At 42.4% G+C, this 175,501-nt stretch carries 132 protein-coding genes and 2 pseudogenes; 67 read left to right on the top strand and 67 right to left on the bottom strand.

The window, feature by feature from the left end; all coding sequences use genetic code 11:
* The 4 genes from Phpb_RS20270 to Phpb_RS27075 form a co-directional block, all read right to left on the bottom strand.
* Positions 1 to 7,045: Tc toxin subunit A-related protein (locus Phpb_RS20270; RefSeq protein ID WP_240492631.1), on the bottom strand; the 7,045-nt coding region annotated here is incomplete at its 3' end.
* 460 nt (positions 7,046 to 7,505) lie between these two features.
* The gene (locus Phpb_RS20265) at positions 7,506 to 10,736 is read right to left on the bottom strand and encodes a Tc toxin subunit A-related protein (protein WP_165603323.1); all 3,231 of its coding nucleotides are present in this window, start codon (positions 10,734 to 10,736) and stop codon (positions 7,506 to 7,508) included.
* 26 nt (positions 10,737 to 10,762) lie between these two features.
* Complete coding sequence (locus tag Phpb_RS20260; protein WP_338046878.1) at positions 10,763 to 14,755, bottom strand: Tc toxin subunit A; 3,993 nt, start codon at positions 14,753 to 14,755, stop codon at positions 10,763 to 10,765.
* Between the two features lie 436 nt (positions 14,756 to 15,191).
* A complete protein-coding gene (locus tag Phpb_RS27075) occupies positions 15,192 to 16,775 on the bottom strand; it encodes a hypothetical protein (protein ID WP_240492630.1) in 1,584 nt (527 codons plus the stop codon).
* Between the two features lie 797 nt (positions 16,776 to 17,572).
* Between Phpb_RS27075 and Phpb_RS20245 the strand changes: the two genes are divergently transcribed.
* The 4 genes from Phpb_RS20245 to Phpb_RS20230 all read left to right on the top strand — a co-directional run bounded on the left by Phpb_RS20245 (position 17,573) and on the right by Phpb_RS20230 (position 20,991).
* Complete coding sequence (locus tag Phpb_RS20245) at positions 17,573 to 18,526, top strand: hypothetical protein (protein WP_065391927.1); 954 nt, start codon at positions 17,573 to 17,575, stop codon at positions 18,524 to 18,526.
* 553 nt (positions 18,527 to 19,079) lie between these two features.
* Positions 19,080 to 19,274 carry a hypothetical protein gene (locus Phpb_RS20240; protein ID WP_046396432.1) on the top strand — a complete coding sequence of 65 codons (195 nt, stop codon included), beginning with the start codon at positions 19,080 to 19,082 and terminating at the stop codon, positions 19,272 to 19,274.
* Between the two features lie 6 nt (positions 19,275 to 19,280).
* Positions 19,281 to 19,937 (top strand): SGNH/GDSL hydrolase family protein, encoded by a 657-nt coding sequence (locus tag Phpb_RS20235; RefSeq protein ID WP_065391926.1) that lies wholly within the window; start codon positions 19,281 to 19,283, stop codon positions 19,935 to 19,937.
* A 10-nt stretch (positions 19,938 to 19,947) separates the two neighbouring features.
* Complete coding sequence (locus Phpb_RS20230; RefSeq protein ID WP_065391925.1) at positions 19,948 to 20,991, top strand: acyltransferase; 1,044 nt, start codon at positions 19,948 to 19,950, stop codon at positions 20,989 to 20,991.
* Between the two features lie 190 nt (positions 20,992 to 21,181).
* Here Phpb_RS20230 and Phpb_RS20225 read toward each other — a convergent pair whose 3' ends face one another.
* Entirely contained in the window at positions 21,182 to 22,189 is a 1,008-nt protein-coding gene (locus Phpb_RS20225) for a Txp40, insecticidal toxin (previously name A24tox) (RefSeq protein WP_065391924.1), read from the bottom strand.
* 588 nt (positions 22,190 to 22,777) lie between these two features.
* The gene (locus Phpb_RS20220; RefSeq protein ID WP_065391923.1) at positions 22,778 to 23,944 is read right to left on the bottom strand and encodes a cupin domain-containing protein; all 1,167 of its coding nucleotides are present in this window, start codon (positions 23,942 to 23,944) and stop codon (positions 22,778 to 22,780) included.
* 301 nt (positions 23,945 to 24,245) lie between these two features.
* Between Phpb_RS20220 and Phpb_RS20215 the strand changes: the two genes are divergently transcribed.
* The 3 genes from Phpb_RS20215 to Phpb_RS26395 all read left to right on the top strand — a co-directional run bounded on the left by Phpb_RS20215 (position 24,246) and on the right by Phpb_RS26395 (position 25,303).
* Entirely contained in the window at positions 24,246 to 24,467 is a 222-nt protein-coding gene (locus tag Phpb_RS20215; RefSeq protein ID WP_420848364.1) for a hypothetical protein, read from the top strand.
* 65 nt (positions 24,468 to 24,532) lie between these two features.
* A complete protein-coding gene (locus tag Phpb_RS20210) occupies positions 24,533 to 25,096 on the top strand; it encodes a hypothetical protein (RefSeq protein WP_065391922.1) in 564 nt (187 codons plus the stop codon).
* A gap of 30 nt (positions 25,097 to 25,126) precedes the next feature.
* On the top strand, positions 25,127 to 25,303 hold the full coding sequence (locus Phpb_RS26395; protein WP_205634814.1) for a hypothetical protein: 177 nt from the start codon (positions 25,127 to 25,129) through the stop codon (positions 25,301 to 25,303).
* Positions 25,304 to 25,404: 101 nt separating this feature from the next.
* Here the strand turns inward: Phpb_RS26395 and Phpb_RS27315 are convergent, their stop codons facing one another.
* The 9 genes from Phpb_RS27315 to Phpb_RS20165 are packed head-to-tail and all read right to left on the bottom strand — an operon-like array spanning position 25,405 to position 54,876.
* Entirely contained in the window at positions 25,405 to 28,338 is a 2,934-nt protein-coding gene (locus Phpb_RS27315) for a salicylate synthase (RefSeq protein ID WP_065391921.1), read from the bottom strand.
* Positions 28,338 to 29,135 carry a thioesterase II family protein gene (locus tag Phpb_RS20200; RefSeq protein ID WP_240492629.1) on the bottom strand — a complete coding sequence of 266 codons (798 nt, stop codon included), beginning with the start codon at positions 29,133 to 29,135 and terminating at the stop codon, positions 28,338 to 28,340. The genes Phpb_RS27315 and Phpb_RS20200 overlap by 1 nt, the downstream gene beginning before the upstream one ends.
* Complete coding sequence (locus tag Phpb_RS20195; protein WP_065391920.1) at positions 29,135 to 30,232, bottom strand: Gfo/Idh/MocA family oxidoreductase; 1,098 nt, start codon at positions 30,230 to 30,232, stop codon at positions 29,135 to 29,137. Before Phpb_RS20195 ends, Phpb_RS20200 begins: the two co-directional genes overlap by 1 nt.
* A complete protein-coding gene (locus Phpb_RS20190; RefSeq protein WP_065391919.1) occupies positions 30,229 to 41,946 on the bottom strand; it encodes a hybrid non-ribosomal peptide synthetase/type I polyketide synthase in 11,718 nt (3,905 codons plus the stop codon). The genes Phpb_RS20195 and Phpb_RS20190 overlap by 4 nt, the downstream gene beginning before the upstream one ends.
* A complete protein-coding gene (locus Phpb_RS20185; protein WP_065391918.1) occupies positions 41,946 to 48,044 on the bottom strand; it encodes a non-ribosomal peptide synthetase in 6,099 nt (2,032 codons plus the stop codon). The genes Phpb_RS20190 and Phpb_RS20185 overlap by 1 nt, the downstream gene beginning before the upstream one ends.
* A 42-nt stretch (positions 48,045 to 48,086) precedes the next feature.
* On the bottom strand, positions 48,087 to 49,934 hold the full coding sequence (locus Phpb_RS20180) for an ABC transporter ATP-binding protein (protein WP_240492628.1): 1,848 nt from the start codon (positions 49,932 to 49,934) through the stop codon (positions 48,087 to 48,089).
* Complete coding sequence (locus Phpb_RS20175; RefSeq protein WP_240492627.1) at positions 49,834 to 51,633, bottom strand: ABC transporter ATP-binding protein; 1,800 nt, start codon at positions 51,631 to 51,633, stop codon at positions 49,834 to 49,836. Before Phpb_RS20175 ends, Phpb_RS20180 begins: the two co-directional genes overlap by 101 nt.
* A complete protein-coding gene (locus tag Phpb_RS20170) occupies positions 51,626 to 52,873 on the bottom strand; it encodes an MFS transporter (RefSeq protein ID WP_065391916.1) in 1,248 nt (415 codons plus the stop codon). The genes Phpb_RS20175 and Phpb_RS20170 overlap by 8 nt, the downstream gene beginning before the upstream one ends.
* Positions 52,870 to 54,876, bottom strand: coding sequence for a TonB-dependent receptor (locus Phpb_RS20165; RefSeq protein ID WP_082302650.1), 2,007 nt, complete (start codon positions 54,874 to 54,876; stop codon positions 52,870 to 52,872). Before Phpb_RS20165 ends, Phpb_RS20170 begins: the two co-directional genes overlap by 4 nt.
* Positions 54,877 to 55,173: 297 nt before the next feature.
* On the opposite strand from Phpb_RS20165, the gene Phpb_RS20160 reads away from it, so the two are divergent.
* Positions 55,174 to 56,151, top strand: coding sequence for a helix-turn-helix transcriptional regulator (locus Phpb_RS20160; protein ID WP_065391915.1), 978 nt, complete (start codon positions 55,174 to 55,176; stop codon positions 56,149 to 56,151).
* 78 nt (positions 56,152 to 56,229) lie between these two features.
* Here the strand turns inward: Phpb_RS20160 and Phpb_RS20155 are convergent, their stop codons facing one another.
* Positions 56,230 to 58,083 (bottom strand): polyurethane esterase, encoded by a 1,854-nt coding sequence (locus tag Phpb_RS20155; RefSeq protein ID WP_065391914.1) that lies wholly within the window; start codon positions 58,081 to 58,083, stop codon positions 56,230 to 56,232.
* A 1,023-nt stretch (positions 58,084 to 59,106) separates the two neighbouring features.
* On the opposite strand from Phpb_RS20155, the gene bla reads away from it, so the two are divergent.
* On the top strand, positions 59,107 to 59,991 hold the full coding sequence (gene bla / locus Phpb_RS20150; protein WP_065391913.1) for a class A beta-lactamase: 885 nt from the start codon (positions 59,107 to 59,109) through the stop codon (positions 59,989 to 59,991).
* 78 nt (positions 59,992 to 60,069) lie between these two features.
* On the opposite strand, the gene Phpb_RS20145 is transcribed toward bla, so the two are convergent.
* The gene (locus Phpb_RS20145) at positions 60,070 to 60,360 is read right to left on the bottom strand and encodes a type II toxin-antitoxin system RelE/ParE family toxin (protein ID WP_065391912.1); all 291 of its coding nucleotides are present in this window, start codon (positions 60,358 to 60,360) and stop codon (positions 60,070 to 60,072) included.
* On the bottom strand, positions 60,348 to 60,620 hold the full coding sequence (locus Phpb_RS20140; protein WP_011146552.1) for a CopG family ribbon-helix-helix protein: 273 nt from the start codon (positions 60,618 to 60,620) through the stop codon (positions 60,348 to 60,350). Before Phpb_RS20140 ends, Phpb_RS20145 begins: the two co-directional genes overlap by 13 nt.
* Positions 60,621 to 60,904: 284 nt before the next feature.
* Here Phpb_RS20140 and Phpb_RS20135 point away from each other — a divergent pair, with 284 nt between their 5' ends.
* The 6 genes from Phpb_RS20135 to Phpb_RS26155 all read left to right on the top strand — a co-directional run bounded on the left by Phpb_RS20135 (position 60,905) and on the right by Phpb_RS26155 (position 65,605).
* Positions 60,905 to 61,159 (top strand): type II toxin-antitoxin system prevent-host-death family antitoxin, encoded by a 255-nt coding sequence (locus tag Phpb_RS20135; RefSeq protein WP_036776095.1) that lies wholly within the window; start codon positions 60,905 to 60,907, stop codon positions 61,157 to 61,159.
* Complete coding sequence (locus Phpb_RS20130; RefSeq protein WP_065392012.1) at positions 61,159 to 61,575, top strand: type II toxin-antitoxin system VapC family toxin; 417 nt, start codon at positions 61,159 to 61,161, stop codon at positions 61,573 to 61,575. The genes Phpb_RS20135 and Phpb_RS20130 overlap by 1 nt, the downstream gene beginning before the upstream one ends.
* 324 nt (positions 61,576 to 61,899) lie before the next feature.
* Positions 61,900 to 62,859 (top strand): tail fiber protein, encoded by a 960-nt coding sequence (locus tag Phpb_RS20125; RefSeq protein WP_065391911.1) that lies wholly within the window; start codon positions 61,900 to 61,902, stop codon positions 62,857 to 62,859.
* 298 nt (positions 62,860 to 63,157) lie between these two features.
* Positions 63,158 to 65,047 carry an amidase gene (locus tag Phpb_RS20120; RefSeq protein WP_205634813.1) on the top strand — a complete coding sequence of 630 codons (1,890 nt, stop codon included), beginning with the start codon at positions 63,158 to 63,160 and terminating at the stop codon, positions 65,045 to 65,047.
* A 7-nt stretch (positions 65,048 to 65,054) separates the two neighbouring features.
* Positions 65,055 to 65,315 (top strand): hypothetical protein, encoded by a 261-nt coding sequence (locus Phpb_RS26390; protein WP_205634812.1) that lies wholly within the window; start codon positions 65,055 to 65,057, stop codon positions 65,313 to 65,315.
* Between the two features lie 113 nt (positions 65,316 to 65,428).
* Positions 65,429 to 65,605, top strand: coding sequence for a hypothetical protein (locus tag Phpb_RS26155; RefSeq protein ID WP_165603322.1), 177 nt, complete (start codon positions 65,429 to 65,431; stop codon positions 65,603 to 65,605).
* Between the two features lie 227 nt (positions 65,606 to 65,832).
* Here Phpb_RS26155 and Phpb_RS20115 read toward each other — a convergent pair whose 3' ends face one another.
* Both Phpb_RS20115 and Phpb_RS20110 read right to left on the bottom strand, forming a co-directional pair.
* The gene (locus Phpb_RS20115; RefSeq protein ID WP_036806027.1) at positions 65,833 to 66,087 is read right to left on the bottom strand and encodes a hypothetical protein; all 255 of its coding nucleotides are present in this window, start codon (positions 66,085 to 66,087) and stop codon (positions 65,833 to 65,835) included.
* Positions 66,080 to 66,508, bottom strand: a complete 429-nt coding sequence (locus Phpb_RS20110) for a putative toxin-antitoxin system toxin component, PIN family (protein WP_065391909.1) — start codon at positions 66,506 to 66,508, stop codon at positions 66,080 to 66,082. Before Phpb_RS20110 ends, Phpb_RS20115 begins: the two co-directional genes overlap by 8 nt.
* A gap of 702 nt (positions 66,509 to 67,210) precedes the next feature.
* Between Phpb_RS20110 and tssB the strand changes: the two genes are divergently transcribed.
* The 18 genes from tssB (at position 67,211) to Phpb_RS20020 (ending at position 91,395) form a co-directional block, all read left to right on the top strand.
* On the top strand, positions 67,211 to 67,735 hold the full coding sequence (tssB, locus tag Phpb_RS20105) for a type VI secretion system contractile sheath small subunit (RefSeq protein ID WP_046395394.1): 525 nt from the start codon (positions 67,211 to 67,213) through the stop codon (positions 67,733 to 67,735).
* 7 nt (positions 67,736 to 67,742) lie between these two features.
* Positions 67,743 to 69,224, top strand: a complete 1,482-nt coding sequence (gene tssC, locus Phpb_RS20100) for a type VI secretion system contractile sheath large subunit (protein WP_065392011.1) — start codon at positions 67,743 to 67,745, stop codon at positions 69,222 to 69,224.
* Between the two features lie 56 nt (positions 69,225 to 69,280).
* Positions 69,281 to 69,775, top strand: a complete 495-nt coding sequence (locus Phpb_RS20095; protein WP_065391908.1) for an Hcp family type VI secretion system effector — start codon at positions 69,281 to 69,283, stop codon at positions 69,773 to 69,775.
* A gap of 51 nt (positions 69,776 to 69,826) precedes the next feature.
* Positions 69,827 to 70,270, top strand: coding sequence for a type VI secretion system baseplate subunit TssE (tssE, locus tag Phpb_RS20090; protein WP_065391907.1), 444 nt, complete (start codon positions 69,827 to 69,829; stop codon positions 70,268 to 70,270).
* A 4-nt stretch (positions 70,271 to 70,274) separates the two neighbouring features.
* Entirely contained in the window at positions 70,275 to 72,086 is a 1,812-nt protein-coding gene (tssF, locus tag Phpb_RS20085) for a type VI secretion system baseplate subunit TssF (RefSeq protein WP_065391906.1), read from the top strand.
* The gene (gene tssG / locus Phpb_RS20080; protein ID WP_065391905.1) at positions 72,077 to 73,033 is read left to right on the top strand and encodes a type VI secretion system baseplate subunit TssG; all 957 of its coding nucleotides are present in this window, start codon (positions 72,077 to 72,079) and stop codon (positions 73,031 to 73,033) included. Before tssF ends, tssG begins: the two co-directional genes overlap by 10 nt.
* Positions 73,034 to 73,057: 24 nt before the next feature.
* Positions 73,058 to 74,983, top strand: coding sequence for a type VI secretion system Vgr family protein (locus tag Phpb_RS20075; protein ID WP_065391904.1), 1,926 nt, complete (start codon positions 73,058 to 73,060; stop codon positions 74,981 to 74,983).
* A gap of 34 nt (positions 74,984 to 75,017) precedes the next feature.
* Positions 75,018 to 75,614: a DUF6931 family protein gene (locus Phpb_RS20070; protein WP_065391903.1), complete on the top strand. Its 597-nt coding sequence runs from the start codon at positions 75,018 to 75,020 to the stop codon at positions 75,612 to 75,614.
* Positions 75,614 to 75,913 carry a PAAR domain-containing protein gene (locus tag Phpb_RS20065; RefSeq protein WP_173362525.1) on the top strand — a complete coding sequence of 100 codons (300 nt, stop codon included), beginning with the start codon at positions 75,614 to 75,616 and terminating at the stop codon, positions 75,911 to 75,913. Before Phpb_RS20070 ends, Phpb_RS20065 begins: the two co-directional genes overlap by 1 nt.
* Positions 75,914 to 75,926: 13 nt before the next feature.
* The gene (tssA, locus tag Phpb_RS20060; RefSeq protein WP_065391902.1) at positions 75,927 to 77,006 is read left to right on the top strand and encodes a type VI secretion system protein TssA; all 1,080 of its coding nucleotides are present in this window, start codon (positions 75,927 to 75,929) and stop codon (positions 77,004 to 77,006) included.
* A 16-nt stretch (positions 77,007 to 77,022) separates the two neighbouring features.
* Positions 77,023 to 77,682, top strand: coding sequence for a type VI secretion lipoprotein TssJ (locus Phpb_RS20055; protein WP_065391901.1), 660 nt, complete (start codon positions 77,023 to 77,025; stop codon positions 77,680 to 77,682).
* A gap of 3 nt (positions 77,683 to 77,685) precedes the next feature.
* Complete coding sequence (tssK, locus tag Phpb_RS20050; protein ID WP_065391900.1) at positions 77,686 to 79,086, top strand: type VI secretion system baseplate subunit TssK; 1,401 nt, start codon at positions 77,686 to 77,688, stop codon at positions 79,084 to 79,086.
* A complete protein-coding gene (locus Phpb_RS20045) occupies positions 79,083 to 79,706 on the top strand; it encodes a DotU family type IV/VI secretion system protein (RefSeq protein WP_240492626.1) in 624 nt (207 codons plus the stop codon). Before tssK ends, Phpb_RS20045 begins: the two co-directional genes overlap by 4 nt.
* Before the next feature lie 15 nt (positions 79,707 to 79,721).
* Positions 79,722 to 83,243: a type VI secretion protein IcmF/TssM N-terminal domain-containing protein gene (locus tag Phpb_RS20040; protein WP_065391899.1), complete on the top strand. Its 3,522-nt coding sequence runs from the start codon at positions 79,722 to 79,724 to the stop codon at positions 83,241 to 83,243.
* On the top strand, positions 83,236 to 85,818 hold the full coding sequence (gene tssH / locus Phpb_RS20035; RefSeq protein ID WP_065391898.1) for a type VI secretion system ATPase TssH: 2,583 nt from the start codon (positions 83,236 to 83,238) through the stop codon (positions 85,816 to 85,818). The genes Phpb_RS20040 and tssH overlap by 8 nt, the downstream gene beginning before the upstream one ends.
* Before the next feature lie 71 nt (positions 85,819 to 85,889).
* Positions 85,890 to 87,137, top strand: a complete 1,248-nt coding sequence (locus Phpb_RS20030) for a diguanylate cyclase family protein (RefSeq protein ID WP_240492625.1) — start codon at positions 85,890 to 85,892, stop codon at positions 87,135 to 87,137.
* Positions 87,138 to 87,153: 16 nt separating this feature from the next.
* Entirely contained in the window at positions 87,154 to 87,780 is a 627-nt protein-coding gene (locus Phpb_RS20025; RefSeq protein ID WP_065391896.1) for a response regulator, read from the top strand.
* A 3-nt stretch (positions 87,781 to 87,783) separates the two neighbouring features.
* Positions 87,784 to 91,395, top strand: coding sequence for a transporter substrate-binding domain-containing protein (locus tag Phpb_RS20020; RefSeq protein ID WP_065391895.1), 3,612 nt, complete (start codon positions 87,784 to 87,786; stop codon positions 91,393 to 91,395).
* A gap of 152 nt (positions 91,396 to 91,547) precedes the next feature.
* Here Phpb_RS20020 and Phpb_RS20015 read toward each other — a convergent pair whose 3' ends face one another.
* A complete protein-coding gene (locus tag Phpb_RS20015; protein ID WP_046395409.1) occupies positions 91,548 to 91,853 on the bottom strand; it encodes a CcdB family protein in 306 nt (101 codons plus the stop codon).
* A 1-nt stretch (position 91,854) separates the two neighbouring features.
* The gene (locus tag Phpb_RS20010; protein ID WP_040150771.1) at positions 91,855 to 92,094 is read right to left on the bottom strand and encodes a type II toxin-antitoxin system CcdA family antitoxin; all 240 of its coding nucleotides are present in this window, start codon (positions 92,092 to 92,094) and stop codon (positions 91,855 to 91,857) included.
* A gap of 247 nt (positions 92,095 to 92,341) precedes the next feature.
* Between Phpb_RS20010 and Phpb_RS20005 the strand changes: the two genes are divergently transcribed.
* Positions 92,342 to 92,755, top strand: a complete 414-nt coding sequence (locus Phpb_RS20005) for an Exc2 family lipoprotein (protein ID WP_065391894.1) — start codon at positions 92,342 to 92,344, stop codon at positions 92,753 to 92,755.
* Positions 92,756 to 93,009: 254 nt separating this feature from the next.
* Here the strand turns inward: Phpb_RS20005 and Phpb_RS20000 are convergent, their stop codons facing one another.
* Positions 93,010 to 93,501 carry a hypothetical protein gene (locus Phpb_RS20000; RefSeq protein WP_065391893.1) on the bottom strand — a complete coding sequence of 164 codons (492 nt, stop codon included), beginning with the start codon at positions 93,499 to 93,501 and terminating at the stop codon, positions 93,010 to 93,012.
* Between the two features lie 308 nt (positions 93,502 to 93,809).
* Here Phpb_RS20000 and Phpb_RS19990 point away from each other — a divergent pair, with 308 nt between their 5' ends.
* Both Phpb_RS19990 and Phpb_RS19985 read left to right on the top strand, forming a co-directional pair.
* Complete coding sequence (locus Phpb_RS19990) at positions 93,810 to 94,064, top strand: type II toxin-antitoxin system Phd/YefM family antitoxin (RefSeq protein ID WP_036806085.1); 255 nt, start codon at positions 93,810 to 93,812, stop codon at positions 94,062 to 94,064.
* Complete coding sequence (locus Phpb_RS19985) at positions 94,061 to 94,315, top strand: Txe/YoeB family addiction module toxin (RefSeq protein WP_036806088.1); 255 nt, start codon at positions 94,061 to 94,063, stop codon at positions 94,313 to 94,315. The genes Phpb_RS19990 and Phpb_RS19985 overlap by 4 nt, the downstream gene beginning before the upstream one ends.
* 135 nt (positions 94,316 to 94,450) lie before the next feature.
* Here Phpb_RS19985 and Phpb_RS19980 read toward each other — a convergent pair whose 3' ends face one another.
* The 5 genes from Phpb_RS19980 to xylA form a co-directional block, all read right to left on the bottom strand.
* Positions 94,451 to 94,822, bottom strand: a complete 372-nt coding sequence (locus Phpb_RS19980) for a VOC family protein (protein ID WP_205634816.1) — start codon at positions 94,820 to 94,822, stop codon at positions 94,451 to 94,453.
* Between the two features lie 336 nt (positions 94,823 to 95,158).
* Positions 95,159 to 95,728 carry a hypothetical protein gene (locus tag Phpb_RS19975; RefSeq protein WP_065391890.1) on the bottom strand — a complete coding sequence of 190 codons (570 nt, stop codon included), beginning with the start codon at positions 95,726 to 95,728 and terminating at the stop codon, positions 95,159 to 95,161.
* Between the two features lie 242 nt (positions 95,729 to 95,970).
* Positions 95,971 to 96,252, bottom strand: coding sequence for a virulence factor (locus tag Phpb_RS19970; RefSeq protein WP_065391889.1), 282 nt, complete (start codon positions 96,250 to 96,252; stop codon positions 95,971 to 95,973).
* Positions 96,253 to 96,444, bottom strand: a complete 192-nt coding sequence (locus Phpb_RS19965; protein ID WP_065391888.1) for a DUF5397 family protein — start codon at positions 96,442 to 96,444, stop codon at positions 96,253 to 96,255.
* 147 nt (positions 96,445 to 96,591) lie between these two features.
* Positions 96,592 to 97,911, bottom strand: coding sequence for a xylose isomerase (gene xylA / locus Phpb_RS19960; protein WP_065391887.1), 1,320 nt, complete (start codon positions 97,909 to 97,911; stop codon positions 96,592 to 96,594).
* 312 nt (positions 97,912 to 98,223) lie between these two features.
* On the opposite strand from xylA, the gene Phpb_RS19955 reads away from it, so the two are divergent.
* Positions 98,224 to 99,408 (top strand): XylR family transcriptional regulator, encoded by a 1,185-nt coding sequence (locus Phpb_RS19955; protein WP_065391886.1) that lies wholly within the window; start codon positions 98,224 to 98,226, stop codon positions 99,406 to 99,408.
* Positions 99,409 to 99,462: 54 nt separating this feature from the next.
* Here the strand turns inward: Phpb_RS19955 and Phpb_RS19950 are convergent, their stop codons facing one another.
* The gene (locus Phpb_RS19950) at positions 99,463 to 100,911 is read right to left on the bottom strand and encodes a 6-phospho-beta-glucosidase (protein ID WP_065391885.1); all 1,449 of its coding nucleotides are present in this window, start codon (positions 100,909 to 100,911) and stop codon (positions 99,463 to 99,465) included.
* A gap of 26 nt (positions 100,912 to 100,937) precedes the next feature.
* Entirely contained in the window at positions 100,938 to 102,251 is a 1,314-nt protein-coding gene (locus Phpb_RS19945; protein ID WP_065391884.1) for a glycoside hydrolase family 30 protein, read from the bottom strand.
* 288 nt (positions 102,252 to 102,539) lie between these two features.
* Here Phpb_RS19945 and Phpb_RS19940 point away from each other — a divergent pair, with 288 nt between their 5' ends.
* Together Phpb_RS19940 and Phpb_RS19935 are read left to right on the top strand one after the other, a co-directional pair.
* The gene (locus Phpb_RS19940) at positions 102,540 to 103,433 is read left to right on the top strand and encodes a PhzF family phenazine biosynthesis protein (protein WP_065391883.1); all 894 of its coding nucleotides are present in this window, start codon (positions 102,540 to 102,542) and stop codon (positions 103,431 to 103,433) included.
* Between the two features lie 186 nt (positions 103,434 to 103,619).
* Complete coding sequence (locus tag Phpb_RS19935; protein WP_065391882.1) at positions 103,620 to 103,898, top strand: antitoxin of toxin-antitoxin stability system; 279 nt, start codon at positions 103,620 to 103,622, stop codon at positions 103,896 to 103,898.
* 141 nt (positions 103,899 to 104,039) lie between these two features.
* On the opposite strand, the gene Phpb_RS19930 is transcribed toward Phpb_RS19935, so the two are convergent.
* Positions 104,040 to 104,501 (bottom strand): helix-turn-helix domain-containing protein, encoded by a 462-nt coding sequence (locus Phpb_RS19930; protein WP_065391881.1) that lies wholly within the window; start codon positions 104,499 to 104,501, stop codon positions 104,040 to 104,042.
* A gap of 116 nt (positions 104,502 to 104,617) precedes the next feature.
* Here Phpb_RS19930 and Phpb_RS19925 point away from each other — a divergent pair, with 116 nt between their 5' ends.
* A complete protein-coding gene (locus Phpb_RS19925; protein WP_065391880.1) occupies positions 104,618 to 105,526 on the top strand; it encodes a LysR family transcriptional regulator in 909 nt (302 codons plus the stop codon).
* Positions 105,527 to 105,583: 57 nt separating this feature from the next.
* Here the strand turns inward: Phpb_RS19925 and Phpb_RS19920 are convergent, their stop codons facing one another.
* Positions 105,584 to 106,696 (bottom strand): alkene reductase, encoded by a 1,113-nt coding sequence (locus Phpb_RS19920; protein WP_065391879.1) that lies wholly within the window; start codon positions 106,694 to 106,696, stop codon positions 105,584 to 105,586.
* Positions 106,697 to 107,239: 543 nt separating this feature from the next.
* Between Phpb_RS19920 and Phpb_RS19915 the strand changes: the two genes are divergently transcribed.
* From Phpb_RS19915 to Phpb_RS19880, 8 genes are all read left to right on the top strand, one after another.
* The gene (locus Phpb_RS19915; RefSeq protein WP_040150743.1) at positions 107,240 to 107,491 is read left to right on the top strand and encodes a type II toxin-antitoxin system Phd/YefM family antitoxin; all 252 of its coding nucleotides are present in this window, start codon (positions 107,240 to 107,242) and stop codon (positions 107,489 to 107,491) included.
* On the top strand, positions 107,488 to 107,775 hold the full coding sequence (locus tag Phpb_RS19910) for a type II toxin-antitoxin system RelE family toxin (RefSeq protein WP_065391878.1): 288 nt from the start codon (positions 107,488 to 107,490) through the stop codon (positions 107,773 to 107,775). Before Phpb_RS19915 ends, Phpb_RS19910 begins: the two co-directional genes overlap by 4 nt.
* Positions 107,776 to 108,035: 260 nt before the next feature.
* Complete coding sequence (locus tag Phpb_RS19905) at positions 108,036 to 108,944, top strand: glycoside hydrolase family 18 protein (RefSeq protein WP_065391877.1); 909 nt, start codon at positions 108,036 to 108,038, stop codon at positions 108,942 to 108,944.
* Between the two features lie 191 nt (positions 108,945 to 109,135).
* Entirely contained in the window at positions 109,136 to 112,582 is a 3,447-nt protein-coding gene (locus Phpb_RS19900; RefSeq protein ID WP_065391876.1) for a molybdopterin-dependent oxidoreductase, read from the top strand.
* Between the two features lie 639 nt (positions 112,583 to 113,221).
* The gene (locus tag Phpb_RS19895) at positions 113,222 to 114,334 is read left to right on the top strand and encodes a hypothetical protein (RefSeq protein WP_065391875.1); all 1,113 of its coding nucleotides are present in this window, start codon (positions 113,222 to 113,224) and stop codon (positions 114,332 to 114,334) included.
* Positions 114,335 to 114,567: 233 nt separating this feature from the next.
* The gene (gene aptA / locus Phpb_RS19890) at positions 114,568 to 115,902 is read left to right on the top strand and encodes an omega-aminotransferase AptA (RefSeq protein ID WP_065391874.1); all 1,335 of its coding nucleotides are present in this window, start codon (positions 114,568 to 114,570) and stop codon (positions 115,900 to 115,902) included.
* Positions 115,903 to 116,169: 267 nt separating this feature from the next.
* Complete coding sequence (locus tag Phpb_RS19885) at positions 116,170 to 117,363, top strand: DmpA family aminopeptidase (RefSeq protein WP_065391873.1); 1,194 nt, start codon at positions 116,170 to 116,172, stop codon at positions 117,361 to 117,363.
* A gap of 323 nt (positions 117,364 to 117,686) precedes the next feature.
* Positions 117,687 to 118,445 (top strand): DUF4184 family protein, encoded by a 759-nt coding sequence (locus Phpb_RS19880; protein ID WP_065391872.1) that lies wholly within the window; start codon positions 117,687 to 117,689, stop codon positions 118,443 to 118,445.
* 135 nt (positions 118,446 to 118,580) lie between these two features.
* Here the strand turns inward: Phpb_RS19880 and Phpb_RS19875 are convergent, their stop codons facing one another.
* The 5 genes from Phpb_RS19875 to Phpb_RS19855 form a co-directional block, all read right to left on the bottom strand.
* Positions 118,581 to 118,862 carry a hypothetical protein gene (locus tag Phpb_RS19875; protein ID WP_065391871.1) on the bottom strand — a complete coding sequence of 94 codons (282 nt, stop codon included), beginning with the start codon at positions 118,860 to 118,862 and terminating at the stop codon, positions 118,581 to 118,583.
* A gap of 850 nt (positions 118,863 to 119,712) precedes the next feature.
* On the bottom strand, positions 119,713 to 120,255 hold the full coding sequence (locus Phpb_RS19870) for an MltR family transcriptional regulator (RefSeq protein WP_082302649.1): 543 nt from the start codon (positions 120,253 to 120,255) through the stop codon (positions 119,713 to 119,715).
* A gap of 90 nt (positions 120,256 to 120,345) precedes the next feature.
* Positions 120,346 to 121,509: a mannitol-1-phosphate 5-dehydrogenase gene (locus Phpb_RS19865; RefSeq protein WP_065391869.1), complete on the bottom strand. Its 1,164-nt coding sequence runs from the start codon at positions 121,507 to 121,509 to the stop codon at positions 120,346 to 120,348.
* Positions 121,506 to 123,479 carry a PTS mannitol transporter subunit IICBA gene (locus Phpb_RS19860; protein WP_065391868.1) on the bottom strand — a complete coding sequence of 658 codons (1,974 nt, stop codon included), beginning with the start codon at positions 123,477 to 123,479 and terminating at the stop codon, positions 121,506 to 121,508. Before Phpb_RS19860 ends, Phpb_RS19865 begins: the two co-directional genes overlap by 4 nt.
* A 507-nt stretch (positions 123,480 to 123,986) precedes the next feature.
* Positions 123,987 to 125,006, bottom strand: coding sequence for an alpha/beta hydrolase (locus tag Phpb_RS19855; RefSeq protein ID WP_065391867.1), 1,020 nt, complete (start codon positions 125,004 to 125,006; stop codon positions 123,987 to 123,989).
* Positions 125,007 to 125,166: 160 nt separating this feature from the next.
* Between Phpb_RS19855 and Phpb_RS19850 the strand changes: the two genes are divergently transcribed.
* On the top strand, positions 125,167 to 125,589 hold the full coding sequence (locus Phpb_RS19850; protein ID WP_036806164.1) for a MarR family winged helix-turn-helix transcriptional regulator: 423 nt from the start codon (positions 125,167 to 125,169) through the stop codon (positions 125,587 to 125,589).
* Between the two features lie 110 nt (positions 125,590 to 125,699).
* A complete protein-coding gene (locus Phpb_RS26150; RefSeq protein ID WP_161786667.1) occupies positions 125,700 to 125,846 on the top strand; it encodes a hypothetical protein in 147 nt (48 codons plus the stop codon).
* A 34-nt stretch (positions 125,847 to 125,880) separates the two neighbouring features.
* On the opposite strand, the gene Phpb_RS19845 is transcribed toward Phpb_RS26150, so the two are convergent.
* The 6 genes from Phpb_RS19845 to Phpb_RS19820 all read right to left on the bottom strand — a co-directional run bounded on the left by Phpb_RS19845 (position 125,881) and on the right by Phpb_RS19820 (position 128,405).
* Positions 125,881 to 126,102, bottom strand: a complete 222-nt coding sequence (locus tag Phpb_RS19845) for a type II toxin-antitoxin system Phd/YefM family antitoxin (protein WP_065391866.1) — start codon at positions 126,100 to 126,102, stop codon at positions 125,881 to 125,883.
* 265 nt (positions 126,103 to 126,367) lie between these two features.
* A complete protein-coding gene (locus tag Phpb_RS19840; protein ID WP_046394422.1) occupies positions 126,368 to 126,775 on the bottom strand; it encodes a type II toxin-antitoxin system HicB family antitoxin in 408 nt (135 codons plus the stop codon).
* A 52-nt stretch (positions 126,776 to 126,827) separates the two neighbouring features.
* Positions 126,828 to 127,010 carry a type II toxin-antitoxin system HicA family toxin gene (locus tag Phpb_RS19835; RefSeq protein WP_065391865.1) on the bottom strand — a complete coding sequence of 61 codons (183 nt, stop codon included), beginning with the start codon at positions 127,008 to 127,010 and terminating at the stop codon, positions 126,828 to 126,830.
* Between the two features lie 326 nt (positions 127,011 to 127,336).
* A complete protein-coding gene (locus Phpb_RS19830) occupies positions 127,337 to 127,630 on the bottom strand; it encodes a type II toxin-antitoxin system RelE/ParE family toxin (RefSeq protein ID WP_065391864.1) in 294 nt (97 codons plus the stop codon).
* A complete protein-coding gene (locus tag Phpb_RS19825; protein ID WP_065391863.1) occupies positions 127,623 to 127,865 on the bottom strand; it encodes a type II toxin-antitoxin system ParD family antitoxin in 243 nt (80 codons plus the stop codon). The genes Phpb_RS19830 and Phpb_RS19825 overlap by 8 nt, the downstream gene beginning before the upstream one ends.
* A 99-nt stretch (positions 127,866 to 127,964) precedes the next feature.
* The gene (locus tag Phpb_RS19820; RefSeq protein ID WP_065391862.1) at positions 127,965 to 128,405 is read right to left on the bottom strand and encodes a cupin domain-containing protein; all 441 of its coding nucleotides are present in this window, start codon (positions 128,403 to 128,405) and stop codon (positions 127,965 to 127,967) included.
* Between the two features lie 279 nt (positions 128,406 to 128,684).
* Here Phpb_RS19820 and Phpb_RS19815 point away from each other — a divergent pair, with 279 nt between their 5' ends.
* Positions 128,685 to 129,758, top strand: coding sequence for a nitrilase-related carbon-nitrogen hydrolase (locus Phpb_RS19815; RefSeq protein ID WP_065391861.1), 1,074 nt, complete (start codon positions 128,685 to 128,687; stop codon positions 129,756 to 129,758).
* Positions 129,759 to 129,895: 137 nt separating this feature from the next.
* Here Phpb_RS19815 and Phpb_RS19810 read toward each other — a convergent pair whose 3' ends face one another.
* From Phpb_RS19810 to Phpb_RS19795, 4 genes are all read right to left on the bottom strand, one after another.
* Positions 129,896 to 131,497, bottom strand: a complete 1,602-nt coding sequence (locus tag Phpb_RS19810; protein ID WP_065391860.1) for an APC family permease — start codon at positions 131,495 to 131,497, stop codon at positions 129,896 to 129,898.
* A 60-nt stretch (positions 131,498 to 131,557) separates the two neighbouring features.
* Positions 131,558 to 133,141, bottom strand: a complete 1,584-nt coding sequence (locus Phpb_RS19805; protein WP_065391859.1) for an aldehyde dehydrogenase (NADP(+)) — start codon at positions 133,139 to 133,141, stop codon at positions 131,558 to 131,560.
* A gap of 41 nt (positions 133,142 to 133,182) precedes the next feature.
* Positions 133,183 to 134,103: a dihydrodipicolinate synthase family protein gene (locus Phpb_RS19800; protein ID WP_065391858.1), complete on the bottom strand. Its 921-nt coding sequence runs from the start codon at positions 134,101 to 134,103 to the stop codon at positions 133,183 to 133,185.
* Positions 134,104 to 134,351: 248 nt separating this feature from the next.
* On the bottom strand, positions 134,352 to 135,188 hold the full coding sequence (locus tag Phpb_RS19795; protein ID WP_109396687.1) for a helix-turn-helix domain-containing protein: 837 nt from the start codon (positions 135,186 to 135,188) through the stop codon (positions 134,352 to 134,354).
* A 403-nt stretch (positions 135,189 to 135,591) separates the two neighbouring features.
* On the opposite strand from Phpb_RS19795, the gene Phpb_RS19790 reads away from it, so the two are divergent.
* The 7 genes from Phpb_RS19790 (at position 135,592) to attM (ending at position 142,306) form a co-directional block, all read left to right on the top strand.
* Positions 135,592 to 136,542, top strand: coding sequence for a 4-hydroxyproline epimerase (locus Phpb_RS19790; RefSeq protein WP_065391857.1), 951 nt, complete (start codon positions 135,592 to 135,594; stop codon positions 136,540 to 136,542).
* Entirely contained in the window at positions 136,539 to 137,666 is a 1,128-nt protein-coding gene (locus Phpb_RS19785; protein WP_065391856.1) for an NAD(P)/FAD-dependent oxidoreductase, read from the top strand. Before Phpb_RS19790 ends, Phpb_RS19785 begins: the two co-directional genes overlap by 4 nt.
* Complete coding sequence (locus Phpb_RS19780) at positions 137,663 to 137,917, top strand: 2Fe-2S iron-sulfur cluster-binding protein (RefSeq protein WP_065391855.1); 255 nt, start codon at positions 137,663 to 137,665, stop codon at positions 137,915 to 137,917. Before Phpb_RS19785 ends, Phpb_RS19780 begins: the two co-directional genes overlap by 4 nt.
* A 2-nt stretch (positions 137,918 to 137,919) precedes the next feature.
* On the top strand, positions 137,920 to 139,254 hold the full coding sequence (locus tag Phpb_RS19775) for an FAD-dependent oxidoreductase (RefSeq protein ID WP_065391854.1): 1,335 nt from the start codon (positions 137,920 to 137,922) through the stop codon (positions 139,252 to 139,254).
* 94 nt (positions 139,255 to 139,348) lie between these two features.
* Positions 139,349 to 140,320 (top strand): P1 family peptidase, encoded by a 972-nt coding sequence (locus Phpb_RS19770; protein ID WP_065391853.1) that lies wholly within the window; start codon positions 139,349 to 139,351, stop codon positions 140,318 to 140,320.
* Between the two features lie 205 nt (positions 140,321 to 140,525).
* Positions 140,526 to 141,254: a hypothetical protein gene (locus Phpb_RS19765; protein WP_065391852.1), complete on the top strand. Its 729-nt coding sequence runs from the start codon at positions 140,526 to 140,528 to the stop codon at positions 141,252 to 141,254.
* 260 nt (positions 141,255 to 141,514) lie between these two features.
* Positions 141,515 to 142,306, top strand: coding sequence for an AttM family quorum-quenching N-acyl homoserine lactonase (gene attM, locus Phpb_RS19760; protein WP_205634811.1), 792 nt, complete (start codon positions 141,515 to 141,517; stop codon positions 142,304 to 142,306).
* Between the two features lie 100 nt (positions 142,307 to 142,406).
* Here the strand turns inward: attM and Phpb_RS19755 are convergent, their stop codons facing one another.
* Positions 142,407 to 143,390, bottom strand: coding sequence for a class I SAM-dependent methyltransferase (locus Phpb_RS19755; RefSeq protein WP_240492624.1), 984 nt, complete (start codon positions 143,388 to 143,390; stop codon positions 142,407 to 142,409).
* Between the two features lie 140 nt (positions 143,391 to 143,530).
* Positions 143,531 to 144,433, bottom strand: coding sequence for an Insecticial toxin (locus Phpb_RS19750; RefSeq protein WP_065391851.1), 903 nt, complete (start codon positions 144,431 to 144,433; stop codon positions 143,531 to 143,533).
* Between the two features lie 405 nt (positions 144,434 to 144,838).
* Here Phpb_RS19750 and Phpb_RS19745 point away from each other — a divergent pair.
* Positions 144,839 to 145,126: pseudogene (locus Phpb_RS19745) on the top strand (FAD-dependent oxidoreductase); the annotation flags it as partial.
* A 137-nt stretch (positions 145,127 to 145,263) separates the two neighbouring features.
* On the opposite strand, the gene Phpb_RS19740 reads toward Phpb_RS19745, so the two are convergent.
* Positions 145,264 to 146,967, bottom strand: coding sequence for a glycoside hydrolase family 18 protein (locus Phpb_RS19740; RefSeq protein ID WP_065391849.1), 1,704 nt, complete (start codon positions 146,965 to 146,967; stop codon positions 145,264 to 145,266).
* A 402-nt stretch (positions 146,968 to 147,369) separates the two neighbouring features.
* Between Phpb_RS19740 and stlA the strand changes: the two genes are divergently transcribed.
* From stlA to Phpb_RS24630, 5 genes are all read left to right on the top strand, one after another.
* Complete coding sequence (stlA, locus tag Phpb_RS19735) at positions 147,370 to 148,968, top strand: phenylalanine ammonia-lyase StlA (RefSeq protein WP_065391848.1); 1,599 nt, start codon at positions 147,370 to 147,372, stop codon at positions 148,966 to 148,968.
* Positions 148,969 to 149,066: 98 nt separating this feature from the next.
* The gene (gene ydfG, locus Phpb_RS19730; protein WP_065391847.1) at positions 149,067 to 149,816 is read left to right on the top strand and encodes a bifunctional NADP-dependent 3-hydroxy acid dehydrogenase/3-hydroxypropionate dehydrogenase YdfG; all 750 of its coding nucleotides are present in this window, start codon (positions 149,067 to 149,069) and stop codon (positions 149,814 to 149,816) included.
* 115 nt (positions 149,817 to 149,931) lie between these two features.
* Complete coding sequence (locus Phpb_RS19725) at positions 149,932 to 150,294, top strand: DUF1283 family protein (RefSeq protein ID WP_065391846.1); 363 nt, start codon at positions 149,932 to 149,934, stop codon at positions 150,292 to 150,294.
* Positions 150,295 to 150,322: 28 nt separating this feature from the next.
* A complete protein-coding gene (locus Phpb_RS19720) occupies positions 150,323 to 150,595 on the top strand; it encodes a DUF1161 domain-containing protein (RefSeq protein ID WP_082302652.1) in 273 nt (90 codons plus the stop codon).
* A 342-nt stretch (positions 150,596 to 150,937) separates the two neighbouring features.
* On the top strand, positions 150,938 to 152,335 hold the full coding sequence (locus tag Phpb_RS24630) for a metallophosphoesterase (protein WP_082302648.1): 1,398 nt from the start codon (positions 150,938 to 150,940) through the stop codon (positions 152,333 to 152,335).
* A 102-nt stretch (positions 152,336 to 152,437) separates the two neighbouring features.
* Here the strand turns inward: Phpb_RS24630 and Phpb_RS24625 are convergent.
* Positions 152,438 to 152,734, bottom strand: a pseudogene (locus Phpb_RS24625) (transposase); the annotation flags it as partial.
* 204 nt (positions 152,735 to 152,938) lie between these two features.
* On the opposite strand from Phpb_RS24625, the gene Phpb_RS19710 reads away from it, so the two are divergent.
* Positions 152,939 to 153,331 carry a hypothetical protein gene (locus Phpb_RS19710; RefSeq protein WP_065391845.1) on the top strand — a complete coding sequence of 131 codons (393 nt, stop codon included), beginning with the start codon at positions 152,939 to 152,941 and terminating at the stop codon, positions 153,329 to 153,331.
* A gap of 69 nt (positions 153,332 to 153,400) precedes the next feature.
* Here the strand turns inward: Phpb_RS19710 and Phpb_RS27310 are convergent, their stop codons facing one another.
* The 4 genes from Phpb_RS27310 to Phpb_RS19690 form a co-directional block, all read right to left on the bottom strand.
* Positions 153,401 to 153,688 (bottom strand): colicin Z C-terminal domain-related protein, encoded by a 288-nt coding sequence (locus Phpb_RS27310; RefSeq protein ID WP_065391844.1) that lies wholly within the window; start codon positions 153,686 to 153,688, stop codon positions 153,401 to 153,403.
* A 360-nt stretch (positions 153,689 to 154,048) separates the two neighbouring features.
* On the bottom strand, positions 154,049 to 154,756 hold the full coding sequence (gene bioD / locus Phpb_RS19700) for a dethiobiotin synthase (protein ID WP_065391843.1): 708 nt from the start codon (positions 154,754 to 154,756) through the stop codon (positions 154,049 to 154,051).
* Positions 154,757 to 154,931: 175 nt separating this feature from the next.
* The gene (gene mlc, locus Phpb_RS19695) at positions 154,932 to 156,143 is read right to left on the bottom strand and encodes a sugar metabolism global transcriptional regulator Mlc (RefSeq protein WP_065391842.1); all 1,212 of its coding nucleotides are present in this window, start codon (positions 156,141 to 156,143) and stop codon (positions 154,932 to 154,934) included.
* A 130-nt stretch (positions 156,144 to 156,273) separates the two neighbouring features.
* Complete coding sequence (locus Phpb_RS19690) at positions 156,274 to 157,188, bottom strand: LysR family transcriptional regulator (protein WP_065391841.1); 915 nt, start codon at positions 157,186 to 157,188, stop codon at positions 156,274 to 156,276.
* A gap of 195 nt (positions 157,189 to 157,383) precedes the next feature.
* Between Phpb_RS19690 and Phpb_RS19685 the strand changes: the two genes are divergently transcribed.
* Entirely contained in the window at positions 157,384 to 158,583 is a 1,200-nt protein-coding gene (locus tag Phpb_RS19685; protein WP_420848366.1) for an MFS transporter, read from the top strand.
* 122 nt (positions 158,584 to 158,705) lie between these two features.
* Here Phpb_RS19685 and Phpb_RS19680 read toward each other — a convergent pair whose 3' ends face one another.
* Positions 158,706 to 159,242, bottom strand: a complete 537-nt coding sequence (locus tag Phpb_RS19680; RefSeq protein ID WP_065391840.1) for a hypothetical protein — start codon at positions 159,240 to 159,242, stop codon at positions 158,706 to 158,708.
* 592 nt (positions 159,243 to 159,834) lie between these two features.
* On the opposite strand from Phpb_RS19680, the gene Phpb_RS19675 reads away from it, so the two are divergent.
* A complete protein-coding gene (locus tag Phpb_RS19675) occupies positions 159,835 to 160,632 on the top strand; it encodes a PLAT/LH2 domain-containing protein (protein ID WP_065391839.1) in 798 nt (265 codons plus the stop codon).
* A 104-nt stretch (positions 160,633 to 160,736) separates the two neighbouring features.
* On the opposite strand, the gene Phpb_RS19670 is transcribed toward Phpb_RS19675, so the two are convergent.
* From Phpb_RS19670 to Phpb_RS19620, 11 genes are all read right to left on the bottom strand, one after another.
* Entirely contained in the window at positions 160,737 to 161,432 is a 696-nt protein-coding gene (locus tag Phpb_RS19670) for an SDR family oxidoreductase (protein WP_065391838.1), read from the bottom strand.
* A 109-nt stretch (positions 161,433 to 161,541) separates the two neighbouring features.
* Positions 161,542 to 161,724, bottom strand: a complete 183-nt coding sequence (locus tag Phpb_RS19665) for a hypothetical protein (protein ID WP_065391837.1) — start codon at positions 161,722 to 161,724, stop codon at positions 161,542 to 161,544.
* Between the two features lie 71 nt (positions 161,725 to 161,795).
* Complete coding sequence (locus Phpb_RS19660; protein ID WP_065391836.1) at positions 161,796 to 162,719, bottom strand: hypothetical protein; 924 nt, start codon at positions 162,717 to 162,719, stop codon at positions 161,796 to 161,798.
* Positions 162,709 to 163,632 (bottom strand): HEAT repeat domain-containing protein, encoded by a 924-nt coding sequence (locus Phpb_RS19655; RefSeq protein WP_065391835.1) that lies wholly within the window; start codon positions 163,630 to 163,632, stop codon positions 162,709 to 162,711. Before Phpb_RS19655 ends, Phpb_RS19660 begins: the two co-directional genes overlap by 11 nt.
* Before the next feature lie 2 nt (positions 163,633 to 163,634).
* Complete coding sequence (locus Phpb_RS25090) at positions 163,635 to 165,452, bottom strand: HEAT repeat domain-containing protein (RefSeq protein ID WP_065391834.1); 1,818 nt, start codon at positions 165,450 to 165,452, stop codon at positions 163,635 to 163,637.
* A 451-nt stretch (positions 165,453 to 165,903) separates the two neighbouring features.
* Positions 165,904 to 170,781 (bottom strand): RHS repeat domain-containing protein, encoded by a 4,878-nt coding sequence (locus Phpb_RS19645; protein ID WP_065391833.1) that lies wholly within the window; start codon positions 170,779 to 170,781, stop codon positions 165,904 to 165,906.
* A gap of 176 nt (positions 170,782 to 170,957) precedes the next feature.
* Entirely contained in the window at positions 170,958 to 171,968 is a 1,011-nt protein-coding gene (locus tag Phpb_RS19640) for a hypothetical protein (protein WP_065391832.1), read from the bottom strand.
* A gap of 23 nt (positions 171,969 to 171,991) precedes the next feature.
* On the bottom strand, positions 171,992 to 172,552 hold the full coding sequence (locus Phpb_RS19635) for a hypothetical protein (RefSeq protein WP_036775689.1): 561 nt from the start codon (positions 172,550 to 172,552) through the stop codon (positions 171,992 to 171,994).
* A gap of 217 nt (positions 172,553 to 172,769) precedes the next feature.
* Positions 172,770 to 173,015: an acyl carrier protein gene (locus Phpb_RS19630; RefSeq protein WP_065391831.1), complete on the bottom strand. Its 246-nt coding sequence runs from the start codon at positions 173,013 to 173,015 to the stop codon at positions 172,770 to 172,772.
* Positions 173,016 to 173,027: 12 nt separating this feature from the next.
* Entirely contained in the window at positions 173,028 to 173,804 is a 777-nt protein-coding gene (locus Phpb_RS19625) for a hotdog family protein (protein WP_065391830.1), read from the bottom strand.
* A 5-nt stretch (positions 173,805 to 173,809) separates the two neighbouring features.
* Positions 173,810 to 175,063 (bottom strand): beta-ketoacyl-[acyl-carrier-protein] synthase family protein, encoded by a 1,254-nt coding sequence (locus tag Phpb_RS19620; protein ID WP_240492623.1) that lies wholly within the window; start codon positions 175,061 to 175,063, stop codon positions 173,810 to 173,812.
* Between the last annotated feature and the right edge of the window lie 438 nt (positions 175,064 to 175,501).

Genomic DNA, 175,501 nt, shown 5'->3' with positions numbered 1-175,501 from the left:
CTGTGCCTTCAAACGGCAGATAACGACCATCATCAAACATCAAGGTGCATAACCAATTTTCTGTTGCCACCCGGCCATCATCTTCCTGAACAGAAGAGAGGGTGATCTGTTGCTGCGCACGTAAATTGGTGGTGATATTTTTGTTGCTACCCGCTTTTCTCGTTGGATCATAAAGCCAGCTAACCCCCTCAATATCTGCATAGACTAATGTCGAACTGCCGGTTTGTGTTAGAACTGCGCAAATTTCCGGGGTAACAACGGTATCTGAGCCAGTATTTTCCAGTGACAATGATACAGAAACTCGTTTTATCTGACGCAAATAATGTCCGGGATAGTTTTTATCAAAAACCCGTGCATTTAGCGTAAAATCTAACGCCTGTTTGCCGGTAATCTGATTGGTTATATCTGAGATAGAATAAAGAGTACTGAGAGAGATGGTCTTTTTGATATTCAAGCGGCGTTCGTGACGTTGTAACCAAGATGTTTCCATCTGCTGTAAATTTAATTGTAATGATTCACCCGCAAGCAAGCCTTGGTAGGAATCATTCCACGCATTGGCGTCAATAAAACTTTGTCGCTGATAATCACCTACTTCGTAACGCCAGCCCGCTTCCGCCATCAAACATAGGGACAGAACCGCGTCGTAGGCAGGCGCGTATAAAGCAGAAAGGCGTTTCATCAGCCATTGATATGTCGGCACAGTTAGGAAACCGGTAGTCATAAATTCATACAACTCAGTTGCGGCGTCTCGCTGTGCTTGAGCTTCCCGCAATGCGGTTTGGGCCGTTTTAATTAGTAATTCCTGCTCTTTCAACTGGTTATCGATGATATTAAGTTCACTTTGTGCTTGTTTCCACTCAATTTCCCAATCTTGGCGCCGTCGCTGATAATCTGCCATGTCTTGAATTCGGTCAGCGGTAGTTTCTAATACGCTCCCTGTTAATTCGGAGACGAGCGCTGCACTTATAACAGGGGCGGCGTATTTCCCTCCGCCGACAGAAAAGCCAAAAATATTGGGTAAAACTTCCAACCCCGCACTCATAATATGAAAAGGAATGGCGGTGGTTTTGGTAACTTCTGCTGTCGTTCTAAGAGCTATAGCTGATATTTCTAAGCTAGAAAGATTCTCTTCATATAAACCGTAATAATGCTCATAGCGTTGTTGGGCCATATTTTTACTTGCTTCTAGAGCAACTTTACCCGCCTGAGCAATTTGAATGGCTTCTTGTTGCAGCTCAATGGTGAAAGCAGATAATTTGATGATTTGTGATTGTTCCAGTACATCTTGTTTCGCACTGATCTCACTTTTTATTGCGTCAAACAATCGGTTCCCTAGTTGGATTAACTGTTTTACTGCATCGCTGGCATGTTTCAGTATCAGCGGGAACCGATAGGGTGGAATTGGCTGTATCGAACTATTAAACGTACTTGGGATATTACCCTTACGACGCTGTATTAAATTATCAATATCCTCAAAAGATCCTGCATATAACGCCAGCGACAGTGCTTTACCATCCAATGTCAATCCGTGGCGAAGATTGTAGAGTCGACTTTCCAGTATTTTTTGATACTCAATAAGTCGGATATTAAAAGGAGACATAAAGTAGCCATCGACAGCCCGGAAATCTGAATCAACTATTACTTGGATTATGTCAAGACTCGTTTTAATTTCTTCGAGGCTAATCGGATGCCAGCGGGTAGCAGTAAGGCCCTCTGGTAGAGAACCAAGTAGTTGCAGGGCCTGCTGATAACACAGATTGGCTTCATTCAAACTGTCTGAGGTCAATTGTCGGTAAAGATCATCGCCTTCTTGTATCCAGAGCTTGATAAGAAATTGGAATAAGGCTTTCTGATAATAGACCGGCAAGCTATAGGCCACAACATCTGGGTCATCAGTGCTTACGAAAGAGGGAAGATCTCTACCACTTTCATTCAGTGGGCGGGAATTCCAAAGCCGGCCACCGTAAGGATCGAACAGGTACTCTAAAAGCCAGCGTCGAGCATCGTAATAACGCCGTTCTTCGCCAAGTCGAGAAGAGACCAAGAAGGGAAGATGAAAGAATAATTCCCAGAAATATTGCCCATTAGCGCCGCGAAAATCTACCGGAGTAACTTGAGTGTCGGTACCCAAAGGCGGTTCAGATAACTGCTGAGTGTCCCATGCCAGAACTCGTTCAATTGATTGAGTGGCCCGGGCGACTAACTGCGTCCCAAACAGAGTATTCAGGCGAATGAAAGGGTAGGGGAATTTCAGCGCTTGAATATCCAGATATTGAGCCTGTTGGTTATTACGGCGCAGTATAACCGGTGGCGTTTTATCTATCTCTTCAATAGTCACAATATATTTGCTTTTAATTTCTCCAAAATATTCAGGGTTATTAGGGATGAAAAATGACACTTCATTCGTTGCTGTCAGAATAAAGGAATATCGATTTACTCCTGACTCTATAGGAAAAGTTATATTTCCGGTAGCTTTTCCATTTAATGAAATATTTGAGGAAAAAAGCACTTTTGGGCTAGGCGATGCATCAACACTAATAGTTAGTCTTGACGCGGTATATTCCCAGTTATCTTGTATATTAAAGTCGATACTGCTAAATGGCGCCTCTCCTTTTACTGATATGGCAAGTTTCTTTACAGGTTCAGTTTGTGATTGTTTACTTTGCTGAAATACATATCTGCCTACCCAGCCAAAGTTATGTTCTTTAGTTATCTTGTTATCTTTCCAATCTTTAGGTAACAACTCGAAAAGCTGTGTCTCGCCATAATATATAATTAATATTTTGGTTGGTGGTTTCTGCCCTTGCCACTGAAATGTGATAGATTTTGAAACAGCATTTTGGGCAGTAATGTTTACCGTTATAGGAAAATCCTGATTGGTGATTAACCAAGTAAGTTGTTGGGAAGGCATGAAACTAGGGTAGGGATATGTTCCATATAGAGTCCCAAATCCTTTAGGATTACGTTTGCTAGTCGTGTTTATCCCTGTCAGGATAATTTTGGTTCTATCCGCATTCAATCCTGCTGTTAACTTCAGGTCAGAATGATTATTATCGTCAGCCTTTAATGTGATATATCTTAAACTGCCGGCATATTGATGCTGCAATGTTCCTGGGTCCCGATAGAACTTGTACCAAGTAGAGATAAGGTTTTTTTCTTCCGTTGCACTTAAGATTTTTTTGTCTATTAATAATAAATCCCGGAGTTCCAGATAATAGTCTTTGTTTTTTATCCAAGTGCTACTGTCCTGTTTTGCCGTATCATAGAGTAATACTCCCATCCACGGATCGTTCTGGCGTTGTATATCCACCATTGCTATCAAACCTGGTTTATAACTTTCATCTTTCATGTAAGGATTGAGATTATCGGGCACACGTTGGTCAATACCGGGGAGTTTGGGGTATTCACCATTGGCATTTCTGCCATCCAGACTAAACAGCTTATTAGGGGCGCTCCATTCACCGTTACTTTGTTTAAAAACAAACTTCACATTGATAGCGCGATAGACAGAAGGCTTTTGGTCTGCACCCAGTAGCGGTGTAGGTTCTCGTTCAACCCAGACAGCATATTGGCGTCCAGCGATAACAACCGGTCTCAGTGCTAACAGGTCGCCCGTCAGTGACAACGTGATTTTTTCCCATTCACTCCAAGCCAACGGGCTGATGCGATCCTGATTATCGCGTAGTGTGATATCAAGTGTACGCCAGTAGTACTCCACCGGTTCGGTATTGTTTTTACCGATAAAATGATATTGGTCACTTTTGGGATCTGTGCCGTCGATATAGCCGCTCACTAATTGTAGATTACTGAGTCGTTCAAATTCAGTCAGGTAACGTAAGATAGCGGTTTGTATCATGTCGTTATTTAACCGGGATTGGTTTAAGTCATTTTCCAGGTCGGTAAAAGCATGAGTTCTTCTTATTCTTTGAGCGGAATCGAGACTATTTTCCGGGAAATTTCTTTGTTTTTGCCAAGCTTGCCAATGGGCATATTGGCTAAGATAACGGTTCCAGTTCTCAACATGTTTACCTGGGATCGTCATGCTGCCGTAACCGGGTTCCAGATGGGAAAAGAGACGGAAAAGATAGTTTTGCAAGCTAGCAATACAAAAAGCAATCCGACTGCTTTTCACCTCCGAAGTCACTTGCAGATCTGTCAGGAAATAGGTTGATAGTGCATCAATATCTGAAATATCAATTAGTTTTTCATTAGCGGGTACCCACTGACCTAACAGATAGTGGACTAAAGCATCACGCCAGGATTCATTCAGTGAACTTTCCAGTGACGCTTGTTCTTCAGGAGAGCAAGCTGCGAGCAAGGCGCTGCCGACTTGCTGCCAAATATCATAATTTGATTTCAGGGTTAATTGAGCAACATCCAGTAAAGGTTGAACGGAAAGCTCGCTTTGTTTGGTTAATGCTTGAAGACGTAAAACAAAACTGATGCCGACAATGCTTTGTGCCACGCTGTTGTTAAAATCATGGGTGACGCGCAGAATTTCGTTACTTGACCAACCGATCAACTCGGCCAGATTGTCCGCAGCCTGTTTGGGTGTCCATATTTTTTCATCTGGAGCCTGGGGTGGTTTTCCGACTTTATTAGCTTGGTTAAGATAATAGAGAATATCATCTTCCGTTTTAGTTTCAGGCAATAAATCCAGCCAATCACCATAACGGCTAAGACGATGCAGTACCGTTAAATCCAGAGGACGGAGATGACCATCAGCCAGATTCAGTCCAAACCAGGTAGGTTGAGCGAGTAGGGTTTGTATTCCTATCGCACTAAGTTTAAACAATTTGCTAACAGTGGCATAACGGCTAAGATCATACCAAATGGCAACAGCGTTTTCACTGAGTTGACTGTCTCGCTGATCTATTTCACGGTACTGAGTGATAAGTTCACTCAAGAATTCTGTACGACTTTTGCCTGTCCACTGTAATAACGGTAAAGCGAGGGTCTCATCTACCGTTAAGACATAACTGACAGATTTAATAATCATATCATCCTGAGCGATAAAGGCATTCTGAATCAGTGTCGTCAGGTTTTGTGACCAATTGTCTCCATATTCCAACCATGCGGTTTCATCAGCCAACGGTTGAAGAATAGCCCTGACTTTTTCAGCCAGTATTTCTTCCAGAGTTTTGCCCTCTGGAATAACAATAGCCTTGATTATTCCCTGTGAGTCAATCAACTCAGAAAGTGCCGTTAACCAAGAAAAATCGTTGGTTTGTTCCTTATGCTGAAAACCTACCATAACGGTAGCAATTTTATCTTCACTTAACAGCCCAGAATTGAGGTCAGGTAAAATCTTTTCAGTTACTTTAGAAAAGTCGATATTTTTGATTTTGTTGTCAACATTTCCGCTGATATTGTAAGGCGTAAGCAAGATATTTAATAATGGAGCTGACAGGCGATGGAGTTTAAGCCATTGTGCCGCATTCATAAAAGCGACTATTGCGTCGAGAATGTCAAAATCGTGGGATTGTTCGGTATTATCAATTTTCTTTAATACCGGAATGCCCGCTAATTGTTTTAAGTATCCTGGGTTATCCCGTTCCAGTAATAAAAATAGATCTAATTCATTCGGTAGAGGGAGCTTCAATAGACGGGGTAAAGAAACCAGTCGATATAAGGCAGATATGACGGTTAATGAGCGGGTAGGTTTTTTTATTGCTAATGATGCAGTTATCCAGCTTAACAGTGTTTGGCAAGTGATATCATTAATATTCAGGCCAACGCATAACTGATTGACGGTCAGTGCATCCGATCCTTCGGTAGCTGCCGGATCAAATTCACTATTATCCAAGTTAAGTACCGATGCCGAAGCTGCTTGTTTTGACAACCCTTGTGAATTGAACAACCGATCAAAAAAGGAGAAATTATTATCAAGTGCATAGGGAGTAATTTCGTCTATAAATGTACAGAATTGCTCAACTGTGACTTTATATTCCCGATGAAAATGTAAAAATACCCCTAATGTGCGTAACGTAGATTCGGTAATAATCAAATTTTGCTGCTTTTCAGCCCGCAATGCGGAAGTTAATAACTGGTCAAGCTGTTCATAAGAGAGTTTCAATGCATGTTGAATATGTAGAAAACGCTGAATCCGGTCAAAGCGGTCATTATTAATGCCTTTAATCCAGACGACTTCTTCTCCGGTTGCTTTGTCCGTAATCTTTTCCAAAGACATGGCCGGTTCAGTTCCCCCGTTGATAAATACCGCGCCGTAATTGGTCCCGGAAGGAAACTGGGTGTTGGTGTTTGAAGGTTTCGTTACATTGCTAGAGAAAGTCACCGAACTGTGGGTTTCGTTACTTTCAGTCAGACCATTGACTGCTAGCAAGCGTTCAACATCCTGAGAAGTTAAGCCAGTTTGCTGTGTAAATACAGTGAGTTGAGATAGGGCCGATGCGGCCTGTGCTGCATCACCGGATACGCCATAATATTTAGCAAAGAAGTCTTGTTGAGTACTTGAGGATGCTTCAAGCAGCAATGTCTGTAGTTCTGGCGCCAAAGCATTGCTGACTACCATAGCCTTTTGCAGTGAAGGTAAGTGCAGATTATTATCAATAAAATTAGGAAATGCGCGATCAGCTTGCTGAATAAGTTCTAGTAACGGGATCTTTTTCTTCTCTAGCACTGCGGTGGTTTGACGCAGTGGAAAATGAAAGGGCAATGAAAAAGGGTAATGAATTTTTGCCAGTGATTCGGCCAAAGACTGGTTATTATTTAAATGAGACTGCGCTTTTTGCGCTAAAACTTCGATGATCAGCGGCAAAATGCTGCTGATTTCATTGATACTTTTACTGTCGAGTAATAATTTCTCGATGTCTGGACGCCGCTGACTAATAAACCGAGCGCTTTCTTCATTTGCGGTATTTTCAAAGGCGAGTGCCTGTTGATACAAATCAACTAAATATGCTAAAGGGCCATCATTAGCTTCTGGTGAACCAGGTAAACAATAAAGATCCTTATTATCATTAAAGAGCGTTTGATAACTAGGACGTTTATCTAATAACTTAGTAGAATTAATATCATTTGCCATAATATGGTACCTTATAATAGAAAAATAAGTTCAGCATATATAAACATTCCTGTTTTTTATGACATAACCAATAATAGTGTTATGCCAAGACACTATGGCTTCAAAATTGGCTATTGCCAGATTCAAAATATGTTTAAACTATAATTTGTTTTAAAGCATGGTTAATAAATCTAGACCAAATTATTGGATAACATTAGAAAAACACCCTTTTATTTTCCTGATAAAGCTATTAAACATATAATTAGTTTTCATCATTTTTGATTAGATGAGTTTAACCAGATCTATTCGGATTTTCTTTTTTTTAAATAATCATCCTAGTCAACAATATAATTGGCAAAAAATAATCACATTACATGTTGAGATAATGGCATAAGATAAAAATCACTTAAATAAGTTGAAAATCCTCTACCACAAAGTAGAGGATTTTATTGTTAAACCAAGATGATTAATACGTTAGATATTATGTCTCAGATCCATTTTCCTTTTCAGCTAATTTATCAATTACTTCTTTAGCAAACTGATTACCACCATCTAGCGCGGTATAATGTAAATGAATAAGAATATCTTTTAATTTCCATTTACCATCAGAACCTTTTAATACCTTATCGATAATTTGTCGGTCGGGGAATTTCAGGTTCCAAGTTGAAACAGCCCCTGTGCCTTCAAACGGCAGATAACGACCATCATCAAACATCAAGGTGCATAACCAATTTTCTGTTGCCACCCGGCCATCATCTTCCTGTACGGAAGAGAGGGCAATTTGTTGCTGCGCACGTAAATTGGTTTTGATATTTCTATTGTTACCCGCTTTTCTCGTCGGATCATAGAGCCAGTTAACGCCTTCAATATCAGTATCTACTAATGTTGAACTGCCGGTTTGTGTCAGAATCGCACAAATTTCTGGGATAACCACCGGGTCAGTACCGGCGCTTTCCAAAGACAATGATACAGAAACCCGTTTTATCTGCCGTAGATAGTGTCCGGGATAGTTCTTATCAAAGGCTTTTGCGTCCAGCGTAAAGTTCAGCGCCTGTTTTTTATCAATTTGGTTAGTTATCTCTGCGATGGAAGAGAGCGCGCTAAGAGAGAAGGTTTTCTTGATATTTAAACGGCGTTCGTGACGTTGTAACCATGCAGCTTCCATCTGCTGTAGATCTAATTGCAATGATTCACCGGCCAGCAAACCCCGGTAAGAATCATTCCAAGCATTGGTTTTGATAAAACCTTGGCTTTGGTAATCACCCACTTCATAACGCCAGCCCGCTTCCGCCATCAAACATAATGACAGGACCGCATCGTAGGCAGGCGCATACAAGGCGGAAAGTCTCCCCATTAACCATTGATATGTCGGCACAATCAGGAAGCCCGTTGTCATAAATTCATATAACTCGGTCGCGGCGTTTCGTTGCGCTTGCGCTTCTCGTAACGAGATTTGGGCAGTTTTGATCAGTAATTCCTGCTCTTTTAACTGCTTATCGATGATATTGAGTTCACTTTGTGCCTGTTTCCACTCAATTTCCCAATCTTGGCGTCGGCGAGCATAATTCGCTCCATCTTGTATTCGATCCGCAGTGATTCCTATTGCCTGTCCGGTTACCTCAGCAATAAAGGCTGCTCTTATCAACGGAGACGCGGGTTCACTCCCACCGAAAGCCATACCGAAAATTTTGGGCAGCGTTTCCACCACAGAACCCATGATATAGAAAGGAATCGCTCCCATTCTGGCAATTTCCGATAAGGTCTTGAATTCAAGAGCTAATATCTCTGGTATAGACAGATTCTCTTCATATAAACCGTAGTAATGTTCATAGCGTTGTTGCGCCATATTCTTACTTTCTTCCAGAGCCGCTTTACCCGCTTGAGCAATCTGGATAGCTTCCTGTTGCAGCTCTATCGCGAAAGCGGACAATCTGATGATTTGTGATTGTTCCAAGACTTCCTGTTCAGCATTGACTTCACTTTCTATCGCACTCAGCAGCCGATGCCCCAATTGAATCAACTGTTTCACCGCTTCACCGGCACGTTTTAATATTATCGGGAAACGATAAGGTGGAATTTGTTGTAATGAATTATTAAGTGTACTAACGATATTACCTGAACGTCGCCGTGCTAGCGTTTCCGCATCCTCCGATTCGGCGTAGAGTGGCAGAGGCAGAACTTTTCCATCCAGCGTCAACCCATGACGAAGGTTATAGAGACGACTTTCTAGTGTCTTTTGATGCTCGATAAGTCGGGTATTGAACGGGGACACAAAGAAGCTATCCACGGCCCGGACGCTTGGCTTAAAGGTCGTTTTGATCTTTTCAAGGCTGATTGGATGCCAACGAGTAGCAGACAAGCTTTCCGGTAAGGTTCCAAGCAGTTGCAGAGCTTGTTGATAACATAAGCTGGCTTCATTCAGGCTGTCTCGGGTCAGTTGTCGGTAAAGGTTATCGCCTTCTTGTGTCCAAAGTGTAATAAGGGACTGGAACAACGCTTTTTGGTAGTAAACCGGCAAGCTATAGGCCACCACATTTGGATCATCAATACTCACGGAAGAGGGAAGATGACTACCATTCTCATTCAGCGGGCGGGAATTCCAGAGTCGGCTGCCATAAGGGTCAAACAGATAACCAAAAAACCAGCGCCGGGCATCGTAATAACGTCGTTCCACGCTAAGCCGATGAGAGACTAGGAAAGGAAGGTGGAAGAATAATTCCCAGAAATATTGTCCGTTCGCACCTCGGAAATCTACCGGAGTAACCTGGGAACCCGTATCCAAAGGCGGTTCAGATAACCACTGGGTATCCCATGCCAGAACTCGTTCAATTGATTGAGTTGCTCGAGCAACGAGTTGTGTTCCAAACAGGGTATTCAAACGAATGGAGGGGTAAGGGAATTTCAGGGTTTGAATATCCAGATATTGAGCTTGCTGATTATTACGGCGCAGTGTAATAGGTGGCAACTTATCGATTTCTTCAATGGTTAGGGAATATTCACTATAGATTTCCTCGAAATATTCTTTTTTGCCCTTATAACTATCAACGCGTACTTCCTGGGTTGCTATCAGGACAAAGGTATAGTTATTTACCCCTGACTCGATTGGGAAGGTTATTTCTCCGGTAGTGGCTTTGCCATTTAATTGGGTTATTGAATCAGCAAGCATTTTTTCACTAGATGATGTGAAAACTTCAAGTACCAGTTTTGATTCTGTGTATTCCCAAACATCTTGTATATTAAAATCGATACTATCAAATATTGCTTCACCTTTAACTGATATAGCGAGTCTCTTTGCACTTTCAGTGTTCCATTGTGTACCTGCCTGAAACACGGGATCATTTATCCATTTAACATCACTACTTTTGGTGATCTTATTGTCTTTCCATTCATCAGGTGATAAGTCAAAAAGTTGTCTTCCACCATAATATATGGTTAATGTCTCTGTTGGTGGCTTTTTTCCTTGCCATTGACAGTTAAAAGTTTTTGAGGTGGTATTTCCAGCAGGAACATCTACTGTTATAGGGAAGTCTTGACTTTTGATTGACCAGAGAAGTTTTTGGGAAATAGGGGGGAACTCCTCCATGATATATTCCAGAAAATATTTGCTCCAATCTCTTGTCCCTAATCCTTTAGGATTGCGTTTAATTCCCGTATTTGTACCTGTCAGGATGATTTTGGTTTTATCTGCATTCAGTTTCGCCTTTATCTCCAAAGTAGGTGCATTATCCTCCTCAGGCTTTAATGTAATATATTTTGCACTACCCGCATATTGATGCTGCAATATGCCGGGATTTTGATATAACTTATACCAAATAGAGACGAGGTTTTTTCTTCCGTTGCACTTAAGGATTTTTTATCTATCAATAACAAATCGCGGAGTTCCAGGTAATAATCTTTATTTTTTACCCAAGCATTGCTCTCCTTCTTCGCCGTATCATAGAGTAATACGCCTATCCACGGGTCATTCTGGCGTTGAACATCCACCATAGCGATCAAACTCGGTTTATAACTCTCATCCTTCATATAGGGATTAAGATTGTCAGGTATACGTCCCACTCCTAGCGGACCTTTGGGGTATTCACCATTTGCATCCCTACCATCTAAACGATACAACCTATTGGGGGCGCTCCATTCACCGTTACTTTGTTTAAAAATGAACTGTACATTAATAGCACGGTAGGCGGATGGCTTCTGGTCTGAACCGAGTAGGGGAGTGGATTCACGTTCAGCCCAAACAGCATATTGACGCCCGGCAATAACAACCGGTCGCAACACCAAAAGGTCGCCTGTCAGTGACAACGTAATTTTTTCCCATTCACTCCAAGCCAACGGGCTGAGGCGTTCTTGACCATCACGTAACTTAATATCAAGTGTACGCCAATAGTACTGTACCGGTTCGCTGTTGTTTTTACTGATAAAATGGTAACGGTCGCTTTTGGGATCTGTACCATCGATATAACCACTCACTAGCTGGAGATTACTGAGCCGTTCAAATTCAGTCAGGTAACGCAAGATAGCGGTTTGTATCATGTCGTTATTTAACCGGGATTGGCTTAAATCGTTTTCCAAGTCCGCAAAAGCACGGGTTTTTCTTATCCTTTGAGTAGGATCGATACTATTTTCTGGGAAATTTTTCTGCTTTTGCCAAGCTTGCCAATGAGCATATTGGCTAAGGTAACGATTCCAATTCTCGATCTGCTCATCTGGAATTGTCATACTGCCATAACCGGGTTCCAAATGAGCGAAGAGACGGAAAAGATAGTGTTGCAAGCTGGCAATACAGAAAGCCACCGGGCTGGTTTCCACCTCCGAAGATACCTGTAAATCGGTCAGAAAATAGGTTGATAGTGCGCCAATGTCTGAAATGTCAGCCAATTTATTATCAGAGGGGACCCACTGGCCTAACAGATAATGGACCAGCGCGTCACGCCAGGACCCATTCAGTGAACCTTCCAATGTGGCTTGTTCTTCCGGGGAACAAGCCGCTAACAACGCGCTGCTAACCTGCTGCCAACTATCATAATCTGATGCCAAAGTCAGTTGAGTAACATCCATTAATGGTTGAGCGGAGAGTTCCCCTTGGGTTGCTAATGTTTGAATACGCATCACAAAACTGATACCGATAACGCTTTGCGCTACACTGTTTTTAAAATCACGGGTGACTCGCAGAATTTCGTTATTTGACCAGCCGATCAACTCAGCTAGATTGTCTGCCGCCTGTTGGGGCGTCCATATTTTTTCATCCGGCGTTTGAGGTGGTTTTCCGACTTTATTCGCTTGGTTAAGATAATAGAAAATATCGTCTTCTGTTTTATTTTCAGGCAATAAATCCAGCCAATCACCATAGCGGCTAAGACGATGTAATGAAGTTAAATCCAGAGGACGGAGCTTACCATCAGCCAGACTCAGCCCAAACCAAGCCGGATAATCAACCAGTGTTTGTATCCCTTGAGCCGTGAGCTTAAATAGCTTACTGACAGTGGAATAGCGACTAAGGTTATACCATGTAACAACAGCACTTTCTTTCAGTTTATCCCCTTTGACATTTTTCGCCAGTGCTATTGATTCACGTAGAAAATCCGTATTGCTTTTGCCTATCCAGCGTAATAATGGCAAAGAGAGCGACTCGTCTATTTCAAAAGCGTGGCCGACGGATTTAACAATTAGATCTTGTTGGGCGATAAATGCATTCTGAATCAGTGTGGTTAATATTTGTGACCAAGTATCTCCCTGTTCCTGCCATGTGGTTTCATTAGCTAGTGGTTGAAGAATAGCTCTGACTTTTTCAGCCAGCACTTCCTCTTGAGTTTTACCTGCTGGAATAACAACCACTTTGATTATTCCCTGTGTATCAATCAGTTCGGAAAATGCCGTTAGCCAGGAAAAACGGGTTGTTTGTGTCTTGTGTTGGAAACAAACCATCGCAGCGGCAATTTTATCCTCACTAAGTAATGCGTAATTCGGATCAGGCAAAATTGACCTAATTGTTTTAAACCAGTCTAAATTTTCAGTGTCGCTATTCGTCGTGCCGCTGGCATTATAGGGAGTGAGCAAGACATTTAATAATGGCGCTGACAGACGATGACGTTTAAGCCATTGTGCCGCGTTCATGAAAGCAACTAATGCATCAAGGATATCAAAAGCATTGGGTTCTTTTTTTGGATCAATTTTCTTCAATATCGGAATACCCGCCAGTTGTTTCAGATAATCTGGATTATCCCGATCCAGTAATAAAAACAGACCTAATCCGTCCGATAAAGAGAGTTTCAACAAACGAGGTAAAGTAACCAATCGATATAAAGCAGACACAACGGTTAATGAACGCGTGGGTTTTTTTATCCCTAATGCTTTTATCACCCAAGCCAACAAGGTTTGGCAGGTTACATCATTAATATTCAAGCCAACGCATAACTGATTAACAGTTAACGCATCTAATCCCGTGGTAGCGTCTGGATCAAATTCTCGGTTATCCAGATGCAGGATTGAAGCCGAAGAAGCCTGTTTTGACAGCCCTTGCGCATTGAATAACTGATCAAAAAAGGAGAGATTATTATCAAGCGCATAAGGGGTGATTTCGCTGATAAACGCACAGAATTGCTCAACTGTCGCGTTATATTCCTGATGAAAATGTAAAAACACCCCTAGGGCACGTAATGTTGATTCAGTGATAACAAAATTGTTCTGTTTTTCAGCTTTTCGCGCAGCGACTAATAGTTGATCCAGTTGTTCATAGGATAACTTGGATACATTCTGGAGATGGAGGAAACGCTGAATACGGTCAAAATGGTCATTTTTAATACCTTTAATCCAGACTACTTCCTCGCCGGTTTTACTATCGGTGATTTTCTCCAAATATATCGCTGGGTTAGTTCCTGCATTAATAAATGACGCGCCATAATTGGCGCCGGAAGGAAACTGCGCGCCGCTATTTGCTGGTTTCTCTACGTTGCCAGAGTATGTCACTGAACTATGGGTTGTATTACTTTCGCTCAAACCATTAGCTGCGAACAAACGTTCAATATCTTGAGGCGTTAAACCGGTTTGCTGTGTAAATATAGTCAGTTGGGATAGAGCCGATGCGGCCTGAGCGGCGTCACCGGATATACCATAATATTTAGCGAAGAAATCTGGCTTGGTACTTTGGGATGCTTCCAGCAATAATTCCTGTAGTTTCGGCGCTAAAGCACTACTTACCATCATGGCATTTTGCAATGATGGTAAGTGCAGGTGATTGTCGATAAAGTTGGGAAATGCGCTATCGGCTTGTTGAATAAGCTCCAGCAATGGGATCTTCTTTTTCTCTAGTACTGCGGTTGTTTGATGTAGTGGGTAATGAAAAGGCAGAGAAAAAGGATAAGGTATTTTTGCCAGTGTATGGGTTAAAGGTTGGTTATTATTTACATGAGCTTGGGCTCTTTGTGCCAGAACTTCAATGACAAACGGTAGGATGCTAGCCTTTTGATTGATACTTTTGCTATCGAGTAATAATTTCTCAATATCTGGTCGTCGTTGACTAAGAAGTCTGGCGCCATTTTTATCCGCAGTATCTTCAAAAATGAGTGCTTGCTGGTATAAGTCAACTAAATATGCCAGAGGTCCATCATTGGCTTCTGGTGAACCGGGTAAACAATAAAGATCTTTGTTATCGTTAAAGAGGTTTTGATAGTTGGCACGTTTTTCTAATAACTTAGTAGAATTAATATCATTTGCCATAATGAGATACCTTTGGATAGAAAATAGATTTAGAGGTATAGATTCCTGCTTTTAGGGCATAACGAAGAACGATGTTATGCCCGGACACTATGACTTGAAAATTGGCTGTTACCAGATTCAAAATATATTTACACTATAATCTGATTTAAAATATTGTTGATAACTTGAAACTCAATTGTTGGATAATATTATTAAAATCTCTTTTTCTTTCCCTGATAAATTTATTAAACACATGATTAATTTTAATCATTTTTGATTAGATAAGTTTAATCAGATATATCTGGTTGTTCTATATACTTTGAGAATAATTATCCGGTTTAATAATTTAATTAGCAAAGAATAAATACATGCCATGTTGAAATAATGACATAAGAAAAAGATTACTTAAATAGGCCCAGTGATCATGACCATTTTATCTTCTATATAATCACTGGGCCTAGTTGACGCAATCATCTCAGTCGTTCTTGCCCACCTGTTCCTTAAGCTTTTCGGAACGGCCCAAGAAATTTTTGATGGCGACTAGATACTGGTTGGTACCAATGTAGAGGTCACCATTCTTATTGAAATAAATGCCGCCGTACTCATGACAATAGTTCACACCTCTGCCGAGGGGAATCTGCCAAATCACCCGGCCGTTGAAGGAGTCGATGGCGCTGATGTAGTACATTCCTCCTTTTGTCGCTGAAATGTCATCGGACCAGCTACAGGTATGCGCGAAGATGATACCGCTGCCGCGACAGAGCATGTTCATCGCGTAAAAGTGAATGTCTGGAATAGACCATCTCTTTTCATCAGGTTGTTCAGTATCCGTAGGGTCGATGCGGATCATCTCCATGCCGGGACCATTTGGAACTAGCTGTGAGAACGGCCATGTCGGATAGTGACCGAAATTATTTTCGACCACAAAGGTATCACCAACGCCGATCAACGAGGCTTCGTCGGCACTCCTCATCTCTAAAAAGCAAGGAGTCTCGGAGATAATACTGCCATCCGAGCGGTTACAGACCAACACGTTCAGGCGTGGGTCGGCATTGTCGGTGATTCCCACCAGTTCAGTGCCGTCCTCCATTTTGGTGAGCGTCGGCGTGGTTCCCGAACCAATATTCGTCTGACCCGGCTTTCGGTATCCGGCATTCTTGTAAGGCGTCTTCCAGCGAATAGTGATCTCATCTCCCTCCAGACCGAACGCCCAGAGATACCCCTTCGTACATAAGCCTTTGCTGTCGATACCGTTGGTGACGATATAAGCCCCATTCTCATCAACAGAGAATGTATTGTTGTTCCACTGTTTTTCCAGCTTCTGCGCGCCAATCAGTGTTGTGCTCCCATCATTCGGATCAATTTGCACAACCGCTATCCATGCAGGAGAGCTAAGTGTACTCTCCGGGTAGTTTTGGTAGTCGTAATCACCGGCAATCAGACACCAGTAAAGATTCGGACGATCCGCATCCCAAACAGGCAGCGACGAGTAAAGGGAATTGCCCTCCGCTGAACCAGTGACCACTTCGATGATATCAGCACTCTGCCAGTTCGGTGTGAGCGCATAAATCTCGCCCTCTGTTGGCTGCACATCCGCTGTTGGATAGCTGACGATCTGGTTGTCCTGTACCACTATCGTGTTGTCGTTGTTGTCCAGGTAAAAGTAGCCGCCGCCGAAGGTACTATTGCCGGAAAGTGTACCCGCTGGCGTAGCTGAAATAATGTTGCAGTTTTCATCAAATACCACCACCCAGAACTGAGATGTGGAGTAGTCCAGCGAGACGCCCACCATTTGATTCTGACTATTACAAACCATGTTCGGCGTGTATCCGAAAGGGTTGTACTGCTCAATAAGCAGAAGATTGTCATTAACAGGACCGTTGAGCGACACGGACTCAGAACACCAGCTGTCTTGGTGCGGACTCCCGAAGTCGTTCTGCGCCATCCACGGGTGTTGAGGTATTTCAGCATCGGCAAAACGGTTTAGCGCACTCTTCGCGGCGGGGACATGGTGCAATTCTTCTTTTCTCATGGGGACTACATGATCGAATGGATTCATAGTTAAGCCTGTATTTTTATATTAGATTATAAATTCCCAATCCTGAATATCAGGATTGGAATGCACAAGTTTTAAATTAGACACTTATAATGATGTGTATATAGAGACTAGAAGTCGGTTATGGAATGTCAAGAATCGTTGGATGATATTGGAAAAATATCTTTTTATTTCTCTGATAAAGTTATTAAACGCATGATTAATTATAATCATTTTTGATTAGATGAATTTAATCGGATATATTCTGATTTTTTCCAAAATAATTATCCCGTTTAATAATCCACTTGGTAAAGAATAATTACATTGCATGTTGAAATAATGATATAAGGAAAAAGTCACATAAATAAACTCCTATCTTTAAATAATTACAACTCTTTTTTTATTAATTTTATAGAGAGAATTCTACTCAAAAAATCGACATATTATAAACATTCATTTTACCTAAAGTACATATAGAAAAATTGATAATAATCAGACTCCAAATAAAAGAGAAAAATCATTAATTGAAGGAATTATCAATTCTTACAAGTCTGGTTACTATGGCAAATAAAAATATTAGGTAGTCAACATTGACATTAATTGCTAGATAATTATTTCTGTGTTTATTAACTGATTACTTAGCCATTGTTTTTATGTTGTTTATATACTGTTTAAGATATTCATCTCTGTTCGTCGTCAGATGACTAATACAATAGTTAGGATTCATCCCCCTACAAACAAAATTGTAGGCAGCGTAGAAGTTTTCGCGATACTTTTATCTTCGCCATTACATCCGGTACCAACAAGAAAGGAGAATTAGAATGGATAAACCAAAGGAGAAGAATATGAAAATTAATGTAGCATCTATAAGACAAGCGACATTCCTCTCTGAGTTTTCTCTTGATAGAGAAAGCGGACAGAGTATACAAGATTACTTGGCGAAAGAAATAGAACGTAGAATTGATTTGGTGAGAGAAAATATTATTTCCACATCAGAAAATAAAGAAAAAAACACCCCATTGTTTTTTTCCTTACCTGAGTTTTTTTGGAACATAAAATGGAATACGCTCAAAAACAAAGATGAGCTATATCAACTCACTGATTATATGATGCATCATCTATCCGATGCACAGGAAAGTTTGATGAATTCCTTGCCCGAAAACGAAGTGGGTAAAATCATTCTGTTGGCAGGAACGGTAGTAGTCTTGGTAGAAACTAGCAAGGACGGGGTATTTGAACCGTTGAATTACTGTTTAATAAGCAATAACTTTAAAAAGAAAAATGATGGTCGATTTGAAAGGTCAATGTGGCCAAAGCGTACAACTTCACAGATTGATTTCGGTCTTAGAGATAAAGTGACTAATAATGGGTTTATATTTACCTTTACAGATGGATTAACTGTCGAAGTTCTAAACAAGACTCAGCATGTTGGTGAGCATGATAATAACATGAACTATGGTTTCTCCATCGATAACAATATAATTGACGACTGCCCGTTTAGTATTAACTTATGCCTTGATTATGAGACAGTTAAGCCAGGCGAACGCAATGATGAGCTTATTGAATCATCATCGAAAATTGATTTCCTGTTGGCTTGCGGTATGTCTCTAAGTCCAAATTACAAATATCCGCCCAGCGTGCGATTTGCTGTAAGGAATGACGGCATGAGAAACGGAAAGGTTGAATGCTTCTCAATCAAAGATAGACATTTATTTCAACAAGTTCCACAAAAAGAATTAAATACCCGTCTATCGATGGTGGAGCTCACTCTTTAAATAGATAATATAACTGCTCTTTCCTTACTACGAGTGAGAGAAGAGTACATATCTGATATGATTAACCGTTGCTGCCCCAGTCTTAGGCGGGCAGCATATCGTCATCACATTTATAGAAAGTGGGTTCATTTCACACAAAGTAGAAACATTAGCCATAAACTTATTAATAAATTCTTAATGGACTGTAGACAGAAAGTATCACAGGAAACATATTAGGATATTCAAGATCGGCATTTTTGTTATTAAACTCAGAGGTGACCAGTAATTCAATATTATGTTTCAGATCCATTTTTTTCTTTAGCTAATCTATCCACCACTTCTTTAGCAAACTAATTGTCACTATCGGCATTTTCTAGCACCTGATAGATAACTTGTTTATGATAACCAATCCGTATTTCTATTATGAATGTGTACGACTAAAGGGTCGTAAAAGAGGTTGATATCGTATTATTTATATGAGACAACTTTATCTGAGATCCAACCGCAGTGACGAAATTCATTTTCACTATTCGGTCAGCGATCTTTATACGGACATGATTTGCATGGGATCAGGATGATGACTCATCATATAGGCCAAACTGCCGATAAAAGTAAAAGACTCTCCACCTTAACGGATGCGAAGCAATTTGCTCTGTATGCTCTTCCTGATTTTAATGAAGGCGGTTATTTCAAAGTTAAACACGCTTTTTTCCGTTTCGCTTTTTTCTCGCAACGGCCTCTCGCCGAATTTTTATTTTTAGAAGGATAAAAGTAAATGTCTTATATTCAATCGCATTTGAAGGAAGGGTGTTGGTTTACCCTTGGCGACAGTATAACTGAAAGAGGGTGGTATCAACCAATAGTGACTAAAAATTTAGGTCTAAAAGAATGGAAAAACTACGGAATAGGGGGAACATGTATAGCCCAAAAAGATAAAAATGACAATTCAGCCATTTGTTTAAGATATGAAAAAATGGGAAGTAACCCAGATATTATTACAATATGGGGAGGGGTAAATGATTTTGGATTTGATTTTGGCTCCTATGGAGGGTTGGAAATAGGTGATTATAAAGATAAAACCCCATTGACATTTATTGGAGGTATGAAGTTATTAATAACCGGAGTTACCAAAAAATACCCATTAGCAAGAATAGGGTTTATTATAACAACGCCAATATCAGTACAAAGAGGTATGAACAGTAAAAACGCCAAAGGGTACTATTTATCTGACTATTGCAACGTTTGTCGGGAAATTTGCGAAAAACACTCCATCCCATATCTGGATTTGTTAAAACAATCTGGATTCAATGAAGGAAATATCGATATTATGACTAGCAATAGTTTGGGCACAGTGTCCGATGGTTTACATCCATCTAAAATAGGTATGACCAGGCTTGCCCCCAAAATTTCAAACTTCATTTTATCTATTTAAGAGACAAAGAATGAGAATATTAACCATAGATTTATTAAAGATCGTTTCTATATTTTTCGTTGTAATTTCTCACGTTACTTTATTTTTCTTGTTGCGCGATGATAATGACGTGGTTTTGTATTTTTTTAGGCAAATCGGTCAGTTAGGGGTCTCGTTGTTTTTTATGTGCAGTGGCTATTTCTTACTAAACAACAAGCATGAAAAGCAGGTGGATTACATCATTAATAAAGCAAAAGGGATATTAACTGTACTGTTGTTTTGGCTTATCTTTTATTATCTGTATGATACATATTTTATCAGCAAATTCACAACAGTACCTACTACTAGTTTTTTGAATTATATTAATGTTAGTAGAACCACATCAGACGCCACCCATTTATGGTTTATATTTGCAATTGTCTCTCTATATATATTAACACCACTAATGCGTAACACATTTAACGAAACAAATGCAAAGGGGATAATGAAAATACTTGTCATAATGCTTATAATTTCTAATCTTACATTGCTGAATGCAATAACAGACTACAAATTCTCTTTTTCCCTAATCCCATTCAATATTTTGCTTCCGTTCCAAGCTGAGGGTTTGATTAGTTTCTTGATAGGTGGATATTTAGGGCTAACGAAACCGCAAATAAAGACTTTTTCCTTTAAGCACATAATGCTTCTGGTATTTTTTATTATATCATTGATATCTTTATCAATCATTTCATCCAGGACGGGAATGACCTTCTTTTATGGGAAGTTTTATAATATATTCATTCAGGTTTCTTCGGTGTGCCTGTTTTTATTCTTAGTTAATTTGAACATCAAAGAAATATCATTATTAATAGATGACATTAGCAAGAATATACTAGGGATATATCTTGTTCACAATATTTTCGTTATTGAAATACATAACGAGTTTGTCCATAATTTATTTTTGGAGAAATTTAATTACATAAATATATATGTTTATATAATAGCTTATTCTTTGCTGGCCTTTATCCTGTCATATATATTATGCGTTTTGTTACGGAAATCAAAAATAACATCAAAAATTATAACCATCTAACGTTATGGACAGGGAGAGTCGGTTTCTTCCAATAATATCTTTTTGGCAGTAAAATGTATTGGCTAAAGGAAGGCGTTTTACAATTATCACAGACCACGCAGTGGTTTGAAAAGTAAAACGCCTTATGAAACTTCTGTTGAAGAAATGAGAGCTTAAAAATATTCTGTCAATCGAAGCCAGAGATCACACATCATATATTTTTATAATGAGTTCCAACACTATGAATCGTGATTGTATTTTCGGTATTATTTTGCGTGAAGGTTACTCTGTCTTTTTGACTTAGCCTCACACTAAATAAATTATTTGGCAATTTTTCCAAGTTACTGCCGCTTGCTGTACCAACGCTTTTTGCTGCTGTAAGTGGATCGTTACCCTTTTGCACCTCTTTTACAAATGAACTATACTTTTGTTTTGCAGCACCGTCCATATTAGCAAATCCATTCCTGGCTCTGTTCTTTTTAAGTTCTTGAAAACTAACTCTCCATTTAGGTGGTTCTGTTGGGCCGGCCAAATAACCTATTCTGCCATCAGGTAACTTCTGAGGTGGTCGAAAGAAAGGTTTAGAAAGCTTTTTTCTCTCAATATAATTCTCTAATGATTTAGACTCTAACCCGTTGTAAAAGTTTTTTGAAAAAATCCTCCTTCCTAGTGAAGTTACAGCAGATAAAATAAATAAGAAATCAATTAATTTAAAAAATCTTGCGGCATTTGATTGTTGATTTTCCTCCAGTGGAATTTCCTGTGCCGCAAAAAAATAGAGCGCCAATAATTTATCGTCATCTAAATAATCACTCAATGGTTTATTTTCAAGATCAGGAATATTCCAAATGTTTTGAGGATATTCACCTTCAAAATCCAGTTCATTCTTGTAAAAACCATCTGCCATATCTTTAGAAATTTGATCGCCATTTTCACCTAATAGTGCAGATGAAAGATTAGACATATATTCTTGATAAATTCCCTCGGCAGTTTCTTTATTCTTATAATAGTCACCAGGAAGTTGAGACACATCATGAATACCACTTACAGCTAAAGCGTATGCTAATATTATTTTCTTAGCCCGATATTCAATTCCATGTGATGCTGTATACCCCTCATCTGTTTGCTTAAAGTTTAGTACACGTATTATCTCTCCTGCTATTTGCTTTTCAACGGGTTGATATCCACTTCTATCATCAGGTGTTAATTTTATATCCATTATATTTCTCCATTATGTTAGTGTTTATTGAGCTATGAATCTTCTGGCAGAGAACGCCTAAATTTATCGCGACTAATATAAATTTCAGTTTTAAATATAGGGTTTTCTCTGGCTTTATAATCGTTAATTTCAATATAAAACTACTTTACATGAGAATTATTAGCAAGCTTTTATCTTGCCATTTTTTGTTGATTTTTTTTCAATTAAATCATTATGTTAAGATTAATTAAATAAATAATAAAATGAGCAAAAGAAAAAAGGTAAAGCACTAAAGCCAAAAGAACTTGGAGAATAGGATAACCTGATGTTAACAGAACGTTTTTAAATGGTCTCAGCAGGTTATATAAATGTAAAATAGCCATTAAACATGACAGAAAATAAGCAACTATCTTGAACATAAAAATTATGGAGCAACTTGAAAGATGGCGGGTATAAATTTCTTTATTAAACTAATATATTAAGGGCAATATCGACTTCTTTAATCATTCTTACTACTGTTAAATAAAGCCCCGAGTAAACGAGGCTATTTCTGATATACAAAGTCATTATATACCCTATGGATTTCAAGATGCGTCACGGTGTAATATCTCAAGTCCTACGGCGCGATATAACAAGCTTATTCTTAGGACGATTCACCCAATCGGAGGGATCATTGTTGAAGTTATCCGCCAGCAGATAAGACGGAGTTTTAGCTAACCAATCAGAGAGTGAGATATCCTGATAGATACCGTTATCTAGCACAATCAGCACCTTAAGATCATCATCGCCAATATTTTCGATATAGTGACCAAATCCCAGTGGCACGTAACCAACGTCGGTTGGCCCATATTTTGCGGTTTGTGCGTGTCCGTGGGAACTGAACACAGTCATACGTCCTTTACCTGAAATGTAGTATTGCCACTCGTTGGCATTAGGGTGCCAATGTAGTTCACGTATTGCGCCAGGTTTGATGGTCTCTATAAGGCCGGTGATCGTTGTAGAAATAGGAAATTCCTTCGATGATGCTCGATAAACACTCCCTGCGTCGTTCTCGAAGAAGGGTTTGCTCTTCAAGAGTTCATAACGGTGGGTGAGTGGGGCATCGTTCAATCCGCCATCGTCAGCAGGTAAAGGAAGTTTTGGCGGAATAGCGCCACCGACGATGTAAGCTTCGCCCTGTTTAATTTTAGAAAAAACGGATGCCGGCATGTTGACACTTTTCTCAAGCACCTCTTTCGGCATATGGGTTATCCAATCAGTGATGCTGAAAGTGCCAAATTCTGAGAAATGCCCATTATCAAAAGCCAGAATAAAATGTGCGCCATCCCCAAGCGCCTGAATAGAATGACCATGACCTTTGGGAAAATACCATACATCGCCGGGACCAAAATCAGCTACTTCACTTTTGCCCTCCGGATCGATAATGGTAATACGTGCATGACCTTCAAGCATATATGCCCATTCAGCGGCAACAGCATGCCAATGAAGTTCACGCACGCCACCCGGCTCAAGTAACATATCAACACCGGCAATCCCTTCAGATATCGGGAATTGTTCTACCGTGGCTTCCCGTGCCCATCCATTTTCCAATATCCGTTTTTTGCTATCGGTGAATTTATATTTATACAAACTTTTGGCATTTATTGGCGGTCTATCCTTGCCAGCAGTGACTGTATTGTGCTGTTCATCAGCAACAGCGGCTTTAATCATACCGCCCATGCTAGCGGCGGCTGCGCCAATTGCGGATGCCTTCAAGATATCACGACGAGAGAACATATTTATTGCCTCCAAGTAAAATGGGTACCAGCAGGAATAGTTGCAAGCTGATATCTATTTGTTTGGTTTTTTTAAGTTAATGGTTGTCACGAAAGGAAAAATTAGAAGTGACTGATTAAGCATAGTAGAAAATGAGTCGTCTAGGAGTTAGCTTGGAAATCGGGTAGAGGCGAGATGTGGCGCGGCAACTTAAATCCGGTAACAAAGGTTGACATTAAAATCATTTTGGTTACTATTGTTACCGCTGGTTGGTTGCTTTGACCAACTATGTTCTTTAAAAAAGTGAGACTTAAAAGGAGTATTGTCTATCGCGTATCACAAAAACAAAGAGATTAATGCGGCTATTGCCTATGCCTTGTCTCAAGGCTGGACCTACGTGAAACGTAAAGGAAAAGGTCATGCAGTCGGGATTTTACGCTGTGGCAGTGAAGATAAATGCCACCAAAAATCAGTTTGGGGAACACCTGATAGCCCTCAAGACCACGCGAAAGACATAATCTCATTAGTCGATAAATGCAAATAATATCAAGGCCGTCAAACGGCGGCCTTTTTATCGAAGTCTCACATCTCAATCATAGGAAAGTAGATATGAGAAAATACAGTTTTAGCATTGTGGTAGGCGGAAAAAAAATCACTACTGACGATGATTTGTTTGATATATCAGATGCTTTGTATGAAGCAGGATGCAGCGATGCCCACCCTGCTGCATACAATGGTACATTGTACGTTAATTTTACCCGCAACAGCGAAAACTACGCAAAAGCCGTCATGTCTGCAATAGCTGACATTGAATCGGTTTCGGGTTTAATGTGTCTATCTGTAGATATTGGTGATGTAGTTAGCTTAAGTGATGCGGCTGAACTGGCAGGAACCACCAAAGCAGCTTTATCTCGATACAGTAAGGGTAGCCGTGGAGCAGGTGATTTCCCTACGCCTCTTCTGCGCGTGGATAGCAGTCGCCCGTTATGGTCCTGGACGGATATTGCTGAATGGCTCGCAAAAAACAAGATCATCGACGATGAGTTGGTAGAACAAGCCCGTATTACCGGTTCCATTAACACAGCACTATCCATCCGAAACACTAATTCAATGGATGTCATAGTTCAATTTATGAACGCATTAAACAATAACCAAAAGGCAATAACTGCATAGTTAATAACATGCCTTTAATTGGCCATCTTAATGATGGCCTTTTTTCTCATCATCAAAAGCAAAGCGCATGTTAGATCAACTCGAACAAAAAACGGCCTCCTGTCACCTGATAAGTCCGGTTTCCCCGTAGAGGGCCATATTATTTACTACCGGGAAATTCCGGCCGGTATTGAAGTGTTGGCGGTGTTGCATCAGACGCTTGAGTGAGTCACCCGATCGCCATTTTACTCAGAAACCTGAGTTCTAGAGAAAACCAGAAACAATTCTGGTTTTCCCGGGGCTTGGAAGAAAAAGTGTTATTACCTCATTTACTCTTTTTTGTCGGCATAACGGCGAACGTATTTCATAATGCAGTCAAGTTTTTCACAGGTTTCCTGCCATTCTCTTTCTGGTTTGGAATCTCTAACTAATCCTGCGCCAGCCTGGAGCCAACAGCGCCCCTGATGCTGATAGAGAGAACGCAATACCAGCGCCGCGTCCAATTTACCTGAGCTATCTAATAACATGACACAACCGCTATAAAGTCGGCGTGGTTCACTTTCGTAACGTGAAATTGCTTGTAAAGAAGGTTTTTTGGGTATCCCCGAAGCGGTTACCGCCGGGAATAGGGCGATAAATGCATCCCAACGATTTTTATCTGTTTGTAATAATCCTTTTACCCGTGATGCCAAATGTTGTACTGAACCCCGTTTACGAATCGCCATAAATTCTGATACACAAAGTGTGTCAGCCTGACAAATCGGCGCCAACTCTTCTAATGCCAATTTGGCCGAAACAGCATGTTCGGAGATCTCTTTCGGGTCAGAAAGCAAATCTGCTCTCAACCGTTGATCCTGATCTTTATCATGTGTCAAGGCTCTGGTTCCAGCCAATGGTTGTGTACTGACCCAACCTGAACCATCTGCTTCAACCACGGTTTCTGGGCTGAAACCATAAACAGAGAAATCTTCATCCCGTAAGAAGAAGGAGCGGGCAGGTGTGTTAGCCTGACGGCCTAACCAGTAACTGTGTGGCATATCAATGCCTGAACCAAGTTCAACCCGACGTGACAGGATCACTTTCTGGTAATGGCCCACGGCAATATCCTTAACCGCATTGGCGACGTTATCCTGATAATGTTTCGCCGCGTCTGGCTTATTAATGATTTCCATATCTTCTGTACATGAGAAAACGGGTGTGCCTAATTGATCAGCCTGGCTAATTTTCTTACTCAATATAGTTAGTTGACCTTCTTCGAGGGTTCGTATCAGAACCTGTCCTTGAGTTATGCGTAATTCATGCTGTGGAATAGTGATTTTTATTAACGCTTCGTTTTGTTGTTCTAATGGCAGCCCATAGGTCATATGGGAGAATTCAAATAAAGTTCTTCCGTAGGCACGCCAATCCTGAATGGGGAGAGCATTAAGCGCCTGTTCAAGTTTCTGGCTCAATGTGCTGATATCGTATGGATGACGATTACCTTGTGAATCAATCAGTTGCCCTGATGCATCCGCACTGATGGTCGCTTCACAGCCTATCCCCAACGACCATTCACCTTTCACTTCATAGAGCATATAAGGTTGTGCCTCGTTGTCTGAAAGCAAATGCGTAACCAAATCTAGCGGAGTGCTGGTAATAACAACCGTTTGTTCATGATATTGCCGCATTGGACAGCCATGTTCCGCTTGTGCCATCTGTACCAAGCGGCGTTTATCAATTTTTCCCACTGTAGTTAACGGCCAATAGGCGACAAACAACCATTGGTCAGGAATTTTATGACGCTGAACCCCTCTCTGCTGTAGAAATTCCTCTATCTGCGCCGGTTCAGGCTGATTGCCGTTGTTAGGTAAACAGGCACAGATTCGTTCACCCAATAGCTCATCGGGCACAGCAATGACAACAGCATCATCAATGTCAGGGTGTTGCAGCAACAAGGTTTCAACTTCCTGGGTCGAAATTTTCTCACCACTGCGGTTAACCTGTTCTTTAATGCGTCCCTCAACGATCAGATTGCCATCTGAGGTCATACGAACCAGATCGCCGGTACGATAGAACCCATCGGTGGTGAAAGCCACGGTATTATGCTGCTCTGCACGGTAATATCCCGTAATGGTGTAAGGACCTCGTGTAATAAGCTCTCCCACCTCGCCAGGTGCTACAGGTTGCAAATTAGCATCAACAATTTTGATCTCATCTTCTTCTGATAACGGACGCCCTTGGGTATTAATGATGACCTCATAGGAATCATCCAATCGGGTATAACAGAGTAATCCTTCCGCTGTACCAAACACCTGCTGCAAAGGCCCAAGGCGTGCTATTACCTGTTCCGCTAGTTCTGGCGTCAACCTGCCGCCTCCCACTTGCAAACAGCGTAGGGATGAAAGATCGCTTTGTTCCCAGTCGCGGGCCTGTTCCCAGAGCCGTGCCAGAGCCGGTACTAATGCCAGATGGGTCACTTTGTGTTGCTCGATTAACGGCATAGCCTCATCACAACTGGCGGTATCGCTCAGAAGGACACTTCCGCCTTGGGAAAGGGTACCCAAAATACCGGGGCTGCCTAACGTGAAGTTATGTGCGACAGGCAGTACGGCCAAATAAACACTTTCCGTATTTACTGCGCACAAGCGAGCAGAGAGTACAAAATCATAGGTATAAGCATCATGAGTACGGGGAATTAATTTCGGTGTACCGGTCGTTCCCCCTGAAAGCAATAAAACAGCAATATCACCATAGCTTGGACCAGGAATATTTACCGGTTCATTATCAATGGATGCCAATGCGGTAAATTCTTCCGCTTCTCCGTCAACAATAATGTGTTTCAAATCGGGACAAGACGCCGCAATTTCTCGGGCCATTTCCCGGTAGTCAAAATCATGGATGCAATCGGGGATAATGTAAGCAACCGGGCGGGCAATCTGGCAAAGGGCATGAACGTCATGTGTCCGCTGTGTCGGCATTAATAACACCGGGTGAGCGCCTAACCTAAACAGGGCAAAACAGGTAACGACAAAAGAGATACGGTTAGGCAGTTGTACCATAACGTTATCCCCACGACATATCCCACGACGAAATAGTCCGCTGGCTAATCTCTCTGCGGATTGGTGCAATTCACGGTAAGTGAGTTGTTGTTCTTGATAGATCAGTGCTGTTTTATCGCCCCAAATACCAGCCCACCCGGCAAGTTGTTGGTCTAGCGTTTTGCCATTCCAAAGATAGTCTGGCGTCAAAGTAAGTGTTTTCCCTGGAATAGAAAAAGGTGCCATTATGCAAACTCCTGTACATATTGTATAAATTGTGTAATGTGACGAATAAAACTTTCAGGTTCTTGAGTAATATAAAAATGGTCGCCTACAACCTCCTTGTAGCGATATGAAAGATGTTGATCCCCGTCTGCAAGCCATTGCCGCCACTGCTGAACTTCTATCGCAGAAGCCTCTTTATCTTCACTGCCATAAAGCAGTAATGTTGGTGTTCGCAATTTTACAGCGTCGGTCTGAATGGGCCGACAATAACGTTCTGTAGCAAGAAAATCGGCCCGTAACATCGGTAAGAACAGCTCAAGCAAGCCGGGATCTTCTCGCAAAATCGGGCTACAACCGCCGATATCAATCAATTGTTCAAGAAACTCATGATCAGGCAACCCGCTAAGCTGGCGGCGAGATTGAAGATGAGGCGCATGGCACCCCGAAAGTACTAGCGCCTTAGGTGAACAGTTTTGTTGCTCAAGGCGTTGGCAAGTTTCAAAAGCGACTTGCGCCCCCATACTGTGACCGACAAGTATCAGGTTTTCTCTCTGTGCGGGGGTGAATGACACCATCAAGTCAGAAAGTGATTGCGCCAATGGCGCAATACTGGCAGCGGCTTTTTCCGCCATACGGCTGTCATGTCCGGGATAAATCACCAATGAAGCCGCTATATCTAAATTTTCCAATGTGGGCCAGTGGCGGAATGCACTGGTACTGCCCCCGGCAAAGGGGCAGATTAACAACGTGTATTTGGGTTCGCCGTGAGTCGTCAGACACGGACGAATCATCGGATGTGTAGGGAGTGCCCACGTCATCAATATTCTTCCTCAGTTAACATCAATTTTGCTGGCTCAATCCAAACAGGGGACGGTAAATCCTGAGTAATAGGCTCTCCCATAATGCGCAAAATTTGTTGCCATAAACCCGCTAACCGCAGTTGGTAATCGTAAGCAAAAGCAGACGGGCAGGGGGCGCCGTTCAATACAGAACTCAAGGTATTGAGTAGCAATGCCACACCTTTAGCGCCATCACATTCAAATGCCGTCATCCAGTTCTTGGTGGCCGGACAAAGAATTTGTGATGTTGTCTGGTGCAAATAGTTACCATCCGGCTGACTGGCATTCAGATAGAGGCTTTGTTCACTATTCAGATGGTCAGGAGCATGAAGGACGGGTGTCCAAATGACCGGCCCGTAACTGGCTTCCTGTGTCAGATAACCGGCAGGCCAGATTAGCGTCATTTTATGCATCACTAAATTGTGCATATCTGGATCTCTCGGGTCCAAGTAGGATTGCACGTTTAACGTTACGGTTGTTCTTGCGAAGCTAAGTTCAAAGCAATGAAATGCACTGCTTCGCTGACCAACATAGACTATCTCCATCTGTTCCGGACAGTGACATGCCTGTAACAACAGATCGAGCGCGGAAAATAGCAATTGGCGACTGGTTGTCAAATAACCACTTACCGGACGCTGCTGTGATAAGTGACTAACTTGCCCTGCCGCGTGTAACCAACTTCTTCCAGCATCGCATTGGCTATAAAAGCTATTTACCCAAAACACTGCATTATGTTTTTTGGCGGTTAATTGATGTCTTTTGATGGCCTCAGTATCAAGGGGATGTTCCTGAATGACAGAAATTCCACGAGCCAAAAGTGCTTGAGTGAGCTGATCGCCTTTGCCGCCAATCACTTCTGCCCGAATTACCACACAGGCAATATCAATATCATCTGGTAGCTCATCTAATGAGCAGAATAGCGGCACATTAAAGTCACGAGCAAGTTGCTGCGAGCGAGCACTGCCCTGAGCTAAAATGCCAGCCAGTTCCAGACCAGACTGAGGTTGTAAGAATGCATTAAGATATAGTTCGCCAAATTTCGAACCGACAATCAGAACCCGCCGTGGCTTTATCATATGTTCTCCTTAACAAAATTAGTGGTTGGTACTAAATTCAAGATATCTTTCAGACAAGTAACCAATGAGCCAACATGTTCATGTTGGAACAAGGTGTAATGGTCGCCCGCAAGCTGTGTCACATTGACCGGACCAAAAGCCTGCCAGCCCAGATCGCTTGAGGCGATGGTGGTTGGATCGAGATAATCCATAAAATCAGGTAGTGCCTGTGCTGCCCGAATAAGCCAGAAAGGCTGTGAAGTGTGTGGAGGGCAGTAGTTAAGCAATGCATTCAAGTTATAGCGCCACACGTCATAAAGTGCGTTCAGCGAGCTATCAATCTGTGCAGATTGTGGCAAGGCATCGTGCAATGCATTAAGGAAAGTCTTAGTATCGGCAGCGATAACATGATTATCCAGAGTCAGACTTGGGAATTGTCCCTGCAAATCGAGCAGGAAATGACGATGACAAAATGTTTCATCCAGCGTCAGATCAGTGCGCACATTTGGCGCAAAGCTGTCAATCAGGATGCATTGAGAAACACGTTCATCCATCGCTCGTAGTTGATGAGCCATTTCATAGGCCACCAATCCACCGAAAGACCATCCTGCCAAAGCATAAGGACCTTGCGGCTGGAAGGCTCGGATTTGACTAATATAGTCAGCCGCCAACGCCGCTACGGAAGGGGTATCTGTATTTAAATTATCCGGGGAAAACGCCAGTCCAATCAGGCGTTGATCGCCGAAATTGGCCGCCAGATGGCGATACCCCAACAGATGTCCACCAATAGGATGTACGATAAACAGGGCCGGTTGCTCAACACTTCCCTTGTTCAATATCACTCCTTGGCAAAGGCTTTCTGGCTGATGTTCAATAAATTCAGCTAATGAGTGTACGGTATCGTAAGTTTGTAGCAAGCTGAGTGGGTATTGACGGTTAAACGTCTGATTAATTTTCACCATTAACCGCACCGCCGCCAGAGAATCACCGCCTAGCGTAAAGAAACTCTCATGCACATTGATAGCTTGTTGTGCCAATACCGATTGCCAAAGGTCCAACACAGCTTGTGCTGTCACACTGAGAGCAACGGATGATGTTGGATTAGTTTCCTGTACTTCCTCAACCAAGGCGGCTAATGCGCGTCTGTCAATTTTACCGTTGTCGGATACAGGTACCGTATCGAGAATGATAAAGCGCTGTGGGCACATCCAGGCAGGCAAGGTCTGCTGCAACCAATGAGGCAGAATCGGTAAGAGTTCTGTAGATAGCGGTGTTTCATCAGATAAACGCACACCCGCGACGAGTTGCAGTGCTCCCGTTGACGTAGTATGTGCAAACGCTAACGCTTGTTGTATATCCGGGTGCTCGCATAAGCGATGTTCAATCTCGCCTAACTCAATCCGGTAGCCACGAACTTTAATCTGGTGATCATTGCGCCCCAAGAATTCAATATTACCGTCTGGCCGCCAGCGCCCTAAGTCACCGGTGCGGTACAACCGTTCACCGGTTTGAGGATGAGTAATAAAGGCTTGGGCAGTTTTTTCTAAATCAGCCCAGTAGCCTAGTGCTAACCCTTGTCCACCAATATAGAGTTCCCCCGTTACCCAGACCGGGCAGGGTGAAAGCGTTGCATTGAGCACATAGAAAGTCTGATTAGCCAGTGGTTTTCCATATGGGATGCTGCGCCAGTTTGGATCAACCTGAGCAATAGGATAGGCAATAGACCAGATTGATGCTTCGGTTGCACCGCCCAAACTGAGAAGATTCAACGCAGGGTGAAGGGCAGATAATCTTTCCGGCAAACTGGTCGGTATCCAATCACCGCTCATCAATACCCAACGCAGGCTATCCAAAGAATGTGGATAATCTCTGGCATACTCCTCAAGCAGTTGTACAAATGCTGGAACAGAGTTCCAAACAGTGACCGATTCTTGCTGTAACCACGTCAATAATTTGTCGGGTTGTCGGCTGTCACCGGGAGAAGGAATAACCAGTTTGGCCCCACAACTTAAAGTACCGAACAGATCATAAACTGAAAGATCGAATGTCAATTCTGAGATTGCCAGCACGCTCTCATGTTCATTGAGGGCAATACGTTGGTTAATATCAAGGATGGTATTAACGGCTCCTTGGTGATCTATCATCACGCCTTTCGGTTTGCCAGTAGAGCCTGATGTGAAGATCACATAAGCTAAATCCTCAGGGCAGGCAGACAAGCGCTGCTCACCAGTATTTTTCGGCAAGCAGTTAAGTAATGTTTCATCCAGTGCGATAACCTGTACACCATCAGACCAACTCATCTGTTGAGCAAACTTAGGTTGAGTTAATACAGTCTCAACTTCTCCTGATGCCAATAGCTGATGAATGCGCTGTTGCGGGTAGCTGGCATCAATAGGCAGATAAGCCCGTCCCGCCAATAAAATCGCTATAACCGCGACAACCTGTTCCCAACCCTTTTCCATCACCACGCCAATCAGAGACGAATGCTGATTTTCTTGCGCTAGTAAATGAGCGGCCAGCGCCAGGCTTTGTGACCACAAAGTTCGGTAATCGATTTGACGATAAGCATCGACTACAGCGGTACGTTGTGGGTAGCGGCTTACCGCCTGTTCGATTAACGAACAAAGCGTATGTGGCGGAAAAACATTCTTTGTCGCATTACTGTTTTGGCACAAAATCTGATCATTTGCCGGGAGCCACTCTGGCAGTGGGGCGTTCCATTGGTAATCAGGTTCAATCAGGGCAGCGACGCTAGCCTGATAATGAGCAAACATATTTTCTGCAACTTGTGGCTGGAACAGTTGCGGCAAAATTGCCCATTGAATGATAACGCCACCATCTGAGCCGGAAATCAGCATACAGTCGAGATAAACATGCGGTGTTTGCGCGCCAAAAAGATTCAGCGTTCCCAACCCTGATGGCCCTTGACCCGCAGTACCGGTTGTATCGTTGAACACGATCGGCATACCGGCGTTCAGATTGTGACGGTGCTGATTTTTCTCTCTGAGTACTAATTGACCATCAAATAGAGCATGTTGCAGATCAGCTAACCACTGTTTCTGTATCCGACTTACTGAGTCACTGAATCCTGTGCTGTTGCGTAAATCCACTTCCAACAATGACGTGGTAGACAAATTCCCCACCAACGTATCGCAATGTTGTGGCATAAGCAGCCGGTTGCCATGCAGAACATTGATGGTGAAATGCTCGCTGTTGCTCCATACCGCCAGAACATGGGTGAATAACGTCAACATAACCTGTGATGGGGACACTCGGTACTCTGCTGCACGTTGTTGCAAACGTTGCCACTGTTGTGGGCTGATATATCCCGTCAGACATTGTTGATTAAGCTCTTGTGACTGATGATCTTTTAACGGCAACTCCGGTGCATCAGGCAGATAAGGTAAGCGATTAAGCCAATATTGTCTGCTTTGTTGCCAGGCTTCCCCTGTTTTCTCATCATCCAGTGCTTGAATATAGTCACTAATAGTCGCGGCCGGTGGTTCTGGCTGCCAATTGGGCTCCTGATACCCGCGTTGCAAATCACTTAGAATTAACGTCAGACTTTTGCCATCAGCGACTAACAGATCGATAGTCAAATGCAATAGATGTGTCCGGTCATCAATATGATATAGCGTCAAATCAAACAACGGCCAGCTATCGCTAGGAACACCTTTAGTACGCAGGGTATCGCGGGCATCAGCGAGTTTTATCTCGCGCTGAGCAGACATCATGCTACGGCAATCGATTACCGTCGGGGTATAGCAGGGAACTTCCGGCAGAATATGATATTGCCCATCCTTCACATAGCCACGTAATTGCGCATGATGGTTGATTACACGGTTCCAGGCAGTAGTAAAACGAGGCAGATCAAGATTCTTGATAGCCAGTTCTGCATAGAAATGAGCGATACCGTTACCAAACTGGAACAGTTGGCTTTCGCCCAACCAATAAGCATACTGCAACGCAGTCAGTGGCAGCGTCTGTTCCGATGCTGGCTTAGTCTCAAGTGGAATAGCCTGTGTAGCGGGTGTTGTTTCAATTGTCCGCAAAGTACGGCAAAACTCACTCAACTTAGGATGTTCAAAAAGCTGTTGCAGATTTGCTTGTTCGTAACCTTGACGACGCAATTGCACCACCATCCGGGTAGCAATTAAGCTGTCACCACCACTCTGGAAAAAGTCACTGTGACGCTGTATTGGCTGAGGAAGCAGTGAACACCAGAGCGCGATTACCTGCTGTTCTATTTCATGGAGCTGGTCATCCGCCGTTTCCGGTTGCTCTGTTTCCGAAGTTGATGACTGTGCCGCGCTCTCTTTAGCGGTCACGATCAACGGCAATTGTTCTTGCTGTTGAACATGCAATGAGTAAGGCAAAGTAGAAAATTGTGCTGCTATTTCACTGACATTAAGCCGCGCTTGCCGTTCAGCACGCGCCAGAATCAGTTGTTGATGCAGTTCTGGCCCATCTTGCCCCGGCCATTCCAATGAAACCCGATAGCCAGATTTCTCCAGGTACTTACGCCAGTCCGCAAGCTCCATTAATGCACTATCACCGCGATCATCACTCCAGGCATTAATACCTTCAATAAAGCCAACACTGGCGAGTTGCATAGCGCTTTCACGTTTAGTTGATTCAATAATCAACAACCATCCCCCGGTTTTCAGTAACCGTGACAGGCGCTGTAGGGTGTTTTGCAAATGGGTTGCATCATGCAACACATTAACCGCCATAATCAGGTCATAACCGGATTCTGGATGCTGGCTAAAATTAATACGCTGGTTAATATCGAACAGCGCAAATTTTACGGTTTCACCATAGTGATTAAGTAATTGGCGTGCATCATCCAGGAATAGCGGCGAAACATCGGTAAAGTGGTAGCTTTCAATCGATTGTGCATTATGCTCAAGTACCTTCGCTGAGGTTGCACCGGTTCCTGCGCCAACTTCCAGCATGGTGAAATGTTCAGATACCCGACTCAATCGTCGGATAATTTCAGCGGCAGTTTGGTTCAGGCACCGTAACGCTGGATTCTCGCTATAGAGGCTGGCAGTAGTCTGTTTATCGGCAAACAGCAGTTCCAAAGCATTACCTCGCCCGGCAAGCAGGGCGTCATGTTGCTCGATACATGTCGCGACATAACGGCTAATGGTTTGACACCACACTGCGTCGTCCAGCTTTGCCGTAGGAGCAGGAACATGATTCAGCGGTTGCAAACAGCGGTATCCACCAGCGGTTTTTTCAATAAATCCGTGGTTGTTTAATAACGTCAGCCATTGGGTAAGAAGACGCTGATACTGTGGTGCCAGTTGTAAACGTTGTTCAATCTCTTCACGAGAGTGATATTGCTGAGGATAAGTAAACAGGTTATGGCGCAATAATGTTTGGCTCAAGCCAAGTAATGCTTGCTGTTCAATATATTGCCAGGAGCGTTCAAACGCCTGTTGTTCGGTTAACTCAGGCAGAGGTAATAGATCGGTGTTTATCGCCTGTGGTTCTGATAACTGTAATGGCAGATTATTTTCCGCCACCAGCCATACATTATAACCTTGCGTGTCGTCCTGACGTGGCTGAATTTCTGCCAGCCGGATTTCAGGTTTAGCACGCAGATATTGCTCGGCCTGACGCAATTCAGGTTGTTGCGGCCAGAAATCATAACGTGCATGGCCAGAAGGTGGTGTATGAAGATCATAATGTTCTATACGGTCAGATTGTCGGCAAATTTGCACTAACAGCGCGTTATAAGCGGCAAACAGTGCTTCAATAACCCCCGGCGCCAATACATCATCCATGCAGTACCAGTTAAACAGTAGATCTCCATCCACTTCCATGACCTGATGATCCAACCAGACTTGCGGGGTTTGACTCAGCACAAAGACCGGATCGCCCAGTAACTGGGTGATGGATTGTTTGATAGCGACGCCTTCTTGCGCCATTCCTAACATACTGGTGAAAACCACCGGCGTCAGCGGTTGTCTGCTTTGAGTTTCACCACTTTGTTGGCGACCGAGTTCTCGCAACACCTCAACACCATTGACATAGTTATGGCTCAGTCGTTGCCATAACAAAGCTTGGGTTTTCTCCATGCTGGCACGCAGGGAAGTTGTCTTGCGTAAGTCAAAATCCATCAACATGACGGAGGTAAAATCACCAATCAGATCTTGAACCTCTGGATGGAAAGGTTGCCGGTTGAAGAATGTCAGATTGAGGGTAAACAACGGATGACGGCTGTACCATTCCAGCGTATGAGCAAACAGCGTCAACAGACCGGCGGAAGGAGTCACTCCCCATTGTTGCCAGCGTTGTTTAAGCATTTGCCAATCAGATTGTGTTAATCGACCTTCATAAGTCGTGAATTGTGGCTGACTACGCTGAGGCAATTGTGGATTCAGCGGCAATCTTGGCGCCGGCGGCAACGAAGGTAATTGTTCCTGCCAGTATGCCCATGATGCCCGCCACTCTTTACTTGCCCGTTGAGCTTGTTCCGCCATTACATAATCACGGAAAGTAAACACCTGTGGCATCAGTGGTTGCTGGTGATAAGAGCGTTGCAAGTCGTCCATCATGATTCGGAAACTCTGTACGTCAAACTGCAACAGATCCAAATTCATATGTAAGCGACAATGCGCATTCGGTAACAGAGAAACAGAAACCTCAAACAACGGCCACTGTTCTGCTGGAGGAACCTGATAAGAAAGTGTATGGCGACGCTGAACCAATGCCTGTTCACAAGCTGTTTCATCCAGCATACGCAAATCATCTTGCGATAAAACATACCAAGGCGTTTCAGGCAAGATTCTTTGCTGTCCATCTTCATCCACTATCATGCGCAACATGCCATGACGCTGGATCAAAGCATTCCATGCCTTCTCAAAACGCGGAATATCAAAACGATCCAGTGTCAGATCCCACTCAAATAAGACGTGACAAGCAACACCGCCAAAATCAATAGCCTGAGTACGACCAATCCAGTAAGCATGCTGAATAGGCGTTAACGGGAATGGAGCGTGACGTTGGGCACCGTCAATAATGATCTCAGGCTGAGAACAGGCTATTGGTTGTTCAGGCAACGCGTCGCCAATAAGCCAATTAAGCCCCGCCAAAGTCATATTCTGATAAGCCAATTCGGCAGTGAGTCTGAAACCAAATTGCTGGTGGATCACTGCATTTAGCTCTAGGAACAATAGGGAATCCAAACCGAATTGCAGTAAATCCTGTTGTGGTTCCAAACGTTCAGGCTGTTCTAACCGCAGCAATGCAGCGACACGTTGACGCAACCAATTAAGCCGTTCTTCACTATCCTGATACAACGTGTTATCGACAGAGTGTGAAGGAGCAGGGGTTGCCATTGGATGGCTATGGTCAATATTAGCCTGTAAACGCCGCGAAATATCAGGATGATGCTCATCCAACCGTATCGCCAGATAGCAAGGAGAGGCGGTACGCAGAGATTGATTAAAATGCCAGATACCTTCATTGACGCTGAACGGCAACATGCCATCTTGTGCCAATTTTTCCACTAATCGCCGATCGCGGGCCATACCAACACCACCCCAAACACCCCAGACCAGTGTTTTTACCATCAACGAATTCGGTGCTGTCAGCGCCAAAGATTCCAGATAAGCATTGGCAACGGCATAAGCCCCTTGTCCTTGAGCGCCTAGCATTGATGCAGCAGAAGAATGAAGCAACAGATAGTGTGCATTATGTTGCTTAAGGGCAGTTTGTAACGCCGATGCACTCAGCGCTTTTACTGATAACATCTGAGACAGACGTTGAGGTCCAAGTTCTGCCAACCGGGTATGATCAGCGATACCCGCCGCATGAATTGCCCCGGCGATACCATCCTCTTGTGCCAACTTCTGTACTGCGTTTAACAAAGCTGGCGTATCAGTAACATCAACTTTAATCCAGCGTATCTCACATTCAGTATTCAGTGATAACTCTTGAACAAAAGCGTCCCAATCCACATGTTGACGGCGGGCAAATACCGCAATTCTACGTGCGCCTTGGGCCAACAACCAACGGATGGAAATCTGACCAACTCCGCCCATTCCCCCGGTCACGATATGCCAACCCTGATGGGGAATCGACATCGGCTGTTGAGAAAGCAGTAAGGATTGGTGTTGTAAAACCGGCACCGAGACTTGATTGCCGCGTACTCTCAGCCAACGGTTACGTTCACTCAAATAGCCAAGCGCTAATGACAAAGCATCAGCATCGTTGATATCAGCAATATCAATCGCTTGAATACGGCGATGGGGATATTCTTCAACTGCGACACGTAACAATGCCCAGACAGCATACTGAGCTGGGTTGATATTCTCCGGTGATAAGGTAGTTTCCGGTTGAGCGCAACAGGTGACAAAGGTTAGTGATGTCGCTTCATCACGTTTTAATTCGGTAATAACCTGATCGCATAATTCAAGTACATCATTGCCTTCAAGCAGTAATAAAGTATTTCCGCCTTCTGGTTGTAAATGAATACCCGCCTGACGCCAACGATTGACAATCTCGTCATTCGCTGTTGAAGAACGGAGAGTATACGCTGTTGAAGATCTTGGGTTATCTGTGGTGTTTATGGTACGCCAGTGTAGGGCATAGTGGGTGTCAAGACACGGTTGTGGCGCCGGAAGCCACGAGTTAGTCATAGCTTGTGTCGCCACAAACTGGCGCGGCAAATCGCAACGAGCGCTTAACAGGGCAAACAGACGCTCACCGGCATAAATCAAAGCCGGGAAAGCAGTGAGTAAATTTGCCTCTAATAATCTGCGTTTGGCATATGGCAAGGGACGATCAGGACGATACATTTTACTCGCCGTCGGCCCAGAAATTTCCCGGTAATAACCTTGCTGAACGCAATAGGTTAATAACTGTTCCAACAAAGGACGCCAACAAGGTTGCAGTCGGCCAGCCCGAATCGTGTCGATGGCCCCGAAACCTTGTTCAGCATCACGCCCATGACATTGATATACCAATGCATCGGTATACAACACGCGTAGTGTCGCAGCGTCGGGGGTTTGCTCAATGGCAGGATCGAGAAGAGCATTGACATCAAGTCCAGCATTGATATTGGTTGCGGGCGGCACAGATTGGGTAGCAGGGAAGTGGTAATGCTGTTCATCAAATGGATAGAGGGGGGCGTGGCATTTTTCCCCAGTGAGTGGGAAAAGGTGCGGCCAGTCAAGATGCACACCGGCACAGTAAAGTTGCATAAGCGCCGTTTGCTGAGCTGTCTCTGGAGAGCTTTGACGCTGTACGCCAGCAATCCAGGTTTCCTGTGGCAGACTGACACGCCGCCCGATACCGGTTAATTGTGCATCAGCCCCCATCTCCATAAATAATGTCGCCCCTTGCTGGCGGGCAAATTCAACAGCCGGGTAATAACGTACCGTCTGACGCATATGGTTACGCCAGTAGTCCGGTGAAGCCAATTGTTCAGCCGTTGCAATATTGGCTGTCAGGGTAGAAATCAGCGGAATTTCCCCCAATGCAGGTTGCAACTGGCTACAACGCAGAGAAAATGCCTCCAGTACGCCATCAAGCATGGCTGAATGTGCTGCACAAGCAACATTAAGACGCTGGCAACGAATCTGCTGTTGCTCCAGACGTTGCGCCAAAGTAGCAATTTCCGTCTCTGTACCGGCCCAAACCCAGTGTTGTGGGCCATTGCAAGCCGCCAGATCTAATGCCAGCGAACGAACGAACGGAAACACATCTTCTTCATTGGCAAAAACCGCCAGCATTGCCCCCCCTTGGGAACAACTTTGCATCAGTTTGCCTCGTACCGCTACTAACGGCATCACCTGTTCAAGTGTGAAAATCCCGGCAGCAACGGCAGCGGCAAATTCACCGACGGAGTGCCCCAGAACATAATCAGGCTTCAACCCAAGCGCCCGCCAATGTGCCGCCAGTGCAATTTGATGCGCCACAATTGCCGGTTGTGCGTATTCTGTGGTGGCTAAGGCGGCATCATGCTCTCCGAACATGACTGCTTTTAATGGCAGTGCCAACTCTGATGTACAGGCAGCACAGCAACGATCCAACATAGCGGAAAAAATAGGAGAGCTGGCATACATGGCTTTCCCCATTCCAGACCATTGACAACCCTGACCACTAAATTGCCAAAGTTGCTTACCTTCGCTATTGACTTGGCCACTGAAAATATTTTGTGTTGGATTTTTGTTGGCAAAAGTGGATAAATTTTCAGCGCTTTGTGGCGTTAGCGTCAACGCTAAACGCCAGGGTAATGAGAGATCACGCCCCTGTAACGCGGTCCAGGCCAGATCGGCATGATGCTCTGGTGCATCATTGAGGGCGGTCGCATAACATTGTGCCAATTGACGTAATGAAGATTCAGAAGCAGCAGAGAGCAATAAAGGCGAAGTCTGCGCATGTTGAACACGGTGACGACGTAATTCCTCTGGCAATGATTGCACTACAACATGACAGTTGGTACCGCCAATACCGAACGAAGAGACACCTGCGGTTCGTAATGCTTGTGTCCAATCCTGTCCTTGCGTTGCCAACCTGAACGGACTTTGTTCCAACCGTAACGCCGGGTTGGGTTGCTGAACATTGATCGTCGGTGGAATATAGCCATGCCAAACAGACAGGACTGCTTTAATTAGGCTAGCAATACCAGCAGCCGTATCAAGGTGGCCCATATTGCTTTTTACTGAGCCAAGATAACAAGGCGGTACCGCTACACTACGGTCAAAAAATACGCTACGCAACGCGTCAACTTCTATCGGATCGCCAAGGGGTGTGCCTGTACCGTGTGCTTCAATCATGCCAACATCATCAATACTGACATCGGCCAGTTGAAGCGCTTCGGTAATAACACTACGCTGACCGTTAACCGAAGGGGCAGTAAAGCCAACTTTCTCATTGCCATCATTATTAATTGCACTGCCACGTAACACGGCCATGATGGGATCGCCGTCGCGCAGCGCATCACTCAGGCGTTTTAGTGTGACAACGCCAACACCGTTGCCACCATAAGTGCCATTTGCCTGACTATCAAAGGGACGGCAATGCCCATCAGGCGAAAAGATCATTCCCGGCTGATATAAGTAACCACTTTCTTGAGGGAAAGAAACCGCCACACCACCGGCTAACGCCATGTCACACTCACCGGCACGTAGGTTTTCACAAGCCATATGCACAGCAACCAGTGAGCTTGAACACGCTGTTTGTACCGTCAGTGCCGGACCTTTTAGGTTTAATTTATAAGCGGTACGTGTCGCAAGATAATCTTTATCGTTACTGATTAACGCTTGAAGTCCTTTAACTTTGCCGACATCGGTCATGGAAAATTGTGACCATGAAGGCCAAGTACTGACCCTGCTACTACCAAAAACACCGGTTTTCAGGGGGACATGGCGTGGCGCATAACCAGCATGTTCAAGCGCATGCCAAGCGGTCTGGAGAAAAAGACGCTGTTGAGGATCGAGCATCTCCGCTTCCTGACGTGAATAACCAAACAGCGAGGCGTCAAATTGTTCCGCCTTTTCTAATATCGCTGCCCGATTGACAAAATTTTCACTTTCAATAACTTCAGGAGGAATACCTGCATCTAATAATGTTTGACGGGCGAGTGGCGCAGTACACTCAACTCCGTGTTGCAGGTTATACCAGAAAGCATCGCTATCTGGCGCCTGCGGAAAGCGGCAGGCAAGGCCAATCACTGCGATAGGATCGCAATTATCGTAGTGAGGCGTTAAATCAGTCATTATGCAGCTCCTTTATGACGTTTTTCCCGTTGTTGCAGACGCTTTTGTTGTTGACGCTGACGAGGAGTGATCGACAAGCGATTTCCATCGTGAGAATCCTTCCGGCAGCGTAAACTGAGCGTCTCTGGTGTTGGATAAGCAAATAAATCAGTCACGGCAAGATGATGAAAACCCGCATGTTGTAATTTGCTATGCAATTGAATGAGTTGTAGCGAGCTGGCTCCTGCCTCAAAAAAGTTTTGTTGTACGTTAATAGGATGATTTGTTATGGATAAAAATAGATGTTGAATTTCGCTGCATATTTGTGGGTCATATCCCTCTGAACGCAGTGATGGCGCAATAGCGACAGAACTATTGTCAACCATCACGGATTGTCGGCGCGGCATCAGTTGTTCCAGTACTGCATGCCAACTTTCTGGCTGTGCCGCAAGGGTGCGTAGTAGCGTCATGTAGCTATTGAACATGTTTTGCAACTGACGCGGTTCAAATAATTCTTCAACAGCATCCCAATTCAGACAAAGTTCATTGTCAGATTCATAAACCTGATGATCCAACCAGATTTGTGGCGTTTGGGAAATACCCCAAACGGGTTTCATCCACGATGAATGCGATAGGAATTGCCCTTGATGTGTTCCCAATGCACTGGTGAAAACGACCGGCATAATGGCAGCGTCAGGGCCGCGACTCTGCGCCAGTTCACGCATCACTCTGATTGCTGAAATGTGACGGTGATCAAGATCTTGCCAGAGCTGTTGTTGCAATCTACGGGCGCTTGATAACCAATTTTTCTCCGGGCGCCATGCCAGTAATGACAACGAAGTGAAATCACCCAGAATGTGATTAATATCTTCATGCCAGTGTGGACGATCGAAAAGGGTAAGGTTGAGCGTTAGCTCCGGTTTAGTACTGAACGCAGACAGGACCGCTGCATAAGCCGCAATTAATAACGCGGAAGGGGTTATCTGATAAGGAGCGGCATGTTGTTTTAACTGACTCCATTCATATGCAGATAACCGATCGCTATAGCGCACAAAACGGGGCGATTGAACATTTTCTGGGGCAATACGCAGTGGCAATTGTGGCGCCAGTGGTAATGTTTTCACTTGCTCCTGCCAATATTGCAACGAACTCTGATGTGTTGGCGCCTGTTGCTGACGTAGTACACAATCCCGGAATGTAACTTTCAATGGCGGCAATTCGTGTTGTTCATCAAGATAGAGCTGTTCTAATTCAGCCAGCAATATCTGCATGCTCAACCCGTCTAATAGCAGATTATCCAGACTGACAAATAGCCGGGAGACCATCCCATCGTCTTGAGCAAGCTGGAAATCGAACACCGGCCAGTTACCGACATCTAATACCTGATGTGAAAGCTGTTCACGTAATGTATCTGCCTGCGTAATGTCGGTGAATTGATGTTGTTTGACAGAGAACGGCGAAACATTTTCTAGTATCTGCTGCTGACCATTGACAACCACTGTTCTAAGCATTGGATGACGCTGGATCAGACGATTTAACACCCGATTTAAACGTTGAACATCTAACCGTTCTATCCGATATTCGATAAAGAAGTGCGCACCAACACCACTTAAAACAAAACCCGGGTAGCGCCCAACCAAATAAGCCTGTTGAACTTCCGTGAGTGGGAAAGGATGGTGTTCATTTTGCTCTTTCGGCAGAGCACACTCTACTGATGAAGTTTCAGTCAAAGGAACCAGTGTAGCCGCAAACGCAGCCAATTGCGGGTTACGGAAAAGATGACCCAGTTCACCTTTGAAACCTTGTTGTGTCAGTTCACCAACCAAACGTGTAGCCAGAAGGCTATCTCCACCAAGTTGGAAAAAATCACTGTCACGACCCAGTTGCTCTGTATTGAGCAAACATTGCCAAATCCCAGCAACGGTTTGTTCCACCGCATTCAACAAAGCCGGCGCGGTCTCGGTTTTTGTCGCGGACTGGAGTTCTTGCGACAATGCTTTACGATCAATTTTGCCGTTAGGTGTCAGCGGCAAACGAGGAATGATATGCAAGCGCTGTGGAACCATATATCCCGGCAGATGTTGTGCCAGTACAGACTTAATTTTTTCCCGATCGGGAATGGTGACACTGTAACTTGCTTGCATCAATAACACACTAAGGTTGCCGATGGTAATTGGCGTTTCGGCCTGTAGTGGTAATAGTTGTGGCAATAGCGATAACCACTGTGACGCAGAGCGTAATTGAATACCTTGAGGTGAAAGCAACTCAGTCGTAATCAGGGAGAGAGACGATGCTTGTTGCAACTCCATTGCCAATATCAACGCGCCAGGTTGAGCAAGCGGTAGCAATTCCTTGACACAACGTGTGGGATCTTCTTCCCGATGTAAAACATTATTTAGCAGAATAATATCAGCCTGATGTCGCAGCGACTCAGGAACTTGTTCAGGCCAACTTTGTTTAGACCAACCTTGCACTGATGCATGAACATAACCGCTTAACCGTGTTTGCGCCTGATTGACCAGTGCCTGAGAACGTTCAAAGCCGAGGTAACAGAGATGCTGATCAGTAATATGCTCTGCCAACCACTGCGCACAGCGACCGCTGCGAGCATCAAACTCCATCAAAGTCACGGGGCGTTGTAATCGCAGAGAGAGGGCAGTGATTACCTGTTGCAATCCGACCAACCATTGTTGGGTTTCCGGCAACACAAACAACTGTTGTTCCGGTGCAAATTGTGGATCATCAAGCAATGTTACCGCTGCCTGTCGCCCGGTAAGAATACTACGTAGCATAGAATGCCAGCGTTCAGGGATATCTGCTTCATTATTAATAGAAGATGATAATCCGGCCTGATATACATGCGGTGTAGATTCAGTCAGTACTTTACATTGGCAAAGATATGCCAACATACGGCCAAACCAATCATGGTATTCCGGTTGGGGCTGATAGCGCTGCAAGCAATCTGTCAGTGATTGTGGTGAAGTAAAAGTAATACCGTGACGAGATAGGTGTTCCAACAAGAACATTGCAACTTGAGGTTCACTGCTATCCGCAGTTATTGCATGCACTGCGGGGAACAGCTCGCGATAGCCAGCGGGTAACTGCGGCGCACGATTTACCCGTTGGCATAAAGAATCACCTTCCAATTCAAGGAACGCCACCAGCGATTTCTCTTTTTCGCCACTGGCGAGCGCCACTCCTTTGCTGATTCCGGTTATTTGATTAAGGGCCGCATCAATTTCCCCCAACTCAATTCGATAACCCCCAATTTTTACCTGACTATCACGACGTCCCAGAAATTCAAGCCAGCCTTCAGGATGGTAACAACCCAGATCACCGGTGCGGTACCAACGTTCCCCTTGATCGACAACAAATTGCGCGGAAGTGCGTTCTTCATCATTAAAGTAGCCTAATGCAACACCTGCGCCACCAATCCAAAGCTCACCGACAACCCAATCAGGGCAATCACGGCCATCTTCACCTACCACACGATAACGCTGGTTAGCCAAGGGATAGCCATACGGAATAGAGCGCCACTGTGCTGCAACTTCTCTGACGATATATTCGTTTGACCAAACAGCCGCTTCTGTAGCGCCACCCATTGCACTCAACACACCATCAGGATTGAATGCCCGGTAACGTTCAGGCAGTGATAAACCAATCCAGTCCCCGGACAACATCACGGTACGAAGTACTTTCGGTGCATCCACTTCCATCCCTTCACAATAGGTCAGTAACATGTCGAACAGTGCCGGTACGCTGTTCCATATCGTTACGTTGTAACGAGAAATCAACATTTCCCAGGTTGATGGATCACGACGCTGTGCTTCATTAATTAATACCAACGCGCCTCCCGCCGTGAGAATACCGAAAATGTCATAAACGGAGAGGTCGAAATGTAGGGCGGAGAGTGCTAATAATCGGTCGTTACTTTGAACCTGATGACGACGATTAATATCCAGACAGGTATTGAGTGCGCTTTGGTGGCTGATAACCACCCCTTTTGGTATACCGGTTGAGCCAGAGGTATAGATAATATAAGCCGGATCAGTCACCGCACGCTTAGCCATGTTTGCCAAAGGCGGCCATTGCTCATCTTGATGCCAGGAAACACAATGTACATCTTGCGACCAGTCATCATATTGTTGTTCAGGAGCAATGATAACGACACGAATTCCAGCACTTTCGCAAATAGCACGACGTCGGTTTACTGGCTGATCAACCGGGACCGGTACATAAACGCCGCCGACATAAAGTATCGCCAATACCGCGACAATTTGTCCGACGCCTTTTTCCATGCTAACGGCAACCCGATCTCCCGATATAACCGACATTTTTTGCAACACGGCAGCCAACCGGCGAGCGGCCAAACTCAATTCACCATAACTAATTTCCTTATTATTAGTCACCAAAGCAACAATATTTGGTGTACGTTCTGCCTGTAAGAACACACCCTCATGCAGAAGGGCGTTCGGCAAAGGTTCAGTTGTGTCATTGATCTGATGCCGAAGCTGGTATTGCGATTCAGGCATCAGATCCGGTAATTCTTCACTCCACTGGGTGGCGTTTTCCATTAGGTTCTCAATGAATCCCTGATAAGCGGTAAACAAGGTATCCATTAGCCCATTAGGGAAGAGCTCATCATTGCTATCCCACTGAATATTCAGCATGTTTTCATGTTCAAATGCAACGAAATCCAGCCACACCTGAGGGGTTTGTGATATTCCCCAACTTGGTTTTCCCAGAACATCACGGGTATTTTCACCATATAAAGGTCGGCCTAAATTGCTGGTAAACACAATTGGCGCCCCATGTGGATGGCTACCGCGTTTTTTAAGTTCACGTAAAACTTCTACACCAGACCAGTGGCGGTGTTCGTAGGCTTCGGCAAATGTTGCCTGCGCGTCTTGAGCCAGTTGGCAGAATGGCAAATTATCAGCGGGAATATCTAACAGCAGAATATTAGTAAAATCGGCCAGCAGGGCATCAACCGCGGCGTGCAATGGCGCTCTATCAAACAACGTCAGGTTAAACAACAGACGGGGAGCATGGTTCCAGCGACATAATAAACCGGCAAATGCGGTCGCCAATGCCATCGTTGGCGTAACACCATTTTGTTGAGCAAGTTGTTTAAAACGTTGCCAATGTTCAGGAGCCAAGCGGAAACATCTGCGCTGAATGCGGACATTTTTTATTAGCGAAGGTTCCTTAGCCAGCGGAAGTTGTGGGGCGGGGGGAAGGGTATCTAACCGGTTACGCCAAAATACCTCTGCTTCTTGTCGAGCCTGAGCAAATTGCGCCTGATATTGCGCCAGGTAGCTGCAAAAATCGTAGTCAGAAGGGATAGCTGGTAAGTTACGTTTGACAATTAATGCCGCCAGTTCAGTAAAGAACAGGCTAAAACTGGCGGCATCCATGATCAGCAAATCAATATTCGCGTGCAACCGGTGCTGATTCTCACCAAACAGACTGAGCTGAATATCGAACGTTTCCCCTTGTTCAACCTGTAATACCCGATGGCTTAGTTGTTCACGTACATTGTTCAGCGCTTGTTGCTGTTCGTCCACTGTCAAGCTGCGCAGGTCATGAACTGTTAATTTTTTCCAATAAGCGTCGGTCATACCTTGCTGGCGACCATCTGGCAAAAACCGTACTCGTAACATCGGATGTCGCTGAATCAACCTATGAATTGCCGCTTCCAGTTGTTCAGGTTCCAGCCCGATACCATCAAATTCTTGATATAAATGGCAACCGACTCCTCCCAACGTCTGTTCCGGCGAACGCCCAACAAAATAAGCATGTTGTACTGCGGTCAGAGGGAACGGACGCGCATCTGCAATCAGTGGTTGCGCCGCATCAGACTTAGGTGCTGTGTGAGTAACCGGCGCATGACGTTGCAGAAGCTGGCTCCAGGCATACAGTGTGGGTTTTTGATAAAGTTCACGCAAAGTGACGCGATATCCTTGACGCCTCAACTGATTTAACAATGCCATCATTTGCATTGAGTCCAGCCCTCTGCGAATTAAATCGTCGTTATCATCCACCAATGTATTTTTTTGAGTAAACAGGCCAGATATGATCTGACGCAGTGAATCTGGAGAGACAAGATCCGTGTGCATGAAGATATCCTATAAATAATGACGGTTACGAAACGGTGGGGGTTACACCTTATTTGGCGTATTTGGGTATAGATGCCAGCGCTCTTCTGAGCCGAGATGGTTTTCCCAAAGAGATTGATAAAGTGAACAACGTCCTAACAATTCGTCGTGAGTTCCACTATCACAAAGGGTTCCATGATCCATCACCAATATTTGGTCAGCGCGGGTTATCGTACTTAGCCGATGAGCGATAACAAAGACTGTTTTATTCTGGGTAAGCGAATCAAACGCCTGTTGTATCAACTGTTCATTTTCAGGATCGAGAGAAGCCGTCGCTTCATCGAGGAATAAAACCGGAGATTGTTTTAAGATGGCGCGAGCAATGGCAAGGCGTTGACGCTCACCACCAGACAGCGTACCGCCATCCACACCTAACGGCGTATCGTACCCTTGTGGCAATGCCATAATCGTATCGTGAATATTGGCAAGGCGAGCAGCTTGCTCCAGTTCTAACTGGGTCGCATTGGGATCACCCAACCGGAGATTATTAGCAACAGTATCCTGAAATAGTGCGGTTTCCTGAAATACCATAGTCACGGTGTCATACAGTGCTTGAGTTTGGTAATGATGGATATCATTTCCACCCAAGCGGATTTCCCCCTTATCCAGTTGATAGAAAGAGAGCAATAGATAAGCCAATGTGGATTTCCCACTGCCGCTGGGACCGACAATGGCGGTCATACTGCCTTGCGGCGCATAAAACGACACATTTTGAATAGCGGGTTGATTCGTACCTGGATAGCTAAATGAAATGTTATTCACTTCAACATCATATTTGTCTGGCGCGGTTAATGGCCCGGAGACTTGCGTGGCAACAGCTTCTATCTCTGCAATATGGGTTTCACCTACTTGCGTTAAGGCCGTGATATTGAGTAGTGGGATAATCCCACGTAAAGGGGTAATCGTGGCAAACAACAATAGAATCGTGATAAGCATTTCCGAGAGTGTTAATGCTTCTGGTGAATTAAAGCGCAGGGCGCCAGCCAGAATGCCAACGACCACACTGGTATCAATGATGATGTAAAACAGGCTCAATAGCGGAATACTTCTGAATACCCCACGGCGGAACGCGACCCGTAATTGATCGATTTCGCGGTCAAAACGCTGTTCTACCATCGTGGTCGCTGCCGCAGCACGAATAAAGGACATACCTTGGGCGTACTCAACGATAGCTTCGGATACATCAGCCATCATAGCGGCACGCAAACGCAATATTTCATTCAGTTTTTTACGGATAGCCCCTAGGATGAACATCCCAACCATCAGCACCAATAATGCGCTGCCGCCAACCACCCAATCGAACCAGAATAAAGCCAAGTAGATAAGAGTCAGCATCATCACCTGACAGGCGATTTGCGGTGTGGTATAGGCTGACTGATTTTCCTGCCATTGCACATCTTCAGATAATGTCAGCGCTATCTTTCCAGCGCTCAATCCTCGAATAGTGGCGATAGACATACTGACAAGGCGTTGTAGCAGAGCGCGACGAATTTCTATGCCTAAACCATAAGCGGCAATGGTGAGTTTACGTAATGCGCGAGCCATAAAAGTAAATCGCAGCAACAGCAGAATAACCAGTAATCCCAAAGTGATAAATGGCAGCATTGCGTTGTCACTTTCCCCCAAATGGGTGATGGCCCAGGCAGCAATAGCAAGTTGAGCCATAATCGCAACGGTATCAAACTGCTTATATAACAACCCCTTGAACCAAACTCTTTGCAGTTTTGGCGATAGATGTTGCTGGAGACGATTAAATAGCCCCATGATAATTTGCTCCTGTCCCGTTTTTTTCTCCCCTCCAAGCTGACCACTGTCTGGCGTATGCACCTTGCTGTGCGACCAGCTCCTCATGGGTGCCTTGTTCGATAATCTGTCCTTTATCTAAAACCAGTATTCGATCAAGATGACGGATAGTCGGTAGGCGATGAGCAATGACAATCACTGTCTTATTGCGGCATAAGGCATTGAGCGCCTGTTGCATCTCTTTTTCACATTCTGGATCGGCATAGGCTGTAGCTTCATCCAATACAAGAATTGGTGCGTTTTTCAGAATAGCGGCAGCAACGGCAATACGCTGTTTTTCACCTACCGATAAACTCACACCGCCGTTCAGTACGGTGTCGTAGCCTTGTGGTAATTGCTGAATAAATTGATGGGCTTGCGCTGCGATAGCAACCGCTTCAACTTCTGCCTGTGAAGCATCAGGACGGGCGAGCCGTATGTTATTAGCCACCGTATCGTTGAACAGGAACACACGCTGGAAAACAAAAGAGACGTTATTGCGTAGCGTCGGTTCATCCATATTACGGATATCAACACCGCCAATCGTCACCCGACCCTGTTGAGGGTCCCAAAGACGGGCGATGAGACTCGCTACAGTAGATTTACCCGAGCCACTGGCGCCAACTAAGGCTAATGAACTTCCCGCCGGTATAGAAAATGAAACGTTATTCAATGCATTTTCCTGTTCATCCTGGTAGGAGAAACTGACATTGTGCAGAGCGACACTGCAATCCGACGGTGTTTGGTTTTGGGTACAAGGCGCTAGCTCCGGTTGATTCATTAACCAACGATAGCGTGTGATTAACGCCTCTTGCTGTTGCAAACGAGTCATTACAGCGAACATGGATGAGGCAATATTGCCGAATGCCATTGCAGCCAGAATAAAGAAAGTGAATTCGAATAAAGTGATCTCTTGTCGGTTTAATAACCAGACCGCCAAAGGGAGAACAAACAACAGGTTAGCACTGGATAACACGAAAAACCGGCTGGATTTGACCTGTACTTTCTCAACCCAGACATCAATAATCCGAGTCAGAGCAGTGAAAGCCTCTTCTGCGCGTTGCAACGCAACCTTGCCGCCTGAATAGGTTTTAACCACCGGAATCGCATTAATCACTTCACCCATTGTTGAAGCAATACGGTTTTGGGCGGCATAAAAACGCTGAGTTGTCGTTTGCACCTTCATCTGGATATAGACGAATAACAAGCAGGCGCCCAAAGTTGGCGCGAATGCCGCCAAAGCTAACCGCCAATCAATGGCTAGCATGACGCTTAATGCGATCAACGGCCCAAACAAGGTAGCTGACATCTCTGGAATGATATGGGCAATACCATCTTCAAGTTGCTCGACGTCATCTAGCATCATCTTTTTTATTTCAGTGCTGTCAGTCAGCATGAAAAAGCCCAAAGGCACAGATTTCAACTTGCTGCTGATATTGCGGCGAACGTCAGCCTGTACATCAGCGGCGATCAAATGAGCAAAAAACGTTGAACCACTAAAGGTCAACATAGCGGCAAACGTGAATCCCAATAACATGACGCCATAATGCAATAGCGTGTCATATTGCCCATCATAGATAGACTGGGTGATAAGCCCGGCAACCGCCGCCGGTAACATTTGCAGACCGGCGGAAAGAATGGCAAGTGCGATAGCGACGTAACTCAGCGTGCGGTATGGGCGCATCAGATGCCATAACTCTTTAATAACGCCGGCGTCAGCCGCACGTTGCTCCGGTGAGTTCTGAACAGAAGAATCATGGCTATGCATGCACATTCTCCCTGTGGAAATCATGGAATTTACGCAATGTCCAGAACAGGGCAGTAAAGGTGAAAATGAGTGCGAGCATGAAAAGGGTAGCGTAGCTTGCTTTAGTCACTATCAATCCCCCCAACATGGAACAGATAATTGCAATGCCCATATCAGCGGATTGCATCAACGCAAAATCCACACCAGACTGAGCGCCTGCCGCAAGCGACATCATCTGGGTATACAGCGCGACAAATTTGGCGGCGGTGATTAACGTGATGAAGACGTATGCGGCTGAAAGCAGGGATAACGGCGCTTCTGGTTGCTTGGCAAGCCAGAAAATGCAGGCTAATACGATAGATTCAAGCAGCATGATAGCCAGTAATGTCTGGACAGCGCCGAATTTACGTACAATGACACCACCAAGCAGCACACCAGATAATCCAGCTAATGCACCACCACTGGCCGCGATGATACCGAGTTGAGTTAAATCCACACCGCGATCGATCAAAAACGGCGAAAGCATCCCGAGTGAAAGGCGCGTACCGATCATACACAACAATATCAAAACCAGTGCTTGTCTAACCGGCGCCCGGCTGAGGGCATTCTTGAGAGAAGGGGAAGCAACCGGGGCTTTTAAAACCGTCGGCGCTTTTTCTACCTGTGTTTCCCGTAAAAATAGGGCAGGTAACGACATCAATAGAATCACTATGGCTAACACCCCGGCGCCAATGTGCCAACCATACAGTGAAACAAGGTATAGAAACAGGCCGCTGCCGACGATAGAACCCAAATAACCGCCGCCAACTTGCATAACATTACACCAAGGGCGGTGCTTTGGTGGCAACCGGTCAATAGCGTGACCATCGGTGGTGGTATCCACCACAGTCAGGCAAATCGTGATCAGAAACAGGCCGACAATAATTAGCGGCATATGTTCAGCGGGTCTTGCCAATGACATGGAACAAAAAAGCAATGTAATTAGCAGATTACCGCAGATCATGATACGACGGGGGTTGGTATCCCCCGAACCAGATTTACGATAGCGCTCTATAATAGGCGCCCAAAGGAATTTGAACGCCCAAGGCAACATCAGCAGATAGAGCAAGCCGATTTTATCCGGAGTTACACCGTGGCTACGCAGAAAAGCCGGCATACTTTGTAACGTCAACATACCGATAGTGCTTTGGAGGGTGTAAACACCCGCCAAAGTTAGCAGTAATAACGATATATGACGGGGATGGGAGATATTATGCGTCATAATGCGACACTCACATCCAGCCCAACATTCAAGCCTTTATTGATCATACTGAGCGTATTTGGCCCCACGGTGAAACTGGAGACGCGATACTTTTTATCGCCCAGATTTTCGCCATAGAGTTTTACGTTAACCCCATGCGCCATCTCTAAACTTAATGAAGCGTCATAGAGGGTATATCCTCCCTGTTCAAGGGTATTCGCTTCATTAAAGTAGCTTTTTGAATAGTAACGGGCGCCGGCATTTAAATAGAGGTTACCGGGTAACAACGTTTGATCAATCAAGTAGTCAAAACTTGCATTAAGCATAACATCTGGCGCATAAGGCAGACGTTTATTGTCATAACTTATGCCATTTTCTGTATCAGTTGCATCAGTGAAGTTTGATTTGCCTGCACTTCCCCCAAGAGAAAATTTCAGCCCTTTCATTGGCTTAATCTGGCTACTCAACTCAATGCCTTTGCTCTCTGCTTTACCCACATTGCGTATAAACTGCGCACCGATCGGACCAACATAAATTTGTTTATCTTTCGAACGAATGTAGTAAACAGCGCTGTCTAATGTCACTGCGTTATCAAAGAACGAGGTATGCCAACCAAGCTCATAATTATCTGAGGTTTCAGTATTGTAGGGTTTTCTATCATTGGCGGAGGAGACAATGTTATTAAATCCACCGGGTTTGTACCCTTTAGTGGCAGAGAGATAGAAACGAGTATCTGGCGTCAATTGCCAACCTAATGCGGCCTTAGGTGTGAACTCATTGCTGGAAACCTGGTTATCAAAAGCTTCGAGCGCCATCATGCCAGAACGGCCTGCATAATCTATCTGCGATTTTTCATGGGATAAACGCCCGCCCAAGGTTAAATCCCACTGAGAAGCAAAGGGCAATTTCACTTCGCCAAACAGTGCCAGCGATTTTGCTTTTATTGTGTTAGCGGCATCGCCATAGTAACCGGGATAACCACTGGTATGATGTTTATTCTTTTCATCTGAAAACCAGCCGCCGAGAACGCTGGTAATGCCATTTGAGAAATTGGAGTTCAAACGCAACTCTTGCGTGGCGGCGTGGTGTTTCTCTTTCCATTTACCCCCGATGAAATCACGGTAAATATCGCGATCCTGATAAGAAGTCACACTGGTTAACACACTGTCGCCGAAATCATATTCAGCCTTGAATGCATAACTGTTAACCCGCCGGGTTAAATCAGGGATAGGGCCATCATATTCTTTCCGACGAAATTGTTCGTCGTTTAAATAGAGCTCTTCATGGGAATCGAGATCTTCATGAGCGAAGCTAAGTTCAGCACTGAACGAAGAATCTTCTGGCGCAAATGTCAGTTGCCCTCGACCGAGCCAAGTTTTACTGGAATCAACATTTTTATTACCGCTATTAGGCGCATCAATTTGTCCAGGCTCTTTTACCCAACGCAAACTGGTACTGCCATAAAGGATATCTTCAATAAGCGGCATTGATCCGCTGAAAGAACCGCCTTGTTTCAGCTTAGAGTAATTACCGGCAAGGTTTAGCCAAGGGCCTTCTTTTGGTGAACGGGTGACGATATTGATAACACCCGCTTGCGCGTTGCCGCCATATAAAGTCCCTTGCGGACCGCGTAATAATTCCACACGCTCCACGTTGATTAATTCTTGTGTTAAGAATTGGTGATCCTGAGGAACGCCATCGACATAAATTCGAACAGAAGGAGAATAGAAATCCGGCGAACTAATACCTCGAATGGTTGTTGCTGAATAAGTTCGGTTCCCCCGTGAACGAATTTGTAAGCCGGGAAAAGCGCGCTCAAGATCTTGCACTTGAGTGATACCGGCCTGCACGAGTTCTTCGCCTGTTTTAACCAGAACGCTACCATCCACTTTATTTAACGCTTCTTCTCGTTTATTAGCCGTTACAATCAAAGAATCCTCTGCCGCGCCAGGCGAATGTTCCGCCCATACAACAGGCGAAATTAAACAACATAAAACAGACGCCTTAGCGTATTTTTTTTTCATATAAATAACTCGTTATGCACTGTTTAAGATCATGTTTTACAAAAATTAAACGTGGTAAAACAAAAAACATAACGGGAGACTATCGATAATATTCCATCAGGGCTAACGGAATAGGGACAAAAGTAGCGCATTACGCACTATTGATAATGATTCTCATTAATGATAAAGTGAGTGACATTCACAATATGTATATATATATAAAATAAAAATATAATGTCTTTAATATGCAAAACACACTGTTTTAAGTGAGAAAACACTTTTTAACCGGTATCCGATGCTAATTTTACAGGGGATCTCATGAAGACGATCTATAGCAAGAAATTAGGAGTTTTCACGGCTGACCATTGCAATTGCATGCATTCGCATGTGGAGAAAAATAATACAAATACTCCCTTATTGATTGAGGAATTATCTGACGGAATTCATATAAACCGAATTCGTTTTGAGCTCGACAAGGATGTCACAGAATATTGTGAAGGGCCGCCAACGGTATCAATTGCGTTTATTTTAAACGGGAAAGGGAAAATGGCGATTGAAAATGGTGATGTTTTAGATATCAATTCGGGAATGATGATATTTTTCCATTCACCTAAAATGACTCGCGGCATGAACTTCTTTGGTTGCGGCTCATGGCATATTCTCGATATTCGTTTCTCACTGAACGAAATTGAAGCTCAGGAATTACCCCCTTTCACCCAATTAGCGGCAGGTTTTGAGAAGAACGCCAGCTACAGTGATGCATTGATGATGGCATGTCCCATTTACCCACCATTTATGCAGATAGTGAATCAAATAGAAGAGTGCCAATTAAGCGGCAATGTAAGAAAGGTTTATTTAAAAGCAAAAGCGTTAGAAATACTCGCTTGTGTAGTATCTCAGGTTTATGACTGCCAGTATAATGTGATCAGCGGGTCGCAACGCCGTGCTGTTTATAATGCAATAAAAATAATTAACAGTGATTATCATTCCCCTTGGACGATAAAATCATTATCAAGAGCCGTTGGTTTAAATGAACGGAAATTAAAAGAGGGATTTCGTGCGGTTGTTTTTCGCACTTTCCATCAATATCTGGAGAATGTCCGTATGACAACCGCAGAAGATTTATTGAAAAAGGGCATGAGTGTCATTGATGTTTCTACCGCGGTGGGTTATTCCAGCCCAAGTCACTTTTCTAAACGCTTCCGGCAACATTATTTGATCAACCCTAAAGCATGGCAGGCGAAATATGCCGTTGGGCACACCTTATTAACAGAAAATATCGTAGCCGGAACCTAACTATTCAATTGACTCTAGAGCAAAGATGGCCATGTCGCATGGCCACTTTATGGATAGGGGTATCGCATAATTTATATGTTACGCCAATATTATATTATCCACCAACAAACTGTCCATGCTGACGCCAACCAAAGTGACTGAGTTTTGGCCGAAGGTAAACACTAAATCATTGTTCACCACAGAGGCATGATCCAGATAATCACTCTTATCACTGCTACCTTCAGTTCCTATGAACACCAGTTTATCGGTTTTGTTGTAGCCATAGATGATATCTTGTCCAAAATCACCGTTGAACAGGAAGGTATTGTGATTCCCCTGACTTTTCATGACATCGTTACCTTCACCACCGACGAAGACATTATTGTTACCGAAGCCGATCAACGTATCATCACCATCCAGACCGAACAGCCAGCTACCGGAAGCTTTAGAAGTCAGTGTATCATTCCCATCATTGCCTGTTACTGAATTGGCATATTTCGTCTTCAATCCGTTGTTGGAATACAAACCATCGGCTCTGACTTGAGAATCCACCTGTTTAGTCAGAAACAGCCAGGTACTTTCCTTACTTCTTATAGTCGAGATATCGGTAGCAATGGTGATACCACCTTGTGCATCACGCACATACAATGTACCTGCCTGGTCATAGGCTATTTCTGCATTTTTTAGTGACTTCTGTAAGTCAAAAGTATTATGGCCTTTCCCGCCGGCAATCATGTTAAATCCGCCGTCATCACGGAATATATCATTGCCATCGCGTCCTTCCAGATAATCGTTCCCTTTACCACCTTTAATCAGGTCGTTGCCGTCGGTACCAATAATAAAAGTACTACCAGTGTGTTTTTCAGCATTCCGGTTTAAATCCTGTACCCAGGTTTTTTCACGGGTGACATTGGAAAGGTTGCTGACAACAATAGTCGAATCTTTATGTGTTAGGTCGTAGAACGTTGAATCCATAATACGTTGCATGCCGCTCTGGTAAAATGGCGTCACATGCGAAACCCAAGTTGACAGATTAGCAATAGAGAAGGGCAGAACATTCCACCAGTCTGACGCATAGTGATCGTTAAAATTAACAATATTATTTGTCGCTGAATCTCTTGGTACATCGTGAACACCCGCAGAGTTCGAATCAACACTAGTGCCGTTTAATACGCGGAATACCGGATCATTTTCATATCCTACGTTCAGAACCTTATTACCTTTCTCATACTGTGATGGCGAAGCGAAAGTGATATAGTTCGACTGGGAGTAGAATCCCCCCCATTTCGTATCGCTAGACTCCGCCATACTATTCACAGCCAACCCACCCAAACTATGTCCGCTGACCACAACATCATTGCCCGTCAAACCGTGAGCTTTAGCATAATTGGCTACATGGTCCAGCAGTCGGCCGAAGGCGTTTGGCGCGTAGTCATTCGAATATTCTTTCTTACCTAAAGCTACCAACACATTATTCATAACGTCGCCGAGTGTATCGGTAATAACTGACTCTCGAGGACCACTCGTACCGCGAAACGCAATGCCAATAGAAATCAAATTACCATCAGCATCATATTTTCCCATTACCTCTGCCTGAGCAGTGGAATGACTTGCTTTTTCGCCAAAAAAAGTACCGCGGGCATCAGTTCTACCCTGATAGCCTAACTCATCAGCACTGATAGTAAACCACCCTGATTCATTGAGTTTATCTTGTGCCTGTTTTTCCGCGTCCGGATTCCAAGGCAATTTAGGCGTGATGCCCTGCGATGTCGTGCTGCCGAGAATTGCGGTCAGCAATGTTAATGGCATCCCTAAACCAAAACCATAATTGTAATACCCCTCGGCAAATCCGCTACCCAGATTATGATAAGCATATCCAGAGATAATTTTTGCGTCGGAAAACAACTCTTTGGAAGTAGTGCTATCAAAGTCTTTGTACTGAAAAACGCCCATGATGCATATCCTTGTTAAGTTAAAATAAGGTTAAAAAAGTGTTCTAAAAATATTAACCAGCTAGGTAAGTATAGATTGATGTAGATCATTTAAAGAGTAATTGTCTAAAAATTTATAAATTAGTGAGCCATAATGAAAATTTAATATTTTTACAAATCTTTAATTGAAAAAATAAAGTTTATGTGCTAAATGATCGCGCAGGTGAGAATAAACTCGCGGATATATCTATTATCATTGTTGATAATTTTCAAAAGTAACTAAATTAATGGATGGCTATAGCCCACAACTCCCTTGCCGTCGCGATGCATCTTGAAATCCATAGGGTATAATACATATAAAATAAATATGGATATTTAAATTAAAGGAAAAAATTTATCGCTGATTCACTTAATTGGTTAGAAAAAGGAAATTAAAACCCATTCAAATTAATGCATAATATTGACATTCATTTCTTATTGATTAGAATAGTTGTTATTACTCTTTCAATATAATTTCTTTAATAATCAATTCACAAATACAATACATTGATTTTTATTTAAAAACAAACTTTAAAATAAGATTATAATTGTATTATGTTAATAGTTCTATTTATTAAATTGCAATGATAAATCTGTATTTATATTTTTAATACTTACTATCTTGAATTATTTTTCTTTGATAAAATTTTAATTTTATATTCATACGCCAAATTAAATTAAAAACACTTAAAAATCAATAAAATATTACCATTTCATTGACGTAAAATCACAGCCATCAGTAATGTATATTATTCATAATAAGTTATTGAATTTAATTTTTTACACAAGGTATAAAATGAACCAAAGATAACCAAAATAATTTTAAATCTTCTGATTACAATTACCACAGCATTAAATGAAATATTATTTAACATTATATCGCAGATTAAACACGGTGCTTATCATGATAAAAATCGCCATAATAAAATATCATTAAAAATAGTGCGACATTACTTTTTTCTCTCTATAATGCGCTTTTTTATTATCTATATTACGAGATCCAAATATGAAACACTCTCCATTGCGGCGTTCATTATTATTAGCCGGTATTACCATTCCATTGGTCAACTTTGCGTTTCCGGCATGGGCTGGCGTTATTCCCTCATCCCTGCATAAACAACTTACCGAACTGGAAAACAGCACAAAAGGCCGTTTAGGAGTGGCGCTGATTAATACGGAGAATGGTCAGGAAATTCAGTACCGAGGGGATGAACGTTTTCCTTTTTGTAGTACTTTCAAGCTGATACTTGCTGCGGCGGTGTTGCACAAAAGCATGTCCCAGCCAGAATTATTAGCAAAACATATTCATTATCGTGAGTCTGACTTACTCTCTTATGCTCCTATTGCGCACAAGAATTTAAATCAAGGGATGAGCGTTGCACAATTATGTGCGGCAACCGTGCAATACAGCGATAACACCGCAGCAAATCTATTGATTAAAGAATTGGGGGGATTAGAGGCAGTAAATCGCTTTACTCAAGGTATCGGTGATCCTGCATTTCGACTCGATCGCAGGGAACCCGATTTGAACAGCGCCATTCCCGGTGACCTCAGAGATACCACAACACCTGCGGCAATGGCGGCCAGCGTGAAGAAAATCGTGCTTGGAGAGGTATTTGGAGCATCACAACGTGAACAATTAATCGTTTGGCTTAAAGGAAATACCACGGGAGATGCCAGTATTCGCGCCGGTGCTCCAGCCGGTTGGGTAGTGGGTGATAAAACCGGTGCTGGCGATTATGGCACCACTAACGATGTCGCCGTACTTTGGCCGCTAAAGGGAGCTCCTGTGGTTCTGGCGGTTTATTTTACCCAACCTCAACAAGATGCCGAATCACGCCGTGATGTACTTGCTGCGGCTACGCGGTTGGTGATGGCGCATTTAGCCTAATCTTTCCTGAAATGCTAAGAGGGTGAATGGCTAAAATTTGCACCCCTTAGCATTATGTAGTAACGCGCCTGCATAATTTTAATATCCGGCCTCTTTTTGATGCCGTACAGCAAAAATTGTGGCTGTTTCATCCTCAATCCGGTACAAGGCGATATAGCCGCTACTTCCAAAATCAATAAGCCACTCTCGGAATGCCGGATCCATATCGTCAACAGGGCGTCCTGCTTCAGGCTGACATGCCAGCATTTTCACGCCAGCACGTATTGTTTTAATGGCTCGACGAGCAGTGTCTTTGTCTTTTTTGGCAAGAAAACCATAGAGCCGCTGTATATCAGCAAGAGCAGGCAGAGACCAAATCAAACGTGGCATTCAGGTAACTCCGCATCTTCTCCTGCTTCGAGCTTAGCTAACCAATCGTCCGCTTCTTCAAGCGTCAGGTGTAATCCATTCTCTTGATACGCTTCCCAGGCACGCAATGCATCTTGTTTGAAAGATTCACGCTTTTCCTCACGCTCTACATAGTCACGTATAGCTTCACGCATTATCCAATGAGCTGAACGATGTCGCACTTCTGCCAAATACTGAATCCGGCTTTTCAAGTTATCATCAAGTTTTACTGAGGTTGCCATTTTCTTCCACCTAAATATTAAAAGGTAATACCTTTTAATACTATACCATGAAATCTCCGCCTTGCTACCAGGTAAAGAAAACCTTCGTTTTTCACTTACTTGATACAACCTCAGCAAGATGCCGAATCACGCCGTGATGTACTTGCTTCGGCTACGCGGTTGGTGATGGCACACTTAACCTAATTTTTCCTGGGATGCTAAGAGGGTGAATGACTAAAATTTGCACCCCTTAGCAATATGTAGTAACGTACCTACATAAATTAGCTATTATATCGAGGTGCACCATGTCAATCACAACCTTATCGAGTCGGCAGCTCAATCAGGATGTCAGCGGGGCAAAAAAAGCAGCTAAAAGCGGTCCAGTGTTCATCACAGATCGTGGCAAACCGGCACATGTCCTGCTAACCATTGAGGAATACCAACGAATCACCAAGCAGAGTAGAAACATCGCTGATGCTTTAGCAATGCCCGGTGTTGAAGATATTGAATTCAATCCACCACGTGTCGTTATCAATAGCCGTCCAGCCAATTTCTCATGATGTTTGTTCTTGATACCAATGTTGTCTCCGAGCTTCGGAAAGTTCGAGAGGGCAAGGCTAATGCCAGTGTGGCTGCGTGGGCTGAAAGTGTTGATGCAACAGAGCTCTTCCTGTCAGCCATTACCATTATGGAGCTGGAAACCGGCATCTTACAGATTGAACGACGAGACATAACCCAAGGAGCATTATTGCGCTCATGGTTCAACCACCATGTAATACCGGAATTTACTGGGCGGATCTTACCGGTAGATACGGCTGTAGCTCAGCGGTGCGCCCGGTTGCATGTCCCTGATCCATGCTCAGAGCGTGATGCACTAATCGCCGCCACCGCGCTGGTTCATGGTATGACTGTCGTCACACGAAATGTGATTAATTTTGAATTGACCGGCGTGCCAATATTAAATCCTTGGGTTTAAGGATGATGAAATATTTAAATATGTATGCTTATATTAAGTAGAAAATAAACATGGATATTAATGTATTTATTAAAAATCAAATCAAATAAAAACATTTTCATATTTTATAGATTAACCTTCAAAAAAATATAAAGAAAATAATTTACCACTCATTAATCCAATTATTAGTCACTTATACAAAAATAATTAACCCTGTAAGTTATAAAAACAACCCATTATTATTTTCTTGAACTAGACTATGATTGTCGTCAACAGACAGAGTTATCTATACGATAATCTAACATATTAATTACGTAATAAAATTATTTTATTCAAGAGAGGAATATGAGACAAAAAAATGATTTTAAAGCTTTTTCTATTAGTAATAATGCTAATGTAGTGAGTCAAGAAAAATATGAGGAAAATCAAGGCTTACACGTGGGATTTCCACCAGACAATATATCTACTCACGTATTGAATAAGGCATTACGCCAATCATCAACAATAGCCGCTGTTATCGCTAACTTTATTGCGACACAATCTGATGATGATGTTCTGGATGATGGTGATATCGCTAAACTCACCACCCAATTAAATCAAGCGTTAAAACAAAAAGTCATAGCAGAAATTCCCAATGCCTCATTAACACAAAAAGGCGTTGTTCAACTGACCAATGAAATTGGCAATAATGACACATTGGCAGTGACACAAAAGCTAGTGCAGGAAATCATCAACTCATTGCGTGGGAATATTGATGGTAAAGTCCCCAATAGCCGAAAAATAAATGGTAGAGCGTTGACTGGGGATATTAATCTGAATGCAGGTGATGTAGGGGCATATACTCGAGCAGAAGTAGATAGCTTGATTAAAACAGCCAATGACATTCCTGTTGGCGCTCCTATTCCTTGGCCGTTAGCGCATCCACCTGTCGGCTATTTCACTTGTAATGGTTCCGCTTTTAATAAATTACAATATCCAAAGTTAGCAGAAACTTATCCTGATGGTAAATTGCCCGATTTAAGAGGCGAGTTCATTCGTGGCTGGGATGATGGCAGGGGAGTAGATCCATCTCGTTCATTATTGTCATGGCAAGAAGGGTCTTATTTGCTACAAAGCCTTGATATTAATACTATTACCTTTGCACTCAATGGTCGCACAAAATTACAGTGGGATATTCCCCAAGATGAAAATATTTCAGCAAGAGTTCAATTTATTAATGGTAATACCGGGCCAGTAGATAAGAACTATATAGGAGTGTCACGACCACGAAATATCGCATTTAACTACATCGTAAAAGCAGCATAATAATGACACAAGAAAATATCTTGGATTCAAAAACGCTGTATTAGGGATCTAATGGAATAATCCCCAATTTTATCAAGTTTGCTTTTCCGAATAGCGTAATGACTTATCTATCTTCATATTTAAGTTCTAATTTAACCACATTCAGTTCACCCATTATTGGAGATTAATTATGGACTTAGAAAGCATAACTGCCGTTCGGTCAGGTCGACCTATTACATGTAATGCATGGTTGTTCTGGTTAAGGAAGTTCACCGGGAACATACCCAACAGCGTGCTAGTAGTGATGGGCTCATTATTCATGAGCGCGGTATTTATGCCAACGACTGATGCATCCAACACGCGGATTTTTTCGTTGCAAGAAGCAACCATCAAACAGATGCAGCAAGCGATGGAGGCTGGTGCGTTGTCGAGTGTCGAATTGACGACAATGTACCTGAACCGAATATATGCCTATGATCTCAATGGCATAAAACTGAACTCCATTCCTGTCTTAAATCCGAGAGTGCTTGAGGAGGCTGCGGAGGCAGACCGTCTGCGGTCTGAGGGCATTATACTCGGACCTCTTCACGGAATCCCTTACACTGTTAAAGATAGCTATATGGTTGCTGGTCTCACCGTAGCTGCGGGTTCGCCCGCTTTCAAAAAGCTAATGGCAAAAGATGATGCTTTCACGGTTAAAAAGATTCGGGAGTCTGGTGGGGTTCTCATCGGAAAGACCAACATGCCTCCGATGGCAGCCGGCGGCATGCAGCGAGGTGTTTATGGTCGTGCGGAAAGTCCCTACAACGCCGACTATCTTACGGCCGCATGGTCTTCCGGTTCATCGAACGGTTCGGCTACTGCAACGGCTGCAAATTTTGCGGCTTTCGGGATGGGAGAGGAAACCATATCGTCTGGTCGTTCACCTGCTTCTAATAATGCTCTGGCGGCCTATACTCCTTCACGTGGATTGATCTCAATCCGAGGCAATTGGCCTCTGTACCCTATACGTGATGTGGTTGTCCCGCATACACGTACTGTTGAGGATATGCTTCGAGTCCTGGATGTGGTAGTGGCTGATGATCCAATCACAGAAGGAGACCTCTGGCGTCATCAGAAAGTTGTCCAACTACCTGCCGTGACTTCAGTACGCCCTAAAACCTATCTTGAACTCAGGGACCCAAATTCGCTGAAAGGACGAAGAGTTGGCGTTCCGAAGATGTACATTGGCAAAGATTTTGGCGGCAGTGATCCCGTTCGCGTCAGGCCGTCTATCATTGAACTTTGGGATAAGGCTGCCGCAGACCTTCGTGCGCTTGGCGCTGACGTGATTGAAATCGATTTCCCACTCCAGAATAATTATGAGGGGGACCGTGTAGGTACTAGAACGATGGAAGAGCGCGGACTTATTCCGCTCAACTGGATGGAATTGGAGTTTAACTACATAAATTCCTATGCGGCCGAAGAGTTCCTCAAGAGCGTAGGAGACCCGAATTTTCCTTCTTGGGCTAATATTAACCCGGCGACAGTATTTCCAACCCCGCCAGCATCCGTCGATGCGTGTCGCGGATTTAATCGAAATTCAGATTATAAATTGCTCATCGACACAATCAAAGCTGGGGTCCAACCCATCGAGAAACTACCGGGTTTTGCGGCTATGCTCCGCGGCCTTGAAGAAACGCGAAAGATAGACCTTGAGAACTGGATGAAGGCGGAGAAACTTGATCTCATTGTTTTTCCGGCAAACGGCAACATCGGTAAGGCTAACGCAGATGTCAATAATGTCTCATACGAAGAAGCATTGCAGAACGGTAACCTGTACTCAAACACCAACTATGTTCTCCGTCACCTGGGCATCCCAAGTGTTTCAGTGAGCATGGGGACCATGAAGGATACGGGTATTCCTGTTAACTTAACATTCATTGGCCCAGCTTACAGCGACAACGATCTGCTTCGGTACGCATACGCTTATGAATTCGCCACCAATAACAGAACCCTAGCAACCCGAGTTTCCCCATTGTTCGACGAAATACTGGACTATTCAGACGGGAAAACAGTACCACCCGTGCAACGTACGGATAAGCTGCCCCCAGTGTTAGTATTGAATGCATCGCTTGCCGGTACTACGCTTACAATTTCTGGTACGGCGAAGGACACAAGTAAAATTGCGACAACGCGTATTTATGTTAATGGGATAGATACCATTTGATGGCGATTTGGTTAACTGGCAGGCGAAAGTTGACACCAAAAAATACTACAACATCACAGCATTAGCCGCAGAAGCACTTTTCGTGGTTGCTATTTCTAAAGACGAATATGGTAATACGGCCGCGGCAACCAAAAGTATCAAATTGCCGGTAAGCGAGAGTAAAGCGACAATACAGATCGACAACGAAACTACGCCATCATCTGTACGTCCGCCAGCAGTCATACCTGCGTGTATACCTGGCGGCGTTCTACAACCTTGCTCATATTGATGTAATTATTACGTGGAGTGGATAGCGGGCGCGGAATTTTAACATCACAGGCACAATCGATAGCGTAGCTCACTCATGGAAGGAGTCGCGTTTCGTCAGCATCAGGCGCTTTTGTGAGAGAAAATGCGTCCGATTGGGGTAACGCGTCTGGGGGAGGCGATACTGAAAAATTCACGTTGGATGCATCACGTGTTGTCCCAACAGCAAATGAAAACCGTCCTCGCAATATCGCATTTAACTACATCGTAAAGCGGAATAATAATGACACAAGAATATATCTTAGATACTGAAATCGCCATAGCCATATTAGTTATGAATAACATCACCGTTAATCATGACACGTGGCTCTAGCAAAATCATTTTCACGGATAATAAAAGCTCATCAGGTAAGATGAGCTTTTATTGCTTTCTAGACACGCTCGAAGTTTGGATTGAGCATCGTCATCATTTTTGGAAAACCAGATGGACAAGAATACAGTTCCTATGCTCTGAAAAAGTAACTTTCCAGTTCAGTATGTTATCGATGAACAAGTTCATCATCAGTGCGAGGCGCTTCTCCACCTGTCCGGAATAGGATATCCCGGAATGCTTTTATATCAGCAGCTTTGGCACGGTCTGAAAAAAATTGCTCAGTTTCCAGAGCAGAAATTTTTTCCGCAACTGCGATAGCAATAAACTGGTTAACGCTGGTACGATCACGCTTTGCCACTCTGGTGACTTCCTCTCTTAGAGATTTCGGTAATCGCAATGGATAGGTTGATGTTTCACTCATTTCTCACTCTCCTAATGGCAATGGCCGGTGTCAGAACCTCAATATTGAACGTTCCAGGTACAGTACCATAGTCACGTAAATTAAAGGTTACAATGGCATTGGCTCTGCCATTAACCGCTGCTTCCAATACCATTTCATCATTGGGATCACGGAGCATTGGTCGCCATAAATAATGCGTCTTGACCGGTTCAATCAATGCTGCAAGCCCATCAACGAAAACATGAGCCTGCTTCTGAGTTAGGCCCGCCGCAGTCCAATGTATGGGCATAGTACACTTTGCCTCATACTCAAAAAATAGCGGGACACTGGCCAGCGACACAATCTTGTTATCTAAGGCTGCTCCTAACAGAGCAGCAGATGCACCACTTGGGCTACGCATGGCAGCTACGATGACATCAGTATCTAAAACGAATCTATTCATGCTCTGAAATATATGTCACATCACATACGATGTCAAATTTTCAAAAAGAATAAGTAAAAGAAGACCCTCGTTTTGTTAACCACCTCATGCAATCCCTGAAAATCAAAGAGTTCGCTTAAAGTTAATGGTTAATATAAATCAGGTTGATATTTCATTAGCGCTAAACTTAATTAGCCTAAAAAGACACAAAATCAAATACTAATAGAGCGCTGTTTCTTAATCAGCGCTTTGATGCAATAAAAACTCGAAAAATATTCCATTTCCATTCAAAAACTCATCACAGGTTAAATTAAACCCTAACTCCATCTATATTTCTATTTTTCTATTTTTCTGACTCGTCAGACTTTCGTTATTAAAAACAGCGATATGAAAAATAAGACAAGTATGAAAATGCATTTTCACCACAATGTGCTTTATCTATTTTTCACAGTAAATACAATCAATTACAAAATAATGTGAAATTACAGATATTATATTTCACCCTGATACTATTGCATTAAATTAATATCCATGAGAACTTATTCACCGCCGAAATACGGTGGGTTTTGAATATCATTAAATGTGTCACAGCATATTAACTTGCTATCAATAGTGTTAATTGATCTCTTCATCTATCTCTCATCTTATTCGGCTATTTAATCAGGTTTGGTGCGGTCTAATATAAATTTGCACTTCCTGTCATATATAAAGGTAAAAGGTGCCATGAATACTCAACGTAAGCTTGATAAAGTCAGACCGCCCCGAGTTCAGATTACTTATGATGTTGAATTAGGTGGCGCGGTCGAGAAAAAAGAATTGCCTTTGGTTATTGGTGTTGTTGGGCAATTCGCGGAGCAATCTATTCCGATGCGTGAACGTCGTTTCATGCATGTTGATAAAGATAATTTTAACGCGGTGATGGAAGGTTTATCACCCTCATTGGAATTACAGGTTGAAAGCGCGCTGCCGGGTCAGAGCGGATTTATTAATGTCGATTTGCAATTTAAATCAATGTCTGACTTTACCCCAGAGAATTTGGCGAAACAGATAGAACCGCTTCGTCATTTATTAGAGGTACGCGGCAAACTCAGTGATTTGAAAGGCCGTGCATTGAGCAATGAAAAATTGCGTGACCGTCTGGCGGAAATTCTGGCTGAACATGCGGATAAATTACCACAGGTTAATGAAGAAGCAGATGACGTCACCCCGGAAAATAGCAATATCCCGGAAAATAACAATGCACAGTGAGGGCAGTATGGAACAGAGTGTTGTTGAACAACAAGAATTGAAAACGACGGAAACAAATGGTGATTTTCTTGATCAGATTATTGATAACACGCAAGCCATTCGTCGGGAAGTAGATCGTGATCGGGTAAAAAGCCAGCTCGACCAGTTTCTGGCCGAAGTCACCTCCGGTTCACTGGTGGTTTCCGGCGATTTGGTAAACAGCATTGACGAACGTATCGCAGCGATTGATGCGCTGATGTCCGCTCAACTGAGTCTGGTATTACATCATCCGAAATTTCAGCGTCTGGAATCCTCTTGGGTAGGGCTTAAAGGATTACTCGACCAAAGCGAAACGGATAATACCCAAATCCGCATGTTGAACGCGACGAAAACCGATTTGATTAAAGATTTTAAATCGGCATCGGATTTCGATCAGTCAATGCTGTTTAAAAATGTGTATGAATATGAATACGGTACTTTTGGTGGTCAACCTTATTCAGCGTTTGTCGGTGATTTTGACTTTGATAATAGCCCGGAAGATCTTTACTTACTGGAGCAGATTTCTCATGTGGCCGCAGCAGCCCATGCGCCGTTTATCAGTTCAGTCAACGCGGGCATGTTGGGGATGAATGATTTTGGTGAACTACCACGTCCTCGTGATTTATCCAAACTACTTGCAACATCCGATTATCTGCGTTGGAAACGCTTCCGGGACTCTGATGACTCCCGTTATGTCGGCCTGACCTTACCACGAGTGATTGGTCGTTTGCCTTATGGGGCAAAAACTATCCCGGTCGAACAATTCTGCTTCGAAGAGCAGGTGAAGGAAGGGGATAGCGGCAGTTATTTGTGGGTTAACGCCGCCTATGCACTGGCAGGTCGCATGGTGGCGGCATTTGAACAGTATGGTTGGTGTGCGGCGATCCGTGGTGTGGAAGGGGGAGGATTGGTAGAAGCATTGCCTGCGTATCATTATGTCTCTGTGTCCGGTGAAAATGTGCTGCAATGCCCGACTGAGGTGGCTATTTCTGATCGCCGTGAAAAAGAGTTAGCAGAATTAGGGTTCATTCCTCTGGTTTATTATAAAGGGACTGACTACGCCGCATTTTTCTCGGTACAGTCACCGAATAAACCAAGGAAATATAATTCTGACCTGGCAAACGCTAACGCAAAATTATCAACCCAATTGCAATACATTATGACAACTTCTCGTTTTGCACATTATCTGAAAATGATTGTGCGTGACAAAGTGGGTAGTTTTATGTCCCGTGAGGAATGTCAGTCTTATCTGCAAAATTGGATCAACCAATATATTGTCGGCTCTGATACCGTCGGCGCGGAAATTAAAGCAAGCCACCCATTACGTGAGGCAAGAGTTGATGTCGTTGAAGTCCCCGGCTCACCGGGAACATATCGGGCTGTAGCCTATTTAAGGCCGCATTTCCAATTAGAAGGATTAAGTATGTCTTTACGGTTGGTTGCCGATTTACCACCGTCATCGGCTGCCTGATTTTTCTATTTATTAGTATTTATCCTATTTATTACAACTAACTGGAGTAGTTAATTATGAGTTCTTCAATTTTTTTACAAATTGATGGTATTACAGGTGAGAGTACCGACAGCAAACATAAACAGTGGATTGAGCTGAGTCATGTCAATTTTGGCGCGTTCAACCATGCACGTATCGCAGACAGCGGTAAACGTAAAATTACCGTTGGCGCATCGGATTTCCGTACCATTGACTGTGTGAAAGTGCTGGATTCCAGTTCAATTGGTTTGCTGTCCGCTGTGGCGCAAGGTACCGCAATTAAGAAAGTGAAATTGGAAATTTGCACGCTTTTCAAAGGCGAAATGCATCCTTATGCGGAAGTGGAAATGGACGAATGTATTATCTCTGACATTCATGAAACGTGTTCACGTGGTGGTGAATTCCCACAAGAACAGCTTTCTATCGCCTATTCCAAAATTAAGTGGACATTTACACCGATCAAAGAAGATGGAACGGTAGGAAAGAAGATAGGACCGGAAGGTTGGGATCTTATCGAGAACAAAAAACAGTAACAATTATCGTTTACTGCCGGCCTTTGGCCGGCAGTTTCTAACTGGAAAAATATGATGATTCGACCTTCACTTCTCCATCTCCTAAAAGATGATTACCCACAAGATGAAAAACGGGGTGTCACATTGGTTTGGTCACGTCAGGAAGTTGCACAAAGTCTAATTTCTGATTTGAATATGTTATTTTCATCAAGACCGATTTCTGAAATTTCCCCTTTATTTGGTGAGTTACCGAAATCAGTTTTAAATTATGGTGTTTCCGATGTCATTAATGTAGATATTTCCGATGATGAACGTATTGACGCACTTAGCAATAATATTTACCAGGCTATTTCCTGGTTCGAACCGCGCTTGAAAAGCGTCGTTATTACATTACAAAAAAATACGCCAGAAAGTATAATTTTCTGGGTGAGTGGAATTTTCTTCAACGAACAAGTGGTGTTTTCTATCTCATGGAACAGTACCGCGTATACCTATTCAATTTCATGGGATAAATAACAAAATGATGTTATTACCACAAAAAATACTGACTTATTACAACCGGGAATTGAGCTATTTAAGACAATATGGCGCCGCTTTCTCTCAGCGTTTTCCTAAAATTGCCAAACGTCTTGGGTTCGCAGAAGGCGTTTCAGAAGATCCGCATGTAGAACGTTTGGTGGAATCTTTCGCGTTTCTGACAGCAAAAATCCACCAGCGGATTGATGAAGATATGCCGGAGCTGAGTAACGCTATGTTGGAGGTACTGGCGCCACAGTTTCTACGTCAGGTACCGTCGGTATCGCTGGTACAGTTCCAACAGAACCCATTGACATCCGGCGTGACCGGAATGATGACGGTAGCGCGGCATACCCCGTTGATTTCTCAACCGGTAGGTGATGTAGCCTGTCGTTTCCGCACGGTATATCCGCTGGAGATGTTGCCATTAGATTTAACACATGCAGAACTAATACCAGACCCTTATGATCGGGACTTTATCTTAACGCTAAATTTTACCCTGTGGCCGGGCGCCAGCTTTCAGGCGCGACATATCCGGTTGTATTTACATGGCGCACCAGTGCTGACCCATAGTTTGTATGAATTATTGTCGGCGCAAGTTAAACAACTAGAATGTCGATTGGGTGAGCGTACATTCAACCTGAATAACCAAGATGTTCAGGTAGTGGGCTTCGATCCGCAAGATAACTTATGCGCCGATGATTCCTTGATAAACCCGGTTCATCACCTGTTTCGTGATTATTTCAGTTTCCCGGAAAAATTCTTATTCCTGGATATTCCGCTACCGGACGCCGGTGTGATTACCAGTTCATTAGGTGAGCTGCAATACCGTTTCCGGCTTAAGGATTGTGTCGCATTACGTCGAATGGAACGTATGAGTGATAAAGTCAGCAACGAAACTTTCCGGCTAAATTGTGTGCCGATAATCAACCTGTTTCCTCATCAGGCGGAACCGATTATTCCATTGGAAACAGAGCACGAATATCTGGTTCAACCGGATGCGCGTCGCCCACAAAGTATGGAAGTTTATACTATCGATCAGGTCGAGATTGTCAGCCGTCAGCAGGAACAATTAAGTTCCAAGCCGGTACCGTCGTTATTTGGTATTGAACATACACAGTCTGATGAACAGTCACCGTTGTTTTGGCAGGCTACGCCGCGCCCTTCACTGAGGCATAACGATCTGGGGATGAATATGTTTATCGGTTTTTCTGATAGCGGCGGCGAACATCTAAAACCCGAAACCGATGTGGTGATCCTGAGTCTGATCTGTACTAACCGTGATATACCGCGGCAGTTGAGCAACGGTCATCCTGATGGCGATTTCGAATCAGAAAGCGCACTACCGGGCGTAAAAATTCTGGGCCTGATTCGTCCTCGCTTGCCGGTGCGTCCACAATCCAATAGTGCATTGAACTGGCGGTTAATATCGCAACTCAATTTGAACCAAATGCTACTGAGTGGTCCGCAGGGTGTTCAGTGCTTAAAAGAGACGCTAGAACTCTACAACTTGCTTGGTGATCCAGCCATATCGCGGTTGATTGCTCAATTACAGCAAGTTGCTATTGCGCCGGTGAGTGCACGCTTGAATCCCGCCGATCCCCATTCCCTGGCGCGTGGACTGGAGGTGACATTGACATTTCAGCCACAAGCGGAGGAATTTGTTGATTTTTATCTATTTTGCAGCCTGTTGGAACGTTTTATCGCGATGTATGCGCCGATTAACAGCTTCACGCAGACCGTAACGCAGCTCGAGACAGTTAATAACAGTACCCGTCGTTGGCCGCGTCGCAGTGGGAGACTGACATGGCTTTAGAAAATAAGATGCGTTTAGTCGGCGGCCGCTTTTATCAAAATGTACGTCGTCTGCTTAAACGTTGTCGCCAACGTGAAGAAACAGCAATCACCCCTGATGATGTAGTGCAATTTAGCTCTGTACTCACATTGGATGCGCCGGAAAGGGAAGTCGAGTCTCTATTGCCACCGCAAGAGGGGTACGAGCAATATCGCATGGCGGTACATCACTTTGGCCTATTAGGAACCCTTGGTGCATTACCGTTGCGCTATACCGAATGGCTGATTGACAGACGTTACCGCTACGGCGACGAATCAGCTCAAGCGTTTATTGATATTTTTACTCATCGTCTGCTTAGCCTGCGTTTTCAGGCATGGCAGAAATACCGGTTATATATCAATTCAGAGTTGCAAACTCATCGAGCTTTACCGGCAGTTATTCCAGCGGTTGCCGGCCAGTTGATGGCGGACACCACACAACGTTCTCATCCCGCCTGTGTCGGATTATTAGCAACACCGGTCCGCTCAATGGTGAATTTACAACACCTATTGCAACGAGAATTAGGTATGGCGGTCAACATCCAGCCCTTTAAAGGGCGCTGGCAATATGCCGAACAGGCGCATTGTTGCTGTTTAGGTCGTAGTTTGTTAGGCGATAACCCGATGTTGGGACATGCTTATTGGGATATTCAATCAGGATTTCATGTTCAGTTAGGACCGTTTGCCGCTCGGCAGCGCGCCGCCTTTATGCCGGGAAATGAACAATATCGCAAATTGACACAATGGGTGTGGCAATTCGCCGGGCCGCTGCTCTCCTTTTCACTGGAATTGTTGGTACAGCACAGTGGGCAAGGCAATGTATTAAATGGCAGCCGCCAATTGGGATGGGATGGCTGTTTGGGCAATACCGGCGAGAACAATATTCAGCGTATCTATTTGGCTGAATGTACCGGTCCTTACGCAAGTTAAACAAAAAACGCAGGTAATAAAAATATGCTGTTAGGGCAAAAGAATCGTTTTCTACAGGTTATCGGTAGCCTGTCAGACATTGTGGCACTGAGCAAAATAGAGGGGGAAGAGCGCCTGTCGCAGCCTTATTCATTTTCTGCTCAACTCTATTCCAACGCAGACTGGGATAAGCTGGAGTCTCATATCGGTAAGCCTTTGGCATTTCGTCTTGGTGAAGCGCCGAATCATCGCATTGTGCACGGCATATTGACTGAATTGCGGCAACAAGGTTTCAGCGACGGCCAGTTTTGTTATCAGGCGCGTATTGAACCCTGGCTAAAAATGCTGACATTAACCCATAATTTGCGCGTCTATCAGCGCGTCAGCGTGCCGGATATGGTATGCGATATCTTCCGTAAACGTGGGTTTAACGACGTTGAAGTGGCGTTAAAAAGCCGTTATCCGAAACTTGAATATTGTATGCAATACAAGGAATCAGATTTTGACTTTGTGACGCGCCAACTGGAACAAGCGGGAATTTTCTATTTCTTTCGTCATGAAGAGGGGCGTCACGTACTGGTATTGGCGGATCACCCTTCAACGTTTATTAACGCGCCCTTAGCGGTATTGCCATATCAATCGAAGATAGGTGATCAACAGGGCTATGGACTGCGCGCCTGGCATATTCATCGCACAATGATTCCAGGTACGGCGGAAATGAATGGCTATAACGTTAAAAGTGCGGCGGCAATCAGTGCCAGCGCCAAAGCGAACAGCGGCTATTCCACCAATCCCAAACTTTCTATCTATGATGATCGACGTCAGGAGGAGCGTAATCAACTGGAAGCACAGGCAACGCTGTGCATGGAACAATGGGAATCACAGTCTTATTATGCACGTGCCGTTAACAGTTATCCCGGTTTGCAAGTGGGGCATCAGTTCACCCTGAAAGGTCACACCAGTGCCGATGGCCGTTATGCCGTGGGCCACCAGCGATTAAAAGCGGAGAACAACCTGGAGGAAGGCGAATTACTGTTTTCGTCTCAAGTGACCTTATTCCCAGCGAATAAAGCATTTCGCCCGCGTTCTTCTGTTACGCGGCCCTACATTTCCGGCGTATTGTCCGCGCTGGTGGTGGGGCCGAAGTCAGAAGAGATCCACACTGATCAACAAGGGCGCATCAAAATCCAGTTTCACTGGGATAAAGAACATAAAAAAGATGATGACAGCTCCTGCTGGATACGCGTCAGTCAGTTCTGGAATGGCGCAAAGTTTGGCGCGCAATTTGTACCACGTGTGGGCAGCGAAGTATTGGTGAGTTTTATTGATGGCGACCCGGATAGCCCGCTGGTGACCGGAACGGTTTATAACGGGGTAAAAATGCCGCCATTCGCGCTACCGGGACAGAAAACCCAAAGTGGTATTGCTACGCGCAGTAGTGCAAAAGGCACAGTGGAGCAAGGACATCAGTTTTGTTTCGAAGATAAGAAAGGTCAAGAGTTTATTTTGCTTCACTCACAAAAAGATATGCGCCTGAAAGCGAAAAATGACTTTTCAGCGCAGATCGATCGCAACGTGTTATGGGAAATCCAAGAAAAACGCGATACCCAAATTAAAAAGGGCAATGACACGTTAACTTTGAGCGCGGGTAATTATGAGCTGGAAGTATCCAGAGGTAACGCCAAAATCAATGTAGGTCAACAATGCACAATTACGGCAAATCAGGGCATTGAACTGAAAGTCGGCGCCAGCAAATTATCGATTACCCCATCTGGGATTACCATCAAAGCGCCGTCCGTCACAGTAGAAGGATCAGGAAAACTGGCGTTGAAAAGCGGCGGCATGGCAGAGCTAACCGGCACCACAGTAAAAGTAGAAGGTAGTGCGATGGCGCAATTAAAAGGCGGCATTGTTCAGGTGGATGCGACCGGCATTGCTATGGTGAAAGGCGCTCTGACCAAGATTGGTTAATGGCAAGATCAACGAATAATAAGAGTTTGCAGTCATGGTTAAATTACGACACTGCCGACTTTCGCCACAAGCGGAATTGGCACTACAACAACACGCGGCACATGAACAGAATCTATCGGCGCTCAATAAGGAAATGTTGTGGCAAGACGCGGTGTACTACACCATTTTTATGTTGCCTTACACTCAAGCCCTTGAACTGGTACTGACGTTTATCTCCTGCGTTTACGAACGCGATCTGATGCAAGGACATCGGTCGTTATTGCAACAGGTGCGGCGTTGGCGGATAGATGGTGGCGATCCTTTGCGTCATGAACTGTTCGAACAGGCGCAAACAGTCGGGTTCGATAACCCAATCTCATGTCTGGCGCTTTCCATTTTTTGGAGTGAAGGCAGCATGACCACGCCGGATCTGGAAGCGGTCTATCCACAATCGTGGCAGTCACCGACGGTATTAGCCGATACGTTGTGCCTGATATTGCACCTTTATAGTGAACAGCCGGAACAACAAACTCAGTACGTTGAGCAATTTTTTCAACTAGCGCACGGACAACTGAGGCAATTATCCCCATCACAAGATCAGGGACGCAAAAACTATTTGTACCATGAAACTACGTTATCAGGAGAGCAATGATGCCAATGCCAGCCGCCCGTGTGGGTGATATGCATATTTGTCCAATGGTTTCACCGGCGGTACCGCCGGTGCCACATGTAGGCGGACCGATTATGCCGCCAGGTGTACCGACAGTGCTGATTGGTGGATTACCCGCGGCGACAATGGGTTCAATGTTGGTGTGCGTCGGGCCGCCGGACACAGTGGTCATGGGCAGTCCAACGGTATTGATTGGCGGACGGCCTGCGGCCAGACTCGGCGATCTGTGTGCACATGGCGGCACAATTACTACCGGTTACCCATTAGTGATTATTGCTTGAAATGGAAGTCACTGTGAACTTAGCCCGGACAGATATCGCGCGTTTTTTACAGCCCATTACGGCTGACAAACCCGCGGGATGCGATATCGAATACGAACCTATTTTTGAGCAAATAAACGCCGCGCGGGAAACTGACGACGATTTTCTCCAGGACGACGCATGGGGTTATGAAACCCGTCAGGCTGATTGGATGAAGGTTTCAGCGTTGTGCCAGGAAGTACTGGAAAAACAGAGTAAAGACTTGCAGATAGCCTGCTGGTTAACCCAAGCACAAGGGGAACTGTATGGTCTGGAAGGGATTAGTGGCGGAATCGCATTACTTTCTCGTCTACTGGAAACTTTTTGGCCGGTACTTTATCCGTTGTTAGATGATAAAGAGGCAAACAGTGCAGATGCCCGTCTCGGTCGGTTGAGCTGGTTGGATAAGCAATTGGGGAAACAATTGGACAATCTGACACTGACCGATGATGGCAAACTGAGCCTCAGCATCTGGCAACGAGTGCAATATTTTGAACAACGGGCCGCCGTTAGTAGCGAATTACGCAATGCCTTGATCAGTGATGGTTATTTCGGTATCGCTGAATGTGACGGCAGTATTCGCACTACGCCAGTTGAACGATTTAACCAATTACTGATGCAAACTGGACTGGTTAGTAAGACGTTGGCTGAACTGCAACAGATCATGGCGAGCCTGTTGCCAGATGCCGGTAACAGCATGAGCGCCAGTACCCAGCGATTGCAAGATCTGATGGCCTTAATCGAACGATTTCGTGAAATGGCAGCGCCGGGCTCAAGCCAGGAATCCAGCAATAGTCATGAAGCAGTAGCGGCAGGGGGAGATGCGCCAAACGGCATGAATACGACTTTTTTAACCGAAGATCGGGCGCACCATGAAATGCGCACTATCGCCATAGGACAAATGATCAATATCGCCAATTACTTTCGTCAAAATGAACCTACCAGTCCGGTGCCCTATTTAATTGAACGCGCAGCGCGTTGGGCAAATATGGGTATGGCCGAATGGCTGGAAGAAATGATGTCAGAAAACTCTTCCGCGCTACAGGAAATTATGCGCGTGATGAAAGGATCATAAATAAACAGAGAGCCAAATGAATAACATAAATTTTTATAGCGTCCTTAAACGCCGTTTTTTAATATTGACAGTAATTCTTTTAATAAGTGGTTGCAGTCATTCTATTTCCAACGATGAAGAGCGCTTGCAAGCACTTGAACAAGCCAAACCGGTTTATGCCAGCAATGCCATTCGGTTAAAAATAACCGCGGTTCCGCAACTGAATGTTTTTAATAATACGCCGAACAGTTGCACAATATTAATTGTTCAAGCGGAGAAACGTGAACAATTAGATAAACTACTGGCTAATCCGGTGTTATTACGCAATTTATTTGCCGGCTCCGGTGCAACAGAGCAAATATTACAGTTGGATAATTACGTGATGATACCGGGACAATCCGTATCTTTACATATCGATAGAGCGGAACAGGCGCGTTATATCGCATTAATTGCCGGTTACTACCCGGCACCAGATAGTACACATACGCGAGTATTATCACTGCCGCTGCGCCTTGAGCAACACGGTTGGTGGAATAGTTCCTGGAGCGCTGAATTTGTTCCCGTGCACATTAATCTGACACTCGGACGTTACGCCATTACCCGCAGTGATTTCTCCGCAGGTAACACGGGAGATGAGGTCATTTTCCCCGGACAAACGGCAGAATCCGGCAGTGACGAAAGTGTGTTGAGGAAGTAACCCATGTTTGAACATAAACCGATGTATTGGTATTCAGGCTTGTATTTACAGCCGCAACACTTTCAGGCCCATGAATTGCAACAACAATACTGGCAAGGGCGCTATCAGTTACTGACACAACCTTATGCTTTTGGTGTGGTAAAACTCGCATTCAATCTGGCCGCACTAAGCGATGAAGTGCTGAGTGTTCATCACGCCGCGTTCATTTTTCCCGACGGTTGCTACGTGGATTGCGATGTCAATGGCGTGCTCAGTGCCCGATCATTGCGGGATTGCTGGTTAGTACGAGACAAACCGCAGCGCATTTATGTTGGCTTGCGTATGTTCAGCCACAATCAGAGTAACGTCACCGGTATCACGGATGCCAACAGTGTCGGTAATATCACCAACCGCTGGGTAACATGGCCGCAAGAACAGCGTATGCGGGATGCCTTTGGCGAGGGGCCGGAGGCGGAAGTGCAACAACTGACCTATAACTTACGTTTTTTCTTGCACGATGAGATTGCTCAGGCAACGGGTTATACATTATTACCGGTGGGCCAACTGCACTGCACCAGTGACGGTATTGCGCTGGATAACCGTTATCTACCGCCATGTTTAACGCTCTATGCTGTGCCACAACTGGGCCAACGCATTGATCAACTGTGTCAGGAGTTAACCGGGCGAGTCCATCAATTGGAAGAACTGAAACGCCCGCAAACGCTGGAAGGGGAAATTTATACCCAAGAAAAAAGCACACTATTGCTGACACTACGGACTCTGGCGCGTTATGTCGTGCAATTGCACCATTTTCAGGAAGCGAGAGATGTTCATCCCTTACAGATTTTTGGGTTATTGCGTCAACTGATCAGCGAGCTTTCCTGTTTTACCGACCGCTGCTCCTTTTTAGGCGAGTGGAACGGGCAAGAAGAGGTGCTGGAGAAATATCAGCACTTGGATCTGGCGCTGACTTTTGAGAGTTGTGAACGGACAATTGCCGATTTGCTTAATGCACTGGTGCTGGAACCAAACACCGTGATCCCTCTGCAACAAAAAAGCCACGGGTATTATCATGCCGCCTTCAATGGGGCTGGCATCAATAATGAACAACAACGGCTCTATTTGGTGCTGCGTTCTGACAGCTTTAGCCAGCGTGAGCGTGAAATTCCTGACGATCGCCTGATTAAACTGGCAGCGGCGGAACAGATCGACAACATTATTAACCGTGCTTTACCCGGCGTGCGTCTGTACTACCAGGAAGTTGCGCCACATGGTTTACCCAACCGGACAAATACTCGCTATTTCCGAGTAGAAAACCGTGGCGCGTTATGGCGGCAGGTAGAAGATAGTCAACGTGTGGCGGTGCACTGGGCCGACGCGCCGGACGATTTACAAATAGAAATCGTTATAGTGAGAGCATCATGATGCAGTTGTTGGATTGTTATATTCCTGTATTCACCTGCGTATTGCGCATGATTCAGCAGCAGGTGAATCAAGCGGAAACACTGCGGCAAACTTTATTAGCTGAGTTGACTCAAGCGCAGAATAGGGCGCGTTTGCAGGGTTATGGGGCGCAAGATATCGAAGAGGCAAATTTCGCCGTGGTGGTTTGGGCAGACGAAGCCATTCTGTGTGCAGGTCAGGAAGCATTGAGCGTTTGGCGCCAATCATCGCTACAAGCAGAGCTTTATGATGCCGAATTGGGTGGAAATACGTTTTTTGATCGCCTTGGCGCGTTAGTAGCGGATAATTATCAGGTTCGATTGGTCTATGTTTTTTGTCTGTTTGCTGGATTTTATGGCCGTTATGGCAAACGTGATAATTTGGAATTACACAATATTATCCAGCAAGAATTAGATAATCTTCCTGATACTTTGCGTGGTTATCTCTCTTTAGAAAATCACCGATTAATGAATAGATTCGATAATAAGTTTAAAAATAAGCACTCCAATAATAAGTGGCGCAGAAAATTAATATTATTCATGTCATCTATTACATTAATTTATATTTTCATTATCGTCTATTTATTAACTATTGGCCGGTAAACTCGGAAACTAAACATGAAAAAATTATTTTATGCCATTGGCTGGTTTAGCGTGATGGTTATCCTTTTATTACTTAGTTTAACTATCGCTGTGGTATTTTCATGGCCGACAATAGGCGGCTTGTTACTATTTCTTTGCCTATTCATGTTGTTATTACTGCTGCGTGTGTCAATTGCATTCATGCCGCAAATAATGAATAAACTGCGCTGGATAAATAAATTCTGGCGGAAAGGAGATAACCGTCTGGAATATTTACTATACCAGAATTGGCGGCAGGGAGGATATTTACAAAGTTGGCGTCGATTCCGTTCACTATTACACCGTAACGGCCCTGTTCCACCGTGGTTTCTGGTGGTGGGAGAACGGGGCAATGGCAAACAGAAACTGTTAACACGCTGCAATGTAGCGCCCATGACGGGGAAAAATCTACCGTCGCTGACGGAAAAGACCTTTACCTGTCGCTGGTGGTTCTTCCGTCAGGCAATGTACATGGTCGTTTCCGGCCGTTATACCGAAGGTCAATCCCTGTACCGGCAAGCCTGGTTACGTCTGATACGCTGGATAGCGCAGGGACGTAAACCGGCTGGTGTACTCGTTTGCTTGTCAGTGGAACAGTTGCTAAACAGCGACAATAGAGCGCTCTATATCGCCGCACGTCAGGTACGAGCGCAGTTGGAGCCATTACAGATACGTCTGGAACGTCGCTTGCCAATCTGGTTGATCCTTACCCACAGTGAAACATTGCCGGGGTTTGACCATTGGCGCGCCCAACTGTCAGTAGAACAACGTGCTGAATTGCTAGGCGATTTTATTGAGCGTCACACGGTGGGTAACGTCGCCGACGTGCTGGATAAGAGTATGAGCACCATTGTTAATACGTTGAAAATGATGCGTCTTAAGTTGCTCAATCAGCAACGTCAGCAACCCAACGCAGCAGTCTTAGCGTTACCAGAAACCGTCGCTCAACTGCAACCAGCGCTAGGTTGCTACCTGAACGCCTTGTTCGACCAAGACCATTATCTGGAGCATGGCCTGTTGCGTGGCATGTTTTTTACCGCGGAGCATCAAACCACGGGCATTTTCAGCCACCGATTGTTGGGAGAATATCTGCCAGCCCAAGTTCAACATAGTCAAGATCAACGTAGTGATAGCGTATTGCTGACAGGGTGGCGGACATTGACCAAACGCGTATTCGTTAGCCTACTGATTTTGATGCTGGTGTGCGGCGCAGGCAACGCATTGATCACTACCTGGCGCGGTGTTACGCAGCTTGAGAGTATTCATGAGGCAAACCCGCTTGAACGGAGTTATTTGCGTTATCAAAAAGTTGAGTACTGGTTGCAGGAAACCTTGCCATCTCTGCTTTTCTATCCGGTCACCCATACGATGGAACAACGGATGGCGCGGCAGTATCAACAACAAGCCCCTGTTAATGCATTCAACCCGGCATCGATAGCGACACACTTGCTAACACGTTTCCGTCACGCGGAAGCACCACAAAAACAACTGTTGGCTTTACATTGGGCTCGTTTTATCAATATTGAACAAGCAATGGCACATGGCGCTACGCTGGAAACTTTACAGCATATGCCCGCTTATTCAGCCTCTCTATTAAGTGGTGAAAACGATCCGTTATCCGCAGAGCAGCGCGTGGCACTCCGTCTGGCGCAATATCGCCAAGACAACGCACAACAAGAATTTGAACAATGGCAGGACACATTACAGGCACTACTGGCAGATGGCGGTAATTGGCAGTGGCTGTTAGCCAATGAACAACCGGCAGGAACGCACTCACTGACGCTGGCTGATTTCTGGCCGTTGACCAGCGAGGATACCGCCACAATTAACGCTCGTATCCGTGGTGTTTATACCCAAGCCGGTGAGCAAGATATTCAGGCAACCTTGGGCGAACTGGCGCAAGCTCTTAACAGATCGGAATTCTTTGCTCCGTTACAGCGCTCGTTTTATCAACAGTATCAAAACCAGCGCCAATCAGAGTGGTTAGCATTCGCCCAAGCTATGCCTCAAGGAGAAACGTTAGTACGAGGCAAGAAAAACTGGCAAACGCTGATATTAGCAACGGGTCAATACAACAGTCCCTATATCACCTTTCTGACACAACTAGAACGTGATTTATCCACGGTAGAATCGGCGGAGCAGCAACCTTGGTTACAGACACAACATCGTTTATGGCAACTGCATGGTTACGTGCAAAAAAGTAACGTGATGCAACGGGTCTCGTTAGGAAACCTCTCTTTACGCCAGCGCATCATGTCGTGGTTTGGTATTTCACCGCAGATCTCTGTACGGCTGGATGACAACGTACTGACACGCTATCGCATTTACCGGCAAGCAGTGCAGTTAAATAGCCAGCGCGAGTTGCTCAGTGATATGGAAACCGAAGTGTTGGTTAAAAATGCATTAAACAATGAGAAAGGGGAACAACTGGACGATAGCGGCCTGCGTGCATTGTTCAGCCGCTTCACCTTATGGCGCCATGAAACCGAAAGCAAACAGAATGCCGGGGTAGCCGGGGTAAATGAAGCCTTATGGCGACTCTATCAGGGTGATGCTCATCTGGTACTGCGTTACGCCTTCTTAAGTGCCGCCAGTCGCTTGCAAACCCAATGGGAAAGCAAAGTGATTTGGCCAATGGAGAAATTAAGCAGACAGGAACTGTTTGATGGCCGGGAATTGAATGCGCGTTTGTATGAATACAGTAACGCATTTGTACGGGATACCGCAGAGTATGCGCTGGATATTCGCCCCGAAGGGATTAAGCGTCAGGAAATGGAAGATGTGCTCTTTCCGTTTAGCGATGATTTCATTTTCTATATTAATAACCTAATCCAACCGAATGACCTACTTTCAGCGACATCGGATATTCGTCGTCGTCTGCAAGAGAAACTCGCCTTACTGGAAAGCGAGCAACAACTGGCGACAGCGCAACAGGAGCCGGAGCAAGAACAGAAGCCATCGGCGGAGATCACGATTGTCAGTCAGCCGGCGACCGCTAACCAAGGGGCGAGAGTATTGCCGGTGGGCAGTTCAGTGACGTTGAATTGTGATGATGGCGTACAGCAGCTTAAAAGTATGAATTTCAATGACAGCATGACGCTGCATTGGAGCCCCGGCACATGCGGTAAAGTACAAGTTGATGTCTATTTTCCCCGCTTTACATTAAGCAAAAGTTACGTTGGCCCCGATGGTTTGTTGCAATTTATGCACGCTTTTTCCCGTGGTGAACTGACACTGGCAGCTCAAGCGTTTCCACAGCGACGCGATGAATTAAGTGCACTGGGTATCAATAACATCACTGTGCGCTATCAAATAAGCGGAAGCAAAGCGGCTTCAACACTGTATCAGCAGTGGCAACAACATCAGCAACAACAAACGGCATTGTTGGAGCAACGCAACCGACTGGATAGCCAATTATTAAATCTAAGTGAACCGACAGTGGCAAAAGGAACCCTCTCTACTTTGCCATCACAGATCACCACCCATTGGAACGAATTAAGGAAACCTAAAAGTGAGTAATTATCTTAAACAGATCGTCAGTAAATTAACGGCAGAAGCGCGTCAGTGCCTTGATGAAGCCGCGAATCTGGCGGTACGGCGCACCCATCATGAAGTGGAAATTGAACATCTGCTATTGGCTTTGTTTGAAAAACAGCTTCCGACGATGGAACAAGTGTGTCGCCACGGCGGTATTGATGCCATGACGTTGCTCAATGCCTGCCAACGGTTACTGACGCTATTACGTAGTGGTAATCATCGTCCTCCGGTACTGGCTGCCAACCTCACTGAGTGGATGGAACAGACTTGGATGTACGCCAGTACTCACTGGGGTACATCACAGATTACCGCTCAGGCGCTGATTGTGACACTGATCGTAAATCCGTCACTGCACCGTTCCCTTACCTCAGAACTACAGCAGGCGTTACAGGGTAACACCGAGGAAATAGAACAGTGGTTGCGTACACAAGCACATACGGAACCGCGACAAATTACGACACCTGTCGGGGATAATACTCAATCCGCACTGGCACAATACACGCATCACCTGACACAGGCCGCGCGTGATCGCAAACTAGATCCGGTTTTAGGACGTGAGCGGGAGATCCGTCAATTAATTGATGTGCTGTTACGTCGTCGCCAAAACAACCCGTTGTTAACCGGTGAAGCGGGCGTCGGCAAAACTGCGCTGATTGAAGGGCTTGCCCAACGAATCGTTGAGGGGCGTGTACCGAAAGTTTTGGCACAAGCTGAACTGTTTACTCTGGATCTGGGGCTGCTACAAGCGGGTGCTAGCGTAAAAGGCGAGTTCGAAAGCCGTTTGCAAAAATTATTGGATGAGGTGAAAAAGTATCCCACGCCGGTGATTCTGTTTATCGATGAAGCACATACGTTGATCGGCGCAGGCGGCCAAGCCGGGCAAAACGATGCGGCTAATCTATTGAAACCCGCGCTGGCACGGGGTGAATTACGGGCGATTGCGGCAACCACCTGGTCTGAATATAAGAAATACTTCGAAAAAGACGCGGCGTTAGCACGTCGTTTCCAAGTGATCAAAGTCGAAGAGCCTTCGTTGGAGCTGGCAATCGCCATGTTACGCGCCATGACACCCGCAATGGAAAAACATCATAGCGTCAAAGTACTTGCAGAGGCGGTCACGGAAGCGGTTACCTTAGCTAACCGTTATATCACCGGACGTCAGTTGCCGGATAAATCGGTTAGCCTGTTAGATAGCGCCTGTGCCCGCGTTGCAGTTTCACAGACGGATGAACCGGCGCCGATTGAGGATCTGCGTGCCATGCTGACAAACATTGCTGCCGAACAGGAAGCATTGTTACGTGAAGGCGGTCATGAAACTCAGCTACAGAAATTGGCGCAGCGTCAATCTGAATTGCAGGCATCACTAACAGAAATTTTACCGGAATATCACGCCCAACGTCAGTTGGTGAATGATATCCTCGCTTGTGAAGAACACGACGAACGGTTACCTGTGCTACGGACAGAACTGCATCAACGCCATCATCAGCACGCTTATGTCTTTGACTGTGTTGATGCCGCCTGTGTAGCGGACATTGTTGCCGGCTGGACAGGAATTCCCCTTGGCCGGATGGTGGAAAATGAGCGTGATGTGTTGCGTCAGTTAGAAACCCGCCTCGGTCAACGGGTCATGGGGCAAGATCATGCACTCAGCCAGATAGCGCGTCAAATTCGGATCGCTAAAGCACAACTGGCCGATCCGGTGAAACCTACCGGAGTATTTATGCTCGCAGGCCCTTCCGGTGTGGGGAAAACCGAGACCGCCTTAGCACTGGCCCATGAATTGTATGGCGGTGAGCATCATTTGATCACGATTAACATGTCGGAATATCAGGAAGCCCATTCGGTTTCCGGCCTGAAAGGTTCTCCTCCGGGCTACGTCGGTTATGGACAAGGTGGTGTATTGACGGAAGCGGTTCGGCGTCAACCTTACAGCGTAGTGCTACTTGATGAAGTGGAGAAAGCTCACCCCGATGTGCTGGAGTTGTTCTTTCAGGTATTCGATAAAGGCATGATGGAAGATGCCGAGGGGCAACAGATTAACTTTCGCAATACGCTTATTATCCTGACTACCAATGCGGCATCAGATTTGGTGATGCGTGCAGCAATGCACGGAGTAAAAGAGCAGGGGGAAAATCGCCCGGCCGCTCTGGAAGATATTCAAGAGATTATCCGGCCAGAGCTGCAACGTATTTTTACGCCGGCATTTTTAGGTCGTTTACAGGTTATCCCTTATCTGCCGGTACATGGTGAAGTTCTGCATGCCATTGTGCGCCATAAGCTGAACAAAATTGTCGTGCGCTATCGTCAATCAACCCAGAGTGAATTGCACTATAGCGACACGCTGGTGGATTTCATTGCCGAAGGGTGCCGAATTGCGGAAAGCGGCGCCCGTGAAATTGATAATCTGTTAACTCAATTCGTCCTGCCGTTGTTATCAGATCAATTGTTGCTCGGTGATGCGCCAGTCAATGAAGATGTCTGGATGGATGTGACAGAAGGTCAGATACAGTTACGATCAGACCAAAAGAAACTATCACTATCTAATATTATCAACTAAAGGTAGTAAACACTTATCTCTGCTATTATTATCTTACGAATGTAACATCAGTGTTACGGAATAAGATCCCGATGAAAATGAAAAAGATAGTGATCTTCTGGTTTATTTTTACCTTGGTCAATTTCGCGCTGGCACTGTTAAGCCTACAGGTACGGGATGTGTGGAGTCTGTCATCACTGGTGTGGTTTCCGGCAGGCTTGTTACAAGGCATATTTTGCGCCAGGGCGCCGCGGTATTGGCCTGTCTGGTTAATAACGGGCGCCTTGATCGCACTGACCGCCAGTCAGTGGTATGGAAGACCGGTAAACGTATCGCTGATCTTCTCCATCATCAATGTGATGATGCTGGTGGTAACAGCGCTGATCTGGCAGTTTTTTTACGGTGTCATGCGGACCCCGAAACGGGCAATGGAGATTCTTAGCCTGACGGCGCTCTGTTCGTTAAGTGGCATCATTGAGCGATTTATCGCCAAGTGGATACTTCATCTCTTTGGTTATCCTACCGACATATCGGTCTCATTACCGATTGTCGTAGGCTCAGTGCTGAGTTATCTGCCATTTACACTCTTTGTTATCTCCTGTATCACCTATGAGAAAAATAGAGTTGAGAACTGGAAAATCTACGGTTTATGGCTGGTGGCCCTATTTGCCATGACAGCCTTGTTCATCAGTCCGCCACCGGAAACCGGGAAAATACACTGGCAAGGGATCGCACTGCTGTTTTCTTTTAGTTTACCGATGCTGCTAGCACTAAGCGGTAATCTGTTGGTATTAAGCAGCTTTTTATCCCTGTGTACAGTAGGGATCGTCAGTGCCACCATTTTTGGTCTTGGGCCATTCTCATCCCCGTCAACCAATCTCCAACAAAATGTGCAAATAGCGGCTTGGTACAGCACAGCGTTGACCTTGCCTGCGTTGTTATACTGTAGTTATTTATCTAATATAATCAATACATTATATCAGATTAAAGCGCGTCTTCTGTTAATGAGATCCATGCTGGATCAAGAACAAGTTAATTGCTTTCGGTTAAGCGCCAACGGGCATCTGTACTGGCATCATAATGGTTCTGCCTGGATGCGGCGCGGAAAAGCGCCTGCCTCCTGGTCGCAATTGATGGCTTGGGTGCATCAGGAAGATAGACATAAAATCGAACAGCTTAAAAATTCCGTCTCGCAAATACCGCAGACACTAAAAGTTCGAATTGCCGATGGCAAAGGCGAATTTAATCTGGTCATTATCGCCTTAATCGTCCATGTGGGAGAAGATGCCGGTTTTATTGAAGGGACGATACGTGAAATAGTAAATATAAAAAGTAAATAATCTGGAGAAATAACTCATGCCCAGACGAGTCATTATTGCCGATGATCATCCGGTATTTTTATTAGGACTACGCACAATACTGGCAACATTGCCGGAGAACTACCAGATTGTGGGGGAAGCCCATGATGTCGCCACGCTTTTCTCTCTACTGGAGGAAAAAGAAGCGGATATGCTGATTACGGATTTCATTATGCCAGGTCATAACCAGATCGACGGTCTGAGGATGATTAGCCGGATACGGGAACAGTATCCAAATCTGCCTATTGTGGTCATCACCATGATCAGCGACCGGAAAATCATTGCTTCATTGATTGATTACAGAGTAAAAGCAATTCTGAACAAAAACAGCTTATCCCATGAGCTGGTCAAAGGGTTATACAGTACAACCGGGCGTGATAAACCCTATTTAAGTGAACAATTTCTCGAATCGCCGGACGAAGAGGTTGTAAAAACGCTAACCAGCAAAGAATTGGAAGTGATTAAATTGTTGGGGCAAGGGTTGAGTGTGAATGATATCGCTGCGCGTTTGTACCGAACTAAGCAGACCATCAGCGCACAAAAAATCAGCGCGATGAAAAAGCTCGGATTAGATAGTGAAGCAGCGCTTTATAATTATTTGCATCAGATTGGACTGGGGCTGTAAGCCATGAAGTACCGGCGCAAAGAATGGCGATGGATTGCCCTATTGGTATTGCTGTTACCGCTATTTGGCTGGAGTCTCAACCTGTTTGAATATCGCAACGCGCAAGAGCTACCCGCCAATGGACTACCAGTGGAGTTTTATTCAAATATCACGCAAGAATCACAGGAATTTCTGCCTTTTCCTGTCAAAGAACATGGAATTCTTCCCCCTCGCTTTCCAACATTAAAAGTCGGCATTCTCTGCTGTATCGGCGCTCCATTGGTTATCCATCGTTGGGACGGCAAGCTGGAAGGGATCTATGCGGATTATCTGCGCTTGATTGAAACCGTGCTGAAAAGACCAGTGGAAGTACGGCTGTTTAACAGTTGGGAATCAGCTTATAAAGCATTGCAACGTGGAGATATCCAACTGTTATCGAATTCCTCCTCATCACAATCAGGAAATGGAGTAAATGACACTTACCCAATTCTGGTACAACCACTCGCCCTGATTATGCGCAAAGAACAAGTAAATATGCCATTTGCCAAAATGAATATTATAGCGGCGCCTGGCAGTGATCCCGGTGTCATTAAACAATTACGTAAACATTACCGTCGAATCGTGGTGGCGAAAAATCAGCAACAGGGGATACAGGCCGTTGTGGATGGTGAAATGGATGCCTATCTGGACGGACAAAGCCAGATTGCCTATTTGCTGGCTTTTCGCCCATTTACCGGATTGACTTACCGCCGGGATATTTCACTCGGAGAGCGGTATGACTTTCTCGGTCACAACAGTGATGGCATAGTTGAAGCGGTAAATCTGATTCTGACATCCATTCCTCATGCCATCAGAAATAAAGTTTACGAACGTTGGATTTCTGGACTGGCGTTAGGCAACAATAACGACGCCGCAATCTTTTCCGCTCAGGAAAAAACTTGGATTAAAAAAAATCCCGTCGTCAATGTGGCGCTGAATCGCAATGCACCGCCTTATTCCTTTCTGGATAAAAACAGCCAGATCACCGGACTGGATGTGGACATTTTACGTTTACTGGGAGAAAAAAGCGGCATCACCTTTAATTTTATCCCAACAGATGGCGCAGTAGGCATTAAAAAGCTGTTAGAAAATGGCGAAGCGCAAATGACCTCCATGCTCAACACGCCAGAACGTAGCCGTTGGCTCTCTTTCAGTCATCCCTATGGTACTGTGGAATGGGTGATGATCACGCGCAATGAGCGTAATGCGCCTTATGAGTTTGAACAACTTAAACACCATCGGGTGGCGATTCAACGCGGTAACGCACTTTTATCACTATTAAAACCGTATCCAGAGATTTTCATCATGGAAGTTGACAGCGTGACACAAGGTATTGATATGGTGCTGGCCGGAGCGGCAGATGCAACTTTTGATAGCCTGATCAGTGCTGATTACCTACAAGCAAGCCGCTACGGTACCAACATTTCTATTCAGTTCTTTAAAGGCTCATTGCAACCGGAGCAATACGCCATCATACCGGCCTATCCTCAACTGGTTGATATATTAAATAAAAGCATTGACGCACTGCCTCCAAATGAACTGCGAGTATTGCGGTTGAAGTGGTTATCTATGGCGAACGTCACGCCTTATGATGACAATAAAATCTCTCCTTGGGTGAAGCTGTGGGGAGGGGCGTTACTTGTGATTGCGTTAAGTTCAATCTTTTGGGGCAGTTATCTTGCACATCAAATCAGACGACGTAAAACCGCAGAGAGCAACTTACAAGATTTGCTGGCGTACTGGGAAACACTCTTTAATAACATGCCTACGCCAATGTTTGTCTGCGATCCTACCATGTGCATCACGGCGGCTAACCTTTATTTCCGGCATGAAATGGGCGCTGTCGGATCTGAGGTGATTGGCCGCAGTCTTTTTTCTCTATGCTTTTTAAAACCGGTCGATGAGCAAGAGATTAGTCTAATCTTTCTACGCTGCTTGGAAGGGGCACCGGTGCATTTCTCTGATCGCAACATTGTTATTCAGGGACAGGACAAAGACGTTTATTTATGGCTCGAAAGTTATAGCAATACCGAAGGCGTTGTTCAGGGAATCATTGGTGGTTGGTTTGACGTGACCGAACGTAAATTGCTGGCGCAAGAACTACGTCAGGAGCGTGATAAGGCGGAACTCGCCAGCCTGGAGAAATCTGACTTTCTGGCCCACATGAGCCATGAGATTCGAACACCGCTGCAAGCCATTATTGGTATTCTTGATCTGGAGGTAAAAAAGCAAACTCAGCCATCCACGCCATTACATATCGCCTGGCAGGCAGCAATATCTTTGCAAGGAATCATCGGTGATGTGCTGGATTTCTCCAAGATAGAATCCGGGCGAATGGTGCTGAATCTCAAGCCGGAATCACTGCAAGCGATTCTGGAAAATTGTGTGGCAACGTTTAACCATCGAGCAAAGGAAAAAGAACTGTGTTTCACCTATCAGTTTGATTTGCCGCCTGAACATTATCATCTACTGGACGCAACACGCGTAACCCAAATCATCAATAACCTGTTGGGCAATGCCATTAAATTTACCGAACAGGGCAGTGTGCAAATCAGCGCTAGCTATCAGCCTATTCCAGAAAGTCACCAAGATGAAATTACGCTGGTGGTTGCCGATACCGGTTGCGGCATCCCGGAAACCATGTATGAAGCCGTTTTGCTGCCCTATGTACAGGTGACGCAACATAATGGCGGTAAAACCGGAACAGGGTTGGGACTACCTATCTCTGTACAGTTAGTTGAATTAATGGGTGGCAGCTTAAAAATCACGGGTGCGCCCAGTGGCGGCGCACAAGTTACCGTGGTGTTACCGCTTACGCGCAGTGTTATTGAAAAGGAAGCGATAAGTGAAAAAGCCGAAAATATTGGGGTGGAACTTAATGAATCTTTGAATATCTTAGTAGTTGATGATCTACCTGCCAATTTACAAGTACTGTCATTACAGTTAGCGTCATCGGGCCATCGTATTGCACTTGCTGAAAGCGGCGAACAGGCCATGAATCTGGTGGAAGAGGGCTATTTCGATATCGTGCTGACAGATTGCCAGATGCCGGTGATGAACGGTTACGAACTGGCTCAGGTGCTGAGAAAGCATGAACGATCACGGCAACTACCGCCATTTATTATTCTGGGATGCACTGCGAACGCGTTTTCTACCGAACAGGCTCGTTGTTTGGAAGCCGGAATGAATGGTGTATTAACCAAACCACTGGTGCAAAGCAAATTGCTGGCAGAAATTACCCGTTACTACCGGCAAGTCAATGACAAAGCAACGTTAAAATTCGATGAGATTCAAGCATTAGCTCAACAAGATGTGGCGGTAGAACGTCAATTACTCAGTGCCATACAACAAGGGATGTCGGAAGATATTGCAGAATTGCAACAACAGGAAAACCAGCAATGTCATGAGAAAGTTGTGCATCACGCCCATCGTATGAAAGGCGCTTTTGCGCTGACGCAATATCAGCAAGGAATACGCGTCTGCCTGCGGATTGAAAAAAGTGAACATTGTGATGTGAAAACACTAGCCGTTTTATTAACTCGTGCGGAATATTTTCAACAGCAGATTGCGCAGAAATTGGGAGAATTACAGGGTTAAAAACCGGGTGAAACTATCCAGAAAAACCGTGAAGAGATGAGTGCAATTTATACCATCATAAAAAAACAAACCTCGTTATTTTCAACGAGGTTTGTCAGCAGTCTGGCATGGTCAGAGTATCTAACCATATTTTAAGTTGTTTTTTCGACTGGTCAGAATCCATCAATGAGAAAATCTAGAGCATCTCTAATTTTTTTCCGGTGGGATGTAACATCAATAACCTCATCACCAATCATAGATACTCTGATACTTGCCATTTCATGAGTCATCACAATGTAGTCACTTTCCTCAATTGTCAATATTGGACACAATCTTATAGGAACGTTGCCTTTAAAATTTCCTTTCAGAAACAGGGGGATCATTAATCTTGTATCCAGCACATCGATAATGTCACTCTGTACGTCAAGAAGATATGGGTAATCAGAATTGCCAATATTACGATAAACAACATACTGCATCTCAGAACACCTTGTACTTATCTGACAATAAACCGTGTTCGTTAGTGATACGATTAAGTTCCTCCATTCCTGCTTTATTCTCACGCTTCCAACGTTCAGATTCAATGGCTTTCAATTCCGAAGTTAGTGCCCTAGTCAATACTGCCGATAAGTTAAGCCCTACCTGTCTTGCTTGTTGATACAGTTCGGGTGCAACGGTCACACTCACTGTTTTCTTTAATCTGATTTGTGCTGATGGCATGTTAACCCCTGTATGAAACACGTTATTTTACACTTGTAATTATAGCAGGCTTTTTTATATATAAGAACAGCAGAGAAGCAAGCTAAAGAGGCAATTTGGGCGTTCGTATCCCAGCAACCTAGTTGTAAATCAGGCAGCTCAAGGCATGCCAGCATCTATTATTGATATGAAAACATCTTTAGGGTACGCTCTCTCGCTCAATGGAATATCCAACTGCCGATTAGAACAAAATTGCTAAGGATTTTGTATGCGCACTTTATATCTTTTACCTATTTTTTTATTTTTATCCTCTTGTTCAACAAATCTACCACCCTATGAACGGGAAGCCCGACATTATGTTTATCGTTCTAACAATGATTTTGATCCCAATTTCCAAACACATGTAAATAACTCTATTAAGTTAATGACTCCATTCTTTGAACAATTTTATAGAGAGGGAGTTAAGGATAAAATGAACAATATCAGTTCACATGAAATTGATCAAAAAATTAATTATTTTAAAAGTGATAGTTTAATTCAAGAAATCAATATGTCAGAAATATTTATTTCACCAAAAGTACATACAGAAAAAGTCAATAATAGTCAGATTTCAAATAAGAAGAAAAAAGCGTTAATTGAGGGAATCATTAACTCTTACGAGGCCGGTTACTATGGAAAGTAAGAGAACTAGCTATCACATATATACCCTATGGATTTCAAGATGCATCGCGACGGCAAGGGAGTGAATCCCCGGGAGCATAGAAAACTATGTGACCGGGGTGAGCGAGTGCAGCCAACAAAGAGGCAACTTGAAAGATGACGGGTATAAACACAATGAGGGGTAATTACACCATTCTGAAAAGCAAACTTGACAAAATATCAAAGGTTATTCTACTAGCCCTCATACATGGACAAGGACTAGATGCATTGAACTATTTAAATTGAAATGTCAAGCACGATGATGGAATCATCTTCTACATCTATATATTGTTTGAACTTAGCGGCTTCACCGCCATCAATACCATCTCTATCTTCAAATTTTTCTAGGAAATCATTAGACTTAAAATTCAGAACGTCAAATATAGTTCCCCACGTATTTCCTGAGTTGTACTGGATCTGTCCTGAATACTCATCATTTCCATTATACCCGGGCATGGTGAGATCATCCGCGCTATGACCATCATTAAAGTCAATTTGCTGTACAACATCGCCGTTATATAACAAGGCTGTGCTTCCATTGGAATCTGTACCGAAAGTAAGATCAATAGATTCCCCACGCGTAAGTACCTGAGTATCGGGATCAGATGCATCTGCTACTCTAATTTTAACATTATTTAAAGTAGCATAACCAGAGTTCAAAATACGATAAGTAGTAATAAGAGCAGGGTCATATTCAATATACCCATCGCGTCTAGTTAAATTGCCCATGATTCACACATCTCCAGATTAAGGTTGATTTTCCGGGCGAGTTTTACAGAATATCTAAAAAATTATCAACGTTGATAAGATAGAATTCTACTTTTCGGTGATGTAGGAGTACAACGAAGGACGTATTATGTTCAAGAAACCATTCATGGTGGCCTTCAATATACTCTTTATACGGTTGATTTGGAGATCTGAACAAGAGACAGGTCTGAAACCAGCCAAGGCATTGCATCGAATTGATTTCGTAACGCTTGCGTACTTATATTTGTACAGGTACAATGAAGAGTACAATGAAGCGTGGAGGATCAACGATGGACACAATAAGCTATTCAGCATTTAGAACTCACTTGGCCAGCACTTTAGATAGAGTGAACGACGATCACAAGCCAATTTTAATTACTCGCCAGAATGGCAAGCCAGCGGTTGTCCTAAGTTTGGAAGATTTTCAAGCCTACGAAGAAACAGCCTATTTAATGGCTAGCCCGAAAAATGCCGCACGTTTAAGTCAGGCAATTGCTGAAGTGGAAGCAGGAAGAATAATTGAAAAAGGGCTATTAGAAGAATGATTTTATCTTGGGCTGAAATGGCATGGGAGGACTATCTGTATTGGCAACAAACCGATAAAAAAGTCCTAAAGCGTGTTAATACGCTCATCAAAGACATTAAAAGGCAACCCTTCGATGGATTAGGGGATCCGGAGCCTTTAAAACATAATTGGTCAGGTTATTGGTCTAGACGTATTAATCGAGAGCATCGTCTGATTTACAAGGTAACAGATGATGCAATCATTATCGTACAATGTCGCTATCACTATTAAGTGACTACCTCTCAAAGGACTCCACAAACGAAGTCCTCTAGTCGTTATTTTAAGAAATCGTGATGGCGACTATGCAAAAAATCAAATACCACCCATTGCCGCTTACGCCCTACGTCATAAAGAGAAAATACCACCCTAATCCAAAGGACATACCCGAATAATATGACCGTCGGGGTCTTCAACCAGGAAGGTACGACCAAAAACCTCAGTATGGGGTTCCTTCACAATTTTAATATCGGACTTCTTTCGCCATTCCTCAAATAAGCGATCTACATCTTCGCCGGATGGCAACATAATACCGATCTCAGAGAACCGTGGGGTAGAGGCATCCGGCGTTGTTCCGCCTGACCAAATAGCAAATAGCGCTTCACCATCGGCGGCAAATGCCACATAACGAGGACTCGAAAACACCGGCTTAGCATTGAAAATCGTCTCGTAGAAGGCCGTCGAGCGTTCGATATCAGATACATAAACAAGTTGAAGGTTAGGTTTAGGGGATAGTGTCATCATGTCATTCTCATGTAAATCAGATTCAAATAAGAGTAAAAACACATTGTTATATAACTCAATATGTAAAATTTGTTATTGAGTTGCACTTATCATTCTATAATGATGTTAATCATATGTATATACATACATATGTAAAACGATGTGAAAATTCTGGACAATGAAGATGTGCCTAAGAATCTTGTAGAGATAATTTGTATCAGATGAAATTGTTAAGTATGGAGACATGAGAGTTACCTCTTGTGCTTTTGTATAAGGATTCAACAGCCATATCCAAACGGGTAACTCTCAACCTTTCAAGGTGTTTTGTCAGATTGGATTGTGACGAATTACAAGTCAATTACCAAAAAGCTCTTTCATCCTACTCTCGGTATGTTTAATCAATTCTTCAATTTCTTGGGGAGGTGTTGAACCACAATGAATATCACAGAACAATATCGGATCAGAGCCTCTTGACAAATAAAAACCTTGAGGATCTCTTAATTTTGATTCCCGGGCTGCACATAAAGCTCGTAAAATTCTTTTTAGCCTTTCTTTATCACTCTCTACATTAATAAAGTTCTCAAGATTCGCTTCCCCACCATGAGAAATTTGAAAGAAACGATTATTACTATTACTTGTATCAATTCGTTTCATCTTAATAAAAGTGGCTTCCTCACTACGCGTCACACCATTGGCATCTTGAAATGAAAATGTAGCATTAAAAACATCTAAGTATACGTTTGGCAATCCATAATTAGTATCAGCATTTCTAAAACAACGTTCAACAGAACTGCCTAGATTCATTGGCTTATAAACTATATTATTAAGCATATACAAATATCCGCCCTTCGCCTCACGAGAACGTACTCTCTCTGCTCCATCAAGAGCAATAATTTTACCATCTTTTAATTTTATTTCAGTCATCTTATCATACCTATTTAATTGTTGAAAAATACATATTCACATATCAACAATAAAACAGATTGTTATTTATATAGATATAAAATATTCATTTTATGACAAATCAGAAAATGTACTGGCTTACAGAATTTTATTTAGTGAATAACTGAAAAACAGAAAGAAGAATTAGCGGTGCTAATAGGGGGCGTCTCAGAAAACAGAAAAAATTCTTGCATCTAGACGCGAGCATAGCCAATTAACATAATTCACCGACCTTTAACCACAGGAGTGAAATCAGACCATTGTTCAATTCTGAAAGCGCGAATGTCACGCACTGAGGGAGGAAACCACGATTGGGCCTTGAGGGATTGGATCGCTACAAAAAGCTGGGCCATGTTTTCGTCTTCGCTGACATACAGACTGCCCTGAACGCGTCTAAAACCATATTGAGCCAGCATTGCACCGATTTCAGCGTAGGCTTGCGATACTCCTTTAGGGTGGTGTTGTTCGGTGTCAGCGACCACTAAATCAAAGGCAATAGCGTACATTCAGGCGGCCTTGGGATCATTGTTAATGTGGGTCAGACGGTATTCGGTTTTTTCACCCGTTTCTACCAAGACGACTTCTATCATCCAGTCACCATCCTCTAGCGGACGGAGCAATTTCCCTACTTCATATTTTGGCCCAAACGCCCCAAAGCTCCTTATCGTGCCAACAGGTACAGATAGTGTCGTTATCATGGCCGTTCCTCGTTATTTGAATTCACTGATAGTGTAGTATTTTGAGAATATTGTTTCAAGAACGACTTTCGAGAATACTAACCCCTTGATGCTGTGTTGTGCTAATTTGACTGTTCCCAACGTAGGACCTGTTAGCCAATAATGAATTTAATCATAAATATAGCGATTAATAAGATTTTCGAGTAATTCCTGTTGTCCACTTCGATGCTTAGGTTCTTGAGCCAAGGTTTCTGCATAGTAAGCCACTTCATCAAGTGTCATCTTTCCTTGAAGAATATTTCTACCTAGTTCACTATTCCAACCAGAATAACGTTGAGCGACATATTCATCTAATTTGCCATCGATTAATATTTTCACTGCACTCTTTAACGATAAAGCCATCGTATCAATGGCGCCGATATGTCCATAAAACAGATCATCAATATCAATACTTTGACGGCGGACTTTTGCATCGAAATTTAAACCACCCGTAGTAAAACCACCGGCTTTTAAGATTTCATACATTATCAGAGAATTCTCCTCGACACTATTTGGAAATTGATCAGTATCCCAGCCAAGTTGGGCATCCCCGCGATTCGAATCAATAGAACCAAATATCCCCAATGCAATCGCTGTGGCAACTTCATGTTGAAATGAGTGTCCAGCTAATGTGGCATGGTTAGCTTCAATATTCACCTTAATTTCATTTTCTAAACCGAACTGCTTTAGGAAACCATAAACAGTAGCTACATCATAATCATATTGGTGTTTAGTCGGTTCCTGAGGTTTAGGTTCAATTAATAATGTTCCCTGAAAGCCAATTTTGTATTTGTAATCCACAACCATTTGCATAAAACGGCCAATTTGTTCTCTTTCTTGACGTAAATCTGTATTGAGCAAACTTTCATAACCTTCACGTCCGCCCCACAGTACATAATTTTCACCACCCAGTTTTTTAGTCATTTGCATAACTTGACATACTTGTGCTGATGCATAAGCGAAAATATTGAGATCTGGATTAGTTGATGCACCAGCAGCATAGCGAGGATGTGTAAAACAGTTTGCCGTTCCCCATAATAATTTAACGCCAGTCTCTGCTTGTTTATCGGCGAGAATATCGGACATAACTCCCAAATTATAAATATATTCTTTTAAGGAACAACCTTCGGGGGCGACATCAATATCATGGAAACAATAAAAAGGAATATTGAGCTTGTAGAAAAACTCAAAAGCAACATCAGCTTTGAGCTTAGCCAGTTCTAAAGCATCATTGCCTTTTTGCCAAAAACGCTCAAATGCCCCAGCACCAAACATATCAGTACCATTCCAACAGAAATTGTGCCAATAGCAGACGGCAAAACGCAGATGATCTTTCATCTTTTTGCCTAGAATAATCTCTTCGGGATTGTAGTGACGGAAAGCTAATGGATTATTACTTTGCCTGCCTTCGTAACTGATTCTATTTATTCCCTCAAAGTATCGATGCATATCAACCTCTATCTAATATACCCGCTATCTTTCAAGTTTTGGCTGCACTCGCTCACCCCGGTCACATAGTTCTCTATGCTCCCGGGGATTCACTCCCTTGCCGTCGCGATCCATCTTGAAATCCATAGGGTATAGACATACGTGTGTGTATAAAATTCTGTTCATCAACGTCACTATTTTCAATTGTGTTATTTTATTTCTTCATTAAGATTATTGTTAATTGTGTGATTTATCTCATAATTTGGCATTAATTCAATCCTGAAAATAGAAAAATAATTATGATTAATATTGTATAAATCAATAAGGACATCAATGATGAACAGACGATACCATATAACACTATTATTTAATGCCAATAAAGCTTATGATCGTCAGGTGATAGAAGGGATAGGTGAATATTTACAAGCATGCCAATGTAACTGGGATATCTTCATTGAAGAAGATTTCACCACGAAATTAAATAGTTTGAAAACTTTGCAGAGTGATGGAATTATTGCTGATTTTGATGATATAGAAATCCAGCGTATTTTCAGTCAGTTAGACATTCCGGTTATTGGTGTTGGCGGCTCTTATCATCAAGAAAATCACTATCCCGCGGCACATTATATTGCGACAAATAACTTCGCTTTAATAGAAAGTGCGTTTAATCATTTAAAAGATAAAGGTATTAAACGTTTTGCATTTTATGGTTTACCTCAGACAAGTGGTAAGCGATGGGCAATAGAGCGTGAATACGCTTTCCGGCAATTAATCGAAAAAGAAAAATATCAAGGAGTGGTATATCAAGGAATGGAGACGACACCTGAAAACTGGTCTTACACACAAAATAGATTAAAAGATTGGCTCCAAATTTTACCGCCAAATACTGGTATTATCGCGGTAACGGATGCCAGAGCCAGACATATTTTAGCCGCGTGTGAACATCTCAATATTCCTATTCCTGACAAAATCTGTGTTATCGGTATAGACAATGAAGAAATAGCCCGTTTTCTTTCACGCACCGCACTTTCCTCCGTTGTTCAAGGGACACGACAAATGGGCTATCAGGCAGCAAAATTACTTCATCAACTTCTTAAGGGTTACACACCTAAAAAATATCATCGCCAATTAATTCCACCTTTAAAAGTTATTGCAAGGCAATCGACAGATTTTCGGGCATTAAAAGATCCCGCGGTTATTCAGGCAATGCATTATATTCGCCATAACGCCTGTAAAGGGATAAGAGTTGAACAAGTTATTGATGCTGTTGGTATGTCACGTTCTAATCTTGAAAGCCGTTTTAAAAATGAATTTGGTCAAACAATTCATACCATTATTCATAATGAGAAGTTAGATAAAGTAAAAAATCTTTTAATCCATACCTCTATTTCAATCAGTGAAATTGTTACTGCTTGTGGCTACTCTTCTTTACATTATTTTTACTCCATGTTTAAACGAAACTATAATATGACACCTAAAGAGTATCGAGAAAAATATCAAATCACTAAAAAAAATTAACTATTTCAAATTAATAAGCCATCCTCAAACCAAATAGGATAGCTTTTAATTTAATTAGATATCTTCACCGTCCGTTTCTATAACTTTCTTATACCAAGAAAAACTCTTTTTCTTATAACGTACAAAGTCTCCATTACCATTACCATTATCATCAACATTGACATAGATAAACCCATATCGTTTACGGTATTCTCCGGTTGAAAAAGAAACACAATCAATACATCCCCATGAAGTATAACCGAGAATATCAACACCATCGAATAAAATAGATTTTTTAATTTCAGATAGATGCGATGCTAAATATTCAATACGATAATCATCATTGATAACGCCATCTTGAGATAATTTATCAACGGAACCTAACCCATTTTCAACAATAAAAATAGGTTTTTGATAACGTTCATATAATTCAGATAAACTATAACGAATACCTACAGGATCAATTTGCCACTCCCACTCAGAGGATTTTAAATAGGGATTGAGTTTTCCTTTCTCAAAGAAGGAGAGGGATTGGCTATCTTTTCCTAACATTTCGGTGGATGAAGAGACGATATTACTCATATAATAACTTATTGCTAGATAATCAGCGCAACCTTCTCGTAACCAAATTAAATCACCATCTTCAATATGAAGTTCTATGTTTTTTCTTTCCCATTCTTTAATAAGATAAGATGGATAATATCCACGAAGCTGAACATCGCTAAAAAGATATTTCTGGCGCATGGCTTGTTGTGAATATAAAACATCTTCTGGCTTACAGCTCTCTGGATATAATGGCGACATATGGATCATGCAACCAATTTTGAAATTAGGATTTATTTCATGGCCTAATTTGACAACTTTTGCACTAGCAACAAATTGATGATGAATAGTTTGATACATGACCTGCTCTGGATTGTCGTGATCCTGAAAAATCACGCCTGAATTACAATAACCAAATAGTGGATACTGCCAATTTATTTGGTTATTAATTTCATTAAATGTAATCCAGTATTTGACTCTGTTTTTATATCTTTCCATAACCGTCAGGCTAAAATTCATGAAAAAGTCTATTACTTTTCGGTTATACCAACCGCCATATTTCTTAGCCAAATGATAAGGCATTTCAAAGTGAGATAATGTAATAATAGGTTCAATATTATATTTCAATAATTCATCAATAAGATCATCGTAAAATTTTAAGCCTGTCTCGTTAGGTTGTAATTCATCACCTAGAGGAAAAATCCTCGCCCAGGCAATTGATGTCCTAAAACATTTGAATCCCATTTCTGCAAATAGTGCAATGTCGTCTTTATAATGGGAATAAAATTTCACACCTTGATGATTAGGATAGATTTTATTTTCCTCAATACCATTAGTTATGACACGATCAACGCCGTGCTCTCCTTTTGTCATCACATCAGCAATACTCACTCCTTTGCCATCCTGATTCCAATAACCTTCAACTTGGTTAGCGGCAACTGCGCCGCCCCATAAAAAGCCTGTAGGGAATTTATTCTTCATAGGTAACTCCAGATTGTCATGTTCTCTTAATTAAATATAATAGAATTAATCGAATTAGGTTCCAAATAAATAGACCAAATATCATTGTTATAACCAATATTTAATTTTTGCTTTTCTTTATAAGAATTGTTTATATTCACCACCAAGGAACCCGATTTATTCTCGAAAGCAACGGCATTTCCTGACATATTACCTTCTAACTCAACATGTTGCGCATCAGGTAAAATTAAACCCGAAAAGTGGCGCATAACATAATACTCTGGATTATATATCACTTTATTCATTCCTTTTGGAATACTTATCATACTATTCTGTTTCCAACCCCAACTACTTTCTCCCCCTGAATTCAGCACCATATTCCAGTAAAAATAACCATTAGCACCATTAGTTAAATAATGTCTGAAAAGTGTAAATACATAATGAGCATATTCCCAACTATTATGACCATCACCACATTCATTTTCAGTTTGATAATATTTTAATTCTGGATAGCTTTGTACCGTTCTTTGAATGGCATTTTTCCCTTGCCATTGATAACCAACGCCTTTTATATATTTATAGGCGGCCATATCACGTAATACACAGTTTGCGTAATCATCATAATCCTGCCCAATTTCTTTAAAGAATTCAGGGGCATTAATAGTACCTAACCAAATCTCAGTTTTTACATTATTTTGTTCGAATTTCGGTCCGAGATAGTTTCTTATAAAATCTCTTAATTGCTCACCGCTCCATACACAAGAAGGGAACTTTTGATCAGCAGCAACCTCATTCTGAATATGAATTTGGTTAATTGGAATACCTTCTTTCTGATACTCTTCAATAAATTTTGCAAAATATAAAGCATATGCATTCTGGCTTTGAGCATCACGTTTTAATCTGCCAAAATTACAGACTTGATGAGTTTTAAGCCATACCGGAGGGCTCCACGGTGAAGCAGATATTTTTAAATTCGGTTGCCTTTCTAAAGCCTCTTTTATATAGGGAATGAGTAAGCGTTTATCTCTTTTAATGGAGAAATTAGCCATACCATAATCATCTTCAATATCGTTTAAACTATACCAAGAAACCGCATAATCACTGGCACCTATCGGCATCCTGGCTAATGTTAATTTACACTCCCCATCCGGTGAAAATAACTTATCTAAAATGTTTTTTCTATTCTCTTTATCCAGATCTAATAAAGCTTTCATCCCAAGCTCATTAAAACAACCGCCAAAACCATCTAATCTACGACCTCGTTTATTAGTAATAATTAAATTGGCTTTTTCATCTGTTTTGATGATCGATAATCCTTCTTTCCATTGTTCTTTATTATTTGTATAGATAAATCTAATCATGTTTTATTATTTCTCATAAAAGTATGAATTTATTGGAATTAATTAAGCACAGTTATCTTAATATTGATATTAAGTTATTTCACAAAGAATTTAACTTAATTAGTTTCTTTGAGTTTAATCACATATCTTTTATCGAAATTATTCCTTTATTATAAATTACTCTATTAATAATATAGCCTAGATATTTAAATTAAAGGGTAGGGTAGATTTCGGGAAACCATGATAGTCCTGATATATTTTCCCTGATATATTGCTAAACTCTTTTCAACATCATAAAAAGGAAATTTTATGTCTCTCGTACCATTTAAGCAGGTTGATGTATTCACTCACCAGCCTTTTAAAGGAAATCCCGTTGCCGTTGTTATGGATGCCAAGGGACTGACACCGATACAAATGCAAGCTATTGCTAACTGGACCAATCTTTCCGAAACTACTTTTGTTCTTCCCGTAGAAAACCCTCTGGCAGATTACCGTGTACGGATTTTCACTCCCGGCAGTGAACTTCCTTTTGCCGGTCATCCCACGATCGGTACCGCACATGCTCTGCTTGAAGCCGGATTAATTCAGGCGAGAGAAGGGCGTATTGTGCAAGAATGTGGAGCAGGGCTAATTACGTTAAACGTTACCGAAATGCAACCCGGTCAACAATTAATTACCTTTGAACTGCCAGAACCGACTATCACATTGCTTAGCACCGAACAGATAGATCGCCTTGAAAGCATTCTGGGTTGCCCGTTAGATCGCGCGTTAACACCGGCACTTATTGACGTGGGAGCTCGCTGGATTGTCGCTCATACTATTGTCGGTCATACTACGGGAGCAGAAGCCGTGCTGGCAGCGGAACCTGATTATGCCAAATTGTGCGAGCATGACACACAAATGAACGTCACCGGAGTTTGTCTGTATGGCGCCTATTGTGAGGGGGCGGAAGCTGATATCGAAGTACGCTCTTTCGCCCCATCATGCGGTGTCAATGAAGATCCAGTTTGCGGTAGTGGAAACGGCAGTGTTGCCGCATTTATGCGCTTCCACAAAGTAGCAATGATTGACGATAAAATCGTTCACTCATCACAAGGCAAAAAACTTGGCCGTCAGGGAAGCGTATGGCTCAGCCATTCCGACGGTAAGATTTTTGTCGGCGGTGGTGCTGTGACTTGTATTAATGGCGCCATTACAATCTGAAAAAAGTTATCAGCCCTAATATCCTAATATGTAGTTCAGAAAGGGCATTTGTTTTGTCGGAAAACAGAAATTTTCCGACAAGCGATATTGATTTCAATTCTCTCTAATTATGCTAGAAAATCGCTCAAAGTAATGAGATTATACATACTTTATTAGTACAGAATAATAATGTTAGGGGGTTAGCTCATGACGAAACAAGCTGTTTTTACGATGAAATTAGAACCTGAACTACGTGCCGAATTTATGGCTGAAGTCGAAGCTGCTCACCGCCCAGCCTCACAGGTGCTACGCGAACTTATGCGCGAGTTTATTCAACGCCAACGTGAGGAACGAGAATACGATAAATTCCTGTGTCACAAGGTAGAAGCCGGGCGAGCCTCAATGCGTGCTGGTTTGGGCCAATCTAATGATGAGGTCGAAGCCGAGTTTGCCGCACGGCGTGCCAATGTAGTGGACCAAGCGTGAAAGTTATCTGGACACCAGAAGCGAAGCAAGACCGCGCTGACGTGTGGGAGTAGGAGAGCCAGACTGTAGAGCATATTCAAAAAATAAAGTTATATACCCTATGGATTTCAAGGTGCATCGCGACGGCAAGGGAATGAATCATTAGTAGCTCCCTAATTCCTGAGCCTGATTAGCTAGTTCCCTCATAGCCTCCATACTTTCAGCGTTACGCTGCTTTTTATATTCCATGAGATCAGCAAAACGAATACGCCTGTGCCGACCTGTTTTATGGAAAGGAAGACAACCATCTTCCAGAAGTTTAACCATATGAGGTCGCGATACATTCAATATGTTTGCAGCTTCTTGAGTTGTTAGTTCAGCATGAACAGGAACGATTTGCACTGCATTACCTGAAGCGAGTTCACTCAAGATTTGCACTAGCATAGTAAGCGCAGATGTAGGCACTTCAATTTGATGAGATTCATGGTCATCACTCATAATTGAAATCTGCTGAGTTTCAAATTTTGTTGAAAGGAACGCAGCAAATTCACGCAACCCTTTTTCGGCTATTTCACTTTCGTGTTTAGCCGGAAGATTTACATCAGAGAAAGTAGAAGTAATCATGTTTAGCACCTGTTAGTCATTTCACTTTAAAACACTAAACGAAATAAACGAAAAACGCAATAAACGCAACGTGACTGTTTTAAGCAGCCTATCCTCAGAACATTTTAGGAGCACAAATGGAATTAAACCGAATCGGTGATATTGCGGCTTTTGTTGCTGCGGTACGGGCAGGAAGTTATACGCAAGCGGCGGGGTCTTTGGGGCTTACTCGATCCGCTATTGGTAAGAGCATTGTGCGCCTGGAGACTCGCTTAGGCGTAAGATTGCTGAACCGAACAACGCGCCGGCTTAGTCTGACAGATGAAGGACGTATTATGTTCGAACGCTGTCGTCAGATTCTTGAAGACCTTGAAGAGGTAGATAACACGATGGCGATGCGCAGGGTAAACCCAACCGGGACGCTGAAATTAACCGCACCGATCTCCTTAGGAAAGCGCCATATTCTTTCCTTGCTGGAAACTTTCCTGAAACGCTGGCCTGATCTACGAGCGGATATTGCCTTTACTGATCGTTATGTTGATTTGATCGAGGAAGGGTTCGATATCGCCATTCGCATTGGTAAACCAAAAGATGATTCTCGTATTCTTACACGTACCATCGCTACTCAGTGGATAATTACCTGTGCGTCACCGGATTATTTGGCCCGGCGAGGTATACCTGAAACGCCACAAGCGCTGCATGAGCATGACACTATTTTCTTCCAGAGTATGGATAGACGCCGCACCTGGCGTTTTGAGACCACGGAAGGAACCTATGTTTTCGAAGGGCCGGGACGCCTAAACATAGATAGCGCGGAAGCCATGCTCGAATCGGCGCTAGCAGGGTTCGGTATCATTCATCTGCCTAGCTATGTTGTTGGTCGGGATCTTAATAACGGTAAGCTTGTCCCCTTGTTGGAAAATTATCATGTTGAGCCTGAACCCATCCGAATCATTTATCCAAGTAAAAAGCATCTCTCCCCCCGTATCCGGGGATTTATTGACCTATTGGTAGAAAGCTGGGAAGACGGTATGCCTTGGGCGTAGTAGGTGAAAGCGCTTTAGTGGCAGTGATTATCACCGTCATTAAAGCGCACAGTATGATTACGCGCTTAACTGCTTTAAGGTAGGATAATCAATGTACCCCTCAGGGCCATTAGCATAGAAGAATTCTGGACGCGGCTCATTCAGGGGCGCATCAATTCGCAGACGCTCCACTAAGTCAGGATTGGCGATAAAGTTTCGTCCGAACGCCACTGCATCAATTAATCCTTTCTCAATCAGCTTCTCCGCTTTCTCGGCGGTATAGGCGCCCGCCGCGACAATCACACCGGGGTAAACCTCGCGGATAGCTCGACGAAACGCTTCGCTGAAAGGTTCTCCTCCAGCCCAATCAGGCTCGGAAATATGTAGATAAGCCAGATTACGCTTTGCCAACTCACAGATTAGATAAAGCGCCGCTTTCTCCTCATCTTCGTAATGATCCAGACCATTGTATGGCCCTAACGGATAGATACGGATGCCAACCCGATCAGAACACCAACTTTCAATAGCCGCATCCACCACCTCCAGTGCGAAACGCGCACGATTTTCAATACTGCCGCCATATTCATCATCACGCTGATTGGCAGAAGGCGACAAGAACTGATGAATAAGGTAACCATGTGCGGCATGGATTTCCATCATGTCAAAGTTAGCTTCTTGTGCATTGAGGGCTGCCTGACGGAAATCATTGACAATTTGGTGAATTTCATCTTTCTCCAGAGCACGCGGCTTAGAGGTATTGATTCGAATCACATTACCTTCCGTGTCTCGCACCGAAGTCCGCGCGTTAGCCGATATCGCAGAAGGTGCCACAGGGGCTAGTTGATTCGGCTGGAGAGAAGAGTGAGACATTCGCCCCGTATGCCATAGTTGCACGTTGCTAAGACCACCAGCCTGATGAATTCCTTCATTAATTTTTTTCCAGGCGCTTATCTGTTCAGGAGTATGCAAACCGGGCGCGCCTGAATAACCTTTCGCCTGAAATGAAACCTGCGTCGCCTCAGTGATGATCAATCCAGCGCTAGCACGTTGACGATAATATTCAGCCATCATTAGCGTGGGAATATCGCCGGGTTCAGTATTTCGTAAGCGAGTAAGCGGCGCCATAAAAATACGATTGGGCGTAGTAATAACACCTATTTTTAGTGGATTAAACAGATGGGGAAATTTCATAAATCCTCCTTTATATGAGACTGCGAAATACTCAGACAAGAAAACGTAATTGCATTATTTTTTGGTGAGAAGAAGGATAATTGGTAGGAAAATTAGGTTCAATAGTTTTAATTTGACGCACAAATTCGGCGAATTCATAATGCATTGTTTTAATTAATTTTAATTTCAATTAGGGAGAGTATGTACCTTAATATGGGAGCGATATTCCCCAAGTTACCAATAATCAAACCTCAGCATTGACCCAATGGCATTAAGTAACATCGGAAGAACTTAATATGAAATTAATCTGATTTAACTGCATAATGAAGGGTAGGGAAAGATAAAGTCAAAGACTGTTTAGTTAAAATTCATATCAGTTAAAATTAATAGTAATTAATGCCATTTCTATATTATGAAAAATCTAAACGGAAAAAGACGCTGATAGTAATTAAGAATAAACAAAGACCACCAGAGAAAAAGACCTTTTAAGTGGTCTTTTTTGTTTCTTTTCTCAACAAAGAAAGCTACTATAAGACTTACTAATAAGTCTTTTGGAGTGTTTTTATGGCCAACATAATTCTGTCAGATATTAGCGCAAGCGTTAGTGAGCTTAAAAAGAACCCTATGGCGACCCTTAGGGCCGGGGCTGGATACCCTATTGCGATCCTAAATCGTAACCAACCCGTGTTTTATTGTATTCCTGCGGAGCTCTATGAACAGATACTTGATGCTTTGGACGATCAAGAGCTTATTCGACTGGTAAATGAGCGTAGAGAGCAGGCATTGGTTGATGTAGATTTGGATAATTATCTATGACCTATAGAGTGAAATTCAGGGAAGATGCACTCAAGGAGTGGAAGAAACTTGATAAATCAGTCCAACAACAATTTGCTAAGAAGCTGAAAAAGTGCTGTGTTGAACCTCATATTCCATCAGCGAAACTTCGAGGCATGACGAATTGCTACAAAATAAAATTACGCGCTTCTGGTTTTCGCTTGGTTTATGAGGTTATAGATAATGTGTTGATTATCGCCGTAGTAGCAGTTGGTAAGCGCGAACGAAGTGAAGCATATGAGCTAGCAAGTAAGAGACTAAGATAGGCAAGAGAATGTCAGATGCTCTGCCATCAATTATGATGCAAAATTCAAATCTGGAACTACCTCAATCTGGGGGGGAATCGTCTCCCCGTTATTGGTTTGATAATAACAGATAATCCCTAACTTAACGGGAGAAAGGTAACATGCCCGTTTCGCAGGCAATTGGCAGACTGACGAAATCATGATGCGAAAGGAGATTTCGAAATGCTCCGAAGATGCCCGCGAATTTATAGCGTACTCATTTCCAAGTAAGAGGTTTATTCATGATTTTAAAAAATATCAATCTGTTGAAAGTCGCACTTATTGTTGCCCTTGTAACAAATCAATCTTTTGCAGCAAATAATGTCGCATTCCTAAATAATCCCTCACCGCAACATGTCAAGGATATCGGTAATTTTGTTGTGAAACGAACTGAAAAACCATTTTTTTCCGATGTTATATTATTCGCAGCCAATATTAACAGCAGCACCTCTAATATCCCTGTACTATTTTACAACAATGAAATAAGTTCGATACTCAAAGAAAATATTTCCCTAGTACGCAATTTACAAAAAAAGGGCATCAGAGTTCAACTATCCTATCTAGGCAATCATCAAAATGCAGGTTGGTCATGTAATATGAGTAAAGCAACGGCAACAAAACTTGCCAATGAAATGGTAAGTGATGTCGCTAAATACGGGCTGGATGGAATCAACATCGATGATGAATATTCAACATGCTCCGGTAACCGTCAATCCTTCTATTGGGTAGCGGATGCGATCAAAAGCCATCCACAATTTGCCAACAAGATACTGACCAAAGCCCTGTGGTCAGATTATATCTATTTCAAGGGACCGACCAACATAGCAAACTTACTGGATGCAGGTTACGAGATGACTTACACCAACGCCAGTGTCAGTAAGCTGGCTCCGTACGTTAACTTCGGGATGAAAAAGGAAAACTTGTTATTGGGTGTCTCCCCCGAAAAGAATTCGGTATCCACAGTGCAGAATATTACCCGCTCGGTCATCAATAATGGATATAGTGGGATGATGGTCTGGTCACCTAATACAATATTTACCATTGACCAGGCATCTCAATATTACACCCAAATCATCAAAGCAGAAGAGGGGGTAAATGAAGAAGTTATCTATGTCCCGGATACAATCAAGGCAATGCAGGCCAGTCAATAACATTAATATGCATTAGTTTAAACGGATAGAAAATTCAAAAACTTTCTATCCGTGAAATTGTTTATTTAATTCTCTATTACAATGAAATTAATCCCTTGGTTAATTAAGAGGGAGCCAGTAATACGTACTGGTATCAATCATCCGAAAAAACCACAAAGTAAACATTGTGTGAAGTTATATGAGGCTATCTTATGAAGAGTGAGTTTAAAGAAGGATTTTGTACTCTCTGTAGATCTAGATGTGGCACTGTCAACGAAGTTTGTAACGATACACTGATAAAAATCAAGCCAAACCCGAATCACCCGACCGGCAACGCCATGTGCATGAAAGGTAAAGCGGCCCCAGAATTGGCTCACAGTCCTAACCGGATTCTTTATCCTCTTCGTAGGACAAATCCCAAAGGTGACGCAGATCCAGGCTGGGAAAAAATCACCTGGGATGAAGCTTTGAAGTATGTTGCTGAAAAACTGGCTTTCTATAAGGCAGAGTCTGGTGCGGAATCGGTTGCTTTCTCAGTCACCTCACCAAGTGGAACACCGCTTAGTGACAGCCTTGAATGGATAGATCGCTTCGTTCGAAATTTCGGCAGTCCTAACGTCTGCAATGGTACAGAGGTGTGTAACTGGCATAAAGACGAGGCACATAAATTTACCTTTGGGTGCAGTATTCCTGTGGCTGATTACAGAAATGCCGAGTTGATTATTTTATGGGGGCACAATCCAACAAATACATGGCTTGCGCAAGCTGAAGCTATTGGGGCGGGAAGAAATGCAGGCGCCAAACTTATCGTTGTAGATCCCAGATATACGGCTCTTGCTAAAGAATCTGATAATTGGCTCAACATCAATCCTGGGACGGATGCCGCATTAGTTCTCGGGCTAATCAATATCATCATAAACCGAAGAGGATATGATCAGGCGTTTGTCGCACGGTGGACGAACGCCTCATTGTTAGTACGAAATGATAATGGTCTTTTCTTAAGAGAAAAAGATATAAACATTTCAGCCAGGAAAAACAGATATGTTGTCTGGAATAACATAACTCAGTCTCCGCTAATGTATGATATTCACGAAAATGTGCCATGTGATGAGAATGATAACTATGCTTTATTCGGCGAATTTTCAATTAACTCAGCGGAAGATGTAAATAAAAAAATACAATGTAAATCTGCATTCCAACTACTTATAGATGAGTGTCAACAATATACACCTGGATATGTAGAAAAAATCACAGGTATAACCAAAGAAAAACTCCTACATGCAGCAGATTTAATCATGTCCTCCAAACGCATTGCTTATCATTCCTGGACTGGTGTGGCTCAACATACCAATGCAACCCAAACTGAACGAGCAATTGCCGTGCTGTACGCATTAACGGGATGTTTTGATACTCAAGGAAGCAATAGGGTGTACAATAAACATCCAGTTAATCCTGTGAATGCCCGCGGGCTTATGCCGAAGGAACAGCAAGAAAAAGCTCTTGGCTTCAAGGAAAAACCGTTGGGGCCGCCACTAGATGGTTGGATAACATCACAAGATCTGTATCAAGCAATCTTGCACAAACGGCCTTACCCCATTAGAGCTATGATGGCATTTGGTACCAATATGTTGTCATCTCATGCTGACACCAAAATTGGGATAGAGGCGCTAAAACAGCTTGAGTTTCACGTTCATTGTGATCTCTTTGAAACGCCTACAGCACATTATGCTGACATCTTACTCCCCGTGAATACGCCTTGGGAAAGAGAAGGGCTACGTGTAGGATTTGAGATTTCAGCCGAGGCAGAGGAGCTAGTTCAGTTAAGACAAAGAATGATTTCACCTCGGGGAGAAAGCCGGTCAGATAATGAAATTGTCTTCGACTTGGCCTGTCGCTTAGGCATGAATGAGATATTTTTTAATGGCAGCGTTGAAGCGGGATGGAATTATATTCTTGAGCCTATTGGCTTGACCGTAGAGGCGTTAAGAAAAAAGCCGGCAGGCATTTCAATTCCATTGATTCAGCATGATCGGAAATACGCAAGCATCGATCCTGTAAAGAACACAATTAAAGGTTTTGATACCGAAACAGGAATGGTTGAAATCTATTCTGAGAAATTGTTGCGACATGGTTATCCACCACTACCGATATATTCTGAACCCAAAGAGAATTTAAACTCTGAGTCACATTTCCCTTATCGACTGACCTCGGTAAAAAATGGCTTCTATTGTCATAGCCAACAGAGAAGTTTAGCCAGTCTACGTAAAAAATCACCTTATCCGAAACTTGAGATAAACAGTCGATTGGCCGAAGAGAAAGGTATTAAAAATGAAGATTGGGTAGAGGTCATCACTCGCAACGGCAAGGCACGTTTTAAAGCCTCGTTAGATGATCATATTGCTTACGATACGATAATTGCCGAGTTTGGTTGGTGGCAAGCGTGTCCCGATTATGGGAAAGAGGGTTTTCCCGTCATAGGAAGAAACAGCAGTAACTATAATGCGCTCATTTCTGACGACTCTTACGATCCTATCAGCGGCGCTTCTCCGCTCCGTTCATTCCGCTGTGATATTAAACTCGCGGAAGATGTCAACCCGGAGAGAAGAGCGTGGCAGGATCGTAAAACGTTTCGTGTTGTAGAAACAAAACCCGAAGTTAAAGGTGTTAAAACGGTTATTCTTGAGTCAAAAGATGGAAGCATGTTGCCTGATTATGAACCCGGTCAGCACATCACCGTACAAGCTGCTATACCTGGTCAGGATGACCCTGTTATCAGGGCCTACTCCTTGACAGGAACGGCAACCCTCAACGGTAGAAAAACTTACAGTATCTCCGTCAGGCACCAAAAAGGCACAACATCTGACGGGAAGACTTTTGAAGGTGTCATGTCTTCATATATTAACGGGGCATTGGTCGCAGGAGCCGAAGTGGATCTGACGCCTCCGGGCGGAAATTTTATTATTCCGCTTAATACTAAGCAACCTGTTGTTATGTTGGCAGGAGGAATCGGTATTACGCCATTTATAAGTTATCTTGAATCTCTTCCAGCTAACGGTGAAAAGCCTGAACTCTTATTGCTGTATGCTAATCAAAACAGCAATACACATGCCTTTTCTAAAAGGCTAAAAGAGCTTGAGTCAAAAATTAACAAGTTGAAAGTAATCAACTATTACAGCAATCCGCTGCCAGTGGATGTTGAGGGTATTAATTACCAGCATCATGGATATATTACTGCGGATGCCGTTCCTGCAACACTGATTGAACAGCAAGCTCGTTTTTATATGTGTGGCCCGACTCCTATGATGAAAACTTTCGCAGAAGGCTTACTCACTCGAGGAGTTCCGCCTTTTGATATCTATAAAGAGATGTTCCGATCGCTAACTCCGGTAAAAATTAAAGATGGGAAGAGTTTTGCAATTAAATTTGAAAAATCTGGCGTTCTGCTTGAATGGTCTCCTGACAAAGGGACACTCCTTAATTTTAGCGAAAAAATGGGTATAAAGATGGCAAGTGGATGCCGGGTTGGGCAGTGTGAAAGTTGTGCTGTGAAATTAAAAAGTGGAGAAGTGCGACATTTGAATGACGTAGAACCTTCAGAGCAAGGGATGTGCCTTACTTGTCAATGTATACCTATCACTGATATTTCCATTGATGCCTAAAAGAACACTAAGTTAACTCGCGGAAGCGTTCAGGGAGAAATGTGCGATGATGACATTTCTCTCTCATTCATTGCCGAGGTCACTGATGCCGTCAAAAGGATAGGGGACTTAGAGTTTGTATCTAGTGAAAATTAAGTCCATAAAATAACCTGCATATATTTAATTGAATTTATTGAAAATAAATTTAAGCTTGATTTTAGTGAGTTTTCTCATACCCAAGATAGTAAATTCAGCATTCAGAAATATTTAAATTACAGGCTCAAGTATCAGGCATAATCTTAAACGTAATCATATATTTGATAATCTAATCCCCCATATAAACACCAGCCTCATATCTTTTAATAACAAAATATGTCAGTCTGTAATAAAATAAATAACGACATAATTAATTTATATTAATTAAGTTAAATTGGATTTTTAAATTCCCTGTACTACTCTTTTCTATAGCAGCTTTTGATTTATATAAACCGCCTCTGCCTTTGCAAGATAATTAATTGCTGCTACAGATCTATATGATTATCACGGCAAACATAAATAACCTGACTATGTTATTTATATAACCTGCTATACCTGTTATGTAAGCCAATGAGCTAATCACATAACTCTAATATTCTATTTATAGGATTTATAGGTGAAATTATGTCAGCAGAATACAAGATTTATATCATTAACCAGCAAGATAAAAAGAAAAAGTTTTGGTGCTTTCTTAGTGAACCACAATCAGAAGTAAGTGATAAGGTGTTTGCTAACTCATCAACTTATATGACATTATCTAAGTATGAAATAGGAGATGAAAACGCTTTTATTATTCCGCTTGAATTTAAATTGAAGGCTAGTTCACACAATAAGGTAGTAGGTATGAGCTCAAAAATATCTACTCATTCCCTAAAAGATATAGAATTAGGTAGCATATGGAAGGCAGAATTTGATTCTAGCGACGAACATATAAACCCATATTTAAGTAAGTTGAGTGAAGAAACTGAACCAAACCAAGTCGGAATTAAAATAAATGGTTTCGATTTGACAGAGCAAGAAATTAATCAGTGGTATAGCTGTCTTACATTTGGTATTAAATCAGGCGCGGGTTTTATTGGCTATTCCTGGCTCCCATCACCTAGCGACACATATCACATTCAGCCTAAGATAAAATTTTATGTTAAAACTGGAGAGTATATTGAGAATCAGCTTATCAAAATGAGTGACGTGTCTAGCGATTCTGCATTTATTACAGAAGAAAACTTTGATAAAAGAAAGGAATGTACAGTTATTTATACGACTACCGGGGAGTGGAAAGTTAAACCTGGTAAACCTTCACAGCTACTCCATGATAATTCATTAGTGGAAAGTTTGGTTTCTGCCCATATCAATTTAACTGCATCCCATTCTGCTTTAGTTGAATTGGTCGAAAAGAACTATAGTGAAAATAACTCCAGGCAAGAAAAAAGAGTATCCGATATTGAAGAAACTACTCTTTGGTACATAAGTGCAGTTATTACCCTTGTTGCCGGTGTTACTTACAAAATGTTAGTGCCAATCTTAAAGCAAAAAATAGTAAGTTATTTGTATGGAAATGACTTTGAATTGAAAGAGATAAAGATTGTTGAGTCTGGTATTGAATTTACATATTCCTTAAAAGAGGGGGGCATTTTAAGAGGTAATAAAAATAATGAACACCTGTTAGATATAACCAAGAAGGCTTTGGACTATGAAAAGGGAGAACATCTTATTCAAAGCTATAAGATTACAGATTAAAAATTATAAAATAAGTTTATTCATCTTATTATAACTTCTTATAGGGCGGCATCTCCGCCCTATATTTTTCTCTATTCTACTTTACAACTGTAAATAGGTTAAAGATTAAATATAAAGAACTTAAATATTTAATTGCGTCCAATATTATTTGCGATCTAATAATACGCGTCATTATTGGAAAAAATAGGAGATTGAACTAAACTCAAATTTCATTCTTTTGGAAGGAGTTATCCATGTCTAAAACCCACTATTCTGAATCATTAAACCTAAAATCTCACTGGATGCCATTCAGCGCCAACCGAAATTTCCAACGCGATCCACGCCTTATCGTTGCTGCCGAAGGAAAATGGCTAAAAGACGATAAAGGTCGCCAGATTTATGACAGTCTGTCCGGTCTTTGGACCTGTGGAGCCGGCCATACCCGGGTAGAAATTCAACAAGCTGTCGCGGCTCAATTGAGCACCCTCGATTACTCACCCGGTTTTCAGTTCGGTCATCCCTTGTCGTTTCAATTGGCAGAAAAAATTGCCAATTTAACACCCGGTGATCTCAATCACGTCTTTTTCACCAGTTCAGGTTCTGAGACTTTAGATACTTCGGTCAAAATGGCTCAAGCCTACTGGCGTGTGAAAGGCCATCCCACGAAAACCAAACTGATTGGCCGTGCCCGTGGTTATCATGGCGTCAATATCGCGGGTACCAGTTTGGGAGGAATTGGCGGCAATCGCAAAATGTTTGGACAACAGTTGATGGACGTAGATCACTTACCCCATACGTTACAGGCCAATATGGCATTTACGCCAGGTATGGCAGAAACCGGCGGCGTGGAGTTAGCCGATGAGATGCTCAAGTTGATCGAACTGCATGACGCCTCCAATATCGCGGCGGTCATTATCGAGCCGGTGGCGGGTTCCGCCGGTGCGATTATTCCACCCAAAGGGTATCTACAACGTCTGCGTGAAATTTGTGATCAACATGATATTTTATTGATTTTTGACGAGGTTATTACCGGCTTTGGTCGCATGGGACGCTGGACTGGAGCTGAGTATTTTGGTGTAACGCCAGATATTCTTAACTTTGCCAAACAAATTACCAATGGCGCCATTCCTCTGGGAGGCGTAGTGGCCAGCAGTGAAATTTACGAAGCATTTATGTCTCAGCCACTGCCGGAACACCTTGTGGAGTTTAATCATGGTTATACCTATTCGGCACACCCGGTAGCCTGTGCCGCCGGATTGGCAACCTTGGATCTACTCGATAAAGACAACCTTATCCAGCGCTCCGCAGAACTTGTCCCGCATTTCGAAATGGCCCTTCACTCTCTCACAAACTGCCCAAATGTGACCGACATCCGCAACTGTGGCTTGGTGGGAGCAATTGAATTGGCTGCCCGTGACGGTGATGCCGCTGTACGTCCTTTTGATGCCAGCATGATACTTTGGAAAGCGGGTTTTTACGTACGTTTTAGCGGTGATACGCTGCAATTCGGGCCTATGTTCAATGCTGAACGAGCTGATTTGGATCGTCTTTTTGACGCTGTTGGAGAAGTATTGCATTACATTAACTAAAGAGAGGGATGAACATAAAGGGTATCAATGTGCCATTATAGAAAATCTATAGAAGTTGCTTTATAGCTGATACAGAATTTAACGCTCACTTGATCGGTGAGCGTTATTGATAGTGGCGAATCTTCAACTTTAAAACAACAATTAGAGATAATGAGAGAACAGTGCAAAATGGCATACCGACTGGTCAAAAACGAATCCTTCTCGTATTGGATCTTCGTGTTCTGAATCTTAAACCTTCGAGTTAATTTGGTATAACAAGGAGTAGTTATGAAAATATTAAACATTATAATTTTATCTATATCGACAGTGATAGCTTCTAACGCTTTAGCCAATGAGATTAGAGCAAGGGATTTAGGCATTCCTTTCTCTGGAGTAACCGGGAAATATAATGCGATTACAGATGTTAGTGGTGTAGAAGTTGGCTATTCAACCATAATAGAAGGCGATGGAAAGCTAGAGGTTGGCAAAGGACCAATAAGAACAGGCGTGACAGCGATATTTCCAAGAGGAAAGAAATTTAGCCCGGTATTTTCTAGTACATTCTCTTTAAATGGGAATGGAGATATGACAGGCAATCAATGGGTCAAAGAAAGTGGTTTCCTGGAAACGCCAATATTAATAACCAATACTCATAGTGTTGGTGTTGTTAGAGATTCAACAATTAGCTGGATGTTTGATAATAATCTAACGTCGCCACTAAAAGATGATTTATTTTGGTTATTACCTGTGGTTGCAGAAACGTGGGATGGAATATTAAATGATATAAACGGTATGCATGTAAAGAAAGAACATGTATATCATGCGTTGAATAGCGCCAAATCAGGGCCGATAGAAGAGGGTAATGTCGGCGGCGGAACAGGAATGAACCTTTTTAAGTTTAAAGGAGGCACAGGTACTTCATCAAGAATTCTAGATAAAAAAGATGGCGGATATACTGTTGGCGTTCTTGTTCAAGGCAACTTTGGTGATAGGGATGATTTGATTATTGCTGGGATTCCAGTGGGTAAAGAAATACAGGATCTCAAGCCGATATATCATGGAAACAAGAAAGAAATAAAGGATGCCGGTTCTATAATAGCGGTGGTAGCCACAGATGCACCATTAGCTCCTCACCAATTAGAAAAAATAGCTAAACGAGTATCTCTTGGGCTGGCAAAGGTAGGTGGGGTAGCCAGAAATACCAGCGGTGAGATATTTATTGCATTCTCAACCGCAAATAGTGATGCATTCTCTAGAGAAGATATAAAAACAATAAAAATATTGTCAAATGATAAACTAGATCCTTTATATGAGGCCACAATAAATGCAACAGAAGAAGCAATAATTAATGCTATGATCGCCGCCAAAAAAATGGTTGGGAGAAATGGCAATACTTCGTTTTCTATTCCTAAAGACAGAGTTCAAGAGATATTAAAAAAACATAATATCTTAGCTCAAACTCAATCTGACACTTCAATTTAAAAAAACAAGTTACCGAGTTTGATTAAAGGTTCTATACCCTATGGATTTCAAGATGCGTCGCGACGGCAAGGGAGTGAATCCCCGGGAGCATAGAGAACTATGTGACCGGGGTGAGCGAGTGCAGCCAACAAAGAGGCAACTTGAAAGATAACGGGTATAAATCTGAAATTGAAGTCGGTAACTACCATCCTTCAACAACATGCTTCAACAATACGATGTAGTATTTGGAATATCTAAATTCACCGGCGGTAATTGTCCAGAAGAACGGCCAATGGTAAAATTTCCTATCTCAGACTTTAACATTTATTTCAGGATTTTTCGCAATGCCGTGGACATTTTCACATCCAGCAGCCGTTTTTCCTTTGAAAAATCTTCCGGGGGGAAGGTTATTGAATTTACCTGCGCTAATTATGGGTAGTTTGTCTCCTGATTTCTTTTACTCTGTTGGGTTATATGATGTAGCAACTACTGCGCATCACTTACCCGGATGGTTTTATACCACATTTCCTTTATGTCTATTGATATTTTTAATTGTACGTCTTTTGTCATATCCTTTATCCGTCCTTTTCCCCATACCCTTTGCTCGTTATGAAAAACAGAGCTATAAGAATAGAATTATTTTTGTGCTGTCGTTATTTCTAGGAGCTGTAACTCATATTGTCTGGGATGCATTCACACACGATAAAGGTTTTTTTGTCGAGCTAATTCCTCTATTAAAATTACGAATTTTTCATTCCATTATCAACGGGCAGGGGATAAGTATATATAAAATCCTACAGCATCTCAGTTCATTGTTAGGGTTATTGTACCTCACCATGAAGTATTGGAGATATCAGAAAACATTGGCTCCTGTTATTCAAAAAATGAACAAAAGAAAACTTTACTATTTGATTGTTATTGGATTTATCTCAGGGTTTTTAACATGCCCTGTAGCATTGTTTTTATCCTGGGAGGTATCGGGGATAAATATGAGCAGGTTTATTTTTAAGGAACTTACTCTGTCTGTACCAGTTTTTTCTATTATTCTGGTATTTATTGCGTTATGGATAAGGTATTACTCTGAGAAGAATAAACCTGTTTAATAAAAATCTATTGGCATTTATATTGATTCAAACAACGTAGTCAATAACAAAGGAAAATAGGAAATATTATTATTCATGATAAAAGCAAAAACCCCGTTATTTTTAACGAGGTTTATGTGTATTCTTTAAAAATCTTTAATTTATCCTACCTTCATAGTAAGCTTGGAAAGCATTATATCCAGTGTGAAATTCGCAAGGTCCAATACGACTTTTAAAATACCATGTCATTCTTCCAAATCTAGTATCCTCTGTGAATACATTAGCAAAATTATCATAAGGATTAACAACATATCTATAATACTTACCCCCAGTCATATATTGTGGTTCCTGAGAATTACAAAGTCCTGCCGATGCAGTACCAATTCCTCCGATTAATGCTGTTGTTAATGCCCCAACTGTTAATAATTTCTTGAGCATAAAACTCTCCTCAAATAGTTTCAGAATTTACATATTTAAACGTATTTTTTACCAAAATCATATGTGATAATGTATGCAAAATATAAATCACCACATCGATGATGTTACAATTTTAAAATTCAAAAACTGCTTATATTTTTCATCCTAGGTTATAAACCTAACTTCCACTTATCATAATAGTACCAGAAATCAAAAAGGGCAAATCTAATATATAATGACAATTTATTTTTCTATAGTTTCCTATGAAACCATCTTTAATATCAGTATATTTAACCTCTCTAGAATTTATGATTTATCTCACATATTTAATCTGAAAAGGTAACAATATAGCGGCGTCTTAAATAAGGGTAAATCGGCACTGACAATTGAGATAAAAAGAAATGCGCTTATATTTAACTCACTCAAACCGGTGGATTTTCTGGTAATAATGTCAACTATCCTGACCCTGGATGTTCTTAATGTGATTAACAGCAAACATTTTACTTCATATTTTTTCAGAATAATTAGGGTAAAAATTCTTTTTATAATTATTGCCTTCAAATGCTATATCTATTAACTATAATACTTCCGAATAAGTACTCTCATCGTAATTATGTGGCTGCCAAATAAAAACATTCATGATTTCCAAAAACATTATTTTTATTTTCATAATAAATTCACTTTTTATATTTTCATATGAAAAGTGAATTTAATTTAAAAGTTAATCTTCAAACACAACCAAACATAAGCTTCAAAAAGTACCATTGTACTCATCCAGAAAAGTAGGAGAGGAGGGTGACAACATATTATTGGGACGGAGTATCTATCCTTCTGTAATACTGCGATGCTGTCCACTTTGGCGAGTCGGGCTTCATATCCCTATTCCAATCTTCCCCGTATCCAAAATTTCGGTAACTAATACCGTCACTGCCAGCACTAAAGAAGAACGCACCATTTGTTTATATCGGTACTTTTGTAAATCAATCAATTGCTGATCAATCACATCCTCTGGTTGGTCAAAGCGCATCATTTCAGGTAAAACCCCCATACAGTGCAACATCCTGACTGGACCGATGATTTCATCATCCGTAAATTCATAGCGCTGCTGTTCTTGCTGTAACGTTTCATTTAAAGCCAGAAAAAGTTCGATGTCTTCATAGATTTCACGGGAAATAGCGCCAAGCGCATAAGCCAATTTAAGTCTGACTGCCAGTTCGCCCAGCGGGCCATCTCCCTGGAGGAGCGGTTCAACAGCATATTTCACGGCATAATCATCTTTACGGAAAACTTTTAGCATCAATTGGTCAATAGCTCCCGTTATCAGGTGGATCACTTCCTGAATAAATGGCTTGACCTCAGTTCGCTTGTTGAGCCGTTCGAGGAGTTGGTTTTCTGTTTTTTGTCTATTTTCCATGATGATTCTTCACTTCACAACGACGTTGTTCCCTGTCGCTATGAAGTGAATTTTAACAGTTTCATTAAGTATAGAAATTGATTACCGTGTTCACCGGATAAGTGCCCCTAAGCGCTGATATTCACTGCATATACGCTCAATAATAGGAAACTGAACATCCAGTCGGCAAATATGGAGAACTGCCTGTTTTATACCTTCCTCGTTAATAATCCTTCTCATTTCTACAGCCTGCGGATCAGAATCACTCCTGAAACGCAAAGCCGCAGCAATGCCTGTAATCAGGTTATCGTTCGCCGAATGATACGTCAGAGTCCCTAATAACGGCTTAATTAACCTGTCCTCCGGGCTGAGTTTACGTATCGGCTGACGCCCGACGCGTTCTACATCATCCTGTAAATAGGGGTTAGCAAAGCGATTCAGTATCTTTTCTATATATTGCGCATGATTATCAGGGGAGAAACTGTAACGCCTTATCAATACCCGCCCACTTTCTTCCATTGCGCCTTTAACAATGGTACGAATCTGAGGATCATTGATTGCGGCACAAATCGTCTTATGACCGAAGAGTTGTCCCAAATAAGCCGTGATGGCATGACCAGTATTGAGGGTAAACAGTTTACGCTCCACAAACGCCATCAAGTTATTGGTCAGTTCCATGCCGTTGATAGTCGGGATTTCCCCTTTAAATTGTGTCTGGTCAACAATCCACTCACTGAATGTTTCAACGGTGACATCCAAAGGCTCATCGTTGGCGGCATCTGTTGGCGGCACAATTCTGTCTACGGCTGAATCAACAAAACCGATATGCCGTTGTACCCATTCATGATCTACCTGTGGAATAACTGCCAGTACATGCTGTTTCAACTGGCTAGTTCCGCGAACCATATTTTCACAGGCAATAATGTTCAAAGGTCGGTCATTGTCTGTTTCTTTGCGCAACATGATGCCTTTTGCCAATGTTGTGGCGATCTTCTCCAATACCTGCGGGCCAACGGCGGTTGTCACCATGTCAGCCTGTACAATGTATCCCACTGTTTTCGGATCAGAACTATTGATGGCATTAACTTGTCGCACGCTTTCAACGCGATGTTGTTCTTTGCCCACAATATGAACCTGATAGGACTGCTTATGTGCCAACTGGTCAACCAGCGGCTGGTTAATATCAGCAAATGTCATATCTGAATTAGCATCCGCCAGAAGTTTACCGATAAAGCCTCGACCAATATTACCGGCGCCAAAATGAATCACTTTCATGATAAACCTCTCTGCTCAAGCGGCACTTTCCCTGATAAGATTTCCAGCACTTCCTGAACACTCTGCGTTTTGCTCAGGCGCTCAATCACGCCGTCTTCATCAAACGTGCGGGTAATGTGGGCAATGACTTCAATATGCTTATTACTACGAGCCGCAATACCTATCACCAGACAAGCGATTTCGTCAGACTCTTCACCAAATTGAACACCGGCCGGATATTGGCAAATCACGATGCCTGTTTTAAGCACCCGGTCTTTCGCGTCAATCGTACCGTGAGGAACGGCAATAGATTCCCCCAGATAGGTAGACGTTAGCTTTTCTCTTGCCAGCATCGCATCCACATAGTCCGGTTCGACATAACCACCTTCCACCATCTTGTTGCCGGCAAAACGGATCGCTTCTTCTTTGGTCTGTGCGGTCAGATTAAGGTAAATATGGCTCTCATTCAGTGTAAATAGCTGATCCTCCTGGTTTTCTTCGTCATAATATTCATCATTGGCAGCCGCGATAGACCGGCGCGCAATCCTGCCATCGTTTGCCGCATTCGGGTGCTTTTCTGCTATCAATCGGGTAACAAGGTCGCTGTATACCTGACTGTTCAGAAAATGGGTCAGTGAGATATGAATGGCGCCCGGCGCAAAGATTTTTGCCCTGTCTGTCAAATCCCGGTGCGTCACCACGATATCCACATCATCTTTCAGATCGTTTATCGCCATGTTGGTAACAGAAATGTCAATCAATCCCGCATCATGCACTTTTTTCGCTAGTAAGCCCGCACCCATCGCGCTTGACCCCATACCCGCGTCACAGGCAATCACAATTTTTTTCACGTGGGATAAATTTTTATTATGGCGGTCTGTCAGAGCGGCTTCTCTCTGTTTATTCGCCAAGTTGGGTGCTTTCATCTCACGTACACGCTGAGTGGCATAGCTCAAAGCATCTTCATCACCGATACGGGTTCTCTTCAGCAAAATGGCTGATACCAGAAATGAGACCAATGTTGCACTACACACTGAAAGAATCACACCAATAAGAGAAGATTTCGGCGTCATCAGCAGTACAGCAAAAATAGAGCCAGGAGATGTCGGAGAAATCAGTCCAGCATGGAATACCCCCATGACGAAAACTCCTGTCATGCCGCCAAGGATCAATGCAATCAGCAAACGAGGATTCATTAATACATACGGGAAGTAGATTTCATGAATACCACCAAGGAAATGAATGATGGCCGCACCGGAAGCCGTATGTTGGGCATTCCCTCTGCCAAAGAACATATAAGCCAGCAAAACACCTAACCCCGGCCCTGGATTTGCTTCAATCAGGAAGAAAATAGAGGCTCCCGTTTCAGTTGCCTGATGAATCCCTAGGGGAGAGAAAATACCGTGGTTGATTGCGTTGTTGAGGAACAGAATTTTTGCCGGTTCGACAACGATAGACGTCAGCGGCAGCAGATTATATGTGACTATCACATTCACACCGGCAACCAGAACTTTTGATATCTCAGCAATTAGAGGACCAATTGCCAGATAGGCAAGTATTGCAAGAAGCATCCCGATAATGCCTGATGAAAAGTTATTCAGCAGCATTTCAAAACCGCTTTTAACTTTACCTTCCACCCGGCGGTCAAAATGACGGATGGCAAAACCTCCTAATGGGCCTGCGATCATAGCCCCCATAAACATAGGAATCTCTGCGCCGGCAATGACCCCAATGGTTGTGATAGCGCCAACGGCACCACCGCGCTCGCCACCGACCAGGCGGCCTCCTGTATAGCCAATCAGCAGGGGGAGCAGATAGGTGATCATAGGGCCGACAAGTCGCGCCAGCGTCTCATTCGGGAACCAGCCAGTCGGGATGAATAGGGCAGAGATAAGCCCCCACGCAATAAAAACACTTAGGTTGGGCATGACCATATTACTGAGAAAGCGCCCAAAATTCTGTACCTTTAATTTGATATTTGATGTTACCATGACAAAACCTCGTGGTACGAGAAAGATAAGGTTTGGTAGACGTTATCGCCAAATAACGCCTGTTGATTGTTGAACACCTTCACTTTATCACGCCTTTTTTCGGATGCGTACCGCGAGGTTTTTTTGTGATTAATATCACCAAGCTCCTCTTCTTCGCCCCTTATTTATCTTGCTCAGATCACATTTTACTCATGCAGAAAAATTAAATCGCTCAAACATTAACCTTAAAACAAAAATAACGTGAACTAAATCACTTTTTATTTAGTGGGCATTTTTCTTAAATAGAGAATTAGATCACAAAATATCTTTATCCAAAACGGGATATGACGCTCAGTGGAACGAAAACTCACGTTAAGGGATTTGATGAGTCTCAATCTTAGGATTTTCAATCGACCACTGGAAACTTCCTGATCATGAACATAACGCCCAGCAAGGGCGCTATGTTCTAAAAACTTTTGCAAGCGGGACTGCACCCTGTAAGCTATATGCCAACTCAGAAAGGTGCGGTTATTTCAGGTGTTTCTGTAGTGCTGCGCCGACCTGTTCTATTGCCGTTCTGACTGTTGGCTCTTTACTCAGCGGATTAAGCAGACCAAAATCATGGATCATGCCGTTATAGCGGGTAACCGTCACTGGTACACCTGCTGCATCCAGCTTACGACCGAATGCCTCGCCCTCGTCACGCAGTACGTCTAGTTCAGCTGTCTGAATCAGTGTCTGCGGAAATCCTTTCAACTGGCCGGTGCTGGCTCGCAGCGGAGAAGCAAGAATATTGTTACGATCTGCGGCGCTGGTTGTGTAATTGTCCCAGAACCATTGCATCATATTTCTCGTGAGAAAATAGCCATTTTCATACTGGTTATAGGACACAGTATTGAAGTCTGCATTCGTAACAGGCCACAGCATTACGTTATAGCGTATTTCTGGTCCACCATACTGTTTCGCCTGCAAGGCAACGGAGGCTACCATATTACCTCCGACACTGTTGCCAACCAGGCCCAGACGGCTTCCGTCAACACCAATTTCCTTACCGTTCGCTGCCACCCATTTCGTGGCTTCATAAGCCTGACTGATGGCCACAGGAAAATGGGCTTCTGGAGACGCAGTGTAATCCACATACACAGCTACGGTGCCGGATGCCCTGACCAGATCACGGATTAAACGTTCGTGAGTCGGGAAATCACCCAGCACCCATCCACCGCCATGAAAGAACATGAACACAGGCAGCATTCCGATTGCGTTCTCCGGTTTCACGATTTTCAGCTTAATGTCCTGACCGTTAACGGTTATCGTTTTTTCAGATAGCTGTGCGGCAGACAGTTTTGCGCCTTTTTGTACATCCGACAGCACCTGGCGGGCTTCCTGCGGGGTCATCTGTTCTATCGGTCTGCCGTGACCGGAATTCAGAACATCAAGAAATGCCTGTACACCAGTCGTCGGTGCCGGGGAATTGACGGGTTGTGTTGCGGCGGTAGAAGTCATGGAGGCAAATAAGGCAGAGGTCAGGAGAGCAGATACTGGTTTCATAATAATCCTCGGTAAATTGTGTGGTTGTTGTGTTCTTCAGGGAAGGCTTACATCCCATACTCAAAATTAATATTGCACGAATAATACTTGTACACAATATACTTTTATTCAAATATTATTTATAATTTTTTATACTGATTCCCTGAAAGAGAACATTAAAATGAGCAAAAACAGCATATTAGGCGGACAATTGTGTTTCACCCTGTATTCGGTCACAAATGCCCTGATCCGCCAGTACAGGCCGCTCCTCAAAGAAATTGATCTGACTTATCCGCAGTTCATCGTGCTACTTGCCCTGTATGACCAGGACAATATTCTTCTCAGGGAACTGAGCGAGAAAACGTTGTTTGATTCAGGAACACTGACTCCACTTGTACAAAAACTGGAAGCCAAGAGGTTTTTAAACCGGGTTTCGGTTGCCGGTGATGAGCGGATGAAGAAAGTTGTACTGACTGAAAAGGCTATGGCGCAGAAAGAGTTGATAACAGCTCTTCCTAATCAGATCCGCTGCATCATGCGGATGAAAGATGAGGAACTAGAAATGCTCAGGCAACTTGCCAGAAATTTACTGGAAGACTTATAGGGGCCATGAACTGCCCCCGCTGACTACCCTCAGTTCTGGATGGCCTGAAAAGGAGAGGAGGGCAATAGTATTTCATTGAGCCTTAGCATTTGATCGTAAGGTGAGTTTCCATGTTGAATAAATTGAACCAGTTTGCTCCCAAGCTATATGGAGCAAACCTCCCTCGTATTTCACCGATAGGAAAGGGAGCTGAATTAGATATCGATAACCTGACTATAAGCCGTGAAGCTAATGAAAGAAGGCTCAGCGCCGACTAGTGGAAGGCAATAACTTCTTGAGCACTCACCCAAATCATCGGTCAGTCAACGCTGCTACTGTATGACCATGACGTTGCATCATGGCATCAAACTCGGCATCCAGCTTTGCATTCTGATACACCTCGAATTCCGCTTTACTGATCACTACGGCAGCGCTGCCGTCCTGACGGGTGATTTCAACAGGTTCACCATTGACTGCGGTATCCAGCACCACAGAAATATTGGCTCTGGCCTGAGTTGAGGTATAGGTTTGCATGGTTATCTCCTTAGGTAGAAGTAGGTGTACACATGCAATGTACATATAAAAAGTACATCATTCAACCTATCGTAACACTAGAACAGGAAAGGGTACCAAAACCACCTAGTTCTATGTGAAGTTGTTCATCTTCTAAGGCTATTTAACATAATATACATTAGGCGCACTCTGGTTGTAGCACCAATATAGTCATGTCACTTTGGTATTCTGAAAGAAAAAACCCACTTATTAGCGGGCTTTTCATGGCTTTGATAGAGGGATTATCTTACGAGTGTTTCGACAGCTCACGCCGAGCCAATTCAGCCAAGAATCCGCTGCGGCTATGATACTCACGATGTGAGTTCACGTATTCATCAATTCTACCCAACAAAAGTTGGGGCATAGTAATGTTTAGCTTGACGGCTTTTCCATCGTATTTAGTTAAATCCATGTCAACATAAGCCCAACCGCCGCCGGTGCAATCTTCATTGCTTAGATGGTCAGCGACAGTTCTGGCTTGTACTGGAGCCTCTCCCTTTTCGCTCATGTATTCAAAATAAGTATCTAATGCGTTTTGAGCATCGCTAATAGCGTCGTCAATGGTATCGCCAGCAAAGTAACATCCGATCACGTCTGGCACAAAACCGGAAAACGATCCGTCGTCAGCCTGATGTAAATAAATAGGATATCTCATGCTTACACCTTCTTCTTTGATTAAAGAGCGGCCTTTCAACCGCTTAATTAAGTTATTTCAGTCCTGCTTGTTTAAGTATTTTATTGAACGTCCCAACCGCCAAATCTTTGCGCGGATGCGGAATTACTATCGGGCCGGGTTCCCCTGATTTCTCGAAAACATGGTGCGAACCATTGGCTCGCACAAAATTCCAGCCAACCGCTTTGATTTGCTTTATTAGTTCATCGCTAGACATTATCCCTCTCTTTAATCAAAACCAAGAGAATAATAACACCTCTCATACCCACCATCAACACCAATACCTATGGTGGGTATGAGAAATACAGTAATATATTTCCTTAATGGTCGGCACAGTCTTTTTTATTGAGGGGAAAATACCAGAAAAAATAATTTCATTGAAATGAAACCACGCTGTGCATCTATATTTCCCCTATTTATAATTTTGTTAAACAGCAAGGCTTTGATATAAACCTGTTACCAGCATTTTTAGTTTGGCAACAGGTTTTCGCTACGTGCAACTGATATGGAAATGGAGTGACATTTTAAACTTGGAATAACAACTTACTCTGGGAAGTCGAGTATATCAACATCCATCGACTGGTGAATGATGCGTGAAATGAAGATGTCGCCATCCTGCAACATGTAATAGATGGAATGTTTCTTGAACTCGAAGCGGAGCATTCCTGCGCATACCCAATCACATTCCCTGCCAATCCAGGGAGATGTGGCTAGTAGCTCAAAAGTTCTTTTCAGTTCATCGTGATAACACCTCGCCTGATTTTGACCAAACTGCTGTATCGTATAACGGGCAATATGAAATATGTCTTCATCAGCCAACTCGGAAAACTTATACATTTAAGTCCTTCGCTGCCATTACAAAAATATCATCCATGCTGTTTTTGCTGACGGGGGAATTCAGTCCAGCCAACACCATTTCACGAACATTCTGAATACGCTGCTCGCGAGCCTCCATCAGGCGCAAAGCATCGCGGACAACTTCGGATGTGTTGCCATAACGACCAGATTGGATCATATCACCAACGAACCCGTTGAAGTGCTCACCAAGGGTAACACTAGTTATTCGTGCCATAAAATTCGTCTCTTCATTGTATTACTGAGTAATACAATTATAGCAAGGCATAATTATGATCACCAGTGGACTATAGCCCGCTATGTACCCGAGTGATTTTTACTCAACGGGTTTAGAAAGAGGGATTCCTTTTTGCCCCGCGTAGAAGACCACGAGAGTAGCACTCTCTTTGCCTGTGTAACCGCGATGAGTGCTGTCAACCATCTCGGATAACACCTCTCCCGCCTTTATAAGACGTTTTTCGCCATTGGATTTGTTTTCTGCCGTTAACACTCCGTCCAGTACGTAAGCTACATTAGGTATCGGGTGCTCATGCCAGGCAAGGCTGGTATTTGGAGCAATAGTAATTTTAAGAACTGAAAGCTGAGGAGTGCCTTTAGGGTATCCCTGATAAGACACACCATCCCAAGACTTTTCAGTCTCAAGCAATTTTTCAACGTTAATACCAGTAGTATTATCGCTATGTGCTTGAGTGAAAAACGGAGCAATGAGGAAAGCAAAAGATGTAAAGACCGATAAAGTTTGAATAGATAACCGCATATGGAATCCTTGCGCATAAATTGTTAAGAATACTATTACATCACAATGTCTGTCGAAAACCTTAGGATTTACTTGACCAGTAAACAGGGTCACGCAATAGCTTTATATTAAAGAACTTTGGGAACTAGCCCCCATATTTAAGATGCCCGTCCTCCAAAATTAAATCTAATTAAAACAAAATATTACAGGTTTAAAAAGTTTAACCACGCATTAGAACTATTGCATGCGATTTTGTTGTCAATTACCCTTCTCCTCCCAACAAAATAATAAGGAAAATTTATGAAATTTCGCCATCTGTTTAGTTCATCAAAAATAAGCACTATAAATAAAATCCCTCCCAAACTCCCGTCGCGATTTTTCAAAGCTTCTCTGGTTGTTCTGTTATCCATCAACATAAGTTCATCGTTTGCTGCTGAAACCATCCAAAATGAGCTCCTCACAGATACCAGTCCAATTAAGGTTGCTGCGATCAATGCCGCCCCTGTACGCTTTGATGTGGAAGCTAGCTTAAAAAAAGCGGACCGACTTGTGAAAGAAGCCAAAGCTCAGGGTGCCGTACTTGTAGCATTCCCTGAGCTCTGGCTCCCTGGATTTATCAATGGAGACCCGCAATACGCAATGGGGATGCCTCCTAAGCCTTTTTCAAAATACGTTGATAACTCCATCGAAATCGGCAGCAAAGAGTGGAAAGAGCTCCTGAAAATTGCGTCTGATAACCATGTCTATTTGTCTATGGGGATCTCGGAGAAAAACACCAAGACCAAAAATCTGTATATGACTCAAATACTTGTCGGCTCGGATGGCGTTGTGATTGATAAAAGAAGTAAAATCAATCCTTCACGCGGAGAGCGGGGTTTCTTCTCGGATGCACCTATGGCTGATAACTTGAAAGTCGTTAATACCCCTCTTGGTAGAATTGGCCAGCTTTCTTGTGGTGAACATTTCAAAGTTCTTATGACCTACAATATGATGGCTCAACATGAAAACATTCATATCGCCGCATGGCCCTACAATTTAACTGCTAGAGACAAACTTTGGCGGGAGCAATACTGGCTTCATATGGTTAACACGGCCTCGTACGCATCGAACTCAAACGCATGGACCATCATGCCTTCTATCGGAAAAGCAACCATTTTCGACAACAACGGCTTCATCATTGCCCAAGCTGATAATACCAACAGCAATTTCGTCATTGCTGAAATCGATCGCTCCGGCTTCAAAAGTACGGATGGGAAAAGTGATCCGATATCCTACAACACTCTCAGTCTCCTGAGAAAACATTACCCAGGTCCTCATGAACCGAAAGAGGCTGTTGAAACACTAAGCACACCTGATTACACCAAAATCCCATAAAACTGACAAAAGCCTAAAAATACAAAAAATTAGCTCACTGTTTTTAACGATTCAGTGAGCTTTAATAAAACCATCTATCAGTTCCAGAGCCAACCTTAAACGCTAACCCCCTTCTCTATCCTTTATCTATATCAGCACTAATCCTCATCCTCCGTTGGTAAAATAGCATTGGGTAAAGCACTAAAAGTTCCCCAATAAAAAGCAATTAAAGAGATCACTGCCACTGCAATGATATCCCAAGGTGCAGGAATAATGCTTTTACCGCCAAATGTACCTAAATAAGACAGAATGATCATGGCACTGTAAAAACCGATCAGCCATAAGGCGGAAGTTATCTGTTGGCGCAGGCTCACTTTACCTATAGGAACTTTATTTTTAAATAACAAGTAGATAAAAAACAAGACAATCTGTAATCCGAGCAACCAGGAAACGGTTTTCCAACCAGACCAGTAAACAATGAAAGCGGAAATAATAAAAGAAAGCGGGCCAATGATCGCAAACCATTTAACATAAAAAGGGCGTTTTATCTGTTTAGCATTACGGCGTAAGGCAGAAGCGGTTACTGGGGCTAATGCGTAGCTCAGAATTAACGCCGCAGAAACAACACTGATGAGTTTTTCCCATGAAGGAAAAGGTAATGTCCAAAAAACAGAAAGAATAAACGTCAACCAAAGTGCGGGACGTGGTATCCCCGATTTTTCATCAACATGGGTAAACACATTAAATAACGTCCCACTTTTTGCCCAACCATAAACTACACGGGGAGTGGCATTCATATAAATATTCCCAGTACCGCTTGGAGAGATCACTGCATCACATACCACCAAAAAAGCGAGCCACCCCACACCGAGGATTAAGGCTATATCACGAAACGGCAATGAAAAATATTGCCCAATGTTATTCCAGCCACCAAGAAGTAAATCAGAGGGTATCCCGCCAAGGAAAGCTAACTGTAATAAAACATAAATAACCGTAGACAGTGAAATAGACAGAATGAGGGCAATAGGAATTGTTTTTTGAGGTTTTTCCACTTCACCAGCGACAGAAATAATGGGCGTTAGGCCAAGATAAGCAAAGATAATACCACCCGTTGAAACCGCAGCTTCAACACCCGATATCCCAAAAGGAGAAAATCCGTGAACTTGCAGATTACTCGGGTTGAAATAATTAAACAGGACAATAATGACAAGCAGCGGAACGATAAACTTGAAAATACTAATAATATTGTTGGATTTCGCAAAGGTTTTCACGCTGTTGTAATTAAGATAAAAGAAAAATGCTAATAAAATAAATTGAACCAGCCAGCCTGTCAGTGTCGGATCACCAGAACCAGGCTGACTGAGAAATGGAAACCACGCCGCCGCATATTGTCGAACCGCGACAACTTCGATGGCGATTAAGCTGGAAAATGCAATTAAGGTGATGGAACCCATTAAATACCCCATGAGTTCACCATGAGAAAACACCGGATAACGGATAATACCACCTGATTTCGGCAATGCCGCACCCAGTTCGCAATAAACAATGCCGAGTAAGAGCACGGCGATACCGCCAATCACCCAAGAAAAGATCCCTGCTGGTCCCGCAATAACAGACACATGACTGGCCGCAAATAACCAGCCAGAGCCAAAAATAGCCCCTAATCCAATGAAGGTTAAATCCGTGAGTGTTAACTGTTTCTTAAATTTACCCTGCCCTGAGTCGGATTTTGGCAGTGAAGAAGCTTTGTATAGCGCCATAATTATTCGCCCTTTCCTATTTCTTATTTGATATACGTCAAAGTCGGGTAACTGCGCGTTTTACAATACTTCCCGGCTCATCACCCCATTGATTAATCGAGAAATATTTAACGGATTATGGTCTTGCAGTGCAGGCGGAAGTAAGGATTTGGGATAGTTTTGGAAACAGATCGGGCGCAGAAAACGCCAGATGGCCAGTGTGCCGACTGAGGTCCCTCTTGCATCTGAAGTCGCCGGGTAAGGCCCACCATGAACCACAGCATCACATACTTCAACGCCCGTTGGATAGCCATTGACAACCACCCTGCCCGCGATGCTCTGTAATCGTCGACTAAGCTCATGTGCATTTGCTAATTCATCGTGCTCACCAATCAAGGTAGCGGTAAGCTGCCCCTGCAAACAGTCAATTGCGTGTAAAAGCTGATATTGGCTTTCGACTTCAATCACAATAGCAACAGGACCAAAAACCTCTTCTTGTAACAGGGCATTTTTATTCAACAACAAAGCAATATCTGCGCGATACAGCATCGAACTTGCCTGATTTTCATGATGTTCGCCAATGGCTAACCGTGTCATTAAGGGTTCATCGTCCAGCTGATGAATACCTTTTTGATAGTTGAGCAACGTGCCTTGGTTTAACATCGACTGTGCCGGACGAAGCGTGATTTCCTGCGTCAAGTGAGTAATAAATTGATCAAATTCTGGTGAGCGAATACCCAAGATTATTCCTGGTTTGGTACAAAACTGACCGCTACCTAACGTAAATGAATTCGCTAACTCTTGAGCGATCGGTTCCCCCCGCTGTGCTAAGGCATTTGGCAGCACAATGACCGGATTGATACTCGACATTTCAGCAAAAACCGGAATAGGTTGTGGTCGCTGCATAGCCACATCGAACAGTGCACGTCCACCAGCGAGTGAACCGGTAAAACCGACGGCCTGAATAATGGGGTGTTTAACTAGATCTGCACCCACGCTATTGCCATAAATCATATTGAATACACCTGCGGGCATTTGTGTGGCGATAATAGCGCGTTCAATGGCTTCTGCGATGATTTCGGCGGTAGCCATATGGCCGCTATGTGCTTTGAAAACAACGGTACAACCCGCAGCTAATGCTGACGACGTGTCACCACCCGCGGTTGAAAAAGCCAAAGGGAAATTACTGGCGCCGAAAATCGCAATAGGGCCTAGAGGGATATAGCACTGGCGAATATCAACTCTGGGAAGCGGTTTTCTCTCAGGTTGAGCAGTATCAATGCGAGCAGCATGAATATCACCACGGCGTAACAGTGTAGCAAACAACCTCATTTGCCCGCTCGTTCTCGACCGTTCACCTTGAAGTCTGGCGGGAGGCAGAGCCGTTTCTTCTGATGCAAGGGCAATGAAATCATCACCGAGCGCATCAATTTCATCAGCAATTCTAGCTAAAAAAACGGCTCGTTCTTCTAACGATGTTTGGCTATAACATGTAAATGCATCGGCCGCCGCTTGGGCGGCGAGATCGACCTCATGTCGTGTAGCCTGATAAAACGCATAACCCATTGGTGAGTTATCCACCGCTCGCCGGCTGTGCAAACAGCGTTCTCCCTCTGCTTGCCTGCGACCACCAATAAACTGCATACCTGAATGTATTACCAACATAACGATTCCTCCAAGGGTATCAGAAACGGTTACAGCCCAATTCAGAGACCTACATCAGGCAGTGAAGGACGGTTAGCGAGAGCTTTTTCTACAATGGCGCATACTTCAGCCAATGTTTCCCCTTCGAGTGGTAAACGCGGTGGACGGGTAATGGCACTACCACGGCCAACCATTTCTTCACACAGCTTAATGCATTGCACCAAATCAGGGCGGAAATCCAAATGCAACAGAGGCATAAACCAGCGATATAATTCCCGAGCTTCTTCATAACGTTTCTGTTTAGCCAGACGGAATAAAGTCTCTCCTTCCCGAGGAAAGGCATTCGACATACCTGAAATCCAGCCTTCCGCACCGACTGCGACTGACTCTAAAACGACGTCATCCAAACCGGCAAAAAGAATAAAGCGATCGCCTGCCTCGTTGGGAATATCACTAAAAGGCCGGGTATTGCCTGATGAATCTTTAAATGCAACGATATTTTCGCAATCGGCCAGAGACATCAGCATTTTCGGCGTAATATCATTTTTATACAGCAGAGGGTTGTTATATAGCATGACGGGTAAATCGGTAGAGGCAGCGATTGTACGGAAATACGCCCTGCTTTCTTTCGGTGTTGGGGTATAAACCAGAGGTGGCATGATCATCACCCCATTAACCCCTGCCTGTCGGCATTCAGAGACCATTTTGCACGCATTATCAGTTGTCAATTCTGCGATACCCGAAAGAACGGGAACTTGCCCACCAGCAACATCTACTGCGAGTTCGACAATAGCACGCTTCTCCTGCATAGATAGAGAGGTGTTTTCCCCTACAGAACCATTGACGACTAAACCGGAAACCCCATCTTTAATCAGGTTCGCCATTACCTTGTGTGTGGCGTCCAAATTAATGGAAAAATCGGGGTTAAATTGTGTCGTCACTGCCGGAAAAACACCATGCCAACTAACCTTTCTCTTCCTCATAACCTTATCCTTTAATTGTCACGGATTTATTTACTTGATATTTAAAATATAAATTGTTTTTATTTTGTTAATAAAATGTGGATCATTGGTTTTGATGGAATGATGACTATTTCGCATCAGAGAAGCTTGTCACTTTTCGCAGTGAACAATGACGAAATCAGCATAATAGAAATGGCAAACTTTAAAACTGAGAGACTTTGATGGAGTCAATAATTCCTAAAGAACAGAAGTATTAGTAAAACAGCAAATTACGCCAGCCCTATTGACTGCCGAAAATCACTGGGAGTGAGTCCAGTTGACGCTTTAAATTGCCGGGTAAAGGCACTGTGATCCGTATAACCACATTGCAAAGCGACATCTGTGATAGGTAATGCTGTAGCCAACAATTCCGAAGCTTTTTCAATTCTAATTTTGTGGATCATTTGCCGAGGCGTCAGGTGAAAGATGCGTTTACAGTAACGTTCCAATTGAGCAACCGAGAGACGTGTTAAATGAGTTAGCTCTTCGAGACGAATTGTTCGATCAAAATTTTCACGAATATAATCATCAACAATAGCCAACTTTTGGTACACAGGGTGATTTTCCTTAACTTCCATCAAATCATGAGAAATTCCCGCCATACCAATAACCTGATTATGTTGATTATACAATGGCAATTTATATGTCATGCACCAACCTGCTTTGCGTCCATGATAAAAATGGAGTTCCAGTTGGTTTTGGATAATTATCCCCTGATGTAACACACGCAAATCCTGTTCGGTGTAACAACTGCCCATTTGTGCAGGAAAGATTTCGGAAGAAGTCTTACCGAGTAGCGAAGAGATAGACTTAAATCCGCAGCGTGTGGCTAGCGTAAGGTTCGCAATGAGATAACGTGCTTTGATATCTTTGATAAAGAAAACCACGCTGGGGATTGCATTTAACAACGGTGTAATTAAGGCAACCGCATTGAGAATATCTTGCAAGTTATTGGGTTTGTGATTAACTAATCCGCTACAAAGCGCCGATAAAAACTCAACATTACAAGCATCATGACCATTTGTGCCAATGCCGTTTTTTTCATTGTTCTGATGTATATTCATCATCGATATCTCCAGTCCATGACCAAAAAAATGGGATTTTTGACTCATGTTTAGTTATTCACCTTGATTAAAAAGATAAATATCAGATTCAACGTATTAGCAATATTCAAAAGAACTATTTTATATTCATGTGATAATTGTCACAGAAAGTTATTCCAACCACTCTTATTTATCTATTTGATTTTATAGATTAATTTATAAATTTTTCTGGTAAAAACAAAAATAACACTCATCAGGTTTATTTATAATTTTTCATTTTATTACCTTTACTCTATTGGAATGTCTCTATGATATTAAGTGACTTTTTCGTTGTGCTGATTTCAGCATATTGCAATATGAAATTCATCAAGCGGCAAACGAAATAGTACGCCACCATTGATTAAAAATACGTTAATTGGGTGGCTTTATGGCGGATAAACATGATTATCAGATTGTTCGCGTCATTGATTCACACACGGGTGGAGAACCTACCCGCACGGTAATCGAAGGATTTCCATCTCTTGGCAAAGGAAGCGTCGCCAAACAACGTCAACGCTTTGAAGCCGAATTTGATCACTGGCGCAAAGCCCTCATTCTTGAACCAAAAGGGAATGATATGTTGGTAGGCGCACTTTTATGTCCGTCTACTGTACCTGACGCCGATATGGGGGTGATCTTCTTTAATAACGCGGGATATTTAGGCATGTGCGGCCACGGCACTATGGGCCTTATTGCTTCGCTCTATCATCTGGGCTGGTTGAACCCTAGCAAGTATAAAATTGAGACCCCTGTTGGGATTGTAGAGGCAGTGCTCCATAAGGATGGAACAGTGTCTGTTTATAATGTCCCCTCTTATCGTTATCAGCAAAATGTCACCGTGAACGTGCCTGGTGTAGGTGATGTTAATGGAGATATTGCTTGGGGAGGAAATTGGTTTTTTATGATCGGTCAGCATGACCTGCTTCTAACCCCCCACCATATCGATGAACTCACGCAATACAGTTGGGCCGTTAGGCAGGCACTGGAACAAGCAGGAATCACCGGTGAAAATGGTGAGTGTATCGACCATATTGAATTGTTCGCTCCTGATAACGATACAGATAGTCGTAATTTTGTGTTATGCCCGGGGAAAGCCTATGACCGTTCACCGTGCGGCACTGGAACAAGTGCTAAATTAGCCTGCCTGGCAGCGGATGGAAAATTACAGCCGGGTGAAATTTGGCGTCAATCCAGCATTATTGGTAGTGTTTTTGAAGCCCAATATCAGTGGGTTGGTCAGAAAATTGCCCCGGTGATCCGGGGAACAGCGCATGTTTACGGTGATAACAAGTTAATCATTACCAAGAGCGATCCTTTTGTCTGGGGAATCAATGTATGACCCCCTCCCAAATATCAGATGTCATTATCGTTGGCGCTGGCATCATTGGAGCCGCGTGTGCTTATCAGTTGGTACAAAATGGTTTGAGAGTTGCTGTAATTGATGATGGCGGTAAAGGGGCGACACAGGCAGGGATGGGGCATCTTGTGTGTATGGACGATAATCCTGCTGAATTGGCGCTGAGTAGTTACTCATTAGAGATATGGCGAACATTCACCCCACATATGCCAGAAAATTGTGCATGGCGTAGATGCGGCACACTTTGGCTGGCGGATGCAGAGCACGAAATGGAACTGGCAGAGGAAAAAAGCGCACGCCTTACCTCCTATGGAATTGAGAATACGCCAATGACAGCGACACAAATTCATCAAGTGGAACCGATGGTGAGGAGTGGGATTGCCGGTGGTTTGTGTGTTCCTGGGGATGGAATTGTCTATGCACCGAATGTCGTACACTGGTTTCTTGCTAGCTGTAATGAAAAGATTTGGTCAATTAAAGGACAGGTGCATACCTTAGAGCCTCAAACCGTTGTGCTAAGTGATGGAAAGAAATATTGTGCGCCGAGGATATTGCTAGCAAATGGGCTGTGGAGTACACATCTGTTACCTGAATTACCGATTGTTCCTAAAAAAGGGCAACTGGCGATTACAGATCGTTATCCAACCTGCATCACACATCAACTGGTGGAATTAGGGTATAGCGCCAGTACACATACCTCGAATGATACGTCAATCGCTTTCAACGTTCAGGCCCGCCCCACTGGTCAGCTTCTAATCGGCTCTTCACGTCAGTTCCATAACGAACAACACACTATTGATCTCGCCCTACTCCGTTCTATGTTCCAGCGTGCACTTCATTTTTTACCTCAGCTTGGTCAGATGAATATTTTACGTTGTTGGTCTGGCTTTCGGGCTGCGACTCCAGATGGCTTGCCGCTATTGGGACAACATCCTGATTACGAATGGCTATGGCTAGCTGTAGGCCATGAAGGACTAGGTGTGACCACCGCACCGGGCAGCGCCAAAATCATCTCTGCATTGATGCTGAATAGAAAAACGGAGATTGATCCACTGCCTTACCAACCGACACGCTTTACTGCCATGACTCGCCAGAGGTTGCCATGACACTCAAAAAACCACCCTTTACTGCTTTGTTTATTGATGGAGAACTGATCACGGTTCCTGCGGGGATTACTGTTGCGGCGGCGCTAGCTTATACCGGCGATGAACATTGTCGTATATCTGTATCACATCAACTGAGAGTACCTTTTTGTGGTATGGGGATCTGCCAGGAATGCCGTTTGATGATTAATGGTCGCTGTCGTGTAGCGTGCCAGACAGTTTGTGAAATGGGTATGAAAGTCGAGAGGATCTGAACATGGCAACACCATCTTCTTCTACGGTATCGCGTTCTGCGGTATGGCACTGTGATGTACTGGTTGTTGGCGCAGGGCCGGCAGGATTGGCTACCACGCAGGCTGCGATACAAGGGCGACAATCCGTTATCCTGATTGATGATAATCCCAAAGCAGGAGGACAAATTTGGCGCCAAGGGCCATTTCATACATTATTGACACCGATGGCGAAACGTTATTTATCGGTACTATCAGAAGATGCATTAATCTATTTATCGGATTGTAAAGTGCTCGCAATAGACAACCAATGTGTGATTGTTGAAATGGCAGGTAAACACCGAATGGTTCATTACCAACGCATCATACTTTGTACCGGCGCCAAAGAAAAATTACTTCCCTTTCCCGGATGGACATTACCGGGTGTCACCGGCGCAGGCGGATTACAGGCGCTGATAAAAAGTGGTCTCCCCATGACGGGTGAACGTGTCGTTATTGCCGGCAGCGGCCCCCTGTTGCTCGCAGTGGCGGAGACAGTAAAAAAAGCGGGTGGGAATGTGGTTGGTATCATTGAACAAGCGCCTTTACACCGCCTATTCTCATTCAGCTTGCGACTGCTGCGCTGGCCAGACAAGTTGTATCAAGCCATCTCTCTCATGCCACTTAAAAATTATTACCAAAACAGTATGGTGTTAGGAGTGGAAACTTCGACAGAAGGAACATTGACAGGAGTGTATATCAGCAATAAAGGGCAAAAACGGAAATTATCCTGTACGCGTTTAGCATGCGGTTTTGGTTTAAGACCAAATACAGAATTGGCGCAATTGCTTGGTTGTTTGCTGGATGAACAAGGAAATATCCAAGTAGATGCGTGGCAACAGACAACTATACCTGGTGTATATGCAGCGGGAGAATGCACAGGTATTGGCGGCAGTGAACTTGCATTTTGTGAAGGATTTATTGCCGGGTTTGCAGCGAGTGGTAAATACACGCTGGCTGAAAAATGGCGGCGGAAACGCATAAAATGGCAACATTTTGCCACAGCGGTAGCACAAACGTTTAAATTAAACAAAGAGATCACACAAGCGCTTCCCCCCGATACCTTGATCTGTCGTTGTGAAGATGTAAGTTTAAACGAACTTGAACCATTTCAAGATTGGAACAGTGCAAAAATGGCGACGCGGTGCGGCATGGGAGCTTGTCAGGGAAAAATCTGTTCTGCCATTCTCCACGATATCAAACATTGGGCAATACCATCCCCTCGCATTCCCCTATCACCTGTTAGTCTTGAAACGCTGGCAGCCGAGATCTCCCTTCAAGAAGGAGACACTGCAAGAGACAGGGAAGACAATTCCCACTAAAAATCACAGCTTGTTTGGTCGCCTTTGCTATGATTCACATCGAAAATCATTAAAACCTGTAATGAATACTTTAAAGATTAAGGTGTGGACATTTATGCATAAGACAAATGGAACGATTTTAGATGTACCGGGTATTAAAGTTGGGCATGCTGAAGACGAGTTGCAACAAACCGGTTGTAGCATCATTATTTTTGACAACGGAGCTGTTTGTGGCGTTGATGTCAGAGGCTCTGCCCCGGGGACAAGGGAAACCGAGCTTTTAGATCCCATTAATACTGTTCAGAAAGCCAACGCGGTAGTGCTAAGTGGAGGTAGTGCTTTTGGATTAGATTCCGCCTCTGGCGTAATGCGCTATCTTGAAGAAAGAAAAAAAGGTTTTGATGTTGGTGTCACTGTCGTACCTATCGTTCCTGCCGCAATAATTTTTGATCTAAACTTTGGCGATCCTGCTGTGCGCCCTGACGCTAAAATGGGCTATCTTGCCGCGCAAAACGCTTCTATAACCCCTTTTCTATCGGGAAATATTGGCGCAGGCGCCGGGGCTACTATAGGTAAAATGGCCGGTTTTGACAAAGCCATGAAAGGCGGCCTTGGGACCGCATCGGTTAAATTACCTGGGGGACTGACAATTGGCGCAATGGTTGTTGTGAATGCTGTCGGGGAAATCAGAGACCCTAAAAATGGTAAAACCATTGCAGGCGCATGTGATAAAAACGGTCATCTTATCGATCTCATGCCCTACATTATGAAAAATAATAAAGATAATAATTTCATTCAGGGAGCAAATACGACTATTGGCATAATTTGTTGTAACGCCAATATGAATAAAAGCCAGATGAAAAAAGTTGCCCAGATGGCTCATGATGGTCTGGCGAGAACGATATACCCCGTTCATACCATGAGTGATGGAGATACTATTTTTGCAGCAGCAACAGGTGGTGTGGACTCATCGGTAAATACGGTTGGTATTCTCGCGGCTGAGGTCATGGCTGCTGCGGTTCTAGATGCCGTAAAATCAGCTAAATCAAAATTTGGCGTTAGAGGTTATGCCGATTTAGCAGATTAAAAAACACGGGGTTATGGTTACATTAGAAATTAACCTGGCTCCAGCGACGCGCCAAATGCCATCGGCGCTAATGGAAGCGAACGATACCTCAATCAGTAAATTGACGTTATTATCACCAAATTGGACTAATTCATAAACTACTGCTATAAAAATTAGTGTGGCTTGATATAACTTTTTTTTATTATAAACGGTTGAGGTATAAGATATGACATATGCAATGTTGACATTAAGGCGAGATCTAGAGTCGCTAAGTTACAAAAAAAAGGTCAATCCATTCTTGTGGGAACAAGATAAAGATGTTGTTCATGAAAATCTTTCCAGTCAGTTCCCTGGCAACCAAAGACGTAAGAATTATCTTAATGATCTAACCGAGTATTGCTGGTTAGTTTATCGTAAAGCCCTTTCAGCAAATGGACCGATGCTAATTGGTCGAGTTAGCGATGTTCAACAGGATAGATTGCTTAAGCCACTCGGACTCGGCCGAGAAAAAAGTGAGAATTCATGGAACCCAAACGCCCAGGGGAATATTTTAATGGTAGATAAATGGACCGATGTGATAAATGATTGTTGGGTACTTGGTGGTATCCATAGACATGCAGATTTTCATCTAATGTCGGCCGAAGCCCCGTCTAATTTATGGAATCATGAACAGGGCTACCATATCGTTACCGCGAGAGAGATATTAGGTCTTCTCAATTTTGGGTATAAGCGTGAAAAACATGGGAAGCAAGTGATTTATAGATGTAAAAATCCCTCTTCTGCCGATAGAGCAAGCCTTCTCCCCTATAGGATCTTAATGAAAAAAGCGATGGGACAAGGGCCTTCTTCAATTACAAAGCTTATTTCTGAACAAGTGACCGGCTTTAACGAGGAAATTAGAGCATTCGATTATTCCAGCTTAAAATCCTTTGAAAATAATATTGCAGCGCGATGAAATTCATAATCTATAATGTCTTATCACCCTTTTGACTCATTCGTCAAAAGGGTGATTGCGATCTCTGATGGATTATTCTGAATCACTTTTAACCTACGTAAGGTAATTTCTTCTAATCCCCCCAAAGATCATCCCCACGGACCTCCTCATACAGAACTTGATGTCGATAAAATCAACTGGGGACATATGCTAACATCCATTTGTTATCATCCACGATCCGGCCTTACCTACATGAATAATCCAATCAAAAGGTTAACATTATGTCAGACATTCGCCTGTATATGCTGCAAACCGGAACCATCAAATGTAAAGTTCACTACATCAAGATGAATCAAGGCAACGGAGCCGATTATGAAATTCCGATTCCATTTTTCTTACTCACTCATCCTAACGGTCATACGCTAATTGACGGCGGCAATGCAGTTGAAGCCGCAACTGACCCCAAAGGCTACTGGGGAAATATCACCAAAGCTTACTGGCCGGTGATGCGTGAAGATGAAGGTTGTGTCGCTCAAGTGAAAAAGTTAGGTATTGATCCCGCAGATATCCGCTATGTGGTGCAATCCCATCTTCATCTCGATCATACCGGCGCAATAGGACGTTTCCCTAACGCGACACATATCGTACAGCGACGTGAGTATGAATACGCCTACACACCAGATTGGTTTTCCGCTGGTGGTTATATCCGCAAGGATTTTGATCGGCCCGGTCTGAAATGGGAGTTTCTCGATGGGGAACGCAATGACATGTTTGATGTTTACGGAGATGGCGCATTAAAAACGGTATTTACTCCGGGACATTCGCCAGGGCATCAATCACTACTGGTGACCCTGCCGAACAGTGGCAGTTTGCTGCTGACGATTGATGCCGCTTATACCCTCGATCACTGGGAAGAACGTGCATTGCCGGGGTTTCTCACCTCTACCACTGAAACCGTACGTTCGGTACAAAAACTGCGGCATCTAGCCAAACGCACGAATGCAATTGTAGTAACAGGGCACGATCCGGATGCCTGGCCAACATTCCGTAAGGCGCCGGAATATTACGATTAACTCGAATTCATCAATACAAAATAGCCAGAAACTAGAAAGTAGACGTTTCTGGCTTGGCTCTCATTTTACGAAAGTTTAACTTACTATCCGAGAATAACTGTTATTCTTTCCCTTCCCCTCTTAGCCAATCATTGACAAAAGAGCGAGCATTTTCAGATTTGAACCCAATTGAAGATATACCGGTTGGCTTCCATAAAAGCTCAATAACACGCACCTTCTGGTTATAATCAAGGGTATTAAACAGTTGACTTAACTGTTCATCTAAAAGCAAATCTCGATATTGAAAAAAACATTCATCATTGAATTGATCACAACATCCAGCAAAAAGCTTACTGCTGTTTTCACGATTTAACCCACAACATCTCACATGCTTAAAGCCAAATTTATAATAAAAATCGCATATCTCATCATATCTATATGCATTAACGATAGGATTCAAAAATGCATCCACATTAACAGCAATCTGATCAACACTATCATCTAAATGATTAGCTGTACTATCGCCATATTGATTCCGACTTAAGTTTTCGCATAGTTTATTCATTAAATCAGTATGTAAAAAATATTCTTCTACATGAATTTGTTTTGCAAAAATCTGCAAAAGCTCACGCTGCCTCAATCGTTCATATTCTCCTATGGCATTGTATAGCCAAATAAGTGCGATACCCTCTTCATTTAATGAACGTGAAGCCGTTAAAAAACCCTCTTGTGGACACTCCATATGATGGATAACGCCGGTAGAAACAACAACATCGAATTGATTATCTCGTGTTAGCTTCTCAATCATATTATTTTCTAACGTGACGTTATTCAACTGATGATAAGAAATTAGCTTATCTGCTATCTCTAACGCTTTATCCGTCATATCAACGCCCACAAATTGGGTATCGGGATACATACTTGCCAGCCCTACCAAACGATGCCCTGTGCCACACCCTAAATCGAGCACATATTTTCCCGTTAAATAACCCGGCTTAAATATAAGCCCTACAACCGATGCCATATCATAAATAAGATTATCTCCAATGACAGAACTAGGATATGGATATCGGCTATACATCGCTTTGACGTCCTGATTACTCATATTTATCTCCTCGAACAAAATGGTAAATCAGTGGTAGTCGCTCACAATCATGAATATGAATAACAATATAGCGGTCACTTTCATCGAATCCATGTTCAGCGTTAGCTCTCTGGCTTTCATAACATGGTGAACAGTCCGAGTTACGTTTTCCGACTAAATCTAACCATCCCCGGTTTTTCAGTATTAGAGACAAAACCCGGATTTCCAGCACCTGGTCTCCAACTTACTTTCATTTTCGCGCCAACCCGGTTATAAAATTTTTCCAATTCATAAATATCGTTTGCTATGGTCCATTCCCCCTTACTGACAATAGCAACGGGAAACTCCCCAGGTTCAGCAACAGCTTTAACAATCCCGCCACGCTTCCTGACTTCTTCCCTTTCTTTGTCCATAGCGAAAGCCGGGTAATTTACTTGAGGACCATGCCTGATAACATTATGTTCTATATCATCAAATGGCCGGTTTGAATCACATTGGGCAATACGTTGGTTAATGTGATTGATTATTTTCATCTCTTCTAATGAAGCAGATGGAACTGAATGTGGTTGAGTCGTAAAACTAATCATGTCATGCATATCATAGTCACCCGTAAAAGGCAGCGCGGCCCAGTTTTCTTTTCCTTTTAATGAAGACAGACTTGTTTCGAGATTATTCAAATCTATTGGATAAATGTTTCCATTGATCAATCCACCTGAGAACCCGTGGCGACTACTCATATACATGCCTTGAAGATGACCACTTTCTTTATCCCAGTGACCAACATAGCCTTCAATAGACTCCTTGCGCACTTTATCTATGACATCTGAAGCCTCATCTCCAAAATAAGCTTTTCTAATTGAACCCGGTTTAATTGTTTTTTCAAGAATATCATGTCCTTTCGCTGCGGCGCCTTTACTCAGCGCTTTCAGAGTAGGTCCACCTGCTGCACGAAAACTGACAGCAAAATTACCCTCTCTGGATGCTTTTTCAATCGCCTCCATATGTCCTTCCCAAATAAACTCTCTCTTAACCTGCTGGCGAACATTGGAATTATTCCCAAACATATTTATAAACCCTTTAAATAATTAAAGTTCATAATAAAATGAACATCACTTTTGAATATCAAACACTTTATGTGTTATCTTCATATACGAAGAAGTTTTAAACTAAATTAATAATCACATCACGATTAAATTTTAATTTTATGACAAATCAGAAACTGTAAATACAAAACTACAAGCTCGCTTCTTTAATTTAATATTATTTAATAAACAGTAATATAGATTTTTTATCAGCTATTTTTATGAAAAAACAGATTACCTTGCTCTATTTCTAGATAAGGTATATTTTTATTTTAAATACTACAACAAAAATCATGTCTATGATTAGATAATATCAGATAGATATAGTCTCACCTGATCTAGCCAGAATCTCTCGTACCTACAACTAGAGAAAATATTATGCACGTTGGTATTCATAACATGACGCCAATGACAGGCTCAGGAGCGAACACAGCGCTGCGAGATGCTCTTTTACTCACACAGAAACTTGCCAGTGTAGCGTCGGGCCACCAAGAGTTAATCAAGGCAATTTCAGATTATGAGCGACAAATGCGTGCATATGCTAATGAAATCGTTGGAATTTCACTGCGCAGCGCTCAGAACGCTGTAGTACATTTTTCAATACCACCACCAAAACAACGGCATTTGAGCATAAGAAGAAAAAATACATCTCAAGGTTATCAACACCGGCGTTAATATTCCGGGTAAATTATCATACCTGAGCTAATTCCATACCATTACTCTAGATATATTAATTACAATAATAAGAGCGAGGTGAAGATAAAAATGATCCGCCACCAGTATATATCATACTGGTGGCTTAGTTTAATTAATTACGCAATTTTTACCCACGGATAAGTATCAGATGTTCCTCCGCCATCCGGCACGGTACCTCTATTCCACCATTTAGCTTGCCAATTTTGATTGTTCCAACTCACTCTATCGCCAGTCTTATATGCCTTATTTGCATCCCAGACAGGGTAATCGCCCCCTGCATCTGGATTAACGGGATCAACCGGTTCAACATTAATACCCTTGAAATAGAATGGCGCCATATCTATTTTTTTCGTGATTAACTCACAACCAAGACCTTCTCTGGCCGCATTGACCAATAAACCACGATCTTGATCTGCGGTCCATGTAAATATTCCCCCCAGATTCTTTTCTAATGCATATTGTGCTTTAGCCTTAACAGAGCGAGGGGTATCAAGAGAAATAAACAACTTGCTCTCCTTATTATAGAGATAATCAGCATCTGCTATTTCATCGGTATACAAGTCAAAATTATTTCTCCCTCTTTTTTCTTCCAAATCTAAATAATTATATATCGTGTCGTACCATTCTATTGTCCCTGATTCAAATGAACCGGTTGTTGTAATCTTCGGATCTTTTTTCGGGACATAACCAGGATCATAACTGCCAGATAATGGAGAATAACTATCAATAACCGTATTTCTGCCATTGCGTGAATAGCCAGTGTAACCAATATTGATTGCAGATGCCGGCACACCAAGACCCAATAAATACTCAACCGCTTTTTCCACACTATTATCACCGCTAGGATAATCACGGAGATTAGTATGATGTAACAACCTTTCAGCCCACGGAGTACCAAAGAAATCATAGGTCATAACGTTAATACCATATAACCCAACTTGCAGTAATTCAGGTATTTTTGATTTTTCCATTTTCTCTGGTACCGCCGAACAAGCGATACTTATTTTTATATCTGAACGCCCTGCTTCTTTAAAAGCAGCAGTTAAATCTTTAATTAAACTAACGTAATAATCGCCATCGTCTGGCGCATATATGTTACCTTCATTTCCAGCAACGCCGGGATACTCCCAATCAATATCAATTTCGGTAAACATAGGGAAACGCTGAAATATATCAACTAGACTCGAACAGAAATAGGATTTTAGTGTCTCGTCTCTGACCATATTATAAAAGCCATTACTCATGGTCCAACCACCAACACTAAATGACATAATAAGGTCATGGCCTTGAGCTTTTGCAGCTTGTTGAACTTTAGCCAATCCACCTAATACGCCCATACTTTTAGATTGATCAAAATCCCTTGGCATTTGGATATCTTGCCAACCAGAATAAGTACAATTCTGATAAGATTGGCAATCTCCCCAAGCATCTGTGAATGTTACTTCTCCATTATTAGTGCGGGCAAATAACGGCGCTTGCTCTTTAATTTGCTGCTTCTTTTCACCCTCATCACCTAATATTCCACAGAAACCAATAACTAGTTTATCATAAGCAAAAGGATTATCTAAAAGGTGCTGTAAATCTATTCCTCTACCTCGATGAATAGGATCTTGATTTCCTTGTAATCTACCATCATATTGAGACCAATCTGTATAATAACCAAAAACTTTAGGTTTATTTCGCGTGTCATATTTATTGTAGACTGGTAATGCGATTCTTCCCGATGTGTAACTGAAATTTATTGTTTCAGTTGATGGATTGAAATTATCTATCTTATAAGACTGTTCACTAAAAGAATCTGTCTGGATTATTTTTGACATAAATCACCTCGACTAGATATCAATTTATTTTTCGATGAACACTCCAATTGCTTTACTTGCGTGGTAACATAATTACATTCTAGTTTGTATTCTTAGGAAAACAAATAATTGCTATTTGTTTTATGATTAATGGTCAACTCAAATTTATGTCAACGGAATTTATATTACCGAGCATTTATTATCAGATGACAAAAACAAATAATTGCAAATTGCAAATATATTAACCGTCATTATTACAATTATCTAACTCAATTAAATTTGTAAATTAATTTTTACGAGCCATCTATTTTAATTTTATTTTTAATTGACTATTTTTTATATTTTATATCTATACTGATTTGTATCCTGAGGGGTGTTCGTTTCTTTGAAATATTATTACCATACTTATATATGGAGATTAAAATGAAAGCTAAAGATGTTCAGCCAACCATTATTATTAATAAAAATGGCCTTATCTCTTTGGAAGATATCTATGACATTGCGATAAAACAAAAAAAAGTAGAGATATCAGCGGAGATCACTGAACTTTTGACGCATGGTCGTGAGAAATTGGAGGAAAAATTAAATTCAGGAGAAGTTATATATGGTATCAATACAGGGTTTGGGGGGAATGCCAATTTAGTTGTGCCATTTGAGAAGATCTCAGAGCATCAGCAAAATCTGCTCACTTTTCTTTCCGCTGGTACTGGGGACTATATGTCCAAACCTTGTATTAAAGCGTCACAATTTACTATGTTACTTTCTGTTTGCAAAGGCTGGTCTGCAACCAGGCCAATTGTCGCTCAAGCAATTGTTGATCATATTAACCATGATATTGTTCCTCTGGTTCCTCGCTATGGCTCAGTGGGTGCAAGTGGTGATTTAATTCCTTTATCTTATATTGCACGTGCATTATGTGGTATCGGCAAAGTTTATTATATGGGTGCAGAAATTGATGCTGCTGAAGCAATTAAACGCGCAGGATTGACACCATTATCGTTAGAAGCGAAAGAAGGGCTTGCTCTGATTAACGGCACACGAGTAATGTCAGGTATCAGTGCAATTACCATCATTAAACTGGAAAAACTATTTAAAGCCTCAATTTCGGCTATCGCCCTTGCTGTTGAAGCATTACTTGCATCTCATGAACATTATGATGCCCGAATTCAACAAGTCAAAAATCACCCAGGTCAAAAAGCGGTGGCAAGTACATTGCGTAATTTATTGGCAGGTTCAACTCAGGTTAATTTATTAACTGGGATTAAAGAACAAGCCAATAAAGCTTGTCGTCATCAAGAAGTTACCCGGCTAAACGATACCTTACAGGAAGTTTATTCAATTCGTTGCGTACCACAAATATTAGGTATAGTGCCGGAATCTTTAGCTACCGCTCGGAAAATATTGGAACGCGAAGTTATCTCAGCTAATGATAACCCACTGATAGACCCAGAAAATGGCGATGTTCTACACGGTGGGAATTTTATGGGACAATATGTCGCCCGGACAATGGATGCGTTAAAACTGGATATTGCTTTAATTGCCAATCATCTTCACGCCATTGTGGCGCTTATGATGGATAACCGTTTCTCACGTGGATTACCTAATTCACTTAGCCCGACACCCGGCATGTATCAAGGCTTTAAAGGCGTCCAACTTTCTCAAACCGCTTTAGTCGCCGCAATTCGCCATGATTGTGCCGCATCGGGCATTCACACTCTCGCCACAGAACAATACAATCAAGATATTGTCAGTTTAGGTCTGCATGCCGCCCAAGATGTTTTAGAAATGGAGCAGAAATTACGTAATATTGTTGCAATGACAATTCTGGTAGTTTGTCAGGCCATTCATCTGCGTGGCAATATTAGTGAAATTGCGCCTGAAACCGCTAAATTTTACCATGCAGTACGGGAAATCAGCTCTCCTTTGATCACTGATCGTGCATTGGATGAAGATATAATCCGCATTGCGGATGCAATTATTAATGATCAACTTCCTCTGCCAGAAATCATGCTGGAAGAATGAAAAGAAAATCACTGAAAGTTTTTCAACCATCGCTTGACTAAAAATACAGAACCCCCTTTACTGAGGTAGAAATAGTGTAAGTAAATAAGGGGTTTTGTATGATCGTTTTTGTGACAGGAGCAACTTCAGGTTTTGGTGAATCAATTGCCAGAAGATTCATTCAAAACGGTGCTAAAGTTATTGCGACTGGACGACGTAAAGAACGGTTAGAGAAATTAAAAGCTGAACTAGGTGATAACTTTTACTTTGTTCAATTTGATGTCACTGATCGGGCAGCTATCAATCAAGTTGTAGAACAATTACCAGAATCACTCCGTCATATCGATATTTTAGTCAATAATGCAGGTTTGGCGCTTGGATTAGAACCTGCTCATCTGGCTAACCTGGATGACTGGGAAATAATGATTGATACCAATGTCAAAGGGCTTGTCAATATGACCCATGCTCTGCTGCCTGGAATGGTAGCAAGAAATCATGGGCATATTATTAACATCGGTTCTACCGCTGCAAGTTGGCCATATTCCGGCGGGAATGTTTATGGCGCAACTAAAGCCTTCGTCAAACAGTTTAGTTTAGGCTTACGGGCGGATTTACAGGGAAAAAATATCCGTGTTACTGATATAGAACCCGGTTTAGTGGGTGGAACTGAGTTTTCTTTAATCCGTTTTAAAGGCGACAATGATAAAGTAAATAAAACCTACGATGGCACCCAGGCATTAACCGCTGAAGATGTCACCGAAGCTGTTTTTTGGGTAGCCAATTTACCTGCCCATGTCAACATTAATACATTAGAAATGATGCCAGTTTGCCAATCATTTGCCGGACTTAGTGTGCATCGAAATGAATAATCACATTCTTCTTGATAATTTGTTGAACATCTTGCTGCTATCTTATAATTTATCTATCTGATAGTTTCTTATTGCGCCATCTAAATTGGCTCCATCTCTTTCAAGAGGATAAAAGATGAATATTTGTAATTCTTTGATATTAAAAGCTATGCCAGCTATCGTTCTGGCAATACCCTTGTTATGGCAAACGCCGGTATCGGCGGCGACTTGTACTGCCGGAAGTACCTGTGTCACCGTGAATGGCAGCGGAGATTCTGTGCTCGATAAAGAAGCCGCCCGTCAAAGCAAAGAACAATGGGATGAAACCAAAAATCTTCGCACTAAAGTTAATAAACGTGCCGAAAAAGAGTTCGACAAGATCGATAAAGCCATTGATGCTCGTGATGCATGTATGAAAAGTACCAATATCAATGCTTACTGGGAACCCAATACCGAACGTTGTTTAGACAGCAATACAGGTATGCCTATCAGACCGTAATATAAAGGTAATGATAATGAAGATGAAGATGAAAAAAGCACTTTTATGCAGTGCGCTGCTCTTTACCCTACCCCCATTTGCCCTTGCTGCACAAGCTTCATGCGAAAGCGTGAAAGAACAAATTGCGCAGAAGATTATCAATAATGGTGTGCCGGAATCTGGCTTTAAATTGGAAATTGTTGCTAATGACCACGTTGAACAAGCCAGTAGTAAAATCGTTGGGCATTGTGAAAATAATGCCAAAAAGATTGTGTATACCCGGCAAGGAAACCAATCCCAACCTCATCCGACCGCCAAATAGACCCACATCATCTTTCTGAAGGAAAACACATACAGTTCAGAGAAAATATTACGCCAATATTTTACCATTGATGAGTAGAGGTCGAGGCCATGCGCTTCGGCCTTCATATTATCTCTCAGTGAACAGAACATTAGTGGCGTTTTCCATAGCAAGTTGTTCCTGCATGATAACCCTAATATAGTTTCATATGTAAACCATTAGTTTTTTTAAAACTGACAATCCAAATAATCAACTCTAATATCATAACGTTTTGAAACATAAATATTTGCCGAATAATTATGATGAGTTAAATATCTTATTTGCTCAAAAAATCATATTAAAATTTTAAAATAGGAGACCGTTATGAGTAATCTTATCGCCAAGAAAATTCTCTCTATCATGGTGTTTTTCACAGCATTAGCGATATCAGGATGTAACGCTGTCGCAGGAAATCAAACAGAAATTGAGAGTTTTAATGGTAACAGCAGCGAGCAATATGTAAAAATTTATTTGCATAATAATACATCACATTTATTAGTGGCGGAAAAAACAGACTTACTTTGGGGAAGCTGGATTGAAAGCCCATTGTCATCAATATCCGCATATAGTCGCGATTCATTTGCCTCAAAAGGTAAGATTCTTAGTGGAACTGAGGGAGAAGTTATTTATCGTTTATCCAATAGTGAGAGTAAGTTAAATGTTCGCTGGAGTCTTTCATATTGGGGTGCTCAGAACTACAATATCTATCTCTCCGAAGTACCCGCTAATTATAAACTTGAGAAAACAGTTAAAAGCTCACCTTCTTCAGGTATAAAAATTGATATTTATCTCACTGAACAAAATATAGATAGCAATTATAAAATTGCCGTGATGTCAGATCCTCAGCCGTGGCGTTTAGATCCTGAAAGAGGTGATCCTAATGCCGACAAAGAACCGTGGGAAGAATTAAATAGAAAAGTAGCAAACAGTATCAATAGTATTTATGAAAGTAATCATCTTGTTTTTGGCATCGTTAATGGCGATCTTACCGAGTTTGGACGTGCTAGTACCAGAAGAAGCCTTGAGAAGATATATACATCAAAAATTAAATTCCCACTATTTATGGGATTGGGAAATCATGATTATGCAAATAATGTTAATGATTGTACTTACCCCGAAGGTCTTGATTTCAGTCGTAATGCCTGTGCTAGATCCGCTGTATTTGATATGGCAGAGAGAATAAATGATTATAGTAAACAATTAAATAATTTCTCCTATGATTATGACAATGAAGCATGGAAAGGCAGTTTATCTTATTCATGGGATTTTGGTGATATTCATTACGTTCAATTGCAAAATTATCCTACTTATAGTGTCAATTTGAACCACTACATCAGCCCAACCGTTTACATTACAAAATCCCTTGATTGGTTGGAAAACGATCTTAAATCTGCTCAAACCAGAGGAAAGGCTGTGGTTTTAAATTTTCATGATGGGTATGACCATTTTATTGACAACAGTAGTTATGCTGAAAAAGAAAAATTTAAGTCACTGATTAAAAAATACAACGTTATGGCTGTTTTCGTTGGACATTCACATGTTCTTAAAGAATACAACGCCCCCATATTTGGAAATGCAAACGTCTATGACAGCGGAGCGCTATTTAAAGGTGATTTCTTTATCATTAATGTTAACAAAAAATGCATGACAATATCTGCATATAATGGAATAGATGGTATTCCCAGATTTGTTAAAAAAATGACAAGTGTTTGTGGAAAATAGCGATCAAACCTATTATATCGGTCTAAAATTTTAGATTAATAATAAACCTCACTTTTTCTCAAGTGAGGTTTTCTTATTGATTGCTTATATACCCAATGGATTTCAAGATGCAGTTTTTAGCACCTGAAAATGGTCGTTAATTCCAGACAGCAGCGAGTCCGCTATATCAGGTAGCGTTGTGGTAAAAAATTTGAATACTTTGTCTCGAAATTCATGTTTATCAGCGAAATAACGGTTATTTCGAACAGATTCATTCATAACCTTCCATAATCGTTCTATCGGGTTTAAATTTGGGCTATATGAAGGAAGGTAATGTCACTCAATGTTGCTAACATAAGCCTACTCCTCCACAAGACGAGCTTTGTTGTCACCCGCACCATCCACAATAAGATGAATTTTTTAATATTTGCCATTTATTAACCATCCTGAATTCGATGATAGGAATATTTTTGATATTACGTCACAAATATCACCCGCTAAACTTTAATAAATTTACCCGCTCTTAATTAATAAAACCGACAAAGAAAAAAATAACTTGCATAAAATAACTTATTTTGGTAGCTATAATTGAGAATACTAATGTCAACAATGAGGGCAAACTGAATGACTAAATTCATCCTTACGCTGTCTATTATCCTTGGTCTTACAGGGTGTGTTTCGCAGAAACAACCACTTTCTCTTGATTACATCGCAGATAATGAAACATTTCATTTATCCAAACCTTGTATAGAACAAGCTCTTCCTGTAGGAGAAGTCGGTGATGATTTAGCTGTGAATGCTAATAACATTTTTATTAAGGTTAAAAAAGGACTGAATTGTAGTGACCGGTTCAAACTTTTTTTAGCAAGAAACTTAGGGAAAGAGTTGTTTATTTACTTTGACGGTAAGCCAGTCATAAAAACCAGACTTGTTTCTATGATTCATCCAGAAGAAGGCTTCCATCAAGCAATAGAATCGAAATCATTGTCAGATGGAATTCTTAGATCCTTGAATTAATGAAAAGCCTATGGTTGCTACTCTTGTGTTTCATTTATCCATCAAAAAAAGCAAACCATAGGCTCAACTTTAAGCGTTGTAAATGATCCTAATGACTTGACCTATAGAGTAACTTTTAAACCTAATACGATCCGTACCAGCACCATTATTATCCGTAATTTGATGTGATCCAGGTCCCGTTGTACTTATTCGTTTCACTCCAGTCGATACGGGATATTCAATTTCAACACCAAAAGCTGATGGGGCCGATGAGTCGGTATCAAAACTTATGGTATATACTGAAATTCCTGAATGCATCCGAAGATCAACCCACGGTCCCCATGTTAATGGCGGTGCCCAACCTTGCCTTATCGTCATAACAACCTCCTTCCCAATCAGACCATAATTACGAATGGTATTTATAAGATAGACTGTCACAGCATATATGCACATTTTTTTATGTATTTTTTCAGTATATATCACATCCTTGTGTGATTTATATAAGTGAATTCAAAAATTATCGCTTTTATCAGAAAAAAACCAAAATCACGGTTTATAAAAAACACAAAATAATTAGACAGAAAATTAACTAAATTATAATTAATATAAAATTATAACTCATTATAGTAATATTTTATGTAGATTAATGAGTTATTAAATGATATATATCCAAAATGGAGGAAGGTAATGATCTCCATTTCGGATAAAATCAAGCATCTTCAATGATTACGGGTATATTTATGTATATTGGCTCTCTATACCAACTTCACTCTCACTTCCCCCAACTTGTTTAAATATAGTGGCGACATCCAAGTAGCAGGATAAATCTTTCTCTTCGGGGCGTAAAATATAAGGAATTTCACCTAATTGTGGCGCATCAATGTGACGGCGTAACCTGTCCATCACTTTTGTATAGTGCGATAAACCAGGATTAATTCTGTTTGCTACCCACCCAACTAATTGCAACCCATCATTTATTATTGCCTGCGCAGTTAAAATTGAGTGATTTACACAGCCAGGCTGAATACCAACAACTAAAATGACCGGGATTTTTTCCCGAATCACCCAATCAAAATAAAAAGTTTCATCATCCAGTAATACACGCCAGCCACCGTTACCTTCAATAATAACACGATCTGCTTTATTACTAAGATTATTCAATCCTTCTTTCATCTGTTCGAAATCAACCTGATTTCCTTCACAATACCTGCTTTTCCAGATAACTGGGTTAATTTCTTCATATTTAAGCGAAACGGGAGAAGAGTTTTGCAGAATTATGCCATCTCGATTACGCATACCTTCTTCTGTTTCATACCCTTCTGTGGCTATAGGTTTATACCCTACCGCCGTTGCTCCATCGCGATTAAAAACTTGTAATAATGCACGGGTAACAACCGTTTTACCTATGTTGGTATCTGTCCCCGTAACAAATAGGCGCGTTAACATAAATTCTGTTTTCCATAATGACAGATAGAATCCGGTTAATGAGCGCTTAAGTCTAGAGGATGCAACGATAAGGGAGATTGCGTTAGCTCAATGTTTTGTTTAATTGTTACGTCAATTTAGCAAAAAAATCGATATAAAAGTTAATATTAAAACCAGAGAATTGATCTCCAACATATTATCCTTTCATTAAATTGATTAATAATGAACCATCATATAAAGCTTTTTTAACTGATGCTACCGCAGATAATGTACCTGAATTATTGAATTTTGTCGCAACTAACTCAATTTGTTTGCTATAAGCAGGTAAAGAGTGTCGTTGAATACATTCATTAATCACCGGATACAAAATTTGTTGTGAAGTATTAAGAGGGGAACCTATCAAAATTTTTTCTGGGTTAAATAAATTAACCATAATTGCGACAATATGACCAATTTTCACCCCGATATCGCGAAGAATATCCATTGCCAAAGTATCGCCGTTATTAGCCGCCTGACAGAATGATTCAATAGTCAGTGGCTCACCGTTCAGTAAAGAATCTGGTACCACTGTCAACTGCTGTTTTGCTCTGGATAAAATATGACTAATACCCACAACCGTTTCCAAACACCCCAAATTACCGCAATAGCAGCGTTCGCCATCAGGTTCAGCCTGAATATGTCCTATCTCCATTACACCACGGTTGCCAGCATGTAATGTTTGCCCCGCAATAATCACGCCAACGCCAACATATTCATCAATGACCATTTGGATAATATTCTGACAATTTTTTGCCGCGCCATATAATGATTCAGCTATCGTCCAAGCGGTTATTTCATGTTGAAGAAATACCGGTAATCCAGTACGACGATGCAGATATTCACCGATGGGTAATCCCTGAACCTGATAATAAGGGAAACTGTGGATTAAACCTTTGGTCGGATCAACAATGGCATTTATAGTCATGCTAATTGCCGTCAGACGCTCAAGACGAGATTGATAGCGGCCAAAAAATGCATCAATCTCGTCAATAATACTATCTAAAAAGGATTTTTCCTTGTTGACCGGTAATGGCAATACATCTTCAACAATTAACTTGCTGCTTAAATCACGCAGTCCCAATATTAAACTTCCCAAGTTAATGCTGACACACAGGAAATGCCAACTTTCAGAATCAAGCTCCAACCCAGTCGCCGGACGCCCTCTGAATCCTAAATCCAGAAATTCCGTTTCCATGACTAAGTGCGCATCGACTAATTCACGGACAATCTTAGTAATACTGGCTGGAGCAAGTTGAGCTTTTTTGGATAGCTCAATACGGGAAATTGGACCATATTGATCAATTAACCGATAAACATTACCAATATTAATCTGTTTTATCTGATCAATATGCCCCGGTTGTCCATCCATTATTCATCCTTTTGCGCTCTAATTAATTCATGTTTCAAAATAATTGTTGGCTGATTATGTCGAGGTTTTAGGCAAAAAGTATGATTCTTTCAGTAAATATGTGATATTCAGCACGAAATTTAGCTGATTTCTACTTATTTTTTCCATTTAATATATTAGATATGAGTAGGTTTATCAGCCTGTCCGCTGCGGCCGATATTGGCCGATTTTTGTGATTGACCAACCAGACCTCAGAGCAAGAATGGTTACTAACTAATGGAATATACTGGACACCATCCACTTTCATTCGGGTGAAAGATTCAGTCACAACACTGACGCCTAATCCCGCGGAAACCAGCCCAAGAATGGTCATTGCTTCGCCTGCTTCCTGTGAAATCATCGGTATCACGCCTGCTTGAGCAAGTAATGTCATGATTTCATCATACAAAGCAGTCCCTACTTCGCGTTCAAAAAACACCATCGGATAATCTGCCAACATTTCGAGCTTTATTCCCTGCGGAGCATATTCCAGTAAAGGATGTCCATCATAAACAGCAAGCATAAAAGGTTCTCGAAATAATAGCCGATACTCAAGATTATCTGGCAACTGGGTATTACGCATGATGCCAACATCGAGCCGACCAGTCAGTAATGGCGCAATCTGCTGCTTAGTATTCATCTGATGCATATGAATAGCGACCTCCGGGTAACGCTCCCGAAATTGCCGTAAACTCAGAGTAACCTTATGCATAAAGGGCGTCGTAGAGGTGAAACCGATAGATATTTCACCTAATTCTCCTTTTTGCATTCTTGCTGCTTTAGTTGCGGCGGCATCAACCTGAGCCAGGATCTGATAAGCTTCTTTCAGAAACATGTTACCTGCCGGCGTCAAGCTCACATTACGGTTATTACGTTCTAACAACCGCGCATTTATACTATTTTCAAGTGATTGAATTTGTTGGCTTAATGGAGGCTGTGAAATATTAAGCCGTTCTGCCGCACGACCAAAATGTAACTCCTCCGCCACTGCAATAAAATAGCGTAAATGCCGCAATTCAATAGCCATAATCACCTTTGAGATCTAATAGATATTATTATTAATGATTAATATATTAGACAAAATATTTTGCAATTCATATGCTTGATCTTCATAAAAATACCAGCTAGCTAATGAGTTAAGTAAGGAAATTATGTGAGCGCCAGTCCTAGCAGTAATAGTATCAATGAAAATCCGACTCGTGATAACCATCTTGTCCAACATATTCAAAATAAGAAAAATCATATTCAGAAAGACGATCCCCTATATGTTAAGGTTACGTTGTCACTCTTCACCGTAGGGTTAGCCGCATTTGCCCTACTCTACTTCGTCCAACCAATCTTACCCATGTTGTCGGATGATTTTGGCGTTTCTCCCGCTACCAGTAGTTTATCTTTATCTCTCTCAACTGGCATGCTGGCATTGGGCTTATTAATCACAGGCCCTCTGTCTGATGCGATTGGCCGTAAAAATGTGATGGTAACAGCGCTATTTGCCGCTGCGCTTTTCACTTTACTCAGTGCATATATAACCAGTTGGCATGGAATTCTGATTGTACGCGCTCTGGTTGGTTTATCTCTCAGTGGCGTAGCCGCCGTTGCAATGACTTATCTTAGTGAGGAAATCCACCCTAATTTTGTCGCTTTATCAATGGGACTTTATGTTAGTGGTAATTCTATTGGCGGCATGAGTGGACGATTAATATCAGGTGTTATCACTGATTATTTCTCATGGCGGGTTTCTGTCATTGTATTAGGTTTATTGGCATTAATTGCGGCAATGATATTTTGGCGCATGTTACCTGAATCGCGCCATTTTCGGCCAAGTTCTCTCAAGCCTAAATCTTTATTAATCAATTTGAGATTACATTTTCGTGATAAAGGATTGCCGTTACTATTTTTTGAAGCCTTTTTACTCATGGGCGGCTTTATTACCCTATTTAATTACATAAGTTATCGTTTATTAGATTCACCCTATCATTTTAATCAGTCAATTGTCGGTATGTTATCTATTGTTTATTTGGCAGGGACATACGGCGCATCTAAAGTGGGCACATTAACCCATCAATATGGACTCGGAAAAGTGCTGATCGCGACGATAAGTATGATGTTAATCGGTACGCTTATTACCTTATTCTCATCTGTGGTGACAATTATCATTGGCATGATAGTCCTTACTTTCGGTTTCTTTGCCGCACATGCTGTCGCCAGCAGTTGGGTCGGACGTCGGGCGCGACGGGCTAAAGCACAAGCGTCTTCCCTTTATCTGTTCTGTTATTACTTTGGTTCAAGTGTGGCAGGTACTTTGGGCGGTATATTTTGGCTCCAATCAGGTTGGAATGGCGTTGTTTTATTTATTGCTATTCTTCTCTTTTTAGCCCTACTTTTAGGATTTAAACTCGCCAAACTTCCAGAGGCAAGATAATAGAAAGAGAGAATGAGCCGCACTCACCCCGGTCACATAGTTACCTATGCTCCCGGGGATTCACTCCCTTGCCGTCGCGACGCATCTTGAAATCCATTGGGTATATATAATCAAACCATTCACTAATTAATAATGACTTCAAAATCTGTAGAAATTAAATTTGCTAAAAAATTCGAACTCACTTTATTTTTTACAAAAAAAGATAGATTTGGAAAGATGGAACCTTTACCACTATAACTCAATTCACCCTGTTTTATAATATAACAACAGGGTTCAATTAAATTTATGCTGTACTCTCCGGCACCAGTATCATCGGAATAAATGCCAAAATTATCAAAACCGTTTTCAACGTATTCCCCATTATTGAAGAACCAATCTTGAGTTGGCTTCTCCCTAGACATTTCTGCGGTAAAATTTCGTGGAGTGAAAAACTGTGCTTTAAACGTAAATGCAAGATAAAGATTTGAAATATTTGGATAAAAAAATAAGTTGCGAAATTCTGAAATATTCTGGCCATTCAACCATATAAACCCTGGAGTACCAATGCGAAAATTCAAATTCTCCGCTTTCCACTTCTCTATCTTTCTATCGGGCGCCAATGGGAATTTCATCACGATACCATTTGGAGCATATTTGTTTACATAAATATTAGTCATCATTGTGCCTCATCTTTTAATTGATTTACTTGGCTCAATCGCCCCAACCTTGTTTATTATCTCTTTTTCACAGTATAATGCCATAATCTGATTACCGCTAACATTCCACGATCAAAATCACTTCATATTCATCACATTGCTAAGAAAATAACAAGATGATTAAGGAAATAGTAAAATACCGAAATTTATTTAAGATAAGTGCAAAATATTCACCTACTGCAAAATTATTATTAGCACCGATATCAATATTAAAATAATATACAGGAAGATTATTTCCATCTGGGAATAGACAGGAAATCGAGAAATGAGAATACACCGGATTAATCTCCTTATGCTCATCACTTTGAATGATAATAAAATTTCGGGATTATACTGACACTTCCCCTTATTTTAAGGAAGAAAAGAGGAGGTCATCATGGAAAAATATGAGTTACAGCTGTATTATAATCCGAGTTCACTGGCGATGATGCTTCCAAGATAATACAAACCATAATAATAGTAGCAAAACAATCACTATTTCAGAATGTATTCTGTACATGAGATGAATATCCTCAAATAATTTACATGTATTACCATTATTATATCAGGAGTAATTATGAATAATTCCAATACAAGTGCAGCCCTAGTAACATTCGAAATTGCCACCGTAACAGGGAAGGATAGTGGAAGCCAGGCAGATGACAAACAAGTACATATGACATTACAGACTAACACTTCTCAATCATCGAAAGTATTACTTAAAGACCATACTGATGGTGGACACGATAACGATCTGTTTCAACAGGGAGATTTCAATAAATTCAGAACCGATGATTTTAATTTGCCATTAGATAACAGTTCGTTAGTATCAACAACCATGTATGTTGAGAATAAAGATGATTGGAACTGCCAGCATATATTTGTGACTAACACAAGCAATGGGCAATTTTATCACACAACAGAATCGCATTGGATTTCTAACAGTTCTACTTCATTCCCCTTGTCACAATATCTCGAACGAGTAAATGATAAAACAGAACAGCATTGCAGCGAGTTTTTGATTACGGTCGCAACTTCTGCTGATAAAAATGCAGAAACAAATGATCACGTTTTTGTACAGCTTATTGATTCACATGGAAATGCTTCAGAATTCATACTAATGAATAACTTTCTGGGGGAGTTTTCCCGAGGTGATACTGAATCTTTCCGAGTTGATACCCCACACGACCTGATTGGTCCCATTACCCGCGTCATTCTCCAGAAAGAAGAAGGGAATGGCTGGAAGCCCTCCACTTTGACCATTGAGCGACAGGGAGTGAGTGATGGGTTAGTCAAATCCACATTCAGTTTTACTGAATGGTTGGATGGAGAAGATCGCTGGGTATTAAAAGAGTGCAATGAAGATTACATTTGAAATTTTCTCGCATCGTAAACTCTTATCCTCCTCATCCTAAGAGGCAAGGAGGATAAGTGACTAAATTAGTTAAGAGCAACAGACAAGTAATACTTTATTTATGATTAACAACTCGCTATCGGCCGTAAAACAATTTCAGCCGGGCAACTACCTGCTGGATGCTGAAGAATAAAAACAATCGCGTCAGTGACGGATGAAAGCGGGATAGTCCCTACACCATTTGGTAATACCGCGCCTAACATCTCAAGCTGGCCCGGTGAAATTGCACATACTCGTACACCTTGTTTCCATAATTCTTGCTGTAACGCTACAGTAAACCCAATGACTGCCCATTTTGATGCTGCATAACAACTGGCCCCTGGCAAGCTGGCTTTTCCAGCCAAGGAGCTAATATTGATAATGGAGGGCTGTGCGCTTGATAATAGATGTGGCAAGGCGAGATATGTCATATGAATTAAAGCAGTGACATTAGTCGTAATAACCTGATCAATTTCTTCCGGTATTAGATCCATCAAATTGCCAAAATGGAAAGCACCGGCATTATTGATTAATATATCTAATCCCCCCAACTTTGCACAGGTGAAATCTATTAGCTGCCGGCGGAAATTATCATGACATATATCCCCAGAAAATGAGTATATTTCGCAATTACCCTGATATTGTTGAGGCAATTCTTTAAGTCGATTCTCACATCTTCCAGTTACCACCATTCGGGAACCACTGCCTGCAAGCATTTCAGTGATTGCGTGACCAAGCAGACCACTGGCGCCGGTAAGTAATACTCGTTTACCACGCAACATTTTCCCTCCCTAATAACGCAAAATAGCGGACCTCCATCCGGTGGTATTATTCGCCAATTAGAAATCCGCTTAACTTTATATTGCTATCAAATAGCTACAGAATTATTTATTACTCGTTTTTTGATGATTCGGTACAAGAGCGACAGCCAAAGCCAAGCACCCTTCCCGCTTCACTACCAGATAAGGTGCGCGGTACGGCCCCAGCCAAACTAACCGGTTGGGAAAAAGTCGCTAACCGGAGAGAGTTTTCCATTTGGCCTGTCTCAATCTTGCCCAATTTAGTATGTTTCATATAATTTACCTCTTTTTTTATATTAGATAGTAAAATGTGCGTCTGGTACGACGCGGTACTATTAACGCTCGCTAGGCCAGCGTTAACATGCATTGCTGAGCTTGCACACGGACATAACTACTGGGATCACTCATGGCAAGGTGATAAACCTGATCACGATATTGTGTATCGGTAGAAAAACTCAGCATGGAAACAAAAGCGATGGAACGTAGCTCTTCACGGGTATGGCTACTGGCAATTGTATGCAGTAGCTCTCTGCTACGTTCATTGCCTTCTTTCATCAAAACAGAAAACAAAGCCTTATGTGCACGAAACCGTTCAAATCGCCCGTTTTTAATACGTGCAACCTGAAAGTCAGCATTATTTTCCCTATCCAGATCAAATTCATATTGGCGCTGTCCATTCCCTCTGGGTTGAATGATGATATTGATAGAGACGGATAAATTTGGTGGTGGAAATTGAATGTGCATATCTTTACTGCGAAAGAAAAATATGACTTTGCCTGGGGATAACATTTGTTCGCCAAAGTAATTCATAGCGACTTCTTCACCCTCAACGCCATCAACACTGTCATAGTCATACTCATAAAGACGTGTAGTGTAGCCATCACCAAAAAAATTAGTGGTCAAAAAATCAAAATTATGGTCATGAGGTTCTAGCCAGGAAAATGGGGCCGGTGCGGACTGAGGCCCAGGCGGTAACCACAGAACCATACGAACAGCAAATCTCTGGTCGCTGTATAGAATAAATGTCGGTGGTTGGACATCGTTCCCTGACTGAAATTGGTTAGGGAATACTAATTGGTTACAGATGATGTCCAATATTTCTTGCTTGTTAGCCGCGAAATCTACCAACCATTGACTGGCTATTTCTATCTCTTCCCGTTGGTAATGACCACAGGAAACATTGTCCACCATACTACTGGTCTTCAAAAGTTGAACCAGCTCAGGCAATGCCAATGGCTTACCTGGTTTAGGCGTGAATTCAAGAGTCATGAATTTTCTCCTGCAAAGTTTCCAACACTGCCTGAATCGCGTTACGGACATAGTTGCTGTTATCATCCAGCGCGCTATCAATCAACGGTTGTGAGGCCCGATGACGAAGAATAGCAGCCCATGCCATCGCCCTGGCTTCTTCCGACTGGTGAGTTTTAGCAATATGGATCAGCAGTTTTTGTGTACGTCGATTCCCCTGATATGCCATCAATGAGAAAATCGAACGCTGAGAAACTACCCGTTGCAAACTATTGAATATTGGTTTGCCAACAATACGCCCTTCCGATTCCGATAGTTCAAAAATCGTTTGTCGAACCGAAGGAATACTTTTAGGAATAATGAGATTCAAAGATGCTGACAACGAAACAGGTTCGTGCTGAATGTGCACATCCTTATTGGCGTAATAATAAATAATATCCCCTTCTTCTAGAAACATATCCCCCGCGTAGCTGAAAAGTGTTTCCCCACTGTCACTCTGCTCGATCTGAGAATAGTCAAAACCATACAGAGAGGTACGGTATCCAGGCCCAAAGAAACCAACACTCATCAGGTCAAATGCATGATCATGGGCATAACGATAGGAAAAAGGGATACTCCGAGCCTGAAATCCCGCAGGTATCCAAACCATCAGACGCAATGTAAAAATTGGACAAGTGTACAAAACATAACTTTGGGATTGTCCATTATTGGTATATTGGAAAGTTTCAGGAGTCACTAAAGCGTTACTTATATGTTGCAATACTTCATGGCGATTAAGCGCTAAAGCCTTAAGATGGGTTGCCGTATTTAACATATCATCCTGGCTATAACAGGATGCTCTCAGACTCTCGAGCACGCCGGAATCGGTCAAATATTCAATTAAAGCCGTCAAAGTGATTTGAAAGCCAGGTTCGACCACCAATTTTATCGCCATGTTTAGTCCTCCCTTACAACGTCAAATCCATTGAGCCGTAAACTATTTTTTGCCGTTTCACGCATCATCGTATCGGTATCTTCACGGGCTATCTGGTGTAACAATTCCAGACATGCGGCACTATCAATCTGTGCCAGGCTTTCAACCGCCTCCCAGCGAACAAAATTGGCATAGTCAGATGTTGCGAGTTTCTCCAGTACAGTACTTGCACCGTGATATTTCATCGCTCCCAAGAGCCGAACATACAGCTGAATACGTGACGCACTTAAATTAGTGCAAATGGTTTCGACGGGTTGTAGACTCATTCGATCATAAATCCAGCTAATCCACCCTTTAGCCTCTGAATGTGCAATGAGTAAAAAAGAGCCATTACGATTCTCATAACCGAAATCAAGAATATCCTCGTAAGCTTTAAAGCTATATAGCTGGTTTGGTTCGAAAGTAAAAACGCCTAATGAGGTCAATGCTTCTGGTTGTACAAATGGATCATTATGATTAATTTTGCATTTATAATAAGGAACTTGTATTGCCTCTTGTGATGGATTGATGATAAAAGTATCGAATTCATTGACGTACAGTCTTTCATTATTCGTTTTACCAATAAAGCGAACAAGTAAATTAAAGTTTTTCTGCCGATGAATATAAATACTATCTTCGGAGAGAAGTTCATATTTATCAGTAATTTCTTTCTTTTCCAATAGATCATTCAATATATCGATAATATTATCACGCGATAACTTAGCCAAAACTTCTCCAACCGACCAGAAATCTCCACCATTATCCGCCATCTTCTTAGTAATTATTTTCTCCAATTGGTCCAACTTGGAAATTTCTTCCGCTTCCTGCTCATCAAAATGTAACCGTTTACTCTGACCAGCTTTAGGCAGTCCCTGTTTTTCATATAGAGAGGTAAAATAACTATCACGTGAAGCACGTAACCAGTCTGATAGAGAAATATTTTTTTCTTCTGCTTCAATTATAAGATTATCAATACCTTTTTTAGCGATTGACTGGGCAATACCTTTATTAATCAGCATATTTTCCAAACGATCTTCTGTCTCTCTATTCACTACAATCCCCATTCCAACTGAGTATTGCGGCGTATTCCCAATATGATAATGATGTGGTGGAAGAATAAATATATCACCGGCTTCTATTATCCAGTTATCAGCGTAGGGCCGTAGTTTATCCATATTAAACCGATACTTAATCCCTTCTATTTTTTCGAAAACATCCTTATTAAACAAAGACATTTCTTTGGCGTTAGGCCCACAATGGAAATGCACTACCGAGCTATAAGGATCATCAAGATGAACACCAAATGGCGTGTATCCATAGTTACCAATAAACAGACAAGTTCCTATGAAAGTATTTCTTTCCCCAAGAATTTTTCGCAAAGGAGCGAAAATAGAAGAAACTGCTTGAAAAATGTAATCAGACCAACGTTCAGTATCATTGACAATAACACAGAACCGTTCACCTCCAGTAGCTCGTGATATCCAACTCTCAAATGTCTCATTTTCATTAGGCTCAGTATAAAGAATAGGATCAATGTGTTCCGCACTCAATCTTCCCTCTATATATACCCGGATTAAAGACTCCTGAGAAACCATCATTTCTTTTTTCAATATGTTAAATAGTGAAAATAAAGCATCATCAGAAAACAACTCAGGATTAAAAGCTTCTTTTATTAACTTAGCTGACATAATCACAGGTTTATTAACTGGATCATAAACTTGTTCATCTTCTCTTATCTTATGCATCTGATAATGCTCACAAACTTCATTAAATTTTTTAACGTACTTAATATAAGCGTTCATATGTGATCCCGACTTTTGATGATAGCGAAGAGAGAGATAGGTAGGTAGATAAAAAAATAATAGGTCATGATGCTAGAATAGCAAGGAACCATTATATAAGCGCTTATTAATTTGAATAGGTCAAGATGCGCTTTGTAGCACATTAATTAGAACCGGAACTGGATAAAAAAACAAACTCAAGAATATGATCTAGAAATAATTTATTTTAATTTCATAATGAGATAATAATTTATTAAAAATAAAATTATAAGGCAGTTTCGTATAGTAAGTGCAATAAAATTAAATAATCAGAGGCATTATATCGACATATAAACGTGAATATAATCACATTTTTTACAATTAACACTTATAACCCTTGACAACATTTCATTCCACTTTTTACCTCAAAGAAACCAAAAAGGCGACACAGACGTCGCCCCCTGATTATTATTTCGTTCAGCCCACAGAATCTTTATATGGTCAAACGGCCTCGCAACACATTACGGGTTTCAACAGACGATTGGCTAAATAGATTTCCGGTACTATTTCGGAATGCTTGATTCACTTCAACTGCCCGAATGGATGGATGAACATTTACCGCTTCCGGCTCCAATTGCGTAAAACGAGATAAAGTATAGGCTTCGCTTCCTTCCGAAGCGCCTGCCGATGAACTGAGTTCCCAAGTATGATGATTCACTGCATAAGCAGTACGTGCAAGGTTGATTAGCCCCGAAGTTGTTGACACCGCACCAAAACCCACGGAGACCCATCCCAAGATATTCGCCGCATTCGCATTACTACCCGCAACGGCGGAAGCTGCTATTCCGGTAGAGAGCGCCACAGCATTCGCACTCAATGACACCGTGGATAAAGCGATATCCCAGCGTCTGCTAGAACGACTGGCAATTTCACCAAATTCAATCGGTACTGACCCGATAACACCCGTGCTGACCGCTTGGGAACCACTCCGGGCCGATTTTACCAGCGAAGAGGTAAAGGTTATTGCACTGATGCCAAAGCTTAAAATCCCCAACCCCGCACTAACCCAATTTAATATTCCGGCTGTTTTCGGATCTTTTTCCGATAATGCCGCTGACGCAATCCCTATCGAATCAGCCGCCAATCCAATAACCGTCGCAGTCACTGCGAGTGTACTGGTAGAAGCAATAGCGCCAAGCGCTCCCCCCGCGGCAATTAAACCTGCACTAATTGCCGCGCCAGCCCCCAGTGACACAATGCCCACAATGATACCAATTGCCCCTAGCACAATGCCTAATATCCCGCCGGCACTAAGATGACCGTTCAGATCAATCCGATTTATGGGATCGCCTTCGCAATAAGTGTAGGGATTAACCCCTCCCCGACCAAAAGGACTCCAACTGTCGGGACTTTGAAATCTCATGAAAACTGGGTTGAAAACACGATATCCGTTACCTAAGAAATACCAACCGGTCACTGGATCGATCTGCGCGCCATTCAAACCCGGTAATGAAGAAATTAAACTCCTAAAACCATAAGGAGTGTAGGACAAAGCCATCAACTCGTTTTCGTTTTGACTGGCTACAACCGTACTATTATGGTCCGTGCCATATTGATAGTAGACGGACTGGCCGTTCTTGGTACTCTGATGACCAAGCCGTTGCTTATCGCTGTTCAACCAGGTAATGGTTTCATCTCCTAATTGAACATTCGTCACTTTACCTGATGCATAATACTGACGATTCATCGTACCATTCGCTAAAACTTGTGCGGTTAATTTGTTCAATGCATCATATTGATATTGGCATACCAGATTACCTTTACTGTCTTTTACCTGTACCAAGCGATTATTCTGATCGTAAATAAGCGTCTGCCCTTTTTCGTCGCGCGTCAGATTACCATTGGCATCATAACTTAACTCTATTTGCTGTTTATCACTGGTAATACGAATAAGTTGAGTTGGATCAGTTTGGCTGAAATGATAGTCCACTGTTTCCTTACCATCTCGATATGTATTATCAATCCGTTTAATATTTCCCCATTGGTCATAATGATAAATCTGTTGATTTAACACACGCCCGGTATGGTCAACCGGAGATTGCTCCCCTTCGCATTGGTACTGGCTTAGGCGTTGATTACTATCATATTGATAACGTTCATTCTTTATAACCACCCCATCGACGGAGGTGATACGTTGACTAATTTGATTATTCTTTGTATAGCTTAAAGTCATTACTTGCATTGCAAAGTCACTAATTAGCGAGCGTTTTATTTCTCGATCAAAAGCATCGTATTCAATTTTTGTGGTTAATTGGGATAATGACGTTGTGTCTTTTGTCATTGTTGTTATTAACCGCCCAACATTGTCATATTCAAATGTAGCGTATTGTGAACTCTGCTCTGTTTTAACTAATTTTCCTTGTCCGTCATAACTATAAACATGATTATGACCAAAACTATCTTTATGACGCTGAATCAAGCCAGACATCGTATAACGGTAATCGCCCGATGAAACGGGTTTATTATCCCGAGAAAACGATTCGTGCTGTAATACACCCGATGGGAAATAGCTGTAATTACTCTGGGATACTCCCTCTGACGCAGATAATAGCGCCCCCGTTTTGGGATAATAACGAAAGTTTTGCTGGCTTGTCTCTGTGGTGAATTTGGACATCACACTGCCGAGAGAATAAAGATAATCTATATTTTGTTTATTACGCGCGGGAGTGACAGACTGAATAGGTTTATCACCTTGAGTCCCATATAAATATTCTGTTTTGCGACCACCCACCGTATCGCTGGTGACTCGCCCAAGACCATCATAAACTAACGAGCCTAATTGTGTTCCATTCACGTTCAGTGCGGAAATTAATTCTTCATGGCTAAAGCTTGCATAAGCGGATTCTAATATTGTGCTATCTGGCAATGTTTTTTTCACGATACGATCAAATACATCGTACTCAATTTGGGTAGAGTAACCTTCTGCATCTGTTTCAGTCACAGTACGACCAAATCCATCATAACGATAGGTACGAGTGCTATATATCGCACCATCAGGATACACAACTTTAATTGAAGCGGGCTGCTCAAAGCTATTTTGCTGAATATTTAACATCCCCAACCCTTTGACCCCTTGAATAATTGTCCTCGTAATAGGGTCATGGATTTCCAGTTCTATCCGACCATCGCTGTATTCCGTGCTGTAACGATTTCCCCAACCATCATATTGATAAGTTTTCGTTGTAACCAAAGGAGTCGTCAGACGAGCCAAAGGATTAGCAGATAAATCCCATAGCCAATCATTTGAAATTTCCTTGATTAATTGCCCCAAAACATCATATTGTCTGGCGAGCACTTTGCGATATGTGCCTTGATAAATCCCCGATGTACCCCAAGTACCATCATCATCTTGTTCTTCAATCGAACAAATACGCCCCAGTCCATCGTAATGGGTTTTACGCCTGATACCTTGGGGATCAATTTCTATCATCACCGGCCAAAAATCATTTTCGTCACCACCGGGATATTGATAAACATAACTGCGTTTAGTCTCTTTTGTCGTGCCAGGGTCAATAATTTGACCTGTAATTCGGCCTAAAAGATCATAAGACTGATCTGTAATCACACGGTTCACATCAACTTTACGAAGCTGCCGATGTGTATAAATAGAGGTCACATTTTTCGATTCCATATGCGCACCATCAAACCCCGTCACTGTAGAGTTCGTGGTCATCTCACTGTCTGAATATTCATATTTAAATGTTGTGACCGTTTGTTGGTTATTCATTACCGACGCTATTTTCGCTAACGATCCATGAGATTTGTTTGTCGGTGAATTAACATAGCTAAAGGTTCTCACTATTTTATTATCTGTGGTTTCTGAAGCTTTACTGACATATTCCTTTATATAAGCACCTGTAAACGTAGGCAATTTCTGATATGTGTAATTAGTCACCCTATTCGCGACACTTTGAGCGGCATCAGGCGATCCTTTTTGCGTAGCTGATTTCAAAAATCGGGAAAAACCTAATGGATCGGCAGGACAATTATTCCCTTCACCATTCACAGGATAATAAACGTATTCTTTCTGTATCCCACTGGTCTCAGTAATAAGTAGCGTATTTCCCCAATCATCGCTTTTAATATTAACGGTCTCTTCTCGTGAAGTATTGGTTTGTAAGTTTGTATAACGCGTTAATACCCGAGATGGTTGTTGTAAATTTTCTGGTTGCTCGGAGAAACCTTTTGACGGATCTTCATTGTAGGTAATTTCTGTTGTAATTCTCTTATTATCTTGTGTTCTCGCTTCTTTGGTCATTAAATGGAATTTATTAAACACTCTTTCTGTTACTGAAACGACATTTTGACCATCTAAAACCCGTTCAATGGATGAATAGGTATATTTCCCTGTGACCAGATACAAATTATCCTGGCTAGAATCAAAGCTTGTCCGACCAGAAGAATAGCCCAAGAAATTATGCACTGAACTATATTCATAGGATTTGCTGATCGCCGGCTGCCCATTACCCGGTTGAATAATCAATGCAGCAGCATAAGGAATAGATTCCGTGTCCGTCACTTTATGTCCATTCTCTTTATAACTTACCAGCTCAACATAACCTGTCGGTGTACGAAAAGCACTAATAACCGGAAATATTCCTTTTAACGTCTGATAGGTCATCTTAAATCTGGCAGAATCAATAGGACCAGAAGCATCATAAGGTACCGTCACTGTAATAAGGTAATCATTACGATAATCGAAAGCGATTTTCGCAGAGATATTATTATCATCAGGGTATTCGACCGATGTACAATTATTTCCAGAATAGTTGAGTTTAAGATAAGTTTTACCAGTTACACGGTATTTTATTTCGGATAATGCAAATCGTGAATTATAAATTAAATCAAACGCTTCGCCATCAGGAAATTCAAGTGCAACCGTTTTTGCTATATCACTCGATCCAATTCGTTTCAGTGTTTCTATAATGCCATTTTTGTTATAAACATAGAAGGTATTGCTATCGAGCTTATATACGCGTAAATCTTTTAACTTTTTATCTTTAAAGCTAATATCATTATTATTAGGCGGCAATGGTTTACATTTAAATTGCTCTCCATTTGCTCGGCTAAATGTGAGTGTTTTTACATCCAATGTTGTTAATGAAAATCGCCAGCCAATCCCAAACCCATTATTTAACGTTGTTAATGGCGAGAATGATAGATTAAATACCTGTTCAATATTGCCGACATTATTTGGTCTTAACGTGATAATATTGATATTTGCGCTATACTGACCCGTTCTAGGATCAATACCAGTATTAATATAAGATCCAAAATTAAAAGCATTGGAATATATATCGTTAACTTTCATTTTAAATTTCCTGTTTGGTTAACTAAGATTATAGCCAAACTAAATATCCATTTAGCCATTCATTTATTTACAATAACAGATATCTCTATATTTCCATTTCAATAATGGAATATCTTAATTGCCGGTAAACACATATGCGATTACCGGCATAGACAAAGGTTCTTTACTAAGGAAAATCAACTTATTCTTGCTATGCTCAGCGCACGTCCAATATTAACCGAGGATATTCTAAATTTATGCTGACAACCGTAGTTATCAATGATTGTGACATCATGATATCCATCATAATAACCACTCGTCCATGAACATCCTGTCACATGGAGTACTTCAGCGGCAAGCTGCGTGTCCGGGACCGATACGCTATAACCATAGTCCATAACACATCCTCCACTCACATTATCACGTGCATTTACATATGAAGTTCCTCGTTTAAATACCCTTCCTCTTGTCAGGAATCTATCATCTGATGGATCTTTACCAAGTGCATATATTCTATTAACAGTACTATCATTCCCTTCAAGAATCCTCAAATGATATGGCAATGTCCAGCGATAAAGGTTAATTGTTTGATGATGAGTATCCGATTTCGTTGGTTCTTCTGTTTTATCAAACAATATATTGGTACTTTCATGCAATTGATTTGCATTAATTGCATAAGGAGCAATAGCTTTTAATAAAATCTTGCTGTCAAAAACTTCATCACCAACTGACATATTCGTTGTGAGTGTGCGTTTCCCATCCGTATCTTCGAAGGTCATTTTCGCTATTAGATACTCTGTACTTGTTCTATTACTACTAACATAACGATAGATATATTCAGGAACACTCTTCACGCTTTTCTGATAGCTTTCATTTGTACAGCAATCTCCCGCATGATCTACTGCCGGCTCATTAATAGAAGCATCAATACGATAAACACCATTTAATAACCCAAGATCATATCGATTTCTTATCTCTGTCGTTGTCCAACCTGAAGGCATTTTTAATTGGTCGTATATAAGACTATCACTTAACGCCGCCACCTGAATCGATCTTTTTTCAGCATCACTTAACGCTAATTTTACCCAATCACCATTCCTATATTCTTGTTTAAGTACAGAGATTTTCACCATACATTGATGCCGACCATTAGCATAAAAACTATCATCAGTTTTCTCAATGGTAAATGTTGTTATTCTCTTTTCCATAACATTCTCCATAATATTGTGAATTAAGCTGTAATAGAAATAATATCAAGTTCAAAGCCATAATATGGCCCCTGCAATTCAGGAATAATTCTGACGCGATAGCGTTTTGATAATTCGTCTTCAAATTCCTTCAAGGCGTTCAGGATAAATTCGCTGTATTTTCCTTGTGCAAAAAAGATAAATTGTGTAGTTGAAGGATTAATAGAAACATATTTACCAAGAGCATGGCGTAACGTCTTAATAAATAGTGAACCATCTTCGTTTAATTCGAATAGTTTTTTATCTGTCGTCGTTCTATCCATAAAATTTCCTTCACCTAAAAGATAAATATTTATCTCACGATGATCACGGCGCAGTAAAAACTGTTTATTAATATCTAAATCGAATATTCTGGGTTCAACCGTTTTATCAAGTAAATGATCTGGAATAACAAATTCAATCAAAAAACGACGTCCATTCACAATAATAGGCAAATGTTCTCGATCAACTGAAAAACAGCATAGGTTTCCAACCCACGAAGAACCTTCTGTCTCTGTATAGGCTGAATATAAAGCAGCAATTTTACCTTTTTCTAGAATGTTCATTATAACCTCTAAATGTTAATAGTAAAAATAGGGTTAGAGTAAAAGACCACCTCTCGACGAGGTGGTTTATACCCGTCATCTTTCAAGTTGTCTCTTTGTTGGCTGCACTCACTCACCCCGGTCACATAGTTATCTATGCTCCCGGGGATTCGCTCCCTTGCCGCCGTGATGCATCTTGAAATCTATAGGGTATAATGATGAAAATTAAAATCTCAGTTTATAAATTAGACTCTATATAATTCGTAAGTTCATTTAATGTTAAAATAGAATGATTTGAAAAAAGTTCAGCTTTAATACTAATACCATACATCTCCAATACAAAAACCTGAACTTCCACATAGTCAAGGCTATCAAATTTAAGCGAAACAAAGGAAGATTCTGGTGTTATTTCCTCCTCTTCGATATCCTTCATCACTAATATTCTATCCTTTATCTTAGTAAAAATATCACTTTGTGTTGGCATTTCGCTTTCCTTTTATTTCATCTTAGAGACAATTGAAACCTTTGACACGAAAATAGGTTTTTTATCATATAAACATCGATAATGAAAAATACGAATATAGTCTTTAGGTCCATTTTTAATCATTAATGGCGGGTTTAACTCAATACAGATATCCGGTTCAGATGGTAATAGCGTACTATTAACAATCGTTTTATTTATCTTAATTGCCTGACCAGTATGCAAAGTAAAGGATTGATTCAGGTAATCCTGTAACTGATTAAAATGATAGTGTTCAAAATTAAGAAAACTTGTCGAATTAATGACAAGATGAAAAGCAAGTGCATCCAGGAACCAGCCAACAGAAGTAACACTCGGAAAATAGTGCCTAAAGACAGCATATTTTTCACAAACTTCTTCCCTTGTTATTGTTAATCTTTGACAGTTATCCTGAACGATCCAATTTTCAATTGACTCCACTGTATTTTCTATGCGGGTATTGCCGAACAACGTGCTTTCTTTGTCAGGGTTTTCCAATTTAAACGTTTTGTTTTTAGTATCAATTCTCAGTTGATGTGGTAATGCGGTATAAACATGTTGACGAAAAGACACATCAATATTCAATATCCCAGTGGTAAAAGCTGAAGTTAATTGAGAGAACTGTTGCCGCACATATAGCAGGCTCAACATCCCCTGAACCGGATGCTGCTGCATATTATGTAAAGACTGGCTTTTCGCCGGATAATGGATAGGATTAAAATCCCCGGAAAAATTCGACCAATGTTCAATATCTTCTATTTCAAAAATCAACATATCAGTTACCCTACCTTAGAGATAACCAACGCAGCGTTATGCCCCCCAAAACCTGAACTAATATTGAGCGCCACTTCTGGTTGAGCGGTATAGCAATGTTGATTAGGTAAATAATTAAGGTCACAATCTGGATCGGCCCGATGCAAATTCAATGTCGCCGGCAAGCAATTTTCAGTTAATGCCTTTACACATACAATAGTTTCGAAGCTGCCGGCCGCAGCAATAAGATGACCGGTATAAGATTTTGTACTTGATATGGGGACTTGATAAGCATGCTGCCCCAGCGCTGCTTTAATTGACTGGGTTTCATAAAGATCATTTAACGGTGTAGAAGTGCCATGAGCATTAATATAGTCAATATCTTCCGGCGAAATCTGTGCCTGTTCAATGGCTTTGGTTATCGCTAATATTTTAGGTTCAATATCTTCTATTGGCCGAGTTAAATTAGTGGCATCTGAATATTGAGCGTAACCTTTAATTTCCGCCAGAATCGTCGCACCACGCGCGACGGCCGAATCATAATCTTCCAAACAAACCACCGCCGCTCCTTCGGCCAATACAAACCCTGAGCGATCAAGGCTAAATGGACAACATGCGAGATTTGGGTCCGTTTGCTCTTTTGATAATGCATTCAGTACATCAATACTCCAAATATTACATTCCCGAGTAAGTGATTCAGAGGCTCCAGCAATCATACATTTTGCACGTCCTGAGCGAATAATTTCAAAGGCATCACCTATTGCCATTGTGCCCGTTGCGCAGGCGGCCGCCATAGTATTCTGATAACCACGCAGCCCATACATAATTGAACATGCCGCCGTCATGGCGCTTGGCATGGTGATGAGATTACTCATAGGATGAGCTAATTTAGCTTTCTTATATTGATAGGCATAATCTCCAGCATTATCGATAGCTCCCCAACCACTGCCAAGGATGACTCCACATTCATATTTATCGTAATATTCAACCGGTGATATGTTCACACCAAATGCTTGCGTAAAAGCTTGATAAGTCGCCTTCAACGCTGCTTTTCCGCAATCTGAAAGCGTATGAGTCAACTTTTTTGGTAATAACTGATAACGGGATGGGTTTGGTGCAAGGAAGGAAAAGAAACGCGAATTAATGAATGAATCGGGAAATTCAATTCTGTGAAATCGATGTTGTTTCTCAATAATACTTTGCCAACATGATTCAACATCTTCACCAATCGGTGTTACCGCTCCCATACCTGTAATAACAACTCTTTGAGCTTTCTGCATATTGGTTACCATTCATACATGGATTGAAAATGTCAATTTTCCTAGTTATAAAAGTAGGCTAATGAAGATATATCACCATAATCATAAATAAGTATTTTCAATATTTCTGCTTATTTGAATCGCTATTTGTGAATTATGTAAAACTAATTGATGGATTATTTTACCCATGTAATAAAACCGATGATAAATATCCATGAGAAAATAATTATTCACATCACATTCGGCTGTAATATCATGATAAACCCCGAGGGTTTATTTATCATTAACTTATTATTCTATTTAATAAAGCATATCATTGTATAAAGATAAAATAAAAACAATAGCTTTAATTATTGCGCAATCTTCATTTCATAGCATATGAATTCAATTATTACATTAATAATCCAGAAATACAATTAAATTAAATAATATAATAAATATTTCATATTATTCTCGTGA

Source organism: Photorhabdus namnaonensis (genome assembly GCF_001684335.1).
GTDB classification, from domain to species: Bacteria; Pseudomonadota; Gammaproteobacteria; order Enterobacterales; family Enterobacteriaceae; genus Photorhabdus; species Photorhabdus namnaonensis.
Note: the sequence above shows the minus strand (reverse complement) of the source record. Positions and strands in the feature narration are given on the sequence as shown.

Bases quoted from the DNA above. Each gene is read 5' to 3' on its own strand.
- Phpb_RS27075 (WP_240492630.1), bottom strand. From the start codon at position 16,775: ATGAATCCATTCGATCATGTAGTCCCCATGAGAAAAGAAGAATTGCAC.
- Phpb_RS20245 (WP_065391927.1), top strand. From the start codon at position 17,573: ATGGATAAACCAAAGGAGAAGAATATGAAAATTAATGTAGCATCTATA.
- Phpb_RS20240 (WP_046396432.1), top strand. From the start codon at position 19,080: ATGATGACTCATCATATAGGCCAAACTGCCGATAAAAGTAAAAGACTC.
- Phpb_RS20235 (WP_065391926.1), top strand. From the start codon at position 19,281: ATGTCTTATATTCAATCGCATTTGAAGGAAGGGTGTTGGTTTACCCTT.
- Phpb_RS20230 (WP_065391925.1), top strand. From the start codon at position 19,948: ATGAGAATATTAACCATAGATTTATTAAAGATCGTTTCTATATTTTTC.
- Phpb_RS20225 (WP_065391924.1), bottom strand. From the start codon at position 22,189: ATGGATATAAAATTAACACCTGATGATAGAAGTGGATATCAACCCGTT.
- Phpb_RS20220 (WP_065391923.1), bottom strand. From the start codon at position 23,944: ATGTTCTCTCGTCGTGATATCTTGAAGGCATCCGCAATTGGCGCAGCC.
- Phpb_RS20210 (WP_065391922.1), top strand. From the start codon at position 24,533: ATGAGAAAATACAGTTTTAGCATTGTGGTAGGCGGAAAAAAAATCACT.
- Phpb_RS26395 (WP_205634814.1), top strand. From the start codon at position 25,127: ATGATGGCCTTTTTTCTCATCATCAAAAGCAAAGCGCATGTTAGATCA.
- Phpb_RS27315 (WP_065391921.1), bottom strand. From the start codon at position 28,338: ATGGCACCTTTTTCTATTCCAGGGAAAACACTTACTTTGACGCCAGAC.
- Phpb_RS20200 (WP_240492629.1), bottom strand. From the start codon at position 29,135: ATGACGTGGGCACTCCCTACACATCCGATGATTCGTCCGTGTCTGACG.
- Phpb_RS20195 (WP_065391920.1), bottom strand. From the start codon at position 30,232: ATGATAAAGCCACGGCGGGTTCTGATTGTCGGTTCGAAATTTGGCGAA.
- Phpb_RS20190 (WP_065391919.1), bottom strand. From the start codon at position 41,946: ATGACTGATTTAACGCCTCACTACGATAATTGCGATCCTATCGCAGTG.
- Phpb_RS20185 (WP_065391918.1), bottom strand. From the start codon at position 48,044: ATGCACACGGATCTTGTCTCTCCAGATTCACTGCGTCAGATCATATCT.
- Phpb_RS20180 (WP_240492628.1), bottom strand. From the start codon at position 49,934: ATGAGGAGCTGGTCGCACAGCAAGGTGCATACGCCAGACAGTGGTCAG.
- Phpb_RS20175 (WP_240492627.1), bottom strand. From the start codon at position 51,633: ATGCATAGCCATGATTCTTCTGTTCAGAACTCACCGGAGCAACGTGCG.
- Phpb_RS20170 (WP_065391916.1), bottom strand. From the start codon at position 52,873: ATGACGCATAATATCTCCCATCCCCGTCATATATCGTTATTACTGCTA.
- Phpb_RS20165 (WP_082302650.1), bottom strand. From the start codon at position 54,876: ATGAAAAAAAAATACGCTAAGGCGTCTGTTTTATGTTGTTTAATTTCG.
- Phpb_RS20160 (WP_065391915.1), top strand. From the start codon at position 55,174: ATGAAGACGATCTATAGCAAGAAATTAGGAGTTTTCACGGCTGACCAT.
- Phpb_RS20155 (WP_065391914.1), bottom strand. From the start codon at position 58,083: ATGGGCGTTTTTCAGTACAAAGACTTTGATAGCACTACTTCCAAAGAG.
- bla (WP_065391913.1), top strand. From the start codon at position 59,107: ATGAAACACTCTCCATTGCGGCGTTCATTATTATTAGCCGGTATTACC.
- Phpb_RS20145 (WP_065391912.1), bottom strand. From the start codon at position 60,360: ATGCCACGTTTGATTTGGTCTCTGCCTGCTCTTGCTGATATACAGCGG.
- Phpb_RS20140 (WP_011146552.1), bottom strand. From the start codon at position 60,620: ATGGCAACCTCAGTAAAACTTGATGATAACTTGAAAAGCCGGATTCAG.
- Phpb_RS20135 (WP_036776095.1), top strand. From the start codon at position 60,905: ATGTCAATCACAACCTTATCGAGTCGGCAGCTCAATCAGGATGTCAGC.
- Phpb_RS20130 (WP_065392012.1), top strand. From the start codon at position 61,159: ATGTTTGTTCTTGATACCAATGTTGTCTCCGAGCTTCGGAAAGTTCGA.
- Phpb_RS20125 (WP_065391911.1), top strand. From the start codon at position 61,900: ATGAGACAAAAAAATGATTTTAAAGCTTTTTCTATTAGTAATAATGCT.
- Phpb_RS20120 (WP_205634813.1), top strand. From the start codon at position 63,158: ATGAGCGCGGTATTTATGCCAACGACTGATGCATCCAACACGCGGATT.
- Phpb_RS20115 (WP_036806027.1), bottom strand. From the start codon at position 66,087: ATGAGTGAAACATCAACCTATCCATTGCGATTACCGAAATCTCTAAGA.
- Phpb_RS20110 (WP_065391909.1), bottom strand. From the start codon at position 66,508: ATGAATAGATTCGTTTTAGATACTGATGTCATCGTAGCTGCCATGCGT.
- tssB (WP_046395394.1), top strand. From the start codon at position 67,211: ATGAATACTCAACGTAAGCTTGATAAAGTCAGACCGCCCCGAGTTCAG.
- tssC (WP_065392011.1), top strand. From the start codon at position 67,743: ATGGAACAGAGTGTTGTTGAACAACAAGAATTGAAAACGACGGAAACA.
- Phpb_RS20095 (WP_065391908.1), top strand. From the start codon at position 69,281: ATGAGTTCTTCAATTTTTTTACAAATTGATGGTATTACAGGTGAGAGT.
- tssE (WP_065391907.1), top strand. From the start codon at position 69,827: ATGATGATTCGACCTTCACTTCTCCATCTCCTAAAAGATGATTACCCA.
- tssF (WP_065391906.1), top strand. From the start codon at position 70,275: ATGATGTTATTACCACAAAAAATACTGACTTATTACAACCGGGAATTG.
- tssG (WP_065391905.1), top strand. From the start codon at position 72,077: ATGGCTTTAGAAAATAAGATGCGTTTAGTCGGCGGCCGCTTTTATCAA.
- Phpb_RS20075 (WP_065391904.1), top strand. From the start codon at position 73,058: ATGCTGTTAGGGCAAAAGAATCGTTTTCTACAGGTTATCGGTAGCCTG.
- Phpb_RS20070 (WP_065391903.1), top strand. From the start codon at position 75,018: ATGGTTAAATTACGACACTGCCGACTTTCGCCACAAGCGGAATTGGCA.
- Phpb_RS20065 (WP_173362525.1), top strand. From the start codon at position 75,614: ATGCCAATGCCAGCCGCCCGTGTGGGTGATATGCATATTTGTCCAATG.
- Phpb_RS20055 (WP_065391901.1), top strand. From the start codon at position 77,023: ATGAATAACATAAATTTTTATAGCGTCCTTAAACGCCGTTTTTTAATA.
- tssK (WP_065391900.1), top strand. From the start codon at position 77,686: ATGTTTGAACATAAACCGATGTATTGGTATTCAGGCTTGTATTTACAG.
- Phpb_RS20045 (WP_240492626.1), top strand. From the start codon at position 79,083: ATGATGCAGTTGTTGGATTGTTATATTCCTGTATTCACCTGCGTATTG.
- Phpb_RS20040 (WP_065391899.1), top strand. From the start codon at position 79,722: ATGAAAAAATTATTTTATGCCATTGGCTGGTTTAGCGTGATGGTTATC.
- Phpb_RS20030 (WP_240492625.1), top strand. From the start codon at position 85,890: ATGAAAATGAAAAAGATAGTGATCTTCTGGTTTATTTTTACCTTGGTC.
- Phpb_RS20025 (WP_065391896.1), top strand. From the start codon at position 87,154: ATGCCCAGACGAGTCATTATTGCCGATGATCATCCGGTATTTTTATTA.
- Phpb_RS20020 (WP_065391895.1), top strand. From the start codon at position 87,784: ATGAAGTACCGGCGCAAAGAATGGCGATGGATTGCCCTATTGGTATTG.
- Phpb_RS20015 (WP_046395409.1), bottom strand. From the start codon at position 91,853: ATGCAGTATGTTGTTTATCGTAATATTGGCAATTCTGATTACCCATAT.
- Phpb_RS20010 (WP_040150771.1), bottom strand. From the start codon at position 92,094: ATGCCATCAGCACAAATCAGATTAAAGAAAACAGTGAGTGTGACCGTT.
- Phpb_RS20005 (WP_065391894.1), top strand. From the start codon at position 92,342: ATGCGCACTTTATATCTTTTACCTATTTTTTTATTTTTATCCTCTTGT.
- Phpb_RS20000 (WP_065391893.1), bottom strand. From the start codon at position 93,501: ATGGGCAATTTAACTAGACGCGATGGGTATATTGAATATGACCCTGCT.
- Phpb_RS19990 (WP_036806085.1), top strand. From the start codon at position 93,810: ATGGACACAATAAGCTATTCAGCATTTAGAACTCACTTGGCCAGCACT.
- Phpb_RS19985 (WP_036806088.1), top strand. From the start codon at position 94,061: ATGATTTTATCTTGGGCTGAAATGGCATGGGAGGACTATCTGTATTGG.
- Phpb_RS19980 (WP_205634816.1), bottom strand. From the start codon at position 94,822: ATGACACTATCCCCTAAACCTAACCTTCAACTTGTTTATGTATCTGAT.
- Phpb_RS19975 (WP_065391890.1), bottom strand. From the start codon at position 95,728: ATGACTGAAATAAAATTAAAAGATGGTAAAATTATTGCTCTTGATGGA.
- Phpb_RS19970 (WP_065391889.1), bottom strand. From the start codon at position 96,252: ATGTACGCTATTGCCTTTGATTTAGTGGTCGCTGACACCGAACAACAC.
- Phpb_RS19965 (WP_065391888.1), bottom strand. From the start codon at position 96,444: ATGATAACGACACTATCTGTACCTGTTGGCACGATAAGGAGCTTTGGG.
- xylA (WP_065391887.1), bottom strand. From the start codon at position 97,911: ATGCATCGATACTTTGAGGGAATAAATAGAATCAGTTACGAAGGCAGG.
- Phpb_RS19955 (WP_065391886.1), top strand. From the start codon at position 98,224: ATGATGAACAGACGATACCATATAACACTATTATTTAATGCCAATAAA.
- Phpb_RS19950 (WP_065391885.1), bottom strand. From the start codon at position 100,911: ATGAAGAATAAATTCCCTACAGGCTTTTTATGGGGCGGCGCAGTTGCC.
- Phpb_RS19945 (WP_065391884.1), bottom strand. From the start codon at position 102,251: ATGATTAGATTTATCTATACAAATAATAAAGAACAATGGAAAGAAGGA.
- Phpb_RS19940 (WP_065391883.1), top strand. From the start codon at position 102,540: ATGTCTCTCGTACCATTTAAGCAGGTTGATGTATTCACTCACCAGCCT.
- Phpb_RS19935 (WP_065391882.1), top strand. From the start codon at position 103,620: ATGACGAAACAAGCTGTTTTTACGATGAAATTAGAACCTGAACTACGT.
- Phpb_RS19930 (WP_065391881.1), bottom strand. From the start codon at position 104,501: ATGATTACTTCTACTTTCTCTGATGTAAATCTTCCGGCTAAACACGAA.
- Phpb_RS19925 (WP_065391880.1), top strand. From the start codon at position 104,618: ATGGAATTAAACCGAATCGGTGATATTGCGGCTTTTGTTGCTGCGGTA.
- Phpb_RS19920 (WP_065391879.1), bottom strand. From the start codon at position 106,696: ATGAAATTTCCCCATCTGTTTAATCCACTAAAAATAGGTGTTATTACT.
- Phpb_RS19915 (WP_040150743.1), top strand. From the start codon at position 107,240: ATGGCCAACATAATTCTGTCAGATATTAGCGCAAGCGTTAGTGAGCTT.
- Phpb_RS19910 (WP_065391878.1), top strand. From the start codon at position 107,488: ATGACCTATAGAGTGAAATTCAGGGAAGATGCACTCAAGGAGTGGAAG.
- Phpb_RS19905 (WP_065391877.1), top strand. From the start codon at position 108,036: ATGATTTTAAAAAATATCAATCTGTTGAAAGTCGCACTTATTGTTGCC.
- Phpb_RS19900 (WP_065391876.1), top strand. From the start codon at position 109,136: ATGAAGAGTGAGTTTAAAGAAGGATTTTGTACTCTCTGTAGATCTAGA.
- Phpb_RS19895 (WP_065391875.1), top strand. From the start codon at position 113,222: ATGTCAGCAGAATACAAGATTTATATCATTAACCAGCAAGATAAAAAG.
- aptA (WP_065391874.1), top strand. From the start codon at position 114,568: ATGTCTAAAACCCACTATTCTGAATCATTAAACCTAAAATCTCACTGG.
- Phpb_RS19885 (WP_065391873.1), top strand. From the start codon at position 116,170: ATGAAAATATTAAACATTATAATTTTATCTATATCGACAGTGATAGCT.
- Phpb_RS19880 (WP_065391872.1), top strand. From the start codon at position 117,687: ATGCCGTGGACATTTTCACATCCAGCAGCCGTTTTTCCTTTGAAAAAT.
- Phpb_RS19875 (WP_065391871.1), bottom strand. From the start codon at position 118,862: ATGCTCAAGAAATTATTAACAGTTGGGGCATTAACAACAGCATTAATC.
- Phpb_RS19870 (WP_082302649.1), bottom strand. From the start codon at position 120,255: ATGGAAAATAGACAAAAAACAGAAAACCAACTCCTCGAACGGCTCAAC.
- Phpb_RS19865 (WP_065391869.1), bottom strand. From the start codon at position 121,509: ATGAAAGTGATTCATTTTGGCGCCGGTAATATTGGTCGAGGCTTTATC.
- Phpb_RS19860 (WP_065391868.1), bottom strand. From the start codon at position 123,479: ATGGTAACATCAAATATCAAATTAAAGGTACAGAATTTTGGGCGCTTT.
- Phpb_RS19855 (WP_065391867.1), bottom strand. From the start codon at position 125,006: ATGAAACCAGTATCTGCTCTCCTGACCTCTGCCTTATTTGCCTCCATG.
- Phpb_RS19850 (WP_036806164.1), top strand. From the start codon at position 125,167: ATGAGCAAAAACAGCATATTAGGCGGACAATTGTGTTTCACCCTGTAT.
- Phpb_RS26150 (WP_161786667.1), top strand. From the start codon at position 125,700: ATGTTGAATAAATTGAACCAGTTTGCTCCCAAGCTATATGGAGCAAAC.
- Phpb_RS19845 (WP_065391866.1), bottom strand. From the start codon at position 126,102: ATGCAAACCTATACCTCAACTCAGGCCAGAGCCAATATTTCTGTGGTG.
- Phpb_RS19840 (WP_046394422.1), bottom strand. From the start codon at position 126,775: ATGAGATATCCTATTTATTTACATCAGGCTGACGACGGATCGTTTTCC.
- Phpb_RS19835 (WP_065391865.1), bottom strand. From the start codon at position 127,010: ATGTCTAGCGATGAACTAATAAAGCAAATCAAAGCGGTTGGCTGGAAT.
- Phpb_RS19830 (WP_065391864.1), bottom strand. From the start codon at position 127,630: ATGTATAAGTTTTCCGAGTTGGCTGATGAAGACATATTTCATATTGCC.
- Phpb_RS19825 (WP_065391863.1), bottom strand. From the start codon at position 127,865: ATGGCACGAATAACTAGTGTTACCCTTGGTGAGCACTTCAACGGGTTC.
- Phpb_RS19820 (WP_065391862.1), bottom strand. From the start codon at position 128,405: ATGCGGTTATCTATTCAAACTTTATCGGTCTTTACATCTTTTGCTTTC.
- Phpb_RS19815 (WP_065391861.1), top strand. From the start codon at position 128,685: ATGAAATTTCGCCATCTGTTTAGTTCATCAAAAATAAGCACTATAAAT.
- Phpb_RS19810 (WP_065391860.1), bottom strand. From the start codon at position 131,497: ATGGCGCTATACAAAGCTTCTTCACTGCCAAAATCCGACTCAGGGCAG.
- Phpb_RS19805 (WP_065391859.1), bottom strand. From the start codon at position 133,141: ATGTTGGTAATACATTCAGGTATGCAGTTTATTGGTGGTCGCAGGCAA.
- Phpb_RS19800 (WP_065391858.1), bottom strand. From the start codon at position 134,103: ATGAGGAAGAGAAAGGTTAGTTGGCATGGTGTTTTTCCGGCAGTGACG.
- Phpb_RS19795 (WP_109396687.1), bottom strand. From the start codon at position 135,188: ATGATGAATATACATCAGAACAATGAAAAAAACGGCATTGGCACAAAT.
- Phpb_RS19790 (WP_065391857.1), top strand. From the start codon at position 135,592: ATGGCGGATAAACATGATTATCAGATTGTTCGCGTCATTGATTCACAC.
- Phpb_RS19785 (WP_065391856.1), top strand. From the start codon at position 136,539: ATGACCCCCTCCCAAATATCAGATGTCATTATCGTTGGCGCTGGCATC.
- Phpb_RS19780 (WP_065391855.1), top strand. From the start codon at position 137,663: ATGACACTCAAAAAACCACCCTTTACTGCTTTGTTTATTGATGGAGAA.
- Phpb_RS19775 (WP_065391854.1), top strand. From the start codon at position 137,920: ATGGCAACACCATCTTCTTCTACGGTATCGCGTTCTGCGGTATGGCAC.
- Phpb_RS19770 (WP_065391853.1), top strand. From the start codon at position 139,349: ATGCATAAGACAAATGGAACGATTTTAGATGTACCGGGTATTAAAGTT.
- Phpb_RS19765 (WP_065391852.1), top strand. From the start codon at position 140,526: ATGACATATGCAATGTTGACATTAAGGCGAGATCTAGAGTCGCTAAGT.
- attM (WP_205634811.1), top strand. From the start codon at position 141,515: ATGTCAGACATTCGCCTGTATATGCTGCAAACCGGAACCATCAAATGT.
- Phpb_RS19755 (WP_240492624.1), bottom strand. From the start codon at position 143,390: ATGAGTAATCAGGACGTCAAAGCGATGTATAGCCGATATCCATATCCT.
- Phpb_RS19750 (WP_065391851.1), bottom strand. From the start codon at position 144,433: ATGTTTGGGAATAATTCCAATGTTCGCCAGCAGGTTAAGAGAGAGTTT.
- Phpb_RS19740 (WP_065391849.1), bottom strand. From the start codon at position 146,967: ATGTCAAAAATAATCCAGACAGATTCTTTTAGTGAACAGTCTTATAAG.
- stlA (WP_065391848.1), top strand. From the start codon at position 147,370: ATGAAAGCTAAAGATGTTCAGCCAACCATTATTATTAATAAAAATGGC.
- ydfG (WP_065391847.1), top strand. From the start codon at position 149,067: ATGATCGTTTTTGTGACAGGAGCAACTTCAGGTTTTGGTGAATCAATT.
- Phpb_RS19725 (WP_065391846.1), top strand. From the start codon at position 149,932: ATGAATATTTGTAATTCTTTGATATTAAAAGCTATGCCAGCTATCGTT.
- Phpb_RS19720 (WP_082302652.1), top strand. From the start codon at position 150,323: ATGAAAAAAGCACTTTTATGCAGTGCGCTGCTCTTTACCCTACCCCCA.
- Phpb_RS24630 (WP_082302648.1), top strand. From the start codon at position 150,938: ATGAGTAATCTTATCGCCAAGAAAATTCTCTCTATCATGGTGTTTTTC.
- Phpb_RS19710 (WP_065391845.1), top strand. From the start codon at position 152,939: ATGACTAAATTCATCCTTACGCTGTCTATTATCCTTGGTCTTACAGGG.
- Phpb_RS27310 (WP_065391844.1), bottom strand. From the start codon at position 153,688: ATGACGATAAGGCAAGGTTGGGCACCGCCATTAACATGGGGACCGTGG.
- bioD (WP_065391843.1), bottom strand. From the start codon at position 154,756: ATGTTAACGCGCCTATTTGTTACGGGGACAGATACCAACATAGGTAAA.
- mlc (WP_065391842.1), bottom strand. From the start codon at position 156,143: ATGGATGGACAACCGGGGCATATTGATCAGATAAAACAGATTAATATT.
- Phpb_RS19690 (WP_065391841.1), bottom strand. From the start codon at position 157,188: ATGGCTATTGAATTGCGGCATTTACGCTATTTTATTGCAGTGGCGGAG.
- Phpb_RS19680 (WP_065391840.1), bottom strand. From the start codon at position 159,242: ATGATGACTAATATTTATGTAAACAAATATGCTCCAAATGGTATCGTG.
- Phpb_RS19675 (WP_065391839.1), top strand. From the start codon at position 159,835: ATGAATAATTCCAATACAAGTGCAGCCCTAGTAACATTCGAAATTGCC.
- Phpb_RS19670 (WP_065391838.1), bottom strand. From the start codon at position 161,432: ATGTTGCGTGGTAAACGAGTATTACTTACCGGCGCCAGTGGTCTGCTT.
- Phpb_RS19665 (WP_065391837.1), bottom strand. From the start codon at position 161,724: ATGAAACATACTAAATTGGGCAAGATTGAGACAGGCCAAATGGAAAAC.
- Phpb_RS19660 (WP_065391836.1), bottom strand. From the start codon at position 162,719: ATGACTCTTGAATTCACGCCTAAACCAGGTAAGCCATTGGCATTGCCT.
- Phpb_RS19655 (WP_065391835.1), bottom strand. From the start codon at position 163,632: ATGGCGATAAAATTGGTGGTCGAACCTGGCTTTCAAATCACTTTGACG.
- Phpb_RS25090 (WP_065391834.1), bottom strand. From the start codon at position 165,452: ATGAACGCTTATATTAAGTACGTTAAAAAATTTAATGAAGTTTGTGAG.
- Phpb_RS19645 (WP_065391833.1), bottom strand. From the start codon at position 170,781: ATGAAAGTTAACGATATATATTCCAATGCTTTTAATTTTGGATCTTAT.
- Phpb_RS19640 (WP_065391832.1), bottom strand. From the start codon at position 171,968: ATGGAAAAGAGAATAACAACATTTACCATTGAGAAAACTGATGATAGT.
- Phpb_RS19635 (WP_036775689.1), bottom strand. From the start codon at position 172,552: ATGAACATTCTAGAAAAAGGTAAAATTGCTGCTTTATATTCAGCCTAT.
- Phpb_RS19630 (WP_065391831.1), bottom strand. From the start codon at position 173,015: ATGCCAACACAAAGTGATATTTTTACTAAGATAAAGGATAGAATATTA.
- Phpb_RS19625 (WP_065391830.1), bottom strand. From the start codon at position 173,804: ATGTTGATTTTTGAAATAGAAGATATTGAACATTGGTCGAATTTTTCC.
- Phpb_RS19620 (WP_240492623.1), bottom strand. From the start codon at position 175,063: ATGCAGAAAGCTCAAAGAGTTGTTATTACAGGTATGGGAGCGGTAACA.